The sequence below is a fragment of the Mycobacterium gallinarum genome (genome assembly GCF_010726765.1).
In the GTDB taxonomy this organism is placed as follows: domain Bacteria; phylum Actinomycetota; class Actinomycetes; order Mycobacteriales; family Mycobacteriaceae; genus Mycobacterium; species Mycobacterium gallinarum.
The window spans coordinates 1-230,686 of the sequence record NZ_AP022601.1 but is presented as its reverse complement, the minus strand read 5'-3'; the positions used below and the strand labels follow the sequence as shown (position 1 = coordinate 230,686).

Sequence of the window (230,686 nt, the reverse complement as noted above, 5' to 3'; positions counted from 1 at the left end):
AGTCCGCGACGTGCTCTACATGTTCTGAGTCGGCCCGGAAAGCCTTGATCAACTCGTCGTAATACCGATGGGCCTCGTCGCCCAGCGGCTTGTCACCTTCGAGGATGACCATCGCATTGCTGTCTGAGTCGAACTCTTCGAAGTTTGCACCGATGCGCTGCATCGCGATGAAGGCCGGCGCGTCGTGTGCGTTCATCGAAACGGCTTGGGCCTCGCCCACCTTCTCCAGCGAAGGCACGAAGGCGTTGGTGACGACAGTCAGGACCATCCAGCCCAGCACAATCGGCACGGCGAGCACGCGAATGGTGTGCGCGATCTTCGATCGCTCCGTCGACACAGAACTCATCAGTCGGACTACCGGCCCCTCCACCCGGGCCTACAAGAAGCCGCGCGCGTTACACGTTCCGTTTCGCTTGAAACATGACTGCGCATATATGTAGCCAGTCAAACTGTCGCCTGTCAATTGCTGAGCCGCAGGTCTGACAGGCTTTTCACAGCAACACCACAGACGAAGCCGGGTTGTGGACCGCAATTCTTGGGATCGGTAGCCGTCCCTGCTCGATGTACTTGCCGCACTGACGACGCCAAACGGGCGCCGCATGACCTGAAGGAAACCGCAATGAACATCGTGCCTACCCGCGTCCAGGAACAGATCAGCCAGGTCGACCGCACGTACAGCCTCGTCATCGGGATCAGCGCAGGCATCGCCGCGCTGTGGTCCATCTATCGGGTGTTCTGGTTGGTTTACACCGCCGCGACGTTCTCCAGCGTCGGTTGGTCCCCCATCTCGCTGGTCTTCCCGTTGGTGCTGTGGAGTGTCTTCGCCCTCGGCGCCGCATTCGTGTCGGCAGCCTTCCTGCTGCGATACGCCAAGAACCCGGAATAGGTGGTTGGTGACCGGGAGGGGCCGCAGACCTCTGCGGCCCCTCTTCGGTCGTTGGTCACCGACGCAGTGCTGCTATCGAGCTACCACAGAAGTCACGTTGGTGAGACCACTGACCCTGAGGACCGGCATCAGCATCGGGTTGACGAGCAGGCGGATGCGCTCGGCCTGATCGAACAATGCGCCAATGGCGGCGCTGTCCAAGTACTCGACGCGGGTCAGGTCGATCGTCAAAACACCGCCGTCATGCGAAGCCGGGACCATCGCGTCGGCGATCGCGGTCGTGAACACGCCGACATTGCTCATATCGATTTCGCCGACCACACTCAGCACCGCGGTGCCGTCGTCAAGACTGGTACGGACAGAAAGCGGAGTGGCCATCAGGCGATCCCCGTGTGCATGCGAACTGTCGTGCCGGAATCACCCGGCTCAATGGTCACATCCTGCATCAATGCGCGCATCAGCATGATGCCCCGACCCCGAAATGAAGTGGGGTCGGCCTTCGGTGGTCGCCACGACCCGGTATCGACCACGGTCAGGTGCAATCGGTCCGCCAAAGCCGTCGCACGCAGACGGACCGTGCCATCGCGGTGCTCACGGTGTCCGTGCTCGATCGAATTGGCAACCGCTTCGCCCACGGCGATGAGCACATCCAACGTCTGTTCGGCATCCAGGCCGGCACGAATCAGCCAGCTGCGCAGCGTAGCGCGAGTCGACGCAAGCTCGCCCACGTCCGCGGCGATGTCGATTTCGAGTGACGCGGGCTGCCGGTACAGCAGAACGGCGACATCGTCCTGGTAGCCGTCGCCGGGCGCGAGGCGCGACATGATCTCATCGGCGAGGCCCTCGAGCGCGGTGTCCCGATTGTCTTTGACGAGATCGGTGGCACGGCGAATCCCCAGGTCCAGCGATTCACGACGACGCTCGATCAAACCGTCGGTGTACAACAACAGCGTCGAGCGGGCGGGCATGGTCTCGCGGGCCTCGGGTCGTGAGCGGTCGTACCGCAGCCCGAGCGGAGTCGCCGCCGCGCCGTCGAGCAACCGTGTGCTGCGATCGGCGTTGACCAGAATCGGCGGAGGGTGGCCGGCACTGGAATACACGATTTCTCCGGTGTCCGGATTCAGCACCGCGCAGAACGCCGTCGTACACCGCGCACCTTCCAGGCGGGCGGCGAACCGGTCGAGAGCCATTAGCGCCGCGGACGGGCTGGATTGTTCGAGTAGCAGTGCGCGACATGCGCTTCGGAGCTGACCCATCACCGTCGCCGCCGCCAGCCCGTGGCCGACGCAGTCGCCGACGATCAGGGCGACACGGCCGTCGTCCAGATTGACCACGTCGTACCAGTCGCCGCCGACGTGCAGCGGCCGGGTGGCCGGCTGGTATCGCACCGCGAACCCGCCCGAAACATCGGGACCGAGGATCGCATGTTGCAAAGCCAATGCGGTTTCGCGCTGCTGGTCCAGGTTGCGCAAACGCTGCAGCCCCTGGCCCAGACGCCCGGCGAACACGGTGAGCAGTGTGTGGTCCTCCGACGTAAAAGGCCGCCGCTCTTCGAGTTCGACGAACAACACGAGCACACCGTCCGGGTGCTGCAGCGCGATTGCCGCCATTCCGGGTTCCGTTGTGGCCGAGGCCAGTAAGTCACCACTCTGCCGCGCCCTGATGATGTCGCGAGCGCGGGGCGTCAACTGCTCCCACGACACGGGAGCACCGCTGCACACCACATCCGACGGGTCGCTATCGGCCTCGTCAACCGGGAAGGTGAGCGCCACCACGCTGCGCGCCGACCAGACGATACAAAGCTCATCGGCAGCTGCACGCACGGCATCGCCGAGCGAGTCTGCCTGTGCGAGTTGCTGATTGAGTGCAGCGAGTGCGGTATCGCGTTGCACCGTGTAGTGCTCGGCGGTGACGTCGCGGAACGTTCCGACCATGAGGTGGCGACCGTCATCGGGATCATCGATGTGGTTGAACGTCGCGGTCACCCATAGCCGATGTCCGTCACGATGGGTGACCGGCAGCGTTATCGTGCCGTGCGGTTCGTTCAACAGGGTCGCGAATGCCTCTGCCGCGGCATTGTGCGCATCGGGATCCGTGTCGGCCGATGGCCACCACGGGTAAATGGGTTGGTATGGCAGACCCTCGACGCCGAACCCGAGGATGTCGGTGAACGATGCGTTGATCTCGATGACGGTCCCGTGTTCGTCGCAGACGAAGAACGCTTCTTGCAGCGAGTCGACGAGCGCGGTGCGCCAGCGGGCGTGATGACTGCGCATCCGCGCCAGCCCGACGTTGGCACGCACACGCGCAAGCAGTTCCGCGGCCGCGAACGGCTTGGTGAGGTAGTCGTCGGCGCCGGCCTGCAGACCACCGATCGACGCCTCCTGCCCGGCACGTGCGGATAGCAGCAACACCGGTATCGCCACCGTCCGCGGATCCGAACGCAGAGCCGCCACCAGCCCCAGCCCGTCGAGCTGCGGCATCATCACGTCACTCACGACGATGTCCGGCAGGCTGGTACGAGCTGCGTCCAGGGCCTGCAGTCCGTCGGTGACCGCGTCGACCTCGTAGCCGTCGTTACTCAGCAGGCGCACCAGATAATCGCGCATATCGGCGTTGTCGTCCGCGATCAGCGCGCGGATCGGCTTCCGAGTGTCCGCACCCGACGCGTCCTCACCTTGTACCCCGGACTCCTGGGCCGTTAGACGAGCCTCGGCGGGGATCCAGCGCAATGCCTCCTGCACATAGGGTTCGGCAATTGCCGACGATTCCCGGCTGGCATCCGCCGTCTCGACCTCGGCGGTGGGCAGATTCGCGGTGCCGCACGGTATACGAATGGTGAAGGTGGTCCCCACACCTTCGGCGCTGTCGGCCTCGATGCTGCCGCGGTGGGCCTCGACCAACTCCTTGACAAGGGCTAATCCGATACCACTGCCCTCGTTGGATCGGGAGCGAACATTTTCGATGCGGTGGAAGCGTTCGAACAGCCGGGGTATCTCCGCGGCCGCTACGCCGATGCCCGTATCCGCCACGGTCACCACCGCTTCGCCGTTCTCGCCGCGGACACCTACGGCGATGCTGCCTTCAAAGGTGAACTTCAACGCGTTCGAGAGCAGGTTGAGAATCACCTTCTCCCACATGTCGCGATCGATGTAGACGACATCATCAAGAGGCGGGCAGTCGACGACAAAACCAAGACCCGCCCGTTCGACAGCGGACCGAAACACGCTCGCAAGCTCTGCGGTGACGGTCGCAATGTCGACCGGCACGAAGTGCGCGTGGGTGCGGCCGGCCTCGAAACGCGAGAAATCCAGCAACGAATTGACCAGCTTGGTCAGCCGTAACCCGTTGCGCCACACGGTATCCAGTTCCTGGCGGGTCGGCTCGTCGAGTTCGGCACGACCCCGCAGCTGGTCGACGGGGTCGAGGATCAACGTCAGGGGTGTTCGGAATTCGTGGCTGATATTGGAGAAGAACGTCGTCTTGGCACGATCCAGTTCGGCCAGCTCTTCCGCCCGGCGTTGCTGGTCGCGGAAGCTTCTCGCGCTGCCGATACCGGAGGCGATGTGCCCCGCGACGAGCGTCACGAAGTCGCGGTAGGCATCGTCCAAGGGGCGGTAACGGTTCAGCGCAGCCACCAGGAATCCGCGAGGAGTGCCGCCCTGCTGCAGCAGCAACGGCACCAAAAGTGCCTCGGTGGGCGGGTCGCGCCAATCCCCCGTGGGCAGATCCGGCAACCCGTCCAGAACTACCGAGAGCGTGTCGCCGTCAGCAGCCTCGGCTACCGGCCACGGCCGGTTCTCGCCCGCGGGGATCAGCAAAGGAGCCGCAGGATGCCCGGGGGCGATACCGCTCGAACCGGTGAGCCGGGCGTCACCGCTGTCATCGAGCAGGTAGGTCAGCGTGAACGGGAGGTCGCGCAAATTTTGGCCGAGCTGGCGATCGGCGAAAGCGAGTGACTCTTCCTCGCTGCGCACAACGCTCGGATCGGAGCCAAGATCGCGCAGCGTCGCCATCCGCCGCTCGCCGATCACCTGCTGCGTGTCCTCGCTGACCACGCACAGCATGCCGACGATCTGATTGTCGTCGTCGCGCAGCGGACTGTAGGAGAACGTGTGATAGGTCTCCTCCTGGTATCCGGAACGCTCCAAGAAGAGCAACAGCTCCGAGTCCCAGGTGGCTTCTCCGGTGGACAAGACCCCGTCGATTCGCGGTCCGATGTCGTCCCAGATCTCCGCCCACACCTCCCGGGCCGGTCGGCCCAACGCCCACGGGTACTTCCGGCCCAGCGTGTCGCGTCGGTACGCGGCATTGCAGAAGAACGTCAAATCCGGTCCCCACGCCATCCACATCGAGAAACGCGTGGACAGCAGGATGCCGACCGCCGTCTGTAGGCTCTGCGGCCACTGATGCGGCGAACCGAGTGGGGTGCCCTCCCAGTCCACCTGGGCAAGGTCGAAACCGACTTCCGCGTCCGCGCTGAAAACGGTGGCCACGCCATCGCGCTCGCCGGCTGTACCGCTCATGTCAATGTCCATCGAGTGCGGCGGGGATACTCGGATAGACCCGCAGGATCGCGTCGAGCTTGGTGATCTGGATCGGACGCAGCACCTCTGGGTGGGCAGCGGTTACGCGGACGGCGACCCCCAGGGACTGTCCCTGCTCGTGGCATTCGAGCACCGCGTTGAGCCCTGCGCTGCCGAAATGCGTGACCTCCGAAAGATCGATGACCAGCAGCAAGGCCGGATGATCGAGAGCCCTCTTCAGGGCGGTATCGAGATGGAACTCCAGGTTGGTGAAACTCGCCGAATCGACCTCGCCCGCCGCCGATACCACGACAGCAGCGTCGCGAACGTCCTGATTCACTTCCAGTAGAGCCACGTCTCCGCACCTGTTGCTAGCCGATAATTGGATGTTCGGTACCCAATTTGCTGCTGGCGCACACGCTCATGCCTTGCCGTTGCGGTCGATGCGTTCATGCGCGGTGAGCAGCAGGTGATCAAACGACCGCCGCAGATCGCCGGGTTCGAAGTCTACGGTGGCGAGCTCGGCGACGATCTGTGTTGCCAGCGCGCGCAGTTTGGTGTTGGTGTGTTGCGAACGCCAGAGCAACAGCTCGAACGCTGCGTCGGCATCGATGCGGTAGACCAACATGAGGGCGCCTTTGGCCTGCTCGATCGCCGCGCGTGACTCCAACAGTTCGGGCAGTGAGGCGTCCAGGGCTTGGCGGCGCGTCTGGTCGAACGTGTCGGTCAAGTCGACGTAATAGCCCTCGGTTCCCACGACCGTGCCGTCGTCGTCGAGCATCCGGTCGGCGAGAACGATGACGGCGTGGACCCGGCCACCGGTGTCGATGAAGCGGTGACGGCTCGAGAGCGCCCCTCGCGAGAGCAGAGCATGGTCCAGCGCGTCCTGGACGTGCTGACGGTCGTCGGGATGTTTATGGGAAAGCAACAACTCCGTCGTGGGCACGACCTCGCCGGGTTGATAGCCATGCATTCGAGCGACCTCGTCGGACCATTCCCACGACTGCCCGACGAACCAGAAGCGGAAGCTGCCGACGTGCAAGTCCGGCGACACCAACGCCGATCGCTCACCGCGGGCCGAGACGCGGGGGTCGTACATCGTCAGATCATCGCATTAGTGACCATGTCCCGACGGACAAATGACGTTGGTGTCAGGGCGAGGCGACGACCCTCTACCGGGACCTTTGCCCCTAAACTCGAAGCGTGCGGAATGCATTCCATCAGCAGCTCGACGACCTGATCGTCGGAATCGCCGAGATGTGCGGTTCGGCGGGTAAGGCGATGGAATCCGCGACTCAGGCCCTTCTGCAGGCCGACCTGCTGCTCGCCGAGCAGGTGATCACCGACCACGAGGCCATCCTGCAGCACGCCAGGAAGACCGAGGAGCAGGCCTTGACCGTTCTCGCGTTGCAGGCACCTGTCGCCGGTGACCTGCGCGCGGTGGTCAGCGCCTTGAAAAACATCGCCGATGTCGAACGGATGGCCGCGCTGGCACTGCACGTCGCCAAAATCACCCGTCGACGGCATCCGCAAAAAGTGCTCCCGGAGGAAGTCAACGGCTACTTCACCGAAATGGGCCGCATCGCGGTCGATATGGGAAGCAACGTCAAGCAGGTCGTCCTTTCCATGGATACGCACCGCGCAGAACAGCTTGCGGACGACGACGACGATATGGACAACCTCCACCGTCACCTGTTCTCGGTGTTGATGGACAGGGAGTGGAAACACGGCGTGGCCCCCGCCGTCGACGTCACGCTCCTGGGCCGCTACTACGAGCGGTTCGCCGACCATGCGGTCGAGATCGGTCGCCGCGTCATCTTCTCCGCGACCGGCGAATCGGCGGTTTGACCCCGCGGGTGCGGCTCAGACTGCGGTCTGGCTCTGCTCGGTTCGGCGTCGCGTGCGCTCCCACGGCCAGGTGATCAGCGCCCACACGATGAGCACGATCGCCACCTCGATGAGCAGATACACCGGCCACGGACCAAGGAAGTCCAGTACCGACGCGGTCGGTGGCTTGCCGTTCAAGTAGCCGTAGTTGGTTCCGACGATCGCGTTGAACGTGAACGTGAACGCCCCCCACACCAGGGTGGCGATGATCGCGAACCGGTAGTCGCGCCAGCTCGGCCGCATCCTCCGCCCCCACGTCAGATAAATGGCCGCCCACACGACCAGCACGTGCAGCGCGAAGAAGGTGATGAAGAGGTGATGGGGAAAATCCGGCGACCCCTCTTCTGCGGTACCGACGTCGGGTGTGATCAACGCTTGCGAGCTGAGCACGAGGCACCAGTAGTAGGTGAGCACAAACGCCCAATGCCGTTGTGTCCAGAGGGCGTAGACCGCGACGAGTTCCGCGACATCGCAGAGCTGCAGCGGTATCGACGTGTCAAGGACCGGGCTCATCAGCTTGTACGTCAACGCCACCAAAAACATCGCGAGGATGACGAGCGCGAAACCCCGGCTGAAGAGACGAGCCTGGGCTTCGGTCTGCTTACGTCCACCCCAAACGAGCAGTGCCGCGCCTATCGCGAACACCGCGAGCACGATCAGATGCGACGGCCCGTACGCCGTGAATTCCCGCTGCGCTGCCAATAGCTCCATCAGATCCCCTGTTTTGAAGAACCCTATTGCCTCTGGCCCGCGATGGCGCGTCTTGTCGCAGATCGTGTCGAGCAAGCGCTGCGCTTCGTCTTGGTGCGCTGGGGTGTGTCGGCGCCGCTGGTCCACGGTGCACGGGCGAATGCATCCAGCTGGGACGTCAGCGCCCGCGCTATGCCTCCGCCGGTTCGTAGCGCAGCATGGTGACGTCGTGTTCGGGATAGTCGAAGAAGACCGGCTTGACGCGCATGCCGACTCGCAGATCGGCAGGGTCCACGTTCACCATCTCGGTGGAAAACCGTGGCCCCTCGTCCCATTCGACGATCGCCAGCAGCTGCGGTACGGCATCGGCGAAATGGGGTCCGACGGGTCGGCGCGCGACGGTGAAGGAGTACAGCGTGCCCATCCCCGAGATCTCCCGCCACTCGAGGTCAGCCGCCAACGTACGCGGAGCACGTACCCGTGGATAGAACACCCATGCGTCGCTGGAAGGCGAGTACTGGATGCGGATGCGGTGCTGCGACAGCGCGTCCCAGAATGGTGCGGTGGTGGGCGTTTTCACCGGCATCGGTCGTTCGAAGGTTGCCATCTGGTCAATCTCCTTCGAGGATGAGCGTGGTCTGCTCGGAAAGGATTCCGCCGTTGCCCGAGACGAACGCGCGGTTGCAGTCCGGTACCTGAGACTCGCCCGCTCGGCCCATGATCTGCCGCGTTGCATCGCACACGTGGTGCATACCGCCGGCCAGCCCGGCCTGACCGAAGCCGAGTTGGCCGCCCGCCGTGTTGAGCGGGAAGTCGCCGCGGAACGTGAGGTCGTGCTCGGCGACGAACTCCATCCCCTTGCCCTTGTCGCAGAAGCCGGCATCCTCGAGGCTGAGCAGCACCGTGATCGTGTAGCAGTCGTAGATCGACACCATGTCCATGTCTTCGCGCCCCAGATTCGTCATGCCGAACGCGGTGTCGGCGGCCTTGGCGATCGGCGTCTGCAGAAGATCCTGTGCATAGGTGGGGGTTTTGAACGGGACGTGTTCGCCGAATCCCTTGATCCACACGGGCCGATTGCGTGACCGCTTGGCGACATCGGCGTTGGCCACCACGACAGCCGCCCCGCCGACACAGGGCATGACGATCTCCAGCATGTGCAACGGATCGGCGATCACCGGGCTGGCCAGCACGTCCTCGACGGTGAGCGGTTTGTCCTTCCAGATGGCACCTTCAGTGTGGTTGGCGTTGAACCGCTGATCTACGACGATCTTGGCCATCGCGCGCTCGTCATATCCGTACACCGCGGCGTAGCGCTGGGCGACCTGGCCGTACGGTCCGTTCTGACCGAGGTTGCCGTAGGGGATCTCGAATTCGGCTTGGGGCGAACCGTATTGGTTGCTCGAGGAGCCGAAGAACACAGCGTCGACGAGCGGTTTGGGCTTCTTCTCCGACATGTGGGTGATGTAGCGGGACGGGATCGTGCAGAGCACGACGTCGCAGAGCCCCAGCTCGACGGCCGCCGCGGCGCGCCACACCATGCCGGCAGCACTGGCGCCGCCGAGGTCGACGAGTTCGGCGAGATTCGCGTCGATGCCGAGGTACTCGGCCACGGTCGACGGCACGAAGATCTCCGATTCCCCCAGGTGTGACGTGACGATCCCGTTCACCCACTCCGCGGGAATTCCCGCATCCTCCAGCGCGGCGGCGGACAGCTCGGCCCACTGCTCGAGTGTGAACGGCCCCGGCGCGGCGGTGCTCATCCGTTCCGGCGGCACCTCGACATAGCCGACGAGCGCCGCTTCTCCGCGTAATCCCATGCTGTGTCTCGATTCTCGCTGTTCTCGGCTGCCCTACTTGCGGGGCAGACCCATGATCATCTGGGCGATGATGTTGAGCTGGATCTGGCGGGTGCCGCCGCCGATCAGTTCGGCGGGGAGCCGCAGGTACGGTGCGACGATCGCGGGTTCCGACTGTTCGACCACCGCAACGGGGCCGGCCAACTCGAGCGTGGCCTTGAAGGTGCGGCGCAGCATGATGCTGGTGGCCACCTTGGCGATGCTCGAAGCGGGTCCGGCGCTTTGTCCGTCGAGCAGCCGAATCGTCTCGCGCACGCCGAGCGCCTTGATCGCGTTGCTGTAGGCATCCAGTTCGCCCAGCGCGCTGAGCACCGTGCCCTGATCGGGCCCGGCCTCGCCGGCGAGATGCCGCAGGGCACCGGCGCGGTCGATGTGCACGTACGCGCCGATCGCCACACGTTCTTGGGCCATCGTGGCGATCGCGAGACTCCATCCGTCCGTCGGTCCCCCGAGCAACATCTGGTCGGGCACGAAGACATCGGCGAGAAACACCTCGTTGAAATGCGGGTCACGGTCCGCCGTCTTGATCGGTTGGATTTCCACACCCTCGGCACGCATGTCGATGATGAAGTAGCCGATGCCCTTGTGTTTCGGGGCATCTGGGTCAGTTCTCGCCAGCAGTGCACCGTAGTCGGCGTATTGCGCCGACGACGTCCAGATCTTGTGGCCGTTGATGCGCCATCCGCCGTCGACCTTCACCGCACGTGTGCTCAGTGCCGCGAGGTCCGATCCGGCACCGGGTTCACTGAACAGCTGGCACCAGAGCAACTCACCGCGCTGTGTCGGCGGAATCAGTTGCTGCTGAAGTTCTTCCGATCCCGAGCTGATGAGCGACGGCAGGATCCACTCGGCGATGTTCAGCGACGGGCGTACCAGATCGGGCCGCTTGGCGAATTCATCGTCGATGATCAGCTGCTGCAGGGGCGTCGCACCCACGCCCCACGGGGGTTGCCAATGCGGCGCCATCAATCCGGAGTCCGCGATGAGCGTGCGCTGGGGCCCGGTCGCCAGGTGGTCGTAATCCCCAAGCGGACTCGGCTTGTCGTTACGCAGTTCGAGCGCCCGGTCCAGCACGTCGGCAATCCTCGCGCGGAATTCCGCTTCGCCGTCGCCGAGCTTCACCGACATGTCGCGAACATGCGTCCGGCTCAGTTCGCCGAGGCGACGCGACCATCCGGTGATCGGCCCCATCGAAGCAGCCAAACTGGTCACGCGTCGCCAGTGCAGGTGCACGTCGTGCTCCCAGGTGAACCCGATCGCGCCGAACATCGTCAACGCGTCGAGCAACAGCTCGGGTGCAGGCGCGACCGCCATGATGGCGGCGCCGGCAGCCGCCAGTTGCCGTTGCTCCGGCGCTTCGTCCGCGGCGCGCACCGCGTCCCACGCTGCCGCCGAGGCCAGTTCGCTGTTGACGAGCAACATCGCCGCTTCGTGCTGGAGCGCCTGAAAGGTTCCGATGGGCTTGCCGAACTGTTCCCGGGTCCGCAGGTGCTCGGTCACCGCATCGACCGCCCACTGCAACGTTCCGGCTGAGGCGCAGGCCGATAGTGCGACGGCGATATCCCATGCCGCGTCGTCGTCGATGCCGTTCAGCACCAGCGCATCCGGCACGTCGAGATCATCAAGGTGCAGAATGCCGACGTCGACGGTGAGGTCAGTGCCGCCACGCGCCTGTACCGACACCTCAGCGGCAGCCGGATCGACGACGCACCACAGCGTCTCGCCGTCCGCACGCCGGGCGGCCACCAGTATCGCCCCGGCCGAGCACAGCCCGAGAACGTCGCCCGACGATCCCCTCACGCGCCATGCGCCGTCGACAACGTTCGCGCGCAAGTCGCCGAACTCAGGTAGCACGACGGTGGCGGCAACCCCAGCGGCGAGATCGCTCAACAACGTGTTCGCTGCGGGCGCACTGTCGGCCGAAAGAGTGATGGCGCCGGCGACAACTGTCGGCAGCAGCGGCCCGGGTAGCAGCGCGGTGGCCGCGGCCTCGATGACGCACGCCGCATCCACCAGCGAACCGCCCTGTCCGCCAATGGATTCGGGGAGGTGTACCGCGTGAAAGCCTTGTGCTACAAAATCATCCCACCACTTGGGCAGCGTTCCTTCAGCAATCTCGTCGAACGAGCCGCGGGTCTGGTCCACAGCGGCATGCCGTGCCGCGAAGCGGCCGACCGCCTCTTCCAGTTGCCCCTGCTCCGGGGTGAGCCCGATCGGCACGTCACGCCGCCTTTCGTTCTTAACAAGACGGACCGTCTCGTCTTGTGGCACACTACGGGTTGTCCGACGCACCGGCAACCGAGGATGCGCCACATGGTCCGCCAAGTCACAGCTCCGCGCCGCCGCAGCGAGAAGTCGCGCGTCGCGATCGTCACCGCAACGCGTGAGTTGCTGCTCGAGCGCGGCTTCGACGGGACGAGCATCGAGGCCGTGGCCGCCCGCGCCGGCGTCGGTAAGCAGACCATCTACCGTTGGTGGCCCACCCGTCCTGCCCTGGTAGCCGACGTTCTGCTCGCCGATGCGGACAAGATCATCGCCGCGGTGAAGCACACCGATGACCTCGTCGACGACCTGGTGCGGTGGGCGGGCAGGCTGGCCGCGACGTTGACCACCGAGCGCGGATCGGCGATGTTGCGCATCCTCACGGTGGCCTGCATGGAGCACGAGGACACGGCGATCAGGCTGCGCGCGGGATTCAGCGCACCGCTACTGGAGAGTGTTCGCATGCGACTGCTTGCAGGTGCCGTGGACGAGGCGACCGCCGCATCGGCGGCAGACGCGATCGTGGGGGCGGTTGTCTATCCGATTCTGTCCGAGGGGCGCGGGTACGGGCGAAAGCGGGCCGAGGCCACCACACGGCTGATCATCGCGGGGCTGGCGATCTAACAGTTCGTCCTCGCTTTGGTCACGAATGGAGCCCGAGGATCCTCTAATCGGGCCGGCGGTGATTGGATCGCCTGAGCGGCCTGCATTGACGAACGGCCCGGAGGTCACAATGGTGCCGCAGTTGATCTTTCTGTTGGTGGCGGTCGCCGCCACTGCTGCTGTATGCGGCCATACCGCATCGGCGATCGCGCGGCGCAAGAAGCAGAGAACGCGTCGGCACTTCACCGTCGGCTTCTTGTGCGGATTCACCGCGGGCGTGATCGTCCGTCGAAACTGGCGCGACATCGCCCACCTAGTCGGTCGCACAATCAGCTCGACGCCGCGTCGACTGGGCCGGCAGCCACAGCGCGTCCATCGACTGCCGTTGGCGTTGCCGCCCCTTCGGCGCTAGCCCGACCGATGAATAGACCGGCGCCGATCGCCGCGTGCGCCGGAGGCTCTAAGCTGAATTGTGGATGTTCACGCCCGGCACAACATCAATATCGTCGGCGCCCATGACGGTCCGACCATCTTGTTCGCGCACGGCTTCGGATGTGATCAAACGCTATGGCGCCACGTAGTCGACGAACTGAGGTCGGACTTCCGTTTGGTACTCATCGATCTCGTCGGCTCGGGATGCTCGGATCGGAGCGCCTGGGACGCGAACAAGTACTCCTCTCTGGCCGGATACGCCGCCGACATTCTGAGATCCTCGACGAGCTGGATCTGCGCGAGGTGGTATTCGTCGGCCATTCCGTGTCGGCGATGATCGGCGCCTTGGCCACGATCAGAGACCCCGGCCGATTCGCCAAACTCGTCCTGCTGACGCCCTCGCCGCGCTACCTCGATGATGACGATTACCGCGGCGGTTTCTCGGCTGCGGACATCGACGAACTCCTGGAGTCCCTGGAGCAGAACTATCTTGGGTGGTCTCAGGCCATGGCGCCGGTCATCATGGGCACCCCGGACCGCCCCGACCTGCAGGATGACCTTGCGGCAACCTTCTGCCGCACCGACCCGGAGTGTGCCCGCGTGTTCGCCCGCGCCACGTTCCTCTCGGACAATCGCGCCGATCTGCCGCTGATATCGCTACCCACACTGGTGATCGAATGCGCGCAGGACACCATCGCACCGCGCGAGGTGGGAGCGTACGTGCATGCCCACGTCCCCGGCAGTCACATCGTCACCTTGAACGCAACCGGGCACTGCCCGCATGTCAGCGCCCCGCTTGCCACCGCCGATGCGATTGCTGCTTTCGCCCGGTCGACATGACCGATCACTCCATCGAGGATTCTTGGCAACACGCTCCGAGCGGACAGATCATCGCCGACACCGACGGACGCATGATCCAAGTGAATGCCACGTTGATGAAGTGGCTCGGATACGAGCCTGATACGTTGCGCGGCAAGCTATTCACCGATCTCCTGACCGTCAGTGGACGCATCTTGTACGACACTCATTTCGGGCCACTGCTGAACATGGGCGGCGAACTCAACGGTGTGACGGTCGACATGGTGTCTGTTGACGGGGCACGGCTCCCGATGTTTCTCACCGCGAACGTGAAGAGTGATGCCTACCGGAAGCCGCAATTTCTTCGAATCAGCATCGTGGACGCATCCGATCGCCGTGCCTACGAAGCAGATCTCCTACAGGCCCGCCAGCAGGCCGAAAGAGAGCAGGGGCGAGGCAGGAAGTTCGCCGAAACGTTGCGACGCTCATTGCTTCCGCCGGTGTTGTCACCACCTGCCGGCCTGGAAGCCGCCGCGTACTACTTCACCGCTTCGGTCGACGAGGTGGGTGGCGATTTCTATGACCTCTTCCCGCTGTCGCGCACGACGTGGGGATTCTTCCTCGGCGATGTTTCGGGTAAGGGCGTCGAAGCCGCCGTGGTGACCAGTCTCACCCGGTATACATTGCGCGCCGCGGCCGTTTACGACGACGACCCGATGGAAGTCCTGCACAACCTCAACACCGTCCTGAGCCAGGAACTCGGTGGCGAACTCAGCCGGTTCTGCACCCTGATCTTCGGGAAACTGACCATGAGCGGCGAGGGCTTCGACGTCCACCTGGGCAGCGGCGGGCACCCGCCACCCCTACTGTTCGGCGCCGACGGCGGCGCCTACTACGTCGACACCATCGGCGGCCACGCCGTCGGCATCACATCCGAGCCGCACTTCGTCGCCAGCCGATTCGTCCTCGCACCCGGTGACACGCTCATGCTCTACACCGATGGGCTTACGGAAGCCCTCACCGGTGTCGGCCGCGAACGATACGACGACGAAGGTGCACTCCTGCGTTTCGCTAAAGCACACTCGCCGACATCCGCATCCCACATCGTCGAATCCGTGTCCGGCCTCCTCGAGGGTCTCGGTGCAGGCGTCGAGGACGACACAGCCGTGTTGGCGCTCGGCTTGCCGCCAAGGCGCTGAGCACCCGGAACTGACTCCTCACGTCGCCCGATCATGACGAAACGTTTCAGATGCCCCTCCCAGCGGTATCCCACCGCCAAGGCTCATCCGGGCCGTTGCAAATAAGCGAAGGAAGACGTCATGGGTGCAGGCGACAAAGCAAGCAACAAGATCGATAACGCGGGCGGCAAGGCCAAGGAGGCCCTCGGGAAGGTGACCGGCGACAGCAGCACCGAGAACGAGGGCAAGATCGATCAGGCCAAGTCGAACCTCAAGGACGCCGGCGAGAAGATCAAGGACGCGTTCAAGAACTAGCCGACTTCAAACCGTGGCTGGCCCGCCGTCCCTGATGGACGGCGGGCCATTCGCACGACGATTAGGCCGCAAGCAATCGCTGGAAGAACTCGCGATACCGCTGCAGGGCCAGACGTAGATCTTCGGTGGACGCCTGCTCCCCTTTCGCCCACTGCGCCTCGAGTCGTGAGCGGGCCTCGGAGAATCCCGCCGTCACCTGCTCGACAACCTCGGCCACAAGGGTGTCGGCCTTTTGCACGCACTTCGCAGGGTCGTCGACGAACACCGCCTGAATGTCGTCCCAGCGCGACCGCAATCCGGAAGTGTCTGCGTCAAAAAGCAACTCGTCAGAGGGCGGCTGAACTTCAGCACTCGGTGACACCGTCTCCGGTTGAGGTGACTCGACGGGTGTGCTTGACGCCTCTTCATGAGCGACCAATGGCTCGTCGGGTGGGGGCGATGCTTCGGTCGGCGCGTTGGATGCGCCAGTGTCATCCCACGCTTCTGGTGAAACATGTTGTGCTGGAACAGGTTCCCTACCAGGTTCCGAGAATTCGGGCTGAGCGGACCGCATGGGGGCACTTTCGTTCTGCTGGTCGTGAGTGGTCATGCCGTCGCCTCCTTTGGCGTGTCATTCTCGATTGCGCGTTCTGCTCCGAGCAACTCTTCGAAGAGCGCGCGATAGTGAACGAAGGCCTGACGCTGCGCTTCCGTGCCGATGTCGGCCTTCTCCTGCGCCAGATGCAGGGTGTGCGCGGCGCGATAATGTTCGACCGTGCCGGGGTGATCGACCGAGATATCCGAGGCGCGCTGGTCGAAATCGCTTATTGGATAACCGCGTTCGCGCATGACCTCGGTCACCAGGCGGTCTGCGTAGCCAACTGCGCTCGAGGGGTCGTCAACGAACGAGCGTTGAACCTCTACCCACTGCTCCGAATACCGACGGTGGGCCTCGGGAGTCAACGCGACGATGTCGAGATTCTTCCGTTTTCGTTCACGCGCAACTAGCTCGTTCTCGGCGGCGCGTCGATCTCCGGCATCCTCTACGGCATGCTCATACTCCGGACCGAAATGTTGCTTTAATCGCCTCGTTCTCCTCCGACCGGTCGCGGCCAAGACCACGGCGAGTAGCAAGGTCAGCGCGATGAGAACACCTGCTGCGATGAAGAACCAGCTCCAGACGGGCATCGTTCCACCTCCTGTGGGGCGGATACCCGGCCTTCGCCGACGGAAACGTCAATTTTTCGCGCGGTGGAGCCCTGCCCTGGCCTCAGCGCAATGTCGTGACGATGTGGATCTCCGAGGTCAGGGTCTGATGAATCGGGCAGCGTCCGGCGATCAGGAGCAATCGTTGCCGCTGGGCGTCATCGAGATCGCCGAACAACTCAATGCCGAGATCGATATGGTCGAGCATTCCGATGCGAGTTTCGCAGTCTGCACAGTCTTGCGCGTGAATACGCGAGTGCCGCAACGAGACTCGCACTTGGTCAAGCGGCCAGTCCTTGCGATTGGCATACATCCGCACTGTCATGGAAGTACAGGCGCCGAGCGCGCCGAGTAGCAGATCGTAGGGTGTCGGACCCGCATCCTCGCCGATCGGCCGCGGCTCGTCGGCAACCAGTTGGTGCTCCCCCACGCTGATCCGCTGGGTGAGGGTTTTCGGGTTCATCCCCTCCACGACGACGGTGGTCTCTGTCGACGCCGGATCCTCGGCCGTCTCGGGTGTTGTCATGCCCGACCTTATCGCCCAGCTCAGGGCCAGGCAGGACCATTCGCCGCCTTGTGAGACGCGCCTGCAACCCGGTGCGGCGCCAGGTCCAGAATGTGCGAATGCGATTCGGAAACTTCATGGCGCCGTTCCATCCCACTGGACAGAATCCGACGCTCGCTCTCGAGCGTGACCTCAAACTGATCCAAGCGATGGACGAGCTTGGATTCCACGAGGCGTGGATCGGCGAGCACCATTCCGCCGGGTTCGAGATCATCGCTTCACCGGAGGTGTTCATCGCCGTCGCCGCCGAGCGAACCAAGCACATCAAGCTCGGGACCGGCGTCAGCTCGCTGCCGTACCACAACCCCCTGATGCTCGCGGATCGCATGGTGCTGCTCGACCATCTCACCCGAGGCCGGGTCATGCTCGGCTGCGGGCCAGGCCAGCTCACCTCCGACGCGCATATGCTCGGCATTCCTGCCGATGTGCAGCGACCCCGTATGGAGCAGTGCCTCGACGCGATCATGCGATTGCTGCGCGGCGAGACCGTCACCATGGACACCGACGGCTTCACGCTCCAGGACGCCCGGCTGCAGCTGAAACCCTACAGCGACCCCTGCTTCGATGTCGCTGTCGCAGCGTCCTTCTCCCCCACCGGCCCACGCGGAGCGGGCAAGCACGGGATAGGCATGCTGTCGATAGCGGCGACCGCGAGACAAGGCATGAACATGCTCGCCCACCATTGGTCGACGTGGGAGGAGGTCGCCGCAGACCATGGCCATGTCGCCGACCGCTCCAAATGGCGACTCGTCGGCCCGATGCACCTCGCCGAGACTCGCGAGCAGGCAGAACGCGACGTCGAATACGGAATCGCCGAATTCTCGCGCTATTTCAGCCACATCCTCCCGGCCGGACCCGTACAGGGCGACACACCGGCGGAGATCATCGCCAACAATCGTGAGTCCGGCTTCGCAGTCATCGGGACACCCGAGGACGCGGTCGCCAAGATCGAGGAACTCGTCGAGGCGAGCGACGGCGGATTCGGCGCATTTCTGTTGTTCGATCACGACTGGGCGCCTCCCGCTGCCAAGCTCAAGAGCTATGACCTCTTCGCGCAATACGTGATCCCACATTTCACGGGCCAACTGAAGGGACCCTCCGCTTCGGCCGACTGGGTAGCCGCAAGCGGTACCGAGTTCGTCGACCGCGCGTCGCATGCGATCGGCAAGGCGATCGAGGACCACGCGGCCGAACGGGCGGCGCGTCCCGCCACCTAGATCAACGGCGTTGGCAGGCCAGGCTCAACGCCTTTGCTGTATCGCAACGGACCACACATTCGCCTGTCGACGGAATCGAACAGGTGTCCGCTTCCGGTGGACGGCGAATTTCCCTCCGCACTCTGACAGAGTGCCCTCATGCGGCTGGTCACAGGGCCTCAAGACGGGTTCGTTTCTTGGGATCGGTAGCCCTTCGGGCCGTCTTTACTCAGTGATGTAGGGGCGCCACGGACGTGGCGCCATGACTCGTAGGTAGAGCGGCACGAAAACGAAAGGAGCCAGCCGTGAACACACACATCACTATTCACACCGTCGCCCAGGCGACGCCGCGGGGAGCACGCGCGACTGGCCTCTACGCGCTGAAGCCATGGTTCACCGGTCGTTTGACATTCGCCGTCAACGCCGCCGTCGCTCGACAGGTGTCTCCGGACGTGTTCACCGCCGCCGGCGTCGTCGCGGCCGGCGCGGCTGGAGTCGCGGTCGCGTTCGGCTGCTGGCCGCTCGCGGCGGTGTTCATGGTGCTGCGGCTTGCCGGCGCCAACCTCGACGGTGCGGTCGCCCGAGCCCGCGGCGTCAGCCGGCCCTGGGGCTTCGTCGTCAACGAGATCGGTGACCGCACCGCGGATCTGTTGGCGTTCGCCGGCCTCGCGGTATGGGCCGCACAGCAGAGTGGTCCAGATATGAACTGGCAGTCCTGGCCGGTTCTCCTGGTCCTGGTGGCCGCGATCGCCGCGACACTCCCCACGTTCGCATCGCTGGCCGCGGCCGGGGCGGGCGCAACCCGACGCAACGGTGGCCCGCTCGGAAAGACCGAACGCTGCCTCGTCGTGGTGTTGGCGACCGCCTTTCCGGGCCTCATGCCTTTCTTGCTCGGGCAGCTGGTGACTGGTTCGCTCATCACGGCGGTGCTGCGCCTGCGGGCCGCGCACCGCGAACTGAAAGCGCAGCAGATCGAACCGATGGCCGACGTAGTACCGTTCGCTCGCTTGACGCGCGCCGAGGCGGCCTGACATGGCGATCGTTGAGTCGCTCATCGACCGGTACTTGTGGTTCGTTCACCTCGATCGGCGGATGCCGCTCAATCTCGACCTCGGCCCGCTGCACATCCATCTCTATTCCCGCGCCGTATTTTTCATGTGGGTGACGGCCGCGCTCCTGGCACTGGCCGGGATCGCGGTGCTCATCTCGCGCAAGCCCGAACTGGTCCAGAAATGGCGCACCTGGGTGCTGATCGCCCCCATCGTCGGCTTTCCCATGTGGATCGGCGAAGGCACCACCGCCGCGCTGGCCGCCGTACTGGCCGTCGTCGCCGTGATCGAGTATTCGCGGCTGACGCAACTGGCGAAAGCAGACACCTGCGTCCTGGTGGCACTGGCCGTGATGTATCCGCTGGCGGCCTGGCTGCGCCCGTCGCTACTGCACCTTGCGCCTGTCGTTCTGCTGCTGTGCGCGCTGCCGTCGGTGCTCGGTGGCGACGTCGACAACGGCGCCAGGCGCAGCGCTTTCACCGCGTTCGGCTCGGTTTGGATCTGCTGGTCGCTGTCTCACCTGGTGATGGTCTGGCCGGATTCGTTCCTCGTGTGCTTCGCCGTCGCGGCCACGGATGTCGCCGCGTGGTGCGGCGGAAAGGGCTTGCGCCGTATGGCCTGGGCACGCCGCCCACTGTCCCCGTTGAGCCCCAACAAGACGATCGGCGGTTTGGTCGGCGCCATCATCGGGGCGTTCATCATCCTCACGCTGCTGGGGACCATCTCGATCGGCTTGCTGATCGCTGTCTCTATCGGCGGTGTCTTCGGCGACCTCCTCGAGTCCATGTTGAAGCGGCAGGCGAAGGTCAAGGATGCCGGCGACTGGCTGCCGGGCTTCGGCGGTCTGCTCGATCGGATCGATTCGCTGTTGCTCGTCCTCCCGTTGGCGTACTTCCTAGGATGAGCGTTCTCATGATGTGTCCTCCAGCGCCCGCGATCACCATCCGCTCCGGCGGCTGGCAACGCACGTTCGCCGCGGGTCACGACGTCGTCGTCGGGCGGGATATCCACGCCGACGTTCGCATCCCGCACCCGGCAATCTCCCGCTCGCATGTGATCCTGCGCTACCTCGACGGTGGCTGGGTCGCGGTCGACGACAACAGCTTCAACGGAATGTTCGTCGCGGACCAACGCGTGCAGTCCGTCGAGATCGACGATCAGCGGACCATCCATCTCGGGGCGCCCGACGGGCCGCCCCTGACGTTCGAGCTCGGCACCGCGCCACCAGCGGACGACAGCCCCACTCAGTCAAGGGATTCCATCACAATCGGCCGCTCCGTCGACAACGACATCGTCGTGCCGGATGTGCTGGCGTCACTTCACCACGCCCAGTTGGTCACCACGGGCGTTGCCGTGCAGTTGCAGAACACCGATGGCAGAGGCACATTCGTCAACGGCGAGAAGGTCGCCGACGCCACACTGGGTGAGGACGACGTCGTGACGATCGGCAACGTCGACTTCGTCTACACGGGTGGTTCCCTGGTGCGTCGCACCCAGCCGGCCACGACAACAGGCGGACTCGAGGTCCGCGATGTGAGCTTCGCGGTCGGACGCGATGCCCTTCTGCTGGACCGGATTTCGCTGGATGCCCGCCCCGGCACGTTGACAGCGGTGATCGGTCCCTCGGGCTCGGGAAAGTCCACGCTCTCCCGGGTGATCGTCGGTGCCGCCCGCCCGAGCGGCGGCTCGGTGTCATTCGACAGTCGCGACCTGCACGACGGATACGCGTCACTGCGCAGTCGGATCGGCATGGTGCCCCAGGACGACGTCGTGCACGGGCGGCTCACCGTCGCGCAGGCGCTGGGATTCGCCGCGGAACTGCGGATGCCCGCTGACACGACCGAGGCCGATCGGCGGCGCGTGATCGCCCAGATTCTCGAGGAACTCGAGTTGAGCGCCCACGCCGCTTCCCGCATCGACAAACTGTCCGGCGGGCAACGCAAGCGGGTGTCGGTCGCCTTGGAGCTGCTCACCGGCCCGTCGCTCCTGGTGCTCGACGAGCCCACCACGGGCCTGGATCCGGCACTGGACCGGGCCGTGATGACGATGCTGCGCCGCCTCGCCGATGCGGGACGCGTGGTCGTAGTGGTCACGCATTCGTTGACGTTCCTCGAGGATTGTGACCAGGTGCTGCTGTTGGCGCCCGGCGGTAAGACCGCCTTCTGCGGTCCCCCCGCCGAGCTCGCATCGGCGATGGGAACCACCAATTGGGCTGACATCTTCACGATGGTGAGCGCGGATCCCGACGACGCTCAGCGACGGTTCATCGAACGCTCCGAGCCGACGGTCGAACATCCGGAGGAGGCACCGCCGGGTACGAACGACACCGCTTCACAACTGGAGGCAGGCGCCGCGGTGCAGGCACCGCAACCGGCACCTACCAGCAGGTGGCGCCAATTCGCCACGATCGCCCGCCGCCAAGTGCGGCTCCTGATCGCCGACCGCGGCTACCTGGCGTTCCTCGTGGTGTTGCCGTTCATCGTCGGCCTGCTGCCGCTGACCGTCACCGGCCATGCGGGCTTCGGACATCCGCCGTCAGATGGCTCCGCGCCGTTCGAGCCCAAACACGTCATCGCATTGATCAGCTTCGCCGCAATATTGATGGGAGCGACCCTCACCGTTCGCGACCTGGTCGGCGAGCGCGCCATCTTCCGCCGCGAGCAGTCGGCCGGGTTGTCGGCCTCGGCGTACCTGCTCGCCAAGATCGCCGTGTTCGGTGCGGTCGCCGTCATTCAGTCAGCCATCTTGGTTCTCGTCGTCACGGCACCCGGAATCGGCAAGCCCGGACCGTCGGATGCGGCCGCACTGGGCATCCCCATGCTTGAGCTGTTCGTCGCAGTCGCGGCGACGTGCGTGGTTGCGACGGTACTAGGGCTGGCGCTATCGGCCCTGGCGCGAACCAACGATCAGGTCATCATGCTGCTGGCGGCGGCGCTCGTGACGCAACTGGTGTTCGCGGGCGGCTTCATCCCGGTGACGGGGCGGCCGGCACTAGAGACCATCGCGTGGATCATGCCGGGACGATGGGGTTTCGCGGCCACTGCCTCGACAGCGGATCTGAGCAACCTAGTGGTCGGGATCGCGCAGGACTCACACTGGCAGCGCTCGGCGACGTCGTGGCTTTTCGACATGGTCATGCTGGGTGTCTTGACAGCCCTGTGCGCCGGTGTCGCACGGTGGAGGCTGCGCCTCCCGACCGGATGACGACTGATATACAGAACGGCGTAACCCAACGCCTAGGAGCGCCGCCGCAGCATGACCGCCGATGCAGGGACGTCACCGGCTCACCAATTGTTCGAACAGCCTCGGCCCGACGGCGACTTCCGGTTCTTTCAACTCGGACATGTTGTCGACGACGTACTCGCTGGAGCGTCCAGATGGGCAAGCGCGTTCGGCATCGGACCCTTCCACGTCCTGCCGGTGCTGGAGCAGCAAGCCACCTACGGAGACGAAATGCGCTCGCTCCAAATCCAAGTCGCCGTCGCACAAGCCGGACCCGTACAAATCGAACTGATCCAGCAGCACTGCGCTGGAACGGCGTCGACCCGGTCCGGATCATGACGCGTGACGGCTACCGCGTACCCGACAAGCCTGAGGTCCGGTGACGATGGTCGACACTGACTTGACAGGACCGCTGCGCGGCACGGGCACCCCGATGGAGAAATCAGTCCTCGGCGCTCTCGACAATCTCGAACACGCGCTGCACCTGGAACCTCAGGGCGACAACCGGTTTCGCGTCGGCAACGAGCCCGGTCGGTTCGGTCGGGTCTTCGGCGGCCAGCTCCTGGCACAGGCCGTGCTGGGCGCCGCCGAGACCGTCACCGACCACGTACCGCAGTCGCTGCACGCGTACTTCGTCCGATCCGGCGTGTCGGATGCCCCACTGGACGTTGCGGTCGACCGGGTGCGCGACGGACGGTCCATGGCGACCCGGCGGGTCGACGTGCTGCAGGGCGGGCGCAACGTCCTCACCGCGATCGCCTCGTTCCACACCAATACTGTCGAACCCGAACTCCCCCAGCTGCCTCTCGACTCACCGCCGCCCGAAGCTCTACCCCTACTGCAACACTGGGTTCAATACACGCCGACGGAGATGCGCGAGAACGCATCGACGTGGATCGATGTGCCACCGCCACTGGAGATGCGGATCGCGGAGCCACCGACCTTTCTGGGTGGTGCCCAGACAGCCGGCCCGCGATCGCATTGGATGCGGCTCCCGCGCGACATCGGCGACCGCCCCGCCGTTCACCACGCGATGCTGGCCTACGCGAGCGATTACCTCCTCGTCGACATGGCATTTCGTAACCATCCGCAGCGCCTGGGCTACGGATCTCTTGCGGCCCTGAGCCTGGACCATGCCATCTGGTTTCACCGTCCCGTGCGTTTCGACGAATGGCACCTCCACACGCAGGAAACGGTGTCGCTGAGCGGGCATCGGGCGATGGTCCGCGGAAGCATCCGCGATGCGTCCGGACGTATGGTCGCCAGCACGGCGCAGGAAGTGCTCGTCCGACCCCACGGGTGAAGCCGTCGTTGACTTCGGTCGTATCGCAGCGGAATGTGTAGAGGCCAATTAACGAAAGGTGATGATGACTAAAGCAGTGGGCCGGGTAGCCGGCAAGGTCGCGTTCATCACGGGCGCGGCGCGCGGTCAGGGCCGCGAGCACGCGATCCGACTGGCCGAGGAAGGTGCCGACATCATTGCCGTCGACGCCTGCACCGACATCGACGGCGCCCCTTACCCCTTGGCCACCGAAACCGACCTCGACGAAACAGCCGCGCTGGTCGAGAAGTTGGACCGCCGCATCGTCACCGCGAAGGCCGACGTCAGGAACGTCGAGGCGCTGGGAGTCGCGCTGCAGCAAGGGATCGACGAGCTTGGCCGGCCGGACATCGTCATCGCCAACGCGGGGATCAGCGGCAGCCCCGCGCCCGCCGCGATGATCGAGGAAGCCGCCTGGCAGACGATGCTCGACATCAACATCACCGGGGTCTGGCACACGATCAAGGTGGCGGTCCCGCACATGTCCGACGGCCGCGGCGGATCGATCATCCTGGTGAGTTCGATGCTGGGACTTCGCGGTGGCGGCTACATGGCTCACTACGCGTCGGCCAAGCACGCAGTCGTCGGGTTGATGAATTCGCTCGCCAACGAACTTGCCCCGCAATGGATTCGGGTGAACTCAATCCATCCTGGAAACGTTCGGACACCGATGATCGACAACGAGCAGTTCCATCGCACACTGCGGCCTGACCTCGCCGAGCCGACCATGGCCGACGCGGGCGAGATCATCGGAACTTTCCACATGCTGCCGGTGCCGTACTTCGAGGCACGTGCGGTCAGCAACGCGGTGCTGTTCCTGGCATCGGATGAGGCCAAGTACATCACCGGCGCGGCACTCCCGATCGACGCGGGAGCGACCGCGAAGTTCTGAGGCTCAGCGCGCCCCGCGCACCAGCCGACCCGGGCGTGCGCCGGTGTCCACGCTGTCGCGGCGGGTGACGACGCCATTGACGACGGTGGCGCTGTATCCGCTGGCGCCCTGAACCAGTCGCTGGCCACCGGCGGGCAGGTCGTACACCATTTTCGCCGGATGCAACGTCAGCGCGTTCATGTCGATGACGTTGATGTCGGCCTTCTTGCCCTTCTGGATGACGCCGCGATCGGTCAGTCCGAACAGCTGGGCGGTGTCGTGAGATTGCTTGCGCACCACGTACTCCAGTGACAGTTTGTCGCCCCGATGCCGGTCTCGCGCCCAATGCGTCAGCAGGAACGTGGGATACGACGCGTCGCAGATCATGCCGCAATGCGCGCCACCATCGGACAGGCCCATCACCCCCGCAGGGTGGGTCATCATTTCGCGAATCGCATCGCAGTTGCCGTGGGAGTAGTTGAACATCGGCAGCATCAGCATCGACGTCGCGTCGGACTCGAGCATCAGGTCGTACAGCGTGGCGAGCGGATCCTCGCCCCTTCCGGCCGCGATCTTCTCCACTGTGCGATCGTCGGTCGGCTCGTAGTCGGGCGGGTCGCCGATGTGATAGATGCGACCGAGCGAGTGTTGCACGAGGGCGAACATGCCGTCGAACAGCTTCGTCGGGTCAGGGGCCAAGTCGTCTTCGGCCAGGATGGCGGCCTTCACCGCGGGATCAGCGAGCCGTTGAGCCATCTCGGCGCGGCTGCATTCGGCTTTGAGCCGCCGGAACGTCGGACGATGGGTGAATGCGTGGTGCCCGGGGAAGCCGAACAGCATGCCGAATGGCCGAGCGGCGACCTGCGGAAACAGTCGACTGCCCGATTCGTAAGCCTCCGCGGAGATGTCCATCAGCTCACGCCATAGGTCAGGAGCGGCGTCGACCTGGATCATGGCGAACGACACCGGCCGGTCGATCTCGGCGCTGAGCCGTTTCATCCATTCGAGTTCTTTCTTGGGCGCGACGATGTCCTCGCCCGCGGCACCTTGGGGCGCGAGCTCGAAGACTGCCTGGCCGCCCGCGGCCATCGCACGGCCGAGACCGAACAGTTCGTCTTCCGCGGCGAAGCTCCCCGGGACCGGCTCACCGTCCATCGCGCGGTGACCCAGCGTCCTCGACGTCGAAAGGCCAAGTGCGCCGGCCTCGATCGCTTCTTGCACCAGCCGGGCCATCGCGTCGATGTCCTCAGGGGTAGCGGGCTCGTTCTTGGCGCCGCGCTCGCCCATCGCGTAGGCGCGTATCGCGCCATGGGCGACCTGACTTCCGACGTCGATCGCGAGTTCGTGTTTGCCGATCGTGTCGAGGTATTCGGGGTAGCTCTCCCAGCCCCAGGTCAGCCCCTCGGTGAGCGCGGTACCCGGAATGTCCTCGACGCCCTCCATCAGCTCGATCAGCCAGTCTTCGGAGCCTGGCCGGACGGGGGCGAACCCGACCCCGCAGTTCCCCATGACGACGGTCGTCACGCCGTGCCCGCTCGAGGGCTCGAGCGAGCTATCCCAACTCACCTGGCCGTCGTAATGCGTGTGGATGTCGACGAATCCCGGAGCGACGACCTTGCCCGTCGCGTCGATCGTCTCGGTCGCGTTGCCGTCCAGTGGCGCATCACCGGGACCACGGCGGTGAATCTCGATGATCCGACCGTCCTTGATGCCGACATCGGCCTGGAATCGGTCTCCGCCCGTGCCGTCTACTACGGTGCCGCCAGTGATCTTCAGGTCGAACACGATTTACTCCCTCAACGTCCGGGCTGCCGTTATGGTGGCCAATGTAACACCGTTACAGACGGCGGCAGCCAGAATCGGAGGGGAATCGTGACGCGAACCGCGCCGGCCGGCCGCACCGTCGGCAACCCGACCCAAACACTGGGCGAGGATGCCATCGGCACGCCCCCGCAGCGCCCCACCCTCGTCCCTGCCGAGCGCTATTACTCGGCCGATTTCGCCCGCCTCGAGGTGGAGCGGATGTGGCCCAAGGTGTGGCAGCTCGCCTGCACCGTCGACCACGTCGCCGAACCGGGCGACTATTTCGAGTACCGCTGCGGCCCCAACTCCGTCCTGATCGTGCATGGCGACGACGGCGAACTGCGTGCCTTTCAGAACGTGTGCCGGCATCGAGGCAATTCGTTGTGCGCCGGATCCGGGTCGGACCTCCGTGAATTGCGGTGCGGCTATCACGGGTGGACCTGGGATCTGACCGGTGCCCTGCGGCGCGTACCCAACCGCAAGGGCTTCGGCGCACTCCGTCTGTCCGACTTTCCGCTGCTGGGAGTCCGCGTCGACACGTGGGAACGGCTCGTCTTCGTCAGCCTCGACGCCGATGCGATCCCGTTGCGTGACTACCTCGAGGCGATGCCCGACGACATCGCGTGGAACCGGCTCGGCGACTTCCGGTGCTACGCCACCATGACCATCGAGGTCGATGCGAACTGGAAAACGATCGCCGACGGATTCAGCGAGACCTACCACATCCAGACATTGCATCCGGAACTGCACAGGTGCATGGACGACGTGTATGCGCCCCAAGTCATCTGGGGTCACACCGGCAAGTCCGAACAGCTCTACGGTGTGCCGAGCCCGGCCATCAAGGAGTCGGTGACCGACGCCGAGGTGTGGGACGCCTACGTCACCACGCAGGGCGCGCTCATGGGTGTCGAGGACGGCACGCCGTTCCCCCCTGATCAGCAAGGTCAGTCGGCGGCCGACGTAATCGCGGCGCGGACAAAGACTTTCGCCGACAGTCGCGGTGTCGACCTCAGTTGGGCGAGCACCGATCAAGTGATGCGGCTGCACCAGTACAACGTGTTCCCGAACATGTCGTTGTTGACCAACGCCGATCACCTGACGGTGCTGGTCGCACGCCCCGGACCGCATCCCGATCGCGGTGAACTGGTGATGATCGTGTGGATGCGGATGCCGCCGGACGCGCCGCGTATCAAGCCGACCGATGTGCGTATGACGGCAGCCGACGCCCACCCCGGTTTGGTGCTCACACAGGACATCGAGGTGTTGGCGGGCCTGCAACGCGGCCTTCACCAACCAGGGCTCACCCACGTGGTGCTGTCCAACGAGGAACGTCGCGTGATCAACATGCACCGCAACCTCGAACGCTATTTGAACCTGCCCGAAGCAGATCGCATCACCGGAGGTGAGACGGATGACGTCGCCACGTAGCAAGGGCGGCGCCTCCGTCACGGCCGATCAGATCCTCCAAACCGCCGCCCGGCTGATCGATGTCGACGGAGTGGAGGCGTTCAGCATGCGCCGGCTGGCCGAGCAGCTCGGTGTCGCGGTCACGTCCATCTACTGGCACATCGGCGGCAGGGACAAGCTCTTCGACAGCTTGGTCGAGGGGCTGCTCACACAGATGACGCATCTGCCGAGCGACGGCGACAACCCCGTCGACCGGATTGCGTCGATCGCGCGATCGCAACGCAGGCTGCTCATCGAGAAGCAACATCTGTTGGCCATCGCCCATGAACGCGACCGGACACCACAGCTGTTCCTGCCCATTCAGCAGCGGCTGGCGTCGGAGCTTTCCGAACTGGGCATCACCGGAACCGAAGCCGCGCTGTTGGTGCGCGTTGTCGAAGTGCACGTGATTTCCTCTGCGATCATGCAGTTTTCGGCGGTGCGCGGGGCCAAGCACGACGAAGAGGATCCGTCGCTGTGGGCGGACGCGTGGCCCGACCGGGCACTCGTCGAAGCGCTGCAATCCCCCACCGATTACGACGCAGTGTTCGAGTACGGACTCAACGCGTTGTTGGCGCCGCTCCGTGGGTGACCTGTCGGCCTCCACGGTCATCGCGACCGCAGAGGAGACCACTGATCTGCGCGACTTCGGGGGCGACGAGTGGCGCGAGGCGCTCGAGGTGCTCACTGACTCGCTGAACACCGAGGCCGGCCTCACGGAGTTCGGAGAGGTGGTCGCGCACGCCGACCTCGTCGGATCCCTCGCCCGGAGGCTGCAGATCGTCGACTACCGGCGGACCCACCCCGAGGTCGCCGAGGGGCGAATCGAGCGGCCCATTTTCATCGTCGGTCAGGTGCGCACTGGAACGACGATCCTCTTCGAGCTGCTCGCGCAGGACCCCGACGCCAGGGCTCCATTGACGTGGGAAGTCGACGCCCCTTGCCCGCCACCGGAAGCGGCGACACACGACGACGATCCGCGCATCGAGGACAGCCGTCAGATCCAGGAGATGATGACGTCGATCATCCCGGACCTCAAGGCCATGCATCCGATCGGCCCCCTGCTGGCGCAGGAGTGCGTCCGCATCACCGCGATGGATCTACGAAGCTTCATCTTCCCGACGATCTACTACGTCCCGACCTATGCCCGGTGGCTGCTCGAAACGGACATGGCGTCGGCCTACCAATGGCATCGCGGGTTCCTGCAGCACCTGCAGTCGACGATCCCGGTGAACCGCTGGGTACTCAAGTCGCCCGGGCACATCTGGGCCCTGGACGCGATGATGAAGCAGTACCCGGACGCGCGGCTGATCCAGACGCACCGCGATCCCCTACGGACCATCGCATCGGTGTCCTCGTTGGCGTGCACACTGCGGACGTTCGCCGCCGAGCAGACTCCCATCGAGGAGGTCGCCCGCGAGTGGGCCGAATACGTCATCGACGGCATCGACCGCTCGATCGACGCGCGGGAGTCCGGAATCGTCCCGGCGTCGCAGGTGGTCGATGTGCAGTACCAGGCGTTCGCGGCTGACCCGATCGCCACCGTCGCCGCGGCCTATGATCAACTCGGCCTTGCCTTTACAGCCGAAGCCGAATCCAGGATGCGTAGGTTCCTCGACACCCAACCCGCGCACGAACACGGAGGACACCACTACACGTTCGCTCAAACAGGTTTGGACGAGAGGGAACTGCGCGAGCGGACTTCTCGGTACCAAGATTTCTTCGGTGTCCCCAACGAGCCTCTAGGGTGAGCGCGATGGAACCAGCACTACAGGAAATGCTCGATGAGCATGCGCTAACCAAGCTCGTCCACGCCTATTGCCGCGCCGTGGACCGAGGTGATATCGATGCGCTTCGGGACCTCTATCATCACGACGCCGTCGACGCTCACGGTGCGTTCTCGACGGGTTCGGTCGAGGGGTTTTTCGAGCAGCTGACCGCCTCGCGTCCCTATCTACGGGCGATGCAGCACCACATCACGACGGTCAACTTCGCAGTCGAGGGAAACTCAGCCGAAGGCGAGATCTACAACATCGCGGTCCACACGCTGGCGGGCAAGGGCCGCGACATCGATCTGGTGATCGGCGGGCGCTATCTGGACAAGTACGAGAAGCGTGATGGCACTTGGAAACTACTCGAGCGGACGATCGTCACGGACTGGGCGCGCGTGAGCGATCCGTCCGCGATGGACATGAGCCACCCGATCACCAAGGACACGCTCAAGGGCGCCCTCGACGAGGCGGACCCCTCCTATCAGTTCTTCTCGTTGCTGGTAGGCCCCCAATCAGGATAGGACGGCAGCTAGTGTGCACACAGATCGCAAATCGAGCCGATTTCAGGCTATTTCGCGATCTGACCGCACACTAGACGGCCACGCCCGCACCATCAGCTGCGTTTCGCTGACGCGACAGGGTCGTCGTCCTCCCACAGCAGCAGCTGACGAACCGCCGGGCGAGATCCGTACGGTTGCAGCATGGTGCTGGCCGGTCGCGGACGCACTCGCAGCGGCCACCAGAACCACCGTCCGAGAAGCACGGCGATGGACGGCGTCATGAACGACCGCACGATCAAGGTGTCGAACAACAGACCGAGGGCGATGGTTGTCCCCAGCTGCCCCAGCACAAGTAAATCGCTGTACACAAAGGACGCCATCGTGAAGGCGAACACCAGCCCGGCCGCGGTGACAACACCACCGGTACCCGCCATGGCCCGGATGATGCCGGTGTTCAATCCGGCGCCGATCTCTTCCTTGAAGCGAGATATCAACAGCAAGTTGTAGTCCGAACCCACGGCCAGCAACAGGATGACCGCAAGCGGAATGATGACCCAATACAACTGCAGGCCCAGGATGTGCTGCCACACCAATATCGACAGGCCTAGTGAGGCTCCGAGTGATAGCGCCACAGTGCCGACGATGACGATCGCGGCCACCAGGCTTCGGGTGATGAACATCATGATGAGAAGAATGAGGCACAGCGAGGAAATGATGACGATCATCAGGTCGTACTTGGCGCCTTCCTGGATGTCCTTGTATGTCGCTGCCGTGCCGCCGATATAGATGTGGGAGCCTGCCAAGGGCGTGCCCTTGACGGCCTCCTCTGCCGAGTGCCTGATCGCATCGATATGCGAAATACCCTGCGGTGTCGCTGGATCGGTGGCGTGGGTGATGATCATCCGTGCGGCTTTTCCGTCAGGCGAGAGGAAAAGTTTCAGACCGCGCTGGAACTCGGCATTCTGGAATACCTCCGGCGGAACGTAAAACGAGTCGTCGGTTTTCGATGCGTCGAACGCTGCTCCCATAGCCGTCGAATTCTCGAGGGCCGCCGCATTCTGGTCGTAGATTCCCGACAGCGTGGCGTAGTTGGTCATGACCAGATCACGATTGATCTGCTGACTGGCCAGCTGGGGCGGGATCAGCTCAAGCAACTTTGGCTGAATCGAATCCAGCTTGTCCAGGCTCGCGGTGACATTGGCCAGCTGGTCGGTGAGCGCGTTGATGCCGTCGAGCGCATCGAAGAGCGATCGCAACGCAGCGCACATCGGGATGTCGAAACAGTGCGGCTCCCAATAGAAGTAGTTGCGCAGGGGCCGGAACTGGTCATCGAAGTTGGCGATCTTGTCCCGCAGGTCCTTCGCCACCTCGACGGTTTCGTGGAACGCCGCGACCTGTTCGTGCGTCGCATCGTTGGCCTGCTGCTGCAGCGTGGCCTGCTGTCGCAGGATGCCGATGGTCTTGTCGATTTCGTCCACCTGCTTGAGCAGGTCGTTGGCCCGGGCCTGCTGATAGCCGAGGTTCTGGATCTGGCCGGCGCTCTGCGCGCTGATCTGGAATGGAATCGACGTGTGGTCCAGCGGAGTGCCCAGCGGGCGCGTAATCGATTGCACCTGAGCGATACCCGTCGTGTGGAACACGGCCTTGGCCACGCGCTCCAAAAGAATCATGTCGGTGGGATTGCGCAGGTCATGATCGGCCTCGATCATCAAGAGTTCGGGGTTGAGCCTGGCCTTTGAGAAATGGCGCTCAGCAGCGGCATACCCGATATTGGAGGGTGCGCGGTCGGGCAGGTAGACGCCGGTGTCGTAGCTGGTCTTGTAACCGGGCAGCGCCAGCAGGCCCACGGCGGCCACCGCCATCGTCGCGACCAAGATCGGTCCGGGCCATCGAACGATCGCTGTGCCGATCCGACGCCATCCTCTGGTACGCGCTTTCCGTTTCGGGTCCAGCAGTCCGAAGCGGGCGCCGATGACCATTACCGCGGGCGCCAGCGTGAGCGCCGCCGCCAAGGCCACGAAGACGCCGATCGCGGCGGGTACGCCGAGACTCTCGAAATACGGCAGTCGGGTGAAGCTCAGGCATAGGACTGCGCCTGCGACGGTCAGACCCGACCCCAAAATCACATGGGCCGTGCCCCGATACATGTTGTAGTACGAAGTTTCCCGGTCAATTCCGTTGCTGCGATCTTCGTGGTAGCGGCCCAACAGGAAGATCGCGTAATCCGTGCCAGCCGCGATGACCAGCAGGGTGAGGAGATTGGTCGAGTATGTCGAGAGTCCGATGACTCCGGAGTTGCCGAGGAAGGCCACGATGCCACGGGCTGCAGACATTTCGATAAGGACGGTGATCAGCACCAACAGCATGGTGACGATCGAGCGATAGACCAACAGCAGCATCACCGCGATCACCACCACCGTCAGCACGGTGACCTTCGTGGTGCCTTCGTTGCCCACTTCGAACTGATCGGTGACTTGAGGCGCCGGGCCCGCGACATAGGCCTTGATGCCGGGCGGCGCGGGCGTGTTGTTCACGATGTCGCGGATCGCGTCAACGGACTCGATGGACTCAGGTTCGCCCAGGTTGCCGGTGAGGAACACCTGAACATAAGCAGCCTTGCCGTCGGAGCTCTGAGATCCCGCCGCCGTCAACGGGTCTCCCCAGAAGTCCTGGACGTGCTGGACGTGCTTGTGATCCTGCTCGAAACGGTCGATCAGGGTGTCGTAGTACCGATGTGCGTCAGCTCCGAGCGGCTGATCGCCCTCCAGCACGACCATGGCCGCACCGTCGGAATCGAATTCTTGAAAAACGGCGCCAATCTTCTTGAACGCCTGTTGCGATGGTGAATCGGGTGAGCTCATTGCCACGTTGTGCGCTTCGCCGACGACCTCCAGCTGAGGGATGAGGGCATTGGTGAGCCCGGCGACAACCAGCCAGAACAGCACGATCGGAACCGAAAGCACGCGAATCGCCTTCGCGATGCGGTCCGTCAGCGGCGTGCGCGATTCTTGATGGGTGGTCATCCCGACTTATCCAGGCAGAAGGTGTAGGCGTTCATCGTGTTGACCTGCCTCTCGTCCTTGACCACGTCGTCGATGACGATGCGGCAGCCGAGGGAATCGCTGTTGCCCTGCGCCATGACGTTGACAAGCACTGCCGTCTGCGTCGTCGTGATGTCGTACCTCCACGGCAGGGTCACGTTTTCGGCGCGCTGGGGCTGGGCGTCGACGTCCAGATAGTTGATCGTCGCGACGGTGCCCGGCGGCCCGAAAACCTCGAGGACGACGTGCTTGGGATTGAACGGGATGATTTCATCTGAAAGGGCTTCGGCCGTCCCGGTGTCGTGGTCTGAGCCGAAGATGCCATGAAGACGGAATACGGCGTAGCCGGCCACAGCCACCACCACGATGGCGACGATGAACATCCAGCCGCGACCAAGAAGGCGACTCATCGAAAACCCCTGCACCCGCCAGCCTTTCGATCCCGCGACACGAGGCGTCGACTGACCCTATCCCAGTCCAGCGACATATCAACCTCGTTGACAGTACGGTACGGTACCGGACATCACAAGCCGTACAGGTGCGCCGACTCCGTGGTTCACGGCGGGTCTTACCGGTTCAGGCGCGTGAGACTCGGAATCATCACCTCATCGACGAGGGATTGCACCGTACGGCGACTCGGCGGCCGCAACGAAAATATGGATCGGAAGATGAGGTAGCCGGGCAACACGTCCCAGAGGTCCTCGGTGATGGCGGCCCGATCGATTTCGCCGCGATCGGCGGCCTGCCCCAATATCTTCTTGAACAGGGCCTTACGTTGGTCGAGGAACTGGTGCTGCAGGACGTCGTTGAGCGCGGTATTACGCGATACCTCGACCAGCACCGCGCGCATCGTGCTGGCATGCGTCCGGGCCTGATCGCAGATCACCTCGCCAAACTGCACCAGGTCGCCGCGCAAGCTGCCGGTCTCGGGTGCGACGGCGACCTGCCGTACGCCCTCGATGAACGCAGCCAGCACCAACTCCGCCTTGGTGGGCCACCTCCGGTAAACGGTCGCCTTGCTGGCGCGCGCAGTGGCGGCGACGGCGTCCACGGTCAACCCGTCATAACCCTCTTCTTGCAGGAGCTGCAACGTCACGGCAAGGAGTTCGGCCTCCCGAGGTGACCACGGCGAGGACTCTGCAACGTGAGCAGCACTCCGGGTCATGGCCCCACCATAGATCGGTCGGACTCTGTCGACTATTGGTGCACTGTCCAACGCCAGGCATTCGGACCGCCTCGGTATGACGCGTTCCGGCCGCCACGGAGGTTGCGCCATGCAGAATTCTTGCCACGATGACATTGGTCAAATGGTTACCCGGCGTCGCGCAATTTCGGGGATATCAGCGGGGCTGGCTGCGCGGGGACGTCCTGGCGGGCCTGACTGTGGCGGCCTATTTGGTCCCTCAGGTGATGGCCTACGCGACTGTCGCCGGTCTTCCACCGGTGGCCGGTCTGTGGGCGGCGCTCGCGCCTCTTGCCCTCTATGCGCTTCTGGGCTCGTCGCGGCAACTCTCGGTCGGACCTGAATCCACGACCGCATTGATGACTGCCGTCGTTCTCGCTCCCATCGTCATCGGCGATCCAGCGCGCTACGCGGCTCTCGCCGCAGTCCTGGCGTTGCTGGTCGGCGCGATCTGTCTCTTGGGCGGCATCGCACGGCTGGGCTTTCTCGCCAACCTGCTGTCACGCCCCGTACTCATCGGATACATGACGGGTATCGCCATCGTCATGATTGCCAGCCAACTGGGCAAGATCACGGGCGTCGCAGTGCAGGGAGACGAGTTCACGGACCAGATGGCGTCTTTCGCGGCCGGAATCGGACAGGTGCACTGGCCGACGCTGGCGCTGGCCGCTTTGGTGCTGCTGCTCCTGCTGTCTCTGGCGCACTGGCTGCCACGCGCGCCAGGACCGGTGATCGCTGTCCTCGTGGCCACGGCATCTGTCGGCGCCATGTCATTGGATACGCGCGGGATCGCCGTCGTTGGCGATGTTCCATCTGGCCTGCCGACGCCGGGGCTACCACCAGTCTCGTTGAGCGACTTGGCAACACTGGTCGTTCCGGCAGTCGGCATCGCGATCGTCGCGTTCTCCGACAACGTGTTGTCCGCGCGCGCGTTCGCCACCCGTAGAAGCGAACTGATCGACGCGAACGCGGAACTGCGCGCCGTCGGGATGTGCAACCTCGCCGCCGGGGTGACACACGGTTTTCCGGTCAGCTCGAGCGGCAGCCGCACCGCCGTCGGCGACATCGTCGGCAGCCGCACGCAGCTCTATTCACTGACCACGCTCGGATGTGTCATCGTCGTGCTCGTCTTCGCAGGCGGGGTGCTCGCGATGTTTCCGACCGCGGCGCTTGGGGCGTTGGTGGTATTTGCCGCACTGCACTTGATCGACATCGCGGAGTTTCGTCGCCTGGCGCGATTTCGCCGCAGCGAACTGGTCCTCGCATTGGCCACTACGGCCGCCGTGTTGGCCTTCGGCGTGCTCTACGGCGTTGTCGTCGCCGTTGTTCTGTCGATTCTGGAATTGCTGCGACGACTGGCACACGCACATGACAGCGTCCTCGGCTTCGTCCCGGGCATCGCCGGGATGCACGATATCGATGATTACCCAGGCGCTACCCGCGTGCCCGGCCTGGTGGTGTACCGATACGACGCACCGCTGTGCTTCGCCAACGCGGAGGATTTCCGGACACGCGCACTGGCTGCCGTTTTCGACAATCCAGAACCCGTCGAATGGTTTGTGCTCAACGCCGAATCCAATGTGGAGGTCGACCTGACGGCGCTCGACGCCCTGGAGCAGCTGCGCGTCGAATTAGCACGCCGTGGAATCGTTTTCGCAATGGCTCGGGTCAAGCAGGACTTACGCGAGTCGTTGGACGCTGCGGGAATTCTGGACGAAATCGGCGAAGATCGCATCTTCATGACGTTGCCCACCGCTGTGGATGAGTTCAAGCGCCGCAACAGGTCCTGAGCCGTCTACGACTGGTGCACGGGACACTCGCTTTCACGGTAAGGGCGCGCACCATCTCAATTTGGTGCCCCCTGTCGGCACCGACTCGATGGTGAACGACCCGCCGGCCTCGTCGGCGCGCTTACGCAGATTCGTCAACCCGCTGCCGGTGATCTCGCCCTCGATTCCGCGCCCGTTATCGACGACCTCGATGGTCAAGTCGTCCTCGACGACGACGCTGACCGCAAGCGAGACCGCTTGCGCGTGGCGCACGGCGTTGCTCACCGCTTCTCGCACAACAGCCTCGGCGTGGTCGGCCAGCGTCGCATCGACGACCGAAAGCGGTCCCACGTATTGCACGCTGGTGCGCAGATTCGCATTGGCGAACTGAGCGACGGCCTCGTCGAGGCGCTGGCGTAGCCGAGTCACACCGGACGACGATCCATGGAGATCGAAGATCGCCGTCCTGATTTCCTGAATCACCTGTTGGAGGTCGTCGACGCACTCCGTCAGGCGTTGCTGCACTTCTGGTGCCCGTGCCCTTGGAATCGTCCCCTGAAGGGCGAGGCCGACGGCGAACAGGCGCTGGATGACATGGTCGTGCAGGTCTCGGGCGATACGGTCGCGGTCGGTGAGGATGCTGAACTCGCGCATCCGCCGCTGGGTACTCGCCAGCTGCCACGCCAACCCAGCCTGGTCGGCGAAGGCGGTCATCATGTCGAACTGCTCGGAACTGAACGGCGACGCCCCCACCGATCGCAGCGCGACCAGAACCCCGGCGACTTCGTCGCTGGCGCGTAGCGGCAACACCAGCGCGGGACCGGTTGCCGTTTCCTGCAGTTCGATATGGCCGAACCGGCCGGGTGTGCGCTGGACGAAAGCCTCTCCGATCGGCGTTCCCTCGACCGGGATGCTCTGCAGCGACGCAGCCGGACCGTCACCGGCGGTCGCCGCGACCATGAGTTCGGTGGTCTCTCCGATCGGTAAGTCCGCGTCGGCCGGCACGGCCACCAGCGTCAGCTCGGCACCGCTGAGATGCCGAGACTCGTCGGCTACGAGCCGGAACACCGTGGCGGGATCGGTCCCCGCGAGCAGTTCGGTTCCGATATCGCGGGTCGCCTCGATCCAGGACTGCCGGGTCCTGGACTGCTCGTACAGCCGGGCGTTGTCGATCGCGATACCTGCGGCCGCCGCCAGTGCCTGGACGAGGACCTCGTCGTCCTCGCTGAATGGCTGCCCTCCCGCCTTCTCGGTCAGATACAGATTGCCGAAAACTTCGTCGCGAATCCGCACAGGTACGCCGAGGAAGGTCTGCATCGGAGGGTGGTTCGGCGGGAATCCGACGGACGACACGTGGTGGGAGATGTTGTCCAGGCGAATCGGCTTCGGGTCGTCGATGAGCACACCGAGGACGCCCCGCCCCTCGGGAAGATGCCCGATCCGCTCGCGCATCTCCTCGTCGATGCCCTCGTAGATGAACTCGACCAGTTCGTGATCGTGGCCGCGCACACCGAGCGCTCCGTACCCGGCGTCGACCAGTTCGATGGCCGTGTGCACGATCGTCTTCAGGGTCTGATCGAGCTCGAGACCAGAGGTAACCACCAGCATGGCCTCGACCAGACCGTCGAGGCGGTCGCGGCCCTCGACGATCTGCTCGACGCGATCCTGTACCTCCTTGAGCAGTTCCCGCAGACGAAGCCCTGAGAGGGTGTCACGCAGTTGCGGTGCGCCTGGACCAGCTTTTGATCTCGACCCGTCGGTCACAAGATCATGGTCCCACCGAACTTGCCGAATTAGCGACGATTCTGGACCCAATTGTCGAGGCGGACGGTTCCTGTCAGGCCGACGGTCAGCTGAGGGTCGCGATTCCGCCTCGGTCGCATCGGTTTTGCGTCATATGGCCCTCGGCCTCGCCTCGGCGTTCGCGCTCCGCACGATCCCGGAGGCCGCGCATCATCTTCTGCTCCATGATGAAATGCACGACATCGAAGGCCGGATGTCCGACGGCTCCCCCACTGCCCCGAACCAGCAGACGGGTCCATGTATTTTGTGGCCGAAGACAGAACGACCACGCGCCCGAGGCCTTTTCGCCACGTTGCACGCGTTCGAAGTCGGCCGGTGACACCAGCACCAGGTGTGACTCCGACTCAACGGCGGCAACGACTTGGCGGGCGGCATCGCCGTATCGGCGGGCGAGCCAAACGGTGTCGCCGACGTGCAGGTCCTGCCACTCGGGGTGGATGGTGTTCGCGTTGCGAATGTGTGCGCCGACCATCTGTTCGAGCAGCGAGTAGCTGTAGAAGCCGCCGCGGTTCTCGCCAATCTGCGCAAGCCATGGCCATACGAAGCGAACCGGGGCATCGATGGTCAGTGCGCGGGTCGTCCGCGCCGCTCCGGTGACCACGAATTCGTCTCCCGGCAGTGTGGTCGTGATTTCACCGTCGTCGGCACCCCAGGTGTACATCCAAAGCCGCAGTTCGCGTCGGTACATCGCGATGACGCCGACCGCGGCCAACAGTCCGGCAAAACATGGTCGTTGCTTGCCCATGCGCCACACGCTAAAAACTGCACCACTGCGTGCTTAGGGCCGAAGGTCCTGAGCATCGATGCCGAAAGCGCGCTCTGCTGGTCAGCTGTTGTGTCGGTGGTCTTCCGCGTAGGCCTTGATGACGGCGTCGGTGTCCCCGCCGAGTTGCAGAAATTCCTCGTCGAGAAGCCCGGCAAGGCTGGCAACCGCGGCGGAGATGAGGCTCCCCACCAGCCTTGTCTGCGGCTGTTCGCTGGCGGCAGCCTCGGTAGCGAGTTGGGTGGCGTATTCGAGTGAGACCGCCAGCGAAGCGTCCGCTTCCAGGTCGCGGAAGTAATACGTCGCACCGTATTGCGTGAAGTCGTTTCGCGCCTCGACGACCGCGCCGGCGATTCCGGCGAGAACGTCGGTAGGAATGTCGTCGACGCTCACGTCGGGGTTTGCTCGGCGTGCATCCCGCAGGGTCGAGAGTTGAAGCGCCAGAACGCGTCTGCGGTGAAGAGCAGGATAAATCTGGAGAACCCAGGACACGGCGGCCGTGAGCAACATGAATCCGAACAGTGCTTCGAGTGGGACGATCAGGCGAAGAAATGGAGACGTGGGCACAATGTCGCCGAACCCGAGGGTGCCGATCGTCACCAGCGATAGATAGAGCGAATCGAAGACTTCGTTGCGGGCAGCGGGATTCAGCTCGGAACTATAGGCGAAGCTCGCTGGCATTTGGGCGAAGTACAGCATCGCCCATCCGAGGATCGCGATCGCTCCCCAGGTCAAGACGACCAATGCGATCCCCAGAGGCCCGGTCAATGATGCGATCCGACGATCGGACGGGAACAGCCGCAGCAGCCACCACACGAACTTCATGACTTGCGGGGCAATGCTGCCGTGGCCGATCGGATGGAACAGTGTGTGGAACACGTCGCGAACCACCACTGCCACGAGTAGCGCCCCGACTATCGCGATTACCCAGTCCGTCACGCGTCTCCTCGCTGGCAGCCCGGCAGGCCTCTAAAGCTCAGCTCATGAAATCGAAACACCAGCTTATGACTTAGGGTCGAAGGTCCTCGGCCTCGATGCCCAAAACGCCCTACTCTCTCGTCGCCTGGCGCCACATGATCGATTGATGGAACACACGGACTGGCTGGTCATGGAGCCTTCAGCGGGGGCTCCCGACGCGCCGTTCCGGGCACGGTTGGCCGGTGCGGGCCGGCACCTGCCGACGACGCACCTGGGCACCGATGAGCTGATGGCCACGACACGGCATCGCACACACATCGACCTGGAACGGCTGACCGGAATCAGAGAACGTCGCGTTTCGGTGGGGGATGAGGACTCCTACAGCCTCGCTACCGCGGCGGCGTTGGACTGCCTCGACAAGGCGCAGGTCGACGCCTCATCAATCGACGTGGTGATCAGCTGCAGCATCACGAAGTTCCAGGATGGCCTGACGCAGTGGCTCGAGCCGACAATGAGCGCGGGCGTCGCACACGCGATCGGGGCACCCGATGCGATGACTTTCGATCTGTCGAACGCATGCGCTGGAATGCTGACCGGAGTCACGGTAGCCAACAACTGGATTCGACAGGGCTCGATCCAACGCGCGTTGGTGGTCAGCGGAGAGTACATCTCGCAGCTGGGGCAGAATGCGGCGCGACATATTCGCACCATCATGAGCAAAGAGCTGGCCTCCCTGACACTCGGTGACGCGGGCGCCGCGCTGCTACTCGAGAGGGCCGCCCCTGGATCCGCGGGTATCGAGCTTGCGGGCTTCACCACCGTGGCCCAATACAGCCGACTCTGCCTGGCATACCCCAAGGGCAGTGAACCTGCTGCGCGAATGTTCACAGACGCACGCGGAATCCACCAGGCCGCGATGTCCAACACTCCAGTCCTATTACACGAAGTGCTTGATGCGGTGGGCATCTCGATACACGACATCGATCACGTAATCACCCACCAGACGTCCGCACGCGCTATCCGCAAGGGTATGGCGCGGGTTTCTGCGGAATTCGGCGACAGCCCTCGACACGATGCGGTGATCACTGTCGACCGGTATGGCAATACCGCATCGACCACCCACACGGTCGCCCTAGTCGAAGAACTGCAGGCGGGAAACATCCGGCCCGGTGAAACGGTCGCATTGATCGCGCTGGCGTCCGGTCTGGAGATCGGAATTGTCCTCTTGACGCTGGACGAGAAAATGGTGGATCGCTATGGGCACTGTGATTGACGCCGTCGGCTGCACCCATGGACGCTGGCGCACACGTCACAGCGCCCTTCATCTTGCGGTCGAGTCGGCCGAGGATTGTCTGCGTCATGCCGGACGTACTGCGCGGGAGATCGACCTGTTGATCAATGCCGGGATCTATCGTGACCGCAATTTGGCCGAGCCGGCGCTGGCCGCACTGATCCAGCAGGATGTCGGCGCCAACCCCGAAGAACCACATGAAAACGGCCACGGCACATTTTCGTTCGACGTCGCAAACGGATCTTGCGGTCTCCTCACGGCCTTACAAATCGCGGACGGCTTCCTGAAGTCACACGTGATCAGATGCGCGTTGGTGGTGGCAAGCGATGCGGATCCCGGGCACGGAATGAGCGAACAGTTTCCGTTCGCGGCGGCCGGCGCATCACTATTGTGCACGTGGTCGGACGACGACCGCGGGTTCGGACCAACCTACTGGCAGAATCTCCTCGACCAAGGAGAATCCCTGTCCGCCACAGTCGGGCTAGTTGATCACCGAAATGTTCTTCGCTTTCACGAATCACCCTCACTTGAGCAGAAATTCGCTGACGCTGCATCACGAGCCGTTGACCGGTGCCTTCGCGATGCGTCGCTGACCATCGACGACGTCGACGCAATTGTGGCAACTCCGCCCAGGCCGCAGTATCGCGCCGCGCTCGCGGTCCGACTGGGTGTTTCACCGGAAAGAATCACGATGGCTCACGACGAAAGAATGCACACAGCCGCATTGGCGTCTGCATTCAGCCAGGCGGCGACCGCCGTTGGGGCGACTGGTTCGATTCTCATCGTCGCCGCCGGTGCCGGAGTGACCGTCGGCGCGACGCTGTACCGGTTGTGAATATGGTGAGACCAAAGTCCCTCAACGCGAGGCGGTTTGAATCAAACCCGTCATTGTCGGGCATCTAGATCGTAGGAGTAGTGTCGATGACACAAGCAAAGCCGAGTTTCGCGGTGATACAAGACGCCGTCCGGTTGGCCTGCCGCGCTCCATCGCTGCACAACAGTCAGCCATGGCGGTGGGTTGCCGAAACTTCGACACTCCATCTTTTCGCCGACTTCACACGGGTGATGAACGCCGCTGACCCCGAAGGTCGCGAGATCTACCTCAGCTGTGGCGCCGCACTCGATCATCTGACCGTCGCGATGGCCGCCTTCGGATGGGAAGCTGCCGTGCAGCGCTTCCCCGATCCTGATGATCCTCTTCACGTGGCGGCGATCACCTTCGATTCGGCGCCGCCCGGAATGGCCGCAGACAGTCGAGCCGATGCGCTGGCCATCGGCCGGCGCTTCACGGATCGGCGACCCTACGAGGCTCCTGCTGATTGGGCGAGATTCGAAGTGCTGCTTCGCCAGACCGTCCTCCGCCACCACGTGATGTTCGACACCGTGCTCGACAATGCGCGACCGACCTTAGCGACGGTTTCTCGACTCACGGCGGCGCTCCGGGCAAACGACCCCTCCTATGAAGCAGAACTCAATTGGTGGACCTCACCTTTCGCATCGGGAGATGGGGTGCCGCAATCGGCGCTGCTGTCAGCTGAGGCAGCCGGACTCATCGATGCCGGCCGTCATTTTCCCACCCCTTACGCCTCCCCCCGCACCGAGCACGCCGAAGTCGACCGGTCCAAAATCGTGGTTTTGTCCACTCATCACGAAGATGCCCGGTTGGACGTGTTGCGGTGTGGAGAGGCACTATCGGCGGTTTTGCTCCGGTGCACGGCGAGTGGGCTGGCGACGTGCACCCTCACCCATATGACCGAACTAGCTCAAAGCCGCGAGATCGTCCGTGAATTAACTGGTCAACGGGGTACGCCCCAGCTGCTGATCAGGATCGGATACTCCCGGCCTGCCGATGCGGCATTGGCCGCTACACCGCGCAGGCCGCTGGCCGATGTGCTTGAACGACGTGAATGAACCCGGAGGTACCGAGCACGGGTTCGCACATGGGCGAAAGTTCCCATAGAGGAGTATGTCTCGCGAAGTAGCGCGCACGCGACCGAAGTCACTACAACCCGGTGGGATATGTCTCCGGCGTTTCGCCCGCCGTCCACAGACTTGTGACCTCAAGCGGCTCAAGTGCTCTCGTTCTGTCGATGTGGATGATCGCGTCGAACTGCTCGCCTGGGCGGACATGGTAGTAATGGCTCTGTCGTTCAGTCGCCGGGAGATAGATGACGCCGATAGCCCGTCCCAGCCGGACGACGTCCAGAGGATCGGCCGCGGCGCGGCTGATAGACGACGAAACCAAGAATTCGGAACGCTCCGTCTCATGGAACAGTTCCTCGACGCTGCCGTTGAGGGCAGGCCGGACATACTTGCGTTCGGCGATGCCACCCCACTCACTGGCGGCAGTGACCGTGCCCGAATACGTTGTGAACCCGATCAACCGGGAACCCTGTCCATACCGCTCACGCACGAGCTGGCCGAGTGTGAGCTGCCCGTCGCTGCCCGCTTCGGTGGCTCTGGCATCGCCGACATGCGAATTGTGGGCCCACACGACGATTCGGGTGGACTGCTGGTCGTGACGGCGGTCCAGGTGGGCCACCAGAGCGTTCAGAGTATGGGCCATATGCCGATCCCGAAGATTCCAGGACGTGACTCTGCCGCTGAACATGGCTCGGTAGTAGACCTCTGCGTCCCTCACAGTCTGCGCGTTCTGCTGGGCGTAGAACGCCTCATCCTCGGCTAGCAGTCCGTCACGCTGCGCGTATTCCAACGCGGCGCGCTTCATCTCAACCAATTGCTCGACCGCTTCGCGCTCACACGACAGACCGGCGCCGAACGCCGCCGCGAATCCGTACGCCTGACCGTCATCCGCCGATGCGTGGTCGAAGCAGGCGTATCTGGCCCTCGCACGCGCCGCTGCCTGCGGGTCGACAGTGTCGAGATAGGCGATCACTTCTTGCATTGACCGATGCAGGCTGTAGAGGTCAAGGCCGTAGAAACCCGCCTGGTGTCCGCCGACCGTCCGATTGCGCTCGTTATGGTCGTACAGCCAGTCGACAAAATCACGCACCACCACGTTGCGCCACATCCACGCGGGAAACCTCTCGAAGCCTCGCAATGCCTCGTCTGCGGACTGATCTGTGCCTAAACCGTGTACGTATCGGTTGACCCGATATGCGTCGGGCCAGTCGGCTTCGGCGGCAACGCCGCTGAAGCCTTTTTCTTCGATCAGCCATCTGGTGATCTCGGCACGCGCCCGGTAGAACTCGTCTGTGCCGTGCGAGCTTTCGCCGATCAGTACGATCCGGGCGTCTCCGATGACTTCGTCGAGCACTTCAAACGGCGGAACGCCGCCGGGCGCGTCAATCGCAACGCGACCGATCACTTCCGCGGCGGTCTCCTCGATGCGTATACCAACGGTAGCGAAACCGATTGTCGGAGTGGCGAGTAAGTCACGCACCTCTTGGTCGCTCACCTGCCGGAAATCCCAGAACGACTCTCCGACCGCAAGAAATGGCGTCGGCATCGTTGCACAGACGACGTCGTCGACGATCGCTGAAAACTCGCGGCAAGTCGATTCAGGGGCAGCCGGAACCGCGATCACGATTTCGGCAGGTTCCATCTCCCGCAGGGCCTGCACTGCAGCGAACATGCTGGCGCCGGTCGCAAGACCATCGTCGACGAGGATCACGGTCTTGTTCGTGAGATCCAACGGCGGCCGACCGCCGCGGTAGGCGGTCTCACGCCGGATGAGCTCTCGGCCCTCGCGTTCGGCGACATCCCGCAGCTGTTGCGGCGTGACTCGTAGCGCCCGCAGTACGTCGTCATTGACGACGACGCGCCCGCCGCTGGCCAAGGCGCCGACGGCGAACTCCTCATGACCCGGCGCACCGAGCTTCCGCACCACGAAGGCGTCAAGGGGCGCAGCCAAGGCCGCCGCGACTTCCCATGCGACGGGAATGCCGCCGCGAGGCAAGCCGAGCACAATGACACCTTCGCGTCCACGGTATGCGCCGAGCATGCCGGCCAGCACACGACCAGCTTCGCGACGATCGCGAAAGACGCGTCTGGGTTTGCTATTCAAAACCTCTGAGGCACGCGTCATTTCGGCCCTCCGTCGTCAATAATTGTCAGTACAGCAAATTCGCCGGTTGATGGGTAACGGACTCGATGTCGTGTGCAGCCACCGCCATCAACCGCCTCCCCAGATCCGACAAGGCACGTCCGACGGCGAGTTCGTCACCGATCTCGGCGATATCCCGGTCATCGGGATTGAGCCTCGCGGTACCGATACCGACTTCTTCTTTTTCGCGCCAGCGCAGCCGCGCCTTGGCTCTGGTGAGTCCCATGTGCTCGTCGATCGACACGTCGACAGTCCAGTTCTTCTCCACGACATCCGATCGTTCGCCAGTCATCGCAGTCATCTCCTTCACAACGTCACTCCCAACATGCATCCGACCACCCGACGACGGGTCCCGGTAGGGCCTGAAGACCCCGCCCAGCGGGCCGTTCGGAGGCCACACGCACATCCATCGGTCGACGGAGTGACCCTGCGTGTCTCGACGGCCGGCGTCGTCGTCGCCGACGTGCGAAGAAGTGCTGCGGCGAAACGTCGATCGGATCAGGGACTAGCGACCCTAGCCGGGTTGTACCCGGCCAGCGCACCCTTAGGTCATGATCAAAAACGGACTGCGGCTCGCCGGAACACTGGCGTTCCTGTACGCAGCGCGGCGGTACTACCGCAACTGGGGCACCACGAAGGAAGAGTGCCAGATGTTCCTCGACGGCGATGACCTCATCGCCGGACCCGGTGTGCGGAGCACCGAAGCGGTGTGGATTGACGGTCCGCCCGATGCGATCTGGCCGTGGCTGGTTCAGATGGGCCAAGATCGCGGCGGGCTCTACACCTTCGAGAAGTTGGAGAACTTCGCCGGGTTGCGGTACGTCAACGCAGACCGCATTCATCCCGAATGGCAACACCTCGCGCCGGGTGACACGATCAGGCTTGTTCCCAAGGGCTGGATGGGGTTACGCGAAGGGTTCGTGCTCGAGGTGGTGGAGGTCGCCGATCAGCAATCCATCGTGTTGCGAGCTTCTGCGGGCCGAGGAACTGACCGCGAATGGAACGTGGTGTGGTCGTTCCATGTCATTCCGCATTGGGATGATCGCTGCCGGCTTCTCATTCGCATCCGATCACCGTTGCGTCGTCCCGGCCAGGCGTTGGTCACCGAGCTCGCTGGGCCGGTAACGGCTTTTGTGACGCGGGGGATCTTGCTCGGCATCAAACGCAGGGTGCAACAACAGGTCCAGGCTGAAACCGCGGCTGCCAAAGCGAGCGACGACCTACACCGGATCGTCTAGGTGGGCGTGGGCGCGGCGACTCAAGCGATGGTGAACTCGCGGTCCGGCTCAGAGCCGAAGGTGAAGCGCCGGCCGCTGATGCTCAGCGGGCGGATGCGCACGTAGTGCTGCTTGACCGTGGCGGTCCACGGGAGCAGCTGTGCCCGTTCGGCCTCGTCGATCTCGGCATCGGTACGCATTGACCGTGCTATCCCCTTGACGATGACGCTCCAGCCCTCGACGGCGTTGTGGTCGTCGACTTCGAACAGCACGTTGTTGTTGATGGCCGAGCTGACCAATTTGGTGCCCTCAGCTGTGCGAAACAACACCGTCTTGTGCTGGACGGCGAAGTTGACGGGAAAGATGTCCGGCTGACCGTCGACGCTCGTGACAAGCCGTCCCAGGGAGACACTAGACATGAGGCTCCAGCATTCCGTCTCCGACAGGATGGAGATCGGTTGAGTCGGTGTGGTCATGGCCGCAACGTTACCGAACGTCTGTGCCCGAGAATGCGGCCAAAAGTCCCACAAATTCAGGACTCAAAGGACGTGGACATCTGGCAGCGCCGGAATGACACCCTTACAGCCCGCCTAACCACGACTTCGTATCGAACGCTCCTCGAGCGGATGGCAGTTGCGGCAGCTCGCAGGTCACGAGTCACCCGATGATGGGCAGCCGACGCTTGCGCGCCAATGCGACCAGGGCGTGCTGCATCACCGCGCGCACGTGGGCGTCGACCCTGTGCACATCGGGTTGGTCCCCGAACTCCGCGGCGACGTCGATCGCCGGCAACACTTGCGTGACGATCTTTGTCGGCAGCGGCATGTTGATCGGCAACACCACGCTGACGCCGAACGGGAATCCGATGGTTATCGGAAGGATGTTGGTCCGAAAGAGATTGCGCTCGAACGTCGTCAGCCGCAGCGCACGTGCCAACCACCGTCCTCTGGTCAGGTAGAACTGGTTCTCCTGGCCGCCGATCGATACCGCGGGAACGATGGGGACGCCGGCCTCGATCGCCGTCGTCACGTACCCGGTACGCCCGCCGAAATCGATGACGTTCTCCCGCCGGGTGGGCCGGTAGACGTCGTAGTCCCCACCAGGGAAGACGAGCACCAGGCCACCGGTCGCCAGCGCCTCGGCGGCGTGCTCGGGGGTGGCTCGGATGACACCGGTGCGCTCGAGAAACCCGGCCACCGGTCCGCGAAACATGTTGTCGTGGGCCAGCGCGTAGAGCGGCCGCTCGTATCCGAAGGTCTTGTAGTAGTCGACGGCCAGTACCGACAGGTCGACTGTGATGAGCCCACCCGAGTGATTCGCCACCATCAGCGCCGGCCCACGCGGAATGTTTTCCAATCCGAGTACCTGAGAACGGAAGTAGCTCTTCACGATCGGGCGGTGCAGGTCAACGACGCGTCGGGTGAGACCCCGGTCCCACTTCGCCACTACCGAAGGTTCGTCGGCCATTCGTCCCACTCCGTCAGTCGGCGCCGGAGCGGGCGCGGCGCGTTGAGCCGATCGAGCGGCTTACGCGTCGACGTCGCTGACAGCCCGTTTCGTTCGTCATCCCGGTACATCGTGACGTCGGTTCACGCGCGCCGACGCCCCTGGCTGCTGTACCGCGTCAGACGGCTCGCCCGGCGCCGACCGCCCTGGAACAACGCGCAATGCCAGCGCACCGAGTGCGAGCACCGACACCGCAGGAGTGAGGAACAGCAGTATCGCCCAGGCGAGCCCGACGCCCACCCCGCTCAGCGCCTTCACCAACGTGAAGACCGCGACGAGCCAGCTGACGCCGCCTGCGACGACCGCGACCACGGCCGCGACGGCCACCGCGGTTCCAAGCCCATAGTGCCGGAATCCCGTAGCGGCCAACAACGTCGCCGTGGGAGCGAGAATCACCAGGGCACCCAACCACGGCACGTCCGTGCCGAGGCGCAACCCCGGCACGAGCACGAGCATCGCGAGGCCGGCGGCGCCGACGATGCCGGCGACCGCGATGCCTCGACCGTTCCTCCTAGACATGGCCCAAGCCAAGCGCCAACACCTCGTCGAAACCGGCGACGAGGCTATCCATGAATACGTCGTGGTCGGGAATCGCGCCGGTGTCCACGTCGATGCCGAGAGTGCACACGTCCACGTATGTCAACAACGTGACATTGACCGCCGAGCCGATCGTCGGGCCGAATGCGTACTGCGTCAACACCTTGGCGCCACCAAGGAACACGGGCACCGGTATCCCCGGCACGTCGCTGCACAGGAAGTCGACATTGCGCAGGATCGAGCCGATGTACCAGCGCGGCATCATGTTCAGAGCGCCGGCGATCCACTGCGTGTACGGCAGCGACTTCTCGTGACGCACCTTTCCGGTTCTGTCGTGGATCTGGCGGATTCGCTCCTCGGGATCGGCGGTGCCGACCGGCACGTCGAACCGCATGATGGTGATTCGGTTGCCGCCCATGTCGTCGCCCTCTTCGCGCAGACTCATGGGCATCGTCAGGTGAAGGTCGCCGACCGTGACGCCGTGCTTTTCGTGGTAGAGGCGCAGTCCCCCGGCGACGCCGGCGACGAACGCGTCGTTCAACGCACCGCCGCCCTGGTGCGCGGCGGCCCTGAGCTGTCCGAACGGGACTTCGAGCACGCCGAGCCTGCGGACAAGGCTGCGGTTGTTCATCAGCGACGAGCCGGTCCGGCTGACCGGGCGCATGGTGCGGTAGACCGAGGCGGCCAACTCGGCTGCCGACGAAACGGTTTCCACCGGGTTCAGAATGCCGTTGGCAATCAGCTTCGGAGCCGTCCTCAGAGCGCCCGTCACCGCCTCCGTCACCAAGCCGGCGCCGTATCGAGCGGTGTCACGGTAGCTGCGTAGCCACGGCGGCGGCGGCTCCTCGGGCAGTGCCGCGACCGAACCGTGTTTATCGGGAACCTCGGACAGATCGAAGAGGATCATTCCGATCTGGATGCCTCCGACTCCGTCGGTCAGCGCATGGTGGAACTTGAGCAGCATTGCCGCGCCGCCGTTTTCGAGTCCATCGATCAACGTGGCCTCCCACAGGGGGCGGGCCCGGTCGAAGTCCTCCATGGCCGCGACCCGCGCCATCTCCAGCACCGTGTCGATGGTGCCGGGCGAGGGTGCCGTCACTCGGCGCATGTGGAAGTCGAGGTCGAAGTCTGGGGCGTGCTCCCACCTCGGCGGTGCGGGCGGCGGCGATGGAACGACACGCTGGCGCACCATCGGCACCATGCGCGAAATGACGTCGAAGCGATCGCGCACTTCGTTCCAATCCGGCGATCGGTCGAGCATGATCACCGTGACCACCGTGGATCGCAACCGAGGATCGCTTTCCATCGCCCAGGTGAAAGCATCACTGCTTCGCATGAATTCGGTCATTTGTGGTCACCGACAGCTCGTGTCTGTCCTCGCGAGCCACCGAGCGTCGCCAAGTGTCCTACGGCGTCCTCGATCCCCCGGGCGAGCGCGTCGACGTCGGGTGCGTTGTCAAAATCTGCGGTGATGCCGAAGAAGAAGCGGTCGGCGTAGCTGAGCATCGCGATACCGGTGCGCAGGTGAAGGGCAATCGGCGGCACCGGCAGGATCTCCAACACGTCCCGACCCATCAACCGCTGCCGGGTGCGGGGTCCCGGCACGTTCGTCGCCAACGCGGATACCGACTTCTGCGGCAGGCGGGTCAGCAGTCGAATCGCCCACGCCGAGAATGCAAATGGAATGCTTCCCGTCACGGCGAGAACGGCGCTGCCGCCCTCCCGTTGACCGCTTCCCTTGGCCTCGACCAGTCGCTGGTGGACGATCTCCAACTGCTTGACGGGATCGGGTTCATCGACGGGCAAGAGGGGCAGCATCGCCGACACCCGGTTGTCAGTCACATCGAAGTCGTCCACCGAACGCATCGAGACGGGGACCAGCGTGCGCAGTGCATGGGGTCCCGGCGTTTCGCCGCGGTCAAGCAAGATCGTCCGGTAACCGCTGGTGATTGCCGCCAGCGCCACGTCGTTGAGCGTGACGTCGAAATCCCGGCACACCTGCTTCATCACGGCCAGGTCGACGCGCGCGGCGCTGTAGCGACGCATCTTCGTGATGGGTCCGTTCAGTGAAGAGTCCTGCGCGGTGGTGAGCACACGAGCCGTTAGTTCGGCCGCCCCGACCACGGCGTGTTCGGCGGCGCTGGTCGCTGCGAGCGTCGCCTGCCAAATGCCGCCCATCCAGTTCAGCGGGTTCAGCCTCGGCCGCAGCAGATCGAGGATGGATTCGCCGGACTCCCGCGCTGCGCGGATACTGGTCGCGAAGGTCTCCTGAGCGCCACCGTCGCTGAGCTTTGCCAGCATCTGCGTGGTGGCGATGCCGTCGGCTATGCAGTGGTGGATCTTCATCAACAGCGCCCACCTATCGTCGGTGAGTCCCTCGATGATCCAGCACTCCCACAGCGGGCGGTCGCGGTCCAGCCGTTGTTCCATGATGCCGGCGATCGCCCCGAACAGCGCGGAGTCATCCCCCGGATGAGGCAACGCGATTCGGTGGAGGTGATGCGCAACATCGAAGTTGGGGTCGTGCACCCATTCCGGTGCGCCGAGGTCGAACGGGTGCGTGCGCAGCACTTGGGTGCAGCGCGGGATGGCCTGCGCTCGAGCGGCGAACGCCGACACCAGATCGCCGTAGTCGGGCGGCGGTCCTTCCACGATCGACACGCCGCCGACCGCCAGGCTCACGTGGGAATCGGAATCCTCGGCCTGCAGGAAGCTCGCATCCAGCGTCGTGAGGTGCTCCATGCGTCGACCTTGCGCGGTGCGGCGGTTGCCGCGGCAGGGTCGCAAGTCCTCAACCCGTGGGGACAATGTCGTTACCACTCGCGGTGCGTCGCCGTCCGTCGTAGTCGCGGTGACTGATGCCCATCACGACCGTACCGGTTTGTGGATGACGCGATACCGGTCGCAACGCGCTCTGTGACAGTCGAACTCGACCCAGACCGGTGATCCGCGGTCGGACTTTGGGGGTCGCGTCAGGTCGGCTCGTCACCCATTCGAGTGACCTTCGGCCCTGTGTCCCCACCTACCGAAGTGGGAGGTTGGGCACGTGGGCGGCTGTGGTGCCGTGCGACGAGAGGACACGTCATGGGTACATCTGAATACGTTCGCTTTTTCGAAGACATGGGAATCAATGATGTGCCGCTCGTCGGCGGCAAGAATGCCTCACTCGGCGAGATGTTCCAGAAGCTCTCCGCTCAGGGCGTGCGCGTTCCGCACGGATTCGCCATAACCGCTGCCGCCTATCGCCACATGCTGGACGAGGCCGGGGCGTGGGGCCGCCTGCATGCCGAACTCGACGACATCGACCCTGCCGACGTCGCCGCGCTGGCGCGTAAAGCCAAGCGCGCCCGAGAGATCGTCTACGGCGCCGGACTACCCGACGATCTGGCCGCCGCGATTCTTGACGGATACCGCGCTCTGCAGCGGGAATACGGCGACGAGGTCAGCCTTGCGGTACGCAGTTCGGCGACTGCCGAGGACCTACCAACCGCCAGCTTCGCTGGACAGCAGGATTCGTATCTCAACATCAAGGGCGAAGAGAGTCTCCTCGACACCTGTCGACGGTGTTTCGCCAGCCTGTTCACCGACCGGGCGATTCACTACCGAATCGACCAGGGCTTCGACCATTTCAAGGTCTCGCTGTCGATCGGCGTGATGAAGATGGTGCGCTCCGACATCGCGTCATCCGGTGTGATGTTCTCACTGGACACCGAATCGGGATTCCGCGACACCGTCTTCATCACCGGTGCCTACGGCCTCGGCGAGAACGTCGTTCAGGGCGCCGTCGACCCAGACGAGTTCTACGTCCACAAGCCGACGTATCTCGCCGGCCACCGCACCGTGCTCCGGCGCCTGCTCGGCGACAAGGCCGTGAAGATGATCCTCGTCGATGGCGAGACCAAGAACACCACGAGGAACATCCCGACCCCCAAGGCCGACCGCACCCGGTTCTGCCTCACCGATGCCGACGTGTTGGAGCTGGCCGGCTATGCCTGCTCCATCGAGGCGCACTACGGCAGGCCGATGGACATCGAGTGGGCCAAGGACGGTCTCGACGGAAGGCTCTACATCGTCCAGGCCCGACCTGAGACGGTGGCCTCGCAGCACAGCGTGACCGCACTGGAAACCTACGTGCTCGAGGGCAAGGGCGAGATCATCACCGAGGGCCGATCGGTGGGTGAAAGGATCGCCTCGGGGGCGGCAAGAAGGGTCGAGAACCTAACGCAGCTAACGGCATTCAAGCCCGGCGAGGTGCTGATTGCCGACACCACCACGCCCGATTGGGAGCCGGTCATGAAGACGGCCGCGGCGATCGTCACCAACCGCGGCGGCCGCACCTGCCACGCATCGATCATCGCCCGCGAACTCGGCATCCCCGCTGTGGTGGGCACCGGTGACGCGACCACCTCCGTACCCGACGGCCAGGTGGTGACGGTGTCCTGCGCCGAGGGCGATACCGGCCGGGTATACGAGGGCGCTGTGGGTTTCCACGTGGACCGCACGGAAGTCGGCGACCTGGCGCGGCCCCGGACGCAGATCATGCTCAACCTCGGCAACCCCGACCTCGCGTTCAAAACGTCGTTCCTACCGAACGACGGCGTGGGACTCGCCCGCATGGAGTTCATCATCAGCGAGTACATCCGGGTTCACCCGCTCGCCCTACTGCACCCGGAGAAAGTGGACGACCTGGACGCACGCCAGACCATCGATCAACTCACTCAGAGTTATACCGATGGCAGTGCGTTCTTCGTCGAGCGGCTCTCCGAGGGAATCGGCACCATCGCCGCCGCCTTCTGGCCCAAGCCCGTCGTAGTGCGGATGTCGGACTTCAAGTCCAACGAATACGCCAGCCTCATCGGCGGGCAGAGCTTCGAGCCGTCGGAAAGCAACCCGATGATCGGCTTCCGCGGCGCCTCCCGCTATGCGCATCCGGCCTACGCCGAGGGATTTGCACTGGAATGCCGTGCAATGCAGCGGGTTCGCGATGACATGGGCTTGACCAATGTCATCCTCATGCTTCCGTTTGTCCGCCGGCTCGCCGAGGCCGACCTGGTCCTGCAGACGATGGCGGAACTGGGCCTGCGGCGAGGCGAGAACGGGCTCAAGGTGTACGCGATGTGCGAGATCCCGAACAACGTGATCCTGATCGACGAATTCGCCAAGCGCTTCGACGGCTTCTCCATCGGCTCCAACGACCTGACCCAGTTGACGCTCGGCGTCGACCGGGACAGCGAGATGGTCGCCTTCGACTACGACGAACGCGACGAGGGCGTCAAGGAGATGATCCGGTTGGCCGTCGATGGTTGCCGCCGCAACGGAATTCACTCCGGGCTGTGCGGACAGGCCCCCTCGGATTATCCGGACATGGCCGACTTCCTGGTCCGGATCGGTATCGACTCGATGAGCCTGAATCCCGACACCGTGGTGAAGACCACCCGCCGGGTCCTGGAGTTGGAACGACAGCTGGTCCCCGCGCCATGAAGCTGCCGATCACCATCGACCCGCGTCGTCACGACGCGGTCCTCTTCGACCTCGACGGTGCGCTGACCACCGACGCGCCGCTCTTCGGGGCAACGGTGGACCTGGCGCGCAAATTGCAGGACATCGGCATGGCCACGGCGGCCTATTCGTCGAGCCCGCAATGCCAACGGGCGCTGAAGGCCGCCGGGGTCGACGATCTGTTCGAGGTCTGCATCGACGGCGTCGCAGGCGAACGCGGGACGGCGGAGAACCCCGATCCCACGGTTCTTTTGGAGTCTGCGCGTCGACTCGGTGTGCGACCTCAACGGTGTGTCGTCGTCGAGAGTTCCGCCGAAGGCGTGGCCGCAGGACGCGATGGGGGCTTCGCGCTCGTCATCGGTATCGACGGCACCGGACGCGCCGATGAATTGGCCCACCGCGGCGCCGACGTCGTGCTCGCTGACCTGGACGACGTCGCCGTACGAGCCGGTGACAAGCGGATCTCCGAACTCCCGAATGCGCTGACGTCCTACGGTCAGTTGATCGGCATCACGAGCGCACGCGAGTCGATGCTGTTCCTGGACTACGACGGCACGCTGTCCCCCATCGTCTCGGATCCCGCTGCGGCCAGGCTCGTCGACGGCGCCGCCGAGGCGTTGGAGCTCGTCGCCAAGGTATGTCCCGTGGCCATACTGAGCGGTCGCGACCTCGCGGACGTCCGTAGCCGAGTGGGCGTTCCCGGCGTCTGGTACGCAGGCAGCCACGGCTTCGAGTTGACGTCGCCCGATGGCGCCTACCACTGCAACGACGCGGCTGCCGAGTTCGTCCCTCTCCTTGAACACGCTGCCGCGGAACTGAGCCAGAACCTGGAAAAGATTCCGGGAGTACGCGTCGAGCACAAGCGTTTTGCCGTCGCGGTCCACTACCGAGAGGTGGAGCCGGATCGAGTCGGTGAGATCGTCTCTGCAGCCCATCAAGTCGGGGCGAGGGCGGGCCTGCGGGTGACCGGTGGGCGGATGCTCGTGGAGTTGCGGCCCGACCTCGACTGGGACAAGGGCACCACATTGGCGTGGATCCGCGACCATATCGACGCCTCCGGCTCGCTGCTGCCGATCTACATCGGCGATGACCTCACCGACGAGGACGCGTTCGACGCGGTCAAGTTCGACGGCATCGGGATCGTCGTCGGACACGATGAGGACGGCGACCGCAAGACGGCTGCCCACTTCACCCTGCAGAGTCCCGATCAGGTGCGCGAGTTCATGCAGCGTGGGTCCCAGTGGCTGGCCTACAAGCACCAGGTCTCAGGTGAGGCGTGGGATTACGTCTTCGACGGCTACGACCCGACGAACGAAAAGCTCCGTGAGGCTCTGTGCACCTTGGGGAACGGCTACTTCGCCACCCGGGGAGCAGCACCCGAGTCGAAGGCCGGGCAGGTGCACTACCCGGGCACCTACGCGGCCGGGGTGTTCAACCGGCTCGTCGACGACGTGTCGGGAACCGAGATCGACAACGAGAGCCTGGTCAATCTGCCCAACTGGCTGTCGTTGACCTTCCGCATCGACGGCGGCAGTTGGTTCGACATCGATGCGGTCACCGTGTTGTCGTACCGGCAGACGCTCGATCTTCGCGAGGCGGTACTGCATCGGGAGGTGCGCTTCCGCGACGACGCAGGCCGGACGAGCTCCCTGAGGCAACGACGGTTCGTGGCGATGCACCTGCCCCACGTCGGCGCTCTCGAGACGAAGATCCTCGCCGAGGACTGGTCCGGGACAATCGAATTCCGCTCGACGGTGGACGGCAACGTGACGAACTCCCTCGTCGAGCGATATCGGGACCTGGCCAGCGAGCATCTCGGGTCGCCGGTCACCCGCGAAATCTCGAACAACTCAGTCCTGCTGACGGTCCAGACCAACCAGTCCCACATCCCCGTCGCGATGGCCGCGCGAAACACCGCGCTGCGCGACGGTGAACCGGTCCCCGCGACAATTCGGCTGTTCAACCTGGACGCCGAGATCGGTCATGACATCGCTGTTCGACTGTCGGCCGGAGAGTCGGTGACGATCGAGAAGGTCGTGACCGTCTACACGGGCCGGGACGTGGCCACCTCGGAACCCGGCGTCGACGCGCAGCGTTGGGTAGGCAGGCTCGGCGGGTTCGCCGAACTGCTCGACGGGCATCGAACCGCCTGGACGCATCTGTGGGAGCGGTTGTCCATCGAATTCGACGACTTCACCGACGAAGTGCGGATTCTGCGGTTGCACCTGCTGCACCTGCTACAGACGGTGTCACCGAACACCGCCGACCTCGACGTCGGAGTGCCGGCCCGCGGCCTGCATGGTGAGGCGTATCGCGGCCACATCTTCTGGGACGAATTGTTCATCTTCCCGGTGCTCAACCTGCGGATTCCGACGATCACCCGGTCCCTGCTCGGCTACCGCTACCGGCGCTTGCCGGAAGCCAGGCACGCCGCCCGCGCGGCAGGCCATACCGGCGCGATGTTTCCCTGGCAGTCCGGCAGCGACGGTCGCGAGGAAAGTCAACGGCTGCACCTGAATCCGCGCAGCGGCCACTGGAACCCCGACGCCAGCGCCCGCGCGCACCACATCGGTATCGCGGTCGGCTACAACGCGTGGAAGTTCTATCAGGTCACCGGCGACCTCGCCTACCTGATCGACTACGGCGCGGAACTGCTCGCCGAGATCGCGCGGTTCTTCGTCAGCTTGGCCACCTACGACGACGAGCGCGCACGCTTCAGCATCAAGGGCGTCATCGGCCCCGACGAGTTCCATTCCGGCTATCCCGACGCTCCCTACGACGGCATCGACAACAACGCGTATACCAACGTCATGGCGGTCTGGGTCATCATGCGCGCCATCGACGCACTGAACCTGCTGCCGCTGCCGAACCGTCTGGACCTGATGGAGACGCTGGGCCTCAGCAGTGCCGAGCTCGCGCACTGGAACGACGTCAGCCGGCGGATGTTCGTCCCGTTCCACGACGGTGTGATCAGCCAGTTCGAGGGCTATGGCGACTTGGCGGATCTGGATTGGGACCGGCTCCGCAGCCAGTACGGCAACATCCAACGGCTGGACCGCATCCTGGAGGCCGAGCACGACGACGTGAACCGCTACAAGGCGTCCAAGCAAGCCGACGCGCTGATGCTGCTTTACCTGCTGTCGGCAGACGAGCTGCGTGAGCTGCTCACCCGGCTCGGTTATCGCTTCGCCCCGGAACAGGTACCGAAGATGGTGGACTACTACCTGGCCCGCACCTCGCACGGATCGACGCTCAGTGGTGTCGTGCACACCTGGGTGCTGGCCAGAGCCAACCGCGACCGGGCCATGGAGTTCTTCACCCAGGCGCTGAAGGCCGACGTCTCCGACATCCAGGGCGGCACCACATCCGAAGGCATTCATCTGGCGGCCATGGCTGGAACCGTCGACCTGATGCAGCGGTGTTTCACCGGGCTGGAAACACGGTCCAACCGCATCATCCTCTCGCCACATTGGCCGGAAAGCCTTGGCGTGCTGGCGATACCGATCCTCTACCGCGGCCTGCACCTGCATCTGCGGGTCAGCGGGAAGGGCGTGATCATCAGCGTTGATCCGCGAAACGCCGCCGGGATCGAAGTGGAGTGCCACGGCAAGGTTGTCGAGCTGATGCCCGGCACCACCGTCCGATTCCCCGGCTGATGGCTAATTTCAGAGACATCACGCCTGCCGACGATGCTCCCCGAGAAGATGGGCTGTTGCACCATCCAGGTTGCGCTGCGCCGCCGGCGTCAACCCCATTGCGAGTTCGAACTCGAATCCCCTGATCGCGAGGACGTGCACCTCCGGCAGGCGCTGAAAGCACTGCTGGCAGGTCGCCATGATGGCGGGGATCGAGATGGCGTGCGATGTGAAGGTGAAGTCCATTCGAGGCGTCGCGCGACCCAAGGTGAATGATTCCACCGAAGCCTCTTTGGTGGCATCGACGAACAACACCCGTTCCATGTTGCTGATCAGTTCAGCGTCCTCGAGCAGAAGTTGATAACCGCGCTGCATCTCCGCTCTCGGGCAAAGACCTTCCGCTTGAAGCCAATCCACGAATGCCCAGCCCAAGCCGTCGTCTTGGCGACCCACGTTGCCGATGCCATAGATCAGGCAAGAATCGTCGTCGAGGTCGCTGAGTCTCATGAACCGGATGCCGAACGGACGCGTTCGTTGATCACTGTTCCCGCCGGATCGCGGACCGTCACGATCAGCGGCATCTGGCCGAAGGCATGTGTCGCACAACTCAGGCAGGGATCGAAGGCACGGATTCCGACCTCGATCGCGTTCATCATCCCTTCGGTGATCTCGCCGCGACCCACCAGGTAGTCCCCGGCCACCGAGCGCACTGTGCGGTTCAGAACTTGATTGTTGTGTGTCGTGGCCACAATGAGATTGGCGAAGGTGATGTCCCCGTCCGGACCGGCGCGGTAGTGATGAAGCAACGTGCCGCGAGGCGCTTCGACGACACCGACGCCCTCGCCGACCCATGCGCCCGCTGCGGGTGTGACGACGAGGTCCTCGTCCTGCAGATCGGGGTCGCGCAGCAACTCTTCGATCAGTTCCGCGGCGTGGAGCACCTCGATGGTCCTCGCCCAGTTGGTGTGCAGCGTCATGTTGTTGGGTGCGCCGCCGGTGTAGGCGTGGAACCGCTCCAGCGCCTCCTGAGCGCGCGGGGTCGACAGCGTCTTGGTCACGTTCATCCGCGCGAGCGGTCCCACCCGGACCGAGCCCTTCTCCCTGCCGAGCTCCTTGAGGAAGGGGAACTTCATGTAGCTCCACTCTTCGACGGCTTCCGAAAAGTGAGCGAGGTAGTCGTGATAATCGAATTCTCTGACGGTGCGCTTGTTCTCGTCGACGATGCGCAGGGCGCCGTGGTAGTAGTCCACGTTGCCGTCGGCGTCGACCAGGGACATGTTGAGCGCGGGAACGTTGGCGAACCCGTCCACCGCGCTTCGGTTCTTTTCATGGAAGTCGTAGAAGAGTCGAAGTCCGTCCTGCGCGTAGTCGATGATCTCGTCGACCGACGGGAGTCCCTCCTCACCGTTGAGCAGACGGTCACATTCGGCGCGACTCAAGTTCTTGTCGACGCCTCCGGGCACCGAGTTGATGCCGTGCATCCTCCTGCCGAAGACGGTCTTGATGACCTCCTGGCCCCACTTGCGCAGCATGATCACTCTTCGCATCAACGCCGGGTCAGCCTCAATGAGGCCGAGAAGATTACGTTGCTCTGGCGCGGCATCCATCCCGAACATCATCTCGGGGACCACCAAGTAGAAGTATGCCGTCGCATGAGACTGCAGCATCTGCGCGTAATGGCCGAGCCGACGGATCTTCTCCGCTGTCCGCGTTATTTTGAAGTCTGAGTTCACGCCAGCGCCGATCATGTCATCGAGCACTTTGGCGCCAGCCAGGTGGTGACTGACAAAGCAGATTCCGCAGATGCGCTGCATCAGCATCGGCGCCTCCCAGAACGGGTGGCCCTGAACGAATTTCTCGAAACCGCGGAACTCGACGACATGCAGTCTGGCGTCGACGACGTTGCCGTCGTCGTCGAGGTTCACGGTCACCTTGCCGTGGCCCTCGATGCGGGTAACGGGGTCGATGACGAGCTTTCTGCTCACGCGAAGCCTCCGAGATCAGTCGTAGTGATTGAGCGAGCGGGGCAGCGTGACTGGACGACGATGGATCAGATCCTCGAGCACGGTAAGAATGGCATCCGCATCCGGTGGACAGCCAGGGATGAAGTAGTCCATCTTCACCACTTCGTGGCAGGGGTGGACCTTGGTGGTGATTCGGGGGATGTCCGGGTGGCAGGGGATGACGGGATCGGCACCGGGAACGGCGGTCGGCGAGTTGACATACGCCTCAGCCAAGCAATCCTTCAGCTCGAAGACGTTGCGCATCGCCGGCACCCCGCCCCAGACGGCGCAGGCTCCGACGGAGATCAGGATGTCGCAGTTGTTTCGGAAATGTCGCAGCGTTTCGATGTTCTCCTCATTCGCGACACCACCTTCGATGAAGCCGATTGCGCAGCGCTCGGTGATTCTTTTGATGTCGGTGAGCGAGGACCGGTGGATGGAGACCTTCGTCAAGAGCGGAACGATCCGCTCATCCATGTCCAGAAAGGACAGCGTGCATCCCCAGCAGCCACACAAGCCGATCATCGCCACGTTGATCTTGCCCTCGCGCCCCGCCGATAACGCCGGATCTGCTGGCGTTGAGGGGAGTTCGTCCGATCTGGTCTCGTCAGTCACGGTGCGTCCGATCCGTCTGCCTGGTCGAGTGCCCGGTCGCGGACGGATTTCACTTCATACTTGCGTCGGCCGATCGGGACGTCGAATCCCACCCGCTTCTCGAGGATGGCACCGACGGGACAGATCTCGACGGCATAGCGGACCTGCTCGACCGGCATCGCGTTGGCACGTTCGGCATCGACTTCGATCCGGGATTCGGCGCCGCGGTGGCTGATGCTGAAGATCTTCTGTCCGGTTGCTTCGTCGCGGACGAATTCGACGCAGCGTTGGCAGAAGATGCAACGATCCCGCTCGAGCCAGATCCGTTCGGACGCATGTTCACGCTCTCGAACCGGGAACCGGTACGGGAAGCGAGACACCAGCATGCCCACCTCATAACCGACCGCCTGCAGCGTGCAGCGCCCGCTCTTCTCACAACTCGGACAGTTGTGGTTGCCTTCGGTGAACAGCAGTTCTACCAGCGCCTTTCGCATATCGGCGGTTTCCGGTTCATCGACCTCGACCGTCATCCCGTCCGAGACGGCGACCGTACACGCCGCGACCACGGCGCCGTTCACTTTGACCGAGCACACCCGGCATGTCCCCAGGCACGGCTTGTCTCTGAGATAGCACAGTGTCGGGATGTACACACCGGCGTCCGCGGCGACATCGACCAGCGTTGCGCCCTCCTCGGTCGACACCGATATTCCATCGATCTCGATTCGGATGGTCATGTCGTTTCACCCGTCTGCAGTTCGGTCCGTGCCTTCTCATACCCGGCCAGCGCGGCGTCAAGGTCGAACGATGCCAACAGGGTGTGTTCCTGGGTGCGTAACCTTTGCCGATAGATCTCGGGGAACTTCTCGAGTGTGGTCAGGATGGGATTGGCCGCAGTCGCACCGAGACCGCACCGACTGGTCGCGTGCACCACGGCACCCCACCGGGCGACCTCGTCGAGATCCTTTGGTACCGCGTTGCCTGCGATGACGAGTCTTACTTTGTCGTGCAGATCGGCGGTGCCCGCCCGACAAGGGACACAGATGCCGCATGATTCGTCGGCGAAGAACTTGGTGTAATCCCTGACGCAGGCCAGTAGATCGCGGGTGCTGTTGAAGATGGTGACAGCCCCGTTGCACGGGATGTCCTCGTACGCGATACGGCGTCGGCCGTCCGCCGCTACCGACACGCACTCCCCCGATGGCCCACTGATCTGGACCGCGCGGGCGTCGGCCGCACCGACCATTCTCAGCACCTCATCGAGGGTGATGCCCCACTCGACCTCATAAACTCCCGGACGATTGCAGTCCCCGGCGACGCTCAACAGGCGGGCGCCCGCCGAGTCGGGGGTACCCATGCGGCGGAACCATTCGGCGCCTTCTTCCATGACGCGGGTTGCGGCAGCCAAAGTCTCGACGTTGTTGACGCTGGTCGGTTTGCCGAGGTAGCCCTCTCGAACGGGGAAGGGCGGTTTCAGCCGGGGTGTGCCCCGTTTGCCTTCGCAAGACTCGATCAGCGCGGACTCTTCACCACAGACGTAGGAACCGGCACCCATCTGGATGCGGATGTCGAAGTCGAATCCCGATCGTCCGCCGACACTGGGTCCGAGCAACCCGTCGTCCCGGAGTTGCTGAAGCTGGCCTTCCAAATAGCGCTTGAGATACACGTATTCAGCACGGAGATAGACGATCCCGTGGGAGCTGCCGATCGCGTAGGCCGCGATGACCATCCCCATGAAAACGTCCTTCGGCGATCGGGTCAGGAGTGCGCGGTCTTTGAACGTGCCCGGTTCGCCCTCATCGGCGTTGCAGATGACGTACTTCTCGTCGCCGGGTGCGTCCCTGCACAACTGCCACTTCAACCCGGTTCGAAACCCTGCACCGCCGTATCCCCGCAGCCCGGATTCAGTGACGACGCCGATCGTCTGCTCGGGCGTATGGGCGAGGCAGTTCTTGAGCAACGTTTGGTAATCCGGCTCGCCGCGGAAGAACACGGGCCCCCGCGTGTGGACATTGGACTCCACGAGGGCCTCGACGTACGCGATGTCATCATCGGGCAGCCCCGCCGGGTTCGCGATGTCGGCGGCGACCTTCCCCGCCTTCAACTGCGTGATGATGTTCGCGACGGTATCCGGCGTCAGTCGCGTGAACACCACGTCGTCGATCATCATCGCGGGCTCCTGGTCGCTGAGCCCGATGCACGGTGTCTCGAACAGACCGAAGATCCCATCCGCGTCGGTTTCCCCGAAGCGCGCCCCGGTCTGTCGCTCGAGCGCCTCGTACACCTCTTGATACCCGTTCATCTTGGCAATCACGGTGTTACTCAAGTAAATCCGGTGGCGTCCGGTTGGCGTGCCGTGGAAGAAGTGATAAAAGGAGGCTGTTTCCACGATGTCCAGAGGAGTCCGATTCAGCGCGGCCGCCATCTGCGGCAGATGCTCCGCGGGGATGTAGCCGTACCAGCGCTGGATATCCCACAGGATGTCGATCAGCCGCGTTCCGTCGTAGCGGTAACGCCGCAGGACCGTCTCGACGTCTGTATTCATCCCGCATCGGTCCGAGGCTGCACATCCGGTGCAGCAAACGTCATCGGTGAACCCGTCGAACCGGTCCATCGACCCCGCTGATCACACCGCCCACAATGCCGAATCACTACACCTCTCACTCTAAACTCGCTGCTCGCCCACAGTGCATTGGACAGCAGGATCGGTCGTCGTCGCGGCGAACGGCACCGAGCGGGAGGCCGCGACCCCGAACAGTCCGCGCCGGACCACGTACGGCCCGACACCAGGACGCACTTTCAGATGGTCTGCACGTCGGGACATTTCGCGTTCCTCGCGGTCGGGGCGGGTTCGAATCTATCCACTACAGGAGCCGGCTCGATGAGGCCGTTGGGCCCTATACGCCATCCAAAGGTCCCATCCCGGCTGTAGTGGGACTTAAGGCTCATGATCAAGGACCAAAGCCTCCTCAGCACCGTGAGTCTCGTCCATAGCCTCGGTGAGTAGAGGCGATTTCACGCCCCCGGTAAACGGCGCTTGGAGCGAAAAATGTCAGAAGACCTCATGCACAAGCCCCCCACGGCCGATCCGGGTGGTGTCAAACCCGGGCTGAGCATGGCTGCACTGACGGCCATCGTGGTCGGATCGATGATCGGGAGCGGTATCTTTGCGCTGCCATCGCAGATGGCGGGCAGCGCCGCACCCGGTCCGCTCCTCATCGGGTGGGTGATCACGGGCGTCGGGATGCTGATGCTCGCATTCGTCTTCCAGACCCTGGCCGCCCGCAAGCCGGACGTCGACGGCGGCGTCTACGGCTACGCCCGTGCGGGTTTCGGCAACTACATCGGCTTCACGTCGGCGTTCGGATACTGGGTCTCGGCGTGGGTCGGCAACGTCGCTTACCTCGTGCTGCTGTTCTCGACGCTGGGCTACTTCTTCCCGGCGTTCGAAGGTGGCGCGACGCTGCCCGCGATCATCGGCGCGTCGATCCTGCTCTGGATCGTCCACGGCATGACGCTACGCGGCATCCAGACCGCAGCGTTCGTCAACGTCGTGGTGACGATCGCGAAGGTGGTCCCGATTCTGACATTCATCGCCATCGCGGCTGTCGGGTTCAAGGCTGGACTTTTCACAGCGGACTTCTGGGGTCGCACCACAGACATCGACGGTGTGCCGCTGGGCGACACGATGTCTCAGGTCAAGAACATGATGTTGGTGACCGTCTGGGTGTTCATCGGAATCGAAGGCGCCGCCGTCTATTCGCAGCGGGCCGCCAAGCGCCGCGACGTCGGCCGCGCCACAGTGCTCGGATTCGCCGGCGTGCTGGCGCTGCTGCTTCTGGTCAACCTGCTCTCGTATGGCCTGATGACCCAGGCGGAGCTCGCCGGTGTGCCCGACCCGTCGATGGCGGGTCTGCTCGAACAACAGGTCGGCAGTTGGGGTGCGGCGTTCATCTCCATCGGACTGATCGTTTCGCTCCTTGGCGCGCTGATTGCGTGGGTGATGCTGTGCGTCGAGATCCTGCGCCTGCCCGCGATCGAAAACGTGATGCCCAAAGCCCTGGCCAAAGAGAACGCGCATGGTGCTCCCGCCAACGCGTTGTGGCTGACCAACCTGTGCGTCCAGGCGATGCTGCTGTGGACACTGGCGAACGAGAGCACCTACCTGAACCTGATCCTGCTCGCGACGTCGCTGATCCTGCTCCCCTACCTGTGGTCTGCCGCATATCAGCTTCTGTTGGCCGTGCGCGGTGAGACCTACGAGTCGGGACATGGGCGGACGCGCGACCTGGTCGTCGGGCTGATCGGGTTGGTGTACGCCGTCTGGTTGGTCTACGCGGGCGGCCTCGAGTACCTGCTGATCGCGGCATTGTTCTACCTCGTTGGCACCGCGATGTTCGTCTGGGCCCGCAGGGAGGACCACCTCCAGGTCTTCACGAAGCCTGAGCGGATCATCGTCGCAGTGGTGGCAGTGACGTCCGTTGCGGCCGTCGTGATGATGGCCACCGGCCACCTCGCGGTCCTGTGAGCGCCGACGCGTCCCGGCTCGGCGTGTGGTCGGAAGCGGGCCGGTTGCGGCGAGTGATGGTGTGTGCACCCGGCCTGGCTCATCAGCGTCTTACCCCCGACAACTGCCACGAGCTGCTATTCGACGACGTGATCTGGCTGCAGCAGGCTCGCCGCGATCACTTCGACTTCGTCGCCAAGATGGTCGATCGTGGCGTCGAGGTCTTGGAACTGCAGGACCTGCTCGCCGACGTGGTCGCGAAACCCGATGCCCGCGACTGGGTGTTGGATCGAAAGCTCACCGATGACCTGGTGGGACCGGGACTCACTCACGACATCCGGGACTGGCTGACGGCACTGGCCCCGGATCGCCTGGCCGAGTTGCTGATTGGCGGAGTCGCGTACCAGGACGTCGTCGACGAGCTGGACTGCGGATTCCTCTCGTTGTTCAACGAGCTGGACCCCGCGGGCTTCGTCATCCGGCCACTGCCCAACACACAGTTCATGCGTGACAACTCGGCGTGGATCTTCGGCGGCGTGACACTGAACCCGATGTACTGGCCGGCGCGACGTCAGGAAACGCTGTTGACCACAGCCGTCTACAAGTTCCATCCGGCGTTCGCGGGCGAGGAGTACGACGTGTGGCTGGGCGATCCCGACGGATCACCCACCGACCACGGCATGGCAAGCCTCGAGGGCGGGGATGTGATGCCGATCGGAAAGGGACTCGTCGTGATCGGTATGGGCGAGCGGTCATCGCATCAGGCGATCACCCAAGTAGCACGCAACCTGTTCGCGGCCGAGGCGGCCGACCGAGTCATCATCGCCAGCCTGCCGAAGACCCGCTCTGCGATGCACCTGGACACGGTGTTCACGTTCTGCGACCGAGACCTGGTGACGGCCTACGCCCCGGTCGTCGACGGGATCGTACCGATCAGCCTGCGACCCGACGAGAAGTCACCGTCGGGCCTGGATGTCCGTCGCGAACCGAAAAACTTGATCGCAACGATCGGCGACGCGGTCGGCGTGGACTTCCGGGTCGTCACAACGGCCGGCGACGTCTACGGCATCCAGCGTGAGCAGTGGGACGACGGCAACAACGTGGTCGCGCTCGAACCGGGTGTCGTCATCGGATATGACCGCAACACGCTGACCAACACAGCGCTGCGGAAGGCGGGCGTGGAGGTCGTCACCATCGACGCCAGCGAGTTGGGCCGCGGCCGCGGTGGTGGCCGTTGCATGACCTGCCCGATCCTGCGCGACCCCCTGTATACGTGACCACACCCGAAGGAACTCACCATGGCTTTCAACATCCGCAACCGCAGTCTGCTGAGCCTCGTCCACCACACCGATCGCGATCTGCTCTACTTGCTGGACCTGTCGCGAGACCTCAAACGCGCCAAGTACTCCGGCGCCCGTCGGACCAGCCTGGAGGGCAAGAACATCGCCTTGATCTTCGAGAAGAGTTCGACGCGCACCCGCTGCGCGTTCGAGGTGGCGGCATACGACGAGGGCGCCCACGTGACGTACATCGATCCCGCATCGTCGCAGATCGGGCACAAGGAGTCGATGAAGGACACTGCCCGCGTCCTGGGACGGATGTACGACGCGATCGAGTACCGAGGCGCGGGACAGCAGATCGTCGAGGAGCTGGCGGAGTACGCAGGGGTGCCGGTGTTCAACGGGCTCACCGACGAGTTCCATCCCACCCAGATGCTCGCCGACATCCTCACGATGACCGAGCACTGTCCAAAACCGTTGACCGACATCGCTTTCACGTTCGTCGGGGACGGTCGCAACAACGTCGCCAATTCGCTCCTGCTCGTGGCCGCCAAGCTCGGTATGGACGTGCGCATCGGTGCGCCACAGGACCTGTGGCCGAGCGATGACCTGGTGACGCAGTGTCGGGAGTTCGGCGCCGCATCCGGAGCTCGGATCACGGTCACCGACGATCCGCTCAAGGCGGTGAGCGGTGTCGACTTCATCTACACAGATGTGTGGGTGTCCATGGGCGAGCCGATGGAGACGTGGGGAGATCGGATAGACCTGCTGCTGCCCTTTCAGGTCAACGCCAAGTTGATGGCGGCGGCGGCCAATCCGCGGGTGAAGTTCATGCACTGCCTGCCGGCCTTCCACAACTCCGAGACCGGCGTGGGCGCGCAAATCGCCTCGCAGTACCCCCAGTTGGCCGATGGCATCGAGGTCACCGAGGACGTCTTCGAGTCTGCCGCCCTGTTGCCTCACGTCAAGATGCGCGCGTGGGGGCATTCGTTGCCTCACGTAAACGTGCGCGCTTTGTCACTGGAGGTGGGGCGCCGTCGCCGGCTTTGCTGGTGGCCAGAGTGAAGAGCTGTGCGGTCAACGCCTGAATCTGGCGTTGAGCGGCGGCTGGATTGATCAGCGAGTAGGTCCGGGTCAGGCCCACGATGCGGTCGACGGTCATGGTCGGGTGGGCGGTCGCGCGGTGGAATGGGGTGGTGGCTTTGTCGTGTTTCTTGGATACCTTGGCCCCGGTGCGGACTTTGGTGATCAATTTCTGTTGCGGGTAGAAGTAGTTGGTCAGCTTGGACTGCAATTGCCAGATCTCGTTGAGGAGCAACAGTTCTGAGGCGGTGTCGTAGCGGTAGTAGCCCACCACGGTGCGTACGACCGTCCAGTTCTTCTGCTCGACGTGGCAGCCGTCGTTCTTATTGCCCGGCCGTGACCGGGTGAACGTGATCTGACGATCTCGGCACCATGCCAGCAGGTCGTCGTTGATGAATTCCGACCCGTTGTCACAGTCGACCCCGAGGATCGGGAACGGCATGGCGGCGGCGATGTGATTGAGGGCTGCCAGTATGTGTTTGGCCGCCCTGTCAGGTAGTGAGTGGCTCTCGGTCCAGCCGGTAGCGATGTCGGTGACCGTCAGCGTGAAGGCATGGCCTCCACCACGGCTGCCGCCGTCGTGAAAGACCGTGTCGATCTCGACGAAGCCGGGCACCGCGTCGTCCCATTCGGCCCAGGTGCGTACCGGGATCTGGCTTTTGAGTATCGACCCCGGCTTGGTGCCCACCCGACCTCTGATCTTGTATTTGGCTCGCTCATCAGCAAGTCGGCGATCGATGGTGGCCGCCGACATCGTTACCAACAGGGCCGCGGTGTCGTCGCTGATCGCCAGCTCCCCGAAGTGCCGCAACACGGCCACCAGCTCGGTGAGCATCGGCGCCAGCCGTTTACCGGCCGGCATTCCCAGCACTGTCCAGCAGACCGTCAGCGCCGCGATGACATCAGGCCCGTAGGTCACTGGCCGGGGACGACGCGCGCTGATGACCTTCGGCTGCAGCCCCGCCTTGAGCGCCCTGCGGGCGTGGTTACGGTGCCAGCCGGTATTGGCACACAACTCGTCGAGGATCCGACTCTTACCGCGCTTACCCGCCACCTGGTAGCGGATCGCGGTCACATCGGTGATTGCTCTGCGCTGTGCCAACGTCAACCCCATCCACTGGGCCTACGCGCGCATTTCTGATGAGGCAACGAATCACCGTTTCGCGCGCATTTCTGATGAGTCAACGCGGCCGCGAACATCGCGTTCGAGCAGGCCGAAAACCGCATGCATACGATCAAGGCGGTCCTCGTGTCCGCGCTGGCCTGAGCGCAAAGGGAGCTGCAGTGCGAATTGTGATCGCCCTGGGCGGCAACGCGCTGCTGCGACGAGGGCAGCCGATGACCGCGGAGAATCAGCGGGCGAACATCCGTGCCGCGGCTGAGTCCATAGCTCAAGTGGTGCCGGGGAACGAGATCGTCGTAGCGCATGGCAACGGCCCGCAGGTGGGGTTGTTGGCGCTGCAGGCGGCGGCCTATCACGAGGTCGCGCCGTATCCCCTAGATGTGCTCGGGGCGCAGACCGAGGCGATGATCGGCTACGTCATCGAACAGGAACTGGGCAACCTACTGCCCTCCGATCAATCGCTCGCCACGCTGTTGACGATGATCGAGGTCGACCGTAACGATCCGGCGTTCGCCAGCCCCACCAAACCAATCGGGCCGATCTACGACCAGGAGACAGCGGAGCGCCTCAAAGCCGCCAGAGGCTGGGCCATCGCACCGGATGGCGACAACTTCCGGAGAGTCGTCGCGAGCCCAAAACCAAAGAGGATATTCGAGATTCGGGCGATTCGTAGCCTGGTGGAACGGGGCACTATCGTGATCTGTGCGGGCGGCGGCGGAATACCGACGGTGTATGACGAGGCCGGCCTGCTACACGGCGTGGAGGCGGTCATCGACAAGGACCTCGCCTCGGCCCTGCTGGCCGAACAACTCGACGCCCAGCTCTTGGTCATCGCCACCGACGTCGACGGTGTCTACACCGACTGGGGCACGCCGCGACAGGCGCAGCTCGGGCGAGTCGCGCCGGCTGAGCTTCTCGGCCTGGACCTGCCCGCCGGGTCGATGGGGCCGAAAGTTCAGGCCGCGTGCGACTTCGCGCAAAGCACCGGCAACGAAGCTGTCATAGGTTCGCTCACTGACATCGCCAAAATAGTCGCCGGGGACGCCGGCACCCGGGTGAGAACGTGACCATTACCGCTTGTCCTGAAGACGCGACCGCTGCGTGCGGCAACGGCCGGTACCCAGCTGACGAGTCCTCGACGTCGACGAGTTCAATTCACCGCCAACACTGATATGACTTTCGACCGTCGACAGGGGCCCTTCGGCCCTCCGGTCGGATACGCCGACGGTGCGATAGTTGGTGGTGCCGGGCAACCGGCGATCTGCCCGAAGGCCGGAAGCCATTGCTGAGTGGGGGACTCAGGACCTGGCATCCGCCTTCGGGCAGTTTTTGTGAGAAGCAAACTAATTCGCGACGGCGAGCACGTCGTCGAAGCCGGCGACGAGACAGTCGTAGAGAACCTCGGGGTCCGGGATGGCACTGGTATCCATGTTGATCCCGATCGCGCAGGTGTCGACGTACGACAACAACGTGACGTTCAACGCCGCTCCTATGGTGGGCGCGAACGCATACTGCATCCGCACCGCGGCACCGGCGAGAAAGACCGGTATCGGAATGCCGGGGACGTCGCTGGCGACGAAGTCGACGTTCCTCAACGCCGACCCGATGTACCAGCGCGGCATTAGATTGAGGACTCCGGCGATGGCTTGGGTGTAAGAGAGCGACTTCTCGTTGCGCATCTTGACAGTGAGTTCGTGGATGGCCCGGATGCGCTCGCCAGGATCGGCGACGGCCGAAGGCAGATCGAACCGCAACAGAGTCACGCGGTTTCCGCCGACAGGGTCGTCGTCGGTGCGCAGGCTGATCGGCATCGACACCGACAGGTCTCCGACCGCCGTGCCGTGCTTCTCGTGATAGCGCCGCAGCCCACCGGTGATGGCGGCGATGAAGGCATCGTTCAACGATCCACCGGCAACGGTGCCTGCCCGATGAAGGGCGTCGGTCGATACGTTGAGCGCCGCGAGCCGACGAATCTTGCCACGATCGCGCATGATCGGCGATCCGGGCTGGCTGATCGGGCGAACCGTTCGATAGATGGACGCCATGGCCGAGCCGACCGCCGACAGCGTCTGCGCTGGCCGTCGAATACCGTTGACCAGCAGCGCGGGCGCGGCCTTCAACGAAGCGGTCAGGATCGTCGTGGCCAATTCGGTGTCGTAGGACACCATGTCCCGAACGCCACTCAGCAGTCCGGCAGCAGTTGGTATCGGCACGCTCGGCATGGGGCGACGGTCATCGCGCTCCTGGGTGCGGTCGAAAAGGGTCATCGCGACCTGAATCGCGCCGATACCGTCGGTCAGCGCATGGTGCAGCTTGCACAGCAACGCGGCACCCCCATCGGCCAGCCCGTCGATCAAGGTGACCTCCCATAGGGGGCGGGCGCGGTCGAAATCTGCCATTGCGGCCACCCGCGCCATGTCCAGAAGGGTGTCCATCGTGCCCGGTTGCGGTGCGGTAACGCGGCGGACATGGAATGCGAGATCGAAGTCGGGATCAAGCGTCCATCGAGGCGGCGCAGGCGCCGGCGACGCCGTGACCCGTTTCCGGAAGATGGGCATGCTCCTACTGAGAAGATCGAACCGCTCGACGAGCTGCTCCCAATTCGGGGTCCGGTCCAGGAGGACAAGCGAGACGATGGTCGACCGCAGTCGAGGGTCACTCTCCATCGACCAGGTGAAAGTGTCGGTGTTGCTGAGGAATTCGGCCATGGCTACGCGGTGACGGTCACGTCGACCGACAGGATTTCAGCGATGGCGTGGGCAGCAGTCCAATCGCCTGTGCGCAGCATGCAGGCAAGGTCGTCGACCAACGGACTGCTGGTGTCCAACTCGGCCAACCATGCCGATACCGTGGGCACGATGTCATCAGCGGATACGCGGGCAATCCGACCTGCGTGCAGACGGTCGGTGAGCTGATAGGTTTTCACCCTCTGTGGGTTCATGGGTGGCCTCCTCGTTGGCTGCGACTCTGTGATCAGACCACCCGGCGACTTTGCCGGCGAAGGGGCAAAGGCACAGTCCCCGCGGTGCTTTGGGCCTGGGCTCCGGGCGTCGGGCGGGGCCCTTTGGCCGAACGGGTGGGGACTAAAGACTCACGCCTGGATCGGCGCTGCTGCCTTAACGTGCCGTATGTCTTCGATTGCTCCTCCGGAAATCGTGGTAGGCGTCGACGGGTCACCCGCGGCCAACGTTGCCGTCGATTGGGCGGCACGCGACGCCGCGCAACGCGGCGCAACGCTCACCCTGGTCCATGTCGTCAGCAGTGTCCTCGGCTCGTTGTCCCACACGCCCCTGCCGACCGGCATCGGTAAATGGCAACAGCAGAAGGCCCACGAAGCCATCGACGAGGCAATGGGTGTCGTCGCATCGGTACAGCGAGACGTCGGACCGCTGGAAGTCCGGACTGACATCTACTACTCGTCCGCCGTTCCCACGCTGGTCGACATGTCGAAGGGGGCAGGGATGGTCGTGGTTGGCAGTCGCGGCCACGGAGCAATCGGCAATCTGCTTGGTTCGGTCAGCGCCGGCGTCGTACAGCACGCACACTGCCCGGTGGCGGTCATTCACGACGAAGATCCGTTGATGCCTCATCCGGCGCAAGCACCGGTCCTGGTCGGGATCGACGGCTCCCCCGCGTCCGAGCTGGCCACCGCGATCGCGTTCGATGAGGCGTCCCGCAGAGGCGTTGACCTCATCGCCCTGCACGCATGGACCGAATTCGGGGTGGGCGATTTTCTCGGCATGAACTGGCTGGAAATGAAGTCGTCGGAGGATGCAGCGCTCGCTGAGCGACTGGCTGGATGGCAGGAAAACTACCCGGACGTGACGGTCCGGCGGATCGTGGTCTGCGATCACCCCGCTCGTACGCTCGTCGAGCACTCGGAACAGGCCCAGCTGGTTGTCGTCGGAAGCCACGGCCGTGGCGGCTTCGCCGGCATGCTCCTCGGCTCGGTCAGCGCCGCGGTGGTTCAGTCGGCGCGCATGCCGGTGATCATCGCGCGACAACCGTAGCCTCGCGCCCTTTTCCGCTGACCCGTACATACATGTGGTGCCCGCGGCAGCGGATCGAAAAGGCCGAGTGCACCAAGCGATTCGGCCAATTTGGCGACAACGCCATGCGATCGCCGACATCAGGCGTGTCAATGACGCGGTTTCGGTGATCAATCCGTCGAGGTCGAAACAATCACGCCGCGCAATCGAGGATCGTCAGGTTCATCCGCAAACGACAGCGACTTCTACTGGCTCTTCAGCGATTTCGAAGAGCCGCTCGGTGTCGGCGCGCGTGCACGGGGCGGTACCGGGGGTCATCAGCATTGCCGCGCCGGCGGCCATGCCGAAACGAACCGCCGTGCTCAACGGCCATCCGCGAGTCAGACCCACGGTGATGCCGGCGACCATCGCGTCCCCGGCCCCAACGCCGCTTACCGCACGCATCGGAATGGCGGTGAATCGGCAGCTTTCGGTCCGGGTAGCCAGCAATGCGCCCTGAGCTCCTCGCGACACCACAACGGCCTCGGCGCGGCCGGATTCGACAAGTTCGTGCGCGGCGTCCAGCTGTTCGGATTCACTCGTCAGGTCACGTCCCACGCATTCGCGGAGTTCGCGCTCGCTTGCCTTGAGCACAAACACACCACGATTGACGTGTTGTAGACCGGCGCCCGAGGCGTCCAAGACAAATCTGACCCCTGCCTCACCGCACACGTCCGCGATTCGCTGGTAGAAGTCCGCAGGCACACCCGGAGGCAAACTCCCGCTGGCGACAACGAATTGTGCCGAGCTCGCCTCAACAAGCAGCTGAGTCACGCACCGGGCCTGTTCGGACGGAGTCAGCCGAGGACCCGGCAGCACGAAGCGGTACTGCAGACCAGTGGCGGTCTCATCGACGGTGAGGCTCTCCCGCGTGGGCTCGGCAATGTCGATCCGTCGAAATGGCACACCCGCCTCGACTACGAGCCGGCTGACGAGATCGCCGCTGGCACCTCCAGCAGGGAAAACGGCCGATACCGGCGCGCCCAGGACGTGGGCGATCTTTGCCACGTTGATCCCTCCGCCGCCGGCGTCGTATCGAGCGCGTGAGCAGCGGATCTTGCTGGTAGGACGCACGGCCTCTGCCGCAACGGTGATGTCGAGCGCCGGGTTCATCGTCAGGGTGACGATTGAATCCATGGCACAGCCTCCTCGCTTCAGACGCCGACTCTGATCCGACTACATCGCGGATCGTGACGGTAGGGACCGAAGTCCCGCGGCGGGGAGGCGTTGGCCTCTGACGCGAGCACCGCCTCCATCGTCGCGCGCGCTTCAGCCTTCCCGGCGGGCGCTGTCAACCGAGCAACAGGGACACCGCTGCGAGGTAGATCGCGATCGACAACAGATCTTGGATCACGGTGGCCAACGGACCGGAACCGAACGCGGGGTCCTTGTCCAGCGCCTGCAGCAACCAAGGCAGTATCAGCGCCACCACCGTGGCGATCGTGCTCGCCGCCAGCACCGCGAGCGCAACTGCCGTCGCCAGCCTCCAGTCGTTCGTCATGAGGGCCACCACCGGCAGCATGAGCAGGCCCAGCAACAAACCGACGATCAGCCCAGTCAGGCTTTCCGGAGCCAGGATGCGGCGAATGCCCACACCCACCGACAGACCGCGGATCGCGACCGTTTCCGTTTGCGTGCCAACGGCATCAGCCAAATAGACGATCCCCGGCACGAAATACGCAACCGCCAGCACGGCGCTGAGTTGGTCTTCGAAGGCCGCCATCAACCCCGCCGACACCATCGCACCGATCAACCCGACCACCAACCATGGCAGGCGGTGCCACAGCCGCCTGGTCACAGTCTCGAGTGTTGTCCTTCTCGTCGACTCGACTGTGTGCAGAAACCCGCCCAGTCGTGCCATGTCTTCGTCGTGTTCATGTAGTAGGACAGCGAGCAGCTGCTGGGGGGCAATCAGCCCGTAGAACCGGCCCTGGTCGTCGACCACCGCGAGACCGGGCTCCTTATCCTGCACCGCCTGCCAGGCGGCGCGCTCCTGGTCGGTGTCCGGCGTCACCACGGGCGGCTGCCGGTCCATGACATCACGCAACATCGCGTCGCTGTCTGCCGCAAACATCTGCTCAATGGTCGCGACACCCACGAGACGATCCCCGTCAAGGACCGCCACGGCGGCAGCGCTGTCGAAGCGCCGGCCCCGCATTCGTTCCAGCGTGGTGCCCACCAGATCGTCCGGCGACGCCTTCGGTACCTCCGTATAGGCGTGCGACAACGCCGTCTCCGGCAGACCGCCGAAATAGGTTGTGACATCAGTGACCATGGCAGCAGACGCTACAGACCGATGTCGCCCCCGGACTGCCTGGCAGCCGTGTTGAGGACCAATGTCCAACACTGAGGGACCTAGTGCCCCACCGGTCGGGTGGTGGAACTCAATAGCGTCGATACATCAACTGCAAATTGGAGTGCACGATGACTGAAAGCGCCTCCCCCAAGCCGGTTGTCGCCGCGATCGACGGCTCGGGCACAGCGATCAACGCCGCGCTGTGGGCGGTTGACGAAGCGATCGCCCGAAGCGTGCCATTGCGCCTCGTGTGCGTGATGAAGGCTAAGCACCCCTCTGCGGAGGATTACTACGCGGACAAGCACCATGCCGAAGCCTCGATTCGTGCGGCGCAGGATGCTGTCGAGGCCACGGGTCGGCCCGTCAAGGTAGAGACCGCAATCCTCTCAGGGTTACCGGCTTTCAACCTGATCGAAGAGTCGGAATCTGCCGACTTGATCTGTGTCGGCTCGGTCGGCATCGGCCGGTCCGCGCGGGCGATACTGGGGTCGGTCGCCACCGAGCTCGCCGAGAAGGCGCAGTGTCCGGTCGCGATCATCCGTCCTCAGGACGAGATACCACGCGACGAGGTCGACATTCGCTGGATAGTCGTCGCGGTGACCGCCGAGATCGACAACGAGTCGGTGATCGAGGGGGCGATGGGCGAAGCGCGGTTACGTCGAACGCCGGTTCTGATGCTCGGCGGTCGGGACGGTTCGGACGGCCTGGACGACGTTGACCAGCAATGGAAGGAACGCTATCCCGACGTCCACGTCTACCCCGTATCCGATGGGGCCGATGTCGCCCGATTTCTCAAGAAGCATGACGAATGGGTCCAACTCGCCGTGATCGGCGGTTCGCACGCGGATCAGGTCATGCAGATTCTCGGCCCCCGGGGGCACCCTCTGTTTCACCGCAGAGCGGCTTCGGTGCTGATAGTGCGGCATTGACGATCGCGGCGGCCTAGGGTGCTCCGACCAGCGCCTGGCGAACCAGTTCCTGGGCCGCTAGCAGGTGCTCCTCCGCCTCCTCGACGCCGACGGGAAACTCGCCGTCATAACTGTTCGTAGACCTTGCCAAAACCGACCGGCACATGTGGGCGGCCGCATGCGCATCCTCGGTCGCGGCCTCCAGTTCGCTGGTCAGTTCTGGGGTTGGCGCCGGCAGATGTGCCCGAAGGTCGACCGCCGCGTTGTCGTGCATCTGCCGGCACGCCTCATCCATCGCCGTGCGGTCGACAGTGGCCAGTGCACGCTGCGCGTCAGAAAGCGACCCCTGAAGATCGGTGAAGGGTGCGCGTGCCTGCGACCACCATTCCAGAATGTTCGCCTTGTCGGTCGATGCCTCGGCTGGAGGACCGGGTTGCCCATAGCCACCCGTGGCCAGGATAGCGACGATCGCAGCCGAGAGCGCAATGACTGCAAGAACACTCGCTCCTACGATCGCCCATTTGGCGCGATACCAGACGTCACGGGAAAGGTCCGGCGTCACCTCGATCGGGCTACCGCATTCTCCGCACAACTGCCACCCGGCCGGGTTGGGGTGACCCTGAGGACATTCCACCACGATGTCAGCTCCTGTCCATTTTCAGTTTGACGAACCGCTTGATGCCGAAGGCCTGGAAGACTCGTCGACGACGCGGCGACAGTTGAGGACCTGCCGTTGCCGCATCGATGATTTCGGGTTCGACAACGTCATAGGTGTGGCCGCCTACTGAGACGGCGGCCGCCCCGGAGGCCTGCACATTGCGCAGCCAATCGACATCTGTTCCGTATGGCAGAGGCACGATGAAGCCATTCGCCACCCGGTCGGCCACCACCGGCGTCGCGTAGTGCCGCCCCGACCGACGCCCGGTATGCCGCATGACTGCGGCATACCAATGCCTGCGGCCTGCCAGGTGCATCATCGCTGGATTCAGCGCGTGCTTGTTGAAGCGGCGCACTACGCCCCTGATGAGTGGCGTATCGGTGAGCATGTCCCGATATTCGTCTCCCGCCTCACCTCGTCAAAAGGGCCGACCGGATCAATCACGCGAGGACTTATGGCATATGAACTCCCGCGCGCGGTGCGGAACCGTCTCCTCGGCGGCGAAATCGACGTGGCGTTGGTGACTTTCGTCTCTAGTGTCGCGAAGACGGCTCGCAAAAGATGAGGACGCGAACACGACCGGAGGATGCACATGACGCCGACCGAGCCTGCTGAGCGGATTGCCGAGAACGTCGACGCCGTCGCTTGTCGGTTCCTGCGATCCGAATTCGCCAGTCAGATCTATTCCGACTGGCCGATCGACCGACGGATCGAAGCCTATCTTCGGCATCACGAGGACTCTGCGTTCCTGACCGACGGCTCTTCCTACAACCTCCTGCTGGAACACGTGATGGCCAATATCGGTCCAGCCGTCCGCGACGGTGTCCTTCCGACACCGGGCTCATCGGACCTGCCGTGACCATCATTCGCAAGGCCGCCGAGGACTGGAAAGTCGCCCCGAATTTCGCCGACTACGAGCAGACGCGCGCGGCGTTCGACTGGTCGACGGTGCCGGACCCGTGCGCCGGTATGCCATCCGGCGGCTGCAACATCGCGTATGCGGCGGTCGACCGGCACGCCGACGGTCCCCAAGCGGATCGCACCGCGCTGCGGTTCATCACCGACGTCGGCTCGGAGGGCGAATTGGTCGCCACCGACCTGAGCTACGCCGAGCTGGGCCGCCGCACCCGCCGGTTCACGAATGTGCTGCGTGGGCTCGGCGTCGGCAAGGGCGACCGGGTGTTTCTGATCATGGGCCGCATCCCCGAGCTGTACGTCGCGATGCTGGGTGCGCTGCGCAACGGCAGTGTGGTGTCGCCACTGTTTTCGGCGTTCGGGCCCGAACCCATCGCCACCCGTGTCGCCATCGGCGAGGCAACCGTACTGGTGACGACGAAGGCGCTGTACAAACGCAAGATCGCCAAGGTGCGCGACGAACTGACATCGGTACGCCACGTGTTACTGGTCGACGGCGACGAGCCCGGCACGCTGAACCTGGCCCAGCTGATGGCCGAGGCCTCCGAGGACGCTCCGATCGAAGCCACCAACGCTGATGACCCGTCGCTACTGCACTTCACCAGCGGCACCACCGGCACGCCCAAGGGGGCACGGCACGTGCACGGCGCGGTCACCATGCATTACCTCACCGGCCTCTACGCGTTGGACATCCATCCCAATGACATCTATTGGTGCACAGCCGATCCCGGGTGGGTCACCGGCACGTCCTATGGCATCATCGCGCCACTTCTCCACGGGATCACCTCGATCATCGACGAAGCCGAGTTCGACGCCGAACGCTGGTACCGCATCCTGCAGGACGAAGGCGTCACTGTGTGGTACACCGCCCCCACCGCGATCAGAATGCTGATCAAGGCTGGACCGGAAGTCGCGCAGCGATACTGCTTTCCGAATCTGCGATTCATCGCCAGTGTGGGCGAGCCGCTCAACGCCGAAGCGGTCTGGTGGGGAAAACGCGTGCTGGGCTTGCCGATACACGACAACTGGTGGCAGACCGAGACTGGCGGCATCATGATTGCCAACACCCCGGCCTTCGACATCAAACCAGGTTCGATGGGGCGGCCATTGCCAGGCGTCGACGCATATGTGGTCAGGCATGGCGACGACGGCACCGTCTCGGTGATCGAAGAACCCGACGTCGAGGGCGAGTTGGCACTCAAACCGGGATGGCCTTCGATGTTCCGCGCCTACCTCAATCAGGAAGAGCGCTACCGGAAGTGCTTCGTCGACGACCTGTACCTGAGCGGGGATCTGGTCAAGCGCGACGCGGACGGCTACTTCTGGTTCGTCGGCCGCGCCGACGACGTGATCAAGTCCGCCGGACACCTGATCGGGCCCTTCGAGGTGGAGAACGCGCTGACCGACCACCCGGCGGTGGCCGAGGCCGCCGTGATCGGGAAACCCGACCCAACAGTCGGCGAGCTGGTGAAGGCGTTCGTCACCCTCAAAGACGGGTTCGCCGCAGACGAGGCGTTACGGCTGGAAGTGTTGGGTCACGCGCGCAAACGGCTGGGAGCAGCGGTGGCACCCAAGGAGATCGAGTTCGTCGACGCCCTACCGCACACCCGCAGCGGCAAGATCATGCGGCGCCTGCTCAAAGCCCGCGAACTCGGATTGCCCGAAGGTGACACGTCAACTGTCGAAGCGCCGGTCGTGCATCATCAGGGGGTGTCGTCATGATCGACCACGACACGGCGACATCGCTGCTGTCGGACATGGTGCGGGTGCGCCTGATGGAAGAGAAGTGCGCTGAGCTCTACAGCGCGGCCAAGATCCGCGGATTCCTACACCTTTACGTCGGTGAGGAAGCGGTGGCCGCCGGGTCGCTGCGGATGCTGGAAGCCGAGGATGCGGTGGTGGCCACCTACCGCGATCACGCGCACGCCCTGCTCCGGGGTGTCCCGATGACCAGAATCATGGCCGAGATGTTCGGCAAGCAGGAGGGTTGCTCCCGCGGGCGCGGCGGCTCGATGCACCTGTTCGATGCGCGCACCCGCTTTTTCGGCGGCAACGCCATCGTTGGCAGCGGCCTCCCGCTGGCGGTAGGTCTCGCGCTGGCCGATAAGCAACTGGGCAAACCACGGGTCACCGCCTGCTACTTCGGCGAAGGTGCGGTAGCCGAAGGTGCCTTCCACGAATCGCTGAACCTCGCCGAACTCTGGCAGTTGCCGGTGCTGTTCTGCTGCGAGAACAACCTCTATGCGATGGGGACGGCCATCGCGGTGGAGCAGTCGCAGACCGACATGACCGCCAAGGCGGCGTCGTACCGGATACCGGCGCTGGCGGTCGACGGCATGGACGTGCTGGCTTGCCAAACCGCCGCCCAGGAGGCCGTGTACAACGTCCGCAACGGCGGCGGTCCGTTCTTCCTGGAATTCCGCACATATCGGTTCCGCCCGCATTCGATGTTCGATCCCGAGTTGTACCGCAGCAAGGACGAAGTCGAACACTGGAAGGAGCGTGACCCGATCCGCACCTTCACCGAACGATGCCTGGCCGACGGCGCGCTCACCGACGATGACATCGCCGCAATCCGCCGTTCCGCCGATGAGGAACTGGCCGAGGCGGTTGCCTATGCTGAGGCCGGGACCTGGGAGCCTGTGGAGGATCTCGGCCGTGACGTGATGACACCTGCGACGGCGGAGGCCCTTCGATGAGCAAGACGGCATACCGCACTGCGGTCCACGACTCGATTCGTGACGCCATGCTCGCCGATCCGCGGGTGGTGCTGATGGGCGAGGACGTCGGCGCCTACGGTGGCACCTACGCCGCGTCGAAGGGTCTCCTGCAGGAGTTCGGACCCGACCGGATCCGCGACACCCCGCTGTCGGAGCTGGGCTTCGTCGGTGTGGGTATCGGCGCCGCGTTGGGCGGTTTACGCCCGATCGTGGAGGTGATGACGGTCAACTTCAGCCTGCTGGCGCTGGACCAGATCGTGAATACCGCTGCGGCGCTGCGGCATATGTCCGGCGGCCAGTTCTCCGTGCCGCTGGTGGTCCGGATGGCGACGGGAGCCGGACGCCAGCTGGCGGCGCAGCACTCTCACAGCCTGGAGGCCTGGTATGCCCATATTCCGGGAATCAAGGTGGTGGCCCCGGCGACGGTGGCCGACGCCTACGGGATGCTGCCCACCGCGCTGGCCGATCCAGACCCCGTGGTCATCTTCGAGCACGTGCAGTTGTACAACACCTCGATAGACGTCGACACTCTTACGCCCACCGACATCGAGCGTGCCGCGGTTCGGCGGGCCGGTAAGGACGTCACGGTGATCGCATACGGCGGTTGCGTACCCAAGGCCCTCGACGCCGCCGACGAACTGTCACTGGCCGGAATCGACTGTGAAGTAATCGATTTACGGGTGCTGCGCCCCCTCGACGACGACACGATGCTCGCCTCGGTGCGCGAGACTCACCGGGTCGTTGTGGTCGACGAAGCCTGGCACACCGGGAGCCTGGCCGGTGAGATCAGCGCACGCATCGTGGAGAACGCGTTCTATGACCTTGACGCGCCGATCGCTCGCGTGTGTACCGAGGAAGTGCCGATTCCCTACCCCAAGCATCTGGAAGAGGCTGCGCTGCCGCAGAAGGACAAGATCGTCGCGGCAGTGAAATCGCTGTTCGGCCAATCCTCATGATCGAGTTCACGATGCCGGCCCTCGGCTCGGACATGGACGAGGGGACCCTCAACGAGTGGCTCGTCAAACCCGGCGACTCCGTCACCCGTGGCCAGGTGGTCGCAGTGGTCGAGACCACCAAGGCTGCGGTCGAGGTGGAGTGCTGGCAGGAAGGCACCGTCGCGGAGCTGCTGGTGCCGGTCGGTCAAACAGTCCAGGTCGGAACGCCGTTGGCGCGGTTGGCGGCCCCGGGCGAGCCCGTGGAACCGACACCGCCGCCCGCTGTCGCTGCGGTTGTCGAACCAGTTTCGCCGACAGCGCCCGTCGAACCCCTACTCGAGCCGATCGCCCCAGTGAATCCCGTCCCCTCGCCGGCGCCGCCCTTCGAGCATCGGCGCCGATGGGTCTCACCCGCGGCCCGTCGGCTCGCGGCATCGCTCGGTGTCAATATCGATGACGTCACCGGCACCGGCCCGCAAGGGGCCGTCATCATCAACGACGTGGAGCATGCCGCCGCCCATCTCGAATCAGCCGCACCCGAATCTCCGAAAACCGTCGTGACATCGACGACATCACTGTCGCCGAAAGAGCTTGCGATCAAACGCGGCACCGAGATGCGTAGGTCCATCGCGGCGGCGATGAGCCGATCCAAACGAGAGATTCCGCACTATTACCTCGCCGACGAGATCGTGATGGACCCGGCGTTGGCCTGGCTGGCCGACCGCAACGCGCAGCGACCCATCACCGAGCGCGTGCTGCCGGCAGTGCTGCAGCTCAAGGCAGTCGCCCTCGCAGCGCAACGATTCGGCGAATTCAGCGGCTTCTGGCGAGGCGAGCGATTCGAACCCGCGCCGAATGTCCATGTCGGTGTTGCGATCTCGCTTCGGGGCGGTGGTCTGGTAGCCCCGGCGATACACGACGTCGCCGACCACAAGGTCGACGAGTTGATGGCCGACCTCACAGATCTAGTGGCCCGTGCCAGGACGTTCTCGCTGCGCAGTTCGGAGATGTCCGATCCCACCATCACCGTGACCAACCTCGGCGACCAGGGAGTCGACGCGGTATTCGGGGTGATCTACCCGCCGCAGGTCGCGCTGGTGGGATTCGGCAAGCCGGCGCAACGGGTGATAGCGATCGACGGCGGCATCCGCATCGCCACGACAGTGCAAGTCACCTTGGCGGCTGATCATCGGGCCAGTGATGGGCACCGCGGGGCGCTGTTCCTCGCCGCGATCAACGAATTGCTGCAACAGCCGGAGCTATTGGAGAGGTGAGCGTCCCATGACTATCGAGATTGATGTCCGCGGGGAGATCCTGTCGGTGTTGACGACGATCGCCCCCGAGGTCGAGGCCGGCGACATCACGGATGACGCGCTGCTGCGGGACCAGGTCGATCTCGACTCGATGGACTGGCTGAACTTCCTTGTCGGCGTGCATAAACGACTGAATGTCGACATCCCGGAGCGCGACTATGCGTCGCTTCGCACCCTGTCAGACGTAGTGCGTTACGTCGAAGCCCGCATGTTCCAGCAGAGCTGAACGCGGGCTGTGGTGCCGAGGTCCTCCGGCACCCGGCAAGGGACCAACGACTCTGCTGATGCGAGTACACCGGACATAGCGTCAAGAACAGACACGTCCGAAATTCACCAGTCGCTACTCCAACAAGTAGACGGGAACACCAATGTCGCGGGACAGAACACGATACGGAATCTTGGTAGGAGTCGACGGATCGCCGGAGTCCGAAGCCGCCATACGCTGGGCGACCGAAGAAGCCGTCTTGCGCGACCAACCCCTCACACTGATGCATGCCATCCCGCCCGTACGCGTGAGCTGGCCGGTGGCTTATCTGGAGGCGAGTTTCGTCGAATCTCAACAGGCAAGCGCCCGTGAGGTGATCGAGAAGGCGCAGAAGATAGTTCAGGCGGGCGCGGGCGAATCGCAGCCGCCACCTGTCCGAACGGAGACGAGACATACGGACGCCCCATCGGCGTTGGTCATCGGGTCGCGCGACGCGTTCATGACCGTCGTCGGTAGCCGGGGTATGGGCGCTCTGGGCCGCGCTTTGCTCGGTTCAGTCAGCAGCGGTCTGGTTCACCACGGGCACGGTCCGGTCGCGATCATCCATGCCGACGACGTCAAGGCGCCCGACGATGACTCTCCTGTCTTACTCGGCATCGACGGATCGCCCAGTTCGGAGGATGCGACGGCACTGGCCTTCGACGAGGCATCACGGCGAGGTGTGGATCTTGTGGCGCTGCATGCATGGAGTGACGTGGGCGTCCTCCCCGTCCTCGGAATGGACTGGCACCGGTACGAGGATGAAGGACACGAGATACTGGCCGAACGGCTGGCCGGTTGGCAGGACCAGTATCCAGACGTCCACATCCAGCGTCGAATCGTTTGCGATCAACCTGCGCGTTGGCTGGTAGACGAATCACAGGAGGCTCAGCTCGTCGTGGTCGGTAGCCACGGGCGCGGCGGCTTCAGCGGGATGATGCTGGGCTCCGTCGGTTCGAAGGTGGCCCAGGCCTCCCACGCTCCGGTGATCGTCGTCCGGTCCCGGTGAGTCCCGAGATGCCTACCGTCACAGCGCCCGTCGTCGTCGGCGTGGACGGCACGACTGCATCGAGGGGTGCGGCGCGCTGGGCGGCTGCGGTCGCCGAGAAGTTCGGCGCGCCTCTCGAGATCGTCAACGGGCGCCACGCCACGGGCCGTCCACTGACCGACGCGGCGGCAGCGCTGTTGGCAGCAGCGGTCACCGCCCAGCGCGAGTCCGCTGAATCAATGCTCAAATCCGTCGAGGAGGAGATACGCGGCGACTTCCGTTCGCTCGACATCACCACCATTCTTTCGGACGAACCCACCGACGTTCTCCTGACGGAGCGGAGCCGTCACGCGCGGTTGGTCGTTCTCGGGTCCGAGGATGTGACTCCAGCGGCCGCATTGATGATCGGATCGACAACGCTTGCCGTCTCGGCACATTCAGCCTGTCCCGTGATCGCGTGGCGCGGGAGCAATGCGGTGCCGACCGACCAGCCCGTCGTGCTCGGCGTCGACTGTGAGCACACCGGGCCGAAAGCATTCAGGGCCGCCTTCGAGTTCGCGGACCGATTCGGGTTGGGGCTCAACGCCGTGCACGCATGGTCGGCGTTTCGCCCACCGGTGGACGCCATCACCCCATACGGTGTCGACTGGGATGCTCTGGAGGGCCTCCGGTGGCAGAGCCTCTTGAACGTGCTCGACCCTTGGACCGAGTTGTATCCGAACGTCGCGGTGACACTCTTCGTCGAGACCGATGGTGCCGGCAAGGCCCTCATGCAACATGTGGTGGATGCACAACTCGTCGTGGTCGGCAGCCGAGGTCGCAATGCCCTGGCGGGTGCGCTCCTTGGCTCCACCAGCCTGAACCTGCTGCACCACTGTCCTGTACCGGTGATGTTGTGCCACAACGAACCTGAGGAACAATAGGAGCGTGGCGGCCCTCGGGTTGTGTGCGCGTTTGCGCCAAAATGGTGCGCCGGACTTGTCTTCTCGTCAGCGCTGACGGGCGACCAGAACCGGAGTAGGTGCGTCCTTCGCCAAAGCGGAGCTGACCGAACCGAGAAACATCTCGGCGACCGCGCCACGGCCTCGGTTGCCGACCACGACCAGTTGCGCTGTTTCAGACTGCTCGAGCAGACGGCGCGCCGGGTCCTCGAATTCGACCACCACGCGCACGTTGACCTCCGGGTACCGGCATTTCCATGCGGCAATGCTTTCGGCGAGGGTCTTCTCAGCCACACGTCGCAGATCCGCCCATTCCATACCGAATAGCGAAACGTCGGCATTCCACAGGACGCGCAGTGCGACCAGATCCACTCCCCTCCAGGAAGCTTCGTCGAACGCCATCGCCAAGGCCGACTCGGAATCCTGCGAACCGTCGACCCCCACCAGAACCGGCAGTCGGGCCGAGGACGGCGACAACGACGAATCCTCGTCGTTGATGACCGCGACGGGACAGTGGGCGTGGTGGATCAAGCCTGAACTGACCGACCCGAGTAGGCGCTGATGCCGTCCGGTGCGTCCGCGGCGGCCGACCACCACCATCTGGGCGTCCTTGGAGAGGTCCACGAGAGACGGTACAGGTCTTCCGAAGAGCAGCTCGCTGTCGATCTCCGGACGTTCGCCGGCAACGGCGCCCTGCGCGGCGCTGATTGCCTCTGCGATGACGTTGCGGGCGTCGTTCTCCCGCATCTCGAACATTTCGTCGGGGACGCGGCCGCCTGGCCACGCCAACGTCGATGCCGGGACCGAGATGGAGTCGGCAACATGAACGATCGCCAGGCGGGTATGGCGCATCACTGCCTCGCGCGCGGCCCAGCGGACCGCCCCTCGGGATGCCGCAGACCCGTCCGCGCCGAAGACCACACCGTGATGCACGATTCGCGTGGACATTCGTTCTCCCTGGGAATCGACCAACATAGGTGACGCTACGAACATCGCGTGCCCGCTTGCAGGAGGCGTTGGTCCCGGAAGAATCGGCCATTTGGCCCTCGAAGCAATAATCGGATTCTCAGACGCGGGTTTCGGCCGAGCGCAGGCAGCGGCGCCGGAGCCGCTAGGGGTAAGTCCGGCGCCGCCTGATCTTGGGTACGCCGGCGGGACAGCAGGCGTTAACCGGCCGGAGTGATGAATCCGTAGTGCCCGTCGCAGCGGAGGTAGAGCACGGCGGCGCGGCCTTGGCGAGCATCGATGAAGAACAGAAATGGCAGTCCGAGGAGTCCGAGACGCTCGGCGGCCTGCTCGACGGTGATGCACGGGGCCGGATGGGGGCTGATCGTCAGTGGCAGCTCGTAAGGTGCGAGCACGTCCGGGGAGGTGGGCGGCGCCACCTGCGCCAGGCGATACCCGGTCGGGCCACCGCGGTAGAGGACACCGGCGACCCCGGAAGCCTTCTCGTTGAACAGATGAAAGTCGTAGTCCAGCAGGTCCATTTCAAGGGCCGCCTCGTCGACCGTGCAAGGGGCCATGGCGAACGATTTGCGTCGGATGACACGACGTTCGTCCACCGGGCGTGGAAAGTGGCTCGGCCGGCGAGTCGGCCTCGAGCCGTGCTGCCATGGATAGGCGGCCGTCGGCCGAATCGCGCCCCGTGTCGCTTTCCAGTGTTCGGCGGCGTGCCCGAGTTGGTGACGCAGCCTCGCCGCCAGGCGATCAATCGCTTCACGCGCGGTGACACCCTCGGCCTGCGCCCGGACGAGCCGGCCTTGCACATCTAGATTTGCCTGTGCGACAACCGGGCGGAAGATCGCAGGATCGCGGTGCCTTGTCAGCTTCACGTGGGCGTGCAACACGGGTTGATGCGCGAACTTGCCCAGCCCTCCGATCTTGCTCCGCGCGTAATCGGCTGCGCCCGGAAGTACGCCGTGCGTCGTCACGTCGACGTCGACGGGTGGCGAATCAACGTTGTGCGTCATGACCTCGTTGATACGCCGCAAGCCGGTGCGGATACGAGGGTCTTCGGTCACGCGGATGGCGACCTTGGTCCCCCATCGGTGGCCGAGTGCCCATGCGCGGTCTGGTTGTCGCAGAACCCGCTTCCCAAGTGGTGTTGGAGGAACGCCAGCTGATCGGCGGCCACCTGGTCCCGTACAGCACCGTGGTACATGTCGAAATGCCTCACCGGATACTCGCGGATCTCGTGACGCCGGGCTCTCGAAGCCTTCTCCACGACGAACGCAGTCGAAATCACTTCGTCGTCGCGGGCCACCGTGACCATCAGCGGCGCAGTGATGCGCTCGATCGTGCCCTCCCGGTAACGGGGTACGTGGAAGAAGAACCGTGGCGCCACCTGATTGCGCCACGACGGCGCGTTCTGTTCCACGTTCCGGAAGAGTGGGGCCAGGGTCGGGCCGCTGAAGACCGCTCGCCCAGCGCGTCCGTAGATGGCGATGTAGTGGGGCGGCAATCCGACAACACCGCGGACCGCATCGAGGATGGCTGCGCCCAGCAAGTTTCCTGTCGCCATCACGATCTGCCATGGGCTCGATCGCGCACCCGGCGGACGGTGGCGCCCACGGAGTCCGGCGACCAGGTCCAAACCCGGGACATTCGCGACGACAGCCGCAATTCTTGAGTCCTCCGCCGCCACCTGAACCACATGGCTCCCACCAAGCGACGTGCCCCACAGGGCGATTCGGTTCGCATCGATGTCCCTGCGGGAGCGCACGAACTCGAGGGCGTGACGCAGGTCGTCACGTTGGCGACCAGCATCGATCCACTGTCGCGGTTCACCTTCGCTCTCACCCGAGCATCGGTAGTCGAAGATCAAGACCGCCAATCCGCCATCGGCGAACCTGTCGGCGAAATCAGGCACTATCCAATCCATGGTCCCGGAAAATCCGTGTGCCATCACCACACATGGCCAATTCCCGGCTTCCCCGTCAGGCACGTATAGCACACCGGCAATGACAGATCCTTCCGAGTCGAATGAGACTCGTTGTTTGACATAGCTTTTCGTCACTACACACCTCTTCGGGCCGAATTTCAGCGCAACGCGAATACGAATCTATGACCGCGCGACGATCACCGGGATCTGGGCTGCTTGCACCACCGCGGTGCTCACCGAACCCAGAAGGGTGCTGGCGAAACCTCCTGCGCGGTGGCTGCCCACCACGATCAGTTGGGCTGAGCTCGAGTTGTCGACGAGCCTGCGTGCCGGCTGATCCCGAACAACAATCTGTCGGACAGGCACGTTTGGATAGCGTTCCTGCCACCCGGCCAATTGCTTGGCCATGGAGTCCTCCACGTCGGCGCGCAGGTCGTCCCAGTCCAGCGAGAATTCGAACGCCCCAGAACCCCACCAGGCATGCAGCGCCACCAGCCCGACACCGCGTCGAGAGGCTTCGTCGAAGGCGAGCGCGGTAGCTGAATCCGTAGCGCGAGAGCCGTCGAATCCCAACAGAATCGGCTGATCGCCCGCGGGTCGCTCGGTGCCGCGGATGACCGCCACGGGGCTGCGCGCATGATGCACCAACCCCATGCTCACGGAGCCGAGTACGGTTCGGGTGAGCATGCCTTTTCCTCGACTGCCTACGACCACCAGCTGCGCCTCTCGCGAGAGCTCTACCAACGCCGGAACAGCCCCGGAGACCAATACTTCCGTCGATACCGACAGGCGCTCTCCCGCAGCCGCTTTCGCCGTAGCCGTTGCGTCGTCGAGGAGCTGTCGACCGCTCTCACGCTCCCACTCCAAGACACCGGGCGGCACCGGCGTGGCAAGCGACGTCCCGACGACAGGCGGCATCGCATGCACAATGGTCAAGTGAGCGTTGCGGATCGCGGCATCCTCGGCGGCCCAGCGGATTGCCGCGTCTGCCGTCGGTGACCCGTCAGTGCCGACGACGATCCCGGAATCGGCCACTATTTGCTGTCGGCTTGATGATCGATGCCGGCCTGCACCGCCGCGATGCGCCGCTCGGCGCGCTCGTCGGCCGCCCGTTGCTCCGCGGCCGTCACGACGAGTGCGTCCGGGCCCGGAAACACGGTCGCCACGTGGTCGTTATCCAGCCAATGGACCACATACGGGGGTGACCCGTCGGTGGAATGCACCTCCATGATCAGTCCGCGCTGTTCGTGTTGGTCGATGGTGAGGCCTTTCATCACCAACCAATCCCCGACCTCTGCCTTCATCACACTGTCTCCTTTCGTACGTCACCACCCAATCGTGCATCGGCAACGAGACTCAGCACAGCGCTACCAACTCGGCATACCGCGTCAAGCGCTCCATTGTGCGTCCCCTCGTCAGTCAGCGCAGAACCAGTACAGAACAGTTGGTGTGGCGAAGCGCCTTTCGCGCTTCAGGACCGACGACCTCAGCCGTCAGCACCGGGTCATTTGCGTCCACTATCACCAGTTGATCGATGTTGGCGCTCTGCGCCAACACCCCGCCGATGTGATCCGAGATCGGCAGCGCATGGATTTGGACATCTGCGTCGTCGTCTTCCCTCGCCTCAGCGAGGTACTGGGCGAGCCGCGTGCGCACATCGCGCTTGTCGTCGGGTTCGGTTGTCACCGCCGACCGCCATCGCGTCAGCGCCAACACCGGTGCCTTTCGCAGAGTCGCTTCGTTTATCGCCGTTTGCAGCACCGCGCTGCCGCCCGGTGATTCGTCCACCGCAGCCACAATCCAGAGCGGGTCGGTCAATGGCTTGTGGGGGTGCCGGCGACGGACGATCGCTACGGGGGTGAAGGCGACCTGCGCCAGTGCCGCGGCCGTCGATCCGCGCTCATCGTGGGGTGAGTCGTCCGTCCCTCGTGATCCGACGCAGATCAGCTGCCCCAATCGCGATGCCTCCCTGAGTTGTTCGGTGGCATCGCCCTGCAATATCGTTGACTCGAGTTTGACGGGCTGGCCGGTGGCCTCAGCGGCGATCCACGCCTCGTGTATCGCATGCCTGGCATAGGCGTATTCGCGCTCGAGATCCTTTGCGTCTGGGTTGACGACGCAGGCCAGTAGCATCGGTACGTCTCGATCGATTGCTTCGTCGACTGCCCAAAGTGCCGCGTGGACTGCATGTTTCGAGCCATCAATCCCGACAACCACCGGTAATCTCGCCGCATTGTTCATTCTTGAGCTCTTTCTCTGAATTGATGCTCGAATGAGACGTCACCGCGTGCGCCCATTGATCTGCAGATCATCGTCGGAATCAAGGAGTGGTGGAGCAGGTTGAGCCCTGTCGAACCCAACACCGCACCCGCCAACGGACCGCGCCCACGACTGCCGATGACCACAAGCTGCGCACCGTCAGAGTGATTCAGAAGGGCTCGACTCGGCTTGTCCTGATCGACGACGTACGTCACATCGACGTCTGGATATTGCCGTGTCCACGGCGCCAATGCGTCGACGAGGTGCTCGCGTTGGTCGGCGTGGACCGCATTCCAGTCGATCATGAACGGCAGAGTGACATCGCCGGCTGATCGACGCGTGGACCACGCATGGACGGCGACGATGTTCACCGCGAATCGATCGGCGAGTTCGAAGGCTGACGTGATCGCCACCCGGCTAGGGTCGTCATCGTCGACGCCTACGACGATCGGCTGACCGGTGGGCGCCGTCGCGTCTCCCCGCCAGGCGATCACGGGGCACATCGAGTTCGCCGCCACCGCAACGGTGGTCGAGCCGATCAGGACAGCCGCGGCGACCGAGAGGTCGTCACAGCCCAGGACGATCAACCTCGCATGCTGGCTCAAATCGACCAGCAATCGATCGACAGCTTCAGACACGTGTGCAGTGGTGATGCGCAGGTCGGGGTGATCGCCATGGACCGCTCGGCTGGCAGCGTCGAGAATGGCCGAGGCCCTTTCCTGTTGCGCGGACATCTCGCAGGCCCGCACAGCGGCGATGACATCTGAAGGATTGTGACCGGGAGAGGGCCGGGCATGCACGATGTGCAGTGGGGTCCCCAACTTGTGCGCGACGCCCGCCGCCCAACGGGCCGCGCGCATCGCGTTGTCCGTGCCGTCGACTCCGACGACGACGGGATTTACGCTGTTTTCCATGATGTCTCGCCTTTCTCCGGTCAGCGTCGTCAAATCGCGAGACAGCAGATTTGGCGGGCCTCGGCGATCGAGTCGGCGAGCGGGCGAGTGGTGTCGATGGGATGACCATCGCTCGAAACGCCGGTGAGTTCTGCCATCGCGGTGGCGATCTCCGGCGTCGCATCAGAGGATGTCACAGACCGGTTCTCGATTCTCTCCGAGGCCTCGTCGAGAGGTACGGTGCACGTGAGTTCCACTATCGGCGAATGCGTTTCGCCGGCTAGTCGCCGGGCGCGAGCACGGTGCCCGGGATCGCGCCAAGTCCCGTCCAAAATCACGGACACGCCATGGCCCAGCAACATCCGCGTCCGCCGAAGAACCTCGTCGTACACGACATTCACGTTTTCGCGTGTGTACAGACCCGAGTCCAGAACACCGATCGCTCCGGCGATGACGCCGGTTTGCTCGAGCTCACGGCGCACATCATCGGTTGAAATGACCTCTGCCCCACACTGTTCAGCCAAACCACGTGACAGAGTTGTCTTCCCAGTACCGGGACCTCCCCCGATGACGATGAGTTGAACCGTACCGGCCCGCAGATGATCGAGCGCGATGTCGATATGCCGCCGCGCATCGGCAGAAGCCTCCTCATGACCCTGCGCAAAGCGAACGCAATCGACTTTGGCGCGGACCAGTGCGCGGTATGCGACATAGGCGTGTTTGAGGGCATCTGGGGCGGGGTCGCGAGCTGAGCGACAGTACGCTTCGAGAAAGAACTCGCCGAGGTCACGGCGACCGAGAAATTCGAGGTCCATCGCGAGAAATGCTGCGTCGTCGATGGAATCCACATATCGCAGTTTGTCGTCGAACTCGAGGCAGTCGAGGATGGCCGTTTCCCCTGGTGTGCAGAAGATGTCATCGGCCAACAGATCCGCGTGCCCGTCGACGACTCGGCGGCTGCTGATGCGCTCGGCGAACAGTTCGCCCCGGCCTGCGATGAATTGCGCCGACAACCGTTCGACCTCATCGAGCAGCTCGCTGGGAATTACGGTGTCCGCATACCGCTGCAGTTCAACGAGATTCTGCCGCCATCGCGTTGAAACTGCTTCGGCTGTCCCAAAGCTGTCGATCGCGGCGCTTCTCAGCGCCTCGGCGTGGAAACGCGCCAGCTTGTCCGCGATCTCTTCCAAGTGATCGTGGACCGGGCGACCACCTCTGGCCAGCGATGCCAGGCGCGTCGAGTCGGCGTAGCGCCGCATCACGACCACCGGTTCGGCAGGGCCATCACCCGGGCCGGCAAAGTGCGCAACCCCCAGGTAGCTGCCCGGGGCGAGCCTGCTGTTGAGTGTGACCTCACGCGCGCAGGCGGCCTCCCGCTGTTGCGTAGTGGTGAAGTCGAGGAATTCGGTGGCGATCGGCTTCTTTGCCTTGTACGCCTTGTCACCAAGAAGGACGACCACACCCGTATGCGTCTCGCGCACCTGGGCGTCCAGGTTGCCCGCGATCGTCCAGGGAGCTTCGACGCCGCTCATTTCGGCCGTCATGCCATCCATACCCAGATGGTTCATCCCGCGGCGTCCGGTCGGCCAGGGTCCTAAGGCCCAGGCTTAAGGACCATTTACCCTGGTTGTGGGCGGAACCAGCTCCCAAGCTAGAAACATGCGTGACACCATGGTCGACACCAAAGTGATCAAGGATGCAGTGCAATTGGCGTGCCGCGCACCATCGCTGCACAACAGCCAACCGTGGCATTGGGTCGCCGCAGGCAAAGCGGTCCATCTGTTCCTCGACCAGGAACGCGTCCTGCATTCGACCGACCACACCGGCCGTGACGCCCTGATCGGCTGTGGTGCCGTACTCGACCATTTTCGCGTCGCCATGGCTGCGGCGGGGTGGGCCTCTCACGTCGACCGATATCCGAATCCCAACAACTCTTTGCATTTGGCGTCGGTCGATTTCAGCCCGATGGAGTTCGTCACCGAGGGGCACATCCGTCGTGCCGACGCGATTCTGCTGCGGCGGAGTGATCGCCTCCCCTACGCTGAGCCGCCAGACTGGGCGACGGCCGAATCACAGTTGCGCCGTAACGTCACCTCCGATGCAGTCCGCCTCGACGTGATCGCCGACGAATTACGTGCCGAACTTGCGAGCGCGGCCAAGCTCACCGAGTCGCTGCGCCTCTACGATTCGTCCTACCACTCGGAATTATCATGGTGGACAGGACCATTCGAGGCGACGGACGGGATACCCCACAGTTCGCTGGTGTCTGCCTCCGAAGGCGACCGTGTCGGTGTCGGACGTAACTTCCCAGTCACCCACGACACAGATCGGCGCTTCGAGGTCGGCCGGGACCACGCGAAGATTCTTGTGCTTTCGACTTACGACATCGACCGCACTTCTGTCCTGCAGTGCGGCGAAATGCTCTCCGCGGTGTTGCTGGAGGCCACGATGGCGGGCCTCGCCACGTGCACGCTGACGAATATCACCGAGCTCTATCCGGGCCGGGACATCGTCGCATCGTTGATCGACCAGCCGACCACTCCCCAGGTATTGATCCGTGTCGGATCAGCTCCGGAGATCGACGACAAGCCACCGCCGACGCCGCGGCGGCCGATCGACGAAGTCTTCGATGTTCGGGCGAAGGATCTCTGACCTGGCAGCGGCTTTCGTTTCTGAATTTCCCGCCGTAACGCCAAGCCCAAGGAGCCACCATGCGAGACCCGACGCATTCGCCGGCCTCAGTCGTGGTCGGTCTGGACGGTACGCACTCAGCGCTCGATGCCGCACTGTGGGCCGTTGACGAAGCCGTTAGCCGCGATATCCCCCTACGCCTCGTCTATGCGATCGACCCCAAACACACCTCCGGCTCTGAGCTGGGAGATGCGGCGGAGGACCTTGCCGCCGCAGAGACCACGGTTCGCTGTGCGGTCACAGCCGTCGAATCCACCGCGAAGCCCGTCAAGATCGAGATGGAAATCCTGCGGGTCCGCCCGGCTCGGGCGCTGATCGATGCGTCCGCGGCGGCCGCAATGCTGTGCCTGGGAGACACGGGCCCAGAGCACTGCGCGCAGGGCCGAATCGGTTCCACGGCCGCAGAAGTCACGGCCTCCGCCCGTTGCCCCGTGGCCATTGTCCGCGGCCATAACTCGCGCCCTCGGCGTGGCGACTGGGTGGTTGCCGAGATCGAGGGGTCGCCCGTCGGCAACCGCATCCTGCAGCATGCCTCCGAGGAGGCACGGCTTCGGCAGGCACCGCTGCGGGTGTTGACCAGCTGGCAGACCCGGTTCACCGACGTGTACAACAATCGCCCCGTGGCCGAGGGCAACAGGAGCGCCAAGGCGCAGCTGGACCGTCAACTTGCGAAGTGGAAGAAGCGCTACCCCGACCTCGACGTCGAGCCCGTTGTGGTGCACGGGAACACCCTCAACTACCTGACGGAACATGCCGACTCAGTCCAGTTACTGGTCGTCGGTCGTGAGCGCGCACGCGGGATAAGGGATTTGGTAGGGCCACCCGGCTACGCGTCATTGCACGAAGCAGGCTGTTCGGTCCTGATCTGTCAACCACACGCCGTATTGTGATTTTTGCGTCGTGGCTGCCATTCCGGAGAGGGGATTTCACATGGTGAAAGTCTTTCTCGTCGACGACCACGAAGTCGTGCGGCGCGGGCTGATCGACCTGTTGAGCGCCGATCCGGAGCTGGAGGTGATCGGTGAGGCCGGATCTGCGGCCCAGGCGCTGGCGCGTATTCCCGCCCTCCAGCCCGATGTCGCAGTCCTCGACGTGCGGCTCCCCGATGGCAACGGCATCGAACTGTGCCGCGATCTGTTGTCTCGGCTACCGGATCTGCGCTGTCTGATGCTCACGTCGTTCACGTCCGACGAGGCGATGTTGGATGCGATATTGGCCGGTGCAAGCGGGTACGTCGTCAAGGACATCAAGGGCATGGAGCTCGCTCAGGCGATCAAAGAGGTCGGGGCCGGCCGTTCACTTCTGGACAACCGGGCTGCGGCAGCGCTGATGGCCAAACTCCGGGGAGCTGCAGAGAAGTCCGATCCCTTGGCCGGCCTCAGCGACCAAGAGCGGGTACTGCTCGATTTGCTGGGCGAGGGCCTGACCAACAAGCAGATCGCTGCCCGGATGTTTCTGGCGGAGAAAACGGTCAAGAACTACGTATCACGACTACTGGCCAAACTGGGTATGGAACGCCGCACCCAGGCGGCGGTGTTCGTGTCGAAACTCGATCAGTCCCAGCGCCGCCCCGAGGAGTAGGCCACCGCCTGAGCAATCTCAGGTCGGGCGTACCACCAGAACCGGCATGCGCGCCGACTCTGCCACGGCCAGACTGACAGAACCCAGCAGCATGCCTGCGAACCCACCTCGGCCGTGGCTGCCGACGACGGTCAGCTGTGCCGCCTCGGACCTCTCGAGCAACTGATGCACGGGACGGTTGAGGGCGACGACGGGCCGCACGTGCACGTCGGGATAACGCTCCTGCCAGCCGGCCAGGCGCTCAGACAGCGTCTCGTCCGCGCGCCGGTGCACAGCCGCCAACTCGTTTTCGGGCACGTCGAACAGCGCGAAGTCGCTCCAAACGTGCAAGGCAATGAGGTCGACGCGACGGAGAGAAGCTTCTTCGAATGCGACCGCGGTAGCCGCCTCGGATACCGGCGAACCGTCGATGCCGACAAGGACAGGCGCCGCGGCGGGGAACGCCGTCATCGGGACCTCATCATGTATGACCGCGACTGGGGCATGAGCGTGCTGAATGAGACCTCTGCTGACCGACCCGAGCAGTCGCCGGTTGATCGGCCCGGTACCGCGGCATCCCACGACGATCATTTCCGCGTCCTTGGACAGATCGATCAGTGTGGGCAGGACACCGCCCGCGATGGTCTCCGTCTCGATATGGATCTGGCGGGTTTCCGCGGTCGCCTCTTCCGCGGTTCTGCGTGCGTCACTGAGCATCTCTTGGCCGTCTCTCTCCATGCGCGCGACGACCTCGCGGGGCATGGGGACCTCGGGCCACATTCGGACAGCGGGTGACTGAATGACGTGGATGATCGACAGCGGAACCCCGCGCATCGAGGCTTCCCGCGCTGCCCAGTCAACGGCGACCTTCGACGGAGGCGAACCGTCGACGCCGACAAGAATGCCGTGATGAGTAGGGGAGGTTGACATTTGCAGACTCCTTCTGCCCAGGGCCGGACGTCTTCGGCCACAATGACTACGACGCTACGTTCATCGATGAGTCCAGTCGGGGGGCGGTGGTCACCTACTCGGTAGGTCAAAGGTCCTCTGTTTGATCATGATTGGTACTTGAGCGCTTCCAGCTCGCGATCCCATTGGATGCCTCGTTGGTGAATGATTCGCAGCCGGGTCAGATACGCAGTACTGGCGGTGATTGCCAGCACGGCGAACCAGACGGTCAACGCAACGCCCACGGCATCGCCGGCTGCACGACTCGGCCGTACAGGCGCGTCGACGGGTCCGCCGGTGATGTCGTCAACCCAGATTTCGGCTTGATCTCCGACCGTCGCCTCGTCAGCCCATTTGACGACGTCGACGTGATCGCTACCCGCCGAAGTCCACGAGGCCCGGACAAATATGGAGACATCCGCGGAGCCTGGACCCACCTCGACCGTGCTGTTCTCGAGCGCAGTGGCGGTCACCGCGTGTCGGTGCTTGGCCTCTTCCGCATACAACCGGCTACGGGCGTCGTAGACCGATGTTCCGATGGCAGCAGCGACAGGCAATGCCAGAACGGTGACGAGGGCAGCGAGAAGGACTAGCCAAGCCTGAATTCGGTCGTCACGCCGCACCAGCGGATTGCGCCCCGCAATCCGGCTGAACCAATACCTACCCCACGTGATCGTGAACTGTTGCATGACGTCTCTCTTCAGGTTTTCAACGGCGGCCGGGTGCCGGCCGTGCGGACGCCACCAAACCGGCTTGCCCGACACGTCGAAGTCGACGTGACCGAAGTACGTTCACGGCACACTGCTCAGTCGAGCCGTGAATTGTCCAACCTGGCAACCACTTCTGCCAGTTCGCGGCGCGGTGTGGCGGGCAACGGATCACTGTTGACCGGAGCCCAGCCGATGCGCAACAGCATCTGGGGATAGCCTTCCTCACCGAACACGTCCGCCCTGACTGCTTCTCGGGTTTCGGGAATCTCGAGCGGCTCGGTGATCGGGCAAGTGGCGAGGCCCAGCGCAGTCGCCGTGAGGAGTACCACGCTCGTCGCTTCGCCGGCGCGCAACCTCGACAGGTCGTCGTCACTCGAGGTGCCCAGGGCGACAACCGTGGCGTTGTCCTCGGCTGCTTCCAGATCGGGCGGTTGAGCGAGCGCTGGGCCAGCGAACCACCGCGCAGGAATCACCGCTGTCGAATCCGGCACCGGCGTGCTCCGAGCAGGAACCCCGGCCTCCGACGCGTACCTCCCGCTCCACGCTGCCAATTCCGCCGTATAAGCGAAGTCGGCCGAATGGCGCGAAACGGCCTCGGCCACGATGACCTTCAGATGTGAGAGGTCGTCGATCCGGCGCATGGTCACACCCGCACGTGCAGCGCGCGCGCCCACCAACGAAAGATCGCCCTTCGCGACCGGCCAGTGACTGTAATTTCGGCGGTCAGTGCGTCGGCGTGGAATCGCCGCCGCCAGGGCGATGTCGAGATCGGCCGGCGCCTGCCGGCGAAGCTCAATCGAAGCCAGGTGGTCAGCATCGGCGGGGTTGGGGAACCGGTGGACCCTGGCCGCCCATCCCAGTGCAGCGAAGGCGGTCACGCAGTGATTGAGCGCGGCACCACAACTCAGCAACAGGTCCCGGGCGTCGGGGTCGGTGTTCGGCAGTTGCCGATCGCGGTCCGCGTAGAGATGCAGACTTCGATCGCCGATCACCCAACGCCACGGCTGCGAGTTGTGCACCGACGGCGCCCGAAGCGCCAGCAGCAACGCCGACCTGATGGTCTCGGCATCTGGAAAATGTGCGCTCATCTCGTCACCACCTCGATAGGAGAAGTTCTTGTGTTCTTTCCAGAGTGCCGCTGTATGGGTCAACACGAGAGGGTCTAAAGACCCAGACACATATGACTTGCGGAGTCGAAATCGTAGTCTTATGACCGGCGTGCCACGATGACCGGGATGCGTGCCGCCTGCGCCACGGCCGAGCTCACCGAACCCAAGAGAAGGCCGGCGAATCCCCCGTGTCCATGGCTGCCTACCACAAGTAGTTGTGCACTTTCGGATTCCTTGATCAGACGATGGACCGGGTTGTCCTGACCGATGACGCGCCGGACGGCGACATCCGGATAGCGCTCGCCCCAGCCCGCAAGCCGTTGCGCGAGTTCCTCATCGGCTTGCTCGGCCACACCCTCGGGGGGCACATCGAGGGGGAAATCCGCGTTGTTCATCCACGTGTGGACCGCCATCAGTTCTACGCCACGCCGCGACGCTTCGTCGAAGGCAATTGCAGTGGCTTGCTCGGAGGCCGGCGACCCGTCGATGCCGACGAGCACGGGCGCCGCGACGGAGTAGTCCGTGACCGGCTCTTCGTCGTGGATCACCGCCACCGGACAGTGCGCGTGGTGCAGCAGGCCGGAGCTGACCGAGCCCAGCAGAAGCCTCGCCACGCCGCCGAGACCGCGGCGCCCGACCACCACCATTTCCGCGTCTTTCGACATGTCCACGAGCGTCGGCACAGCAGATCCGGAAACCACGCGACGCGCCGTGACGAGGTCCGGTGCGCCGGAGGTGGCCTCGGCGACCACCCGCATCGCGTCATCAACTATCTGGTCGGCGCGTCGGTCGCACTCCGACCAATAGTCCGCCGATATGGGCATGTCCACCCACGGCCCGATAGACGTCGCCGGAAGAATGTGAACAATCGTCAACGGCACGTTACGTAGTGCCGCGTCCCGGGCGGCCCACTCCGTCGCCACGTCTGAGGCAGTCGAGCCGTCAACGCCGACGACGATTCCGTGATACTTCGACTCTGAAGAACCTGTGGCAGAGTTCATTTCGGGTTCCCTTCATTCGCCTGAGGGTTTCTTCCGTTGTTCGCCTCGATCAGAATCGGTTCAGGCGAATGCAGATCCGACGTCTCTCTTGGCTTAGGGCTCAAAAGGCGTCGACTTCGATTGAGCGTCAACGGGATCAAATGGGCGGTGACAGTGGCTCCGGCGGCCAACTCGGCGTAGACCGCTGCCACGACCGCTTCGACTTCACTTCGCGTGCGGCCGGGGAGTCGAGTGCACAGTGTCGACACGACGCTGTCAAGTTCGTCGTGCACCAACGGTGCCGCGAAAGTGGTCATCCCCAGAGTCTGCGTCGAAGAAGTGCCAATCCTCTACGGACCAAAGTCCCGAAACCGGCGGCTAGGGTCACTTCGATGCTTGCCCGGACGAATGCACGACGAGGTTGCGCAATGCTGTGCACCACCGGTCAGCGCCTCAGGCAGCGCTGGGAAAATCGATACCGATGTGGAGATTCGACTCCCGCTGATCTTTTCCGACGGGTTTCCACCCGACATATGTCAGATACAGGCCGATCACCGCGAACACGAGGTATGCCACCTGCCATACGACGGCCGCTCCGATGACACGGTCGGCCACGGAGGCGAACGTGTCGGGGAAGGCGAGAAGGAAAACCCCGCGCGCCACAAGCAGCCATCCGAGGATGGACACGATGATCGCGGCGGGGCCGCGCCAGAGTTGATGAAACGCGACGATCGCGACGCCACCCATGAGGATGAAGGCCCCTATGACCCACGGCCACACATCGCTGGCGGTGAACTCGGAGAGAAGCTGCCGCATATCCGGGGCGCGCAAGGCGGCGATGACGGCGACGATCGTAAAGTATGGACCCAGCACACGGGCGAACATCCGGGTGCGGTGTTGCACTTGCATACTCATGATCTCCTCGATTCGAAGATGATTCACGAGATCTGACGATCTCGACCCAATACCACCCCTCACGTAATCCGTATCCCAGGGCCGAAGGTCCCATGTGGTGGCGGTTTATGTCACTGACCCTCACCGCGGACCGTCGGCGCCGGCGTCACTGCAGGTCATGGCGCCATCTTCGACCGAGTAACCGCATCGGCCATGGCCCGTGCGACCGTAAATGTGAAATTCCTATGAGGACGGTGACGGCCCGATGCGAGACCGCGAGAATGGTCGGGTGACGTCTGCGCCAGTCGGAAACCGGGAGCCTCGTCGCGCTGTCCTCGGCCAACTGCCCCGGATGTACCGCGCCGACGGGTCAGCTATTCGTGTGCTCCTGGTCGACGACGAACGTGCGCTGACCAACCTTGTGCGGATGGCCCTGCAATACGAGGGCTGGAAGATCGACGTCGCACACGACGCCGCCGAAGCTGTCGACAAGTATCGCGCCAACACGCCCGACGTGATCGTCCTCGACATCATGCTGCCGGACATGGACGGCCTGGGTGTGCTGGCGCAGATACGTGACTCCGCCACCTACACACCGATCCTGTTCCTGACCGCACGCGATTCGGTCGCCGACCGCGTCTCCGGTTTGACCGCCGGCGGCGACGACTACATGACGAAGCCGTTTTCACTCGAGGAACTCGTCGCGCGGCTGCGCGGACTGGTGCGCCGATCTGCCTATCTCACCCCCACCGATGACGAGACGCTGACGGTGGGTGACCTCAAACTCGACGTAGCCAGCCGCGAAGTGACCCGCGGCGGTATGCCGATCTCCTTGACCTCCACCGAGTTCGAGCTGCTGCGGTTCCTCATGCGCAATCCGCGACGAGCGGTGACTCGTCAAGAGATTCTGCGAAGAGTGTGGAACTACGACTTCGGCGGACGATCGAGCATCGTCGATCTGTACGTGTCGTATCTGAGGAAGAAGATCGACGCTAACCACGAACCCATGCTGCACACCGTACGCGGCGTGGGATACATGCTGCGGCAACCGGAATGAAGCAAGCGTGGCGGCAGTGGAGCCTGCTGCGACAACTGGTCATCGGTGTTTCCGCCGTGGTCATGGTCGTCCTGGTGACCGTGGGAACCATGTCGGTGGTGACGCTGCGATCCTCGGTACTCGGCATCATCGACAGCCAACTATCTGGGGCCGCAGACGGTTTCAGTCAATCGGTGACGAAATACCGGGTCACGCCGCTGCCAACAGGTGACGTTCCACCGCTAGGGGCGATGAAGCCACTCACGCAACTCATCGGGCAGGCGGAGGGCAACGTCGTCGCTTTGATTCAGGATGGCAAGGTCGTCGATTCCGCCTACTTCGTCGACGGCGAGGGACGACCCGCACCGGAGATAGCAATCGGGGCGATCGCCGAGACATCTGCGGCCGGAGTGGGACCGCACACCGTCGAATTACCCGGGCTGGGTTGGTACCGGATGGTCAGCCGCCCCGGTGACGGCGACGAGATACTGGTGACCGGAGTATCGCGCACGCCGGCATGGAACGCGATGGTGCGTGAAACCGTGACCGTGTCCGCGATGACCGCACTCGCGTTGCTGGTCACGGCGCTGAGCACGGTGGCCATCGTGCGGTACGCGCTGCGCCCACTGCGGCGTGTGTCGTCGACGGCAGCTGAGGTGGCGACCCTTCCGCTCGACCGCGACAATTACGCCATCACACCGCGCGTTCCAACCCGTGACACGGATCCCCGCACCGAGGTCGGGCTCGTCGGCGACACGCTCAACCGTCTGCTCGATCATGTCGAACGCGCCCTCGCCGATGTCGCCGCGTCGGATCGGCGCATGCGTCAGTTCATCACCGACGCCAGTCACGAACTACGCACACCGCTGGCTGCGATCCACGGCTATGCCGAGTTGACCCGGCAGGACAGTTCGGTACTTCCCGAGACCACTGAGTATTCGCTGGCACGAATCGAGGCCGAGGCGCATCGAATGAGTTCTCTGGTTGCCGACTTGCTGCTATTGGCGCGTCTGGACGAGGGTCACGATCTTGACAACGCCGACGTGGATCTCACCGAGTTGGTGACCGACGCAGTCAACGATGCGAGGGTTTCGGCACCGACCCATCAGTGGCGGATCAAGGTCCCCGACGGTGCGGTGTGGGTTCGTGGCGACCGAGCCCGACTGCATCAGATGCTGGCAGTGTTGTTGTCCAACGCGCGGGTGCACACACCCGAAAGAACGACGGTGACAACCATCGTCGCGACCGGTCGAGCTGATGACGGCAAGGCCTACGCCGAAGTGGCAGTATCAGACGACGGGCCGGGGATTGATTCCGAACTTCTCCCCCATCTGTTCGAGCGGTTCGTGCGCGCCGACAAGTCGAGATCCCGGGAAGGCGGCAGTTTCGGATTGGGCCTGTCGATCGCCGCCTCGATCGTGGAGGCACACGGCGGGACGATACAGGCCCAATCCGATTCAGGGAGAACCACTTTCAGCGTCCGGATACCGGCCGTCGCGGCGGTGGCTCAGCACGTCACATCGACATAGACCGTATCCGAGACGATCAGCGGCTCGATGTCGCTGCCTCGGACGTCAGTCGTCTGGTGGGTAACCCCGGGACGGACCGATGTGACAGAGCACCCCGACAGCGGCGCGGCGCCGGTCCGATTGATGATCACGGTGTAACCACTTGCCTCGAGCGACCGTACGGTCTCGTCGACATCGGACGGACCGGTCGGTGCCGCCGAGGCAGCGCCGACGACGGAGAGCGCCGAAATCGCCAGAGCACTAGCGGTAATGCCGATCAAGATGACGTGCTTCATGGGAGAACCTCCAAAGTTGTTGTTCCGCTTGTGCATCCAATGTATGTCCGCGACGGACCGCCACCAGATGCTCGTACCGAACACACAAGATTTGAATCGTCTATGAGTGAAGTGACGTCGGTGTGCGCTTCAGGCACGATGAAGTGATGACCTCGACGTCAACCCGCAATACCAAGGTGAAATCACTGCAAGCGTCCGCGATCGCGCTCGGTGCCTTCCGTATGTTGGTGGGACTCTTGTTCATGACACACGGGACGGCCAAGCTGTTCGGATGGCCCGCCGGTGCCCCAGCCGCACTGGGCGCCTGGCCGATGTGGTGGGCAGGCGCGCTCGAGGTCGTGCTCGGCGGACTCATCGCGCTGGGCCTTTTCACCCGGGCCGCGGCTTTCGTCGCATCTGGCATGATGGCGGTCGCCTATTTCTGGATGCACTTCCCAGATAGCTTCTGGCCCAGCATCAACGGCGGTGAGACCGCGGTCCTGTACTGCTTCGTCTTCCTTCTTCTGATGTTCATCGGACCAGGAGCACTCGCGGTCTCACACCGCTAGCGGGAGACGTACTTGTTCATGGCTGGCGTGAGCACAATGCCACTGCCAATGAGGGCCAATCGGCCCTACATGCCAGCGTTGTCGGCGCACATTCTGACGGTAATCAATCGTTGAGGAGCGCACGATCATGACAGACAGCATGGAATCGCAAGACGTTGTTGAACCACTGACGGAGTACTGCCGTACCTGTGGCCACGCGAAAGAGAGTCACAATCTGGATTTTCGGGGCGGCCCGGAAGACGCTCACAGACTCTACGGTCAAGGCGAATACGTGTGCCAGCACATGACCGGCCTCAATTCAGCCGTTCACTGCATCTGCGTGGGGTGGAATAGCTGGGTCTAAGGACCTATCGCGACTCGGCCCCCGTGGCCACGTCGTTGTTCAGAAGGCCGACTGATGTCGCGGCGGCTCAAATCGTCAAGGCGACCTTGACGCAGTCCGCGGTCCGTGCCGCCACTGCGGCATATGCCGCCGACGCGTCGGACAGCGGCATATTGTCGGTGAAGATGCCGCTGACGTCCAGCCGACCCGACTGGAGCAGCGGAACCAGTTCAGGCCAGGTGCGCTGTACGGGTGCGGTCGTCATCCTCAGCGTGATGCTGCGAATCAGGCTGATCGTGGCGGGAAACGGGAACGGATCGAGGTTGTGCACGCCGACCACCGAGACGGTGCCGCCCGCCCGGACCAAATTGAGGGCGTCCGACATCGACCTGTCACTGCCGACTGCATCGATGACCGAAGCGGCGCCTCGCCCGCCCGTCGCGTCCAGGACCGCTTGCAGCGCGGGCGGTTCTATGGGAGTGGCGCCGAGACGTTCCGCCCGGAGTCGTCGACCTTCGACCGGGTCGACGGCGAAGATGGTGCCTGCGCCGAGGGTCAGCGCGCTCTGCACCGCGCACAGGCCGACGGCCCCCAGACCGAGGACGACGATCGTTCCGCCAGGCGGGAAGTCGGCGCGTTGTGCGGCCGCCCACCCAGTGGCGAGGTTGTCGGTCAGAAGCAGCGCTTCCTCGGTGTCGAGGTCGTCGGGCAGGCGCAAGAGCTGAAAGTCCGCTGCGGGCACCGCCAACAGCTCCGATTGCGCCCCACCGAGAACACCGGCGCCGAAGATCCGCGGCCCACCGACACAGGTCACCGGATCACGTGTTTCACACCCAGCACAAGATCCGCATCCGGCGACAGACGAGACGAGAACTTCGTCTCCGACGGCAAACGTCCGAACGTCGGGACCGATCTCGACGATCGTGCCGACCGCTTCGTGCCCGAGCGCCACTGGATCGCCGAGCGGGTAATCGCCCTCATAGAAGTGGAGATCCGAGCCGCAGATCGCTGCGGCACCTACCTGGATCACCGCACCGTCAGAGCCGGGCAGGGTCGGGTCGGGCAGTGTCTCCACACGTACTTGCCCGGGCGTGTCGATCACGACGCTCTTCATCGGTGTTCAACCTTTCTGCACCTTGGCCAGCGCCGGTGCCGCACGCGCCGCTCCGCGTCCTAGCTTCCGTACAGATGCAGGGCCCGGGCGGCCAGCGTAGCGAGTTCGCCCTGCAGGTTCGTGATGGGTGCGCTGCCGCGCAGATGGATCACGTTCGTCAGAAGAACGACGTAGGTGTCTGAGGCCGGATCGATCCACAGCGACGTTCCGGTGAACCCCACGTGACCGAAGCTGCCGATCGGGAACACCATTCCTCGCGGCTTGGAGTGGCCGGTGTCGATATCCCAGCCGAAACCGCGCAGATTCTGGCCCGCGACGGCCGGATAGTGCGGAGCCAGCAGCGGATGTTCGGCGTTCGGCGTCGTCGCGATGGCTTCCCGGTTCGCGGCATTCGCTGCTTCGACTTGTTCGGGCGTGTGCCCTGGCTGCTCGGGACTCGTCATCAGTTGCAAAGTCGATTGTGTGAGCGGAAACGTGCTCGCCCGGCCTGCCAGCCGGTCCAGCAGCGCCTGCGCATAGATGCTCATGTCGTGGGCCGTCGAGAACACGCCGGCGCTGCCGGCAACCCCGCCCATACGGCGCGCGGTCGGGTCGTGCACGGTGCCTCGCAGCAGGAAGTCGAGATCGGGGTTGGCGCCCGGATCGGCCCGGCTTTCCTCGTCCCGCGCGGTCGGCGCTACCCGCGACAACAGTGCGGCGTCCCATTCGCCCGCGCCGCATGTGGTTGGCGGTCCCGCGGTCAACGCGACCGCAGATCCCCTGATCTGTTGCGGCCCACACGCTTTGGCTGGCGGGAGATAGCGGGTGTCTCCCATACCGAGCGGCTCGAAGACGTTCTGCTGAACATAGACGTCTTCCGGATGGCCGGTGATCCTCTCCACCATCAGGCCGAGCAGAATGAAGTTCACGTCGGAGTAGCGGAAGCTGGCGCCGGGAGACGCCTCCAGCGGCTTGGTGAGTGCACGACGGATCCCCTCCGCCTTGTCGGGGCCATCCAGCCCCCATGGGTCGCGCAGGTCCAGTTCTCCCACCAAACCCGAGGTGTGCGTGAGCAACATGCGAACCGTCACGTCCGCACGCAGGGGATCACGTCCGGGGTTGAAGTCGGGGAGATATTTCTCGACGGCGTCGTCGAACTGCACCTTGCCTTGTTCGTAGAGCTGCATGACGGCCGTCGCCGTCGCGAGTGATTTGGTCAACGACGCCAAGTCGAAGATCGTGTCGTCGGTCATCGGCTCTTCGGGTGTGGGCGCCCCATCCGGTCCTGGTTCGCCGGCGAGCTTGCGCAATCCGAACGCCTGCTCATAGACGATCGCGCCGCCGTGCCCCACCACGACCACCGCGCCCGGCAATTGGCGGGCCGCAATCGCGTCGTTGATGAGCGTGGAGACAGTGTTGAATTCCTTGTTGGGGAACGGTTTTGGTGATGTCGACGACGTGGGCGACGGATTGATCTGCGTAGCCTGCGTGCTTTCAGGCGCCTCCGGCCGGCGCGCTTCGCCGCACGAAGACGTTGCGAGCGCAAGCAGGACAGCGCTGACAGCGCACGCCCTGCCCAAAGCTGTCATGACCACCTCGTCGGATCAACCCTCAGCATATGTAGTCAGCACCTTGTTACCATCGCGCATGGTCGACTCGAGTGCGCCACCCGGTCGCGATGTCGCGCCGACACGTCGCGACGTCCTGAAATACGCCCTCTCGGCACCGGCTTTTCTGATTGCCGGGTCCGCCGCGGCGACAATGAGCGGGCCAGAGGCGTCCGCCGCTCCCGCGAAGTTGATCGATTTCACGCACCGGCAGGTCGCGCCGGATCTGATCAAGGAGGCGGGCTTCGACGGTGCCCTCGTCTACGTGTCCGAGTTACGGCCGGGCGCAGACTTCGACTTCAAACCCGTCACGCGTGAGTATGCCGACGGCCTGCGTGCGGCGGGCCTAGAGGTCGTCAGCTGCTACCAGTATGGAAAACCCAACTGGCCGAATGCGCCGTCGGATTACACCCGCGGCTTCGACGGTGGCGTGGCCGACGGACAGACGGCGATGCGGTTGCACAACGCCGCCGGCGGACCCGATTCCGCGCCGATCTTCTTCAGCGTCGACGAGGACATCGACCTCGATACCTGGAACAGCGTTGCGGTGCAGTGGTATCGAGGAATCAACTCCGTCCTGGGCGTAGCCCGCACCGGCATGTACGGTCACGCGAATGCGTGTGCGTGGGCGATCCAAGACGGCGTCATCGGACCCTCGACCACGGCTGGTCACGCGTGGGCGTGGCAGACGAGGGCATGGTCTGACGGCGTGCGCGAGCCGGCCGCCGTCCTGTATCAGGACGTGATCGTCACACCCACCGATCCGGGCGTCATCCTGGGCGGGACCAGCGTGGATGTGGACCTGGTCCTCGCACCGGATTTCGGGCAGTGGTCGCTGCCCAGATAGAACTTCACGGCCGATACAAGAATTTTCCAAGTCCTCAACGCCACGCTGCTGCCAGCAGGTGCGGGGGCCCCACCCGACGAGGTCCCCGCACCTGCCGTATTCAGCAAGTTCGGGTCAGTAGTTGTTGCAGGTGTTGGCGATCGACGCCATGGCGCCGAAGTACTTCTGCCCCCACGGCGTGGCCTGGTATTCCTGAACGAGCTGTACCCGTTCACCGGGGGGCGCAGACAGGAAATTGCTCAGCATGACGCCCGCAAGCGGGTTCGCATTGAACTTCTCCGCCAGCGCGGGATTCTCGCTGCTCAGCGCGGCCATGACCTGCGGATAGCTGCAGGTCGTATCGATGATCGGGTCGGCGGAAGCCACCCCGAGTCCAACGGTCAACGACAGGGCAGTACCACCGACAGCGGTGATCACCAGGGATTTCAATGATGGTGTGAGCATGATCCGGGGACCTTCCAACTTATGCAGTGGCCCCCGACTGGCCCTGACTTCAACAGTGCACCCATGGTAGCTCGCGATCGCCCTGTCGTCACGAAAGAAAGCCACACCAACTCATATGATCGGGTCATCCTCCGGTCGCCGTAGTCGCAACCATCGATAGCCATAGGGTTCCAAGCCGAGCTCGATTCGGCCGTTGTCATCCAGCGGGTGCTCGGTGAGGCCGTCGAGCAAATCGACGAGGACGCACCCCGGCAACGCATCCTCGAGTTGGACGGGAACGATGCAGCTCTCCGATCCGAAGTTGTGCAATGCCACCATCGCCCACCCAGACTTCTCACGACACACATGGGCGAGCACCGCCCGGTGGGGCTGCTTGAGGATCTCTGGCGCGGACCACCCGATCTCTGGCTGCTGACGATATGTGTAGATGAGGTCTCGGATGAACCACCAGAACGAACGATGGTCGTGGCGCTGGTCCGCAACGTTGACGCGGTCGGGACCGTAGAGGCCGTCCGGAAGCGGGCGGGGCAGCCGGCGTTTCGGCGCAGTGGAAAACCCGCCGTTGTCCTCGTCCGTCCACTGCATCGGCGTGCGGACCGCGAACCGGCCTGGCACATCGAGGTTTTCAGCCATACCTATCTCTTCGCCGTAGAACAGCACTGGCGTACCCGGCAGTGAAAACGCCAACGAGTAGACCATCCGCATCCGGCGATCGTCTCCGCCGAGCATCGAGGGCAGCCTTCGTCGCAACCCCCGCGCATAAAGCTGCATATCGGGATCGGGACCGAACGCGTCGAAGACCTCCTGGCGCTCGGTGTCGGTGAGCTTGTCGAGCGTGAGCTCATCGTGGTTGCGTACGAAATTCGCCCACTGGCTGGTGATGTCGAGCGCCGGCCGCTGCCGCAAGGACTTGGCGAGCGGACGGGCATCGCCCCGGGCAAGCGAGAGGTACATCGCTTGCATACCGATGAAATCGAACTGCATGTTGAGACCATCACCGTCAGGCCCACCGAAGAATGCCTTCTGGTCCTTGAACGGCACGTTCACTTCACCGAGTAAGACCGCGTCGCCAAGTCGGCGGGTGACGAAGTTTCGGACGTCGCCAAGGTACTTGTTGGGGTCGAACACGCCGGGATCGCCGGGCGCGCCGTCCCTGGCGAAGAGAAATGGAACAGCATCGACCCGGAACCCCGACACCCCCAGCTCGAGCCAGAATCCAAGAGTGCGCGAGATCTCCTCCTGCACAGCTGGATTGGCAATGTTCAAGTCGGGTTGATGCTTGTAGAAGTGATGCAGGTACCACTCGTTGGTCTTGCGGTCGAGCTCCCAGAGGCTGTCTTCCTCATCGGGGAAGACCACATCCGCCTTGCCCGACTTGGGCTTGGTCGCACTCCAGACGTAGTAATCGCGGTACGGGTCATCCTTGCTGCGACGCGCGGACTTGAACCATGGGTGAGCATCAGACGTGTGGTTCATCACGAAGTCGACGATCACCCGGATCCCGTTGGACCGAGCGGTGCGAACGAGTTCGACGAAGTCGCCGAGATTACCGAGACGTGGGTCCACTCCGAAGAAATCGATGATGTCGTATCCGTCGTCCTTGCGGGCTGTCGGATAAAACGGCATCAACCACAGGCAGGTCACTCCGAGATCGTTGAGGTACTGGATGCGCTCGGTCATGCCACGGATGTCACCGCAACCATCACCGTTCCAATCGAAGAATGTCTCGATGTCGGCGCAGTAGATGACGGCGTTCTTCCACCAGACGTCGCCGGTTTCGATTTTCCTCATGCGAGCGCTGCTGAAGGCTGCGGAGTCGTCGGCGCCAGTTGCGGCAGCACATGCTCGCCGAATGCGTCGATGAAGTCCGCTTGATGTTGACCGACGAAGTGCAGGTACAACTCGTCCCAGCCCTGCTCGATGTATTCGTGGAGCCACTGGGCGTGCTGACCCAGATCGCTGGAGATGCGCACTGATTGCGCCACCCGTTCCGGGCTGACGGCCTCACCGATGACGTCGAACGCCTCGACCGTCTCGATGTCCCAGGAGACAGGCGGGGCGAATACGTTGTTGCGCCACTGGTGGTGGGCGACTGCCAGCGCCTCGTCACGGGTGGGGGCCCAACTGAGATGAACCTGAAGACGTGCGGGTCCTCGTCCGCCGGCCTCGCGATATGCGCCCATCACCTTCCTTAGAATGTCCTGCGGCTGATTGACGGTGATCAGTCCGTCCGCCCACGCGGCGTGGCGCGCAGCGGTCTCGGGCGTCACCGCGGGGCCTACGAGGTCCGGAGTCGACGCCGGCAGCGTCCACAGACGTGCCCGATTGACGTGGACGAGGCCTTCATGGGTTACCTCCTCGCCTTGCAGTAGTCGGCGGATCACGCTCACACACTCGAGTAGGCGCTGATCGCGCACGTCCTTTCGCGGCCATACGTCGCCGGTGACGCGCTCGTTGGACGCCTCGCCGGATCCGAGGGCGGCCCAAAAGCGTCCAGGGAACATCTGCGCGAGCGTGGCGATCGCCTGCGCGATGACGGCCGGGTGATACCGCTGGCCGGGCGCATTGACGACGCCGAAGGGCAGGTCGGTCGTCGCGAGGGCGGCGCCGAGGAAAGACCACGCGAAGCCCGACTCGCCCTGCCGGACGCTCCACGGACTGATGTGGTCGGACGACATTCCGGCGGTGAAGCCGGCTTGTTCAGCCCGCTGGACATCCCGCAGGAGCTGAGCGGGATTGATCTGCTCGTGCGAACAGTGGAATCCGATAACCGTCATGTGCCCGTAGTACCCGTTTTGCGGCAGACTTACGTCGACGTCAACCCATCCGGCCACGCCGTTGTCTCCGGTCCACAATCGGCCGGAGAGATCTTGGCGCAAGCGCACGAGCGGGACCCTCAGTCCGCACCCTAGTTTTTGCGTCATGCCTAGTTTTCGCCGCAATTCCAACAGCACCGAGCTCGCCGATCGGGTCGCCGTCATCACCGGAGCGGGCAGCGGCATCGGTCGCGAGCTGGCGCTGTTGTGCGCGCAGCGCGGCGCCCTCCTGGCGATCTGCGACATCAACGGTGCCGGGCTGGCCGGCACCGCCGAGGCTGCGCGAACGCGGGGCGCTCAGGTGCTGATGTCCCAAGTGGACGTGTCCGATGGGGACGCGATGAACCGCTTCGCACAGGCCACGTCTGACCGGTTCGGACGAGTCGATCTGTTGATCAACAACGCCGGCGTCGCGGTTGTCGGCGGATTCCTCGACACAAATCGCAAGGATTGGCAGTGGCTGATCGACATCAACCTGATGGGTGTGGTGCACGGCTGCGATGCGTTCCTGCCCATCATGATCCGGTCCCGTCGCGGGGGACACGTCGTGAACCTGTCCTCGGCCGCTGGTCTGCTGGCCAACCCGCAGCTAAGCGCCTACAGTGCAACGAAATTCGCGGTGCTGGGGTTATCTGAGGCGCTGCGCATGGAGATGAAGCCGTATGGAATCGGCGTTACAGCGGTTTGCCCCGGCATCATCGACACCGCGATCACGCAGAACAGTCCCATCCGCGGCGACGGTGACACAGCGGAACGTCGCAAGCGCCTGGCATCGGCTTACCAGAAGCGCGGATATCCGGCGGATCGCGTCGCACACAACATCCTTCGCGCTGTCGAGCGCAACCGCGCGGTCGCGCCGGTCGCCGCCGAGGCGCACCTGTTGTACGCATTGTCTCGCGCCACCCCGCCGCTGGCTCGATGGTTGGCCGCGCGTTTGGCCGATCTGTCGAAGTGACATGACGAAGTTGAGGAGTTGAGATGCGACTCGAGGGTCGACGCGTATTGGTCACCGGCGCCACCGGAGGGATAGGTGAGGCAATCGCACGCGATCTGGCAGCGCGCGGGTGTGTACTCACGGTAACGGGTCGCCGAGAACCAGAACTTCGACGATTGGTCGGCGAACTCGGTGTGTCCGCCCGCGGTCTGACCGCCGATCTCACGAAGATCGACGATGTGCACGATCTCATGGTCGAGGCGGCTCCGGTGGACGTACTCGTGGCGAATGCCGGCATCGGAATACCCGAAGATCTCGGGATGCTGACCGATGCGGAGATCGAGCACGCGATCCGCGTGAACCTGCTGGCCCCTATGATGCTGGCACGGGCAGCGTTGGCTCCCATGCAAATTCGCGGCCATGGTCACATCGTATTGATCTCTTCGGGAGCCGGACTGGTCGCGACGCCGGGAAACGGCACTGTGTACACCGCCACCAAATGGGGCCTGCGCGGCCTCGGGCTGGCACTGCGACAGGAACTCCATGGCACGGGTATCGGTGTCTCGACGATCTTTCCCGGACCCATCCGAGACGCCGGAATGTTGGCAGACACCGGCGTCGCTCTCCCCCGTGCATTCGGTACGAGTTCTCCCGAGGACGTGGCGAAGGCAGTGGCGAGGGCGATCGAGCAGGACCGGCCCGAAACGACGGTCGCATCGGCCGGTCTTCGCATGTTGGTGGGGTTTGGCGCGGTCGCGCCGGTACTGATAGGCGAACTCGCCCGCTTGGCTGGAGCCGGACGCGTCCGCGAGGCGATACTCGACCGCGCCCAGCGCTAGATCATCGACGGGTGTCAGCCGGCACCAAGCAGACCGTTCCCTGCCGCCGTGCCGTTTTCGCCGTCGGCGACTGCCGCCGCCGATGCGCCGACCGCGACGGTGACGAGATCCGCCAGCGCTAGCGCGGTGCGCAACTCGAGGGTGCGCTTCTCCAGTGGTCTGCCCAGGATCTCCTCGGCCTGACGGATGCGGTAGGCGACGGTGTTCTCGTGAACGTGGAGTCGTTTTGCGGTTCGTCCCCGACTGCAGTTCTCGTCGAGGTAGGCCCGCAACGTCGCGGCGAGACGGCGGGTGGTTTCGTCATCGGCAGACAGCGGCCCCAGTTCGCGTCGCACAAACGCGGAAGCCTGCTCGAAATCCACTGTGGCGATGGCGGATAGAGAGACGTTGTGGTAACGGGTGACGCTGCCCACGGGACGACCGGCCAGCACCGCGACACGCTGCGCCTCGCGCGCCTCGCAATGGCTTGTGCGAAAGCCGGCGAGGCCGCGCGCCGGTTCGCCGACCGCGACCCGGACGCCGGGCGCACTCGCGGTCCGAAACCTCAACTCGTCGAGCACTTTCGAGGGGACGGCGCTATGGGAGCTGATCCACGCGGCAACCGACAGGATGCCCAACGGCTGAATGAGCGGTTTCTGATTGCCGACCGTAGCGGCGAGGTCCCGGATCGCGGCTTCGAGCATCGCCTGGGTGTCACGCCCTTCTTCGTGGGAGTCGAGCCAGGCGATCGCCGCGACATGGACGCGGCCGACCTCGTGGCGAAGGCGGCGAGTCGCGACATCGGCGTCGACTGGTTGGCCGGCGAGGATGGCACTGATGGTCTCGGCCTGACTGGCCGCGGCGCTGCGTATCCATCGTTCACGCTCGGCGGTGTACACCTCCTCGACGAGGCACAGCGCGGTGTCCACGTACGCGAACATCCACGCCGAACACAACTCGGTGGCCAGCTTGAGGTCTCCGGCGTTCCGCGCGTGAGAGCCCAGGATCGCATTGACCTGCTCAGACGTCGCCGCGTGGCCGAGCCGGTAACTGCGCAACAATGTGGTGAGCGATATGCCGCGTTGCGCACCATCCTGCGCATAGGCCAGGGTCGGCGAACCGAGCCGAGCCGCCGCGACCGGGTCAGCCCCGGCCAGCAATACTTCGGCGAAATCGCGAATGCTCGCTTCTGTGCTTGCGCGGTTCACTTCGAGTGCCTGGGGGCTGGCGAGCAGTTCGGGCAATCGTTCGCTCGTGTAGGTGTTGACCGCCGCTGCCAACTCGGCGGCGCGCTGCATCATTTCGGCGGCTGCGGGACGCAGTACCGCTGACCACACGCGGCGGCGGTCGTCGCTGGCGGCGCCTGCCCAGTCGGGCTCCATGCAGGGCACGCTATCGCCGCGCCGTACCGGTAGTGCGGATATTGGACAACCGCGCGGAGCGACGTTGGCGGTTACAGACAAGCGGTGGGCAGACGCGACGCGCGACCATTTCTGGCATGCGACAACTGACCAGCCTCGATGCCCAGTTCCTGGCCATGGAGAACGACCGCGTTCAAGGGCACGTCAGCGTGCTCGGGATCTACGACCCCCAGACCGCCGTGGGCCGACCGCTCGATGCCGCGCGTGTCCGTGAACTGATCAGCGAACGTCTACACCTACTGCCGACCTTCCGGTGGCGCCTCGCCCAGGTGCCGTTCTCACTCGACTACCCGTATTGGGTGGATGACGGCACCTTCGACGTCGAGTACCACGTGCGCGAGCTCGCGTTGCCTTCGCCGGGTAACCAGCGACAACTCGCAGAACAGGTGGCCCGAATCATCGGTCGCCAGCTCGACCGGTCGCGCCCGCTATGGGAGGTGTACGTGATCCACGGCCTCGAAGACGGCGGCGTCGCCGTGCTGACGAAGATGCACCACGCCGCCGTCGACGGAGTATCCGGTGCCGAGGTCATGAGCATCCTCCTCGACGACACCACAGGCAAAGACCTGCAACCCGCCCGCACGGTTGCCGCTGAACCCTTTCCGTCAGAGATGGAAATGCTCGGCCGCGGTCTGGTCGGACTGATGAGCCAGCCGTTGCGGGTAATGCGCGCCGGGCCAACGGCGCTGCCCCATCTCGACGACGTGCCGACGATCAGGCACCTGCCCGGCGTCAAGGCGATCGCACGTAGCAGCCGCCTGATCCGCAGGTCTCTCCGCCACGGTGCGGGCAAAGCCCCACACGGCACCGACATCTCAGCCCCTCAGACCCGTTTCCAGGCACGCGTCTCGCCACACCGACGCGTCGCATTCGGCTCGTTGTCACTGACCACGGTCAAGGCGATCAAGAACACGTTCGGTTGCACCGTCAACGACGTGGTGATGGCCATCTGCACCGCCGGCCTTCGCACATGGTTGGACGAGCGGGGCGAGCTTCCCGCCGAACCGCTCGCCGGCTTTGTCCCGATGTCGGTCCGCACGCCCGAACAGAAGGGAACGTTCGGTAACCGGGTTTCGGTGATGCTCACCGAGCTGCCGACCGATATCCCCGATCCGGTCGAGCGGCTGCGCCGAATCAACGACGCGATGCGTTCAGCCAAGGAACGTCAACGCGCGCTGCCGGCGTCGCTGTTGCAGGACGCCAATCACTTCATTCCGCCCGCGCTCTTCGCGCAGGCAGCCCGCGCCACATCCCGGCTGGCGGGCGTGCGCGGCCTGAGGCAGCCCGCCAACGTGATGATCTCGAACGTCCCCGGGCCGGGGACCCCTCTGTATCTCGGCGGAGCGCGTCAACGCGCCCAGTTCCCGGTTTCCGGTGTGCTGGACGGAATCGGCATCAACATCACCGTGATGAGTTACCAGGACTCACTCGAATTCGGGATCGTCGTCGACCGCGAGGTGCTCGACGATCCGTGGTCGATCTTCGATGCGATGCGTACCGGCATGGACGAGCTGCACCGGGCGGCCGAGGCCCACGCTTCCGAAACCCCGATTGGCCGCGCGCCCGTGAACCGAAGGAGGACCACGTCATGACGACAAACATGCCAAGCGGAACCAGCATGGACGACTATCAGCTCACTCTGACGAGCATCGTCGAGCGGGCGGAGCGATTCCATGCCGATCAGGAAGTCATCTCGCGGCGGCCGTCGGGAGCGGTCTCCCGCACCACTTTTGGTGCGTGTGCCCGTCGGGCCCGACACCTGGCGAGCGCGCTGGCGGGTCTCGGCATCGGAAAGGGCGATCGGGTCGCCACCCTGCTGTGGAATCAGAGCGAACACCTCGAGGTGTACTTCGCGGTTCCGGCGATGGGTGCGGTCGTCCATACCCTCAACCCGCGACTGTTCCCTGAGGAGCTCGCGTTCATCGTCAGCGATGCGCAAGACAGTGTGATCATTGTCGACGAGTCACTTCTGGAGGTATTCCAAAGCTTCTCCACCGGAAACGAATTCAGTCACGTCATCGTCGTCGCACACACAGGAGTGGTTGCGCCCGGGATGCTGGACTACGAGTCTCTGGTGACCGAGGCGCAACCGCTCGACTGGCCCGTGCTCGACGAGAATCTCGCCGCGGCGATGTGTTACACCTCCGGGACCACCGGGCGACCCAAAGGTGTCGTGTACTCCCACCGGGCGCTCGTGTTGCACTCACTCGTCGCGGCACTGCCCGACCAGCTGGCGGTATCGGCAAGAGACACAGTCCTTCCCGTCGTACCCATGTTCCACGCCAATGCCTGGGGCCTGCCATATGCTGCCGCATTGGCCGGCGCGCGCCTGGTACTGCCCGGGCCGCGCCTGGACCCCGAGAGTGTGCTCGACCTGTGTGCGGATGAGCACGTGACCATGACGGCAGGCGTTCCCACCGTGTGGATGGGCATGCTGGCCGCACTTGATGCCGAACCCGACCGATGGGAACTGTCCGAACTGGATCGGTTGATCGTCGGTGGCGCCGCTGTGCCGCGGTCGATGTTCGAGGGGTTCGACAGGCACGGCCTGACCGTCGTTCAGGCGTGGGGAATGACCGAGACCGCACCGTTGGGCGCAGTCTGCCGTCAGCCCGCACGCCTGGACGATGGTGGCCGCGACGAGCAGTACGGCTACCGCATCAGGCAGGGCGTCGCGAGCCCGTTTTTCAACGTCCGTGCTCGCGACGACAACGGCCAGATCATCGCCTGGGACGACGCGGCGATGGGCGAACTCGAGGTGCGCGGCCCGTGGGTGGCGGCGAGCTACCACGGCGGTCGAGGTGCGGACAGCTTCACGCCGGACGGTTGGTTCAAGACCGGCGACGTGGTCCGCATCGACCCCCACGGGTGCATCCGAATTTGTGACCGCTCAAAGGATCTCGTGAAGTCCGGCGGCGAGTGGATCTCTTCTGTCGACCTGGAAAACCAGCTCATGTCTCATCCAGCCGTGGCACAGGCGGCGGTGATCGCCATCCCCGACGACCGCTGGGGCGAGAGGCCGCTCGCGGTCGTCTCACTTCGAGAGGGCGCCGAAGCATCGGCCGGCGAGCTGCGTGAGCACCTGGCCCAGGACTTCGCCAAGTGGCAGTTGCCCGACCGCTTCGAGTTCATGGGAGCCCTTCCGTGCACGGCCACGGGCAAGTTCAAGAAAGCCGAATTGCGAAACCTCTTCGTACCAGCCTGACCTACAACCCTCTGAAAGGAAACCGAAATGACCCGCTTCGACATCACCCAGACAAACCGCGCCGTGGAACGTCTGATCGAGACGACGGACAACCCGCGCCATCTGTATCTGCTGCACGCCTACAACCGCCATCGCTACCTGGAGATGGCCGGTCGATACGAAGAGATCTTCGCGCCGGACATGACCGTCGAGAAGCCCGTGTACCACTTCAACATGCTCGGCAAGTGCCTCACGGTCGAGGGTGCCCAGGCAGTGATGTCGCTGTACAGCGCGTGGGCGGACACCGCCCAGTGCATCTTCTACGCCGACGACGAGAAGTTGGCGATCAGCGACACGATGATCGTGTCGACGTCGTTCATCTACCAGCAGACCCCGGGAGTCGTGCTGGCGGCCGAGGGAGCACCCGTCGACCCGAACGCCACATATCTGGTGAAGACCGCCGAGCACATGATCTGGCCCTACGACGATCGTGGCCGCCTGGTCGGCGAGGACGTCTGGGAGTACGACGAGACGGCGCGCGAGTTCATCGAACTCGATCCCATCGACGTCCTCACGGTCCAACAGTCCGCGAAGTTGCTCGACCCGTTGATCAAGCCGTTGCCGGCGGACAATCCGTTCATTCGTTAGTCACCGCCATCGGCCGACACCGCCTCTACAGTGTCACTACGGGGTAGGGCAACCATGGAAAGGGAAACAATGCGCGAGGACAAAGACAGCGACGTTGTGGCTCGAAAACTCCCCGGTGGAGAAACGCTGCCCTTCGCGCCTACCCCATCGGCGAGCATCGCGGGGCGCACTCTTCAGGAGTCCACGTACGCGCAGCGTGTTGTCCCACGACGGCTGCCGGAAAATGCGCCGAACATCGTCATCGTGCTCATCGACGACGCAGGACCCGGCCTGCCGACGACTTTCGGCGGCGAGGTCCGTACCGACACCATGGACCGGGTGTGCGCTGACGGTATCTCCTACAACAGATTTCACACCACAGCGATGTGCTCGCCAACGCGCGCGTCGCTGCTGACCGGCCGCAACCACCACGAGATCGGCAACGGTCAGATCGCCGAGCTGGCCAACGACTGGGACGGGTACGCGGGCAAGATCCCGCGCAGCAGCGCGACAGTCGCCGAGGTGCTCAAGCAATACGGGTATGCCACCTCGGCGTTCGGGAAATGGCACAACACACCTGCCGAGGAAACCACCGCGGCAGGACCCTTCGAGAACTGGCCCACCGGACTGGGATTCGAGTACTTCTACGGTTTCTTGGCCGGCGAAGCTTCTCAGTACGAGCCGCATCTCGTGCGCAACACCACAGTCGTCGCGCCGACGAAGACACCCGAGGAGGGTTATCACCTGTCCGAAGATCTGGCCGACGACGCCATCGGCTGGCTGCGGCGGCACAAGGCGTTCAACGCCGACAAGCCGTTCTTCATGTACTGGGCCAGCGGCTGTCTGCACGGCCCGCACCACATCATGAAGGAATGGTCGGATAAGTACGCGGGCAAATTCGACGACGGTTGGGACGCCTACCGCGAGCGAGTCTTCGCGCGGGCCAAGGATACCGGCTGGATTCCACAGGACTGCGAGCTCACCGAGCGCGATGAGAAGTTGGCATCGTGGGACAGTATCCCCGACGACGAGAAGCCGTTCCAGCGGCGACTGATGGAGGTGGCCGCGGGCTACGCCGAACACGTCGACGTCCAGGTAGGGCGCATCGCCGACGAACTCGACGAACTCGGGTACGGCGACAACACCTTGTTCTTCTACATCTGGGGTGACAACGGGTCGTCCGGCGAAGGTCAGAATGGCACGATCGCTGAGCTCTTGGCGCAGAACGGAATTCCCACGACGGTGCGGCAGCACATCGATGCGCTCGACGAGCTCGGCGGCCTGGACGTGCTTGGCTCGCCGCTGGTCGACAACCAATATCACGCGGCATGGGCGTGGGCCGGCAGCACACCGTACAAGGGGATGAAGCTGCTCGCATCGCACCTGGGCGGTACCCGCAACCCGATGGCGATCAAGTGGCCCAAGCAGATTCGGTCCGACGCCGCTCCCCGCGACACCTTCCTGCACTGCAACGACGTCGTTCCGACCATCTACGACGTGATCGGGATCGAGCCGCCGCTCGTCGTCAACGGCACCCCGCAGATTCCGCTCGCCGGCGCGAGTTTCGCACGCACACTCACCGACCGAGCAGCCGACGGCGGCAAGAAAACCCAGTACTTCGAGATCATGGGCAGCCGGGCGATTTACCACGACGGCTGGTTGGCTTCCGCGCGCGGACCGCGGCTGCCCTGGGTGCCCGGCGCGCCCGAGGGCATCGCGACCTGGACACCCGACAACGACCAGTGGGAGCTCTACCACCTCGACGAAGACTGGTCGCAGGCCAACGACCTCGCCGAACAGCATCCCGACAAGCTGGTTCAGATGCGGGAGATGTTTGCCATCGAAGCCGCACGGAACTCGGTGCTGCCCGTCGGCGGCGGCCTGTGGGTGCCCGTCTATCACCCGGAGTTACGCATCGCACCGCCCTACCACGAGTGGGAGTTCTCCGGAGACACCGTCCGCATGCCCGAGTTCTGTGCGCCGGCGCTCGGGAACAAGAACAACACCGTCACGATCGACCTGGACCTGCCCGAGAACGCCAACGGCGTGCTCTACGCCCTCGGGGCGGCCGCGGGCGGACTGACGTGCTATCTCGACGACGGCTACCTCTGCTACGAGTACAACCTGTTCATCTTGATGCGCACCAAGATTCGGTCCAAGGAGAAGCTGCCTGCGGGCCACACGACCATCACGGTGGACACGCGCTACGCCGAGCAGCGTCCGGCAGGACCGCTCGACGTCACGCTCCGCGTCGGGGACGACACCGTCGCCTCGGGTCAGGTGCCGGTCAGCGCTCCGCTGTTGTTCACCGCGAACGACTGCCTGGACATCGGCACGTGTCTGGGCTCTCCGGTGTCATTGGATTACCGCGAGCGCGCGCCGTTCCCGTTCGAAGGCCACATCAAGCGCGTGCACGTCTCCTATACCTAGCCGACCCCCTGCTGAATCCGGACAGTTGTCCGATACGGCCAACAGCGAAAAGGTCCGCTCTAGCAACAGCCCTCATCTCGACATTTCGCGGACAGGCGCGCCACCTGTCCCTAGACTGGACAGGTGTCCAGGTCCGTCGCCGTGACGTGTCCCCTCTGCGAGGCGATGTGCGGGCTCCAGGTCCGAGTCGACGCCGATGCGGTCACCGATATCCGCGGCAACCGCGATGACGTGTGGTCGCGTGGCCACATCTGCCCGAAGGGCACGTCACTGGCCCAGCTGCACACCGACCCCGATCGATTGCGCCGGCCGATGGTCCGTACGCCGCGCGGCCATGTCCCGGTGTCGTGGGACGACGCCTATGCCGAAGTCGAACGCGTCCTGCGGCCGGTGCTCGACGCGTACGGCGCGGCTGCGGTCAGCGTCTACGTAGGCAACCCGGTAGCGCACAACCTCGGCTTGAGCACGCATATCGGCGCGCTCATCGGCATGGCACAGGCGGCGGGGATGTCGGCGTACTACTCCCCCGGCACCGTCGACCAGTGGCCGTTGAACCTCGTCAGCGCACTGCTCTTCGGCCATATGTGGAACGCGCCGATACCCGATGTCGATCGCACCGATCACCTGATGGTCTTCGGCGCCAATCCCGCTGCGTCACAGGGCTCCATGCTGTCCGCCCCCGACCTCATGGGCCGGCTCGCCGCGATTCGCCGTCGCGGAGGCACCGTGACCGTCGTCGATCCGCGCCGAACGCTGACCGCGCAACGCGCCTCGCAGTGGGTGCCCATCCGGCCCGGCACAGACGCGCTGCTGCTGTTCGCGATCCTGCGCACGCTCGACGAGAACAACTGGGTGCGCCGACCCGCTCACCTCGACGGCCGCATCAGCGGGCTCGACGACGTGCTCGCGATGGCCGCCGACTTCGCGCCCGAGACCGTCGCCGACGTGTGCGGCATCGACGCGTCGACCATCCGGCAACTCACACACGATCTCGCCCACGCCGAAACCCCGGTGCTGTACAGCCGCATCGGTGCATGCACTCAGGAGTTCGGCACGTTGGCGACCTGGTTGGTTTTCGTCGTCAACATCGCGCTCGCCTCGCTGGATCGCATAGGCGGCGCGGTGTTCCCCAAGCCGGCCGTATGGTCTCCGATGTTCATGAAGCCGCCGGACCAGACCGGTCCGGGCTGGCAGTTCGGTCGGTTCCGCAGCAGGGTGCGCGATGCGCCGGAGGTGTTCAGCCAGTTTCCGGTCAGCTGTCTCGCCGAGGAGATCGATACTCCCGGTGACGGTCAGCTGCGCGGATTGATCACCGTCGCGGGAAACCCGGCGGTGTCGGCTCCGGGTGCGCGCCGGCTCGACGCGGCGCTGGCGACGCTCGAGGCGATGATCTCGGTGGACAACTACCTCAACGAGACGACCCGGCACGCCCACGTCATCCTGCCGGGGCTCTCGCCGCTGGAACGGCCGCACGCCGACGACCTGTATTGGATCTACGCGGTGTCGTCGTGTCTGAAATGGTCCGACCCGGTGTTCGCGCCCCCGTCGGACCAACCACCGGAGTGGGAGATCCTGCTGCGGCTCGCCGGTGCGATGCTCGGTATACCCCTGTCCGATGTGGACCTCACCGCGATGGACGACCTCTATGTGGCCGGTCTGGTCGCCACCGCATGCGCGGCGGCGGGGACGCCCTTGAGTGGACGGGATCCGCAGGAGGCGACGGCGGCGCTGACCGGGCGCGGCCCGGAACGACTGGTGGACATGGGGATTCGGCTCGGCCCGTGGGGTGACGACCTCGGCAGGCGGCCCGGCGGGCTGACGCTGGCCGAGGTGCGCAGACATGCCAACGGCCTGCACCTGGACGACCTGGACGGCGGTCGGCTGGATGAGACGGTGTGCACGCCCTCCGGCACTGTCGAATTGGTGCACCAGCGGCTTGTCGATGACGTGCCCCGTCTGCGCGCCCGACTGCAGCGAGCCGACGGCGAGCTCCTTCTGACCAGCCGTCGACATCTGCGCTCGAACAATTCGTGGATGCACAACGTGCCCGCACTCATGCGCGGCAAGGACCGCTGCACGCTGCTGATCCATCCCGACGATGCGCATCGGGCGGGCCTCGGGTCCGGTGACATCGCCGAGATATCCACCGACGAAGGCTCGCTGACGGTGCCCGTCGACGTGTCCGACGAGATGATGCCCGGTGTGGTGTCGCTGCCGCACGGCTGGGGTCATGGGCTCGACCGCACCCAGCTGCAGGTCGCCAACGACCACCCCGGCGTCAACTCGAATCTGCTGAACCCCGCCCATTTGATCGACGTGCCCAGCAATACTCAGGTCGTCAACGGTGTGCCGTGCCGAGTCCGAACACCCTGAGGAGTACTCATGGCCGCTCCGAATCTGCCTGCCGGTTTCGATTTCACCGATCCGGACATCTACGCTTCGCGCCTGCCCACGGAGGAGTTCGCCGAGGTCCGCCGCGCCGCGCCGGTCTGGTGGAACGAGCAGCCACTGGACGTCGGCGGGTTCGGCGACGGCGGCTTCTGGGTGGTGAGCAAGCACCGCGACGTCCGCGAGGTGTCGCTGCGCAGTGACGTGTTCTCGGCGGCCGCGAAGACCGTCGTCCCGCATTTCAAACCCTCGGTCGATGTCGAAGGTCAGATCAAGGCATCCAAGTTGTCGATGCTGATGATGGACGACCCGGAGCATGCCCGGCTGCGCAAGATCGTCTCCCGCGGGTTCACGCCCCGTGCGGTCGAGCGGCTGCGCGCCGAGCTCGACGAGCGGGCGCAACGTATCGCCGCCGAAGCCGCAACGCAGTCGTCTGGTGACTTCGTCCTGCAGGTCGCGCGCGAATTGCCGCTGCAGGCGATCGCCGGGCTGCTCGGTGTCCCCGAGGAGGACCGCGGCAAGTTGTTCGACTGGAGCAACCAGATGGTCGGCGGTGACGACCCCGAGTTCGAGGAATACAACTCGCTGGCCGCGGTCGGCGAATTGATCGGCTACGCGATGGGATTGGCGACGTCGCGGAAAGAGAAGCCTGGCGAGGACATCGTCAGCACCCTGGTCGACTCCGAAGCCGACGGGCAGTTGACCGAGGCCGAGTTCGGGATGTTCGTCGTGACGCTCGCGGTGGCAGGAAACGAGACGAGCCGCAACTCGATCACCCAGGGCATGATGGCGTTCACCGAGTTCCCCGACCAATGGGACTTGTTCAAGCGCGAGCGGCCGAAGACCGCGGCCGACGAGATCATCCGCTGGGCCTCACCGATCACTGCGTTTCAGCGCACCGCACTCGCCGACACCGAGCTGTCGGGAGTGCCGATCAAGAAGGGTCAGCGCCTGGTGCTGTTCTACCGGTCGGCGAACTTCGACGAGGACGTGTTCGACGATCCGTACACGTTCGACATCCTGCGAGACCCCAATCCGCACTTGGGCTTCGGCGGCACCGGTGCGCATTACTGCGTCGGCGCCAACCTCGCGCGGATGACGATCGACCTGATGTTCAACGCGATCGCCGACCACATCCCCAGCCTGAAGCCGGTGTCGGCACCGGAGCGGCTGCGGTCGAGCTACATCAACGGCATCAAGCACTGGCAGGTGGATTACCGGACGGCCAGCGTGTGAATCCGGCGCGCTAGTCCACCGCAGCGGTTGATATGCGCGCCGAATTCGCAAAATATCGGCGGCCGCGGGCCTCGCGTTCCCATAGCGCGCCGTCACCCGCCGTGACGCCTTCCTGGATCAGCGTGCGTTTGAGGATCTTGTTGGTCGCGGTCTGCGGCAATTCACTGTTGATTCGCACGTAGCGGGGCCACGCCTTCGGCGACAAGTCTTGCTGTGCGGCAAGGAAATCCTCGAATTGCTGCGGTGTGAGGTCGTCGTGGAGGACGACGGCGGCCATCACCTGGTCACCGACGTGCTCGTCGGGCACGGCGTACACCGCAACCAGGCTGACCTCCGGCATGCGCTGCAAAATCCGCTCAATGGGGCCCGCCGCAAGATTCTCACCGTCGACCCGCATCCAGTCCGCGGTGCGGCCGGCCAGGAAGATCCAGCCATCGGCGTCGCGGTAGGCGAGATCGCCCGACCAGTACATGCCGTGCCGCATTCGCTCATCGGTGGCGGACTGGTCGTTGTAGTAGCCGGTGAACCCACCCGAACCGTAGGTGTTCACCAACTCACCCACGGCGTCGTCGAAATTGATCAGCGCGCCGTGCTCGTCGAATTCCGCAGTCGCACATTCGGTCACGGTATCGGCGTGATAGACGCTGACTCCCGGATATCCCCTGCCGATCGACCCCGGTGGGCACCCGTCCTCGCGCATTACCACGACCGCGAACTCGCTTGACCCGAAGCTGTCCACGACCCGACATCCGAAACGCTTGGCGAACAGTTCGATATCGCGTTCGGTCGCTTCGTTGCCGAACGCCGCACGCAGCGTGTTGTCCGCGTCATCGGCATGCTCCGGCGTCGCCAGCACCAGGGCGAGTGGCTTGCCGACGTAGTTCATGTACGTCGCGCCGTACCGCCGGATGTCGGACAGGAACCGCGACGGTGAGAACTTCGCAGGCGCCATCGTCGCGCCGCACGCGATCGCCACCGCCCAGCCCGCCGCCACCCCGTTCGAGTGGAACAGCGGCATCGACAGGTAGGCCACGTCGTCGGCGGTCAGCTCGAAGCGGTCCACCAGGCTCGCGCCGCACAGCACCGCCATTGCGTGTGCAAACCGCACCGCCTTCGGGTCACCACTCGTTCCCGAGGTGAAGATCATCAACGCGGTGTCCTGGCCCGAGACCTCGCGATGCGGGACAAGCGGTTTCGCATGCTGGACCGCGGCGCGGTAGTCGGCACTGTCGACATCGACGACGACCGCCCCACCGAGGTCCAGCCCGTCGAGCAGTGGCAGGTGGTCGCTGTCGACAAGCACCAGCTGGCAGTCCGCACGTCGGATATCCGTCGCCAGTCCCCCGCCGCGCCGTGTGGTGTTGATCCCGCACAGCACATAGCCGCCGAGCGCCGCCGCGGCCATCGACCGCAGCATCGCCGGCGTATTGCCCAGCAGCGCACCGACATGCAGCGGCCCATCCGTCGCGGCCATGTCAATCAGAGCGGCAGCCTCGGCGGACGCCTCGGCGAGGTGCTCGCGCCACGTCCACGTCCGGTCGCCATGCATCACCGCGAGGCCGTCGTCGTCCATGCGGGTGCGCAGCAACTGCTGCACCGTCTCAATCATCGGCGGGCCGATAGCGGAGCAGGGTCATCCCGTCCTCGTCGCAGAAGACCGGCACGACGCGCATGCCGATCCGGATGCCCTCGGGCGCCACGTCGACCAATTCCGTGCTCACGCGCGGACCGGCATCCCACTCGACGACAGCCAGCAGCTGTGGCTGCTTCTCGGCCCAGGGCGGCCCGGTCGGGCGGCGCGCGACGGTGTAGGTGTACAGCGTTCCCGCGCCGTCGATCTCACGCCACTCGAGATCGTCGGCGAAGGTGCCGGGCGCCAACGTGCGCGGGTAGAACACGTATCGGTCCGACGACGGTGAGTACTGGATCAGTATCCGGTGTTCACGCAATGCATCCCAGTACGGCTGCGACACCGGTGTCGGTTCGGGCACAGGTGCAGTCATGTCAGTCCCATCGCTCTTCGCGCGAGCGCTCATCAGTCACCGCCCAGGATCAACGCGACCTGCTCGCTCATGATGCCGCCGGTGCCGCTGACGAACGCCGTGTTGCAATCGGCAACCTGGGCGTCGGCCGCACGGCCCATCACCTGCCGGGCACCGTCGACAACGTGGTGCATGCCGCCGGCCATCCCGGGCTGCCCGTAGGACAGTTGCCCGCCTGCGGTGTTGAGCGGAAAGTCGCCGCGGAAGGTCAGATCGCGGTCCGTCAGCCACGTCATCCCTTCACCCTTGCCGCAGAAGCCCGCGTCCTCGAGCGTCATCAGCACGGTGATCGTGTAGCAGTCGTACACCGAGGCCACGTCGATGTCGGACCCCTGCAACCCCGCCATACTGAAGGCCTGTTCCGCCGACCGTGCAATCGGCGTGTTGAGGAGATCGTCGGCGTAGGTCGGTGTCTTGAATCGGATGTGTTCCCCGAATCCCTTGAGCCACACCGGGCGATGGCGGCCTTGGCGCGCCAGGTCGGCGTTGGCGATCAACACACCCGAGCCGCCCTGCACGCGCATCACGGTCTCGAGCATGTGGATCGGGTCGGCGATGACCGGGCTGTTCAAGACGTCGTCGACGGTGATGGGCTTCCCGTGGAACACCGCGCCGGGATGGGCGCACGCATTGGTCCGCTGGTCCACCGCGATCTTCGCCAACGCCTCTGCTTCATAACCGAATTCATGCGCATAGCGTTGCGCGATCTGCGCGAAGGGACCGTTCTGGCCGACGTTGCCGTACGGAATCTCGTATTCGGCCTGTGGTGAGCCGTAGTTGTTGCTCGACGCGCCGTACCAGCTTAGTGTGCGCGCCGGCTTCGTCTCCGAACGCGGCACCTCCGTAGACCCGGGAACCACCGCGAGCACGGCGTCACACAGACCGAGCTCGACGGCGGCGGCGGCACGCCACACCATGCCCGCCGCGGTTGCCCCTCCGAGATCCACTCGGTCGCCGAAGTTCAGCGGCAGACCCAGGTACTCCGACAAGGTGGCCGGGGCGAACATGTCGGACTCCGCGATGCCGTGCGTCGAAAGGCCGTTCACGACAGCGGGATCCACACCGGCGTCTTCGATCACCATTTTGGCGAGCCGTGCGTACTGATCCAGGGTGAACGACGGCGGCGCGGTCTGGCGCTTCTCGGCAGGCAATTCCGCGATGCCGATGATCGCCGCCTCGCCACGCAGGCCTGTCACGTCGTCGCCCTCGAAGGCAGCGCGACGGTGGCGGTCCCCGGCATCAGCACCTCGTCCCCGCGTTTGCAATAGATGTCGAGGTCGACGAGGCCGCCCTCCCGTCTCCCCGTGATGACACCGCCAAACGTCAACTGCTGCCCGGGATATGCGATCGCCCGGTTCTGGACGGAGAACGCGACCAGCCGACCGGCACCCCCGATCCAGTCGGTCAACGCCCGCGACAACAGGGCCGCCTGCAACGGACCCTGGACGAGGACATTGTCATAGCCCTCGGTGTCGCGGGCCCAGTCCTTGTCGTAGTGAATGCGGTGGCCGTTGTACGTCGCGGCGCTGAAGAAGAACATCTGCGTCTCGTCGACGGTCACCGACAGCGCCGGGATCTCGTCGCCGCTGTCGACATCCTCGAAGTAGGGGCTCATGCGGGGCGCGCGATCATCGACGTGGACGCCTCGGCAAGGAGTTCACGATGCTGGTTGCGGTATTCGGAGCGCCATGTCACCAGGACGAATTGTCCTGACCTGCCTTCCTTCTCGACGATCGACTCGACGGTGCGCGTCATCTCGACCTCGTCGCCGTGATACGCAGGCAGATGGAACGTCGTGCTCTCACCGCCTGCCATTCGCCGCGGCGCCTTCGGAAAGGCCATGCTGCCCGTGACAGCGCCTGACGATCCGTCGGGCCGCAAGTCACCGAGTGCGGCGACGCCGAGGATCGCGTACTGCAGGTACAGCGGCGGACAGGTGATGTCGCGATAGCCATGGCGGCGGGCATAATCCGCGTCGAACCACAGCGGGTTGTGATCACCGACCGCGGCGGCCCACCGCTGCCAGTCCCGTCGGTACACCTCACCGGTGGCGACGGCGACAACGGTGCCGACCTTGGCGGCCGACTCCGCGTCGACCAGGCTTTCCACGCTCATGGTGAACCCCTTGTGCCGTCAAGCCAATTCGCGGCGACATCAGCGCCGCCGCCCAGCGTCGACAACACGCGTGCGCGTTCGGAGAACAGATGCAGACCGGTGTCGACGACGTAACCCATCCCGCCGTGCAGTTGATGCGCGTCGAGCGTGATCTTCTTGACGTCGGCGGCCCGCATCCGCGCGATCGCCGTCTCGCGTGTCGCCGTGCTGCCGCGCCCGATCCAGAACGTCGCCGACTGCGCCGCCAGCCGTGCCGCGGCCAGCGCGATGTGCATATCGGCGACCACGTGTTGCGCCGCCTGGAACGAGGCGATCGGCCTGCCGAACTGCTCGCGCATCGTCGTGTAGGCGACGGTGCGGTCGATCACCGCGTCGCCGACTCCGACGAGATCCAGACAGTCCAGCGCCACCACGGCATTGGTCATCCTCCGCAGCGCGTCCTCGTCGACCGATGTGGGTTCGTCGACCAGAACGTCGTCGAAACGGACCGTGAACACCGGAAAGCCGCCCATGACGGGCAGCGGCTCGATCTTCACGCCGTTCGCAGTGGTGTCGACGGCGACGACGCCCGCGTCGGTGCTCGCGACGATCACGTCAGCCTGGTCGGCATCGGGAACATAGTGCGCGTCGCCGCTCACCCGCCAGGAGTCATCGTCGCGGCGCACGCGCAGTCGCGGTGTCACGTCAGCCGCGTCGCGCGGATTGAACAACACATAAGTGCCGCGCGCCTCACCTGAGGTCAGCCGGGGCAGCCAGGCGGAGCCGACACCGAGCCAGTCGACGGCCAGCGCCGCGTACAGCGTGCTCTGAACGACCCTAGGGCACAGCGCACGTCCCGCCTCGACGCAGAAGACGCCGATGTCATTGAGGCTGCCGTCGACCACCAAGCCGAGGACACCCGCCGACGCCAGCGCCTTCCACTGCCCGTCCGGTTCGAGGTCGGCCGACAGCACGCTGCGGCACATCGCTGCCAGATCGCGCTCGTCCTGCGAAGGAATCACCCGCATTCCGTCACCTCCCGTACGACGGCATCCGGTGACCACGCTGGGCGATCACGTCACGAAGGACCTCGTTGGTGCCGCCGCCGAACCGCATGAGCGGTGACACCCGATAGAGGCGCTCGAAGAATCCGTCGAGCGGTGCGCCCGGGCTGCGGTGGGCCCGCAGGCCGTCGGGGCCGAGCAGGTCGAGCGCGAGGTCGGCGATCCGCTGCCGCAGCTCGCTGGTGAAGATCTTCTCGACGCTGACCTCCACCGAGGGGATCCGGCCACTGTCGAGCATCGACGCCGCTTCCAGGCCCATCAACCTGGCGACCTCGACGTCGGCCTCGGCCTGCGCGAGCCGCCGCCGAAAGGTTGGATCCGGGTCGTCGGCGAGCGCGGTCAGCTCGTCGAGCGCGCGGCGCAGGTCGCCCACGTTGATCAGCGCGCCGCGCTCCAGGTCCAGCGCACCGGTGATGTAGGTCCAGCCCATATTGAGCTCACCGACCAGATTGGTGGCCGGTACGCGCACGTCGCGGAAGAACGTCTCGTTGGTGCGGTAGCCCGACCACGCGTACAGCGGGTGGATCTCGATGCCCGGGCTGTCGATGGGGACCACGATCACCGAGATCCCGCGATGGCGCGGAGCGTCCGGGTCGGTGCGCACACACAGCCACTCGTGGGTGGACCGCTGGGCGCCGCTGTTCCAGATTTTCGACCCGTTGATCACCCATTCCCCATCTCCTGAGCCGTCGCGCACCGCACGGGTGCGCAGGCTGGCCAGGTCCGTGCCGGCGTTGGGCTCGGAGTAGCCGAGCGCGAAGACGATCTCGCCTCTGGCGATGCCCGGCAGGAACTCCTTCTTGTTCTGCTCGGTGCCGTGCCGCATGATCATCGGCGCGACCGACGTCACCGTGAGGTCGGGCCCGGGGACGCCGACGTACTCGAACTCGCTCATCAGCAGGTGCTGGTGCATGGCGGTGAGGCCGAGCCCGCCGTACTCCTTCGGCCAATTCAGGCCGAACCAGCCCTTCTCGCCGATCTTGCGGCGGAACGCCGTCAGCTCGCCGCCCTGGTGTTCGAGGCCGTGCTCGGCCATCTCCGCCCGTAACGCGGCGGTGACGTTGGCGTCGAGGAACTGGCGTACTTCGGCCACCCAGGCCCGCTGCTCGTCGTCGAGCTCGAAGTCCACGCAGGCGACACTATCGAGAAAGTGTTCACAGGGCGGGCGAACGCACCGTCTGGCAGCGTTGTCCCAGGCCACCTCGAAACGGGCCGTCACCGGCATAGTTCGTCGCCGGCGCGTGCTGGTTTGTAGTCTTCTCAGATGCCGTTCGAGAACGGCGAGGTCTTCGCCGGCTACGTGATCCAGCGACTGCTGGGCACCGGTGGTTCCGGCGAGGTCTACCTCGCCCAGCATCCTCGCCTGCCTCGTCAGGATGCGCTGAAGGTGCTCTCACTGGATTCAACGGCCGATGATGAGTTCCGGGCGCGATTCAATCGCGAGGCCGAGCTGGCGGCGACGCTATGGCACCCCCACATCGTCGGTGTGCTCGACCGTGGCGAGTTCAACGGTCGGCTCTGGATCTCGATGGACTACGTGGACGGCACCGACGCGGGCCGACTGCTTCGGGAGAACTACGTCGGCGGCATGCCGGAACACGACGTCTTCGAGATCGTGACGGCAGTGGCAGATGCGCTCGACTTCGGTCACGAGCGCCGTCTGCTCCATCGCGACGTCAAACCGGAGAACATCCTCGTGACCGCGTCCGACGGTCACCGACGCCGGGTGCTGCTGACGGACTTCGGGATTGCCCGCAGGATCGACGACGCCAGCAACCTCACCAACACCAACATCGCGTTGGGGACCATCAACTATGTGGCGCCCGAACAGCTGCTCGGCAAGCCGCTCGACGGCCGGGCGGATCAGTACGCCCTGGCCGCCACGACCTTTCATCTGCTGACGGGCTCACCGCTCTTTCAGGACCCGAATCCCGCCGTCATCATCAGCCACCATCTGGGCACGACGGCGCCGCGGATTTCGGAGCGTCGGCCCGATCTCGCGCACTTCGACGATGTGCTCGCGCGGGCGCTGTCCAAGGATCCCAACCAGCGCTATGCGACGTGTATGGAGTTCGCCCGCGCGCTCACTCGACAAGGCCGAAGCTCACACACGGCCCCGCCGGCCACCGAGAGTTCGGATGAGCGCCCCACCACGCAACGTCTCGAGCGTCTCGTCATTCATGGCACTGCGCGGGGGGTACAGCGCCGCGCGATCGGCGCCCAGGCCGAAATCGGCCTGCTGACTTTTCATTTGGTGCCATTCGAACCCATTGCCGGTCGCCAGGCTCCGGTCCCAGTCGAGATACAAACGGCGCTCGTCCCCGATCAGCTCACCGACGGAGACGAGGTCGAGGTCAGCGGAATATGGGACGGCGACGGACTCGACGCGGACACGATCGTCAACATCTCGGCCGGCCCCAAGCGGCGGCGGCCGCAGGTCCCCGCCAAACCAATGAGCCACGAAGCACCGAGCAAATCCCGCAAACGCAAATGGATCCCGATCGCCGCACTTCTCGCAGTGATCGCGGTGGTGGCGGGGTCGGTGCTGTACTTCACCGGCGGACTAGGCGTCTCGACCGGTCCGGGGCCGATCGTCAAGCCCGAGAACGCGACCGTCTTCTCCCCCGGCGGCTCACCGGACAACCCTCAAGACGCGGGCAAGGCCATCGACGGCAATCCCGACACCGCCTGGAAAACGGTCACCTATCGCGACGCCGACCCGTTCCCGAAGTTCATCGAGGGCCAGGGGTTGATGCTGCACCTGTCCGAGCCGACCGCACTGAGCGCCGTCACCATCGACATCTCCAGCACGGGAACCGAAGTGCAGATCCGCTCGTCGCCGACCGAGAAGCCCGCCGCGTTGTCCGATACGACCGAGCTGACCCCCACTACAGCTTTGCAGCCGGGGCAGAACCGCATCGAAGTGCGCGACGAAACGAAGACATCCAATGTGCTCGTGTGGATCTCCAAACTGGGCACGACGGACGGTCAGAGCCGCACGGAGATCTCGGAGATCACGCTGCAGGCTGCCGGCTGAGCTTTGCCTCGCGGCGGGCTTTCTCCGCCGCCTGGAACAGAAATTTGGCTAAGGTCCATGCTATGGGCATTCGCCTCGGATTGCAGATCGGCAACTTCAGTTACGGCACAGCGGTAGAGGAGCTCTTTCCCACCGTCATAGCCCAAGCGCAGGAGGCTGAATCCGCGGGATTCGACTCAGTGTTTCTGATGGACCACTTCTATCAGCTCCCGCAGGCGGGATCTCCGGATCAGCCGATGTTGGAGGCCTATACGGCCTTGGGCGCCCTGGCAGTCGCAACGGAGCGGGTCCAGTTGGGAACGTTGGTCACCGGAAACAGCTACCGCAATCCGACCTTATTGGCCAAAGCGGTGACGACGCTGGACGTCGTTAGCCAAGGCCGTGCCGTCCTAGGAATCGGAACCGGTTGGTTCGAGTATGAGCATCTTTCGCTCGGATTCGAATTCGGCTCCTTCACCGACCGTTTCAACCGACTCGACGAAGCACTGCAGATCGTCTTGCCCATGATCCGGGGCGAGCGACCGACGTTCTCGGGCAAGTGGTACAAGACGGCGGAGGCAATGGCCGAGCCTCGCTTTCGCCCCCATATTCCGTTGTTGATCGGTGGCAGCGGTGAGAAGAAGACCATTCCGTTGGCAGCCCGCGCTTTTGACCACCTCAACATCCTTGCTGGCTTCGATGAGCTGCCACACAAAGTGCAGGTGGTCAGGCAGCGCTGCGATGAGATCGGACGGGACCCGGCCACACTGGAAACCAGCGCGCTGGTCCCCGCGTTGATCGGGAACGGACTATCCCCAGAGATGCTTCCGGCTGAGGTGAGGCAACAAGCGGTCGCCGGCAACCCGCAGGAAGTCGTTGAGCAGATCAAAACCAACGTGCTTGACGCCGGTGTTGACGGCGTAATACTCAGCCCGGCAACGCAACTGGGCTATACGCCGGGACTGATCACGGAGGTCGGTGAACTGCTAAGGCCGCTCGTCAGCGCGTGACCACCGGGTGAACCGTCAACGCGTGCTCGCCTTCTCGCTTTCCGGCCAGTCGCACCCGGTCAGCTCGGCGGACAGTCTCCAGAGTTCCGCCGCGCGGATGGGGTCGCGCGCCTTCGTCAACGGCACGGTGACCCGCGGCTTCCCCCATTGCTTGAACGCAGGGGCGAAATACGTTCCGCTGGGCAAGTCGGTGCTCGTGGCTTGAACTGCGCTGCGGGCGGCCTGCGGCAGACTCTGCGAAGTCCACGTCAACGCGGCAGGGCGACGGTCGACAATCCACTTGACCGCGCCGGTGCTGTAACGCGTGATGTCGGTGGCGGCCTGACCTGGATTGGCCGCATAGGCACGAACCCCGCGGCGAGCCAACTCGTTGATGAACAACATCATCGCGAGCTTGGATTCCGCGTATGCCGCCATCGAAGAATAGCGTCGATGATTCCAGTTCAGGTCATCGAGATGAAGACGCCCGAATGCATAGTTGGTACTCACCACCGAGACCACCCGGTCCCTGATCTTGTTGGCGAGCAGACATGTCAGAGCGAAGTGACCGAGATGGTTTGTGCCCATGTGGGCCTCAAAGCCATCGACAGTTCGAGTAAGCGGAATCCCGAATACGGCCGCATTATTGATCAACACGTCCACCGGCTGCATCGAATTGGCGAAGGCCACGACGCTGGACAGGTCGGCGAGATCCAGAAATTTGACGTCTATGTCGCCGGTCATCTCCGTCAACGCCTCTTCGGCTTTCGCGAGAGTCCGACACGCGACGGTCACCTGATGTCCGTCGGCCGCCAGCGATGCAGCGATGCCCTTGCCGATTCCACTGTTGCCGCCCGTCACGATGACCCGCACACGAGCATTGTCGTCGGTGGCGCGTATGCGGGGACCTGTTTGAGACCAAATATTCGGTTCAGTGCGAGGACCTGGCGCCCCCGGCGCGCACGGTTAACCAGGGCGGGCTCCCGATTTGAGAAGGGCCCTCGTCGAAAACATCGAGAAATTGCGGTCCTAACGGTGCTCGCCCGCCGACACACCAGGTAGACAAGAGGCGATGCCGAACAAAGATGTCGACCGCCGCCTGAGCCCGCTGCCGTCTGTCGGCTACGTCTACCGCACGTCGTGGCCGGTGCCGACCGGCGACATCGGCAGTCAGCTGCAGCTGCGCCTGGACGGGGTGGCCCGCTACATCCAGGAAGTCGGCGCCGAAAATCTGCTCGACGCGGGCGAAGCCGAGGAACATCCGCACTGGCTGGTGCAACGCACGGTGATCGATGTCATCGAACCGATCGAATGGCCCAACGAGGTGTCCTTCAGCCGCTGGTGCTCTGCGCTGTCGACACGGTGGTGCACCATGCGCGTCGACCTTGTCGGAAACGAGGGTGGCCGCATCGAAACCGAGGGCTTCTGGATCGCGATCAACGAGCGCACCCTCACACCGCAGCGGGTCTCCGACAGCCTGATCGAGAAGTTCGCGAGCACCACCACTGAACACCGCCTCAAGTGGCGACCATGGCTCACCAACCTGGACCACTTTGACGTCGTCACGCCATTCGCGTTGCGTCGCACCGACATCGATGTCTTCGAGCACGTCACCAACACGGCGTACTGGCACGCCATTCATGAGGTGATGGCCGAAGCGCCCGACGTGTGCCGCGCTCCGTACCGCGCCGTGGTCGAGTATCGCCGGCCGATCCAGTACGGCGAAGACGTCAGCCTGCGCTGGGCGCATCGCGATGACGACGTGCACATCGCGATCGCCGTCGACGACGAGGTCCGTGCCGCGGCACTGCTGCGCAGACTCTGAGCGGGTTACGGCAGCGCACGCAGGGTCGGCCGTTTCGAGCTCGCACCCCTCAGTGCGACGAGGGTCTCCTCGGAGGGCGGCGCCGCAAGTAGAGCGACGAAGCCGTCGAGAAGTGCACTGACATGGACGGCGTACGAGGGCACGGGCAGGCCGACCAGACGCGCGCGATGGCGATCGGCACAGGCGTGAACGCACATCGAGGACACATCGTGGATGCGATTGTCGCGCAGCGGTTGCGGCACGTGCTCGATCAGTGCGCCAACCCTGTCGACGTAGTTTTGGTGTGAGTTCCGATGCGCATCAGGCAACGACGTCAGCGGATTGACCGAATAGTCGTATCGCAAGAGCTGCTCGAGGAACGGTAGATAGAAGCATGTTTCGTCCTCGGCCAGCTCGATCAACGGAAGTTGGTGCGCCTCGACGATGGCCCGCAGATCATCAGATGGCGTACGGGCTTCCAAGAGCTGTCGACGACGGGTCAGATGCTCGAGTCGGTTGAGCAGAATCGCCTGGACAAGGCCTTCCTTGGACCCGAAGTGATACTGCACGGCCGACTTGTTCGCCATCCCCGCCTCGGTGCCGATCTGGCGGAGCGGAACCCCGTCGAGGCCGCGCTGTGCAAACAACCGCTCCGCGGTGAGCACGAGCTGCTGTTTGGCCGACGGCTCCACCGGCACGGGTTCGGACGTGGACATGGGCCCAGAATTTCACACTGGACGAATTAAGTCCATCGCCTTAGAGTTCAGGCCACAGACTTGCAACGGAGAGTGGTGCACGTGGAGACCTACCAAGACGTCATGGTCGCCGACCCGGTCTTCGGACCGGTGTGGGCGCGGCCCGGTCTGAGCAGGCGTGACCGCCGATTCGTCACGCTGACGTGCGTGTGCGCGTCGGAGAGTGTGGGCGACATGAACGACCACGCATACGCCGCGTTGGCGAGCGGTGACATCACCTATGACGAGCTGCTGGAGTTCGTCCTGCACTTCGCGGTGTATTGCGGATGGCCACGCGGGTCGGAGGCAGAGGGGGCGGTGCGGTCGCAGTTCGCACGTCTCGCGGCCGAACGAGGCGAGAACGTCCCATCGCGTTCGGATCTCCCGCTGGAATCCTTGGGACCGACCGATCACGGGCGTCGTCTCGACGAAGGCGAGAAGTGCTTCGTGGACGTGAATCTGCTACCCGCGCCGCCGCGGGATTCGCCGTACTTCCAGGCAGGCATTCTGGCGTTCGTTTTCGGCCACCTCTGGCAGCGCCCCAACCTCGGCCGCCGAGAGCGTCGATTGATCACGGTGGCCGCCGTCGGCGTATCCGAGGCACTCGGTCCGATCTATTCGCATGTGGGATCAGCACTGGAGTCGGGTGACATCAGTCGCTCGGAAATGGACGAGGTGATCCTGCAATTCTCCGCGTACGCGGGGTTCCCCAAAGGCCGTGTTCTGCAGAAGGCTGCCAGCGATTCGTGGCAGCGGATATCAGCGTCCAACCAAGAAGGGCAGTGAACAGTGTCGAGATCACTCGAGCAGAAAGTCGCTTTCATCACCGGGGTAGCGCGAGGCCAGGGTCGCAGCCACGCAGTGCGACTGGCGCGTGAGGGCGCGAACATCATTGGCATCGACATCTGCGCAGACATCGCCGCCAACCACTACCCGATGGCATCGCGCGAAGAATTAGACGCGACGGTGGATCTCGTCGAGCAAGCCGGTGGGAAAATGCTCGGGACAGTGGCGGACGTGCGCGACTTCCACGCCGTCAAGGCAGCAGTGGACGCGGGAGTGGAGTTCTTCGGACGCCTCGACATCGTATTGGCCAACGCGGGCATCTCGCCCCTGGCGTTCCGCGAGCTGAGCATCGAAGAAGAACTCGAGCAGTGGCGAGCGGTGACCGCCGTCAACCTAGACGGTTCCTATCACGCCGCGTTCGCATGTATCCCGCACCTCATCGCCGGTAACCGGGGTGGCGTGATCATCTTCACCAGTTCCACCGCCGGACTGAGGGGTTTCGGCGGCGTCCAGGGGGGTGGTCTCGGTTATGCAGCATCCAAGCACGGAATCGTGGGACTCATGCGCACACTCGCGAACGGATTGGCGCCGTTGAGCATTCGTGTGAACACAGTGCATCCGACTGCGGTCAACACGATGATGGCGACAAACCCGGTGATGACCGAGTTCTTGGAGAACTATCCCGGCGGTGGTCCGCACCTGCAGAACCCGATGCCTGTCGAGATGCTCGAGCCAGAAGACATCAGCGCCGCCATTGCGTATCTGGTATCCGACGAAGCCAAATACGTGACCGGCGTGACGTTCCCGGTTGACGCCGGCTTCTGCAACAAGCTCTGACCGTGGCGGGCAATGAACCGGTCGGCCGCGCGGCCGGTAAACGGATCGTGGTCACCGGCGCGGCCCGCGGTATGGGCCGCAGCCATGCCGTCCGGCTCGCCGAAGAAGGCGCGGACCTCGTACTGGTCGACATCTGCGCTCCCATAGACGAATTGGACTACCCGCTGTCGACCGAAGCAGATTTGGAGGAGACGGCACGCCTGGTTCGTGAACACGGCCGCACGGCGATCACATGCGTGACGGATGTGCGTGACGAGGCCGCGATGAAGGGCGCCGTCGACGCGGCAGCCGAAGAACTGGGCGGTCTGGACGCCGCCGTGGCCAACGCCGGCGTCCTCACGGTCGGCACCTGGGATGTCACGACGGCAGAACAGTGGCGCGTCGTGGTCGACGTGAACCTCATCGGGGTCTGGAACACCTGCGCCGCGGTGATCCCCCATCTGGTCGAACAGGGCGGCGGCAGTCTGGTGAACATCAGCTCGTCCGCGGGCGTCAAGGGCACACCGTTGCATGTCCCCTACACAGCCTCCAAACACGGTATCGTCGGCATGTCACGCGCCTTGGCCAATGAACTTGCCGCGCAGAGTATTCGGGTCAACACAGTTCATCCGACCGGGGTGATGACCGGGATGGCACCGCCATCGATGCACGACCAGATGACCTCACGAACCGACCTTGTCCCCCTCTTCCTCAACGCGCTACCCGCCGCGCTCATCGAAGCCGTCGATGTCAGCAACGCGGTGCTGTTTCTCGTCTCCGATGAGTCTCGCTACGTGACCGGGTTGGAGTTCAAGGTCGACGCAGGCGTGTCAATCAGATAGGTACACATGAACTTTAATCAACCCCGTCGACTTGTTGCTGAGCACCAGCGAGGGGCCCGGACATGACCGCCGCGGACACCGCGATACCGGACCGTCTTCGTAGCGGACCGCTGTTGATCGGCGGAGACCACGTCACCGACGCCTCGGGCGGCACCTACCAACACGTCTACCCCGGCACCGGACAGGTGAACTTCAGCACCGAGATAGCCGGGGAGCCGGAGATCGAGCTCGCGGTGAGCAGTGGCGTTGAGGCTCAACGGGAATGGGCATCGTGGACGGTCGACAAGCGCCGCGCCATTCTGATGGATCTGGCCGACGCCGTTGGTGATCATCAGGACGAACTCAGCCTGCTGAACGTACACGACTACGGCGTCCCGCGCCTGATGTCCGCCAATGGGGTTCTGACTGAGCGGTTCCTGCGCTACTACGCCGGCTATATCGACAAGCCACTAGGCACCACCTCCCACGTCGAAGCCAGCTCGGCGCTGAACATCACCGAGCACGAACCCTTCGGCGTGGTCGGCGTGATCACGCCGTGGAATGGCCCGCTGGTGGTGATCGGCTTGGCCGTCGCCCCTGCTTTGGCGGCTGGTAACGCCGTGGTGCTCAAACCATCCGAACTCGCACCGCTGGCACCCGTGCGCTTCGGCGAGATTTGTCTGGAAGCCGGCCTGCCTGCCGGTCTGGTCAACGTCGTCACCGCCGGTGCTGACGGCGGTCAAGCGTTGGTCCGTCACCCCGGCGTCAGCAAGATTCACTTCACCGGCGGCCAGAAGACGGCGCGTTCAGTCATCCAGGCGGCTTCGCAGAACCTGACCCCGGTCACCGCTGAGCTCGGAGGCAACGCCGCCATGGTGGTGTTTGACGATGCGGACATCGATGCCGCCGCCTCGACGGCTGCGTTCCAGGGCCCCCTTGGACAGTCGGGGCAGAGTTGCGCGTGCGCGAGCCGGATTCTGATCCAAGACGACGTATACGAAGAATTCGTCGAGAAGTTTCTCGCCACGATCAGCTCGGTGACCATCGGTGACCCGCTGCGACCGGACGTGATGTTCGGGCCGGTGGTCAGTGAATCTGCTGCTGAACGAATAGTCGGCGTCATCGACGATGCTGTGAATCACGGATGGGGCAAGCTGCTATCCGGTGGGCACCGGATGGAAGGTGAACTCGCCGAGGGGTTTTTCGTAGAACCGACCGTGTTTTCCGAGGTGAACGACCGATCCCCGTTGGTGCAGCAGGAGACGTTCGGTCCCGTCGTCGCCGTGACGCGCTTCACCCACGAAGCGGAGGCAGTCCGGACAGCCAATGACACCGTTTACGGACTGAACGCCTACGTATTCACGTCAAATCTCAATCGTGCCCACCGCGTGGCACGGAAGCTGGAAGCGGGTTCTGTATGGGTCAACTCGCACAGCGATATCGAGCCGCAAAGTCCCTACGGTGGATACAAACAGAGCGGGTTCGGCCGCTCCGGCGGGCTCCAAGGTCTTCAGGAGTTCCTTCAAGTGAAAAACATTCGCATCGCCGCGAACTGAGGCTTTGCGAACTCACACGTAATCCGGTGGTGCAACGCGACGGGGTTCACCAGCGAGCAGGCGCCGGGGTGTCGATGGCCAGTGGACGCTGATACGAGAGGTCTGAGCGGTCCCGCGTCCCCACGGGGTAGCCCTTCTCGACGAAGAACGACGACTGCAGGACCCTGGCATCGGCGAGGAACATACCCTCGACAGTCGAACGACGAACAGCGATGCGCCACTGACTGTCTCGCCTCTCCAGCCGGTCGATATATCGGCCCGTGATGAACTGGGCGCTCTTCGAGTCCGGACTGATGAGCACGACGATCGCGTAGCTCTCCGCGTGTGCGGTGTCTCCGTCGATCTCACAGGTGTGGGTGGTGATGTTGTGTGTGTGCACGCGCGATGTTGAGGCGTGTGCTTCATTTGCCCACCCGCCATATCCAGGGCCCGGATTGACCGCATCACCGTGTTCGTCGACACCGTCTGCGTGGTAGGCCGACGTGATCAGGTCGATGTCATGGCGGTCGCAGCCACGCGCGTGGCGTGAGATGCAATCAAGGATCTCAGAGCGGTCCATGAGGTAGCGCACGTCCCGAGCTAGCGCGTCCAAGTCCGCGTCGACGGTCATCGTTCTCCTGCCAGTCAGGCGGGTCGCCCCACCTGGCGACACTATACGACTGTACAGCAGACGTTCGTATAGCAGAATGGCATGACCGACCGGAATGGAGTGCCATGGCGACATCGGCGCGACGCGTGGGCGCGGAGACCTCGAAGACGCGTGAGAACCTGCTCGACTGCGTCGAAAAGATGATGCTCGAAGAGGGCTACGCCAGCGTCTCCTACCGGGCGTTGGCCTCGAAGGCGGGCGTTACGCCGAGCCTGGTTCAGTACTACTTCCCCAATCTCGACGACATTTTCGTCGCCGCGATTCGACGGTATTCGGAGCGCAATCTGGCGCTTCTCACCGAAGCGCTCGAACGTCGTTCGGGCGATCCCCTACGGGCGGTGTGGGAATACTCTTGGGATGAGGCCACCGGTGCGCTCATCACGGAGTTCATGGCTCTGGGCAACCACCGAAAGTCCATCCGGAACGAGATCGCCGCAGTGACCGAAAGTGTGCGCAGGGTCCAGCTGAACGCACTCGTCGCCAAGTACGGCAAGGGTGCACGACCGATCGGCGATCTCTCGTTGCCTGCCCTGCAACTGTTGATGTCTGGGCTACCGAAATTCCTGAACCTCGAGAAGGGCATCGGCGTCAAGTCGGCGCACGCCGAAGTCACCGAGGCGTTCGAGCGCTACATCGATTCCGTGGAGCCTCGAACCAAGCGTAAGCCGACTCCTCAGCGAAAGCGATAGGGCGTCAGCGCATGACGTGCGTACCCTGCCGATGGGGGTGTACGTCGAAAAGTTCACGGTAAGAGGGTGGTTGACGACCACCGTCGTCGGTGATTCCGTACTTCACGGCCAGTTCGGCACCGAGCAGCGTTTGCCCGCTGACCGACATCAATCCCGGGTCCTTGTATAGCGCCCAGATCACGTGCCCGGTCAGCTCGGGCGTTTCCGCGGTGTCCAGGATGTGACCGAACTTGTCTGGATTGCTCGCAATGATCTGCTTTACGCGGTCGGTCAGTAGTGAACCCATCCATATCGAGACGGTGGCGATGCCAAAATCCCTGAAGTCGACGGCCATGTCGGCCGCCATCTTGTCGGTGCCCGCTTTCGGCACGCCGTAGGCGGGGCCGAAGGCGTAGTGCACAGCACCCGAGGACGATGAGAACGCCACCAGACCCCGCCCCTGCGGGAGCATCAGCGGCGCGGCATACACGGTGGCCACGTAGCTGCTACGGAGTCCGACATCCAACGTGTCCAGGACTGACAGCGGTTCCTCCCAGAATCTGGTCCGGCCCATCATCTCGTCGCGGATGATGGCCGCGTTGTTGACCAGGATGTCCAACCGGCCCTGATCACTCCGGATGCGTTCGAACAGTCCTTGGACCTGGCCATCGTCGCCGTGATCGACTTCGACCGCAATGCCTTGTCCTCCCAGATCAGTGACCTGCGCAGCGGTCTCGTCGATGGTGCCCCTCGTCGAGGCCTCCGTGCCGGTTCGGGTTCGACCCGTGACATACACCGTGCAGCCGTGGCTGCCCAACGCTCGGGCGATGCCCGCCCCCGCGCCCCGACTGGCACCCGTCACCACAGCGATGGGGGTCTGATCAGACATCGACGGCTCCTCGGCTGACATCACACGACGGCGCCGCCGTTGACACCGATCACCTGGCCGTTGACGTAGCCGGCACCGTCCGAGCAGAGAAACGAGCACACCGCGGCGACGTCGTCACCCTGTCCCAGGCGCCGAGCGGGGATTGACTTGGCGAGAAGATCTGCGGGAGGCAGCTTTCCAGCTTGCTGCTGTTGGCGCAGCATCGGCGAGTCGATGATGAACGGCGGCACCGTGTTGGCTGTGATGCCGTGCCTGGCGTAGTCCAGCGCGATCGTCTTCGTCATCGCGATCACTCCCCCCTTCGTTGCGGAGTAGTGCCCCTGCGCGGGTGCGCCCTGTTGGCCCGCGGCCGACGAGATGGTGACGATGCGACCCCACTTCGCCGCCACCATGTCCGTCAGCACCGCTCTGGCGCACAGGAATGTGCCGGTGAGATTCACGGCCAGATAGCGGTTCCACTCATCGAGGGTGATCATGTCGAATCGTGTGAACCCCGCGATCGCGGCGCTGGTCACCAGGATCTCAGGGGGACCGAATTCGTCACGCACGGCGGCGAAGGCGGATACCACGGCCGACTCGTCGGACACGTCGACCGCAATCGGTCCGGCCATGCCTCCCGCGGCTCGGATCTCGGCAACGACCGTCTCGGCACTCTCGGTGTTCACGTCCAGGACGGCGACCCGATGGCCGTCGGCGGCGAGCTTGACGCTGATCGACCGACCCAAACCGGACCCGCCGCCGGTGACCACTGCTGTCCGGTTCATAGTCACACCCCGGCGTTACCCGGTGCACCGTGCATGTAGAGCGTCTGACCCGAACAGAAGCTCGATGCGTCCGATGCGAAAAACAGAACGCCGTAGGCGATTTCGTCGGGTTCACCGAGTCGCCCAAGGCCATTGGTCATCGCGATCACCTCGGGATCCATCCCGTACCGGGCGGCATCGTCGGTCAACGTGGCCGCACGGACCGCGCCGACGGCGATCGCGTTGACCCGGATGCCTTTCGTGGCCCACGCGGCGGCCATTGATCCGGTCAGATTGTTCACCGCCGCCTTGGCCGCTCCATACGGCGCGGCTTGTGGCATGGCCAACAGACTGGCGCCAGACGAGATGTTGACGATGGCACCCTTACCCTGCGCCATCATCGGTCTGGCCGCTGCCTTCGAAAGATGCCAGACGGCTTTGAAATTCAAGGCGAGCACGTTCTCGAAGTCATCGTCGGGCCATTTCATGATCGACTTCGTTTCAGCGCCGCCGGCACAGTTGACCAGAATGTCGATTCTGCCGAACTCAGAGATGGTCGTATCGACCAGATCGCGACAAGCCTGCGCGGTGGTGACGTCGGTCGGTACCACCAGCGTGAAGTTGCCGATCTTGCGCACCTCCTCAGCGGTGGCGTGGAGCGGGTCGGGCCGCCTGCCGGCCAGCACGACGTCGGCGCCGTATTCGGCGAGCACCAGCGCCACCCCGCGTCCGATGCCGGTGCCACCGCCCGTAACAACTGCGACACGCCCGTCGAGTGCGAACCGGCTGCTGCCCATTCTGCTCCTTTTGCGGATCCTGGTTGTACGGTCGTACAGCGTTAGATTACTGTACGACTGTATAGCGCAATATCGCAACCAGCCTGGAGCGGACGTTGAACGATCTTCATTACGACCCGTGGAACGTCGACATCGACCTCGACCCGTATCCGACCTACCGGCGCTTGCGGGACGAGTGCCCTATCTATTACAACGAGCGGCATAACTTCTGGGGAGTGAGTCGCTACGCCGATGTTGATGCGGCACTGAAGGATACGACACGGCTCAGCTCGTCCAAGGGCGACATACTGGAGGTTGTGATGGCGGATCCCGTCATGCCTCCCGGCATCTTCATCAACGAGGACCCTCCGCTACACACGATTCACCGAGCGATCGTGTCGAGAGCCTTCACTCCGAAGAAGATGCGGGCCATAGAGGACAAGATCCGTGCATTCTGTGTCGCGTGCCTCGATCCGCTCGTCGGCGGTACCCGCTTCGACTTCGTCCAGGACCTGGGTGCTGAACTGCCGATGCGCACAATCGGCATGCTCGCGGGCATCCCCGATGCCGAACAGCCTGCGGTGCGGGCTCACGCCAATCAGGTGCTACGCAACGATCCTGGGAAGCCAATGAACATCAAGAAAGACCACTACTTCACCGGTGAAATGTTCGGCGAGTACGTCGAGTGGCGCGAGAACAACCCATCCGACGACCTGATCACCGAGTTGCTCAACGTGGAGTTCGAGGACGAGACCGGCACCACGCGGAAGTTGACGAAGCAGGAGCTCATCGTGTTCCTCGCAGTCGTAGCGGGTGCCGGCGTCGAGACGACGGGTCGTCTTTTCGGCTGGATGGGCAAGGTACTGGGTGAACACCCCAATCAACGGAAGGAACTCGCCGCGGACCATTCGCGAATTCCCACCGCCATCGAGGAGCTGCTTCGATTCGAGCCGCCGGGGCCGCACGTCGCACGTTATGTCGCCACGGAGGACGTGGTCTTCCAAGGGCAGGCCATCCCCGCTGGCAGTGCCTTGCTCATGATGCTGGCCTCGGCCAACCGCGACGAACGGCACTTCGACAACCCCGATACGTTCGATATCCACCGAAAGCCGGGCGGCCATCTCACTTTCGGGCGCGGTGCGCACTTCTGCGTCGGCGCCCCACTGGCCCGCCTCGAGGGCCGCGTCGCACTCGAAGAGGTACTCAAGCGGTGGCCCGAATGGGAGATCGACATGACCGGGGCTCGTCGGTCACGTACCTCCACGGTGCGCGGCTGGGACACCATGCCGGCCGTCGTGGCGTGATACGCGCCGCCCATATCAGCGATTACGGCCGACAAGCCCGCCATCGTCACCTGCAGCAGGTAGATCACCAAGACGAAGATCCCTGCCACGGTCCAGCCATGGGTCACGTCATGACGAAGTCCGAAGAACGGGCCCGATGCAGCATCACCAACGCCGCACTGATCGCGTGCTGGAGTCCCATCTTCGCGCCAGCCACGGCGCGGTCACCCCCGCTGCGGCAAAGCAGAGTCCGGGCGGTGTGGTCAGCACGCCCGCCCGGGTGGCCGAGGCGCGAGCGATTCACGCATGGCACCCAGGAGCGGCCCCACGCTGATGAGTGCTCGCTACCAGTTGCTCGGCGAGTAGTCCTTGAGGAAGCAGCCATACAGGTCTTCGCCGAGTTCTCCGCGCACGATGGGGTCATACACGCGGGCGGCTCCGTCGACGAGGTCGAGCGGGGCGTGGAAACCCTCGTCTGCGAGCCGTAGCTTCGTCGGGTGCGGCCGCTCGTCGGTGATCCAGCCGGTATCGACCGCGGTCATGAGAATGCCGTCACGCTCGAGCATTTCGGCGGCGCTGGTGCGAGTGAGCATGTTCAGCGCGGCCTTGGCCATGTTGGTGTGCGGGTGTCCCGGACCCTTGTAGGCGCGGCTGAACTGCCCCTCCATCGCCGACACGTTCACGACGTACTTGCGTCGGGCCGGCGAGGCGGCCATCGCAGGGCGCAGGCGACTCACCAAAATGAACGGCGCGGTCTGGTTGCACAGCTGAACCTCGAGCAATTCCATCGCGTCCACCTCGTGCACACGTTGGGTCCAGCTGTTGATCGATGCAGTGTCGGGCAGCAGACCACCCGCGTCGATGGCGGTGCCCGCGGCGATCCGTTGCGGAGAGGCACTGCGCGCGGTCAGCGCCAATTCGGTGACCGCGTGCGGCTTTTGGTGCTCGGCAAGGCTTCCCGCGAGTGCGGCCGGATGGGCGTCACTGACGTGATCGAACGTGACGACGTCAACAAGCTGCGGCGGCGGAGTCCGTTCGCCCTCGACGAGGGCCGAGTAGGAACCTGGTGAGCGTCGCACGGTCTGCGCCGCATTGTTGATCAGAATGTCCAGTGGACCGCGCTCGGCCACGGTGTCGGCGAGCGCGACCACCTGAGCGGGATCGCGTAGGTCGATGCCGACGATCCGCAACCGGTGCAGCCACTCGGCACTGTCGGGCATCGACGCGAACCGTCGGACGGCGTCGTTCGGGAAGCGGGTGGTGATCGTCGTGTGGGCCCCGTCGCGCAGCAGGCGCAGCGCGATGTACATGCCGATCTTGGCGCGGCCACCGGTGAGCAGGGCGCTCCGTCCCTCGAGATCGGTGCGGGCATCGCGCTTGGCGCGATTGAACGCGGCACACTCCGGGCAGAGCTGGTGGTAGAAGGCGTCGACCACGGTGTAGCGGTTCTTGCACATGTAGCAGGCACGCGGCCGCTGCAACGTGCCCGCCGTGGCGCCCACCGCGGCAGACACCAGCGGAAGGCCCTGGGTCTCGTCGTCGATGCGGCCGGGTGCGCCGGTGGCGGTAGCGGCGGTGACGGCGTGGTCGGCAGCGGCCACTTCCTCGCGTTTCGCGTCGCGGCGGGCCTTTTTGACCGCCTTGAACACTTTGGCCGTGGCCAGGCGTACCGCGACGGCATCCGGGTGCTCAGGCGGCAGGGACTCGACGTCGGCCAACACCTGGAGGCAGGTGTTGAGCTTGTCTGGGTCGATCGCGTTCACCCAGGAAGAGTATGGCAACGTCCCCCGAATCCCCGAATTCAAAAGGGCCAGGTAGCGGGCTCAAATGTTGGACTGATCGGCCGGGGACTCGGGCGCGGTGACGGGTGCGCCGCGATTGTCGGCGTCAGGCTCGCACGTCACCCCAAGCGTGTAGGCCGTCATCGACAACGATCCGTACGCGTAGCCCTCAACAAGAACGGCTGCCGGCGTGTCCGCCTGAGCGGCCAGACCCGCGAAGTACAGCGACGGGATGTAGTGGTCCGGAGTGGGCACTGCGGCACTGAAATCCCGATGGCCTGATAACCCAGCGAAATCTTCAGGGGCTCGGGTCATGCTTTCTCGCGCAGCGTCGTCGAAACGCCGCGCCCAGTCGAATCCACCGTCGGCCATTTCCCAGCGAAGCTGCCCGAGATTGTGGACGATGTTGCCGCTCCCGAGAATGAGCACACCGTTCTCGCGCAGGCCCGCAAGTCGCGCACCGAGGTCAAAGTGATAGTCGAAGGGTTTGTCGGCGTTGATCGACAACTGAACCACTGGGATCGAGGCGTCCGGAAACGCATGGGCCAGAACGGACCAGGTGCCGTGGTCGATGCCCCAGCTGTCGATGTCTGCGCCGACCCAGGTCGGCTTGACGAGTTCAGCGACTTCTTCCGCGAGGTCGGGCAAGCCCGGTGCGGGATAGTCGACGGCGAACAACTCGTCGGGGAAGCCGAAGAAGTCGTGGATGGTGCGCGGCTTCGACATCGCAGTCACTGCCGTCGCGTTGATGTACCAGTGCGCGCTTATCACGAGGATCGCGCGCGGCGGGGGCACGGCGGCGCCGAACTCCCGCCACGCCTCGGTGTAGCGGTTTGTCTCGATCGCGTTCATGGGGCTGCCGTGTCCGATGAACGCCGCGGGCATCAGGGTGCCTGTCACCTCATCAGTGTTGCGCATCTCGGACGGGGTGGGATTCGGTCAGCTGATGCACCACGTCCCTGGTCGAGGGATACAGCTCGCGCCAGGTGCCGTAGAGATCGTCATAGAAACTGACCACAGCCGGATTCGGCACAATCTCGCGTTCGATTCTTGCCCAATCGGTGTCGCCCGGCACCATGCCGATCCCGATCGCCGCGAGCAGTGCATCGCCGTAGCTGGCGCCGATCGCCTGCTCCGGTACCAGCTGGACGCGTCCGGTGATGTCGCTGAGCGTCTGCGCCCACAGCGGGCTGCGTAGGCCCCCACCCACCGCGACGGTCCGCGTGCTGCTGCCGGCGTCGTCGAATCGTTCCAAGATCTGCCTGATGCCGAATGAAATCCCTTCGTACGCCGCGTGAATCAGGTGTCCGCGGCCATGGCGAAGTGTCAAGCCGGCCACCACGCCACGGGCCTGCGGATCGAACACCGGTGTGCGCTCTCCCGCCAAGTAGGGCAGCATCAGCAGACCTTCGCTGCCCGGTGGGACGGCGCCGGCCTCGGCCATCAACTCGTCGAGTGGGGCGTCGCCGGTGATGGTTTGCAGCCATGCGATCAGGCTTCCGGCGGTAGAGGTACCTGCGGCCAGCGCGAGGGTGCCACGCTCGACACCGGCCGTGGTCCACAACGTGGGGTCGGGGCGGTACTCGTCGATGACCTGGACGAGGAACATCGTCGATCCGTACATGAGCATGAGATCTCCGGGATGCCTTACCCCGGCCGAAAACGCTTCGGCGTACGCATCGACGGTGCCCGCGACCACCGGTGTGCCTGTCGGTACGCCGGTGGCATCCGCCGCATCGGGACGCACCGTGCCTATCACCTCGGTGGGCCAGACCAACCTCGGGAGGGGCAAGTCTCTGCAAATGCGCTCGGCCCACTCCAGGTTCCAGTCGAAATCGCGAGTCGCGTAGAGGGGATCGCACTGGCTGGCAGTGTGATGATCCATCACGTACTCACCAGTGAGCTTGGCGGCGATGTAGGAGTTGGACCCATACCAGCCCGCCGCTTTGGCGAACACCTCCGGCTCGTGCCGGTACACCCACTCCAGCTTGGGGCCCACGGCCTGGCTCGACAAGACCGTGCCAGCTTGGTCGAGGATCGCGTCGGCACCCAATTCCTCGGTCAGAAGCTCGATTTCGGCAGTGGCACGCGTATCGATGCCGTACAGGATGGCGGGCCGCAACGGGCGCAACTCTGCGTCGCAGAGCACCAGGCACGGCCCGACACCGCTGACACACATGGCCTTGATCCCCGCGCCGACGGGTAGCCGAGCGGTCAGTTTTCGGCTGATCTCGCAGACCTCGCGCCACCACAGCCGCTCAGCATCGACCTCGGCCCATCCGGGGCGCGGCAACTCGATCGCATGAGCAATGGTCTCGGTGGCGATGACCGACCCGAAACCGTCTACCAGGACGCCCTTGCTGCTGCCCGTTCCCAGATCGATGCCGAGCACCAGGTCCACCAGACAACCCTACGTCTGACACCGATCAAAAGACCCGGGAAACCCGACGTTGATAGCTGTTTCGGCTGACAACGTGTGACGAATGCGGGACGCTGATTCGATGAGGACAGTCGGCTCCGGACTCTTCTTACCTCCGTTCGAAGCACTCGCCGACCCGGTAACCGTTGCACGGCTTTCCGCTGAAGCGGAAGAAGCGGGCTGGACGGGTGTGTTCGTCTGGGATCATCTGCGGTGGTGCGAACCGATATCGGCGATAGCTGACCCATGGATCACTCTGGCGGCCATGGCAACTGCCACGTCGCGTATTCGGATCGGTCCGATGGTGACGCCGCTTGCACGCCGACGCCCGGCCAAGGTCGCCAAAGAGACGGCGACTCTGGACGTCCTCAGTGGGGGCCGTCTGACCTTCGGTGTGGGCCTGGGAAGTGACGCTTACGGCGTCGAATACACCAAGACCGGAGAAGAGGTCGACGACCGTAAACGCGCGGCCATGCTCGATGAATCATTGGAGGTGGTCACCCGCGCCTGGACCGGCGAGGAGGTCGTCCATCGGGGCGAGCACTACACCGTCGACGGAGTGCGCTTCTTACCTCGGCCGGTCCAACAACCGCGGATTCCGATATGGGTCGCAGGCTTGATCGGGAACAAGCGGCCACGGCGCCGCGCCGCGCGCTTCGACGGGTATTTCCCGGTATTCCTGGAAACCGCTGACCAGGCTGCCGAAGCGGTCGCCGATATCAATGCGCTGGGTCCCAAAGACGACTTCGATTTCGTGGTCCCCCTGTCCCCTGGGACAGATCCGGCCCCATACATCGCGGCAGGGGCGACCTGGTGGATGGTGGAGTTCCCCTGGGCGTCGACGACTGTGGATCTGGTCCGCGGGGTGATCCGCGAGGGACCCTTGAAATGACCGGCTGCGCGCTGACGGCTCAACGCGCCTTCGAGCCCTCCAAGTAGTCGGCGAGCCGCCAGAAGAGCCGATTATCCAGGCACTTGCGAAGGTACGGAACACCCTCGGTGTGGCCGGAGCCGTGAGCCTCCCCGAGCATCCGCGCGGCAAGTGAGTGATGGGTGGCCTTCCAACGCTGATGACTGCTTTCGAGCTTGTTCAGCGCGGCGTCGAGGACGTCCCATTGATCGACCGTGAACATGTCGTCCCTGCGGGCATCCAGGTAGGCCTGGGAGAGACTGTCGTGGCCGGCCGTCGCATCGGCCCGCACCGCGGGGACGTTCGTGAAAGCGTCTGAGCGCAGGCGCTCGGCTGGCGGTGTGCCGCAGGCGATTTCGAAGCGCTTGTACTGCTCGGACTGGATCGCACTGGCGCCCTGAGTGAACTCCCGGAAGGCGTGGAAATGGTCGACACGCATCGTGGCGACCAGCCGGAACAACATCGCCGCCCGCGGGTAGATGTTGTTCGCGTGCTCCAGGCTGCACAGCGCGTCCGCAAAGCGTCCATCGCGAAGTGAAGTCGTGGCCGCGCGCAGATCCGCGGCCAGCGTCGTGAAGACCATCTCGTGCGCCTGCAGGGCCCGCATGAAGAAATACTCGTCGTGGGCGACATGCACCGGCGCGACGCTCACATCGAACCAGTCACGGGCATGCGATGCGGGAAGTGTCGGCAGCATTTCGAGTGCCCCAGCGAGGTCCACGTCGCGGCCGTCGTCGGTGGTGTCGGCGTCCCGGAAGCTCGCCAGGAATCGCAGAGCGTGCGTGATGCGCTTGCGTGACGTCGCCGGGTCCGGCCGGTCGTTGGTGGACTCCGCGGCGGCGGCCGCGGACTCGAACCGGACGACGTCGGCCATCAAGAGGGCCGACATACGCTCCGGGTCTAGACCGGACAGCGCGTCGTCGCAGATCTTCTCCAGGAGCGGGAGTGCCAGGTAGGTGCGGTTGTAATAGCGCCCCTCGAACTTGTCGAGGATCCCGTCGAGGAACGCGTCGAGAAATGCATCGCTGGCGCCATGCTGACGCCGGATCGCGGCCAGTCGCACCAGGATCGGAACGGAGAGAAAATGCTTCCCGACCGCGCGAACGTGCTCGGAGATCAGCTTCGCGAGCGTCAGGCTGTCGGGCGCCGCGTCAGCCGACCAGCGATCGATCGCGTCGATGACGGGCTGATCACGCCATAGGTCCGCCGGCGATGTCACCTCGACATGCGAGCCGCTGTTCGAGGGGGCGGAGGCAGATCCCGCGAACGGGCACCTGCTCGCCCCGATTCCCTGCTGGTGCGATGTCTTCGTCGCTGCGTCCATGGTCGCTCCCCTGAGTCGCCGCACCCTTCCGACGGTTCGGGCGCTGATCCCAGGCTCAGGTGGAGTCCTTGGAGAATGCTTGGCGGGTTGATGGCGATCGATCGATGAGCCCGCACTTCCGACCCGGTCGGGTGCCGACCACATCGTGGTGGGTGCCTGGTGTTCGGTGGCCATTACTGCTCCCTTGGGTTGTTTTCCCTCCTGTGGAGGACAACGTGTTCCAGAAGAAGTGTTGGCTTTGGGGCCTTGTCCCGTAATCGCTGCGAGGTCAGATTCGCGCCTCGAATGGGAAGGGTTTCCTATCCGATGGGTAAGCAGCGCAACGAACTGAACCCAGCGGCTCGTCAGTCGGAGGCGTGATGTCGACGCGCTGGATCACCGAACACGAAACTGACTCAACGGCTGCAGGCTCCGACGCAATTCCGTCATTTGGACGTTGACTCACTGAACGTCACCTGTCGAAGTTGATGACTTCTCCCCGATTGATCGACACCCAATCGCGCGCCTCGAGATACGGGCGGAATGTCTCGGTGATCAGCTTTCCGTCTTCGGGAGTCTTCGGCCGCTGGAGCTCGTAGAGGTGTGGGAACTCCGTCCAGGCGATGACGGCATCCCAGAGCCTCAGCGCCGCCTCCCCAGTGGGCGGGTCGACGAGAACGGGCCCGAAGAGGCATTGGCCGTCGGGAAAGAACAGCGTCGGCACCCCGTATCCGCCGGCATCAACTACCCGCTGATGCTCGGCCAGCACCTCGTCGCCGGTCGTCGGGTCCGCGATCGCCTGGTCGACCAGTTCCGGATCGAGACCGATCTCTGCGAGCAGGTGACGTGCGACGGCCTTCTCGTGCGGCTTGTGCCCGTCGACGTGCAGCGCACGGCCCGCCCGGGCGTACCACGCGTCGAGGTCCGCCATCGACCGACGCCGCAACAGCGCGCCGATGCGCATCATCGACCAGCCGTAGGACCACTCGCGTTCCCACGGGTGCTTCTTGCCGTCCTGGCGATTGATCTCCTCGAGGCTGAAGAAGCGCCAGTTCACCTCGAGGCCCGTGAGATCTCGTACCTCGCGGATCCACAGCGAGGTCTGGTACGCGTAGGGGCACATCACGTCGAAATGGAAGTCGACGAAGGCCGGACGACTCGTCACCACTGCACACTAGGTTGCGGTAGCGAGCATCTCAACGGTGGAATCGCAGATCGTCGATCGTCACGAAAGGAATCCCGATGGATCCCGTCATCATCGATTGTGCGGTCAACGGTGTCACGTCAAAGGCCACCAACCCACACGTTCCCGTCGAACCTTCCGAGATCGCGACCGATGCCCTGGCCTGCATGGAAGCCGGCGCGGCGATCATCCACAACCACATCGACCTGTCCGCCGTCAGCCTGGAGCACGCCGTCGAGCGCTATCTCGAGGCGTGGGGGCCGGTGCTCGACGCGCGGCCAGACGCGTTGCTCTATCCGACGATTCACTTCGACACCAACGGCTCGTGTTCCTACGAGCATCTGATACCGCTGGCCGCCGCGGGGATGCGGGTCGGGATCACCGATCCAGGCTCGGTGAACCTGGGCGTCCGTGACGCCGACGGCCTACCGTCGGGCGGCTTCGTGTACCGCAACTCCTTCGACGTGATCGGCCGCGCGTTCGACATCTGCCGTGACGCACAGCTGGGCCCGAGTCTCGCGATCTACGAGCCAGGCTTTCTCCGCGCCACCATGGCGTGGTGGCGCGCCGGTCAATTGCCCGCCGGCGCGATGATCAAGTTGTACTTTTCGACCGAAAGGGGTTACCTCGGAGCGCCTTTCGGGTTGCCTCCGACCGAACGCGCGCTCGAGGCTTACCTCGAAGTGCTCGACGGGTGCGATGTACCGTGGGCGGTCTCCATCGTCGGCGGGGATCTGTGCGCGGATCGCCTCGCGGGATTGGCCCTCGAACGCGGCGGCAATCTTCACGTGGGACTGGAGTTCTATGGCGGCGATCGCACGCCGACCAATGTCGACCTGGTGGCCGAGGCCGTTTCGCTGTGCCAACGGTTTGGCCGACCGATCGCGACGCCCGACGAGGCCGCCCGCATCCTCGGATTGCCACGCAAGCGCTGCGCACCTCAGCAGTAGGTGCGGCAGGTGGCTAGGTCGAGAGCAACGAGGGATTACCCACACCGACGGTGATGCGCGGAGACGCGGAAGGATCCAGCCAGTTCAGCACGGTACGCATCTCATCGCGACCGATCGCAATGCATCCCCACGTGGGACTGCCGTCGGTCACATGGAGGAAAATCCCGGACACGCGGCCAGGGATGCGCTGTGGGTTCACCGCGATGTTGACGGCGTAGTCGTAGACGGGGCCCGAATCGTACAGGTTCTCCGCTATCGACGAAGGACGGTCCGGCCCGCGCACGTGGGTGTTGTAGGTCGGCGATTGAGCGTCCTCGTCCCACCAGTCCTGGCTGGTGGCTTGGAAGTACGGCATTTTCGTACCGGGATTCGGTTGGCGGCCAAATGCCTGATCGAACGCGAAGGTCCCGACGGGAGTGCGGTGCACTCCGTCAGCGGGGGCACCGACCCCGAGGGCTCCCACCTTCGCGGGTATTGGCCCCAGGACCACCTTCCATTGCTGTCCGACCCGCTGATAGGCGGTCAGGGACCCTGTCGTCGCGTTCGCCGCCGGTACACCGACGACGATCCACTGGGCAGTTCGGTCCGCGGTTGCGGGTGCCGCCAACGCCAGGCTCAGAAGTAGCACCCCGATGAGCGCCAGCGCACGCAGCTTCACACGATCGCATCTTTGCTGGAGAACGTGTCATCCGCGGCAAGGTCGGATAACGATTCAACGGCAGGCCGCCGACGACCACGCTCACGAAGCGGACGTAGACGGAGCCGGAACTTCGGCGCAGCGTTCCACCCCGTCCGGTCCGAACCTCGACCCTGACTTCGCCAGGCGACGGCCGAACAGCCGTTGCAACGGCGTTGCGGCGAACGTCGTGATGATCGTCATGAGCGCCAAAATGGTATAGAGCTTGCCCGAAATCAGCCCTGCCTCGAATCCGATGTTGAGCAGAATCAGTTCCATCAGACCGCGGGCGTTGGCGAGTGCGCCCATCGAACCCGCTTCATACCAGCTCATGCCCTGCCAGCGCGCGGCCAGGCCGACCGCGCCGAACTTCGCCACGAACGACACCACCAAGACGATCGCCGCCATGAGAAGGGTGGGGCCATCCAGAATCAAGTTCAGCTGCGTATTCAGCCCCGAATAGATGAAGAACGCGGGCAACAAAAGGTACGCCGTCAGCGGCTCGAATCGTTCACGGATGAGCTCGAGCAGCGAACCTCGCGGCATCATCAGCCCGGCCACGAAAGCGCCGAAAACCGAATAGATTCCGACGATATCGGTGAACCAGCTGGCGGTCAGCACGACCAAGAGGATGACGCTCAAATGGGCGATCGGTATACCGCCGGTGCGTTCGGTGTCAGCACTGCGGGGTGTCCACGTTTCGAGTCGCGCGAGCAGCGGTCGGCCGATGTAGATCATGAACATCAGGAAGGCCAGCCCGCCTCCGATCGCCACTACGGCACCGAGCATGCTCCCTTTCGCGGTCGACACCACCGTGGCCAGCAGCACCCACGAGCATGCGTCGTCAACAGCGGCGCAGGACAAGGACATCGTCCCCAACCGGGTGTTGAGCAGCCCCGAGTCGTACACGATCCAGGCCAGCATCGGGAACGCGGTGATCGCCACGGCCGCAGCGAGGAACAGGCCACCCTGCCAATGCGCCACCTTGTCGGTGAAATACCCGCCGACACTGACCATCCACCATCCGACGACGCCCCCGAGGATCAACGGGACACCGATGCCGGCGATCGAGGTGGCTCCAGCCTGTCTGGAATGGGAAGCGAGGATGTCGAGCTTGAACGACGCTCCCACGAGAAACATGTAAAGCACGAGCCCGAGTTGACCGACGACATAGATCACGGTGAGGTTTGGATGCGTGAAAGTCTCGGCGCCGAGGGTCAGCTTGGTGGGGAACAGCCACTGCTGCGCCGCCGGCCATATCCAGCCCAATACCGAAGGGCCGAGCAGAAATCCGGCCACCATGATCGCGACCACTTGAACCTGGCCGAGGCGGCGGAACAGCGGCCAGAGGAGGCGGTACGTCACCAGAATGACCGCGATCTGCAGGAAGAAGTGATAGGCGACGCCCAGTAGTGATGGCATGGTCAGCGCCTATCCGACCATCGGAACACGAGGAGGCACGCCAACAATCCGACGATGCTCCACGCTGACAGGACGAGAAATATCCGACCGTGCTCCCAGCTACCGGCTGGCTCGAACGCGACCATCTGTTCCGGTAGGAGAACCGACCGGAACCCTTGGGCCATCCACTTGACGGGGAAGATCGATCCGACGATCAACATCCACGGCGGTAACACCATCAGCGGCACGTAGGTGCCCGACACGAACTGCAGCCCCACCGCCGGTCCGTTGGTGAGCACGGCCGCCGACACGGCGTTGCTTGCGAAGTTGCTGATGAAAACGCCCAGCAGCGAACAGCTCACGACGCCCAGCGCGAAGACCCACAGCAGGGTGAACCAGCCGACAATATCGGAGGGCAGCTGGAGACCGAAGACGAAAATCCCTACCAGCAGCAGGATCACGGCCTCGGCCACGCTGACAATGGCGACGAGCATGATCTTGCCGATGAAGTACGACGATGCCGTCGCCGGGGTTCCACGAAGCCGTTTCAACGCGCCGGTATCGCGGTCGGCGGCGACGCTGATGCCCAAGTTGATGAACGACGTCGACAGTATTCCGTAGGCGAGCATGCTCGCCGCGATCACGGCACCGGTGCTGACCGGGCTGTTGGGCGGTTTAGCCGTGAAGATCGACCCGAGCAGCAGACAGATCGCCGCGGGCATCGAGAACGTCAGCACCACCTGTTCGGGCCGGCGGTAGAACATCTTGAGTTCGGGGACGACTCGCGATAATCCGATACGCACCGCGGACGGGATCGGCGAGCGCGAGCGGTCGGCGCGGTGGCGAGGCTGCGGCGTCAGCACCGTGTGTTGGACGGACATCACGGTCGGCCGATCAGGTGCAGGTAGGCATCTTCGAGTGATGGCCGGGTGACGGTCAATCGAGCTAGTTCCGCACCCTCTCGGCTTCGCTGTCTGATGAAGTCGGTCGGAAAGTCTGTGCGCTCCACGCGAATCTCGTCTCCCTCCATCCACGTGACGGTGGCGGCCGAGTCGACGTGCTCGACCAACTTCATCGGCGAGTCCACTGCCACCACCCTGCCGTCAGCTATCACAGCGACGCGATCTGCCAGGGCGGCCGCTTCTTCCAGGTAGTGAGTGGTGAGCAGGATCGTCGTACCGTCAGCGGCCAAGAACCTGATGAGATCCCAAAACTGCCGTCTGGCTTCGGGATCGAAGCCGGTCGTCGGTTCGTCGAGGAATAGCAGTTCCGGCGTCCCGACGATGCCGAGAGCGACGTCGAGTCGGCGGCGTTGTCCGCCGGACAGTGTCCTGACCCTGTTCCCGGAAGATGAGGACAGCCCGACAAGGTCGAGTACTTCCGCTGGGGCCCGGGCGGTGCCATAGCAGTTGGTGAACATCTGCACGGTCTCGTGCACGGTGAGCATTCCGGCGTCGCTGGCCTCTTGGAGGACGATGCCGATCTTCGCGCGCCAGCTTCGGCCCGCAGTGCCCGGATCTTCACCCAACACCAGGACCTGCCCGGCGTCACGCTTCCGATTGCCTTCGAGGATCTCGATCGTCGTCGATTTTCCCGCCCCGTTCGGTCCGAGGATGGCGAAGATCTCGCCGTAGCCAACGTCCAGATCGAGGTTCTGAACTGCGGGCGATCGTCCGTAGGCCTTGGACAATCCGCGCACGTGCACCGCGGTGGGGGTCATGAGATCGTTCCGCCGGAATTCGGCTCTGCGGTCGACGCATCGAGTTCAGCGAGTAACTCGCGCATCTCGGCGTCCGACAGTTCCCCCATCAGGTGGTCCAAGTCGTCAGCGACGACCGGTTCTGTCGGCTCGTCGGTGGTCGCGGGCTCACCGTGAATCGAATTCAGCTCGCCGAGTATGCGCTCGGACAACGAGTTCACGCTGACACCCTGAAGTATCTCCAGCACGGGCAGATCGATGGAGAACATCGAATTGATCCGCACCCTGAAATCCATCGCCATCATGGAGTCCAGGCCGATGTCATCCAGCATGTCGTCGGGCGCGATGTCGGTCATGGCGCAATCGAAGACGGCGGCGACAACGCGCTGGACGTGCTCCGTGACCACCTGTCGTCTGTCGGCTTCCGCGGTGACCGCGAGGATGTCGAGTATCGAAGATTCCGAACCGACTTCGTGCGCTGAGGCTTCTGTCGCTTCGAGTTCCGCGAACATCGCGGGGAGTCGACCGCCAAGTCCGTTGTGCCGGGCTCGATTCCAGTCGGCGGTGATGGCGACGACACTGGGCACCTGCTGATTGACCAAACGATCCAGGATTCGTTTCCCCACGGCGGGTGTGATCAGCTCGATGCCACGCTGAGCGTAGACCTTCTCCAGCTTGAGATCTTCGACCATCCCCACCGACCACGGCCCCCAACCGATGGTGATGGCTGGCAGCCCCTGTGCCCGCCGGTAATGCGCGAAGGCATCGAGGTAGGCGTTGGCGGCGGCGTAGTTGCCCTGGCCCGGCGCAGCGATGGTTGATCCCGCAGAACCGAACATGATGAAGAATTCCAGATCGTGGTTCTTGAACGCGTCGTGTAACACGCGAGCACCGATCACTTTCGGCGCCAGCACCTTTGCGAAGTCGGCTTCGCTCATGTTGATCAGGAGTTGGTCTGCCACCGATCCCGCCGCGTGGACGATGCCGCGGATCGGCCGGCCGCCATCTCGGACATGGCTGCTCAGCCACGCTGCCATCTGATCGGAGTCGGTGATATCGACACTGGCGGTGGTGATCTGGGCGCCGAGACGTTCGACAGCCCGGATCGCGGTGACGGTGGCGAAGTGAGGATCGTCGTCCGCGAGCGTGGACCACTGGTCCCTCGGCGGGATCGGAGTGCGGCCCAACAAGGTGATGTGCCGCGCTCCCCGTTCGGCCAGGTAGGTGGCCACCACCCGACCGAGTGCTCCTGCTCCGCCGGTGACGACGTACGTCGCGTCTGGGGTGAGTTTGGTGGGGAAGGGTTTGGTCAGGTTGCTGCATGGGCGCAGGCGCGGGACCAAGGTGACGTCTCCGCGGAGTGCGATCTGGTCCTCGGATTCGCTGTCGAGAACGTGGTCACAGATGCGTGTGGCGGTTCGAGTGCGGTCGTCTGCTTTGTCGATGTCGATCAGACCACCCCAGTGTTCGGCGAACTCCTGGTGGCCGATGACTCGGCCGAGACCCCAGATGGTGGCCTGGTCGGGTTGCGTAGACTCCGACGGCGCCGCCGGTTGCGCATTGGCGGTGATCAGATGGAGGCGCGGCTTGTTGGTGCCGTGCTCGGCGAGCGCTTTGACAAGCCGGAGGACCGTGAATGCGCCTGCGTGAAGGTTCGTGTCGCCGGAGGCGTCGGACATGTCGAGGGGCCAGCAGTCGATGACGCCCGCGAGATCCGTTTCTCGGCGGAGGTGAGTGGTGACCAACTCCGACATGTGGTCGGGGCGGCAACGGTTCACCACGTATCCGCCCTCGGTGTCGGTGAGCGTTTCGACCGATTGGTGAGCGACTGTGTGTACGCGATGGCCGCGGCGGCGTAGCTCTTCGGTCATGGCCGCGCCGATGCCGCAATCGTCGAGGAGGATGAGCCATGACCCGACAGACGCCGTGTCCTCACCGGGCTGGTCGACTGTTCGATCCCAATGCAGTTCGTACAGGCCCTTGTCGATGTGAGCGGGTGACATCCGGGACGAGGCGCTCAGCGATTGCACAACGAAACCGTCGATGACGGCGAGCGTATTGCCCAGTTGATCGGTGATCGTGATGTCGCACTCGACGGCCTCGCCGGTTGCCGACACGACGTCGACGTGAGCCGTCATGTGCGCGTCGGGCCGCCCGTATATGGAGCAGCGCCTGATACGGGTCGGAAGGTATGGCTCGTCGTTCTCCTGTTGCCCGAGAAACGGTGCTCCGAAGAGTGTTTGGAAGGCACCGTCGATGAGCGCGGGATGAAAACGGTAGTCGGCGAGTTCGTCGGAGATCGGCGCGGGAATCGCGAGTTCGGCAGCCGCCCAGTCCTCGCCGGCTGTCACGCCTTGCACGGATCGAAAGGCCTCGCCGTATTCGAAACCTATGGCCCCGGTGCGCGCGTAGAAGTCGTCGGCACTGATCCGGGTGACCGGCTCGCCGCTCTCCGGCGTCTGGCTGCGACTGGGTACCGCCGAAAGCATGTTGAGTTCTGCGGTGGCGGTGACCGTCCACTTGAGGTCGCCGTCGGCCGTGGCGGTGAATGCCGCGAATTCCAGGGTGCCGGTGTCCTGGTTGAGGGTCGTCCGGAGGATGGGATCGCACGTGTCGTCGAGGAGGACGGCGCGGTGGAGCACGAGGTTGTCCACGCTGTGAATCGACCCGTAGGTTGCCTCGGCGGCGGCGAGCGCCATTTCGATGTACACAGCCCCCGGCACGACGATGCTCTTCTGAATTCGATGGTCAGCGAGGAATGGGTTGAGGACGGCGCTGATCTCGGCTTCCCACGTCGGATGGACGCCACTGACCGGCTGTCCGAGAAGCGGATGCACCGGGTTGTAGAAGAGCGACTCCACCGCTTCCTGCGTCTCGTCCCAGTACCGCTTGGTCTGCCATGGGTACGAGGGCAGCTTGAGCAGCCTCCCCCGTCCGCCCGGGTGCACGGCGTCCCACGCGACGTCGTGCCCATGGCAGTGCAGAGCACCGACACAGTTCAGCAGGGTTCGGCTGTCGTCATGATCGCGCCGCTGGGAGGCCATCACCGAAACCCTCTGCGCACCAGCAGTTTCGAATATTGATGCCGCCAATACGGGATGTGGACCCAGTTCGACGAACTGGGTGTAGCCGTCGTCGAGCATTCGACGGAGCGCCGGCTCGAACAGAACGGTGGCGCGAGTGTTCTGCCACCAGTACGCAGCACCGGCGTCGTAGCCGTCCAGAAGCTCGCCGGTGACCGTGGAGTACAGCGGAAGCGTGGCGGCTTTCGATGACAAACTCTCGAAGGCGCTGAAGAGATCGTCCTTCACTGCGTCCATGTAGTGGGTGTGGTAGGGCACTTTGACGGCCAGCCGCCGGTTGAACACTCCCGCCTCGTCCAACTGCCGTGCAACGTCGTCGAGGACGTCGCCGTCTCCAGCGATGGTCACCGCAGACGGGCTGTTGATCGCGGCCACTGAGACCCGCCGACCGAACTCGTTGAGCGCTCGCTCGTCGACCGTTTTCATGAGTGATTCGGCGTCGAGGCCGACAGCCAGCATCCGTCCTCGCCCACTGGTGCGTTGCTGCAGACGGCTGCGGTGATAGATGACATGGACCGCCTGCTCGAAGGTGAGCAGACCGGCGAGATGATGTGCGGCCACTTCGCCTGCGCTGTGCCCGATTACGGCATCCGGGGTGATTCCGAAGTGAGCAAGCTGCTCGGCCAGGGCGACCTGGATGGCGAAGTTCGCGGGCTGAGACACGTCCGTTTCCGCCATGCGGGACCGCGGCTCGTCGCATCGGAGTTCGTCCAACAGCGACCAGTCCGCATATCGCGACAGCTCTTTGTCGCTGCGCTCGATGCTCTCGGTGAACACCGGGAAGGCGTCGAGCAGTCCCCGGCACATTTTCCACCACTGGGGGCCCATGCCGGTGCAGACGAACGCCAGTCGGGGCGCGGGGTTTCCGACGCGACCCGTCGAGATCTGCCCGCCGTCGGCGATGGCTTGAAGTTGTTCGCGCACATCGCTGATGCTGTCGGCGACCACGACATGACGGTGGTTGAGGTGGACACGTCTCTGGCCGAGTGTGTACCCAAGATCTGTCAACGTGACTTCTGGATGGGCGGCCAGATGTCCGGCCAATCGCCCGGCGGTTGCGACGAGCGCGTCCTCGCTGCGCGCCGAGATCGGCAGAACGGCGAGTGGCAGAGCCGCGGAGTCTTCCCGGCCCGGGGCGGTCACCGCGGTCGGCGGTTCGGCGAGCACCACGTGCGCGTTGGTGCCGCCGAACCCAAAGGAGTTGACCCCCACGATGCGTCGTTCACCGTTCGGGAACGGCCGCCCCGTTCGAGGTATGTCGATCTTGAGGTCCGCGAGCGAGACGTGGCGGGTGGGGGTGCGCAAATGGAGGTTGGCGGGAATGTAGCCATGTTTGACGACCAATGCCGCCTTGATCAGACCGGCGACCCCGGCGCCTGCCTCGAGGTGGCCGATGTTGGTTTTGACCGATCCGATGAGCAGTGGATCGGTTGACGATCGATCGGACGTCAACGCGCTAGCCAGCGCCCGCATCTCGATTGGATCGCCGACCGGTGTGCCGGTGCCGTGTGCCTCTACGTATCCCACCTCGGCCGCCTTGACGCCTGCGCGTTTGAGAGCCGTCCTGATCGCTGCCTCTTGGGCTTCCTCGCGGGGCACCGTGATGCCGTCGGTGTGACCGTCCTGCGACACCGCGGTGCCAAGGATCTGCGCGTAGATGTCGTCACCGTCGTCGAGCGCCTGCCGGAGCGGCTTGATGACGACGACCGCTCCCCCCTCCCCGCGCGCGTATCCGTCCGCGGAGTCGTCGAACGCCTTCGAGCGTCCCTCTGGGCTGAGGAATCCGCTCTTCGATTCCGCGATGGCGGTGTTGGGGCCGACCATGATGTTGACGCCGCCGGCGAGAGCGATCTGGCACTCATGGTTCCAGATACTCTGTGCGGCAAGGTGTACGGCAACCAGCGAGCTGGAGCATGCCGTGTCGATCGCCATGCTCGGTCCGCGAAAGTCGAACGCATGAGAGATGCGGTTCGCCAGCATCGTCATCATCATTCCGGTGGCTGAATGAGCCTTGAATCGGTACCGGCTGGTGCGACCCTGGTTCTGCAGCAGCTGATAGTCGAGGGTGAATCCGCCGACGAAGACACCGACGTCGGTGCCCGCCAGTCTGTCGATGGCAAGGCCCCCGTCCTCCAGTGCCTCCCAGGTGGCGTGCAGCAGGAGTCGCTGCTGCGGATCGAGCGAATGTGCCTCTCGGGGTGACATTCCGAAGAACTGCGGGTCGAATTGATCGATCTCATCCAGGAATCCGCCGCGGCGTGTGGCGATCTTGCCGACCTTGGCCGGATTCGGATCGTGATACCGAGCGGCATGCCAACGTGTTTCGGGTACGTCGCGGGTGGCGTCGGTCTCGTTGCACAGCAGGTTCCAGAAGCCCTCGGCTGACTCGCCTCCGCCCGGAAAACGGCAGCCGATTCCGACAATCGCCAAGGGCTCGCGGGCGTTGTTCTCCGTCAACATGATCAGCTCGATTGAAGTGCCGGCGAGGTGGCGACAATCCAGTCGGCGCTCACGGGGTTCGTTGCCTGCTCGTGTCGGTAGACGGACCGCAGCTCGCGCAGTAACGAATCCCGTTGCCATTCCTGCACTTGCCGCATGACGTCGTCGTCACCGAACATCGAAGACTTGTCGGCGATGACCGTCTCGACGAGCTGACCTGCCAGCTGACGCAAGAGCAGGGCATTGGATTCGAACTGCTCGTTGAAGTTCGTTGCCTTTCCCATCATCGCGGTGTGCAGCACCCCCATGAAGTTCAAAGGCGAATACAGATCGAGGAACGCCACCGATGAGGTGCCGCCCTCGACTGCAGCCCATTCCCGGAAGAACCGTTGAACGCGGTTACTCAGCGCGATGAGTCCCTCGAGATGTGGAACGAAATCAGGTTCATCGGACACCCGCACGAAGCGGTCGTTCACGTAGAGAAGACCGACGAATCCCCAGTAGAACGCGACGTCCCAGATGATTTTCGAGGACATGACGGGCGCCGACCCCATCAAGGTGTACTGATCCTGGTACACGGCAAGCCACATTTCGGTTAGTGACCGATACAGCGAATCGCTGATCTGCGAGCGCCCGACGACGTCTTCACCGTCGAGATCACGAGTGACCATGTCGGTGATCAGCCCGTTTCCGATCGCGACGAGATCCAATCCGGATGAGTACAACGGGTCAAGGAAAACTCCGGCGTCGCCGGTGAGGCACCACCGGTTGCGCCCGTCGAACACTTTGGTCGCGCCGTGGCTGTATTTCTTCATGACCCGGAAGTCCATGATCAGGTCATCGAGTTCCGCTAGCACGTCAGCGCACTGCGGCTCGTGTGCGCGAAGCCATGCTTTCGCCTTGGCCAAGGTGTTGAAGTCGTCAAACGCGTGGAACGCCGGGTCGGCCACGATACCCACGCTGGTAGCACCAGATGCCAATCGGATGAGCCACACCCAATACCCTTCGCCCATCAGGTGATTGGTGGACATCGCGCGGTCACCCTCGTGCAGGCGTGCCTGCCAGGACGAGTCATCGCTCCATCGCCCGATGTCTATTTCCGCTGCGACCCGGAACCACACTGCATTGCAGTGATGTTCATTGGCACGCTTGAGATCCAGCTGGCGAGACAGTGCCCGGTTCCGGCCCGACGCGTCAACCACCCACCGCGCCGTCATGTGCGTGACGGTGTCGCCGTTCTGGACCGTGATCGTGTGCGGGCCGTCGTGTTGTCCGAAATCGACTGAACGCACCCGGCCACGGACGATGTCGACGCCCTCCGAGTGGCATCGCCGCGCGAGCTCGTTCTCCAGCCTGCCGCGATCGAGCTGATAGGTCACCTGGGGGACGAAAGACGAACTGCCGAGTTCGATTCGCTGCGCGATGTCGGTGTTGAGCTCGTTCGAGAAGAACATCCGAAGCCCCATCTTGCGCAGCTGAGCGGACTGCAAGTGGTCGCCCAGTCCCAGCCGGTCGCGCAGATAGTGCGCGGAGACCTCGACCGTGGACTCGCCGACCGTGTGGGTGATCTCTGGCACCGGATGAGCGTGCGGCTCGATGACCGTGATTCGCGTCGTCGGACGAACCCGCCGTATCTCGAGGGCCAACGTCAGCGCCGCCACGCCTCCCCCGATGATGCCGATGTCGTGATCCGCTGCCCGATCGCCGCCCTGCGAGAGGCGCGACTTGATTCGCAGCGCGAGCGCTTCGCGCGCCTGCGGACTCATCTGCGATAGCTGTGTCCGGACGTCCACGCGCTACTCCTCTCGACTCGTGCCGCCGAAGGACCGATCGGTGGACCGGCACGGCGGACTGGCACCCTGAACTCAGCAGGTATCCGCGGCCCGCCTTCGATGCATAATCGATGCAGGCTTCCCGCCTCGAGCGAATCACAAACCGGGCGGGAGGGCACCGCAAAAGTGATTACCGATTTCTGACACGCCCGTTCGGGGATAACGAAGGGTCACCTCAGCGGCCTGGACGCGACGATGAACGCCGCGAGTGATTCATCAATGAGCACACTTCCTCATCGAGCAGGCGACTGCGCCAATCGCTTTGCCAGATAGGGCGCCGTACGGCTGTTTTTCGCGCGTGCCACCTTGTTGGGCGGGCCCGCCGCAACAACCCGACCGCCGTTGCCGCCGGCGCCCGGTCCCAGGTCGATCACCCAGTCGGCGCCTGCAACCATGCGCATATCGTGTTCGGCCACCACCACGGTATTGCCCGCGTCGACAAGGCGATGCAGTTGAGCATCGAGCAAATCCACGTCGGCGGGGTGCAGCCCGGTGGTCGGTTCGTCGAGGACGTAGAGGGTGTGCCCTCGCCGGGGCCGCTGCAGCTCGGAGGCGAGCTTGATCCGCTGCGCCTCGCCACCGGACAGCTCGGTCGCGGGCTGTCCGAGACGGAGATATCCCAATCCGACCTCGCGAAGCGTGGTCAGGCTCCGCGCTGCGTTGGCGACGTCGGCGAGGAACTCCGCCGCCTCATCGACGGTCATCGCGAGCACGTCGGCGATCGTCTTATCGCGATACCGAACCTGAAGTGTTTCGTCGGAGTAGCGCGCACCATGACACGCCGGGCATGTCGCGTATGTACCTGGGAGGAACAACAATTCGACCGACACGAACCCCTCACCCTGACAGGTCGGGCAGCGACCGTCGGCCACGTTGAAGGAAAACCTGCCCGCGGTCCAACCGCGACGACGCGCCTTCGGGGTAGCGGCGAACTCGCGTCGCACGGCATCGAACAAACCGGTGTAGGTCGCCAGCGTCGAGCGCGGCGTGCGTCCGATCGGGCGCTGGTCGACCGACACCAGCCGTTTGATCTCCTCGACCCCCGCTGCCGTAACACCGACGCTCGCGTCGTGGTCCAGATCGTCAATCTCGGTGTCAGCTTCGTCTTCGGAGTCGGCCGGCTCGGCGGCGCGTCCCATGCCGAGATGGCTGTTCACGACGTCACCGAGGACCTTGACGACAAGCGTCGACTTGCCTGAACCGGACACACCGGTGACCGCCGTGTACACACCAAGCGGCAGGTCCACGTCTAGGTCTTTCAAATTGTGAAAGCAAATCCCACGCAGCCGAAGCCGCCCGGACTGTGTGCGGGGTTGATGAGACGGCGAGCTGGCACCCTCGAATAGGTACCTACGGGTGACCGACTGCTCAATGTCGGCGAGGCCCGGCACCGGCCCGCTGTAGAGCACGTCCCCGCCGAGCTCCCCCGCCCCAGGGCCGACGTCGACGATCCAATCGGCACGGCGAGCGACGTCCATGTCGTGCTCGACCACGAATAAGGAGTTGCCCGCGCGCCGCAGGCGGTCCAGCACATCGAGCAGCGGTTCGGCGTCCGCGGGGTGCAGTCCAGCCGACGGCTCGTCGAGCACATAGAGCACGCCGAACAAGCCGGCACGCAGTTGAGTGGCCAGCCGCAACCGCTGGAGCTCGCCGGGTGACACCGTCGGGGTGCGGCGACTCAGCGAGAGATAGCCGAGGCCGAGGTCTATGAGTATCTGCAGGCGCGCGACAAGATCGGCGGTGATCATGGTCGCCACTTCCGTCAGCTCACCAGAATTTGTCGACTCGTAAGCGGCGGCGGCATCGGTCCGAGAAGCCGTCGGGCGCAACGTGTCAGCCAGGTCGGTCAACGGCATCGCAACATAGTCGGCGATGGTCCGCCCGGCGAACGTCACCTTCAGCGCCTCCGCACGTAGACCGGACCCGCCGCACAGTGGGCACTCGACGCTGTCGACGAATTGCAGTACGCGGCGACGCATCATCGCGCTATGGGAGTTGGCCAGCGTGTGGCGGACATGGCGTTCGGCGCTGGAAAACGTGCCGTTGTAATAATAATCCGCTTGCACGGGGTGCTCGCCCGGATCGATTTCGACTGTTGGCTGCTCATCGGTGAACAGGATCCAATTGCGTTGCCGTTTAGGAAGTTTCCGCCACGGCTTGTCGATGTCGTAGCCAAGCGTGATCAAAATGTCGCGCAGGTTCTGCCCCTGCCAGGCCCCCGGCCATGCGGCGACGGCTCCTTCGCGAATGGTCAGCGACGGGTCTGGCACCAGTGTCTCTTCGGTCACCCGGTGGATTCGTCCCAGCCCGTGGCACTCGGGGCACGCCCCGACCGCGGTGTTCGGGGAGAACGCGTCGGAGTCCAGTCGTTCCGTAGCACCCGGCGGGTAGGTTCCCGCGCGAGAGAAGAGCATCCTCAGCAGGTTCGACAGGGTGGTGACGGTGCCGACCGTCGACCGCGATGTCGCCGAACCTCGGCGCTGCTGCAACGCGACGGCGGGCGGTAGGCCGGTGATGTCATCTACCTTTGGCGCGCCGGTTGGCAACAGCAGGCGACGCGCGTACGGAGCAACCGATTCGAAGTAACGGCGCTGCGCCTCGGCATAGATGGTCCCGAAAGCCAACGACGATTTGCCGGATCCGGAGATCCCCGTGAACGCGACCAGCGCATCACGCGGCGCTACGACGTCGACACCCCGCAGGTTATGGACCCGCGCCCCATAAACGCGCACACAAGGGTCGATGTCATCCGCGCTTCCGTCGGGCATTTTGGTCATCCTGCTCGGACGGGTACCCGAGCTGCGGCGACGCAAGCATGACGTGGATACGACGGCCGCCAGCGCGTCCGACCTTCCACGACCTCTCGTTTTGGGCCCAGCCGTGCAGGTAGCCAACCGCAATGTCGTCGTCACTCTTGCTGATCGCCGATCCGGGTGCCCCGGCGGCTATGGCCGATGACCTGACCGGACCCCTGCACGACGCACTGGAGGCGACCGCCTCCCCCAACTCGGAGTGGGACGTATCGGTAGAGGTGCAGCCGTACTTGTTGGACGAACAGGCCGAGATGGCCACCGTGATCGACTGGGTAGACCCAGCCGGGCACGGCCAGGACGTCGTCGTCTATCTCACTGATCTGCCGCGCAGAGACGGCACTCGCCCAGTAATCGCCGACATCAGCCCTGAGGACCGATTCGGGCTCATCTCAATGCCGGGCATCGGTGGGCTCTTCGTGAGCCGGCGGGTGCAAGCCGTCATCGAGTCGATCGTGGCCGAAGTTGAGCCGCACGCCACCGAGCCCCCAGACGATGTCACGAGTTTGACGCGCACCGAACACCATGGGCATGTTCGGTACGCCGCCCCACAGGCGTTCGCGCGACTGCGACTGCTCTCGGGCATGGTGTATGCCAACCGTCCATGGCGCCTCGCGGCCGGCATGTCGCGCGTCATGATGGCGACATTCGCCAGCGGAGCCGTCAGTTTGGCCTATCCCACCATCTGGCAGCTGTCGGCCACGATGGGTCCGTGGCGTTTGAGCGCGACCACGGTCCTCGCGACCGCAGCGATGGTCGCCTGGTTGGTGATCAACCACAAGTTGTGGGAGCGCCCCGATACGCCGTCCCAACGTGAGCGCGCGGCGATGTACAACACCTCAACAGTGATCACGTTGACGATCGGCGTGGGCGTGCTGCACGCCACTTCGTTCGTGCTCCTGTTCCTGACCGCTCTATGGACGCTGCCCCCTCAAATGCTCGAGCAAAATCTTGGTCATCCCGTTGGAGCCGCCGACTATCTGCGCTTGGCGTGGCTGGTGGCAGCGGTCGCAACGTTGGGTGGTGCGCTCGGATCCGGCCTTGAGGACGACGATGTCGTGCGCGAGGCGGCCTACGGGGTCCGGCAGCAACAGAGATTCGATAAGGCCGACCAATCATCCGCAGAGTGAACGGTATCTCCTGGGCAGCGTCGGCCGTCCTTTTGGCGTCGGCCGGAGTTGGGGATGCCAGACACCCAGCGCCAACCATCGATGTTGATTGAGTCGTCGGCCAAAAGAAAAGCAGGTCAGAGATTTGTCCCTGACCTGCTTCTTCTCTTGTGGAGCTGCCGGGAATCGAACCCGCTCCAAAAATCCTGTTGAACTGCAAGAATGCCGAATCAGGTACGCGACACGACATGAAAGCGCGCGAGATGACCTGGGAAAACGGGCCAGGTGTTGATGGCATCAACACGAGCGCAGCCCATTTAAGGTCGCCCTGACCTGCTCGATGCGAACTGGCATAGCTCTTCGGCCATGCGTCTCCACCGGCCCGCATGGTGGCTTTCGCCACCGTTGTGCCCACCACGCGGAGGATGTTGAACGGATTACCGCACGAGTATCGCGGTGGCCTCCACTGGCGTCTTCTGAATGCCTTCAATGTCATTGAAAGATGGTGGAACCCTCTTCGACGGTACTCACACAGCTTGTCAGACAAGTCTCCCGCGGTCGGCGGCGTAACCCACGGTGTCTCGAGTTGCACGGTGGCCGTCCACATCGCCAAGGCCCTCGCTCGGCGGCCAAGATTTGGCGGTACGCCTTATGGGTTTCATCAGTGCGGTGAGCACACTCATTCCGATTCCGAATACGGCAGAAAATTGGCGCCGGCGGGAGGCAAAGGAACCTACCGGGGTGAGCGGATCCTCCGGCGGTGCATTGGGCGCGAGAAGGTCGGCCCAGCACCGCTCCACGGTAAAGAGCTCGTGCAGGTGGGTAGACAGTTCAGGGTCGTCACCCATGTCCCAGCGTAGCGAGTAGCTTCAGCAAGTCACGCCGGTCCTGTTCGCCGAACTCGGCGAGAACACGCCGTTCGGCCGCGCGCACACCGGAATTGGTGCGCTTGAGCAGCTCGGCGCCCTCGAACGATAACTCGATGGGCTGTGATCGCCCAGACGGCACTACTGCGGCCCGCACCACTAAGCTGCGCTTCTGCAATCCCCGCACCACCCTGTTCATAGCTTGTGGGGACACGTTGATACCGCGCGCCAACTGCGCATTGGACATGCTGGGCGATTGCGACAACAAGCGCATGCATAGGTACTGCGGGAAGGACAAACCCAGTGGCGTGAGCACCGTGACCGTCACCTCGCTACGCAGCGCCGAAGTTAAGCGGTGCAGAAGGTAGCCCAGCGGCTGGGTTTCAACCCGTTCCACGGATCAGGTCAGGGTGGGGACGACTACGTCGTCGGGAATCTGAACGGTGCGGTCGTGAGTTGGCCAGCCGAAGACGATTGAGCGGAAGACTACATAACCCGGTAGTCAGAGAGACCGCATATCCCGTGGCAACGTTCGACGGGGGTGTGCTTGCATTCCTGTGCGTTCAAAGCCAGCAGATCGCTCCGTAGCGTTCCGGTGTCGATTGAGTCCGCGACGTGATCAACGGTTACCGTTCTTGCCGCCAAGACCAGCGCTGCCGTGGTGGTCCAGCGCGGGTAGAGAACGGCCTTGCTGGCACGGGCGATGGCGGCAATGGCGTCGACCGTCACCTCGCCGTACTCCCGCTCTTTCAGCAGCTGCAACGCCGCCTCGAGCCGCTCGGTGTCACGCGCCGACCAAGCGAGAAGACATCAGCATCTGCGATTTGGCACACAGTGACAGGCTAGGCCAACCGCCACCGTGCGGAGGCAAGATAGTTCAGGCACATGAATTTCTTGTTCAGGTAATATTAGGCAAACTTATATCAAGATTGACCGTGGCCACGGCGACCTCGCTGTGGTTCAACTTATGCGCCACACCAAGATTCGGCCGCGGCAAACAATTCATTGATCGCCTGACACGACTGGGCTGCCACGCGGGCTCCACCGGACGAGACCAATCGCTCCCATTTGGTGCCAGCGAACCGCGAAGCTGCCACGCGGATCACCTGCCCTCCTTGAAGCGACCCTCGCCACCATTATCTCCTCGTCGAAATCCGCTCCTCGAAAGGCGAAATGAAACACCAGACCGTTCTTCACCATGGCTGGCGCAGCCGTGACGAGACGGAGCCGAGGTTCTGGGGGTTTGCTCCCTCGCCCGGCGAGGTCGGCGCAGAGCGGATGTGCGGAGGCCAAATATCCGCTGAGGACCCAGTCGCTACTGCTCGCCGAAGGCGTCGGCGAAGCTAGTGTTGCCCATGCTTTCCCTCTGAGTGGCGTCCAGCGCAGCCAGCAGGCGGGAATTCTCGATGACGATCATCTCCACGTCAGGCCCCTCGTCGGCATAATGGCGATGCCAGATCCACGGCGGCGTATACACGAAGTCGCCCGCGCTCCACCGGACGCGTTGATCGCCAATCTCCGACCAACCCGAGCCATATCGCACGAAGTGAACCGACTCATGTACGTGTCGATGGAGGTCACTGCCCTCGCCCCCGGGAATCTTCTGCAGAAAAAACTCTACCGAGCGAGCAGGTATTCGTAGTAGCAGCCCAATCTGAGATGGGCTGCCAGTCTGGATCCAGTGCGCGTCGTCGGAGCTAACGACAAGGTGCTCCTCCCCCACGTGCTGGCTGTCGCGGCCTGCTGCTCGTGCCATACTCTCCGAGAATTCATCTATCTCGTCACGGGATAGCGTCATTGAACGGGCTCCTTCGTGTATTTCTTCGTTGAGTCCACAGAATTGTTGGCTTGCTGAAAAAGATGACACCCGGTGGAACAATGCGGTGCCAATGGGATTCATCGTTCGATAACCACAGAAACGTGTAATTGTCATTGCAGGGGGATGCACCCGTCAGCATTCGTCGGCGCGGCTTGAGTTGGGCTGGATCAGCTCTGGTTCTGCTGAGTGCGTTATCGCCCGTCGCAATTGCCGACGGCGGAGCCTCGTATGAAATGACCCTGCTTAGGGACATAGATGCCGCCATCGGAGTGAAGGTGCGTTTCGCGGCCTCGCGGCGTCATGCACTGGGAACCACTTTGCGGAGCTTGTCGGGAAGCGTTGAGCAGTCCGCATTGTCTGGGCGCTGACTTACTTCTTGACTCATTGAGGCTTGCCGTATACCGCAACTACAACTGTGCGGTCGATGGAATTCTCTGACCACACCCCGATCCGGGTGTTTGCACAGTCAGACATGACCGCAAAATCGACCGGGTCGTAATACCACTGGTTGATCAGCTCGATGCCGCTCAACGCGAGTGCTGGATTTATCGCAACGGTTTCAGACACCACGCCGCTAAATCCCGCGGCTTCCGCCCGCACCTGGGGCGTGGAACCATCCGATCCAATGTCGCCGTCGACGTTGCGGTTGGCCAGCGCATCGCGCGCGTGCCACTGGGCAGCGAGCTGGAGGGTCGGGCTAATGATGATGTCGTTCGGGCAGCCCGCCTGGCGTTGAATGGTGTAGACATTGGCTACCACGCCGTCATTGAGTCGCTTGTTGTCGCCGTGCGCGGCTGGCGGTATCAGTAGTGCTTGCACGCCAAGTACTGCAACGATGCCTAGTGTCAAACGGGGCAGGAGACCGGACGCCGATCCCTTTTTGACCGTCTTCACCTTGCGTGGAGTGGGTACCGAAGCGTCGAATTTGTCACGGCAAGGGCGCTTTTCGTGCATCGAGTTACTCGTAAGCAATTTCATCAGTGTGGCAGTTTGTCGGCGGGCCGGCCGCAGCCTCATCCCACTGATCGAAAATGGACGGGATCCCACCAGCAGCGGCCGACGGCGCAGCGAGGATCAAGCTCGCCACGGCTCTTCGATCGATGCGCAAGGGGTGCCACTGAGAATTTGGTGTCACACGAACCAAAACTGAAATCGATGTGACGTGCTGAGCCCAATCACGCCGGCGAACGGATTTGATCGCGATCTCCGCGCTGATCGCCTGCTGACTCGCCAGGGCGGCGTCGGGATTGCTGTCGATCAACGCTGTCACGGCGCCTACGGTACCGACGACTTCGAGACTGGCGAACCGATGAATTTCACTCAGCGGAAGGGGGCCCGAAATTGGCAGGCATGTTTCGACGCGCAGAACCACTGTCGACTCGCTGATTTGCAACGAATCGGTGCGTCTCCAAGAAGGTCGAAGTGCTACAGGTTGGGCGCGAATCGGAGTCTCCGCAGCGCTTACGGGATAGACGTCCACGGTTCTCCCCGGCAATGTTCGGCAGAGAGCCAACGCCCTCCGTCAGTTTCGAACATTAAGCGGAGGAGTAGGCGAGTCGGTCCGCCTCAAACCCTCAAACTGCCGAACTACCGCCGAAGGAACCGCATACAAGATGACCATCACGACACCGCTCGGATCCGATGCTAGGGCGTGGGCCACCGAGAACCTTCGAGGCTTCTATATGTGTCCTGTCACGCCCCTCACCGACGATTTCGAGCTGGACGAGGACGGTCTGCGGCAGAACATCGACGCGTTTGTGGAGATGGGTTGCACTGGCCTCGTCGTCGGCGGCTTTTTCGCTGAGGGATGGAACATGACACTGGCCGAATGGCAGCGCTACCACGAGGTAGTCGCTGACGCCACCGCCGGCCGCCTTCCCTTGTTTACGATCATTCTGGACTCGTCGGCGTACCAGGCGGTCGAAAGATTACGCTTCGTGGCGTCTCTGGGCTTCACCGGCGCCGAGATAATGAACCCATCGGTTCAGCTCAAGACGGACGACGACGTCGTAGACTACTTCGACTTCGTGGCCCCTGCCACCGGGCTGGCGCTAGTGCTCTACCGGACGCCGGTATCCAGTTTCGTGTACACCCACGACGCCGTCGCTCGCATCGCCGAGCACTCCAACGTCATCGGGATCAAGAATGGCACTTTGAGTTGGACCGACAGCATCGCATTACGCCGCCGCTTCGGGGACCGCCTTGTCATCAGCGAGCCGAATGAGCGCTATTGGGCGCATGATGCTGCGCTCTTCGGGGGTCGGGTGCTTTATGGGGAGCTCTCCCTGATCCTGTACGGGAAACGGCGGCAGGAACTGCACCACTACACCGACCTTGCCTTCGCTGGTGAACTGGCGGGGGCACTGCCTGTGTCGGCGAAGCTGGACGCAATCCGCCAGGTGTACGAAGAGGTGCTCATCGGCCGCATCGCGGCAACGGGTTCCTACGTCGCGGCGATGCCTTATCTGAAGGCGTGGTTCGAGCTGTTGGGGCTTCGTGCCGGCCCGGTACGGCCGCCCGTCAAAGCCCGGCTGTCTGCTCCGGAGCGCGAAGTTCTGCAGGAGAAACTGACGGCCGCGGAGGCCATTTGATGCGCGTCTTGATCCTCGGCGCGGGCGGGCTCGGTTCGGTCCTGGGCGGCTATTTGGCGAACACTGGCGTGGATGTCACCCTGGTCGGTAGGCCGGCGCACACCGAGGCGATCACCCGCGACGGCCTCCGAATCACGGGCCGCCGGGGCGACCTGGTGATCACCGACAACTTGACAGCGGTCAACCAGACCGCCAAGGCCAGTGGACACTTCGATTACCTAGTGTTGGCGGTGAAAGGCAAAGATACGGCGCAGGCGCTGGCAGAGGCTGACGGGCTGCGCGATGTCGTGAGCAGCGCGTTGTCGGTGCAGAACACCGTCGAGAAAGATGCGACTCTCGCCGGGTGGCTTGGGCCGGACCGGGTGATCGGAGCCTCCACGATCGAGGGCGGTACCTTGCTCGAACCGGGCCTCGTACGCAATCACCTAACAGCTGAGGTGACCGCTTACTTTGGGGAACTTGACGGCTCATGCAGTGCGCGCGTCGACGACCTGACGGCTGCCTTCACTAACGCCGGCCTTCCTGCAATGGCGGTGGGCAACATTGAGCAGGTCGAGTGGGAAAAGCTCGCGCAGATCGCGCTGGCGGCCGCGTGGTCGGTCACCGCGCTGGGCGCAATCCCTGGCGCCTCGGTCTTCGAGGGCATGGAGGTGCCTGAGGGAGCGATGTACTTCGTCGCGCTGGCGAAGGACCTTCTCGCGGTCTACCGCGCGAAGGGTTACGAGCCGATGAACTTCTTTGCGCCTCTATCCCGTCTCAAGGAACTCGACGCCCTTCCGACGGACGAGGCGATCAAGTTTGTCATCGGACAGGGCAAAGTAATGCGCGAGAAGGGAAGCACGGGCCACCCCTCGATGTACGAGGATGTTCTGCGACGACGTAAGACAGAGGTCGACTTCATGCTGGGCCCTTACGTCGCCGCCGCTGAAGAACTGGGCATGGATGTGCCCACGCTGCGAGTCGCCTACCAGATCATTAAGACCGTCGACGGATTCCTGGCCTAGCCGCTGACGCCGTTCGATGGCGCTGCGCCAAGGCGAATTCAGCTCGCGCGCAAAGTATGTTGGGGAGTGACGCCGAACTTGCGCCGATAGTCCGCGCTGAAGCGACCCAAATGACCAAAGCCCCACTTCATCGCTACGCGGGCAACAGTGACGGCACCCTCGGACGACGCCGCCAGTTCTGCGTGCGCACGGATTAGCCGGACTTCGCGCAGATACGTGAGCGGGGGAACCCCGACGTGCCGCCTGAAGCTCTCTTGAAGAGCGCGGACACCGATACCAACCTCGCGCGCAAGATCGGTTGTCGTCCAACTCCGTTCGGGATGCTCCTCAATCAGGTCGAGTGCTGTCCTCAGCACTTTGGGCGGCGGCGCCGCTTGTTGGTCGGCGGCGGCGAGCGCCATGGCCTGGTAATGGGGTTGGGCGAGTAGAAACCCATGCATAAGCAAGTGTTCGAAATGTCGCCCGGTCATCGGATGTTGCACGATGCTCTCAGGGCGAGAGACCTCTCGGTACAGTATCGATAGCAGCGCAAGCCAGGCCCGGCTGCTGTCCGCCGTCAGGTTCATGCTATGCGTGATATTCAACGGTCTAATCGCAGGTCTTCCAAGCAAGCCTTCGAGTTCGAGTTCCAGATCCGCGCGGCTGAACTTCACGCATAGCTGGCCACAGTCGGCGGCCCACTTGATGCCAGCAGGACGGCCTGGGAGGAAAACCGCCGCCTGGGTGGGCGTCGCTTGAGCAGTGGCTGAGCCGCACCACGAATCGGCGTGGCTCGTGAGGGGAACGTTGATGTGGTAATCATCGAGCGCAGTCGAATTGACGAGTTCGACATCTGCACCGTACCGAAGATAACCGATGGTCACAGCACCGATGCGGGCGGCGCTGAGCCGGGCATTCAACCGCTGGCCGCGCCCGGAGAAGCGGAGACGGTGCGGCGTGAAAATTTCCGAAGCGAGGTGCTCGGCCGCGCTCAACTGTTCAGTGCATACGGTCTCCCGTCGGCTGAAGTACGATTCCCCGATCTTCGCCGTCGCCGCCATTGGCAACACCTCACTTTCTCGCTGCGGAAAACGCAGCTCGCCGACAGAGTCTGTCGCTCCGCCGAACACCAACGCCGAAGGTCTGGCCCCCTGACCCAGGGTCGTGCGTCACCGCATGCACACAACCATTCTAGTAGAAGAGGGCTCTGTTAAGCAGAGAGGTTTGGAGCGGACACCCGGCGGTGTGGCTGCGGTGATCATGACCGGCACCAGGTTGGACGTGAGGCGTCGTAATGGCACCAGCTTTCATAGCTCCTCGACCTCGCCGTCGGACCAGACAACCTTGGTTCCGTAATCAGGGTGCGCGTAGATGTGCACCTTATACAGATGGTCTAGGTCATCCCACCAAACGCCAGAGCCAGCGCCCACCATCCAGCGCTGCGCGACACGGCCATCAGAGAAAACGCATAGCTCGAATTGCACTTCATCAGGCGCGTTGTAGTTGTCCTTTGCGAAGTCATCTTTCGCGGCTGTTGCAAGCCGACGATAGACGACAGCCGTTCTCATAGCTCAACCTCTAACAATCCCATCACGTCGTCGAGGAGCTATCGGCCTTCTTCTGATGTGAGCCGTTAGCGGCGCTATCGCTGGCGGTCGGCATCGCGTATGGTGATCGCCGCCGACGGGCACTCGTGCGATGCCGCACGGGCCGCGACTACCAACCGGAATGTCGCCCACCAATGTTTTCGCCTTCCCAGCGGCGTTGATCGCGAAGACGTCTGGCGCGACGTCAACGCACAAACGGTAGCCGCAGCACCGACGTGGATCGATGTCCGCATGGACCATTTGTCCACTCCTCACTAAGTGCGCCCCTCACCGACATGGCTCAAGCGGTCCCAGGCCGAGGCGCCTGCAGTTGTCTTGCAGACGTCCTGCCGACCATCTGTGAATGGGTGAATGAGAAACGATCCGCTACTGCGTTCTCGCGCCACCTCAATCGCGGGGACCGTAGGGGTCCTGAAGAAACCGAGAAAGGCTCTCCTTGGTTTGCCACGACAGACTCTCAAGTTCCAGTGGGTCGAGCTGAATACGGAACCCAAGGCGGGGACTGGCGATCTCCAACCGCTCACCGTTGCGGGTATAGATTTTGTCGACAGTGACGAACGCGAACTCGTTCGCGATGGTCGTTTCCGTGCTGGCATCGCCTGTCACGACTGCACCTTCCTAGGCGTTAAGTGATGCAACCTCAACGTCACCCGTTAAAAGAAGTTAGCCAGGTTGTGGGTGCCGACAACGGCGTGATCAAGCACTACCCGTCGGCTCGCTAACCGCAGGCCCACCTCACTGCGGCGGATGACATCGTGGCGCTCCGCAGAGATGAGGTCGTGCTTCGGACTGTCCCCCCTGTTTCGGAACACAAGGAGATTGGAGCGGACATCGTATTCGTCCGTCCCTGTCCCGGGCTGTACCCGCACATTCGACACGTGGTGTCGGATCCGTGAGGGCGGATCTTCTGCCCATGCGTATTCGGTGTCCAGACGTAGCACCCGCAGCTGCAAGCCTGCGTAGTCGTCGTCCCAGTGGGTCATTGTCGTCGAATTTCCGTCGCCGTTGGCGCGTTCTCTGCTCATGCGCAACGGGATGATGTACCGGATATCTTCGGCACACAATTCCAGCCAATCGTGAAACCGGCCGTCGTTTAACAGTTCCGCCTCTTGAAACAGAAAATTCTCCATCTCACTGCGGAGAAGAATCTGTTGTTCGACCATCGCTACCATGGAACACCATCCTTTATGACTCGCTTGAAATCGATTGCGCGGCCAGCACATACCCGATGCCTCATCAGGCGACCTCGTCCGCACCGGTCAGAGACTGCGCGCGCAGTTGGGGCCCAGTTTCGCTGGCGTCGTCGCCCGAGTCGGTGAGCAACTCCAGCAGGCGACCCCAGAATTCGCGTTGGTTACGCTCCGCGTACCCGCTGGACAGGGGACGACCGGGCCCCTTCCAAGTGTCGTCGCTCGTCAGCACACCCATGCCCATTTCGAAGTTGAGCATCTGGCTGCCTGCGAGAAGGCCTTGCGTTCCCGCAGTGATGGAGCGCCAGGTCTCGGCGTCGTCCTGTTCGAACACCCCGGAAATGCCGAAGGTTCGCACGTAGGTTTCATACGACTGCTGTTTGAACTCTTCGTCGGCGTCCTTCTCGACGAGGAACCACGACCAAACTTCCATCGCGTCGTGTGACAGTGGCCGCCACAGCCGAAACGTCAACATCGGCACCGGCATTGACTTGTTGTCCTTACCGATGAGGACGTTGAGGAATGAGAGGTTCGGAAAGATCGTGCCGTGAATGAAGGCCGTACCTTGCAGCATGTCTGCGTGATCCTGGTCGCCATAAGCCTCGGCGAGCCCGTCGACGACCTCTCGTGGATAGTTCATAAAGGGCGGCATCGGTTGGCCGGGTGGCACCCCGAGGACGCCGAGGCCGTGACCGTTGGAGAGACTGATATGGGCCGGTTGCGATGCAAATTTTGGATCGGGCGGAGCAAGACCGAGTTCCACCGCCGATCGGTGCGTCATCAACGTGTGGTAGGCGTCCCCGACGAAGTTGTCTGCGCCGAGCTTCCAGTTGGAGTCGATGATCCAACGCTGCGGCTCGCCACGCACCTCCAGTCCACCCTGGGTCTTCTTCGTGATGAGGTCCAGATACCACGCCATATCGCCCAGGTAGTCGACGAGAGGTGCTGCCTTCTCGTCTAGGCAACCGAAGATCAATCCGCCATAGTTCTCGAGGCGCGGAACCTGGGTCAAACTCCACTCGTTTTTGTCCATCTCGACCCCGTAGACCTCTTTTTGCGCCGGCACGCCGGCCAGAGTTCCGGTGTTGCGGTAGGTCCAGCCGTGATACGGGCAGCGGAAGTGGGAGGTATTGCCCATCTCCGTACGGCACAGTTGTGTCCCGCGGTGCCGACACGAATTAGCCATCGCGCGCACTTCGCCGTCCTCGCCGCGGACAACGATGATTGAACCGCCGCCTAGATATCGCACCACGTAATCGCCTGCCTCGGGTACCTCCGTCTCGTGGGCCAGGAATTGCCAGCACGTCCCGAAAACTCGCTGCGCTTCGAGCTTGTGAACTTCCGCGTTGGCGACCAATCCAGCGGGCAGACGACCCTTTGCAAGGCTTTCTTGACCCGCTGCGATCAGCTGCTGGATGTCGTTCTTATCTCCGACAATGGACATGTCATCTCCTACGTTTCTTGGGCTGGCTGGATAGAAATCTCTGTTTTAACTCGAATCCGAAAAAGATTGCTATTGATAATCCAATTCAACCGCTTTCGGTTCGCATAGCCGATCCTGGGGTCTACCCGATGGTGATGATTCATCGAGCTCCCCTTTCCGTGCGCTGGTGATTGAGCTTTGACAGATGGTTTTCTGAACACGGTGTTCATGTTGTTGCGGCTTCGAGTGCTCCTGGTGGTGTTTGGGCGACCATCTGGTGGCCCCACACACTGGGTCGGTCGTACTGGGCGACTGTCCAGGTTTCGTCGTCGACGGTGGCCCCATCCCAGCCGTACTCGAGGTCAAACCCGCTGGGTGTTCGGACGTAGAACGACACCATCCGATCGTTGACATGGCGCCCCAACGTCATGCTCAGCGGAATGTTGCGCGACATGCACAGGTCATAAGCCATGCCCACGTCATCAAAACTTTGCACCTCGACCATCACGTGGTGCAGTCCCCGCACACCCGGCATCGGAGTCAACGCGATGCTGTGATGGCGCGGGTTGCAGTGGTAGAACCACAGATCGATGAAGGTGTAAATCTCATCGCTCTTCTTAAACCCCAACACCCCCCGCAAAAACCGGTCGGCCTGCGCGAGGTCCGGCGTCGCCAGCACCACATGACCCAACCCCTGCGCACCGGTGACGAACCCCGACATCGCACGACCGGGCCGGAAGGAACCCGGCACCACCTTCTGACCGTAAAACAACTCATGACGCAACCCCGAAGGATCCGACAGCGTCAAAAAGCCCAACACCCCGCGGGCCGCGCAGTCCTCCTCGGTTCCCACCTCAAACCCAATACCCTGCCGATGCAACAACTCCCCAGCAGCCTCAACCGCCTCCTCGCTGCCCACATCCCAACCCGCATACAACATCCGGTTGCGCTCCCCGTGATGCACAGCCAACCGGTGATCGGCGTCATCGATCCGCAACAGAACCGACCCACTGGCCGCCTCCACCGCCTCCATCCCCAAAACCTCCGGACCGAACTCCAACCACTCCTTCGCATCCGGAGACTCCACACCCACATAACCCAACGCCTTCACCAACATGTGTAAAACCTTTCTAAGGCGACCGAACGTCATTGCGCATCGCGCCGGTGGCGAGTTCCAGCCCTCCCGACGGCTGGTTCAGACCCCGCACGCCCAAGCCGCCGTCACTGTTGATGACGACGCCCGTCACCGCTCGCGAGTTTTCTGCAGACGCGAGTAGCAAGTACAGGCCGGCATGATCGGCAGGCTGCTGGGCGTACTGCAGAGGGTTCGTGACACTCATCATGTCGGCGATGCCGGGCACCGATGACAACACGTTTCCGCCCTGGCCGAGGTCTTCGATACCACGTAGGCCCGTTATCGTGCCGCCTGGAGCCACGCCATTCACCCGGATCTTCGGCGCCAACTCGTACGCCAGTTCACGCACTACGCCAACGACTGCGTGCTTGGAAGCGGTGTATAACGGGCCGCCACCAGAGGCATAGAAACCAGAGTTGGAGACGGTGAAAATGATGCTAGGCCCATCGCTTTTGAGGAGTTCAGGAACGGCGGCCCTAGCACCAAGGAGGTACCCCTTGACATTGACCGCGAAGATCTCATCGAAGGCGCTGCTGAGGTCGGCGCCGTCGAAACCTACTAAGGGGGCGAAGTAGTCAAAGATCCCAGCGTTACCGACGAACACGTCGAGCTTTCCGAACGCATCGACCGTTTCGCGCACCGCCCTGACATTGTCGTCATACGCAGTAACGTCACCTGTTACCGCGATGAGCCTGCCGTCGGCGCTGCCAATGGTAGCCAGGTCGCCTTCCGAGCGATCCAAGACACCCACGCATGCACCCTCGGCCAAGAACCGCTCGACCACGGCCAAACCGATTCCGGCTGCCCCGCCGGTCACAAGTGCGACTTGTCCGGTCAACCAACTCAAACTATTGCCCTCCGGTGATGTCGCCGTTGCAGCAGCGCTTCATTTGCTGATTAGCTTCCTCGTCGCAGAATGGGGGGTCTATCCGCACAGCGCGGTCGAAGCTCCGATTCACGCGGGTCTCACGACCAGGGTTGGAAATTGAGAACGACTGCGTGCGGTCCGCACGCTGAGCAATGGTCGGGCGAGGACGGTGCAGGATTCCTACGCCAGCGATTCGATGGGATTGGAAGCGGCGTCCCAGACCGCCCGCGGCAATGGCCGTGAGCTCGTGGCCGCATGGCCCGCCAGTGGCCTATGAGGATCGTTTTTTGGAAGTGTGACGCGACGAACGATGGGTTTGGAGGCGTGCCAACTCGTGACGCCACGCGATGGTCTCGTTAAACGCATTCCCTAGGTCAGGCAGTTCTGCTGCATCATCGTCGGGCAAATCAGCCAGAGTGCCACCAGCAGAAGCGATCTGAAGCGACAAACGCGATATCGTGTCGACGCTGATGGCCTGTAGTACGGCCCGCTCAACGGATTCCGCAGCACTAGTGAGGCCGTGGGCCCGCAGAACGACAACCGGCCGGTCCGCCATAGCAGCAACCATTTCCTGGGCGAGTTGCCGATTGCGCACCAAGACCCCTCGCCGATAGACCGGCACGCCATCCGCGGCGAGCCTAAAACCGGGGATGTCAAACGCTCCGACGATCGGCCGGACGCCTAGACCGGCGAGATCGGCGGCAACTACCGCCTCGGGGTGCGCATGGACCACGGCATTGACATCGCGGCGGGTGCGGAGCACTTCGCTGTGCAGTGGCAACTCGTTCGGCGGCTGGTAACCGTCGTCGAGCTCTCCTGGGGCGCCCTCTTCACCGTCCAACGTGACCAGCCGGATGTCTTTTGCACGGGTGAACGCGAGTCCTCGCTCGTGCGGACCACGACATCGGATCAGCAGTCGATCTTTATCGACGCGCAGGCTGATGTGGCCGAGGATGCCTGGCGCCAAGCCGCGCGCCGCCAGGACGCGACAGGCCAGCGCGATGGCGTGTCGTTCAGTGTCTAGCCCTTTTGCCGAAGGGGTGGAGCTCATCGCGAACCTCGGCTGTCGGTGTCGACGCCGCCCTTGGCGGCGATGCCCAAGTTCGCGGGCGCCTGGTACGAACTGCGATGGGCGCTGCTGGCAGTGCAAATGGCCATCCGTATCGCCTCCTTCTTATCGGTCTCTGTGTGATTGGCCTCTGGAGGCCCCAGGCTGAAGCTGCACCTCCGCCACGGGCCAATTACTTCCGTTCCGTGACTAGATTCGATTCATCGACAGATAGATCCACTGGAGGATAGAAATCTTTTCTGTAAGACAGAGAGTATGGTGGCGACGCAGTCGGGTCAACCGGCAAAACCGTGCGCCCGCGTGCCTGACGCGATGCCCTAATTAGGGATCTCGGGGTGCGTCCAAGCGACGGCCATTCCCATTAGCGCGCGGGGGATCGGCTCGTAGACGCTGGCCCATGGAGTGTTGCCGCCGACGGCACCGACAGCACATATCCAAGATCTCAGCTCGATGTTGCCAGAGTTGAGCAAGTCTTCACTGGTCAGCTTGCTCAGCTCGTAGCCGTTTCCGGCGGCGAGGACCTTCAGAGTGCGGCGATCGAACTCGTCGTCGATTGAGCCGTGGACACGCGGCCCGTGGTAGGCAGCCCACGGAAAGCCGGCCGTGAAGTGTGAGAGCCCACCGGACGCGTAGACACCTATCCTCTCGCCTGCGGGGCGCCGTGACCGCACGGCGTCGCCAATCGCACATCCGAGCGCGAAGCACCGTTTGGGCGACAACGACGGCACATGAACGGCATTGAGGAAGACCAACACCACTGGGACTTCGTGGTCTCCGAGAATGTTGGCCACAATCTCGCCGTGGGCGTGTGAGTGCAAGGTTGTCTCACGGAAATCGACGACGGTGGCGACGTCGAACCCCGCCTCGACGGTGTGCTCACTCAAGTCCTTACTGAGCTCGGGCGAGCTTTTCCAGAACCGCGCGGCGGGCAAGAAGCGGTCGGACACTTCGAACCCCGCTCCTGTGTGGATGGCTATCTGGGGCAGCGCAGAACCGTCGAAGTTCTCGTTTTGGTCATCGCCGATGATGATCAGGCAATCGAGTCGGTCGCGTCTAATGCTGTCCCGCAGCCGTTGAAGCCCGTTTTCAATATGCGTGTAGCGCGCCGCGGCGGCGTCGAATGGTTCTTCGTCTGTCTTTGGCGGGCAAGGTGCGTTCTTACCGCGTCGCAATGTGTAGTTCTTCCTGTTCTTTGTGCGGAAGAGTTCCCACCTGCTCGGCGGGATGAAAGTGAAGGCATGGGACGACGCGTAGCCCGCTACAATCTCACCCACGATTCCTCCTCCTCTGGAGTCACAGCGCTACCTGGTGGGAGAGAACGACTTCACGTTCTTCGTAGGCCGATTGCAGGATGGCGAAACATACTTCGAGCGTGGCGCGCCCCCAGCGACCGTCGTGCTGAACGGGGCGGTCCTGAGTGATCGCACGATGTAGTTCAGCCAACTCCGCGGCCCTGCCCCGCATCGTGCGCGCGACCGGTATTTCCTGCAGTCCGTCTTGCCCGTACACCACCAGGCCGTCGGGCGACTGCCTGATCGCGCCGCGTTCGCAGGACACCACGGTCAGGCCGAAGTAGGGGTGGTGGACGATCTCTCCCGGGGCGGAGTAACCCCAAAGTTCCTGTGATTCCTCGGTCGTCGTCGCAGCACCGTAGCGGCCCTGTTCCTTTTGAGCTTCCAGTGCGACTTCGAGTCGGTCGGGGTCCTGACTGAGCTGAGCGAAGTTGCTGGCCACCAGCTGGTTCGCTTGGGGGCTGCGGCGGCCGCCGTCTTCTGCCACCCACGAGTGCAACTCCGCGACATCGAAGAAGGCTCGGCCGTCATAGACGAGCGTGGCCGAAGCTCCTGATTTGAATCCAAGGTGACAGGTGTATCCCCCGACGCATTCCCGGACGTCGTCCCATATTGTCGACGCGCGTACTGTTCTGGCCAGACCGCCGACTATTTGCCGCACGATATCGACCTGGTGGGGTCCCTGGTTGAGAACTGGCCCGCTGGTCGAGCGCAATTCCGACGTCGGCCACGGTCGCCGGTTGAAGTCATTGAAGTTCCAGGTGTTGACCATGAGCAACTCGCCGAGATCGCCACTGCCTACGAGTTCGGCCATCGCTCGCACCGGCGCGTCAAAGCTGTGTGTGTGGCCGGCCATCAGCTGTACGCCCGCCGCGTGGGCCGCCTCAACCATTGCGGTGCAATCGTCGATCGACATGGCCAACGGCTTTTCGACGATCATGTGTTTTCTGTAATGTGCAGCCATTAGCGCATGCTCCCGGTGCAGCTCGGGAGGGGTAGCGATGTAGACGACGTCCACGCTTGGATCCGCGCACAGCTGCTCTGCGTTCGTGTAGGTCTGGCCCGAGAACTCGCTCGCGAAGCGGGCGAGCGAGTGTGGCCGGGTATCTGCTGCCGCCACAACCCGATACGGCAGTGTCGACATGTCCGGGTACTGCTGGAAAATTCTGGCGACAGCCTGACCGATTCCGAGAAATCCGAGGCCGAGTTCGCGTGAAGCGACATCTGTCATGTGCGACCTATCTGAGGGCTATTGCTGGGCTTTAGAAGAAGATCGAAATCGCTCGTGGAAGAACGCTATGAGCCAGAGTGATGGCCCGGGCGGCCAGAAGCAGGCCCGAGCCTTCGTCCCGGCGTAGCACGTCTTGTCGTTTGCCGATAAAGAAGTTCTCGTGGCGTTCATGGCGTACGAGGAACACCAATACGCTGGATCGGACGCTGAGCTCTTGATCGGACACATCGGTGACCAGGATGTCGCTGACTATGCGCTGGGTGATCGTACGCGGAGTTTCTCCCGGGGCGAGCCCGGTAGCCAGACGGGCAATTCTGAGCTTCAACGATTCATAGTCGTCGTTGAACAGCAGAAACGGCGGTAGGTCGTCATCATCGCCGAGCGGATGCGTGCTGGACTCTGGGAATGGCATCGTGTATCTGACATCCGGTGCCAATAGGCGCAGCCACTCGTCCAGCCGCCCATCGTCGAGAAGCATGGTCTCCCGGGCATAGAATTCATGTATTCGCAGCCGCAGTTCCACGTCCAACTGGCTGGTCTCCATGGCTACGCCGGCTCCGTCATGATTTGGTGCCAGTGCCGGTAGAACTCACGCTGGTAGGTTTCGCTGACCTGTGGCCTGACATTGCCGGGTAACTCCGCGATCAGCGACTCCACCGGTTCGACGTCCTCGCCAAGTGAGTAGTTGAACGGCACCTCCCGGGCGATTCCCGTCTCAAGGGCGTCGGACAATCGTTCGAAGTTTTCGTGATCATCGGGCGTCACGAGGCCGGCCGCCGACTGCCGCTGGCTCAAGACGAAGACCATGCGTTCCTTGGCCGACCGGGGCGCAGAGCTTTCCACCAAACACCACTCCCAAACCTCGGTCAACCGCGGTCCCCGAGGCTGCCACATGATGAAACCCCGGCCATAGAAGGCCGTGCCCATGCCAATCATGCTGAAGTTCGGGAAGATATTGGCCACATGAAAGCTGTAGGGCTGCACGGAGTATGCCGCCAACCGCTCGTCTTGCAGACGCTGCCGCTCGGTTAGCCAGTGGACCGCTTCGGCACCGAGCGTCTCGGCTTGGGCGAGATCGTCTTGATAAAAATTCTTGCCGACTGCCAGCTGTAGCAACCCATGGGGTGCGCCGCCATCGAGAACCACGCTGTAGTGCTGACCCTCGTCAATCGAGAAGTCAATGCGGGCAGTCCGCCCCGCTTTCGACAGTGCGGCGACCGATCCATGAGTGGCCGCAAAATGGTACTGGTCGCCGCCGAAGTTCTCGGCCAACAACTTCCAGTTGACGGGCATGAGATAGCGGTGCAGGCCGGGAACGACCTGCAGGCCGTTGGGGTCGCTGTCGAGTAGGAAGTTGTCGAGGTACCACAGAAGGCCCTCACCCAGATATTCGGTCAGCGGCGGCGCCGAGTGATCCCAGCACGCGAAGATAAGTCCTTTGTAGGTAGCCACCCGCGGCGAAACCAGACCCATACTGGACTTGTCGAACTGCGGTCCATAGGCGCTTTCGGCCAGCGGAACACCGCGCAACTGCCCGGCGGTGTCGTAACTCCAGCCGTGGTAGCTACAGCGAAAGATGTTGGCATTGCCCTTGTCGAACTGACAGACTTTATTGCCCCGGTGCCGACACTTGTTCAGCAGCACACGAACACCGGATTCCTTATCCCGGCACACGATCACCGCATCGTCGCCCATATAGGTCGTGCGGAAGTCACCGGGCCTGGGGATCATGGACTCATGGCCGACGAATAGCCACGAACGCTTGAAGATGACTTCGAGTTCCCGCTGGTACACCGCCTCGTCGTAGAAGGCCGAGGAGTCGACGAGCCCCGCCGAGCCTGTTATGGAAGAGATTGTCTCCATCAACCTTGCCCTCGGGATGCGCGATCACCGTTGAGGTAGTCGGTGATGATCTGGTTGAACTCCTCCGGCCGTTCCCATTGCGGCCAATGGCCACAGTCCTCCATCAATGCGAATTCGGCATCGGGAATCAGCTCGGCTGCGCGCCGGCCGAAATCCACAGTCGCCGAGGGATTGTGACTCGTCCACAGAACTAGCGTGGGCGTGCTCAAGCTAGCCAGCCGCTCAGCCGTGAGATTGTCCTGCGCAGTGGCCGCTGATGGCGGCGCCGTCGCATTGGTCATCGCCGACCGCGATTCTTCGGTCTCGTAGAGCGCCCACCGCAGCGCCACCAGTTCATCGGTCAGATCGCGGTCAGGCTGGTGGAAAAGCCAGGCCATTCTCTCCCGTACATTCGCCGGACTGGGGTCAGCCAGGAATTGCTGGGTGAGTCGGGCAAGCTCTGCGCGCCCGGCAGCGGTGCGAGCCTCGGCATCGGCGCCGACCTGCAGTGTCAACCGCGCGCCGCACACGTAGATCAACCGGTCGACACGGTCGCGATGTTCCAGCGCAGTCCACGCTGCGATCCAACCTCCCAACGACTCGCCCAACAAGTGGGCTCGATCGATACCTTCCTGGTCCATGTATCCGAGAAGGTGACTGACATAGTCCTTTCGCCCCGGGGCGACATCGCAAGGACCGGTGAGACCGTGACCCAACAGATCCAGCGCATGCACCCGGAAATGACGCGACAGCGTCGACACGTTGCGTGCGAAGGCTTCGGCGTGACCACCTCCCCCGTGCATGAGAATCAGGTCCGGACCTTCGCCCGCCTGAATTGTCCTAGTTCGGATGCCATCGACATACACGAAGCGTGTCTCCGCCCCAAGCAAGCTCACACAAATCGAAGTGTCTTTGAGCAACCTCGGACGTCCTCTCAGCAAGTTCGGTAACAACGTTTTACCACAGCTTCCGAATATCTGCAAGATAGAAATTTAGGCTTCTGTGTAAATGGGCTTGTCAGAGAAGCCGGCGCAGCGGTGCGGCTTCGCTGCGGTCGTGCCGCGGTCGTGTCAACAATTCCCCAGTGTCACAATGTCATTCGACACGTTGCGACCAACGCTGAACGCCACACTGGAACTCCCACGTGACACGTAGGAGGACGCAACCTAGCCGCCGAGCGAATCTTCTTCTCGGGAGTGCTCATTACCTGAGTGCAGCCGATCTGACGGGCCATTTCGAGCCGTAGGTATGCGAGGCGAGGACTGCCAAGCGGGCATCAGAGCGCGCTCCGAAACTCATAGCTAAGTACCGAGGTAGTTGTGAAGGCGCTCAACGTTGTAGAAGTCGTAGCATCGCCCGGTCAGTTCGAGGATGGGGCCCAATCCATATCGGCGGTCACAATCTTTTATCCGGCTACCGATCAGGAGGTGCGCTGGCCGGTCGGATAACTCTCCAAGCAATCTATAAGTTCGTTCAGTCGTGCGAGGAGCTGCTGCCTGTGTCGCGGGTTGATACCGGCAAAGAGTCCCTCGAGGAAGTCGTAATGACCGGGCAGAAACTCGGTCATGAACTGATCCCCCTTCTTCGAAATCGCGACCACTACCGAGCGCCGATCGCGGGGATTCATCTTGCGCGTGACCAACCCAGCCTTGGTCAGGCTGTCCACCACGCTCGTCAGGCTGGCTTGGCGTACAGAAATCGAATCGGCCAGTGCGCCCATCGTAATCGGCCCGTCGGCCCGCTTGAGGACGGTGAGAACATTGAATTGGCTCATCGAAAGGTCAACAGGCGCAAGCTCATCGACGGCTACCCGGCCGAACGCCGTCACGGCACGGTAGAGCGCAAGCGGGAGCGCCAATGACGAAGGATCGTGATCGGGTCCCGCTTCGCGGGTCTTGGCCGCGACCTGTTGGGCCATCGTCAACTTCTCGGTAGTCATGACGTCCCTTGCAACGTTGATCAGCGGTTTGGCACATCTCCGGCGTATTGATCATGATCATACCGGCAAACGGCCAGTGGTCTTTCTATACGTTCGCCGATATTCGGCGATTTGCAATTCAGCTAGCTATACAGCGTGAGCGCCTTCATGTCACGGCGTGGGGGTTGACTTCGGAGGCATCGACCGGATTCGTTTAAGAAGTTCTGTGCTCTCGGGGTAGGCACGGTCGCGAAACTCCGAGGCCGCAACGCTTTGGAAGAAGTCGACGACGACCGCAAGCGTTCTACTGCGGATACCGGCGTTCGTCGCCATTCTCTCCGCCAGCGCGGAGTCTTTTTCGATGGTGCTAGCGGGGGCGCGGCTACGAACGAACTCAGTGTCGTGACGGAAATACGCTGCCGCCGTGGTGAGACCCGAGTCCCCCCCGCTGCACTCCGCGATCGCTTCGGCTACCTCGCTGGCCTTCAACCCCATCGCCTCAGCAATTAAAAGCGCTTCCGCAGAGGCGAGGTACCAACTGTACTTGACATGCTGGTTGAGGAGCTTGGTGGCGTAGCCCGCACCTCGTTGGCCGCAGTACACCAAGGTGCGGGCCACGGCGGCAAGGACATCGGCATCAGGGCCGAGCACCCCGCGCGGCCCTCCGACCAGAACGGTCAGGTCCGGCGCCTTTCGGCTAACGGGGCAATCGACGAAGCGCCTCCCAACCGCGTCGTAGGCCTGCCCGATGACCGCTGCAACCTCGGGGTTACACGTCGACATATCCAGCAGGGCGGCCCCTTCGGGAAGGCCGGCCAACACACCTCGCTCCGACCCGAGCGCGACCTCCAGCACCTGAGTCGGCCCCGGCAGGACCGTCAAAACGACGTCACATGCGCCGGCCAGCTCACGCGCGTCCCCAGCTGACTGGGCGCCTAGCTCTACAACTGGGCGTAACACGTCGGGCCGAATGTCGAAACAAACTACCGAATGGTCCGTCGCGAGAAGTGACGCTGCCAGGGCGGAGCCCATACCGCCCAAACCGATCACGCCGACCCGCCTCATGACACCGACCCCCGAATGTCGGGTTGTAAACCGACTACCGACACAGTCGGCAAATGGCAACTGCGGCCCGATGATTCAACCGACGGCTATCCGAGCGCGGGATCGGCGAATTTGACATTGTTTCGCTTGGCCGCCTCAATAAGGGCCTTCACGTCGCCGGGGCCGTTCGAGGTTTCATCCACATCTGAGAAGAAATCCAGCGCGCCCCCCGGGAAAGACGAGGTCGTAAGCCACCGGGCGCCCTCAGAGAGAACGCGATAGGCGTGCACGACGCCAGCCGGCACCCGAATCGCCTCACCCACCTGCAGGGTCGTTTCTTCGCCGCCGCGGCTCACCCACAGTTCGCCCTCGAGCACCACATAGCTTTCATCCCAAGGGTGTTGGTGCGGTGGAGGTCCAGATGATTGCGGAGCGCGCACATCGAACATCTGATACCCGTCGCCGACGAGAAGCGGGCGCATTTCCTCTGTCATCACTCGCAGGGCGGTCACATCATCGGCACGCCGCTTCGGTTGGAGCGAAGTAGACATTCCAGCTGCCCCCTCGTTGGTCGCGCACCATTGCATTATGTTTAGACAACAATATATTTTCGCGTACTGAAGGTCAAGAGTTCAAGGATAGAGTCCCGCTTCATAAGATGATCGAGAGGTTCTTGGCGAGCAACACCGATTGATCGAGGAGTAGCCGGCGACGGCACAGTTGCCAGTCACCAGCGACGCGGCGCAACCGGTCCTTACGCCGACCGACGAGCAGATCAGTCTCATCGGCGACCCGGTTTCGATACACCAGGAACCGGCAACTCACATCGACTTCCGCGCCGTCGATCCCCTCGATGCGCACGTTGGTGACCAGGTGTGACACTCGCGAGACGGGTTCTTCGGCCCAGTGCAGTCCTGTCATCAGCTGCTTCACCCGCAAAGCGACGGTCTCCTTCGTCTCGTCGAACCAGCAGATGTCGTTACCTTCCTGAGTCTGCTCCAGCTCCGCGAGGTCGTCGTAGGCGACGTTCACCCGCAGTGGAACGGAGTACTCGTAGTCGTCGGTGAGCAGACCAAGCCACTCGGAGTAACGCCGTTCGTCGAGCAGGTCGGCTTCCCGATTGAGGAAATCGGCGATTTCGGCCTGGAGCAGCAACTTCTCGACCGCATCCTGCCTCGTGGCAATTTCATCGCCCGTCGCTCGGCTCACGACTGTGCGGCTCTCTCGTCGGATTTGGCGAGCTCGGTCAGTTGAGGCCACGAGAGGTTGTCAATGAACTCGGCCCATCGCCGGTAAAAGGCGCGTGCATTCACCTCTCCGGCGATGGGTTGGTGGGAATGAACGGCCTTGTCGAGCGCACTGGGAGTTTCCTTACCCAGTCCCTGCTGATAGTTGTAGGGATAGCGTCGGGCTATCACGCCCTGGCTGGCCTGCGTCGCGTAATTCCAGTTCTCCATATCGTCTTGCTCCGTCATCCCTCCGGGACCGGAGTAGCGCATGTAATAACGTCGCAGCCAATCACGTACATAATCGGGTGCGCTCTTGTCGATGAGGTACCAGCGCCACACCTCGGTTTCGGTCGGGCTGATCGGGTGTGACACCAGAATCGTCCTCGGAAAACCGGCGGAAAACGACATGTTGGGGAACATCGTCGCTGGGCCACGACCACCGAGCTGTCTGCCCTGCGCCTCCAACCGCTCTTTACGGAGTGCCCAGGCCTGGGAGAAGTACTCACTCAAGGCCGGTTCTTCGGCGAACTCAGGATAGGCGATCTCATACGCCAGGTTGTCCGACGCACCGTGACCCGTACGAAACGACGTCTTCACTCGGCCTTTCGAAAAACCACCCTGATCCTGTCGTTCACCGTGGCGCCGCGAATTCCTGCCGCCCGGGCCAATACCCACCTGCTCAACCGAGGCATGAGTCGTCGCCCCGTGATAGGTATCGCCGAGAAAATTCTCTGAAACGAACTTCCAATTCGACCTGATGCGCCACTTCTGCACTCCGCGGAACACCTCCGTAGCGCCCTCGGTGCCATCGAAAGCATCGGCCAGGTTGTCCAGCCAATAATGAAAGTCACCGACATACTCGTCGAAGTCCGGGGCAGCGGGATCCCAGCACGCGAAGATCAGGCCCTTGTAATTGTGGACCTTGGCAGCGCTGACAAGCCCCCAACTCGCTTTGTCAAGGTCATTACCGTAGGCCATGCTCTGCTGCGGCACACCGTGCAAATCTCCTGGAGTGGACACCAGCGAACCGTCCATCGAGTACGACCAGCCGTGGTAAGGGCAGGTGAACTGAAGCGCACGGCCCTCGTCATAGCGACACACCGCCATACCCCGATGACGACACGAGTTCAGCAGGACATTCACGCCACCCTGCGCGTCACGGGTCAACAGCACCGGATCCGAACCCATCCTCGACGAGAAGAACTGACCCGGCGCAGACACCTGCGAGGCATGACCCACAAACAACCAGGTCCGCGGAAACAAACACTCCAGCTCAAGGTTGAAAATCGAAGCATCGACGAAGATTTCCCGACTGATCTCCCCGCGATCGACATCGACGAGACTACGAGCGGTCCGATCCGCACCGCCTGAAGTACTCATTTCTAACGTCATCGGTACCTTTCCTTTGCTGTAATGCCCGAGCCACCCGTAGACAGCCGTAACTCAGATCGCCACAAACCGTCACGCCGTCTGCCAAGTGTCGATTTCACGTCGTACCTCGTAGGTAAACAATATTCTGATCGGTCTGTAATACATGAGAGCTCATATCGGTTGAGCGGCAAGCACATTCGGGCAACGACTCGTCTCCTCCATAAATTGACGCATTGACCCCCTGGTATTTGCGCCGTTCACGGCCGTCTCGCTCACGCCGTTTCGAGACGTAGAGCCGAGACGGGGCAACTGCGAATTGCAGTGACAATCCGGGCCTCATCGCTCTCGGCTACCGTGTCATCAAGAATGACAACGGTTCCCGCATCACCGATGTCAAAAATGTCGGCCGCTGCGACGACACAGTTCGCGTAGCCCTGGCAGACTTCCTCGTCCGCCTTGATGACACTCAAAGGGACCCTCCTTCTCCTACAGAACTCTGATTAGCATTGCTTTTCCCATCGAGCGTGATAATTGCGATCCCTTGCACCGCTTGCCGATCCCCAGCGAAGACGCCGAATTGGAGATCTACGGCTTCTGCCCCGGCCTGCGCATGCTTGCCGGTCACAGTCCATCGCGCCTGCACCATATCGCCCGGGTGAATCGAGGCACTCATCTTGAATGGACCGAGGTGCACCAACCTGCCGCGAAGGCCCATCCAGCGACGAAGCCCGATCTCGAAAAGGGTTTCCAGGCCACGAGTATTGAAGATGATGTCGGGCAGCCCCGCGGCATGCGCGGCCGCGGCGCTGTGGTGTATCCCGGAAAACATGCGATCCGCGGCAATGTTCATCACAATGCGTTGGTAGGTCAGGGCCAAAGCCGGTCCGCGCACTTCAGCACCGACCTCAACGTCGTCGAACTCAAGTGGCGTGGTCCAATCGACACGGATATCGGCATCGTGCACTTGAGGTGGGCGGGGACGGACGCCCTGCTGGGTGCGTGCGGAAGTGTCGGGCTCATGCCGGGGCCTCGAGGCGTCGTAGTTGAAGACGGTATTTCGGTTGAGCGCGACCAGTTCTCCAGAATCCTTCAAATACTCTGACTCGTATTGCAGGAAGATTCCGGTACCGACCCGGGTTCGCTTCTGCTCTACCGAGATTATCGTCGTAGTCCCATTCAGCCTGTCCCCGAGGTATAGCGGTGTGTGGTACTGCCACTCGCTACTGACGTTGACCGATCGGCTGAACGGCAGAGCCAACGTGTCGGTGATATTCCCTGTCATTTCCTGCCCGTCGGCCAGATAAGGACTGGGCTGGCCGGGTGCCCAATACGGCGGTAGTCCCCACAGCGGAGTCATTGTCACCGGAGCCACGACGCCGAGATAGCCGTGTGACTTCGCTGCCGCCTCGTCGTCATGCAGTGGGCAGGAAAAGGTGAAAACCTCTAATTTGCGGCGGATATCATTTTGCGTCACCGAGTCGGCGCCGCGGAAGCGGATCTTCTCACCGACACGATCGCGTAACTCGTCAGCGGCGTTCATTGCCCCGCGCTTCCGCAGTGGACAGCCGAAATGCCGGTAGCACAACATCATCGGCGACATGCACGTAGACAACCTCGACGGCCGCATCCGCCAGCGTCGCTGTCCGGTCGGCAACTTCGTCCACTATCCGTGCCACCATCCGCACACCCTCATCCATTTCGACGACGGCACACACGAACGGGACGTCCTCGTCGAAACCGGGATGCAGCGCGCGGTGAATAACCGTGAAGCTGAATACCACTCCCCTACCCGACGACCTCTGCCAAGACCATGCGTTACTGCCGCACCCGACGCACGCCAGGCGAGGAACATGACGCCAACGACCGCAGCTTGAGCATCGCTGAAACGACAGCTCTTGACGTCGGCAGTGGCCGTAAAACTCCGCCGTGAGACCTTCCAGGGATGGCAGTGGCGGTGTTGCGACATCCGCTCCCATTCGCGTCACACCGGGCCTCTCGTGAACACGCCGGTCACGACGCTGTCACCGACGCAATATGGCGAGAGCACCTGAACCCCATCCGCCGCCCATACCGGTCACTACCGCTAATTCCGCATTGTGGACCTGCCGCTGGGCTAAACCCCCGCGCAGCTGCCGCACCGCCTCGACCAGATTGTTCATCCCCTGCACGTGCGCTTCGGACAGCAAACCGCCGTTGAGATTCGTCGGCAACGAGCCGTCGGCGGCTATATGGCCGTCGAGCACGAAATCCGCTGCTTCGCCGGCCTTACAGAACCCGGTCGCTTCGATCTGACGCAACACGTTGATCGTGAAACTGTCGTAAACCTCAAACAGATCGATATCAGACGGGGCGACACCAGCGTCGGCAAATGCGCGCGGCGCCGCCTCGGCAAGCCCGATCTCCAACGGGTCTGCCCTGTTGGCGAATTCATCGACGGGAAATGGGCGCCCTTCCGCCACACTCATCACAAACACCGGCCGGTGCGGACCGTCCGCCGCACAATCGGCCCCTGATACCACCACCGCAGCTGCCCCGTCGGTCTCCAAACTGCAATCGAACAAACGAAACGGCGTACTGATCGGTGGAGAGTCGAGATATTCCTTCATCGTCAACTCACGGCCGCACATCACCGCATTCGAGTTGAGCTGCGCGTTAGCGCGAAACGCAACTGCCACGGCCCCCAACGCTTCAGGCGGCACGTCGTACTTCCGGACGTATCGGTCGGCCACGAGCGCATACTGGTGCACAGCCGACACCGCGCCCTGCGGGGCGTAATAGTCCCGAACAACCTTGCCTATCGCCATCTCCGCGCTCGACGCCATCCCGCGGGCACGCGGACCGGAGTACCCACACCAGCCCGCGGCAATGAGGACACTACGCGCGACGCCCGACCACACCGCCATCGCCGCAGTGGCCAGACCCGCCACACTTGCCGCCCCTCCGGTATGGGATGTCACCGCGTAACGAAGTTGTGTCAGGCCGAGATTCGCTACGAAGTCTTCGGCCGTGCCACCGTTGATAGGGCAGATGAGGCCATCGATCTCACCAGGCGACATCCCGGCATCCACAATCGCGGCACGGGCTGCTTCAAGTTGCAGGCCAAGGTCTGTTGCAGACTCAGTACCACCACGACGGTAGACCGTATGACCAACGCCGACGATGCAGGCCTTGTCGCGCAGCGCAGTCAATGCCCGGGATCCTCTCCGTCGACGTCGACCGCTCCGACGACACCCCTAGATACCAGGGCCTCGTACTGCGAGTCGGCCAAGCCGAGCCACTCAGTCAGCACCCTTTTGCCGTGGATCCCGAGACGGGGCCCGGTGCTGCGTACGGATCCGGGAAAGTTCGTCAGCCTCGGCACCACCCCGGTGACACGGACCGGACCCAATTCCTGATCAGCGACCTCGACGAGGCTCTGGCGAGCCGCGAACGTGGGACTTGAGAACATCTCTGCCGGCGTGAATATGCGCGCAGCAACGACGCCCGCACTCGCGCAGGCCTTTTCGACAATATCGGAGTTGTTTTCGGCGAACCACTTCCGAACCATCTCGCCGAGCTCTTCGCGGTGCAACATCTGCAGCTCCTGAGTCGCGTACCTCGGATCGTTGCGCAGAGTCGTGCCGCCCAACAGGTCGAGAAGGCTCTGCACTGACCGCACGGTGCCGGTCGCCACGGTGTACCACACCCCATCGCAACTGAGATAAGTATCTGACACCGGTGACGGGCTGACCTGGAACTGGTTGCCCTGACGCTCGGCAACAAAGTTCAACTGGTCGTAGAGGATGACCTGCCAGTCGATGCCACGAAACAGTGATTCGTAGAGAGCCAGATCGATACATTCCCCATCGAAGCGAGTCCCGATCACTTCACGTTTGAACAGTGCTCCGGCAACAGCGAATGCACCCATGATTCCTGTCGTCACATCGCCCAGGGAGAAACCGAAATGTGTCGGTGGTCGGTCAGGGTGGCCGGTGATGTGTACCGCTCCGCTCATCGCCTCCCCGACCCGTCCGTATCCCGGCTTCGCACTCTCCGGGCCGATCTGGCCATACCCAGAAATCCGCAACATGATCAGCCGCGGGTTGGCTGCGTGCAGTTCCTCCCATCCCAGTCCCCAACGCTCGAGCGTTCCCGGACGGAAGTTTTCGATCACCACGTCTGCGCGTTCGACCATTTTGCGCACCAGCGCTTGCCCCTCGGGGAGGCGCAGATCGATAGCCACGCTTGACTTGTTCCGGGCCGCGGACTTCCACCAAAGGTGCACTCCGTCCTTCGTGGGACCGGACCCGCGCAACATGTCGCCCGAGCCGGGGTCTTCGATCTTGATGACCTGTGCTCCGAAGTCGCCGATCAACGACGCAGCGAAAGGCGCCGCGATCACGTGCCCCAGCTCGAGGACCGTGAGACCGTCGAAAAGGCTCTCCATATTCGCGGACACTTAACTCCTTTGGTGCGGCGGCGTGATATCCACTGCGGGTAGCGATCGCAGCTATGCCGATGGGTCGATCAGTATTTTTATGTGTGCATCGCGGTTGATGCGCAATTCCTCGAAACCCTGACTGACCACGGCGTCCAACGGGATCTCATCGGTGATCAGTTCACTTAGGCTGAGGGCCCCAACAGAAAGTAAGGTGAGAATTGCCGGAACCTGACTTTGGGCTTCATAACAAAACGAGAAGCCGATATTAGCTTCGCGCATGATGCTTCGATTGATGTCGATACCAGCCGCGGCCTCCCATATCGCCACGACCATCAATCGACCGCGGGGGCGGAGAACGCTCAACGCCGCGTCAAGCGCGGGTTGTACGCCCGCGGCGTCGAAGGAGACATCGACGCCGTTTCCGTGTGTCAACGTCTGAACCACCTCGACTGGATCCTCGACCAGAGGATCGATTACGCGAGTAGCCCCGACCCGGTGGGCGGCGACGCGGCGCGATGCCGAAACCTCACTGACGATGATCTGAGTCGCACCTTGAGCAAGGCAGAACTGCACAAGGGCAAGGCCGATCGCGCCGGCACCGGCGATGAAGACGGTCTCACCCGCTGCCAGCCGGCTACGGCGAACAGCGTGGTACGCCGACGCGATCGGTTCGACGACGGCAGCCTCGACGAGACTGATGTCATCCGGGATGCGAAACAACGCCTTCGCCGACACCGATGCGTAGCGGGCAAGTGCCCCATTGAGAGCGAAGCCGATGAAACCGACTGTCCCGCAGAGTGCTTCAGCGCCCTGTTTGCAGGAGCCGCATTCACCGCAGCCGAAAACGCCGACGCCGCAAACCCGGTCACCTTCGGTGAACTCGTGCACGTCGGGCCCGACGCCGACCACCGTCCCGGAATATTCGTGCCCCATGACGACCCCTGGTGCAGCATGCATCGGACCGGCGATGTACTCGTGCAGGTCTGTGCCGCAGATCCCCGCTCGGGCCACCTCGATGACCACTTCTCCCGCACGTGGACTCGGATCGGGAAGTTCTTCGATTCGCACGTCTTCGCGACCGTGATAAACAGCTGCGCGCACCTACCGGCCTACCTTCAGGACGGACCCGGATTCTTTCGGCAGCACCGACTTTCGTTGGCCGGAGTCTCGGCGGAGGTGCCGCCAGGTTGATGTCAAGCTCACCGGCACCTTAGATCCAAAATGACAGGTTGTGCGTGGGCAACGTGGTGTGATCCAGCAGGATCTCGCGCTGGACCAGTTTCCAACCCCCCTCGTCGCGACGAATAATGTCTCGGCGCTCGGCAGAGACTGTCTCCGCCTTGGCCTCGTCCGCGCGCGTGCGCACCAGCAATGCATTCGAGGTGACTCGGTACCGACCGTCGCCGTCACCAGACCTGACCCTGACGTTGGTTATGAAGTGCCGGATCCGCGAGGGAGGATCCTCAGCCCAATCCGACGACGTTCGGTGCCGCTGAATACGCATCTTCAGGCTCGTGTAGTTATCGTTCAAATGCATGGAGCGCTCAGAAAACCCCCGTCCCCCTGCTCTTCGAAGCGTCTGACGGACGCGCGCGAAATAGTGCACATCCGGTGCCAGCAATCCCAGCCACTCCTCGAACTCATCGCGATCCAACAGATCAGCCTCGTCGAAAAGGAAGTCTTCGATTTCCTCACGCACCTCCCGCGAAACCCTCGCAGCTTGAGGTGGATCCTGCGGCAGCGTTGTCGTCATACGTTCTCATCCCTTCTCGGGGTGGCCAGATAGTCGAAGTACTGCTTCCAGTACTCGCGCTGATTTTGTTCGGCGTAGCCACTGGCCAACGGTCGTCCCGGACCCAGCCACGTTGGATCAGGGGCCAAGTTGTCCAGTCCCATCTCCACGTTCAACTCCACACCACCAGCCAACTCGCCGCGGGTTCCCTTGGTAATAGCCTGGAATATCTCGGCGTCATCCTGCTCGAAGACGCCCCCAACCCCGAACGTCCGAACATAAGTCTCAAACGATTGCTGCTTGAATTCTTCGGGCGCATTGCGCTCCACGAAGAACCACGACCACACCTCCATGCGCGCCGCGTCCAGAGGACGCCATTGCCGCAAGGTCAGAATGGGCACCGGCATAGACTCGCCGTCCTTGGCGATGAAGGCGTTCAAGAAGGACAAGTTCGGGAACACATTGCCATGAATGAACATTGTCCGTTTCAGCATCTCGCCATGGACGTCATCGCCGTAACCTTCGCTGAGACCGGAGACGATTTCCTCGGGATAGCCCATATACGGTGGTGCGGGTATGCCGGGGGGTGCGCCTAAAACGCCCGCCCCGTGCCCCCCCGATAGGCTGACGTGCGCCGGCGAAACGGCCACATTATCGGGCGGTAACAACCCCAACTCGCACATGGAGCGGTGCGTCATGACCGTGTGATAGCCGTCCCCAACAAAATTGTCAGCGCCTGTCTTCCAGTTCGCGTCAATCACCCAACGCTGCGGAGCCCCCCACACCTGAATGCCGGCCGCGCTCTTACTCATCATCAAGTCGAGATACCACCGCATATCCCCGAGGTACTCATCCAGCCCTGGGGCCTCATCTGACACACACCCGAAAACGAGGCCCGCGTACGAGTCGAGCATCGGCAGAGCGCGCAACCCTAGCCGACTCTTGTCGAACGCAGCACCGTAGACGGCCTGCTGCGCAGGTATCGCGATGAGATCACCGTTGTTTCGATAGGTCCAACCGTGGTACGGGCACTGGAATGCCGACTCATTCCCCACCTCGGTTCGGCAAAGCAGCGTGCCGCGGTGCCGGCACGAGTTCGACATCGCCCGAATCGTCATATCCTGCTGCCGCGCAACAATAATAGAGTTATCAGCGATGTAGCGGACAACATAATCGCCTGGATTAGGGATCTCGTCTTCGTGGCAGAGAAACTGCCATGTCCTGCCGAACACTCGCTTTATTTCAAGCTGGTAGAGCGCCGCATTAGCAATGAGAGACGCAGGGAGGCGGCCCTTCAGGATGGAGCCGCGCGCATTCTCTAATAGTCGCATTGTCGTCGCATCAGGCGCCATCGAATTCACCAGGCGCACCTTCCTGTCGATTCCTGCCTGCAGAAACATGAGCACTTACGTGAGCTACACCACTGCGAGTTTACATAGGATAGCAACTGTTTGCAAGCTATTATTTAGGCTACCGTGGTACCTGCAGTGCTAGGTGGCATCCCTGCAGACCCACGCCGGGGCACGCCAGGATTAACTGGGTATTCCTGTATTTCATTTGGCCCCCTGGAAACTCGGCGACGAACAACGCGCAAACTTCGAGGATGATCGGTGGGCTCGATGGCCGAAGTCCATCACCACCACGAGGCGCGCGCCTAGTTCAAGCCGTCTATGCGCCGACTGGTGGACTGACAGCCGTTCGTTCAGCGTTCACGCCGCGGTGTTTGGCGGGAGCGCTGATTTTGGCTATCGCGTCTCGCAAAGCCTTTAGCTCGTTACTATCAAGTGCCGCAAGCGCTTCGGGAGCCGGGTCGTCGATCCCATGGATCGCGGCCACCATCGACCAGCCGCGGTCGGTCAGTGAAACCACTTTGCATCGCCGGTTGGTGGGAATAGTCTGACGCATGACTAGCCCGCGGTCCTCCAGATCGTTGACCGCCACCGTGGCCGCCGGGGCATCGATTGTCACGGCTTGCGCGACCTCTTTGACGGTCATCGAACCACGGGCCAGCCGGAGCAGGATTCGGATGCGACTGAATGGCAGCCCCGTTTGGTCGGCGGTCGCTCGCCTCCAGCTGTCGCGGTTGTCGGTGACCAGTGTGGTCATCACGCGCCAGACCTCGTCCGCTTCTGGATTATGCGACACCGGCAGCCTCCCGTCGCGGATCGGTTCCTGCGATCAGCGGCGCCAGGTGCTCTGCTGAGCGCAGCGCACGCTTCGACGTCGAATAGACACCGAGCGCGATAATTAGCACACCAACTCCGGCGAACACCAGCCAAAGCGGCCGGGCGGAGACCGCGAAATCGACGTTGGTGTCGCCCAGTGCCGTACCAGCGACCGAACCGCAAAGGGCCACACCGATTCCCACGCCCACCTGGCGGCTGGTGGACGTGATGGCCGCCGCCGCACCGGCACGGTCGATCGGCATACCGCTGACGGCCGCGTTGGTGATCGGTGCGTTCACCATCGAAGTACCGATGCCGAAGACCGCGAAGGCGACCAGCATCTGCCATTGCGGGGTAGCGTCGCTCAACTGCGCGAACATTAGAGTCGCGGCGGCAATCAACGCCCCGGCGATCATCAGCGACGGTCTGGCACCGAATCGCCCCACCAGCCGGCCAGACAGAGGCGAGAAAATGAGTGCGCCGACTGCGACGGGCAGAAACATCAGGCCCGTGTGCACCGCGGAGAGCCCGCGCTCCCCTTGCAAATACATCGACATCATGAATACGAACGCGCCCCATGCAGCGAATGCGCACACCGCGATGGCCGTCGCCGAAGCGAACGGGATGCTGCGGAAGAATCGCAGCTCGACGAACGGGTCGGGGCGGCGTGACTCGTAGCGCAGGAAAATCGCGAACGCAATGGCTGAGAGACCGCATGTGACGACGACGCGCGTGTCGGTCCAGCCCATTCCTGGCCCCTCGATGAGCACGAAAACCAGTCCGAACAGGAAGGCCATGCCCAGGCCCAAGCCGATCAAGTCGACGTCGCGCATGGTGACCGACTTGGATTCGGGAACGAAGACAGCGGTCAATAGTACGGCTACTGCGCAGATCGGCACGTTGATCCAGAACACTGCTCGCCAGTCGACGTACTCGATAAGTATTCCGCCCACGATCGGACCCAACGCCATCGAGATGCCTACGACGCCCCCCCATATGCCGATCACACGTGCGCGCTCCACTCTGCCGGTGAACACCTGAGTGACGATCGACAATCCAGCAGGGGTGAGCATCGAGCCGCCGATAGCTTGCAGGAAGCGGGCGCCGATCAGCGTTTCGACGTTGGGAGCCACGCTGCAGAGTAGGGAGGCCGATGCGAAGACCATCAACCCGATCTGCAATGTGCGCCGCCGGCCGAATCGGTCGGCCGTGGCACCCGAGAGCAGCAACAGCGAGGCCACCATCAAGGTGTAAATGTCGACGAGCCACTGCATTTGCGAAGGCGACGCCGAAAACTCGGCGCGGATGCTCGGGATTGCAACGTTGACGATCGTCACGTCAGTCGACACAATCAGCACGCTCATGCAGCAGGACGCCAAGACGAAGGCCTTACGTCGGCGGCTCAGCTGTCCGACAGCACTTTCATTCACAGAACTACGACCCCTTCGCTGCGGTGTCCGGCGGTCACCGCTGCCCGACTTCGGTGCGGTGGACCTCGAACGCGTCGCGTCACATTGAAGCTTCGGTCACCTACTTACTAGGTCTGGGAGGCGACTAGACGGTGCTCCGAATCCACTGCTACGCATTGACATTCGCCGATCCGTGTCCGACCGGGGATGGACGCGCCTTATTCCATGGTGACGGTTACCGCCTTGACTTGTGTGTAGGACAGCAATTCCTCCGTAGATTCTTCCGATCCAACGCCTGATGACTTCCAGCCTCCGAATGGCAACCCCCAGTAGTGGCGTGCGCTGCCATTAATCCAGACGTAGCCGGCATCAAGTCCCGCAGCCATGCGGTGACCTTGGCTTAAGTCGTTGGTCCACACCGCGGCGGTCAATCCGAACTCGACGCTGTTGGCGACTTGAACAGCCTCGGCTTCGTCGCGAACGGTTAGCACCGAAAGAACGGGCCCGAAGATCTCGTCGCGGGCGACGGCGGCTTGTGGTGCCACGTCGGTCAATACGGTCGGTGCGACATACCAGCCTTCGGGCCCAACACCCTGCGCGCGTCCCCCACCGGTAAGCACGCTGGCGCCGGCCGCCCGTCCTGATTCGATGGCCTGCAGCGACTTTGAGTATTGCGCTTGGTCGATGACGGGTCCCATGTCTGTGCCGTCAACGAGCGGGTCGCCTACCTTGATGGCAGCGACTTGATCGACGACTAAATTAATCACCTCGTCAGCGATCGCTTCGTGCAGCAGCAGTCTGCTTGTTGATCCGCATGATTGGCCGGCTGTGGTGGTGAAGTTCATCCCTATGACGGCGCTTTTGGCAGCCGCCTCCAGGTCGGCGTTGGGCATGACGATCATGGGGTTCTTGCCGCCGAGTTCCAGCGTGACGTATTTGACGCCGTGCTCGGCGGCCAAGCGCTGGATATGGCGGCCCGTGCCCGGGGAGCCGATAAAGCCGATTCGCCGGACTAGTGGATGAGCGACCAACGCGGCGCCGGCAGTCGCCCCATGTCCGGTTACCACCCCAAATAGGCCTTCGGGCAGGACCTCCCTGGCGAGCTCGGCGAGCCGGATGGCCGACAACGGTGTCTGATCGGGAGCTTTGAGCACCACGGCGTTTCCCGCCATCAGCGGAGCGGCGATCTTGGCTCCTGCAAATAGGACAGGATGATTGAAGGGCACGATTCGAGCAACCACGCCGTACGGTTGCTGCAGCGTGTAGTGCAGGTTCGCCGAGAGGGATAGTCCGCCCGCCGAGGTTGAGCGCGCCGTCTGCCATCAGCTCCAACACGTCGGCCGCCCAAGTGACATCGTCGCGCATCGCAGGCAATGGAAAGCCGCCGTCAACGGCGTCGAGCAGCGCGAGTTCTTCGGAGTGATCGCGCATGAGTGTCGCCAAAGCCCGCAGCGCGGTGGCGCGCTGGCGAGGCGTCCGCAGCGCCCACTCGCGTTGAGCGGCATGTGCAGTTGTCACCACCCTGTCGACATCTTCGCCGCTGCAGTCGGGCACCTGGGTCAGCACGTTGCCGGTGCACGGGTCCTCGACGTCGTAGACGCTCTGGCTCTGCAAAGTCGCGGCACCTAGGGGTAGCGTCCACGTTCTCATGACTGCACTGCGTGCGTCGTCTACCACTCGTAGCCTCCTTGACAGTTGACACGTGCCCCTATGTTCGTACGTGTCCTCTTGCTAGCAGATCGGATCTCCGCAATGCAGAGAGTTTAGCTCATCGCAGGTGTGCTACCAAGGCTTCGTGGCCTGCCAACTGGCCGTATCACCGCACGGTTTCGAAGAATTCGCGGACGTCGTCGACAAAGAGACCCGGTTGTTCCAAAGCGGCGAAGTGCCCGCCGCGCGGCATGGTCGTCCAGTGGGTGATGTTGTAGATCGGTTCGCACCAACTTCGTGGTGAGCGCAGGACCTCCTTGGGAAAGGCAGCAATACCGGTGGGCAATTCCACACGAGTTGTCGCGTCCAGGGTCTTGAAGCTCTCCCAGTACAACCGGGCCGACGAGGAGCCACTGTTGGTAGCCCAGTAGATCATGACGTTGTCGAGGAGCTCATCGCGGCTGAGCACGTTCTCGGGATGCCCGTCGCAGTCCATCCACGCTGCGAATTTCTCGACGATCCACGCCATCTGGCCGACTGGCGAATCGGCCAGTCCGTAGCCTATGGTCTGTGGCCGGGTGGATTGCTGCTCGGAATAGCCTGTCCCCCAACGCTGATGAGCCGTCAGGGCGGCCAGGGCCAGCTGTTCTTCCTCGGTCGGATCGGCGATGCCGCCCGCGGGAGGGTAAGCGATCGGCATGTTCAGATGGATGGCGGCGCAGTGGCCGCGGTTGCGGCCCATTTGTGTGGTGATAGCTGCTCCCCAGTCGCCGCCTTGGGCACCGTAGCGCTCGTAGCCAAGTCGCAGCATGAGCGCCTCCCACGCCTGCGCGATTCTTTCAACACCCCACCCGGAGTGGGTGGGCTTGCCGGAGAAGCCGTAGCCGGGAAGCGCCGGGCAGACCACGTGGAAGGCGTCCTCGGCGCGTCCGCCGTGGGCAGTCGGATTGGTCAGTGGCTCAATCACGTTGCGGAACTCCACGATCGAGCCAGGCCAACCGTGGGTGATGACCAGCGGGAAAGCCTCTTCGTGCGGAGATCGCTGGAGAATGAAATGGATGTCCACGCCGTCGATTTCGACGATGAACTGATCGAATCGGTTGAGGGCGGCTTCACGGGACCGCCAGTCGTATACGTCGGCCCAATACGCGGTCAGGTCGCGGGTGTACCCGAGTGGGATGCCCTGGGTCCAGTCCTGTACACACTCGGCTTCGGGCCAACGGGTCCGCGACAGACGCGTTCGTAGATCATCGAGAACGTCATCAGCGACGTCGATGCAAAACGGTCTCACCGCCGGCAGACCACTCAAAATCCCACCTCCTCACACGCTGCCATCGGGCTGACGAGGGAGACACCAGCAGACCTTGAGGTTGGGATGGTGCTCATTTCGGCTCGAAACCCGATATCAGCCAGCGGGATCCGACTTTGTCGAGGCTGACCTGAACGACGGAGTCGGTGTCTGTCGGCGCGTCGTTGCCCACGGTGGTGGTTTGGTCGACAAACACCAAGACGATGGCACGGTTCTTACCGGCGGACACGGAGGCAGCGGCTGACACCCTGGCGGTGGCCGAGATTCGCTTCTGCTGTGCTCCCGGAATTACGACATCGTCGGTCAACGATGTATATGAGTCGCGAAGCGGTCCCGTCAGTCGATCGCGCGCATCCTTCAGTTTCTCGGCTGCCGTTTCAGGCGTGTAGGACAGCATCGCGACCGTCGCTTCGGTGGCGACCTGAACGGTTTCCGCGCGGGCGCGGTCCGTGCCAGCGGCGGTCCCCGCTTGATACTTGAAGTAGGCCGCACCCAGCGCCAACAACAACGCGGTAAAGGGCAAGAGCCAGAATGCGAGCATCCGCACAAAGGTGCCGCGACGATCGTCTGTCGAGTCGACATCGCCAGGGTCCTGGCATTCTGGCGCGTCGCCGGACTCACATCCCGACGAGTTGCTCGATGCGTTCCCGGGTGATGGCGGTGGATCGTCGACTTCGGCGGAGTGGACGGCATCATCCTGTTCATCTTTCGCTGGTGAAGTTCTCACGACACGAACTCCACGTCGGCGACCTTCACATCGTTGCCAACCTTCTGCACCGTGACGCGCATTCGCCATGCTCGGGGCTCCTGTTCGGGCCCATCGCCGACAGTGGTCTTCACGCTGACCGCGACCAGCACTTGGGCCGTGTCATGAGACTGGGACTCCAAGCCCGCCTCAGTAATGGTGCCGACCGATTTGGACTTCACTTTGTTGACCACGTCGATGAATGGTTGTGACCGCTGGGAGAACTCGTCGTAGAACGTGCCAGTCGCCGAGTCGAGAATGCGCTTAGTGTCGGCATCGGCGTGCTGCCAGTCGATCGTGGTTAGATCCAGTGCTCCTTGACGTCCGACCTGAACAAACAGCTGCCGTTGTTCGGAGGACTCATGCGTTTGGCGGGCCTGGTAGCCCAGCCAACTGGCTAGTGCGGCCATCGTCACGGCCGCCAGCAACCCCATCACAAGCGCTAGTCGCTGCGGCGGCATCGGGGTTCGCGAGGGGGGCGCGGTGTCCCCATGTTGTTTTTCGTTGGCGACTTCGGGGTCCCCGCCGTCGGCGCCTTCGGCCGAACCGACATCGACGGTGTCATCAGGGGCCGTCCCACTCGCTGTGGGATCGTCGGCCGGGTCGTCGGCGGTGTGGATGGTCACCGTTCACCGTCCTTTGGCGGAAGCAGCATGTCCTGCCAGGTCTGATCCCCGGCAGCATTCCGGCCCAAATCCGCCTGCCTGTACTGTTTTCCATCCGGTCCGATGTAGCTGCCTGTGCTCGGGTCGTACTCGGCGACCGGAATCGGGGCGGTCGCCGGCACCGGGGTGGGCGGTGGCGTTCCTGGCGGCAGCTGCGGAACCGCCTGACCGGACAGCGTCGCATTCGGATCGCCTTTCCAGTTGGTGCCGTCGTTGAGTGGTACGTAGTTTTCGTCGCTTTCGCACATCTTCACCGTGGGCGCACGCTTTCCCGGCCGAGTCACACAGGGCAGGTTGCGCGCTCCGCGGACGTTCGTGAGGCCGGATTCCTGCGGTATCCGGCAGTAGAAGTCACCGGCGGGCTTCGGTGGGTAATCCACTTCAGACGGTACGCGTTGCTGTTGGGCGGGTAGGTATCCCGTTCTGCACGGCGGGGGCACATTGAGGTTCAGGTTGAAGGACAAGAACACACCTTTGTAGTCCTGTTTGGTGTTTCGGTTGGCCAGTGCGGCACCTTGGAGGCCGGCGATCTCAATCGGGTAGAGGGCGAGGATCTGCTCGAGATTGGGTTGATAGGTCAGGGCCACTTGCCCGAGGCTGACCATATTGGCCAGCAGGATGGGCAGAGTGGGCCGTACGCGGTCAAACAGCTGACGTACCTGGTCAGCGGCGGGGGGTCCGTTGACCAGTAGGCCTTTCACCGATTCGTCGTGCAGCTGCAACTGATTGGTGATTTGAGCGAGATTGGCTGCCCAGGTCTGGATGGAGTCGGAGGTTTCGGTCTGGGTATCAAGGACGGGCTTGGATTCGTCGATCAGGGTGGTCAGTGCAGGCAGGTTGTTGCGCGCATCGATCGCGAGCGTGGTGGCACCCCGGGTCAGCCGGGAAAGTTCAGGCCCCAGACCACCGAAAGCCGTGTAGGACTCGTCGATCACCGTTTTGAGGTTGTTGCGCGGGATCGCTTGGACACCGGTGTTGACACCCCGCAGCAGTGCGTTGATGTCGGCAGGGACCGAGGTGCGGTCGGCCGATATCACGTCGCCGTTCTCCAACGGCGCGCCGTCACCGCTTCGCGGGACGAGGTCGACGAACAATTCGCCTACCGCGGTCTGGCTGCCCACGTGAGCGTCGAGGTCGGCCGGGATCTTGATGTCTGACTGCAGCGACAGCACGGCGTCGACGCCCGTGTCACTGAGGCGGACATCTGAGACCCGGCCTACCGTCGCGCCGCGGTAGGTCACGTTGGCGTTGTCGTACAGGCTTGCTGAGTCCTGAAGCTTCATGGTGACCTGATAGCGGCCGACACCGAAGAGCAGGCTCGGCAGCCGAAGGTAGTAGAAGCCCATGGTTCCACCGGCCAACAGCGTCACCGCTCCGAACACGGCCAGCTGCACCCGAACTCGTTTACTCAGGTACATTACGGTCCTTGGTCCAACCGGTAGGGGACAATTAGCGGATTTCGCGCGGTGTAGGGGCTTGGCAGTTGCCCGATCGTGCGGCCCCACTGCAATTCGAGTTCGGTGAGGTTGCCTTCGAACCGGGTACCGGTGAATAGCGCCGCGTCGATGCGACTTAATGTCAAGTCGACGATGGTGGTGATATTGGCGTAATCACCCCGCCACCACTTGGTCAGGTTGTCTTTCACAAACGGAATCGTGGTGAACAGGTTCAGTGAACGGGTCAACGCGGGACCGGCGTTCGCCAGTGATTCCAGTACCGGTCCCAGGTCGTTCAAGATCTGGATCAATGACTCTTGCGACTGGTTGACTGTGTCGGCGGCCAGTGCGCCGAATTTGCCGAGCTGGTCGACCGCCTCCACGAGCTGGTCGCGTTCGGCGTTAATCACCGCCAGCGCGTCGGGAATCGTTTCTAGCGCCTTGTCGATGACCGGTTTTTGTGCGGCGAACTGGGCGGCCAGATTGTTGAGGCTCTCGGTGGCCGCGATGATGTCGTCGATTTGACCGTTGACGTTGGCGGTGAAGGTGTCCAGTTGTGTGAGCAGGCTGCGGAATTCGTTTTCGCGGCCTCCCAGCGCGGACGTGAGTGCTGTGGTGATGTCCTGTACCTGCCCCACTCCGCCGCCGTTGAGCAGGAGGGAGACCGACGCCAGGGTCTGTTCGGTGGACGGGTAGGCCCCAGCCGAGGACAACGGAATCAGCGAACCGGCCCGGAGTTTTCCCGCCGGGCGAACATCGGTGGGGGGCGCCAACTCGATGTGTAGCGAGCCCAGCAGGCTGGTTTGACCCAGCGACACGGTCGAGTTGGCGGGAAGGTCGACGCCACCATCGAGTGCGAGGGTAAGCAGCGCATGCCACCCTCGACGCTCGATCTTCGTGACCGTACCCACATTGACGTCACCCACTCGGACACGCGAGTTCGGCTGAAGGTTTTCGACATCGGGCATTTCGGCTTGGATCGTGTAAGAGCCCTGCCCGTGGCCTTGCGTCCCGGGCAGCCGAAAGGAGTTCAAGCCGCGAAAACCGCATCCCGGCAGCGCGGCGATGGTCAGCGCGATCACGAGCACCGCGGCGGCACGAAAGCAGCGCTTCCCCGTCATGAGCCGCCCCCGGGTGGAATCATCATGCCGGGCAGCCCGGCGGCCGGATCGGTGGGCTGACCCGACGGGCCAGAAACCGGCACCGGGGCTTCAGCAGGCAGCGCTGGCCCGGCAAGCGGTGGCGGCGCATTCGGGTCGGAGGCGGTTGCATCGGGTGGCGAAATCGGTTGCGGCGGAACGTAGTCCGGCCGCATCCAGTCCTCACTGTACGTCACTTCATTCGGCCGGGCGCTGGCCTGGACGAACGGGTTCACCCCGATCGGGGGGAAGTTATATTGGCGGTTCTTGATGATCGGCGCCAAGTACTGCACGCATAATTTCGCCGATTGTTCGCTGTTCAGTCGCGAGGCGGCCTGTACTGCGCCGCACAAAAAAGTGATCGGATCCGAAAAGTTGGCGACGTTGAGCACTCCGGTGAGTGTGCCCTGGGCGGGCTTGTAGAGGTTGGCGGCGTTTGACAACGTCGTCGGCGCGATATGCAGCAGCTGTTTGATGTCGTCGATGCTGCCCGTCAGTGCATCGGAGACCGACGTCAACTTGTCCGACGTGGCGCCGATCGTCTCGCGGTTTGCGGCGACGAAGGCCGTAAGGTCGCCCACCACGTCATTGAGGTTCTTCACAGCGTCCCCGACTTCGGTTGGGTTGTTGGTCAGTAGTCCGGTTACCGCCGCCAGGTTCTGATTCAGCTGACGTATCAGCACAGTGCTGTCCTGCAGCGCAGACACGAGTGTCGAAAGATTCTTGACGCTGCTAAAGATGTCCGGACTGTGATCGGCTAGCGCGGACACCGACTGTGACAACTTGATGATGGCGTCGCGTATTGCCGGGCCTTGGCCACGCAAGTTGTCGGCGGCGGTGTTTACTAGGGCGCCCAGCGTGCTGACTCCGCCGGGCTCGGTTGGCTGCAGCAGTGTCGTCAACCGTTCGAGCTGTTGCCGGAATTCGTCGAACTCCACTGGAACAGCGGTGCGTTCTCTGGGGATGACGGCGTTGTCCTGCAGCATTGGGCCACCGGTGTAGCCGGGGGTCAATTGGATGGCGCGAGAGGTCACCAGCGTCGGCGACAGGATCACCGCTTTGGCCTCGGCGGGCACCGTGTATTTGGCGTCGAACCAGAACGCGATTTTGACTAGTGTGGGCTGCGGTTCGATGGCCTCGATCCCGCCTACGCGAACGCCCTTGATACGCACATCATCGCCGACGAACACTCCGTTGCTGTTGTCGAAGTAGGCGACGACGTGCACACGATCGACCTGGTGTGCCGCACGCGTCGCCGCAATCGCGCCGCCCACAATGAGGCTCACCAAAACGATTGCCAATGCGAGTTTGGTCCGAGAGTTTGTCATGGTCTGCCTTGGGGGATCGAGGAGCCTGTTGGTCCGGGCGCGACTTCGTCGGGCGCCGGCACGAAGACCGGGCTTGGCGTCGGCGGCTGTGGGACCTGCTGATCGGGTGGCGGGGGTGCCGGCGGACCTGGCGGGGGGCCGCCTGGCGGTGGGGCCGGTACGGGTTCGCGATACGGGTAGCGGGGATCGCCCGGGTTTCCAGTGATCGCATCCGGCAGAGTCAATTTGGGGTCGCCGCCTTGGCCGGTCCTCGGATATGGAATCGGTAGCGCCGGGGTGCCGGGCTGGCCCACCTGGGGGTCGGTGCGCTCGGAGGGCAGCAGCACGTTGGGATCCAGACCGAGATCGGAGAATGCCGCATCGACGAACGGTTGAATGAACTGTCCAGGCACTAGGTTGGCGAGGTAAGCGTTGAAGAAGGGACCGGCAGCGACGGTCTCGCCGAACTGCATTGCATAGGCCGTCAGTCCTTTGATGGACTCTTGGATCTGAACTTTCCGGTTGTCGAGGATCGCGAGAACCTCGTTGAGTTTGTCGAGTGCAGGTTTGAGCGTCGTCTTGTTTTCCGCAATGAACCCGGCGATCTGCCGACTGAGCTGAGTGATGTTCGTCGAGATCTCATCCAGCGCAGCGCTTTGCGAACGCAGCTGGGCCAGCAACGCATTGGTGTCGGAGATCAGACGCACGATGTCGGTGGTGCGTTCGCCCAGGACGGTGGTCGCCTTGGCGGCGTTCGCGAGCAGTTCGCGCAGCCGGGCATCGCGCTGGTTGAGAGTTTCCGAGAAACGTGCGACACCCGCGACGGCGAGGCGCAGGTCATCGGGGGTGTCTTGGAGCGTCTGGGACAGCACTGTTAACGATGTTGACAGTTGCTCGGTGTCGAGCCCGCTGATGGTAGTCGTAAGGTCTCCGAGGGCGTCCGGCAATTGATACGGTGAGGTCGTCCGCTCGACAGGGATGGCGCCGGAGAGTGTCCCCGCGCCGCGGGTAGTGAGATCAAGGACCTTATTGCCAAGCACACTGGTCGTCTTGATCGACGCCTCGCTGCGGTCCCCCAGCCGGATACCGTCGGCCACCGTGAACTCGACCAGTACCCACTCCCCGTCGAGCGTGATGCTCTCGACTTGGCCGGCGGGAGCGCCCGACACCCGCACCGGAGCTCCGGTGGTCAGTCCTCCAGCCTCGTCGAAATACGCCGAATAGGTCTTGCCGGAGGAGACGAACGGCAGCTTGTTGTAGTTGAGCGCGCCGACCACGAGCACGGCGGTGGCCAATACACCGATGGTTCCCATGAGAACGAAGTTGCGCTCCGCGAACGGCTTCATTGGGGTGTGCACCTGCCGCTACTTTGTCCGACCAGCTTGATGTACACGGGTTGTCCGCCCTTTCCATTCACTTTCAGCAGCAGATCGCACAGGTAGAAGGCGAAGTAGTTGCCGTAGAGCCCTTGCCGCAGCAGTACTCGGTAGGCGTCGGGCAATGTTTTGAGGAGGTTGTCGAAGTAGTCACGATCTGCGAGCACAGCGGTCGCGGTGCGATCGGTCTCGTGCACAGTTTTCTGCAGCGGTGGTCGGGCTTGTGCGAGAAGATCGGCGATCGAGCGGGCCGCCTCGTTGGCGTAGGCCACTCCGTTGCTGATGTCCTGCTTGCGGGCTTGCAGCCCGTGCACGAGCTGCGACAGCGAGTCGACAGCCTTGCCGAATTGCTCGCTGTGGTCGCCCAGCGATCCCAGCACCACGTTCAAGTTGACGATGGTTTGCCCGATCAGCTCGTCTCGGTCGGCCAGAGTGTTCGTCAGCGCTGCGGTCTGAGCCAGTATGGAACCGATCGTGGCGCCTTGACCCTGAAAAGCTGCGATGAGTTGGCTGGTGAGAGTGTTGACCTGTGTGGGGTCCAGGGCGCGGAACAGCGGCCGGAACCCACCGATCACGGCGTCCAGATCCAGTGCCGGCGCGGTGCGATTCAACGGAATCGTGTCGCCGGGCCGCAGTTTCTTGGTCCCGCCCGCGCCTTCCTCGATCGCCAGGTAGCGGTCTCCGATCAGGTTGTCGTATTTGATGACAGCGCGGCTGCCGTCGGTCAGTACCACCGAGTCGTCGGCCCCGAACTCGACCTGCACCGTGGAGTCATCGCGGACTGTGATGGTTTGGACCTTGCCGACCTCCACACCGGCGATGCGGACGAAATCCTCGCTCTCCAGTCCGCTGACGTTGGTGAAGACAGCGGTATAGGTCTGTTCGCGCTCGAAGCGCAGCTGCGCGAAGACGGCAAAGAGGGCAAATGCACCCAGAGCGCACACGAGCACGAAGATGCCGAGGCGCCACAAGACAGCCGACACTCTATTGGTCACGGCTATGCTCCCCTCCGATCATTTGCGGGTATGTTTCGAACCATTTGCGTGGCGGGCGGTCACGGTGGTGTGGGTCCCCATGACGGCGGTGGCGGGACCCCGGGATATAGGGGCGTTCCGTCGGGGCCGTACTGGGGTGCGCCGTAGGGCGGCGCACCGGGGTAGGGCATGGGACCGGGCGCCGGGCCGCCCGGGTAGCGGATACTCGGCGGTTCGGGGACCGCCCGAGTCACCGGGAAGTAGTTGGCGTACCCGGGGAATCCGATGCCGGGATTGGGCCGCCAATCCAATCCGGTGCCGAAGCCGGTGTTGGCGATCAGCTGTCTCACCGGGAAGTTCTGGGCGACGTCGGGGAGCGAGCCGCACCCGGGCTTGCCTCCTTCCCCGCCCTTAGCAGCGTTGATGGGCAAGTTTTTCGGATACCGGTACGGGTCATATCCCGGCAACAGCTCAGCGTCCATGATGAGAGACTTGCCGTTTCCGCCAAGCATGTCGGCATAGCCGGAGTCCAGAGTGGTCTTGGCGCCGACGATCAAGCAGGTGAGCTCGGGGTTGTACTTCATAAGCAAGTTCGTCGTGGGTTCCAGCAGGTTGACCGCAGTCACAAAATTGTCTTTGCTGGCCCCTAGCAGGTCCACTCCGCTGCGCGACAGCCCCACTACGTTGAGCAGCAGCGCATCGAGTTGCTCGGCATGGCTGGTGACTGTCGCGCTGGTGGTGGTCGCGGCGGCCAGGGTGTCGATGATGTTCTTTGCCGCGGCGCTGTAGGTGTCGCTCACACCTTTAAGCGCGCGGAAGTCCTCCCGCAGAGTGTCTGTGCGCGGATTCAGCTGCAGCAGAACCTGATTGCTCGCGGTGATCGCTTCGCCGATCCTGTCGCCCTGTCCTCTCACGCCCTCGGCAAGCGCGCTGAGTACGGCATTCAGCTTGAACGGGTCGATCGCCTTGATCAGCTGCACCGCGTTTTGAAACACGGTGTTGACCTCGGTGGCGACGTTCAATGATCTCAGCACCGCTCCCGCGGACAGTCGCTGTGGGCTTGGGTTGGGTGGGTAGACGAGGTCGACGTACTTCGCCCCGAACAGGGATATCGATTGGATTCGCGCCTCGACGTTGGCCGGGATGTATTGAATCTGGGCAGGGTCAATGTCCAGCTGGATGCGGGTCGAGTCTCCGCCGCCGACAGAACTGACGCGGCCGACCTGCACCCCGCGCATCTTCACGCGGGAGTTGGGCTCCAGCACCAGACCGGAGCGGTCCGCTGTCAGAGTCACCGGCACGCTTGGGGTGAACGTCCTGTTGAACATGGTCAGACTTAGCACCACCGCCGCGACGATGCCCACGACGAGCAACATCGCCCACCATTCAGGGGAGATCCGACGAGCGCCCATACCGTCTGCCATATGCGTCACCCCGCGTAGTTGAAGTTGCCGGTCTGGCCGTAGAGAGCCAGGGTGACTAACAGAATCACCATTTGAGACGCGATCAGTGAGGTCCGGGTCGCGCGCCCGACCGCCTCGCCCACGCCCGCGGGCCCGCCGGTGGCGTTAAGTCCGTAGTACGTGTGGATCAACATGATCACCAGCACTTCGGCGACCGTGACGGCGAAGGAGAAGAACACAGCCTGCGGACTGAGAAAGGTGTCGAAGTAGTGGTCGAATACTCCGGGCCCTTGCCCGTAAAAAGCGGTGGTGATGACCCGTACCGAGAAGAACGACATCAACAAGGCCACGCAATACAGTGGAATGACCACGATCATGCCGGCGAGCAAACGGGTGGAGGCCAGGTAGGCGATGGGCCGGATGCCCATCACCGCTAGCGCGTCGACCTCCTCGTTGATTTTCATTGCGCCCAGCTGCGCGGTGGTACCAGCACCGATCGTCGCGGCGAACGCGAAGGCGGAGCTGGCCGGGGTTACCAGCCGAACGTTGACGAAGGCAGAGGTGAAGCCTGCCAACGCTTCCACGCCGACTTGAGACATCTGGTTGTAGGCCTGACTTGCGAGGGCGCCGCTGGTCGATAAGTTCAAGAAGGCAACGACGGCCACGGTGCCACCAACCACCGCTAGGGATCCCGCTCCGAGACCGATCGCGGCGATCTGGCGCAGCAATTCAGCCCGATAAATACCCACCGCCTGGACGATCGAGGCGACCGACTGTCCGTAGAAGTGGGCCTGATCGCCGAGATCTCTCCACTTGGCCCTCCACTGGCTCAAAGAGCGGGCGGTGCCTGGAAACCGCTGCCGTAAGACAACGCCGGCGCTCATTTCGTGACCTCGAACCCGACCGCAGTGACGATGGCATTGACGACGAACAGCAACAAGAACGCAATGACAACGGTTTCGTTGACCGCGTTACCCACACCGGCCGCGCCTTTTTGCACCCGCAAGCCTTGGTAGCAGGCAATCAGACCCGCCACGAAACCGAACAGCGTGGCCTTGACCAGAGACACGAGGACATCGCTGAGACCCGTGATCAGCGTCATACTGGCAACGAATGACCCGGGAGTCACGTGCTGGAAGTACACCGAGAACAAGAAAGCGCCCAGGAGACCAGTCACGGTCACGACAGATGACAGGAGCACCGCGACCGTCGTCGTCGCCAGCACCCTGGGGACGACAAGGGAATGGATCGGGTCAAGCCCCAGGACCCGCATCGCATCGACTTCCTCGCGGATGGTGCGCGACCCGAGATCGGCGCACATCGCCGAAGCGCCCGCGCCCGCCACGACGAGAACGGTCACGAAGGGGCCGATCTGGTTGACCGCGCCCAATGCGGCGCCGGTTCCTGAGAAGTCGGCGGCGCCGAATTCGCTGAGCAACGTGTTGAAGGTGAATGACGTCAGGACAACGAGGGGAATCGACAACGTCAGCGCGGGAACCACAGAAACCCGCGCCACGAACCATGTTTGAAAGAGGAACTCGCGCCATTGAAACGGTGGCTTGACCATCGCGACGAACATGTCCAGCGTCATCGCGTAGAGCCCGCCAATAATGCTGAGTGGTTTCAGCGCTTTGACGTCAGCCGCTGTCGGGAAGGCTGCGACCGTGTTACGGAGGGAAAAGCGCTTCACTCGAAGAACCCATTACCGTGCTGAGGTGCGCCTCCGGGACCGTCGGCGTCGCCGCGGCCACGCCGACGCCAACAGCATCGCCAGAATGCGTCCATGACAGCCGGTACGGCGAGGCCGCATCGCCCCAAAACGTTCACGTCACTGCTCCCTGGCGCGACTCATCAGAGGTTTCAGCCGTCACGCAAATTGCTGGCCGCAGTGTGATGTCGAAACGAAGTCCGATGTCGTCGCGGGTCGTGATAAGGGCTTGCCGCTGCTCGGCGGGCAAGCGGCGCAGCAGGGAGTCTTTGGCGAGATGGCACCCCGGAAGGTAGGCGCGGGTGATCAGCCGATCGAGACCCCCCCGGGCTTCTACTGATACCGCTATGAACGGCGCTGATCCGTGCTCAGGTGCTTGAGGCGGCACCATTTTCACGCTGTATCGACCCTGTTGGTCGGTGATGACGCAAGTCGGTCGAGCATTAATCCAGCCGTCGCTCCGAAGCAGTCCGGTCTTTTCCACCGCGTTGTTGTCGTCGCCCGCGGAAAGCCAGGTCTCGATCAAGGCGTCAGGAACTGGTCGACCATCTTCACCGGTGATCACCCCGTGAAACTGAATGGCCCCGGAGGCGCCGGCCCTCCGGTCCCAACGCCACCGCGAAGTAGCTGCCATCCTCAGTCTCCCCAGACGAGTCCGTCGACCTGGCCTACGAGGCGGAGTCCGGCGCCGAGCACCGCCATGTTCGCCATCGCCACCTTGATCGGGCCTACGAATTTGATCTTGCGCGTCGCGATGGCGCTCGCTACGCCGATCTCGCCTTCCGCTACCCGGTGCCAGACGCTCGCGGTTGCAGTCAGAACGAAGTCCGGCTTTCGCCCTTGGATCTGCACCCCGCCGTAGATGGCCTCACCATCGGTAATCTCCAACTGTGAGATCTGGTCGTCGGCGTCCTGAACCCGCCATTCGATCAGCATGCTCAACTCTTTGGCACCCTGCCGGATCTCGGCCGAGTCATTCCACAGGTCGCGGTACGCGCGTGCCCACTCAGGCGACATCAACGCAACGGCAGTCATTATCGAATCCTCTCCTTCGGTCGATGAGTCAAACGGGGTACACCAGATAGCGCGGCGGAGTGTTGTCCACCACCACGAATTTCTGCTGGAACAGCGCGGTTTCGTCGCCAAGGACCACGACGTCTTCGCTATAGCCGCTGACCAAGATCCCGGGCTCGCCGGAGGAGCCGGTGTAGGCGACGAGGACGTTGGACCGTACCTCCCAGCGGTCTTCGCCGACCTCACGCATCGCCGTACGCTGCTGAATGTGGCGGGTATCGTAAGGTTCGACCGTGCCCGCCCAGACCTCCTGGATCATTTTCACGCGGTCGGCCAGCCGTTCTCGGCAATCGTCCATCATGTACGCCAGCGGCAGACCCTCACGGACGTTCTCCATCGCGCGCACCTCGTAGGCACATTCCGGCGCGAACAGGGCCAGCCAGGCGGTGAAGTCTCGCTCGTCGACTGCGCGTGCGTAGGCTCCCAGCAGTTCGTCCACCAGGTACGCGGCACGTGCCCGCCGATCTTCGATGCTCGATGTCAACAAAACTCCATCACCTCCTGGTAGTGCGCCCACCAGCCGGTGTTGGCGACCTCATCGTTCTGCGACGATTCCGATAATGGTCGGCCGACCCCGGCGACAAACCGCTGATAGCCGCCGTCACGCGCGGTCGCCTGCACGCGGTTGTAGACGGCGGCGTCCTCGATACTGATAAAGCCGCTCGGCCCGAGCAGGTTCGACGACTGGCGGACTCGGTGGCGTGCGAAGTCCTCGCTGTCACTGGCGTGGCCGAAGAACGTGTATCGAACCTCGGTACGATCAACCCCGAGCGGGCGGGCGTACCGGATGTTGATCGTGTCGACGTGACGCACGATCCCGGTGACCGGCCGTAACGCGATGACGCGAGCTCGGCTGTCGTCCCCCTTCCGCGTGACCACACTCGGGTCAGCCAGGAAGCCGTTGTCTACGTAGGGTTGCGCATCGTACAGAATCGACATGTGCCCGTAGGGCTCGCTGACCAGCACGTTGCCGCTGCCGCCCTGCCAGTTGAGTAGTTTGAACGCGCTGTGCAGCAGTGGCGCGTGGTAGGGATCGTTGTCTATGTAGGTCTTCCAATTACTCTGGAACACCACCGTCTGGTAGCCCAGCAGCGTCAAGTCCCCGTCGTCGAGCATGCAGTCGCGCAACGGAGCCGCGCTATCGCCGAGGTAATCGTCGAACGGCGGCGGCTCATCGGCCATGCTGACGAAGATCAACCCCCACGACTCGACTAGGTGCAGTTCTCGTAGGCCGTAGTCCTCCTCGCGGAAGTCGGGGCGAAACTGCATGCGGCGTGGCGCGCCTGCGAACCGGCCGTCATTGTTGAAGAGCCACCGGTGGTACGGACACTCGAATCGCTCTGCGACCCCGCACCGGCGCTGCTCCAGCAGCGTTCCCCGATGGGCGCAGGAGTTGACGAACACGCGGATGCGGTCATCGCCGTCCCGCACCATCAGCAGCGGCACGTCGGCTAGCCATCTCGTCCGGAAGGCGTTGCGCTCGGCCAGCTCGGCCCGGTGCGCGATCGGATGCCAGTAGGGGCCATAGAAGATGCGGGTGAGCTCTTCCCGGTAGACGTCGGGGTCGCTGAACACCTCCTTGGGAATGTCCGCGGCAGAGGTGAACCGTTTCCGGATCGCCGGCTGTACATGGTCGAACTCCAGCGTCGGTCCAAGCTTCACTGCGCTGTTCCTTTCTTCGGCGTCGCGATGTGGGTGATCGCGCCGAGGCCGTCGGCGAGGCACTTCCAGGTGTGGCCCTCGTCTTCCGACACGTAAAGCCCACCCGCCGTGGTGCCGTGGTACAGCAGCAGCTCGCCGCCATCAGTGAGCTCGCCCTCCAGCGCCCAGACCATGTCGAACAAGCCGCGGTCGTCCGCGCTATCCAGCCGTACCCAGGAGGCGCCACCGTCGTTGCTGCGGAAGAATCCCACGTCGGCGCCGCGGCGTCGGCGCAGTTTGGACGGCGACAGGAAATAGACATTGCCGTTGAGCACGCCCATCACCAGCCGGCGCACTGCGGCCCACTTCGGTGGGATGCCGTCGGCCGCGGCGAGGAACACCACGTCGGGGTCGGCGGGATGCACCACGATCGCGTCTTCGGTGTAGTTGCGCTCGCCGAGTCCGTCGTTGGACTGCACCCAGCTCGATCCTCGGTCGGTGCTGCGGTAAATGCCCTTGCCACCGCGGTAAGGCTTGGTGTCCTGGCCGGTGGTGACAATGAGCCGGTCGGGAGCATCATGGTGCAGGACCACGCGGTGGATGTCGTGACCGAGGCCGTCGATCTCCTCCCACGTCTGTCCCCGGTCCCGGGTGACCAGGAGGGAGCCGACTTCAATGCCGGCGTAGACGACGTCAGCTTCGCGTGGGTGCACGGCGATGGTACGGACATGCGCGATTCCCGGGCGGATGGGGAAACTCCACCTTTTCGCTTCCGGTACGCCGAGTACGTTTCCGCACTCGGCCCAGGTCCCGTCTTGCCACCGCAGCAAGTGCGCTGGTTCGGTTCCGGCGTAGAGCGCGTTGGGTGTGTGCGGGTCGAACGCCAGGGCGCGCACGTCGCGATGGGCGAGGCCATCGCCGAGGTCAGTCCAGTGGTCTGCGCCCGCGGTGGCCAGAAACACGCCGTGCTTATGGACGGCGACGGCGACGCGCTCGTCCTGGACAGCCAAGGCCATCACCTGCCCCGGCAACTCTGGCCAGGCCCGGGCCTTGCCGTCGCCGGACACGGTGAACACACCGCGGCTTGTCGCGGCGACGACCATCAAGCCTCCCTCACTCACGGCTTCACCAGCACCTTGACCAAACCCTCCCGGCCCTCTAATAGCCCGCCCAATCCCTCCTTGACAGCGCGGTCCAGCGGGATTCGAGCGGTGATCTGCGGCGTTAGCGCGAGTTTTCCGTCAGCGATCAGGGCGAGAACAGCCGGGAAATCGTCGAACATGTCGTAACCGAAAACCATCCGGAGCTCTATCTCCTTGAGCAGATGGCGGTTGACATCCAGCGAGGCCGAACCGGCCCATGACGACATCTCCATGAAGCGGCCTTGTTTGCGAAGGCAGTCCAGGCCTTGTGTGAACGCCTCCACGCTGCCTGCCACATGGAAGACGACGTCCACCCCTACGCCCCGTGTCTCCTCCAAAATTCGCGCGGTGGTCCCGGGGTCATTCGGATCGAGCACCAACGTCGCACCGAGGTCGCGCGCCAGGCTGCCGCGTACGCCGCTTGGCTCTGTGACGTAGATTCGCGCAGCTCCGGCTGCGCGTGCGCACTGGATCACGGTGAGCCCGAGTGCCCCGGCGCCGAGGACCATCACCGTTTCGCCGAGGAGCAGTTTCGCTCGCCGCACCGCGTGGAACGCCACCGCCGTCGGCTCGGTCAGCGCCGCCACCTCGAGGTCCACCACGTCCGGCACTCGGACCGCGAGCCGAGATGGCACTGCGACGTAGTTCGCCAAGCCCCCGTTTCGGGTGAAGCCGATCCACCCTGGGCGCTGGCACAAGTGATAGAGCGCCCGGTGGCAATAGTGGCAGCTCCCGCAGAAGTCCATCGGAATCACCGCGGCGCCCTCGCCAATGCGGGATTGGTCGATGCCCGCTCCAACCTCAACGATCCGGCCCGAGATTTCGTGGCCGAGCACCACTGGCGGCTGCGAGAAGGTAGGCCCCGCGACAAACTCGTGGAGGTCAGTTCCACATAGTCCGGTCGCCGCCACCTCGATGATGACCTCACCGGCCTGCGGCGCCGGGTCTGGCACCGATGTCAGACCGACGTCGTTGTTGCCGTTAAGAACGATCGCTTCCATCTCAGCCCGCGGCGCTTTCGTGGGTCCGGCGACGATTCCAATGGTTAGGGACCATGCTCATACCGCCTCGAACGCCCGGAAAGTGACGCCGGCGGTCATGCCTCCGTCGACCGGCAGCACGGCACCAGTGATGTAGGACGCCTCGGGCGAGGCAAGAAACACAGCCGGTGCAGCGATCTCGTCTGGTCCTGCGAAACGCTGCATCGCGCAGAGGTCAACCATCATCGAGGCGTGTTCGGGGTGCTCGGCCAGGAACCGTTCGATCCTCGGCGTACGGGTGCCCCCAGGGGCGATCGCGTTCACGCGGATGTTGTCGCGAGCGAAGTCGAGGGCCATGTTTTTCGTGAGCAGCACGACCCCGCCTTTGCTCGCGCTGTAGGCGGAGCACCTGTTCTCGGCCAGAATCCCGGCCGTCGACGCGACGTTAACGATCGATCCGCCGCCACCCTGGCGTAGCAAGGGGATTACGGGTTTGGACATCTGAAAGACACTGCCGAGGTTCATGTCGATCTGGCTGCGCCACTGCTCCTCGCTGATCTCCTCAACATTGCGGGCCAGGCTCCCGCCGACGACGTTGAACAGTGCGTCGAGCCGCCCGAACTCGGTCAGCGTCCGTTCGACGACACCGTTGGCGACCTCGCGGAGGCAAACGTCGCCGGCGACGCCGCAAACTGCCGCGCCGGACTCGGCCAATTCGGCCACGGCGGCATCGAGACCCTCGCCGTCGGTGTCGGCCATGACACAGCACCCACCTTCGCGGCACCACCGCATGGCGATCGCCTTACCGATCCCCGCCGCGGCGGCGGTGACGATCGCGACCCGGCGGTCCCCCGCCGTCACGGCACTCACGCGGCGCCGATCGTTGGACGGGCGCATTTCGCGCACAGCCTGGGTAACAGGTTCATCAAGCACGCCCACCGAATGCGGCAGGTTGGCCCATGTATTCCAGCCATCTCCCCCAAAACCGCCGCTGGTTCTGCTCGGCGTACCCGCTCGGGAGAGCCTCTCCCGGCCCTGGCCAGTCGGTGAGCGGAGTCAAGTCCATGCCCATCTCGTAGTTCAGCAGGCCTGCACCGGCGAACGGACCCTGGACAGATTCGGTGATGGCCTTCCATGCCTCGGCGTCGTCCTGTTCGAAAACACCGCCCGGGCCGAAGTTGTTGACGTAGGACGCCTGGGACGCATCGCGCAGCCATTCCGGAGCGTCGCGTTCGACCAGGAACCAGGAGAGGATTTCCATCCGATCATGAGAGAGCGGATGCCACACCCGGAACGTGATGAAGGGGGTTGGGGGCGACATATGGTCCGGCGCGATGGTCACGTTGATGAACGACAAATTCGGGAACACGGTGCCGTGAATAAAGGCCGAGCGTCGCATCATGTCCTTGTGTGCCGGCGACGGATAGGACGCCGCCATCTGGTCGACGACTTCGTCGGGGTATCCCTCGTACTCGGGAAAATCGGCGAGCGTGGGCGGAAAGCCGAGTACGCCGACGCCGTGGCCGTTCTGCAGCGAGATCTCCGCTGGTGCGCTCGCGAAGTTCGGGTCACCGGGCGCCATTCCCAGCTCGACCATGGAGCGGTGAGCAAAGAGGGTGTGGTAGGAGTCGCCGACAAAATTGTCGGCGGCTGTCTTCCAGTTCGCCGACATCACCCATCGATGCGGTGCCCCTATCACCTCCAAACCGCCCGCCGTCTTCTTCGCAATGAGGTCGAGGTAGAACGTCGTGTCGCCGAGGTAGTCGGTCAGACTGGGCGCTTTAGGATCGACGCTGCCGAAGATGAATCCGGCGTACGAGTCGACATGGGGGATGTGACGTAATCCCCACTGCGACTTGTCGAAGCCGCCGGGATAGGCCTCCCTCATCGCCGGCACACCGACGAGCTCGCCGGTGTTGCTGTACACCCAGCCGTGGTACGGGCACTGGAAATGCGCGGTGTTTCCCATCTCCGCCCGGCACACGAGCGCACCACGGTGTCGACAAGAATTGGACAGCGCCTGGATCCGGCCGGAGCTGTCCCGGCAAACGATCACCGAATCGGCCCCGATGTGCCGCACGACGAAGTCGCCGGACTTGGTCAACTCCGACTCATGTCCGAGGAACACCCACGCTCGTCCGAAGATCCGCTCCATCTCGATCGTGTGCAGCGCAGGATCGCTGACGACGCGGGCCGGTAAGCGCCCGACCTTGAGCCCGTCCGCTACGTCGCGCAACGCGAGCCGCAGGTAGGGATCGGTCGCGTCAGCTGTTCCGGTTGTTTCGGTGGTCATATGGTCGGGCCCTTTCTGGAATTGGCGATATCCACGAGGAGGTGGTGAGGGGAGCTGGCCCTACAGGAATACCGACAGGTTGTCGATGGGCAACGTCGAGTGGTCGAGCAACACCTCGCGCCGAGCCAGCCGCAGCGAATCGTCGGTCCGGCGCAACACGTCGACGCGTTCGGCCGAGAGCAACTCCCAGCGGCCGCTATCTCCGCGGCTGCGAAAGAACAACAGGTTCGAGCGCACGGTCAACTCATCAGCCCCCGGTCCGGCAGTCGTGCGGATGTTGGACACGAAGTGCCGGGTCCGCGACCGAGGTGACTCGGCCCACGAGAAGTCCGTCTCGCCGCGAAGAACCCGCATCTCCAAACCCGTGTAGTCGTCGTTCCAGTGCGCGATCGCGCCCACCCAACCCGCGGAGTCCTCCTCGTGGTGCGCACCGGAACCACATACCGGATGTCGGGGTCGAGCAGACCCAACCATTCCCGGAACTGCCCCCCATCGAGTAGCTCCGCCTCCCGGAACATGAACGCCTCGACAGCCTCACGGGTATCCCGATCGACCCCGACCGCATTCATCACACCGAACTCCTCGATCAACCCGTCAACACTCACTCTCTGTTCTGCTGAACAGATGCGTCCTCCGCTGTAGAGAATGCTAGATACGTCACACCGGCCCGTCAAGACGCCATGTCGGAATGAACCACGACCAAAACGGCTCCCACAGCAAGCCCCACGGCGCTCCCCGAACCAGCCCCACGGCACACGTCATTGGCGGCCAGCGAACCTGTAGACGACAACCGGATGTATCGCCCGGTCGTCGCCTTGCCCGGCGGCTTGACAGCGGCGGCGGCCCTTGCAATGTGCGCACTGTCGGTGAGAGCGCTGCCGGCGTTTTCCTCGTCAACGCGCGGCAGCACACGCACGTCTATTGGCCGGTCCCTACGTTATGAGGGTCGAATCGCCGCGATTAGAGGGCTGGAATGGATCATTAATGGTGGCAGCCTGCTAAAGCACGCGCCGCTCATGCCTCCGCACCTTCGGCGGAGTTATCCCTATGCATCGATACCGCCGCGTCGTCGTCGCGGATCTACGCCCGTGACGTTTATGTGTCGGTCAGGCTCCCGGCCGGACTCAGGACAGCGGAGGGCCTGGCGGCCCGATGCGACGGCTGATTGTTTGTAATTCGGTGTAGGAATCCAGGCTGGCTGGAGAGAATTCGCGTCCCAAGCCGCTTGCTTTCGCCCCACCGAAGGGTGCGCGGGGGTCGAGGGAGGTGAAGGTGTGGCTGTTGATGAAGACGGAGCCGGTGTCGAACCGACGGCCAAGCAGGAACGCCCGCTCTTCATCTGACGTCCAGATCGAGGCGGCAAGCCCGTATTGCGATTGATTCACGAGCCGGATCACGTCGTCGAGTTCGTCGTATTTCAGCACGGGCACTACCGGGCCGAACTGTTCCTCTTCGACGATTGCGAGGCGGGGATCAGCCGCAGTGACCACGCTGGGCATCATGAAGTGGCCGTGGTCCCAGGCCGCCGAATCGAGCCGCTGCCCGAGGGTGGTGACGGTCGCGCCGCTCGAGCGCGCGTCGTCCACGATCTTCTCGACGAGGTTCTTCTGCTGAGCGTTGTTCAGCGGCCCCATGGTGACTCGGGGGTCGTCGCCGGGCCCGACGACGATTTCATCCACGGCGGCTGAGAACGCTTCCACGAAGCGGTCGTGGATGCGGGTCGGCACGTAGATACGTTTGAGACCGAAGCACACCTGGCCGGTGGTCGCGAACGCGCCTTTTACGATCTGCCGCATAGTCTCGGGCGAGAGGTCGACGTCGTCGAGGAGGATCGCAGGGTCGTTTCCGCCCAGCTCGAGCGTCACCCGCTTGATGTCGCGCGCGGCCGCGGCCATAACTTTGCGCCCGGTATCGATGCCGCCGGTGAAACCAATCTTGCGAATTCTCGGGTGAGCGACGAGTGCTTCTCCGACCGCGTCGCCTCCGGTGACCATGTTGAGCACGCCCGGAGGAAAGTGCTGTTGGAGGGCTCGGATGACTTCAGCGAGAACCAACGGGGAGTTTGCCGCCGGCTTTAACACGACTGTGTTGCCGGCGACGAGCGCGGGCGCCAGCTTCATGAATGCCAGGACCACCGGGAAGTTCCACGGCGTGATGGCGGCCACCGGCCCGATTGGGCGGCGGCGGATGAGGGTCGTGCCCCCGGTGTCGCGAATCTGTTGGTCTGCAAGGATTTCAGCCGAAATGCCTGCGGTGTAGCCGCAAATGCCCGACGCGAATTCGAGGTCGACGTGCGACTCTTCGAGGATCTTTCCGTTCTCCCGGCTCAGGATCGGCGCATATTCCTCGATCATGTCGTGGATCGTGCCTGCGGCGGCAAGTAGTGCTCCCTGGCGTTCTTCCAGGGGCCGCGATGACCATTCTGGGAACGCCATTGCGGCAGCTGCGACCGCTTCGTCGACCTGCCCGGGTGCGGCGTCTGGGACCGAACCGAGCAGTATTCGGATATCAGCCGGGCTGACGACGTCGATCGTCCGGTCGGATGTTTCCTCACGTCCGTTGATGATGAGGTTTGCGTTGATCATGCCGAAGTCCTAACTTTCCTGCGGGGAACGGTTGATTTGTGGGAGCCATGTCTGGGTCATCGGAGGATCGCCCGGCGACCGCGAGATAAGTGCCGAATCCGGCGCCGGCCGCATCGGGCGGCCATCATCGCCTGACCCCGCAGCCTGGACCTTGCCGAATCCGAACACGCCCCGGCTTGCGCTATTCCGATGGACATCAAGTTTTATTTTCGTCGGGCGGAGCGTCGCGGCTGCCGTCGAGGGGCTCTACGCCCGGAAGGAAGGGGTCGGGGATCACTAGTGCGTGGCTGACAACGATCGCGTCCACGTGGCAATCGATTGCGCACAACCGACAGGAATGACAGTCGTTGGGGTAGATGATCTTGGCTCGCCACTTGGTGGTGGCCCACGGTTCGTCGCCCTCCACCAGCCGGATCACCCCGGTTGGGCAGCTGTCGATGCAGACGTTGCACCCGTCGCACGTTGTTTCGTCGATGCTTTCGATCACTGAACCGCCGCCTCCTCGCGGTAGCCTTGCGGCACGGTATATGGACTTGGATGACGGCCGGGCGGCGCCTGCACCGGCCACGACTGGATCGGCAGGTCGCGTTCGCTGAACTGCAGGTCGAATTCACCGCCGCTGCCCCGGCGCACGAGCAGCCACTTCAGCCACTCATCGTTGTCGGCGTAGGGGTAGTCGATACGAAACAGCTCCCCGCGACTTTCGGTGCGCCGCTTCATCGCCTCACAGGTGATGATCGCCAACGTCAGGTATGCGCGCACTTCATGCGCCTTCTTAAGTTCTTGATAGTCCGGTGCGAAAACGTAACGCAGTACCCGATCCCGGATCCGGTACAGCTCAGCGAGCGCTGCATCGATCCGTGCCTCCGACTTGAACAATGCGAATGCCGGATTGGCTGTCGCCTCGCCGATGGCTTTCCACACATCCACCGGCCGGACCTGCCGCAGTCGACGCATCGGCGCGAAATACTCCGCGAAGCTCTCCTGTGCCTGGTTCTCCCACACACTGCGCGCTACCGCGTGACCGCCGCGCGCCGCCGCCGCAGTGCCCGCCCGGTACCCCGCAACGGCGGAGAAGCTCGAGATCCCGCTGCCAGAAATTCCCGACATCAGATGCGGGCACGCCGTGCCATACCCGGCCGCGTACAGGCCGGGCACTGTGGTTGCTCCGTCCAGGTCGATCGTGGGACCGCTGGTGCTGCTCGTGCCGAGCACGATGAACGGGGTCACCTCCAGCAGGTCCGTGGAGGGATCGACGTCAAACTCGGTAAAGGCGCGCCGCACCGTCGGAGACACTTCATACAGCACCTCTAGATCCGCCTGTGGTACGTGACGCAAGTCGAGATAGCACGGCCCTCGGCCCTCGACCATCTCGGTCATGATCGCGCGCGCGATGGTGAACAGCCCGCCCTTATCCCCCCAGATCGGGTCATAGCGGTCCATGAAGTACTCGCCCGCCACGTTGCAGAACTTGCCACCGATCCCCTGAATCTTGGCTTGACCCGGTGTGAAGAATGACCGATTGAAGTAACTCCAGGCGGCGAACTGGCCGAACTCCATGCCGGCGAACTCGGCACCCACTCGCCACGCCGCCACATGTCCCTCCCCGCTGCAATGGTCGGCGAACGCGTAATGCAGCTTGGGATACCAGGGGCCGGTGTTAAGGATGACGCTGCCCGCCGTAAAGACATGACACTGGCCGGTGACAACGTTTACCCCCACCGCACCACACACCGCACCAGCGGTGGGCCGGCACCCGTCGGTGGTCAGCAGATCGATCACATCGACTCGCTCGAACAGACGCACCCCCGCCGCCTTCATCCTCTCCTTGAGGATTTCCATACACACGCGACCATCCACACCCAGCGTGGTGCCAAGGTTGTGGCCGCGGACCGTCACATACTTCAGCGACCCATCCTTATGGGTGGAATAGGGCACACCCCACTCGATCTGCTCGTTAACCCTGTCATAGGCCTCGGCTATGTATTGCTGCACCCAATCCTGATCGGCCAAATAATTGCTGCCCACCACGAACTCGCGCGCCCACTCGGTCATCTCCTCACCCTGCACCCGGTGATCAGGGGCGTATTGGCTGTGGACATACGTCATCGGCCCTGCCCGAGACACCACCGCCTTCTCTACCAGAATCACCGACGACCCCAACTCCGCGGCCCGTAGTGCTGCCCGCACTCCGCCAATTCCCCCACCCACCACCAAGACGTCGCATTCTTGGACCGACACATCCAGGTCACTTCCCATAACGCCAGTCACGCCTTCACCAACATCTCGATCAAGTCCGTCTCGCTTGTTTCGGTGGTCATATGGTCGGGCCCTTTCTGGAATTGGCGATATCCACGAGGAGGTGGTGAGGGGAGCTGGCCCTACAGGAATACCGACAGGTTGTCGATGGGCAACGTCGAGTGGTCGAGCAACACCTCGCGCCGAGCCAGCCGCAGCGAATCGTCGGTCCGGCGCAACACGTCGACGCGTTCGGCCGAGAGCAACTCCCAGCGGCCGCTATCTCCGCGGCTGCGAAAGAACAACAGATTTGAGCGCACGGTCAACTCTTCAGCCCCCGGTCCGGCAGTCGTGCGGATGTTGGACACGAAGTGCCGGGTCCGCGACCGAGGTGACTCGGCCCACGAGAAGTCCGTCTCGCCGCGAAGAACCCGCATCTCCAAACCCGTGTAGTCGTCGTTCCAGTGCGCGATCGCGCCCACCCAACCCGCGGAGTCCTCCCTCGTGGTGCGCACCGGAACCACATACCGGATGTCGGGGTCGAGCAGACCCAACCATTCCCGGAACTGCCCCCCATCGAGTAGCTCCGCCTCCCGGAACATGAACGCCTCGACAGCCTCACGGGTATCCCGATCGACCCCGACCGCATTCATCACACCGAACTCCTCGATCAACCCGTCAACACTCACTCTCTGTTCTGCTGAACAGATGCGTCCTCCGCTGTAGAGAATGCTAGATACGTCACACCGGCCCGTCAAGACAACATCTCCGAATGGACCACGACCAAAACGGCGCGGAACTAATGACGATGCTGCACAACCGATCTGGACGCGAGCTCACGTGGCGCCTCCATCGGATGCGCGATACCCGGGCGCCTGGCGCGTCACCTTATGTAGACGAGATCACGCTAAGTCCTGACGAATCAGGCATTTACGACGCGTTCGGCAGGCTGCGGCAGTGCAAGCAAGATCGCGACTGGACGTGTTGATCGCTTCGACCGACTTGCCTTTGCGCCGGGGCCGCCAGCCGCTCATGGCCGAGGTCTGTGGCGATATCGTCGTGCTGTCGGTGCCCTGCTATGAACATTCGGCCGCGGGGCGCGGGAACAGAAAGCACTCGCGGCGGTCGTTGCCGCGATTGTCCGCGGCGAAGCCGACGAACACCCGGGTGGCGGGCGTTAGCCGACTCCACTCCCCCGATCGCCCGAGTCGGCAGGCGATGATGATTGTCGCACCTATGGGTTCGGACATCTCCGAGTGATCGCCGGCGTGGTCCCTGGCAGACCGCCCGTGGCGCTTGTGACTTGTGACATGCTCGCTGCGGCCACGGCGGCGAAAACGCTTGTTACGCCGAACATCTGGGTGCTCGGCGACGCGTTGGGTCGGGTGCGACTTCCTATCCTGACGCTGCTCTCGATCACAATCCTGACTGGCTGACCCATCATCGTGCACGGGCTCTCGAAGAAGCCCACCAGGTCGGTGGCCGCGAGCAGGCGGCATTGTTCAACCTCGCCACCGTCGCAGTGCTCGGCTTGGCAGTCCTTCCCGAAGTTCAGCCGGTGCTGAGTGGGCTGGCGACGTTGGCTACAGACCCAGACGCCTAGGTGGCGGGAGTGGTCAGCAAGTCGCCCTGACGGTTCTTCCCCGGCGTCGATGACGAGGCGGCGGCGCCGTTCGCCGCGGCAGGCGGCAGCCCAGCGGCTTCCCTTGACCGGTGATAGCGCTCCGCAAGTCCTGCCCAGCGTTCACCGTAGCGGTGCGCGGAGTCGACGACGGTCTGCGGTATGTGAACGAAGGGCGGCCGAGCAGCCCCAGCACGCCCATAGCCCGCAGTGTCGATTGCGATCTTCCACCAGGCGGACTGCATGGCTTGGAATTCCTCCATAGTCAGACCCAGCGTTCGAAATGGCGCCTGCATCTGGTCGGCGATGGCCGCGGCCTCTGTCCAGTTGCCACGCTGGCATGCATCGCGCAGCGAAAGCGCGGGCCAGGGGCCCATGCATACGTCGATGCTCCACGCTCCGGCAGCGCCGAACATCATTGCGGGGTACATCAACTGGTCCAAGACGAGGACCGACATCTTGTCCTTGACCGCTTTGATGGCGCCGATCACATTGAAGATGTCCATCGAGGTCTGCTTGAGCGCAACGATATTGCGAATCTGGGCCAGCTCCCTAAATGCACCGGGCGGCAATGTGATGCGGAACGCATGCGGGTTCTGGTAGATCATGATCGCCAGCTCCGGAACGGCCTCGGCGAGGTCTTTATAGTACTGGACCGCGTTCTCGGCAGTCTGCGGCAAATACATCGGCGGTCCGCTCATGATCCCGTCCGCCCCGAGGTCGGCGATGACGCGGGCGCGTCGGATCGAGTCGCGCGTGTTGAGCGTACTGGCACCAACGAACACCGGAACCCGAGCGTTCACCGTCTCCACGACCGTGGTGATGAGCGTGCGGTATTCGTCGTCGGAAAGGGTGTGCGACTCGCCGGCGCTGCCGGTCGTGACGATGCCGTCGACACCATCACGAACCAGTCGATCAACCAGAGACGCCAGCGCATCGGTGTCGATCGTGTCGACCGCGTTGACATCGGCGGCGTCCGGCGTCGAGCAGGCCGGCACGAATCCCCACAACCCCTTCATGTCGCTGGGAACGAGTTCGCTGGTGCGTGTTGTCATGAGCCGTGTCCAATCTGGTTTGAGGATTTTCGGAATGGCTTTGTTGGCGGTATGGTCGCGCCGGACCGTCCAGGGTGGGACTTGAGCCGATGGTAGGTGCCGATGCACTCCCGTTCGTGGCATTGTGTCCCTCGGCGCGAAGTCAACTCTAGGCGCCGCGATAAGTGCTAGTAGTCGATGTCTAAGCCGCTCTCGAGTTCTGCGAGCCGATCCTGGGCTTTTCCGATCGACATCATCTTCATCATGTTGCCGACGGCTTTCATCTGCCCGGTCATGGCCGCGGTCTGGCCGTTTAGCGCACCCCGAGACAGCTCGACGTTTGTTTCGTAGCTGAGCTCGGCCTCCACGTCGGGCGTGCGCGGCGGGGATCCGATACCGACGATGAGCGACCCGTCAGAGAAATGCATGTAGTAGTCATCGCTGGCCGGGCTCTGCGACACGGATACGCGGAGCACCACGTCATGTCCCTTCGCTGCAATGCGGAACCTCTCGTCGGCATTGGCCGCGTCGGTCACCGCAGTCGCCCAGTCGTCGGTTAGGAACTGGATCGCCATTTCACCTCCATATGATCGTTTTCGTCGTCTCGTCCGTCGAGCCGTTCATGTTGTTGCGGCTTCGAGTGCTCCTGGTGGTGTTTGGGCGACCATCTGGTGGCCCCACACACTGGGTCGGTCGTACTGGGCGACTGTCCAGGTTTCGTCGTCGACGGTGGCCCCATCCCAGCCGTACTCGAGGTCAAACCCGCTCGGTGTTCGGACGTAGAACGACACCATCCGATCGTTGACATGGCGCCCCAACGTCATGCTCAGCGGAATGTTGCGCGACATGCACAGGTCATAAGCCATCCCCACGTCATCAAAACTTTGCACCTCGACCATCACGTGGTGCAGTCCCCGCACACCCGGCATCGGAGTCAACGCGATGCTGTGATGGCGCGGGTTGCAGTAGAACCACAGATCGATGAAGGTGTAAATCTCATCGCTCTTCTTAAACCCCAACACCCCCCGCAAAAACCGGTCGGCCTGCGCGAGGTCCGGCGTCGCCAGCACCACATGACCCAACCCCTGCGCACCGGTGACGAACCCCGACATCGCACGACCGGGCCGGAAGGAACCCGGCACCACCTTCTGACCGTAAAACAACTCATGACGCAACCCCGAAGGATCCGACAGCGTCAAAAACCCCAACACCCCGCGGGCCGCGCAGTCCTCCTCGGTTCCCACCTCAAACCCAATACCCTGCCGATGCAACAACTCCCCAGCAGCCTCAACCGCCTCCTCGCTGCCCACATCCCAACCCGCATACAACATCCGGTTGCGCTCCCCGTGATGCACAGCCAACCGGTGATCGGCGTCATCGATCCGCAACAGAACCGACCCACTGGCCGCCTCCACCGCCTCCATCCCCAAAACCTCCGGACCGAACTCCAACCACTCCTTCGCATCCGGAGACTCCACACCCACATAACCCAACGCCTTCACCAACATGTGCTGTCCTCAGGCGATTCAGTGGTTCGAGACGGCAAGTGACGCATAGCGCTGCTGGAGTGCGGCCCAGTTCTTGCCGGCCTCGCGCCCGCCAGCCAAATAGGACTCCGGCACTTCGGTGTACGGCGGTCGGGTGGGCCCCGTGCGCATAAAACCGGCCGCCTGGAATTGGGCGTTGTCGATCTGGATGCTGTACTTGAGGAATTCAGCGAAGTTGCCGCCGGGGTAGAGCGTCTCGAGAGCGGCCTCGAGTTCGTCGGTGAGCGTTTGGCAGTCTTCCCAGCGGCGGGCTCGGATTAAGTCGCGCAAGTGGGTTACCGGCGCAGGACCGCAGGCCACATTGCCCGACCAGCAGGCGGTGACCTCCTCTGGGAATAGCCGGGCAAAGTAGTACCAGTCGGTCTCAAGCGGCAGTAGCCGCACACGACCGCCGACGGCGCGGAGGTCGGAGAGGAAGGCGGAGCCACTGAGCAGTCCGAGATGCTTGGCAGCGACAACCTGTGGTATCTGGCTAAGCGCCTCGTATGCGGGGGTCCCGATCTTTCCCTTGAAGGCGCCCGGGTTGTCGTAGACCACCAGTGCCAGGTTCGGCACTGCCTCGGCCACATCGCGATAGAAGCGCACAATTCCGGCGTCGTCGAGGGGCAGCCACATCGGACGACCGACGAACAAACCGTCGGCGCCGAGCTCGCCGAGCCGACGACCTCGAGTGATCGTATCAG

Annotated in this window: 213 protein-coding genes and 4 pseudogenes (1 of these 217 cut by a window edge); 68 read left to right on the top strand and 149 right to left on the bottom strand. The window is 63.6% G+C overall.

Annotated elements, in window-relative coordinates; translation table 11 throughout:
* Positions 1–346, bottom strand: the beginning of a protein-coding gene (locus tag G6N42_RS01080; RefSeq protein WP_163724907.1) for an MMPL/RND family transporter. The gene continues 2,510 nt to the left of window position 1, outside the view; only the first 346 of its 2,856 coding nucleotides appear in the window; the start codon lies at positions 344–346; the stop codon falls past the left edge of the window.
* Between the two features lie 273 nt (positions 347–619).
* Between G6N42_RS01080 and G6N42_RS01075 the strand changes: the two genes are divergently transcribed.
* Positions 620–886 carry a hypothetical protein gene (locus G6N42_RS01075; protein WP_163724904.1) on the top strand — a complete coding sequence of 89 codons (267 nt, stop codon included), beginning with the start codon at positions 620–622 and terminating at the stop codon, positions 884–886.
* A 72-nt stretch (positions 887–958) separates the two neighbouring features.
* On the opposite strand, the gene G6N42_RS01070 is transcribed toward G6N42_RS01075, so the two are convergent.
* From G6N42_RS01070 to G6N42_RS01055, 4 genes are all read right to left on the bottom strand, one after another.
* Positions 959–1,264 (bottom strand): STAS domain-containing protein, encoded by a 306-nt coding sequence (locus G6N42_RS01070; protein WP_163724901.1) that lies wholly within the window; start codon positions 1,262–1,264, stop codon positions 959–961.
* The gene (locus G6N42_RS01065; protein ID WP_232076047.1) at positions 1,264–5,412 is read right to left on the bottom strand and encodes a SpoIIE family protein phosphatase; all 4,149 of its coding nucleotides are present in this window, start codon (positions 5,410–5,412) and stop codon (positions 1,264–1,266) included. Before G6N42_RS01065 ends, G6N42_RS01070 begins: the two co-directional genes overlap by 1 nt.
* A 1-nt stretch (position 5,413) precedes the next feature.
* Positions 5,414–5,767, bottom strand: a complete 354-nt coding sequence (locus tag G6N42_RS01060; RefSeq protein WP_163724895.1) for an STAS domain-containing protein — start codon at positions 5,765–5,767, stop codon at positions 5,414–5,416.
* A 66-nt stretch (positions 5,768–5,833) separates the two neighbouring features.
* Positions 5,834–6,511, bottom strand: a complete 678-nt coding sequence (locus G6N42_RS01055; RefSeq protein ID WP_163724892.1) for a PAS and ANTAR domain-containing protein — start codon at positions 6,509–6,511, stop codon at positions 5,834–5,836.
* A gap of 104 nt (positions 6,512–6,615) precedes the next feature.
* On the opposite strand from G6N42_RS01055, the gene phoU reads away from it, so the two are divergent.
* Positions 6,616–7,260, top strand: coding sequence for a phosphate signaling complex protein PhoU (gene phoU, locus G6N42_RS01050; RefSeq protein WP_163724889.1), 645 nt, complete (start codon positions 6,616–6,618; stop codon positions 7,258–7,260).
* 15 nt (positions 7,261–7,275) lie between these two features.
* Here the strand turns inward: phoU and G6N42_RS01045 are convergent, their stop codons facing one another.
* The 4 genes from G6N42_RS01045 to G6N42_RS01030 form a co-directional block, all read right to left on the bottom strand.
* The gene (locus G6N42_RS01045; RefSeq protein ID WP_163724885.1) at positions 7,276–8,010 is read right to left on the bottom strand and encodes a YwaF family protein; all 735 of its coding nucleotides are present in this window, start codon (positions 8,008–8,010) and stop codon (positions 7,276–7,278) included.
* A gap of 169 nt (positions 8,011–8,179) precedes the next feature.
* A complete protein-coding gene (locus G6N42_RS01040; protein ID WP_163724882.1) occupies positions 8,180–8,596 on the bottom strand; it encodes a Zn-ribbon domain-containing OB-fold protein in 417 nt (138 codons plus the stop codon).
* Between the two features lie 4 nt (positions 8,597–8,600).
* Positions 8,601–9,809 carry a thiolase family protein gene (locus G6N42_RS01035; protein ID WP_163724879.1) on the bottom strand — a complete coding sequence of 403 codons (1,209 nt, stop codon included), beginning with the start codon at positions 9,807–9,809 and terminating at the stop codon, positions 8,601–8,603.
* 33 nt (positions 9,810–9,842) lie between these two features.
* Positions 9,843–12,068, bottom strand: a complete 2,226-nt coding sequence (locus G6N42_RS01030; RefSeq protein ID WP_163724876.1) for an acyl-CoA dehydrogenase family protein — start codon at positions 12,066–12,068, stop codon at positions 9,843–9,845.
* A 93-nt stretch (positions 12,069–12,161) separates the two neighbouring features.
* Between G6N42_RS01030 and G6N42_RS01025 the strand changes: the two genes are divergently transcribed.
* The 5 genes and pseudogenes from G6N42_RS01025 to G6N42_RS01005 all read left to right on the top strand — a co-directional run bounded on the left by G6N42_RS01025 (position 12,162) and on the right by G6N42_RS01005 (position 15,436).
* Positions 12,162–12,734: a TetR/AcrR family transcriptional regulator gene (locus G6N42_RS01025; RefSeq protein ID WP_163724874.1), complete on the top strand. Its 573-nt coding sequence runs from the start codon at positions 12,162–12,164 to the stop codon at positions 12,732–12,734.
* Between the two features lie 112 nt (positions 12,735–12,846).
* A complete protein-coding gene (locus G6N42_RS01020) occupies positions 12,847–13,125 on the top strand; it encodes a hypothetical protein (RefSeq protein WP_163724871.1) in 279 nt (92 codons plus the stop codon).
* A 60-nt stretch (positions 13,126–13,185) separates the two neighbouring features.
* Positions 13,186–13,985 (top strand): annotated as a pseudogene (locus tag G6N42_RS01015) (alpha/beta fold hydrolase).
* Complete coding sequence (locus tag G6N42_RS01010; RefSeq protein ID WP_163724868.1) at positions 13,982–15,142, top strand: PP2C family protein-serine/threonine phosphatase; 1,161 nt, start codon at positions 13,982–13,984, stop codon at positions 15,140–15,142. The pseudogene G6N42_RS01015 and the gene G6N42_RS01010 overlap by 4 nt, the downstream one beginning before the upstream one ends.
* Before the next feature lie 120 nt (positions 15,143–15,262).
* Positions 15,263–15,436 (top strand): CsbD family protein, encoded by a 174-nt coding sequence (locus G6N42_RS01005; RefSeq protein ID WP_163724865.1) that lies wholly within the window; start codon positions 15,263–15,265, stop codon positions 15,434–15,436.
* 61 nt (positions 15,437–15,497) lie between these two features.
* Here G6N42_RS01005 and G6N42_RS31665 read toward each other — a convergent pair whose 3' ends face one another.
* From G6N42_RS31665 to G6N42_RS00990, 3 genes are all read right to left on the bottom strand, one after another.
* The gene (locus G6N42_RS31665) at positions 15,498–15,731 is read right to left on the bottom strand and encodes a hypothetical protein (protein WP_434059556.1); all 234 of its coding nucleotides are present in this window, start codon (positions 15,729–15,731) and stop codon (positions 15,498–15,500) included.
* Between the two features lie 290 nt (positions 15,732–16,021).
* Positions 16,022–16,603, bottom strand: coding sequence for a hypothetical protein (locus G6N42_RS00995; RefSeq protein WP_163724859.1), 582 nt, complete (start codon positions 16,601–16,603; stop codon positions 16,022–16,024).
* An 82-nt stretch (positions 16,604–16,685) separates the two neighbouring features.
* Positions 16,686–17,147 carry an OsmC family protein gene (locus G6N42_RS00990; RefSeq protein WP_163724856.1) on the bottom strand — a complete coding sequence of 154 codons (462 nt, stop codon included), beginning with the start codon at positions 17,145–17,147 and terminating at the stop codon, positions 16,686–16,688.
* Between the two features lie 98 nt (positions 17,148–17,245).
* Between G6N42_RS00990 and G6N42_RS00985 the strand changes: the two genes are divergently transcribed.
* From G6N42_RS00985 to G6N42_RS00955, 7 genes are all read left to right on the top strand, one after another.
* Positions 17,246–18,403: an LLM class flavin-dependent oxidoreductase gene (locus G6N42_RS00985; protein WP_163724853.1), complete on the top strand. Its 1,158-nt coding sequence runs from the start codon at positions 17,246–17,248 to the stop codon at positions 18,401–18,403.
* Between the two features lie 284 nt (positions 18,404–18,687).
* Positions 18,688–19,413, top strand: coding sequence for a CDP-alcohol phosphatidyltransferase family protein (locus tag G6N42_RS00980; protein WP_163724850.1), 726 nt, complete (start codon positions 18,688–18,690; stop codon positions 19,411–19,413).
* 1 nt (position 19,414) lies between these two features.
* Positions 19,415–20,335 carry a phosphatidate cytidylyltransferase gene (locus tag G6N42_RS00975; RefSeq protein WP_163724848.1) on the top strand — a complete coding sequence of 307 codons (921 nt, stop codon included), beginning with the start codon at positions 19,415–19,417 and terminating at the stop codon, positions 20,333–20,335.
* Between the two features lie 8 nt (positions 20,336–20,343).
* Positions 20,344–22,635 carry an ATP-binding cassette domain-containing protein gene (locus G6N42_RS00970; protein ID WP_163724846.1) on the top strand — a complete coding sequence of 764 codons (2,292 nt, stop codon included), beginning with the start codon at positions 20,344–20,346 and terminating at the stop codon, positions 22,633–22,635.
* Between the two features lie 51 nt (positions 22,636–22,686).
* Positions 22,687–22,992, top strand: coding sequence for a VOC family protein (locus G6N42_RS00965; RefSeq protein ID WP_163724843.1), 306 nt, complete (start codon positions 22,687–22,689; stop codon positions 22,990–22,992).
* A 46-nt stretch (positions 22,993–23,038) separates the two neighbouring features.
* On the top strand, positions 23,039–23,956 hold the full coding sequence (locus G6N42_RS00960) for an acyl-CoA thioesterase (RefSeq protein ID WP_163724840.1): 918 nt from the start codon (positions 23,039–23,041) through the stop codon (positions 23,954–23,956).
* A gap of 64 nt (positions 23,957–24,020) precedes the next feature.
* Positions 24,021–24,866: a mycofactocin-coupled SDR family oxidoreductase gene (locus G6N42_RS00955; protein WP_163724837.1), complete on the top strand. Its 846-nt coding sequence runs from the start codon at positions 24,021–24,023 to the stop codon at positions 24,864–24,866.
* Positions 24,867–24,869: 3 nt separating this feature from the next.
* On the opposite strand, the gene G6N42_RS00950 is transcribed toward G6N42_RS00955, so the two are convergent.
* Positions 24,870–26,630, bottom strand: a complete 1,761-nt coding sequence (locus G6N42_RS00950) for an N-acyl-D-amino-acid deacylase family protein (RefSeq protein WP_163724833.1) — start codon at positions 26,628–26,630, stop codon at positions 24,870–24,872.
* Between the two features lie 87 nt (positions 26,631–26,717).
* Between G6N42_RS00950 and G6N42_RS00945 the strand changes: the two genes are divergently transcribed.
* Genes G6N42_RS00945 through G6N42_RS00930 form a run of 4 tightly spaced genes read left to right on the top strand, consistent with a single transcriptional unit; the run spans position 26,718 to position 30,387 of the window.
* Complete coding sequence (locus G6N42_RS00945; RefSeq protein ID WP_163724829.1) at positions 26,718–28,076, top strand: aromatic ring-hydroxylating oxygenase subunit alpha; 1,359 nt, start codon at positions 26,718–26,720, stop codon at positions 28,074–28,076.
* Positions 28,060–28,686, top strand: coding sequence for a TetR/AcrR family transcriptional regulator (locus tag G6N42_RS00940; RefSeq protein ID WP_163724827.1), 627 nt, complete (start codon positions 28,060–28,062; stop codon positions 28,684–28,686). The genes G6N42_RS00945 and G6N42_RS00940 overlap by 17 nt, the downstream gene beginning before the upstream one ends.
* On the top strand, positions 28,679–29,845 hold the full coding sequence (locus tag G6N42_RS00935; RefSeq protein WP_163724823.1) for a sulfotransferase family protein: 1,167 nt from the start codon (positions 28,679–28,681) through the stop codon (positions 29,843–29,845). Before G6N42_RS00940 ends, G6N42_RS00935 begins: the two co-directional genes overlap by 8 nt.
* Positions 29,846–29,850: 5 nt before the next feature.
* The gene (locus tag G6N42_RS00930; RefSeq protein ID WP_163724820.1) at positions 29,851–30,387 is read left to right on the top strand and encodes a nuclear transport factor 2 family protein; all 537 of its coding nucleotides are present in this window, start codon (positions 29,851–29,853) and stop codon (positions 30,385–30,387) included.
* A gap of 92 nt (positions 30,388–30,479) precedes the next feature.
* Here the strand turns inward: G6N42_RS00930 and G6N42_RS00925 are convergent, their stop codons facing one another.
* From G6N42_RS00925 to G6N42_RS00915, 3 genes are all read right to left on the bottom strand, one after another.
* Positions 30,480–33,389 carry an MMPL/RND family transporter gene (locus G6N42_RS00925; protein ID WP_197905514.1) on the bottom strand — a complete coding sequence of 970 codons (2,910 nt, stop codon included), beginning with the start codon at positions 33,387–33,389 and terminating at the stop codon, positions 30,480–30,482.
* Positions 33,386–33,817 carry an MmpS family transport accessory protein gene (locus tag G6N42_RS00920; protein ID WP_197905513.1) on the bottom strand — a complete coding sequence of 144 codons (432 nt, stop codon included), beginning with the start codon at positions 33,815–33,817 and terminating at the stop codon, positions 33,386–33,388. The genes G6N42_RS00925 and G6N42_RS00920 overlap by 4 nt, the downstream gene beginning before the upstream one ends.
* Positions 33,818–33,975: 158 nt before the next feature.
* Complete coding sequence (locus G6N42_RS00915; RefSeq protein ID WP_163724819.1) at positions 33,976–34,572, bottom strand: TetR/AcrR family transcriptional regulator; 597 nt, start codon at positions 34,570–34,572, stop codon at positions 33,976–33,978.
* 116 nt (positions 34,573–34,688) lie between these two features.
* On the opposite strand from G6N42_RS00915, the gene G6N42_RS00910 reads away from it, so the two are divergent.
* Positions 34,689–36,380 carry a SulP family inorganic anion transporter gene (locus G6N42_RS00910; RefSeq protein WP_163736755.1) on the top strand — a complete coding sequence of 564 codons (1,692 nt, stop codon included), beginning with the start codon at positions 34,689–34,691 and terminating at the stop codon, positions 36,378–36,380.
* A 33-nt stretch (positions 36,381–36,413) separates the two neighbouring features.
* Here G6N42_RS00910 and G6N42_RS00905 read toward each other — a convergent pair whose 3' ends face one another.
* The 3 genes from G6N42_RS00905 to G6N42_RS00895 form a co-directional block, all read right to left on the bottom strand.
* The gene (locus G6N42_RS00905; protein WP_163724816.1) at positions 36,414–38,123 is read right to left on the bottom strand and encodes a GAF domain-containing sensor histidine kinase; all 1,710 of its coding nucleotides are present in this window, start codon (positions 38,121–38,123) and stop codon (positions 36,414–36,416) included.
* Between the two features lie 85 nt (positions 38,124–38,208).
* The gene (locus tag G6N42_RS00900; protein ID WP_232076046.1) at positions 38,209–38,907 is read right to left on the bottom strand and encodes a hypothetical protein; all 699 of its coding nucleotides are present in this window, start codon (positions 38,905–38,907) and stop codon (positions 38,209–38,211) included.
* An 81-nt stretch (positions 38,908–38,988) separates the two neighbouring features.
* Complete coding sequence (locus tag G6N42_RS00895) at positions 38,989–39,864, bottom strand: potassium channel family protein (RefSeq protein ID WP_232076045.1); 876 nt, start codon at positions 39,862–39,864, stop codon at positions 38,989–38,991.
* Between the two features lie 145 nt (positions 39,865–40,009).
* Between G6N42_RS00895 and G6N42_RS00890 the strand changes: the two genes are divergently transcribed.
* From G6N42_RS00890 to G6N42_RS00880, 3 genes are all read left to right on the top strand, one after another.
* On the top strand, positions 40,010–41,116 hold the full coding sequence (locus tag G6N42_RS00890; RefSeq protein WP_163724812.1) for a 3-oxoacyl-ACP synthase III family protein: 1,107 nt from the start codon (positions 40,010–40,012) through the stop codon (positions 41,114–41,116).
* Complete coding sequence (locus G6N42_RS00885) at positions 41,100–41,969, top strand: 3-oxoacyl-ACP synthase III family protein (protein ID WP_163724809.1); 870 nt, start codon at positions 41,100–41,102, stop codon at positions 41,967–41,969. The genes G6N42_RS00890 and G6N42_RS00885 overlap by 17 nt, the downstream gene beginning before the upstream one ends.
* 86 nt (positions 41,970–42,055) lie before the next feature.
* On the top strand, positions 42,056–43,045 hold the full coding sequence (locus tag G6N42_RS00880; protein ID WP_163724806.1) for an Acg family FMN-binding oxidoreductase: 990 nt from the start codon (positions 42,056–42,058) through the stop codon (positions 43,043–43,045).
* Between the two features lie 91 nt (positions 43,046–43,136).
* Here G6N42_RS00880 and G6N42_RS00875 read toward each other — a convergent pair whose 3' ends face one another.
* Positions 43,137–45,182, bottom strand: a complete 2,046-nt coding sequence (locus tag G6N42_RS00875) for an erythromycin esterase family protein (RefSeq protein ID WP_163724803.1) — start codon at positions 45,180–45,182, stop codon at positions 43,137–43,139.
* A 25-nt stretch (positions 45,183–45,207) separates the two neighbouring features.
* Complete coding sequence (locus G6N42_RS00870) at positions 45,208–45,492, bottom strand: DUF1876 domain-containing protein (RefSeq protein ID WP_163724798.1); 285 nt, start codon at positions 45,490–45,492, stop codon at positions 45,208–45,210.
* 259 nt (positions 45,493–45,751) lie between these two features.
* On the opposite strand from G6N42_RS00870, the gene G6N42_RS00865 reads away from it, so the two are divergent.
* Positions 45,752–46,438 carry an SRPBCC family protein gene (locus tag G6N42_RS00865; protein WP_163724796.1) on the top strand — a complete coding sequence of 229 codons (687 nt, stop codon included), beginning with the start codon at positions 45,752–45,754 and terminating at the stop codon, positions 46,436–46,438.
* A 20-nt stretch (positions 46,439–46,458) separates the two neighbouring features.
* On the opposite strand, the gene G6N42_RS00860 is transcribed toward G6N42_RS00865, so the two are convergent.
* From G6N42_RS00860 to G6N42_RS00840, 5 genes are all read right to left on the bottom strand, one after another.
* Positions 46,459–46,893 (bottom strand): pyridoxamine 5'-phosphate oxidase family protein, encoded by a 435-nt coding sequence (locus G6N42_RS00860; RefSeq protein ID WP_163724794.1) that lies wholly within the window; start codon positions 46,891–46,893, stop codon positions 46,459–46,461.
* A gap of 181 nt (positions 46,894–47,074) precedes the next feature.
* Entirely contained in the window at positions 47,075–47,884 is an 810-nt protein-coding gene (locus tag G6N42_RS00855; protein ID WP_163724792.1) for a lysophospholipid acyltransferase family protein, read from the bottom strand.
* A 96-nt stretch (positions 47,885–47,980) separates the two neighbouring features.
* On the bottom strand, positions 47,981–48,442 hold the full coding sequence (locus G6N42_RS00850; RefSeq protein ID WP_232076044.1) for a hypothetical protein: 462 nt from the start codon (positions 48,440–48,442) through the stop codon (positions 47,981–47,983).
* Positions 48,435–49,808, bottom strand: a complete 1,374-nt coding sequence (locus G6N42_RS00845; RefSeq protein WP_163724790.1) for a wax ester/triacylglycerol synthase domain-containing protein — start codon at positions 49,806–49,808, stop codon at positions 48,435–48,437. The genes G6N42_RS00850 and G6N42_RS00845 overlap by 8 nt, the downstream gene beginning before the upstream one ends.
* Positions 49,805–51,202, bottom strand: coding sequence for a WS/DGAT/MGAT family O-acyltransferase (locus G6N42_RS00840; RefSeq protein WP_163724788.1), 1,398 nt, complete (start codon positions 51,200–51,202; stop codon positions 49,805–49,807). Before G6N42_RS00840 ends, G6N42_RS00845 begins: the two co-directional genes overlap by 4 nt.
* A 342-nt stretch (positions 51,203–51,544) precedes the next feature.
* On the opposite strand from G6N42_RS00840, the gene ppsA reads away from it, so the two are divergent.
* Both ppsA and otsB read left to right on the top strand, forming a co-directional pair.
* Positions 51,545–53,941 (top strand): phosphoenolpyruvate synthase, encoded by a 2,397-nt coding sequence (gene ppsA, locus G6N42_RS00835; protein ID WP_163724786.1) that lies wholly within the window; start codon positions 51,545–51,547, stop codon positions 53,939–53,941.
* Positions 53,938–57,615: a trehalose-phosphatase gene (gene otsB / locus G6N42_RS00830; RefSeq protein ID WP_163724783.1), complete on the top strand. Its 3,678-nt coding sequence runs from the start codon at positions 53,938–53,940 to the stop codon at positions 57,613–57,615. Before ppsA ends, otsB begins: the two co-directional genes overlap by 4 nt.
* An 18-nt stretch (positions 57,616–57,633) precedes the next feature.
* Here the strand turns inward: otsB and G6N42_RS00825 are convergent, their stop codons facing one another.
* From G6N42_RS00825 to G6N42_RS00805, 5 genes are read right to left on the bottom strand one after another with little or no spacing between them, the layout of a single operon-like run.
* Positions 57,634–58,101 carry a hydrogenase maturation protease gene (locus tag G6N42_RS00825; protein WP_163724781.1) on the bottom strand — a complete coding sequence of 156 codons (468 nt, stop codon included), beginning with the start codon at positions 58,099–58,101 and terminating at the stop codon, positions 57,634–57,636.
* Entirely contained in the window at positions 58,098–59,579 is a 1,482-nt protein-coding gene (locus tag G6N42_RS00820) for a Ni/Fe hydrogenase subunit alpha (protein ID WP_163724779.1), read from the bottom strand. Before G6N42_RS00820 ends, G6N42_RS00825 begins: the two co-directional genes overlap by 4 nt.
* Positions 59,580–59,594: 15 nt before the next feature.
* Positions 59,595–60,212, bottom strand: a complete 618-nt coding sequence (locus tag G6N42_RS00815) for an NADH-quinone oxidoreductase subunit B family protein (protein WP_163724777.1) — start codon at positions 60,210–60,212, stop codon at positions 59,595–59,597.
* Positions 60,209–60,925 (bottom strand): 2Fe-2S iron-sulfur cluster-binding protein, encoded by a 717-nt coding sequence (locus G6N42_RS00810; RefSeq protein ID WP_163724775.1) that lies wholly within the window; start codon positions 60,923–60,925, stop codon positions 60,209–60,211. Before G6N42_RS00810 ends, G6N42_RS00815 begins: the two co-directional genes overlap by 4 nt.
* Entirely contained in the window at positions 60,922–62,733 is a 1,812-nt protein-coding gene (locus tag G6N42_RS00805; RefSeq protein ID WP_163724773.1) for an NAD(P)H-dependent oxidoreductase subunit E, read from the bottom strand. The genes G6N42_RS00810 and G6N42_RS00805 overlap by 4 nt, the downstream gene beginning before the upstream one ends.
* 519 nt (positions 62,734–63,252) lie before the next feature.
* On the opposite strand from G6N42_RS00805, the gene arcD reads away from it, so the two are divergent.
* Genes arcD through G6N42_RS00790 form a run of 3 tightly spaced genes read left to right on the top strand, consistent with a single transcriptional unit; the run spans position 63,253 to position 67,040 of the window.
* The gene (arcD, locus tag G6N42_RS00800) at positions 63,253–64,716 is read left to right on the top strand and encodes an arginine-ornithine antiporter (protein WP_163724771.1); all 1,464 of its coding nucleotides are present in this window, start codon (positions 63,253–63,255) and stop codon (positions 64,714–64,716) included.
* On the top strand, positions 64,713–65,972 hold the full coding sequence (locus G6N42_RS00795; protein ID WP_163724769.1) for an arginine deiminase: 1,260 nt from the start codon (positions 64,713–64,715) through the stop codon (positions 65,970–65,972). The genes arcD and G6N42_RS00795 overlap by 4 nt, the downstream gene beginning before the upstream one ends.
* A 21-nt stretch (positions 65,973–65,993) precedes the next feature.
* Positions 65,994–67,040: an ornithine carbamoyltransferase gene (locus tag G6N42_RS00790; protein ID WP_163724766.1), complete on the top strand. Its 1,047-nt coding sequence runs from the start codon at positions 65,994–65,996 to the stop codon at positions 67,038–67,040.
* On the opposite strand, the gene G6N42_RS00785 is transcribed toward G6N42_RS00790, so the two are convergent.
* The gene (locus tag G6N42_RS00785; RefSeq protein WP_163724763.1) at positions 66,940–68,172 is read right to left on the bottom strand and encodes an integrase catalytic domain-containing protein; all 1,233 of its coding nucleotides are present in this window, start codon (positions 68,170–68,172) and stop codon (positions 66,940–66,942) included. The genes G6N42_RS00790 and G6N42_RS00785 overlap by 101 nt on opposite strands.
* 170 nt (positions 68,173–68,342) lie before the next feature.
* On the opposite strand from G6N42_RS00785, the gene arcC reads away from it, so the two are divergent.
* The gene (arcC, locus tag G6N42_RS00775; RefSeq protein ID WP_163724760.1) at positions 68,343–69,248 is read left to right on the top strand and encodes a carbamate kinase; all 906 of its coding nucleotides are present in this window, start codon (positions 68,343–68,345) and stop codon (positions 69,246–69,248) included.
* Between the two features lie 276 nt (positions 69,249–69,524).
* Here the strand turns inward: arcC and G6N42_RS00770 are convergent, their stop codons facing one another.
* Positions 69,525–70,889 carry a wax ester/triacylglycerol synthase domain-containing protein gene (locus tag G6N42_RS00770; RefSeq protein WP_163724758.1) on the bottom strand — a complete coding sequence of 455 codons (1,365 nt, stop codon included), beginning with the start codon at positions 70,887–70,889 and terminating at the stop codon, positions 69,525–69,527.
* Positions 70,890–70,891: 2 nt separating this feature from the next.
* The gene (locus G6N42_RS00765; RefSeq protein WP_163724754.1) at positions 70,892–71,122 is read right to left on the bottom strand and encodes a hypothetical protein; all 231 of its coding nucleotides are present in this window, start codon (positions 71,120–71,122) and stop codon (positions 70,892–70,894) included.
* 187 nt (positions 71,123–71,309) lie between these two features.
* On the opposite strand from G6N42_RS00765, the gene G6N42_RS00760 reads away from it, so the two are divergent.
* Positions 71,310–72,191, top strand: a complete 882-nt coding sequence (locus G6N42_RS00760; protein ID WP_163724751.1) for a universal stress protein — start codon at positions 71,310–71,312, stop codon at positions 72,189–72,191.
* Here G6N42_RS00760 and G6N42_RS31540 read toward each other — a convergent pair.
* The 3 genes from G6N42_RS31540 to G6N42_RS00750 all read right to left on the bottom strand — a co-directional run bounded on the left by G6N42_RS31540 (position 72,172) and on the right by G6N42_RS00750 (position 74,484).
* Positions 72,172–72,297: a glycosyl hydrolase family 65 protein gene (locus G6N42_RS31540; RefSeq protein ID WP_350310113.1), complete on the bottom strand. Its 126-nt coding sequence runs from the start codon at positions 72,295–72,297 to the stop codon at positions 72,172–72,174. The genes G6N42_RS00760 and G6N42_RS31540 overlap by 20 nt on opposite strands.
* A gap of 95 nt (positions 72,298–72,392) precedes the next feature.
* Complete coding sequence (locus tag G6N42_RS00755) at positions 72,393–73,346, bottom strand: 1-phosphofructokinase family hexose kinase (protein ID WP_163724748.1); 954 nt, start codon at positions 73,344–73,346, stop codon at positions 72,393–72,395.
* Between the two features lie 154 nt (positions 73,347–73,500).
* Positions 73,501–74,484: a magnesium transporter gene (locus G6N42_RS00750; RefSeq protein WP_163724745.1), complete on the bottom strand. Its 984-nt coding sequence runs from the start codon at positions 74,482–74,484 to the stop codon at positions 73,501–73,503.
* 149 nt (positions 74,485–74,633) lie between these two features.
* On the opposite strand from G6N42_RS00750, the gene G6N42_RS00745 reads away from it, so the two are divergent.
* Positions 74,634–75,434 carry a universal stress protein gene (locus tag G6N42_RS00745; RefSeq protein ID WP_163724742.1) on the top strand — a complete coding sequence of 267 codons (801 nt, stop codon included), beginning with the start codon at positions 74,634–74,636 and terminating at the stop codon, positions 75,432–75,434.
* Between the two features lie 13 nt (positions 75,435–75,447).
* Here the strand turns inward: G6N42_RS00745 and G6N42_RS00740 are convergent, their stop codons facing one another.
* The gene (locus G6N42_RS00740) at positions 75,448–75,975 is read right to left on the bottom strand and encodes a hypothetical protein (RefSeq protein WP_232076043.1); all 528 of its coding nucleotides are present in this window, start codon (positions 75,973–75,975) and stop codon (positions 75,448–75,450) included.
* Between the two features lie 79 nt (positions 75,976–76,054).
* Entirely contained in the window at positions 76,055–76,459 is a 405-nt protein-coding gene (locus tag G6N42_RS00735; protein WP_163724737.1) for a nitroreductase/quinone reductase family protein, read from the bottom strand.
* Positions 76,460–76,663: 204 nt separating this feature from the next.
* Here G6N42_RS00735 and G6N42_RS00730 point away from each other — a divergent pair, with 204 nt between their 5' ends.
* The 8 genes from G6N42_RS00730 (at position 76,664) to G6N42_RS00695 (ending at position 84,109) form a co-directional block, all read left to right on the top strand.
* Complete coding sequence (locus tag G6N42_RS00730; protein WP_163724735.1) at positions 76,664–76,930, top strand: hypothetical protein; 267 nt, start codon at positions 76,664–76,666, stop codon at positions 76,928–76,930.
* Positions 76,927–78,708 carry an acetate--CoA ligase gene (acsA, locus tag G6N42_RS00725; RefSeq protein ID WP_163724732.1) on the top strand — a complete coding sequence of 594 codons (1,782 nt, stop codon included), beginning with the start codon at positions 76,927–76,929 and terminating at the stop codon, positions 78,706–78,708. The genes G6N42_RS00730 and acsA overlap by 4 nt, the downstream gene beginning before the upstream one ends.
* On the top strand, positions 78,705–79,685 hold the full coding sequence (gene pdhA / locus G6N42_RS00720; RefSeq protein ID WP_163724729.1) for a pyruvate dehydrogenase (acetyl-transferring) E1 component subunit alpha: 981 nt from the start codon (positions 78,705–78,707) through the stop codon (positions 79,683–79,685). Before acsA ends, pdhA begins: the two co-directional genes overlap by 4 nt.
* On the top strand, positions 79,682–80,662 hold the full coding sequence (locus tag G6N42_RS00715) for an alpha-ketoacid dehydrogenase subunit beta (RefSeq protein ID WP_163724726.1): 981 nt from the start codon (positions 79,682–79,684) through the stop codon (positions 80,660–80,662). Before pdhA ends, G6N42_RS00715 begins: the two co-directional genes overlap by 4 nt.
* Positions 80,659–81,915: a dihydrolipoamide acetyltransferase family protein gene (locus tag G6N42_RS00710; RefSeq protein ID WP_163724723.1), complete on the top strand. Its 1,257-nt coding sequence runs from the start codon at positions 80,659–80,661 to the stop codon at positions 81,913–81,915. Before G6N42_RS00715 ends, G6N42_RS00710 begins: the two co-directional genes overlap by 4 nt.
* A 7-nt stretch (positions 81,916–81,922) precedes the next feature.
* The gene (locus G6N42_RS00705) at positions 81,923–82,180 is read left to right on the top strand and encodes an acyl carrier protein (protein WP_163724720.1); all 258 of its coding nucleotides are present in this window, start codon (positions 81,923–81,925) and stop codon (positions 82,178–82,180) included.
* Positions 82,181–82,322: 142 nt separating this feature from the next.
* Positions 82,323–83,207 (top strand): universal stress protein, encoded by an 885-nt coding sequence (locus G6N42_RS00700; RefSeq protein WP_163724717.1) that lies wholly within the window; start codon positions 82,323–82,325, stop codon positions 83,205–83,207.
* Positions 83,208–83,215: 8 nt separating this feature from the next.
* On the top strand, positions 83,216–84,109 hold the full coding sequence (locus G6N42_RS00695; RefSeq protein ID WP_163724714.1) for a universal stress protein: 894 nt from the start codon (positions 83,216–83,218) through the stop codon (positions 84,107–84,109).
* A 66-nt stretch (positions 84,110–84,175) separates the two neighbouring features.
* Here G6N42_RS00695 and G6N42_RS00690 read toward each other — a convergent pair whose 3' ends face one another.
* From G6N42_RS00690 to G6N42_RS00655, 8 genes are all read right to left on the bottom strand, one after another.
* Complete coding sequence (locus G6N42_RS00690) at positions 84,176–85,075, bottom strand: universal stress protein (RefSeq protein ID WP_163724711.1); 900 nt, start codon at positions 85,073–85,075, stop codon at positions 84,176–84,178.
* Between the two features lie 218 nt (positions 85,076–85,293).
* Complete coding sequence (locus G6N42_RS00685; protein ID WP_163736750.1) at positions 85,294–86,097, bottom strand: ribosome hibernation promotion factor; 804 nt, start codon at positions 86,095–86,097, stop codon at positions 85,294–85,296.
* Positions 86,098–86,144: 47 nt separating this feature from the next.
* Entirely contained in the window at positions 86,145–87,143 is a 999-nt protein-coding gene (locus G6N42_RS00680; protein WP_163724708.1) for an alpha/beta hydrolase, read from the bottom strand.
* Between the two features lie 45 nt (positions 87,144–87,188).
* The gene (locus G6N42_RS00675) at positions 87,189–88,043 is read right to left on the bottom strand and encodes a universal stress protein (protein ID WP_317149154.1); all 855 of its coding nucleotides are present in this window, start codon (positions 88,041–88,043) and stop codon (positions 87,189–87,191) included.
* A complete protein-coding gene (locus G6N42_RS00670) occupies positions 88,043–88,312 on the bottom strand; it encodes a DUF1918 domain-containing protein (protein ID WP_163724705.1) in 270 nt (89 codons plus the stop codon). Before G6N42_RS00670 ends, G6N42_RS00675 begins: the two co-directional genes overlap by 1 nt.
* 115 nt (positions 88,313–88,427) lie before the next feature.
* Complete coding sequence (locus tag G6N42_RS00665) at positions 88,428–89,249, bottom strand: universal stress protein (RefSeq protein ID WP_163724702.1); 822 nt, start codon at positions 89,247–89,249, stop codon at positions 88,428–88,430.
* A complete protein-coding gene (locus G6N42_RS00660) occupies positions 89,246–90,181 on the bottom strand; it encodes a universal stress protein (protein WP_163724699.1) in 936 nt (311 codons plus the stop codon). The genes G6N42_RS00665 and G6N42_RS00660 overlap by 4 nt, the downstream gene beginning before the upstream one ends.
* Before the next feature lie 29 nt (positions 90,182–90,210).
* Positions 90,211–91,713 carry a bifunctional aminoglycoside phosphotransferase/ATP-binding protein gene (locus tag G6N42_RS00655; protein ID WP_434059555.1) on the bottom strand — a complete coding sequence of 501 codons (1,503 nt, stop codon included), beginning with the start codon at positions 91,711–91,713 and terminating at the stop codon, positions 90,211–90,213.
* A gap of 106 nt (positions 91,714–91,819) precedes the next feature.
* Between G6N42_RS00655 and G6N42_RS00650 the strand changes: the two genes are divergently transcribed.
* From G6N42_RS00650 to dosR, 3 genes are read left to right on the top strand one after another with little or no spacing between them, the layout of a single operon-like run.
* Positions 91,820–92,812, top strand: a complete 993-nt coding sequence (locus tag G6N42_RS00650; RefSeq protein WP_163724695.1) for an Acg family FMN-binding oxidoreductase — start codon at positions 91,820–91,822, stop codon at positions 92,810–92,812.
* A gap of 59 nt (positions 92,813–92,871) precedes the next feature.
* Positions 92,872–93,741 carry a universal stress protein gene (locus tag G6N42_RS00645; protein WP_163724692.1) on the top strand — a complete coding sequence of 290 codons (870 nt, stop codon included), beginning with the start codon at positions 92,872–92,874 and terminating at the stop codon, positions 93,739–93,741.
* A gap of 40 nt (positions 93,742–93,781) precedes the next feature.
* On the top strand, positions 93,782–94,432 hold the full coding sequence (gene dosR / locus G6N42_RS00640; RefSeq protein WP_083126856.1) for a hypoxia response regulator transcription factor DosR/DevR: 651 nt from the start codon (positions 93,782–93,784) through the stop codon (positions 94,430–94,432).
* 18 nt (positions 94,433–94,450) lie between these two features.
* Here the strand turns inward: dosR and G6N42_RS00635 are convergent, their stop codons facing one another.
* From G6N42_RS00635 to G6N42_RS00615, 6 genes are all read right to left on the bottom strand, one after another.
* The gene (locus tag G6N42_RS00635; protein WP_163724689.1) at positions 94,451–95,341 is read right to left on the bottom strand and encodes a universal stress protein; all 891 of its coding nucleotides are present in this window, start codon (positions 95,339–95,341) and stop codon (positions 94,451–94,453) included.
* A gap of 125 nt (positions 95,342–95,466) precedes the next feature.
* Positions 95,467–96,048 carry an Rv1733c family protein gene (locus G6N42_RS00630; RefSeq protein WP_163724685.1) on the bottom strand — a complete coding sequence of 194 codons (582 nt, stop codon included), beginning with the start codon at positions 96,046–96,048 and terminating at the stop codon, positions 95,467–95,469.
* 116 nt (positions 96,049–96,164) lie between these two features.
* A complete protein-coding gene (locus tag G6N42_RS00625) occupies positions 96,165–97,157 on the bottom strand; it encodes an Acg family FMN-binding oxidoreductase (protein ID WP_163736740.1) in 993 nt (330 codons plus the stop codon).
* A gap of 119 nt (positions 97,158–97,276) precedes the next feature.
* The gene (locus tag G6N42_RS00620) at positions 97,277–98,179 is read right to left on the bottom strand and encodes a universal stress protein (protein ID WP_163724681.1); all 903 of its coding nucleotides are present in this window, start codon (positions 98,177–98,179) and stop codon (positions 97,277–97,279) included.
* Complete coding sequence (locus G6N42_RS31660) at positions 98,176–98,475, bottom strand: three-helix bundle dimerization domain-containing protein (RefSeq protein WP_434059554.1); 300 nt, start codon at positions 98,473–98,475, stop codon at positions 98,176–98,178. Before G6N42_RS31660 ends, G6N42_RS00620 begins: the two co-directional genes overlap by 4 nt.
* Before the next feature lie 136 nt (positions 98,476–98,611).
* Positions 98,612–99,073 (bottom strand): hypothetical protein, encoded by a 462-nt coding sequence (locus G6N42_RS00615; RefSeq protein ID WP_163724679.1) that lies wholly within the window; start codon positions 99,071–99,073, stop codon positions 98,612–98,614.
* A gap of 244 nt (positions 99,074–99,317) precedes the next feature.
* On the opposite strand from G6N42_RS00615, the gene G6N42_RS00610 reads away from it, so the two are divergent.
* On the top strand, positions 99,318–100,109 hold the full coding sequence (locus G6N42_RS00610; protein WP_163724676.1) for a response regulator transcription factor: 792 nt from the start codon (positions 99,318–99,320) through the stop codon (positions 100,107–100,109).
* The gene (locus G6N42_RS00605) at positions 100,106–101,617 is read left to right on the top strand and encodes a sensor histidine kinase (RefSeq protein ID WP_163724673.1); all 1,512 of its coding nucleotides are present in this window, start codon (positions 100,106–100,108) and stop codon (positions 101,615–101,617) included. Before G6N42_RS00610 ends, G6N42_RS00605 begins: the two co-directional genes overlap by 4 nt.
* Here G6N42_RS00605 and G6N42_RS00600 read toward each other — a convergent pair.
* Positions 101,596–101,892, bottom strand: coding sequence for a hypothetical protein (locus G6N42_RS00600; protein ID WP_163724670.1), 297 nt, complete (start codon positions 101,890–101,892; stop codon positions 101,596–101,598). The genes G6N42_RS00605 and G6N42_RS00600 overlap by 22 nt on opposite strands.
* Positions 101,893–102,038: 146 nt before the next feature.
* On the opposite strand from G6N42_RS00600, the gene G6N42_RS00595 reads away from it, so the two are divergent.
* Entirely contained in the window at positions 102,039–102,440 is a 402-nt protein-coding gene (locus G6N42_RS00595; RefSeq protein ID WP_163724667.1) for a DoxX family protein, read from the top strand.
* Positions 102,441–102,850: 410 nt separating this feature from the next.
* Here the strand turns inward: G6N42_RS00595 and G6N42_RS00590 are convergent, their stop codons facing one another.
* Together G6N42_RS00590 and G6N42_RS00585 are read right to left on the bottom strand one after the other, a co-directional pair.
* Positions 102,851–103,876: an alcohol dehydrogenase catalytic domain-containing protein gene (locus tag G6N42_RS00590; protein ID WP_163724665.1), complete on the bottom strand. Its 1,026-nt coding sequence runs from the start codon at positions 103,874–103,876 to the stop codon at positions 102,851–102,853.
* A gap of 59 nt (positions 103,877–103,935) precedes the next feature.
* Complete coding sequence (locus tag G6N42_RS00585) at positions 103,936–105,444, bottom strand: serine hydrolase domain-containing protein (protein ID WP_163724663.1); 1,509 nt, start codon at positions 105,442–105,444, stop codon at positions 103,936–103,938.
* Positions 105,445–105,502: 58 nt separating this feature from the next.
* Here G6N42_RS00585 and G6N42_RS00580 point away from each other — a divergent pair, with 58 nt between their 5' ends.
* A complete protein-coding gene (locus G6N42_RS00580) occupies positions 105,503–106,309 on the top strand; it encodes a DUF1906 domain-containing protein (RefSeq protein ID WP_163724659.1) in 807 nt (268 codons plus the stop codon).
* 114 nt (positions 106,310–106,423) lie between these two features.
* Here G6N42_RS00580 and G6N42_RS00575 read toward each other — a convergent pair whose 3' ends face one another.
* The 3 genes from G6N42_RS00575 to G6N42_RS00565 form a co-directional block, all read right to left on the bottom strand.
* Positions 106,424–106,753 (bottom strand): hemophore-related protein, encoded by a 330-nt coding sequence (locus G6N42_RS00575; RefSeq protein ID WP_163724655.1) that lies wholly within the window; start codon positions 106,751–106,753, stop codon positions 106,424–106,426.
* 111 nt (positions 106,754–106,864) lie between these two features.
* Positions 106,865–108,544 (bottom strand): alpha-amylase family protein, encoded by a 1,680-nt coding sequence (locus tag G6N42_RS00570; protein WP_163724652.1) that lies wholly within the window; start codon positions 108,542–108,544, stop codon positions 106,865–106,867.
* Positions 108,541–109,530, bottom strand: coding sequence for a TIGR03885 family FMN-dependent LLM class oxidoreductase (locus G6N42_RS00565; protein ID WP_163736736.1), 990 nt, complete (start codon positions 109,528–109,530; stop codon positions 108,541–108,543). The genes G6N42_RS00570 and G6N42_RS00565 overlap by 4 nt, the downstream gene beginning before the upstream one ends.
* A 145-nt stretch (positions 109,531–109,675) precedes the next feature.
* Between G6N42_RS00565 and G6N42_RS00560 the strand changes: the two genes are divergently transcribed.
* Together G6N42_RS00560 and G6N42_RS00555 are read left to right on the top strand one after the other, a co-directional pair.
* Positions 109,676–110,524, top strand: a complete 849-nt coding sequence (locus tag G6N42_RS00560) for an SDR family NAD(P)-dependent oxidoreductase (protein WP_163724650.1) — start codon at positions 109,676–109,678, stop codon at positions 110,522–110,524.
* Between the two features lie 23 nt (positions 110,525–110,547).
* Positions 110,548–111,342: an SDR family NAD(P)-dependent oxidoreductase gene (locus G6N42_RS00555; protein WP_163724647.1), complete on the top strand. Its 795-nt coding sequence runs from the start codon at positions 110,548–110,550 to the stop codon at positions 111,340–111,342.
* 14 nt (positions 111,343–111,356) lie between these two features.
* Here G6N42_RS00555 and G6N42_RS00550 read toward each other — a convergent pair whose 3' ends face one another.
* The gene (locus G6N42_RS00550; protein WP_163724643.1) at positions 111,357–112,703 is read right to left on the bottom strand and encodes a PucR family transcriptional regulator; all 1,347 of its coding nucleotides are present in this window, start codon (positions 112,701–112,703) and stop codon (positions 111,357–111,359) included.
* A gap of 116 nt (positions 112,704–112,819) precedes the next feature.
* Here G6N42_RS00550 and G6N42_RS00545 point away from each other — a divergent pair, with 116 nt between their 5' ends.
* The 6 genes from G6N42_RS00545 (at position 112,820) to G6N42_RS00520 (ending at position 122,607) form a co-directional block, all read left to right on the top strand.
* Positions 112,820–114,334: a WS/DGAT/MGAT family O-acyltransferase gene (locus G6N42_RS00545; protein WP_163724641.1), complete on the top strand. Its 1,515-nt coding sequence runs from the start codon at positions 112,820–112,822 to the stop codon at positions 114,332–114,334.
* A complete protein-coding gene (locus G6N42_RS00540) occupies positions 114,331–115,947 on the top strand; it encodes a long-chain fatty acid--CoA ligase (protein ID WP_232076042.1) in 1,617 nt (538 codons plus the stop codon). The genes G6N42_RS00545 and G6N42_RS00540 overlap by 4 nt, the downstream gene beginning before the upstream one ends.
* A gap of 27 nt (positions 115,948–115,974) precedes the next feature.
* Positions 115,975–116,574, top strand: coding sequence for a hypothetical protein (locus G6N42_RS00535; protein ID WP_163724638.1), 600 nt, complete (start codon positions 115,975–115,977; stop codon positions 116,572–116,574).
* 69 nt (positions 116,575–116,643) lie between these two features.
* Positions 116,644–118,983, top strand: coding sequence for an arylsulfatase (locus G6N42_RS00530; protein WP_163724635.1), 2,340 nt, complete (start codon positions 116,644–116,646; stop codon positions 118,981–118,983).
* 123 nt (positions 118,984–119,106) lie between these two features.
* On the top strand, positions 119,107–121,356 hold the full coding sequence (locus tag G6N42_RS00525; protein ID WP_286201632.1) for a molybdopterin-dependent oxidoreductase: 2,250 nt from the start codon (positions 119,107–119,109) through the stop codon (positions 121,354–121,356).
* 9 nt (positions 121,357–121,365) lie between these two features.
* Positions 121,366–122,607 (top strand): cytochrome P450, encoded by a 1,242-nt coding sequence (locus G6N42_RS00520; RefSeq protein WP_163724632.1) that lies wholly within the window; start codon positions 121,366–121,368, stop codon positions 122,605–122,607.
* A gap of 10 nt (positions 122,608–122,617) precedes the next feature.
* Here the strand turns inward: G6N42_RS00520 and fadD1 are convergent, their stop codons facing one another.
* Genes fadD1 through G6N42_RS00485 form a run of 7 tightly spaced genes read right to left on the bottom strand, consistent with a single transcriptional unit; the run spans position 122,618 to position 128,936 of the window.
* Entirely contained in the window at positions 122,618–124,216 is a 1,599-nt protein-coding gene (gene fadD1, locus G6N42_RS00515) for a fatty-acid--CoA ligase FadD1 (protein WP_163724629.1), read from the bottom strand.
* On the bottom strand, positions 124,209–124,610 hold the full coding sequence (locus G6N42_RS00510) for a Zn-ribbon domain-containing OB-fold protein (protein WP_163724626.1): 402 nt from the start codon (positions 124,608–124,610) through the stop codon (positions 124,209–124,211). The genes fadD1 and G6N42_RS00510 overlap by 8 nt, the downstream gene beginning before the upstream one ends.
* 32 nt (positions 124,611–124,642) lie before the next feature.
* Entirely contained in the window at positions 124,643–125,845 is a 1,203-nt protein-coding gene (locus G6N42_RS00505) for a thiolase family protein (protein ID WP_163724623.1), read from the bottom strand.
* Positions 125,842–126,264 (bottom strand): MaoC family dehydratase, encoded by a 423-nt coding sequence (locus G6N42_RS00500; protein WP_163724621.1) that lies wholly within the window; start codon positions 126,262–126,264, stop codon positions 125,842–125,844. The genes G6N42_RS00505 and G6N42_RS00500 overlap by 4 nt, the downstream gene beginning before the upstream one ends.
* Positions 126,261–126,764, bottom strand: a complete 504-nt coding sequence (locus G6N42_RS00495; protein ID WP_163724618.1) for a MaoC family dehydratase — start codon at positions 126,762–126,764, stop codon at positions 126,261–126,263. The genes G6N42_RS00500 and G6N42_RS00495 overlap by 4 nt, the downstream gene beginning before the upstream one ends.
* Positions 126,761–127,771 (bottom strand): acyl-CoA dehydrogenase family protein, encoded by a 1,011-nt coding sequence (locus tag G6N42_RS00490; RefSeq protein ID WP_163724615.1) that lies wholly within the window; start codon positions 127,769–127,771, stop codon positions 126,761–126,763. Before G6N42_RS00490 ends, G6N42_RS00495 begins: the two co-directional genes overlap by 4 nt.
* A 4-nt stretch (positions 127,772–127,775) precedes the next feature.
* Positions 127,776–128,936: an acyl-CoA dehydrogenase family protein gene (locus tag G6N42_RS00485; protein ID WP_163724613.1), complete on the bottom strand. Its 1,161-nt coding sequence runs from the start codon at positions 128,934–128,936 to the stop codon at positions 127,776–127,778.
* Between the two features lie 135 nt (positions 128,937–129,071).
* Here G6N42_RS00485 and G6N42_RS00480 point away from each other — a divergent pair, with 135 nt between their 5' ends.
* Positions 129,072–130,844: a serine/threonine-protein kinase gene (locus G6N42_RS00480; protein WP_163724610.1), complete on the top strand. Its 1,773-nt coding sequence runs from the start codon at positions 129,072–129,074 to the stop codon at positions 130,842–130,844.
* A 62-nt stretch (positions 130,845–130,906) separates the two neighbouring features.
* A complete protein-coding gene (locus G6N42_RS00475) occupies positions 130,907–131,833 on the top strand; it encodes an LLM class F420-dependent oxidoreductase (protein ID WP_163724607.1) in 927 nt (308 codons plus the stop codon).
* Between the two features lie 15 nt (positions 131,834–131,848).
* Here G6N42_RS00475 and G6N42_RS00470 read toward each other — a convergent pair whose 3' ends face one another.
* Positions 131,849–132,685: an SDR family NAD(P)-dependent oxidoreductase gene (locus G6N42_RS00470; RefSeq protein ID WP_163724604.1), complete on the bottom strand. Its 837-nt coding sequence runs from the start codon at positions 132,683–132,685 to the stop codon at positions 131,849–131,851.
* A 199-nt stretch (positions 132,686–132,884) separates the two neighbouring features.
* Here G6N42_RS00470 and G6N42_RS00465 point away from each other — a divergent pair, with 199 nt between their 5' ends.
* Positions 132,885–133,637 (top strand): acyl-[acyl-carrier-protein] thioesterase, encoded by a 753-nt coding sequence (locus tag G6N42_RS00465; RefSeq protein ID WP_163724602.1) that lies wholly within the window; start codon positions 132,885–132,887, stop codon positions 133,635–133,637.
* 5 nt (positions 133,638–133,642) lie between these two features.
* On the opposite strand, the gene G6N42_RS00460 is transcribed toward G6N42_RS00465, so the two are convergent.
* Positions 133,643–134,332 (bottom strand): TetR/AcrR family transcriptional regulator, encoded by a 690-nt coding sequence (locus tag G6N42_RS00460; protein ID WP_163724599.1) that lies wholly within the window; start codon positions 134,330–134,332, stop codon positions 133,643–133,645.
* 102 nt (positions 134,333–134,434) lie between these two features.
* Between G6N42_RS00460 and G6N42_RS00455 the strand changes: the two genes are divergently transcribed.
* The 4 genes from G6N42_RS00455 to G6N42_RS00440 all read left to right on the top strand — a co-directional run bounded on the left by G6N42_RS00455 (position 134,435) and on the right by G6N42_RS00440 (position 138,329).
* The gene (locus G6N42_RS00455; protein WP_163736728.1) at positions 134,435–135,136 is read left to right on the top strand and encodes a carboxymuconolactone decarboxylase family protein; all 702 of its coding nucleotides are present in this window, start codon (positions 134,435–134,437) and stop codon (positions 135,134–135,136) included.
* 3 nt (positions 135,137–135,139) lie between these two features.
* On the top strand, positions 135,140–135,973 hold the full coding sequence (locus G6N42_RS00450) for a mycofactocin-coupled SDR family oxidoreductase (protein ID WP_163724596.1): 834 nt from the start codon (positions 135,140–135,142) through the stop codon (positions 135,971–135,973).
* Positions 135,974–135,975: 2 nt separating this feature from the next.
* Positions 135,976–136,794 carry a mycofactocin-coupled SDR family oxidoreductase gene (locus G6N42_RS00445; protein WP_163724593.1) on the top strand — a complete coding sequence of 273 codons (819 nt, stop codon included), beginning with the start codon at positions 135,976–135,978 and terminating at the stop codon, positions 136,792–136,794.
* Positions 136,795–136,856: 62 nt separating this feature from the next.
* Complete coding sequence (locus tag G6N42_RS00440) at positions 136,857–138,329, top strand: aldehyde dehydrogenase family protein (RefSeq protein ID WP_163724589.1); 1,473 nt, start codon at positions 136,857–136,859, stop codon at positions 138,327–138,329.
* A gap of 46 nt (positions 138,330–138,375) precedes the next feature.
* Here G6N42_RS00440 and G6N42_RS00435 read toward each other — a convergent pair whose 3' ends face one another.
* Positions 138,376–138,939 (bottom strand): nuclear transport factor 2 family protein, encoded by a 564-nt coding sequence (locus tag G6N42_RS00435; protein WP_163724586.1) that lies wholly within the window; start codon positions 138,937–138,939, stop codon positions 138,376–138,378.
* Between the two features lie 104 nt (positions 138,940–139,043).
* Between G6N42_RS00435 and G6N42_RS00430 the strand changes: the two genes are divergently transcribed.
* On the top strand, positions 139,044–139,667 hold the full coding sequence (locus G6N42_RS00430) for a TetR/AcrR family transcriptional regulator (protein ID WP_163724583.1): 624 nt from the start codon (positions 139,044–139,046) through the stop codon (positions 139,665–139,667).
* 4 nt (positions 139,668–139,671) lie between these two features.
* On the opposite strand, the gene G6N42_RS00425 is transcribed toward G6N42_RS00430, so the two are convergent.
* Genes G6N42_RS00425 through G6N42_RS00415 form a run of 3 tightly spaced genes read right to left on the bottom strand, consistent with a single transcriptional unit; the run spans position 139,672 to position 142,075 of the window.
* Positions 139,672–140,535 (bottom strand): SDR family NAD(P)-dependent oxidoreductase, encoded by an 864-nt coding sequence (locus tag G6N42_RS00425; RefSeq protein ID WP_163724580.1) that lies wholly within the window; start codon positions 140,533–140,535, stop codon positions 139,672–139,674.
* A gap of 20 nt (positions 140,536–140,555) precedes the next feature.
* Positions 140,556–141,299 (bottom strand): SDR family NAD(P)-dependent oxidoreductase, encoded by a 744-nt coding sequence (locus G6N42_RS00420; RefSeq protein ID WP_163724577.1) that lies wholly within the window; start codon positions 141,297–141,299, stop codon positions 140,556–140,558.
* A 2-nt stretch (positions 141,300–141,301) separates the two neighbouring features.
* A complete protein-coding gene (locus tag G6N42_RS00415; RefSeq protein WP_163724574.1) occupies positions 141,302–142,075 on the bottom strand; it encodes an SDR family NAD(P)-dependent oxidoreductase in 774 nt (257 codons plus the stop codon).
* Between the two features lie 95 nt (positions 142,076–142,170).
* Here G6N42_RS00415 and G6N42_RS00410 point away from each other — a divergent pair, with 95 nt between their 5' ends.
* Positions 142,171–143,358, top strand: coding sequence for a cytochrome P450 (locus tag G6N42_RS00410; RefSeq protein ID WP_163724570.1), 1,188 nt, complete (start codon positions 142,171–142,173; stop codon positions 143,356–143,358).
* Between the two features lie 139 nt (positions 143,359–143,497).
* Here the strand turns inward: G6N42_RS00410 and G6N42_RS31090 are convergent.
* From G6N42_RS31090 to G6N42_RS00390, 4 genes and pseudogenes are all read right to left on the bottom strand, one after another.
* A pseudogene (locus G6N42_RS31090) lies at positions 143,498–143,678 on the bottom strand (MFS transporter); the annotation flags it as partial.
* Between the two features lie 3 nt (positions 143,679–143,681).
* Entirely contained in the window at positions 143,682–145,100 is a 1,419-nt protein-coding gene (locus G6N42_RS00400) for an SDR family oxidoreductase (RefSeq protein WP_163724564.1), read from the bottom strand.
* A 60-nt stretch (positions 145,101–145,160) separates the two neighbouring features.
* The gene (gene ygiD / locus G6N42_RS00395; protein WP_163736725.1) at positions 145,161–146,003 is read right to left on the bottom strand and encodes a 4,5-DOPA-extradiol-dioxygenase; all 843 of its coding nucleotides are present in this window, start codon (positions 146,001–146,003) and stop codon (positions 145,161–145,163) included.
* A 19-nt stretch (positions 146,004–146,022) separates the two neighbouring features.
* A complete protein-coding gene (locus G6N42_RS00390; RefSeq protein WP_163724560.1) occupies positions 146,023–147,519 on the bottom strand; it encodes an FGGY-family carbohydrate kinase in 1,497 nt (498 codons plus the stop codon).
* Positions 147,520–147,619: 100 nt separating this feature from the next.
* Between G6N42_RS00390 and G6N42_RS00385 the strand changes: the two genes are divergently transcribed.
* Positions 147,620–148,429 carry an LLM class flavin-dependent oxidoreductase gene (locus G6N42_RS00385; protein WP_163724557.1) on the top strand — a complete coding sequence of 270 codons (810 nt, stop codon included), beginning with the start codon at positions 147,620–147,622 and terminating at the stop codon, positions 148,427–148,429.
* Between the two features lie 19 nt (positions 148,430–148,448).
* On the opposite strand, the gene G6N42_RS00380 is transcribed toward G6N42_RS00385, so the two are convergent.
* Positions 148,449–149,771: a tryptophan 2,3-dioxygenase gene (locus G6N42_RS00380; RefSeq protein WP_163724555.1), complete on the bottom strand. Its 1,323-nt coding sequence runs from the start codon at positions 149,769–149,771 to the stop codon at positions 148,449–148,451.
* A 451-nt stretch (positions 149,772–150,222) separates the two neighbouring features.
* Positions 150,223–150,915, bottom strand: a complete 693-nt coding sequence (locus G6N42_RS00375; protein WP_163724552.1) for a mycothiol-dependent nitroreductase Rv2466c family protein — start codon at positions 150,913–150,915, stop codon at positions 150,223–150,225.
* A gap of 77 nt (positions 150,916–150,992) precedes the next feature.
* On the opposite strand from G6N42_RS00375, the gene G6N42_RS00370 reads away from it, so the two are divergent.
* Entirely contained in the window at positions 150,993–151,883 is an 891-nt protein-coding gene (locus G6N42_RS00370) for a beta-keto acid cleavage family enzyme (RefSeq protein WP_163724549.1), read from the top strand.
* Between the two features lie 13 nt (positions 151,884–151,896).
* On the opposite strand, the gene G6N42_RS00365 is transcribed toward G6N42_RS00370, so the two are convergent.
* The 7 genes from G6N42_RS00365 to G6N42_RS00335 form a co-directional block, all read right to left on the bottom strand.
* The gene (locus tag G6N42_RS00365; protein ID WP_232076040.1) at positions 151,897–152,541 is read right to left on the bottom strand and encodes a L,D-transpeptidase family protein; all 645 of its coding nucleotides are present in this window, start codon (positions 152,539–152,541) and stop codon (positions 151,897–151,899) included.
* Between the two features lie 81 nt (positions 152,542–152,622).
* Positions 152,623–153,981 (bottom strand): cation:proton antiporter, encoded by a 1,359-nt coding sequence (locus G6N42_RS00360; protein ID WP_163724546.1) that lies wholly within the window; start codon positions 153,979–153,981, stop codon positions 152,623–152,625.
* 2 nt (positions 153,982–153,983) lie between these two features.
* Complete coding sequence (locus G6N42_RS00355; RefSeq protein WP_163724543.1) at positions 153,984–154,841, bottom strand: ABC transporter permease; 858 nt, start codon at positions 154,839–154,841, stop codon at positions 153,984–153,986.
* The gene (locus G6N42_RS00350; RefSeq protein ID WP_163724541.1) at positions 154,841–155,680 is read right to left on the bottom strand and encodes an ABC transporter ATP-binding protein; all 840 of its coding nucleotides are present in this window, start codon (positions 155,678–155,680) and stop codon (positions 154,841–154,843) included. The genes G6N42_RS00355 and G6N42_RS00350 overlap by 1 nt, the downstream gene beginning before the upstream one ends.
* Complete coding sequence (locus tag G6N42_RS00345) at positions 155,677–161,202, bottom strand: type I polyketide synthase (protein ID WP_163724538.1); 5,526 nt, start codon at positions 161,200–161,202, stop codon at positions 155,677–155,679. The genes G6N42_RS00350 and G6N42_RS00345 overlap by 4 nt, the downstream gene beginning before the upstream one ends.
* 2 nt (positions 161,203–161,204) lie before the next feature.
* Entirely contained in the window at positions 161,205–162,974 is a 1,770-nt protein-coding gene (locus tag G6N42_RS00340) for an NAD(P)/FAD-dependent oxidoreductase (RefSeq protein ID WP_232076039.1), read from the bottom strand.
* Between the two features lie 272 nt (positions 162,975–163,246).
* Positions 163,247–165,781 carry an excinuclease ABC subunit UvrA gene (locus G6N42_RS00335; protein WP_434059553.1) on the bottom strand — a complete coding sequence of 845 codons (2,535 nt, stop codon included), beginning with the start codon at positions 165,779–165,781 and terminating at the stop codon, positions 163,247–163,249.
* Between the two features lie 131 nt (positions 165,782–165,912).
* On the opposite strand from G6N42_RS00335, the gene G6N42_RS00330 reads away from it, so the two are divergent.
* The gene (locus G6N42_RS00330; protein WP_163724532.1) at positions 165,913–166,953 is read left to right on the top strand and encodes a hypothetical protein; all 1,041 of its coding nucleotides are present in this window, start codon (positions 165,913–165,915) and stop codon (positions 166,951–166,953) included.
* An 819-nt stretch (positions 166,954–167,772) separates the two neighbouring features.
* On the opposite strand, the gene G6N42_RS00325 is transcribed toward G6N42_RS00330, so the two are convergent.
* From G6N42_RS00325 to G6N42_RS31085, 5 genes are all read right to left on the bottom strand, one after another.
* Positions 167,773–168,195, bottom strand: coding sequence for a MarR family winged helix-turn-helix transcriptional regulator (locus tag G6N42_RS00325; RefSeq protein ID WP_163724529.1), 423 nt, complete (start codon positions 168,193–168,195; stop codon positions 167,773–167,775).
* A gap of 89 nt (positions 168,196–168,284) precedes the next feature.
* A complete protein-coding gene (locus tag G6N42_RS00320) occupies positions 168,285–168,560 on the bottom strand; it encodes a TetR family transcriptional regulator (RefSeq protein ID WP_163724526.1) in 276 nt (91 codons plus the stop codon).
* Between the two features lie 553 nt (positions 168,561–169,113).
* Positions 169,114–169,596 (bottom strand): cupin domain-containing protein, encoded by a 483-nt coding sequence (locus G6N42_RS00315; RefSeq protein ID WP_163724523.1) that lies wholly within the window; start codon positions 169,594–169,596, stop codon positions 169,114–169,116.
* 402 nt (positions 169,597–169,998) lie between these two features.
* The gene (locus tag G6N42_RS00310; protein ID WP_163724521.1) at positions 169,999–170,595 is read right to left on the bottom strand and encodes a CAP domain-containing protein; all 597 of its coding nucleotides are present in this window, start codon (positions 170,593–170,595) and stop codon (positions 169,999–170,001) included.
* Positions 170,576–170,887 carry a hypothetical protein gene (locus G6N42_RS31085; RefSeq protein WP_232076038.1) on the bottom strand — a complete coding sequence of 104 codons (312 nt, stop codon included), beginning with the start codon at positions 170,885–170,887 and terminating at the stop codon, positions 170,576–170,578. The genes G6N42_RS00310 and G6N42_RS31085 overlap by 20 nt, the downstream gene beginning before the upstream one ends.
* Before the next feature lie 343 nt (positions 170,888–171,230).
* Between G6N42_RS31085 and G6N42_RS00300 the strand changes: the two genes are divergently transcribed.
* A complete protein-coding gene (locus G6N42_RS00300) occupies positions 171,231–172,208 on the top strand; it encodes a dihydrodipicolinate synthase family protein (protein ID WP_014211502.1) in 978 nt (325 codons plus the stop codon).
* The gene (locus G6N42_RS00295; RefSeq protein WP_163724518.1) at positions 172,208–173,212 is read left to right on the top strand and encodes a ketopantoate reductase family protein; all 1,005 of its coding nucleotides are present in this window, start codon (positions 172,208–172,210) and stop codon (positions 173,210–173,212) included. Before G6N42_RS00300 ends, G6N42_RS00295 begins: the two co-directional genes overlap by 1 nt.
* A 38-nt stretch (positions 173,213–173,250) precedes the next feature.
* Here G6N42_RS00295 and G6N42_RS00290 read toward each other — a convergent pair whose 3' ends face one another.
* The 58 genes and pseudogenes from G6N42_RS00290 to G6N42_RS00005 form a co-directional block, all read right to left on the bottom strand.
* On the bottom strand, positions 173,251–174,252 hold the full coding sequence (locus tag G6N42_RS00290) for an AraC family transcriptional regulator (protein WP_232076037.1): 1,002 nt from the start codon (positions 174,250–174,252) through the stop codon (positions 173,251–173,253).
* A gap of 246 nt (positions 174,253–174,498) precedes the next feature.
* A complete protein-coding gene (locus G6N42_RS00285) occupies positions 174,499–174,759 on the bottom strand; it encodes a hypothetical protein (protein WP_083129295.1) in 261 nt (86 codons plus the stop codon).
* Positions 174,760–174,762: 3 nt separating this feature from the next.
* Positions 174,763–175,038 (bottom strand): ferredoxin, encoded by a 276-nt coding sequence (locus G6N42_RS00280; RefSeq protein ID WP_232076036.1) that lies wholly within the window; start codon positions 175,036–175,038, stop codon positions 174,763–174,765.
* A gap of 147 nt (positions 175,039–175,185) precedes the next feature.
* Positions 175,186–175,404 carry a hypothetical protein gene (locus G6N42_RS00275; protein WP_014211497.1) on the bottom strand — a complete coding sequence of 73 codons (219 nt, stop codon included), beginning with the start codon at positions 175,402–175,404 and terminating at the stop codon, positions 175,186–175,188.
* A gap of 47 nt (positions 175,405–175,451) precedes the next feature.
* Entirely contained in the window at positions 175,452–175,970 is a 519-nt protein-coding gene (locus tag G6N42_RS00270) for an aromatic-ring-hydroxylating dioxygenase subunit beta (RefSeq protein WP_083129297.1), read from the bottom strand.
* Between the two features lie 64 nt (positions 175,971–176,034).
* A complete protein-coding gene (locus tag G6N42_RS00265) occupies positions 176,035–177,432 on the bottom strand; it encodes a Rieske 2Fe-2S domain-containing protein (protein WP_163724515.1) in 1,398 nt (465 codons plus the stop codon).
* Between the two features lie 205 nt (positions 177,433–177,637).
* On the bottom strand, positions 177,638–178,528 hold the full coding sequence (locus G6N42_RS00260) for a VOC family protein (RefSeq protein ID WP_163724511.1): 891 nt from the start codon (positions 178,526–178,528) through the stop codon (positions 177,638–177,640).
* A 13-nt stretch (positions 178,529–178,541) separates the two neighbouring features.
* Positions 178,542–179,393: a 3-(cis-5,6-dihydroxycyclohexa-1,3-dien-1-yl)propanoate dehydrogenase gene (gene hcaB / locus G6N42_RS00255; RefSeq protein ID WP_163724508.1), complete on the bottom strand. Its 852-nt coding sequence runs from the start codon at positions 179,391–179,393 to the stop codon at positions 178,542–178,544.
* Positions 179,394–179,685: 292 nt separating this feature from the next.
* Positions 179,686–180,465, bottom strand: a complete 780-nt coding sequence (gene phtC / locus G6N42_RS00250; RefSeq protein WP_014211492.1) for a 3,4-dihydroxyphthalate decarboxylase — start codon at positions 180,463–180,465, stop codon at positions 179,686–179,688.
* 335 nt (positions 180,466–180,800) lie between these two features.
* Positions 180,801–181,757 (bottom strand): DODA-type extradiol aromatic ring-opening family dioxygenase, encoded by a 957-nt coding sequence (locus G6N42_RS00245; protein WP_083129080.1) that lies wholly within the window; start codon positions 181,755–181,757, stop codon positions 180,801–180,803.
* 19 nt (positions 181,758–181,776) lie between these two features.
* On the bottom strand, positions 181,777–183,006 hold the full coding sequence (locus tag G6N42_RS00240) for a Gfo/Idh/MocA family protein (protein ID WP_083129079.1): 1,230 nt from the start codon (positions 183,004–183,006) through the stop codon (positions 181,777–181,779).
* 31 nt (positions 183,007–183,037) lie between these two features.
* On the bottom strand, positions 183,038–183,550 hold the full coding sequence (locus tag G6N42_RS00235) for an aromatic-ring-hydroxylating dioxygenase subunit beta (RefSeq protein ID WP_163724505.1): 513 nt from the start codon (positions 183,548–183,550) through the stop codon (positions 183,038–183,040).
* Positions 183,551–183,552: 2 nt separating this feature from the next.
* Positions 183,553–184,869 carry an aromatic ring-hydroxylating oxygenase subunit alpha gene (locus G6N42_RS00230; RefSeq protein WP_163724501.1) on the bottom strand — a complete coding sequence of 439 codons (1,317 nt, stop codon included), beginning with the start codon at positions 184,867–184,869 and terminating at the stop codon, positions 183,553–183,555.
* Positions 184,869–185,768 (bottom strand): alpha/beta fold hydrolase, encoded by a 900-nt coding sequence (locus G6N42_RS00225; RefSeq protein ID WP_014211486.1) that lies wholly within the window; start codon positions 185,766–185,768, stop codon positions 184,869–184,871. The genes G6N42_RS00230 and G6N42_RS00225 overlap by 1 nt, the downstream gene beginning before the upstream one ends.
* 500 nt (positions 185,769–186,268) lie before the next feature.
* Positions 186,269–186,787, bottom strand: coding sequence for a MarR family winged helix-turn-helix transcriptional regulator (locus tag G6N42_RS00220; protein WP_014211485.1), 519 nt, complete (start codon positions 186,785–186,787; stop codon positions 186,269–186,271).
* 150 nt (positions 186,788–186,937) lie between these two features.
* On the bottom strand, positions 186,938–187,831 hold the full coding sequence (locus G6N42_RS00215) for an NAD(P)-dependent oxidoreductase (protein ID WP_163724498.1): 894 nt from the start codon (positions 187,829–187,831) through the stop codon (positions 186,938–186,940).
* 86 nt (positions 187,832–187,917) lie between these two features.
* Positions 187,918–188,361: a cupin domain-containing protein gene (locus tag G6N42_RS00210; RefSeq protein WP_014211483.1), complete on the bottom strand. Its 444-nt coding sequence runs from the start codon at positions 188,359–188,361 to the stop codon at positions 187,918–187,920.
* Between the two features lie 100 nt (positions 188,362–188,461).
* A complete protein-coding gene (locus G6N42_RS00205) occupies positions 188,462–189,019 on the bottom strand; it encodes a 3-phenylpropionate/cinnamic acid dioxygenase subunit beta (protein WP_163724495.1) in 558 nt (185 codons plus the stop codon).
* Complete coding sequence (locus G6N42_RS00200; protein ID WP_014211481.1) at positions 189,016–190,431, bottom strand: aromatic ring-hydroxylating oxygenase subunit alpha; 1,416 nt, start codon at positions 190,429–190,431, stop codon at positions 189,016–189,018. Before G6N42_RS00200 ends, G6N42_RS00205 begins: the two co-directional genes overlap by 4 nt.
* A gap of 251 nt (positions 190,432–190,682) precedes the next feature.
* Positions 190,683–190,880, bottom strand: coding sequence for a ferredoxin (locus tag G6N42_RS00195; protein WP_083129073.1), 198 nt, complete (start codon positions 190,878–190,880; stop codon positions 190,683–190,685).
* Positions 190,877–191,950, bottom strand: coding sequence for an FAS1-like dehydratase domain-containing protein (locus G6N42_RS00190; protein WP_163724492.1), 1,074 nt, complete (start codon positions 191,948–191,950; stop codon positions 190,877–190,879). Before G6N42_RS00190 ends, G6N42_RS00195 begins: the two co-directional genes overlap by 4 nt.
* On the bottom strand, positions 191,937–192,386 hold the full coding sequence (locus G6N42_RS31475) for a Zn-ribbon domain-containing OB-fold protein (RefSeq protein WP_286201658.1): 450 nt from the start codon (positions 192,384–192,386) through the stop codon (positions 191,937–191,939). Before G6N42_RS31475 ends, G6N42_RS00190 begins: the two co-directional genes overlap by 14 nt.
* A 45-nt stretch (positions 192,387–192,431) precedes the next feature.
* A complete protein-coding gene (locus tag G6N42_RS00180; protein ID WP_163724487.1) occupies positions 192,432–193,598 on the bottom strand; it encodes a thiolase C-terminal domain-containing protein in 1,167 nt (388 codons plus the stop codon).
* Positions 193,595–194,848 (bottom strand): CaiB/BaiF CoA transferase family protein, encoded by a 1,254-nt coding sequence (locus G6N42_RS00175; protein WP_014211476.1) that lies wholly within the window; start codon positions 194,846–194,848, stop codon positions 193,595–193,597. The genes G6N42_RS00180 and G6N42_RS00175 overlap by 4 nt, the downstream gene beginning before the upstream one ends.
* 51 nt (positions 194,849–194,899) lie before the next feature.
* Entirely contained in the window at positions 194,900–195,853 is a 954-nt protein-coding gene (locus G6N42_RS00170) for a zinc-binding dehydrogenase (protein WP_286201657.1), read from the bottom strand.
* 187 nt (positions 195,854–196,040) lie between these two features.
* Complete coding sequence (locus G6N42_RS00165) at positions 196,041–196,583, bottom strand: aromatic-ring-hydroxylating dioxygenase subunit beta (RefSeq protein WP_083129068.1); 543 nt, start codon at positions 196,581–196,583, stop codon at positions 196,041–196,043.
* A complete protein-coding gene (locus G6N42_RS00160; RefSeq protein WP_232076434.1) occupies positions 196,580–197,914 on the bottom strand; it encodes a Rieske 2Fe-2S domain-containing protein in 1,335 nt (444 codons plus the stop codon). Before G6N42_RS00160 ends, G6N42_RS00165 begins: the two co-directional genes overlap by 4 nt.
* Positions 197,915–198,230: 316 nt before the next feature.
* Positions 198,231–198,707, bottom strand: coding sequence for a MarR family winged helix-turn-helix transcriptional regulator (locus tag G6N42_RS00155; RefSeq protein ID WP_083129067.1), 477 nt, complete (start codon positions 198,705–198,707; stop codon positions 198,231–198,233).
* Positions 198,697–200,157 carry an MFS transporter gene (locus G6N42_RS00150; RefSeq protein ID WP_014211471.1) on the bottom strand — a complete coding sequence of 487 codons (1,461 nt, stop codon included), beginning with the start codon at positions 200,155–200,157 and terminating at the stop codon, positions 198,697–198,699. The genes G6N42_RS00155 and G6N42_RS00150 overlap by 11 nt, the downstream gene beginning before the upstream one ends.
* 197 nt (positions 200,158–200,354) lie before the next feature.
* A pseudogene (locus G6N42_RS00145) lies at positions 200,355–201,786 on the bottom strand (aldehyde dehydrogenase family protein).
* A 166-nt stretch (positions 201,787–201,952) separates the two neighbouring features.
* Positions 201,953–203,077 carry an epoxide hydrolase family protein gene (locus tag G6N42_RS00140; protein WP_174262198.1) on the bottom strand — a complete coding sequence of 375 codons (1,125 nt, stop codon included), beginning with the start codon at positions 203,075–203,077 and terminating at the stop codon, positions 201,953–201,955.
* Between the two features lie 91 nt (positions 203,078–203,168).
* Positions 203,169–203,822, bottom strand: a complete 654-nt coding sequence (locus tag G6N42_RS00135; protein WP_163724479.1) for a hypothetical protein — start codon at positions 203,820–203,822, stop codon at positions 203,169–203,171.
* Entirely contained in the window at positions 203,819–204,466 is a 648-nt protein-coding gene (locus tag G6N42_RS00130) for an Rv1363c family protein (protein ID WP_083129063.1), read from the bottom strand. Before G6N42_RS00130 ends, G6N42_RS00135 begins: the two co-directional genes overlap by 4 nt.
* On the bottom strand, positions 204,463–205,923 hold the full coding sequence (locus tag G6N42_RS00125) for an MCE family protein (RefSeq protein ID WP_083129062.1): 1,461 nt from the start codon (positions 205,921–205,923) through the stop codon (positions 204,463–204,465). The genes G6N42_RS00130 and G6N42_RS00125 overlap by 4 nt, the downstream gene beginning before the upstream one ends.
* Positions 205,923–207,062 carry an MCE family protein gene (locus G6N42_RS00120; RefSeq protein ID WP_083129061.1) on the bottom strand — a complete coding sequence of 380 codons (1,140 nt, stop codon included), beginning with the start codon at positions 207,060–207,062 and terminating at the stop codon, positions 205,923–205,925. Before G6N42_RS00120 ends, G6N42_RS00125 begins: the two co-directional genes overlap by 1 nt.
* Positions 207,059–208,408 carry an MCE family protein gene (locus G6N42_RS00115; protein WP_163724476.1) on the bottom strand — a complete coding sequence of 450 codons (1,350 nt, stop codon included), beginning with the start codon at positions 208,406–208,408 and terminating at the stop codon, positions 207,059–207,061. Before G6N42_RS00115 ends, G6N42_RS00120 begins: the two co-directional genes overlap by 4 nt.
* Complete coding sequence (locus G6N42_RS00110; protein WP_163736717.1) at positions 208,405–209,733, bottom strand: MCE family protein; 1,329 nt, start codon at positions 209,731–209,733, stop codon at positions 208,405–208,407. Before G6N42_RS00110 ends, G6N42_RS00115 begins: the two co-directional genes overlap by 4 nt.
* Positions 209,730–210,758 (bottom strand): virulence factor Mce family protein, encoded by a 1,029-nt coding sequence (locus G6N42_RS00105; RefSeq protein ID WP_163724473.1) that lies wholly within the window; start codon positions 210,756–210,758, stop codon positions 209,730–209,732. Before G6N42_RS00105 ends, G6N42_RS00110 begins: the two co-directional genes overlap by 4 nt.
* Positions 210,759–210,817: 59 nt before the next feature.
* A complete protein-coding gene (locus tag G6N42_RS00100; RefSeq protein WP_163724470.1) occupies positions 210,818–212,161 on the bottom strand; it encodes an MCE family protein in 1,344 nt (447 codons plus the stop codon).
* 5 nt (positions 212,162–212,166) lie between these two features.
* Positions 212,167–213,024, bottom strand: coding sequence for an ABC transporter permease (locus tag G6N42_RS00095; RefSeq protein ID WP_163724466.1), 858 nt, complete (start codon positions 213,022–213,024; stop codon positions 212,167–212,169).
* The gene (locus tag G6N42_RS00090) at positions 213,021–213,830 is read right to left on the bottom strand and encodes an MlaE family ABC transporter permease (protein ID WP_163724464.1); all 810 of its coding nucleotides are present in this window, start codon (positions 213,828–213,830) and stop codon (positions 213,021–213,023) included. Before G6N42_RS00090 ends, G6N42_RS00095 begins: the two co-directional genes overlap by 4 nt.
* 133 nt (positions 213,831–213,963) lie before the next feature.
* A complete protein-coding gene (locus tag G6N42_RS00085) occupies positions 213,964–214,413 on the bottom strand; it encodes a peptidase associated/transthyretin-like domain-containing protein (protein WP_232076033.1) in 450 nt (149 codons plus the stop codon).
* Between the two features lie 71 nt (positions 214,414–214,484).
* Positions 214,485–214,883 (bottom strand): SCP2 sterol-binding domain-containing protein, encoded by a 399-nt coding sequence (locus G6N42_RS00080; RefSeq protein ID WP_163724457.1) that lies wholly within the window; start codon positions 214,881–214,883, stop codon positions 214,485–214,487.
* Between the two features lie 28 nt (positions 214,884–214,911).
* Positions 214,912–215,406 (bottom strand): aromatic-ring-hydroxylating dioxygenase subunit beta, encoded by a 495-nt coding sequence (locus tag G6N42_RS00075; RefSeq protein ID WP_232076032.1) that lies wholly within the window; start codon positions 215,404–215,406, stop codon positions 214,912–214,914.
* Positions 215,403–216,584: an aromatic ring-hydroxylating oxygenase subunit alpha gene (locus tag G6N42_RS00070; protein ID WP_163724450.1), complete on the bottom strand. Its 1,182-nt coding sequence runs from the start codon at positions 216,582–216,584 to the stop codon at positions 215,403–215,405. The genes G6N42_RS00075 and G6N42_RS00070 overlap by 4 nt, the downstream gene beginning before the upstream one ends.
* Positions 216,581–217,684, bottom strand: coding sequence for a WD40/YVTN/BNR-like repeat-containing protein (locus G6N42_RS00065; RefSeq protein WP_232076031.1), 1,104 nt, complete (start codon positions 217,682–217,684; stop codon positions 216,581–216,583). Before G6N42_RS00065 ends, G6N42_RS00070 begins: the two co-directional genes overlap by 4 nt.
* The gene (locus G6N42_RS00060; RefSeq protein WP_163724447.1) at positions 217,681–218,706 is read right to left on the bottom strand and encodes a 2,3-butanediol dehydrogenase; all 1,026 of its coding nucleotides are present in this window, start codon (positions 218,704–218,706) and stop codon (positions 217,681–217,683) included. The genes G6N42_RS00065 and G6N42_RS00060 overlap by 4 nt, the downstream gene beginning before the upstream one ends.
* Before the next feature lie 57 nt (positions 218,707–218,763).
* On the bottom strand, positions 218,764–219,546 hold the full coding sequence (locus tag G6N42_RS00055; RefSeq protein WP_174262196.1) for an SDR family NAD(P)-dependent oxidoreductase: 783 nt from the start codon (positions 219,544–219,546) through the stop codon (positions 218,764–218,766).
* A 64-nt stretch (positions 219,547–219,610) separates the two neighbouring features.
* Positions 219,611–220,978 carry an aromatic ring-hydroxylating dioxygenase subunit alpha gene (locus G6N42_RS00050; RefSeq protein ID WP_083129047.1) on the bottom strand — a complete coding sequence of 456 codons (1,368 nt, stop codon included), beginning with the start codon at positions 220,976–220,978 and terminating at the stop codon, positions 219,611–219,613.
* A 60-nt stretch (positions 220,979–221,038) separates the two neighbouring features.
* A pseudogene (locus G6N42_RS31535) lies at positions 221,039–221,547 on the bottom strand (aromatic-ring-hydroxylating dioxygenase subunit beta).
* 555 nt (positions 221,548–222,102) lie between these two features.
* Entirely contained in the window at positions 222,103–223,563 is a 1,461-nt protein-coding gene (locus G6N42_RS00040) for an aldehyde dehydrogenase family protein (RefSeq protein WP_163724444.1), read from the bottom strand.
* Positions 223,564–223,759: 196 nt separating this feature from the next.
* Positions 223,760–224,050, bottom strand: coding sequence for a 4Fe-4S dicluster domain-containing protein (locus G6N42_RS00035; protein ID WP_014211449.1), 291 nt, complete (start codon positions 224,048–224,050; stop codon positions 223,760–223,762).
* Positions 224,047–225,834 (bottom strand): FAD-binding protein, encoded by a 1,788-nt coding sequence (locus tag G6N42_RS00030; protein ID WP_232076029.1) that lies wholly within the window; start codon positions 225,832–225,834, stop codon positions 224,047–224,049. The genes G6N42_RS00035 and G6N42_RS00030 overlap by 4 nt, the downstream gene beginning before the upstream one ends.
* Before the next feature lie 110 nt (positions 225,835–225,944).
* Positions 225,945–226,454, bottom strand: a complete 510-nt coding sequence (locus G6N42_RS00025) for an aromatic-ring-hydroxylating dioxygenase subunit beta (protein WP_163736708.1) — start codon at positions 226,452–226,454, stop codon at positions 225,945–225,947.
* A gap of 946 nt (positions 226,455–227,400) precedes the next feature.
* Positions 227,401–228,477, bottom strand: coding sequence for a dihydrodipicolinate synthase family protein (locus tag G6N42_RS00020; RefSeq protein WP_014211445.1), 1,077 nt, complete (start codon positions 228,475–228,477; stop codon positions 227,401–227,403).
* A 167-nt stretch (positions 228,478–228,644) separates the two neighbouring features.
* Positions 228,645–229,031 (bottom strand): SCP2 sterol-binding domain-containing protein, encoded by a 387-nt coding sequence (locus G6N42_RS00015; RefSeq protein WP_014211444.1) that lies wholly within the window; start codon positions 229,029–229,031, stop codon positions 228,645–228,647.
* A 45-nt stretch (positions 229,032–229,076) separates the two neighbouring features.
* Positions 229,077–229,964, bottom strand: coding sequence for a VOC family protein (locus G6N42_RS00010; RefSeq protein ID WP_163724441.1), 888 nt, complete (start codon positions 229,962–229,964; stop codon positions 229,077–229,079).
* Positions 229,965–229,982: 18 nt separating this feature from the next.
* The coding region (locus tag G6N42_RS00005; protein WP_163724437.1) for a dihydrodipicolinate synthase family protein at positions 229,983–230,686 on the bottom strand (704 nt) is incomplete at its 5' end.

Bases quoted from the DNA above. Each gene is read 5' to 3' on its own strand.
- G6N42_RS00840 (WP_163724788.1), bottom strand. From the start codon at position 51,202: ATGGAGCACCTCACGACGCTGGATGCGAGCTTCCTGCAGGCCGAGGAT.
- G6N42_RS00760 (WP_163724751.1), top strand. From the start codon at position 71,310: ATGTCTTCGATTGCTCCTCCGGAAATCGTGGTAGGCGTCGACGGGTCA.
- G6N42_RS00290 (WP_232076037.1), bottom strand. From the start codon at position 174,252: ATGGCGGCGACGGCGAAGATCGGGGAATCGTACTTCAGCCGACGGGAG.
- G6N42_RS00715 (WP_163724726.1), top strand. From the start codon at position 79,682: ATGAGCAAGACGGCATACCGCACTGCGGTCCACGACTCGATTCGTGAC.
- G6N42_RS00315 (WP_163724523.1), bottom strand. From the start codon at position 169,596: ATGACGCTATCCCGTGACGAGATAGATGAATTCTCGGAGAGTATGGCA.
- G6N42_RS00520 (WP_163724632.1), top strand. From the start codon at position 121,366: ATGGCCGCTCCGAATCTGCCTGCCGGTTTCGATTTCACCGATCCGGAC.
- G6N42_RS00300 (WP_014211502.1), top strand. From the start codon at position 171,231: ATGACCATCACGACACCGCTCGGATCCGATGCTAGGGCGTGGGCCACC.
- G6N42_RS00360 (WP_163724546.1), bottom strand. From the start codon at position 153,981: ATGCCATCACTACTGGGCGTCGCCTATCACTTCTTCCTGCAGATCGCG.
- G6N42_RS00925 (WP_197905514.1), bottom strand. From the start codon at position 33,389: ATGACCACCCATCAAGAATCGCGCACGCCGCTGACGGACCGCATCGCG.
- G6N42_RS00845 (WP_163724790.1), bottom strand. From the start codon at position 49,808: ATGACCGAATTCATGCGAAGCAGTGATGCTTTCACCTGGGCGATGGAA.
- G6N42_RS00500 (WP_163724621.1), bottom strand. From the start codon at position 126,264: ATGAGCCCCTACTTCGAGGATGTCGACAGCGGCGACGAGATCCCGGCG.
- G6N42_RS00755 (WP_163724748.1), bottom strand. From the start codon at position 73,346: ATGGATTCAATCGTCACCCTGACGATGAACCCGGCGCTCGACATCACC.
- G6N42_RS00190 (WP_163724492.1), bottom strand. From the start codon at position 191,950: ATGAACGCCGCTGACGAGTTACGCGATCGTGTCGGTGAGAAGATCCGC.
- G6N42_RS00575 (WP_163724655.1), bottom strand. From the start codon at position 106,753: ATGCTCACACCATCATTGAAATCCCTGGTGATCACCGCTGTCGGTGGT.
- G6N42_RS00370 (WP_163724549.1), top strand. From the start codon at position 150,993: ATGGATCCCGTCATCATCGATTGTGCGGTCAACGGTGTCACGTCAAAG.
- G6N42_RS00215 (WP_163724498.1), bottom strand. From the start codon at position 187,831: ATGAGGCGGGTCGGCGTGATCGGTTTGGGCGGTATGGGCTCCGCCCTG.
- G6N42_RS00660 (WP_163724699.1), bottom strand. From the start codon at position 90,181: ATGGAAAACAGCGTAAATCCCGTCGTCGTCGGAGTCGACGGCACGGAC.
- G6N42_RS00540 (WP_232076042.1), top strand. From the start codon at position 114,331: ATGACGACAAACATGCCAAGCGGAACCAGCATGGACGACTATCAGCTC.
- G6N42_RS00705 (WP_163724720.1), top strand. From the start codon at position 81,923: ATGACTATCGAGATTGATGTCCGCGGGGAGATCCTGTCGGTGTTGACG.
- G6N42_RS00600 (WP_163724670.1), bottom strand. From the start codon at position 101,892: ATGAAGCACGTCATCTTGATCGGCATTACCGCTAGTGCTCTGGCGATT.
- G6N42_RS00885 (WP_163724809.1), top strand. From the start codon at position 41,100: ATGGGCACTGTGATTGACGCCGTCGGCTGCACCCATGGACGCTGGCGC.
- G6N42_RS00495 (WP_163724618.1), bottom strand. From the start codon at position 126,764: ATGAGCGTGGAAAGCCTGGTCGACGCGGAGTCGGCCGCCAAGGTCGGC.
- G6N42_RS00465 (WP_163724602.1), top strand. From the start codon at position 132,885: ATGCCGAACAAAGATGTCGACCGCCGCCTGAGCCCGCTGCCGTCTGTC.
- G6N42_RS00975 (WP_163724848.1), top strand. From the start codon at position 19,415: ATGGCGATCGTTGAGTCGCTCATCGACCGGTACTTGTGGTTCGTTCAC.
- G6N42_RS00710 (WP_163724723.1), top strand. From the start codon at position 80,659: ATGATCGAGTTCACGATGCCGGCCCTCGGCTCGGACATGGACGAGGGG.
- G6N42_RS00770 (WP_163724758.1), bottom strand. From the start codon at position 70,889: ATGGCCGAATTCCTCAGCAACACCGACACTTTCACCTGGTCGATGGAG.
- G6N42_RS00810 (WP_163724775.1), bottom strand. From the start codon at position 60,925: ATGACCATCCGAATCGAGATCGATGGAATATCGGTGTCGACCGAGGAG.
- G6N42_RS00440 (WP_163724589.1), top strand. From the start codon at position 136,857: ATGACCGCCGCGGACACCGCGATACCGGACCGTCTTCGTAGCGGACCG.
- G6N42_RS00805 (WP_163724773.1), bottom strand. From the start codon at position 62,733: ATGAATACAGACGTCGAGACGGTCCTGCGGCGTTACCGCTACGACGGA.
- G6N42_RS00270 (WP_083129297.1), bottom strand. From the start codon at position 175,970: ATGGTAGCGATGGTCGAACAACAGATTCTTCTCCGCAGTGAGATGGAG.
- G6N42_RS00595 (WP_163724667.1), top strand. From the start codon at position 102,039: ATGACCTCGACGTCAACCCGCAATACCAAGGTGAAATCACTGCAAGCG.
- G6N42_RS00385 (WP_163724557.1), top strand. From the start codon at position 147,620: ATGAGGACAGTCGGCTCCGGACTCTTCTTACCTCCGTTCGAAGCACTC.
- G6N42_RS00580 (WP_163724659.1), top strand. From the start codon at position 105,503: ATGGTCGACTCGAGTGCGCCACCCGGTCGCGATGTCGCGCCGACACGT.
- G6N42_RS00060 (WP_163724447.1), bottom strand. From the start codon at position 218,706: ATGGAAGCGATCGTTCTTAACGGCAACAACGACGTCGGTCTGACATCG.
- G6N42_RS31660 (WP_434059554.1), bottom strand. From the start codon at position 98,475: ATGACCACTTTCGCGGCACCGTTGGTGCACGACGAACTTGACAGCGTC.
- G6N42_RS00650 (WP_163724695.1), top strand. From the start codon at position 91,820: ATGCGTGACACCATGGTCGACACCAAAGTGATCAAGGATGCAGTGCAA.
- G6N42_RS01055 (WP_163724892.1), bottom strand. From the start codon at position 6,511: ATGTACGACCCCCGCGTCTCGGCCCGCGGTGAGCGATCGGCGTTGGTG.
- G6N42_RS00025 (WP_163736708.1), bottom strand. From the start codon at position 226,454: ATGAATGCGGTCGGGGTCGATCGGGATACCCGTGAGGCTGTCGAGGCG.
- G6N42_RS00100 (WP_163724470.1), bottom strand. From the start codon at position 212,161: ATGGCAGACGGTATGGGCGCTCGTCGGATCTCCCCTGAATGGTGGGCG.
- G6N42_RS00570 (WP_163724652.1), bottom strand. From the start codon at position 108,544: ATGAGGAAAATCGAAACCGGCGACGTCTGGTGGAAGAACGCCGTCATC.
- G6N42_RS00535 (WP_163724638.1), top strand. From the start codon at position 115,975: ATGACCCGCTTCGACATCACCCAGACAAACCGCGCCGTGGAACGTCTG.
- phtC (WP_014211492.1), bottom strand. From the start codon at position 180,465: ATGAGCTCCACCCCTTCGGCAAAAGGGCTAGACACTGAACGACACGCC.
- G6N42_RS00420 (WP_163724577.1), bottom strand. From the start codon at position 141,299: ATGAACCGGACAGCAGTGGTCACCGGCGGCGGGTCCGGTTTGGGTCGG.
- G6N42_RS00930 (WP_163724820.1), top strand. From the start codon at position 29,851: ATGGAACCAGCACTACAGGAAATGCTCGATGAGCATGCGCTAACCAAG.
- G6N42_RS00670 (WP_163724705.1), bottom strand. From the start codon at position 88,312: ATGAAGGCAGAGGTCGGGGATTGGTTGGTGATGAAAGGCCTCACCATC.
- G6N42_RS00855 (WP_163724792.1), bottom strand. From the start codon at position 47,884: ATGGCCGACGAACCTTCGGTAGTGGCGAAGTGGGACCGGGGTCTCACC.
- G6N42_RS00235 (WP_163724505.1), bottom strand. From the start codon at position 183,550: ATGGAGACCAGCCAGTTGGACGTGGAACTGCGGCTGCGAATACATGAA.
- G6N42_RS00295 (WP_163724518.1), top strand. From the start codon at position 172,208: ATGCGCGTCTTGATCCTCGGCGCGGGCGGGCTCGGTTCGGTCCTGGGC.
- G6N42_RS00735 (WP_163724737.1), bottom strand. From the start codon at position 76,459: ATGCTCACCGATACGCCACTCATCAGGGGCGTAGTGCGCCGCTTCAAC.
- G6N42_RS00355 (WP_163724543.1), bottom strand. From the start codon at position 154,841: ATGTCCGTCCAACACACGGTGCTGACGCCGCAGCCTCGCCACCGCGCC.
- G6N42_RS00240 (WP_083129079.1), bottom strand. From the start codon at position 183,006: ATGACAGATGTCGCTTCACGCGAACTCGGCCTCGGATTTCTCGGAATC.
- G6N42_RS00765 (WP_163724754.1), bottom strand. From the start codon at position 71,122: ATGAACCCACAGAGGGTGAAAACCTATCAGCTCACCGACCGTCTGCAC.
- G6N42_RS00940 (WP_163724827.1), top strand. From the start codon at position 28,060: ATGACGTCGCCACGTAGCAAGGGCGGCGCCTCCGTCACGGCCGATCAG.
- G6N42_RS00095 (WP_163724466.1), bottom strand. From the start codon at position 213,024: ATGAGCGCCGGCGTTGTCTTACGGCAGCGGTTTCCAGGCACCGCCCGC.
- G6N42_RS00610 (WP_163724676.1), top strand. From the start codon at position 99,318: ATGCGAGACCGCGAGAATGGTCGGGTGACGTCTGCGCCAGTCGGAAAC.
- G6N42_RS00565 (WP_163736736.1), bottom strand. From the start codon at position 109,530: ATGACGGTTATCGGATTCCACTGTTCGCACGAGCAGATCAATCCCGCT.
- ygiD (WP_163736725.1), bottom strand. From the start codon at position 146,003: ATGCCCGCGGCGTTCATCGGACACGGCAGCCCCATGAACGCGATCGAG.
- G6N42_RS00965 (WP_163724843.1), top strand. From the start codon at position 22,687: ATGACCGCCGATGCAGGGACGTCACCGGCTCACCAATTGTTCGAACAG.
- G6N42_RS01005 (WP_163724865.1), top strand. From the start codon at position 15,263: ATGGGTGCAGGCGACAAAGCAAGCAACAAGATCGATAACGCGGGCGGC.
- G6N42_RS00985 (WP_163724853.1), top strand. From the start codon at position 17,246: ATGCGATTCGGAAACTTCATGGCGCCGTTCCATCCCACTGGACAGAAT.
- G6N42_RS00550 (WP_163724643.1), bottom strand. From the start codon at position 112,703: ATGGAGCCCGACTGGGCAGGCGCCGCCAGCGACGACCGCCGCCGCGTG.
- G6N42_RS00015 (WP_014211444.1), bottom strand. From the start codon at position 229,031: ATGGCGATCCAGTTCCTAACCGACGACTGGGCGACTGCGGTGACCGAC.
- G6N42_RS00620 (WP_163724681.1), bottom strand. From the start codon at position 98,179: ATGAACTCTGCCACAGGTTCTTCAGAGTCGAAGTATCACGGAATCGTC.
- G6N42_RS01045 (WP_163724885.1), bottom strand. From the start codon at position 8,010: ATGGAGCTATTGGCAGCGCAGCGGGAATTCACGGCGTACGGGCCGTCG.
- G6N42_RS00490 (WP_163724615.1), bottom strand. From the start codon at position 127,771: ATGCGGGTGATTCCTTCGCAGGACGAGCGCGATCTGGCAGCGATGTGC.
- G6N42_RS00665 (WP_163724702.1), bottom strand. From the start codon at position 89,249: ATGAACAATGCGGCGAGATTACCGGTGGTTGTCGGGATTGATGGCTCG.
- G6N42_RS00970 (WP_163724846.1), top strand. From the start codon at position 20,344: ATGATGTGTCCTCCAGCGCCCGCGATCACCATCCGCTCCGGCGGCTGG.
- G6N42_RS00010 (WP_163724441.1), bottom strand. From the start codon at position 229,964: ATGTTGGTGAAGGCGTTGGGTTATGTGGGTGTGGAGTCTCCGGATGCG.
- G6N42_RS00160 (WP_232076434.1), bottom strand. From the start codon at position 197,914: ATGGCGCCTGATGCGACGACAATGCGACTATTAGAGAATGCGCGCGGC.
- G6N42_RS00210 (WP_014211483.1), bottom strand. From the start codon at position 188,361: ATGTCTACTTCGCTCCAACCGAAGCGGCGTGCCGATGATGTGACCGCC.
- G6N42_RS00110 (WP_163736717.1), bottom strand. From the start codon at position 209,733: ATGAAGCCGTTCGCGGAGCGCAACTTCGTTCTCATGGGAACCATCGGT.
- G6N42_RS00890 (WP_163724812.1), top strand. From the start codon at position 40,010: ATGGAACACACGGACTGGCTGGTCATGGAGCCTTCAGCGGGGGCTCCC.
- G6N42_RS00900 (WP_232076046.1), bottom strand. From the start codon at position 38,907: ATGGGCAAGCAACGACCATGTTTTGCCGGACTGTTGGCCGCGGTCGGC.
- G6N42_RS01025 (WP_163724874.1), top strand. From the start codon at position 12,162: ATGGTCCGCCAAGTCACAGCTCCGCGCCGCCGCAGCGAGAAGTCGCGC.
- G6N42_RS00415 (WP_163724574.1), bottom strand. From the start codon at position 142,075: ATGGGCAGCAGCCGGTTCGCACTCGACGGGCGTGTCGCAGTTGTTACG.
- G6N42_RS00265 (WP_163724515.1), bottom strand. From the start codon at position 177,432: ATGTCCATTGTCGGAGATAAGAACGACATCCAGCAGCTGATCGCAGCG.
- G6N42_RS00990 (WP_163724856.1), bottom strand. From the start codon at position 17,147: ATGACAACACCCGAGACGGCCGAGGATCCGGCGTCGACAGAGACCACC.
- G6N42_RS00920 (WP_197905513.1), bottom strand. From the start codon at position 33,817: ATGAGTCGCCTTCTTGGTCGCGGCTGGATGTTCATCGTCGCCATCGTG.
- G6N42_RS00530 (WP_163724635.1), top strand. From the start codon at position 116,644: ATGCGCGAGGACAAAGACAGCGACGTTGTGGCTCGAAAACTCCCCGGT.
- G6N42_RS00690 (WP_163724711.1), bottom strand. From the start codon at position 85,075: ATGTCCACGCGAATCGTGCATCACGGTGTGGTCTTCGGCGCGGACGGG.
- G6N42_RS00380 (WP_163724555.1), bottom strand. From the start codon at position 149,771: ATGGACGCAGCGACGAAGACATCGCACCAGCAGGGAATCGGGGCGAGC.
- G6N42_RS00875 (WP_163724803.1), bottom strand. From the start codon at position 45,182: ATGACGCGTGCCTCAGAGGTTTTGAATAGCAAACCCAGACGCGTCTTT.
- G6N42_RS00200 (WP_014211481.1), bottom strand. From the start codon at position 190,431: ATGACGTTAGAAATGAGTACTTCAGGCGGTGCGGATCGGACCGCTCGT.
- G6N42_RS00310 (WP_163724521.1), bottom strand. From the start codon at position 170,595: ATGAAATTGCTTACGAGTAACTCGATGCACGAAAAGCGCCCTTGCCGT.
- G6N42_RS00700 (WP_163724717.1), top strand. From the start codon at position 82,323: ATGTCGCGGGACAGAACACGATACGGAATCTTGGTAGGAGTCGACGGA.
- G6N42_RS00220 (WP_014211485.1), bottom strand. From the start codon at position 186,787: ATGACTACCGAGAAGTTGACGATGGCCCAACAGGTCGCGGCCAAGACC.
- G6N42_RS00040 (WP_163724444.1), bottom strand. From the start codon at position 223,563: ATGATCAACGCAAACCTCATCATCAACGGACGTGAGGAAACATCCGAC.
- G6N42_RS01065 (WP_232076047.1), bottom strand. From the start codon at position 5,412: ATGAGCGGTACAGCCGGCGAGCGCGATGGCGTGGCCACCGTTTTCAGC.
- G6N42_RS00870 (WP_163724798.1), bottom strand. From the start codon at position 45,492: ATGACTGGCGAACGATCGGATGTCGTGGAGAAGAACTGGACTGTCGAC.
- ppsA (WP_163724786.1), top strand. From the start codon at position 51,545: ATGGGTACATCTGAATACGTTCGCTTTTTCGAAGACATGGGAATCAAT.
- G6N42_RS01075 (WP_163724904.1), top strand. From the start codon at position 620: ATGAACATCGTGCCTACCCGCGTCCAGGAACAGATCAGCCAGGTCGAC.
- arcD (WP_163724771.1), top strand. From the start codon at position 63,253: ATGCACAAGCCCCCCACGGCCGATCCGGGTGGTGTCAAACCCGGGCTG.
- G6N42_RS00120 (WP_083129061.1), bottom strand. From the start codon at position 207,062: ATGACGGGGAAGCGCTGCTTTCGTGCCGCCGCGGTGCTCGTGATCGCG.
- G6N42_RS00915 (WP_163724819.1), bottom strand. From the start codon at position 34,572: ATGACCCGGAGTGCTGCTCACGTTGCAGAGTCCTCGCCGTGGTCACCT.
- G6N42_RS00260 (WP_163724511.1), bottom strand. From the start codon at position 178,528: ATGTTGGTGAAGGCGTTGGGTTATGTGGGTGTGGAGTCTCCGGATGCG.
- G6N42_RS00335 (WP_434059553.1), bottom strand. From the start codon at position 165,781: ATGCCCGACGGAAGCGCGGATGACATCGACCCTTGTGTGCGCGTTTAT.
- G6N42_RS00510 (WP_163724626.1), bottom strand. From the start codon at position 124,610: ATGACTGCACCTGTGCCCGAACCGACACCGGTGTCGCAGCCGTACTGG.
- G6N42_RS01070 (WP_163724901.1), bottom strand. From the start codon at position 1,264: ATGGCCACTCCGCTTTCTGTCCGTACCAGTCTTGACGACGGCACCGCG.
- G6N42_RS00955 (WP_163724837.1), top strand. From the start codon at position 24,021: ATGACTAAAGCAGTGGGCCGGGTAGCCGGCAAGGTCGCGTTCATCACG.
- G6N42_RS00345 (WP_163724538.1), bottom strand. From the start codon at position 161,202: ATGTTGACGGAGAACAACGCCCGCGAGCCCTTGGCGATTGTCGGAATC.
- G6N42_RS00865 (WP_163724796.1), top strand. From the start codon at position 45,752: ATGATCAAAAACGGACTGCGGCTCGCCGGAACACTGGCGTTCCTGTAC.
- G6N42_RS00020 (WP_014211445.1), bottom strand. From the start codon at position 228,477: ATGACAACACGCACCAGCGAACTCGTTCCCAGCGACATGAAGGGGTTG.
- G6N42_RS00860 (WP_163724794.1), bottom strand. From the start codon at position 46,893: ATGACCACACCGACTCAACCGATCTCCATCCTGTCGGAGACGGAATGC.
- G6N42_RS00625 (WP_163736740.1), bottom strand. From the start codon at position 97,157: ATGAGCGCACATTTTCCAGATGCCGAGACCATCAGGTCGGCGTTGCTG.
- G6N42_RS00685 (WP_163736750.1), bottom strand. From the start codon at position 86,097: ATGACGCACAACGTTGATTCGCCACCCGTCGACGTCGACGTGACGACG.
- G6N42_RS00745 (WP_163724742.1), top strand. From the start codon at position 74,634: ATGACTGAAAGCGCCTCCCCCAAGCCGGTTGTCGCCGCGATCGACGGC.
- G6N42_RS00880 (WP_163724806.1), top strand. From the start codon at position 42,056: ATGACACAAGCAAAGCCGAGTTTCGCGGTGATACAAGACGCCGTCCGG.
- G6N42_RS00790 (WP_163724766.1), top strand. From the start codon at position 65,994: ATGGCTTTCAACATCCGCAACCGCAGTCTGCTGAGCCTCGTCCACCAC.
- G6N42_RS00435 (WP_163724586.1), bottom strand. From the start codon at position 138,939: ATGACCGTCGACGCGGACTTGGACGCGCTAGCTCGGGACGTGCGCTAC.
- G6N42_RS00555 (WP_163724647.1), top strand. From the start codon at position 110,548: ATGCGACTCGAGGGTCGACGCGTATTGGTCACCGGCGCCACCGGAGGG.
- G6N42_RS00585 (WP_163724663.1), bottom strand. From the start codon at position 105,444: ATGACAGCTTTGGGCAGGGCGTGCGCTGTCAGCGCTGTCCTGCTTGCG.
- G6N42_RS00615 (WP_163724679.1), bottom strand. From the start codon at position 99,073: ATGAGTATGCAAGTGCAACACCGCACCCGGATGTTCGCCCGTGTGCTG.
- G6N42_RS00475 (WP_163724607.1), top strand. From the start codon at position 130,907: ATGGGCATTCGCCTCGGATTGCAGATCGGCAACTTCAGTTACGGCACA.
- G6N42_RS00280 (WP_232076036.1), bottom strand. From the start codon at position 175,038: ATGGTCCATGCGGACATCGATCCACGTCGGTGCTGCGGCTACCGTTTG.
- otsB (WP_163724783.1), top strand. From the start codon at position 53,938: ATGAAGCTGCCGATCACCATCGACCCGCGTCGTCACGACGCGGTCCTC.
- G6N42_RS00750 (WP_163724745.1), bottom strand. From the start codon at position 74,484: ATGGTCACTGATGTCACAACCTATTTCGGCGGTCTGCCGGAGACGGCG.
- G6N42_RS00285 (WP_083129295.1), bottom strand. From the start codon at position 174,759: ATGAGAACGGCTGTCGTCTATCGTCGGCTTGCAACAGCCGCGAAAGAT.
- G6N42_RS00590 (WP_163724665.1), bottom strand. From the start codon at position 103,876: ATGAAGAGCGTCGTGATCGACACGCCCGGGCAAGTACGTGTGGAGACA.
- G6N42_RS00605 (WP_163724673.1), top strand. From the start codon at position 100,106: ATGAAGCAAGCGTGGCGGCAGTGGAGCCTGCTGCGACAACTGGTCATC.
- G6N42_RS01035 (WP_163724879.1), bottom strand. From the start codon at position 9,809: ATGGGATTACGCGGAGAAGCGGCGCTCGTCGGCTATGTCGAGGTGCCG.
- G6N42_RS00545 (WP_163724641.1), top strand. From the start codon at position 112,820: ATGCGACAACTGACCAGCCTCGATGCCCAGTTCCTGGCCATGGAGAAC.
- G6N42_RS00825 (WP_163724781.1), bottom strand. From the start codon at position 58,101: ATGAGACTCAGCGACCTCGACGACGATTCTTGCCTGATCTATGGCATC.
- G6N42_RS00080 (WP_163724457.1), bottom strand. From the start codon at position 214,883: ATGACTGCCGTTGCGTTGATGTCGCCTGAGTGGGCACGCGCGTACCGC.
- pdhA (WP_163724729.1), top strand. From the start codon at position 78,705: ATGATCGACCACGACACGGCGACATCGCTGCTGTCGGACATGGTGCGG.
- G6N42_RS00655 (WP_434059555.1), bottom strand. From the start codon at position 91,713: ATGGATGGCATGACGGCCGAAATGAGCGGCGTCGAAGCTCCCTGGACG.
- G6N42_RS00350 (WP_163724541.1), bottom strand. From the start codon at position 155,680: ATGACCCCCACCGCGGTGCACGTGCGCGGATTGTCCAAGGCCTACGGA.
- G6N42_RS00630 (WP_163724685.1), bottom strand. From the start codon at position 96,048: ATGCAACAGTTCACGATCACGTGGGGTAGGTATTGGTTCAGCCGGATT.
- G6N42_RS00125 (WP_083129062.1), bottom strand. From the start codon at position 205,923: ATGTACCTGAGTAAACGAGTTCGGGTGCAGCTGGCCGTGTTCGGAGCG.
- G6N42_RS00050 (WP_083129047.1), bottom strand. From the start codon at position 220,978: ATGACCACCGAAACAACCGGAACAGCTGACGCGACCGATCCCTACCTG.
- G6N42_RS00695 (WP_163724714.1), top strand. From the start codon at position 83,216: ATGCCTACCGTCACAGCGCCCGTCGTCGTCGGCGTGGACGGCACGACT.
- G6N42_RS00560 (WP_163724650.1), top strand. From the start codon at position 109,676: ATGCCTAGTTTTCGCCGCAATTCCAACAGCACCGAGCTCGCCGATCGG.
- dosR (WP_083126856.1), top strand. From the start codon at position 93,782: ATGGTGAAAGTCTTTCTCGTCGACGACCACGAAGTCGTGCGGCGCGGG.
- G6N42_RS00330 (WP_163724532.1), top strand. From the start codon at position 165,913: ATGTCGTCGTCACTCTTGCTGATCGCCGATCCGGGTGCCCCGGCGGCT.
- G6N42_RS01010 (WP_163724868.1), top strand. From the start codon at position 13,982: ATGACCGATCACTCCATCGAGGATTCTTGGCAACACGCTCCGAGCGGA.
- G6N42_RS31540 (WP_350310113.1), bottom strand. From the start codon at position 72,297: ATGGCGTTGTCGCCAAATTGGCCGAATCGCTTGGTGCACTCGGCCTTT.
- G6N42_RS00115 (WP_163724476.1), bottom strand. From the start codon at position 208,408: ATGACAAACTCTCGGACCAAACTCGCATTGGCAATCGTTTTGGTGAGC.
- G6N42_RS00230 (WP_163724501.1), bottom strand. From the start codon at position 184,869: ATGGAGACAATCTCTTCCATAACAGGCTCGGCGGGGCTCGTCGACTCC.
- G6N42_RS00430 (WP_163724583.1), top strand. From the start codon at position 139,044: ATGGCGACATCGGCGCGACGCGTGGGCGCGGAGACCTCGAAGACGCGT.
- G6N42_RS31475 (WP_286201658.1), bottom strand. From the start codon at position 192,386: ATGGGAGCGGATGTCGCAACACCGCCACTGCCATCCCTGGAAGGTCTC.
- G6N42_RS00425 (WP_163724580.1), bottom strand. From the start codon at position 140,535: ATGTCTGATCAGACCCCCATCGCTGTGGTGACGGGTGCCAGTCGGGGC.
- G6N42_RS00785 (WP_163724763.1), bottom strand. From the start codon at position 68,172: ATGGGGTTGACGTTGGCACAGCGCAGAGCAATCACCGATGTGACCGCG.
- G6N42_RS00455 (WP_163736728.1), top strand. From the start codon at position 134,435: ATGGTCGCCGACCCGGTCTTCGGACCGGTGTGGGCGCGGCCCGGTCTG.
- G6N42_RS00960 (WP_163724840.1), top strand. From the start codon at position 23,039: ATGGTCGACACTGACTTGACAGGACCGCTGCGCGGCACGGGCACCCCG.
- G6N42_RS00850 (WP_232076044.1), bottom strand. From the start codon at position 48,442: ATGTCTAGGAGGAACGGTCGAGGCATCGCGGTCGCCGGCATCGTCGGC.
- G6N42_RS00645 (WP_163724692.1), top strand. From the start codon at position 92,872: ATGCGAGACCCGACGCATTCGCCGGCCTCAGTCGTGGTCGGTCTGGAC.
- G6N42_RS00730 (WP_163724735.1), top strand. From the start codon at position 76,664: ATGACGCCGACCGAGCCTGCTGAGCGGATTGCCGAGAACGTCGACGCC.
- G6N42_RS00460 (WP_163724599.1), bottom strand. From the start codon at position 134,332: ATGTCCACGTCCGAACCCGTGCCGGTGGAGCCGTCGGCCAAACAGCAG.
- G6N42_RS01040 (WP_163724882.1), bottom strand. From the start codon at position 8,596: ATGGCAACCTTCGAACGACCGATGCCGGTGAAAACGCCCACCACCGCA.
- G6N42_RS00165 (WP_083129068.1), bottom strand. From the start codon at position 196,583: ATGACGACAACGCTGCCGCAGGATCCACCTCAAGCTGCGAGGGTTTCG.
- G6N42_RS00480 (WP_163724610.1), top strand. From the start codon at position 129,072: ATGCCGTTCGAGAACGGCGAGGTCTTCGCCGGCTACGTGATCCAGCGA.
- G6N42_RS00995 (WP_163724859.1), bottom strand. From the start codon at position 16,603: ATGCCCGTCTGGAGCTGGTTCTTCATCGCAGCAGGTGTTCTCATCGCG.
- G6N42_RS00635 (WP_163724689.1), bottom strand. From the start codon at position 95,341: ATGTCAACCTCCCCTACTCATCACGGCATTCTTGTCGGCGTCGACGGT.
- fadD1 (WP_163724629.1), bottom strand. From the start codon at position 124,216: ATGATTGAGACGGTGCAGCAGTTGCTGCGCACCCGCATGGACGACGAC.